Source organism: Allorhodopirellula heiligendammensis, from assembly GCF_007860105.1.
GTDB lineage: Bacteria > Planctomycetota > Planctomycetia > Pirellulales > Pirellulaceae > Rhodopirellula > Rhodopirellula heiligendammensis.
Map to the genome: position 1 here is coordinate 2,470,525 of NZ_SJPU01000001.1, position 230,686 is coordinate 2,701,210.

Here is a 230,686-nt window from a genome sequence, read left to right on the forward strand (position 1 = left end):
CGCTAATGATCTATGATCCTCGTCATTCATCGGCCGGCAAGCAGTTTCGCAGTAATGCGCTGACTGGAAACATTGATTTTGCGCCCACCATTCTGGAACTTGCTGGTGTGCCCGTTCCCGAGAACGTCGACGGCGTCAGCCTGCTACCGCTGTTGGACGATCCCACCAGCGATGTGCGTGAGCAGATGGCGTTCATCAACGTTTTTCCGCCGGCACCGACAACGAGCCTAACCTGTCTGACTAAGGATTGGAAATACACTTACTGGTGGTATGGTGATGCGGAGATGAAACCCACCGAGGAGCTATTTCATTTGGCTCAGGACCCGTTTGAAATGTCAAATCTCGCTGGGGATCCGGAAGCGGCAGCTTCGCTTGAGTTGATGCGGAAGAAGTACGATGACGAATTGGAGCGTTGGAAGCAGCAAGCGGTTCCTTACAACGACTATGTGCGGTACGGAACCCTGTTCGATCGCACGATTCCCGTGGCAGACAAACAGTTCAAGCGAGTTCGGGCAAACGGGAAAGAGAACGAGTGAGCATGGAATCCATTCGCATCCTGTCCGCGAAGGTTACTGACGTCCGCGTCCCTACGTCCGACGCACTGCTCGGTTCGGATCCTTTTCACAAAAAGCCGGACTACTCCTCGGCCGTATTGCAGCTCGAAACAGACTCGGGACTTTGTGGGATCTCTGTCGTCTTTACCGTAGGGGCAGGAACAGATTGGATTTGTCACGGGATTCGCGACTTATGCCAGCTCGTGATCGGATCCAGCCTCGACGATTTCTCTGCCTCACCCATAACGCTCTATCGCAGGCTGATCGACCATCATCAACTGCGTTGGCTGCACGATGGCGTCTTTCGGATGGCTGCAGGGGCTGTCCTGAATGCGATGTGGGATCTCTGGGCGAAAGCCCTCGGCAAACCATTGTGGAAACTTCTCGTCGATCTTGAGCCGGAGTTTGTCGCCGACTGTATTGACTGGAGAAATATCAGCGACGCTTTGACTCGCGAGCAAGCGATCGCTCTGCTGCAAAGCCGGCGAGCTGATGTTGAGCGACGTGAGCAAGAATTGACCCGTCAGGGCCCCGAGGCATATTGCACCGCAGGGTGGCTGGGCCTCAGCGATGACGAGATTCTTATGACCATACGCAAATTGCAGGGGTGTGGTTTTGGTTCGTTTAAGCTGAAGGTCGGGCTCGACTCAGACCTGGACGTGCAGCGGATTCGATTCATGCGAGATGCCATTGGCCCCGACTGCAATCTGATGGTGGACGCCAATCAGTTCTGGGGGATCGATGAAGCAAAACGCCATATTGAGCAGTACCGCCCATTCAGTTTGAAATGGATCGAAGAGCCAATCGCCCGCGACGATGTTCTGGGGTATGTCGAGCTTGCGCAAACATTCTCCAATGCAGATTTCGGCTTTGCATGCGGTGAACATGCAGCATCGCCGGTGATCTTCAAACAATTATTGAAAAGCCGAGCGATTCAGTACTGCCAGATTGATGCGGTGCGGGTGGGTGGTGTCAACGATGTCATGGCGATCGTGTTGATGGCGGCCAAGTTTGGCGTGCCGGTTTGCCCCCATGGAGGCGGGATCGCACTCTGTAACATGATCCAGCACTACGGCATGTGGGATCAAATTGCTGTGTCCGGACACTCCGATACCCAGCTCATCGAGTACATCGATTTCCTCCAAGAAGCCCTCACGCATCCAGTCGCGGTCCGAGACGGCTGCTACGTCGCACCGACGGCGATGGGATGGGGATTGGAATTTGACGCTCAATTCATTGATGACCACCGATTCCCAGATGGTGCCATGTGGAAGCCACGCAGTTCAGCATCCAAGGGCGTTATGTTCGAAGCGTAAGATGGAATCAAAGTGACGACTCACCAATCCCGGACTCGTGTATTCGGCCGTCTGGTTGGCGGAGGTCTGGATAACCAGCAAGATACGGAATATTCACTCGAACCCCAGACGATCTCAATCATGATAATTATTCGACCGTTGGCAGTACATTCCGCGATGATCGCCAGGCCGTTCCTTGCATACTGCCTTGTCTCCCTATTGATTTCCCCTTTCGCATCAGCTCAGGACCGCACAGGCAGTCGTCGTGTTGGAGGAACTGCGGCCAGCGTCCAATACGCCCCCGCAGTGCCTGTGCCGACACTGATGAACGTTCGTTACGGCGAGCACCCACGCAACGTTCTAGATTTTTGGAAAGCTGAGGCTCAGACGCCAACGCCTCTGGTCTTTGTAATTCACGGTGGCGGTTGGGTAGGGGGAAGCAAAGAACGTGTCGACCGCTTTGCAGATGTCGACGCCCTCCTGAAAGCGGGCATCTCAGTTGCGGCCATCAACTACCGTTACACCTCGCAGGCGGACGTCTCGGATAACGATCCACCTGTGAAGACGCCGCTCCATGACGCCGCCCGCGCATTGCAGTTTGTTCGCAGCAAATCGGGTGAATGGAACCTGGACAAGGAGCGTGTTGGCGCTGCGGGTGGATCCGCTGGCGCCTGCTCCAGTTTGTGGCTTGCCTTTCATGATGATTTGGCCGATGCGGATAGCGATGATCCTATCTCGCAGGAATCGACTCGGCTCTGGTGCGCGGCCGTTACCGGAGCGCAAACGACGCTTGATCCTCAACAGATGAAAACCTGGACGCCGAATAGCAAATACGGCGGCCATGCATTCGGTAAGAAGTCGTTCGCAGAATTTCTGGATCAGCGCGAGCACATTTTGCCCTGGCTTGCCGAGTACTCGCCTTATGCGCTCGTGTCGCAGGACGATCCGCCCGTTTACCTGATCTACTCCGCACCCCCAGCAATTGGCCAGAATCAGAAGGATCCGACACATACCTCCAATTTTGGTGTGAAGTTACAGGAGCATTGCCAGGACGTGGGAACCGACTGCGAACTCGTCTACCCAGGTGCTCCGAGCGCCCGTCACAAGACACCCACTGAGTTTTTGATCTCGACGCTATCCGCGCCATCAGAGTCCCGTCAATGAAGGGAGCCAGCCGAGTTTATCGTGCGTGACGACCACACGCATGGATCGTTGCAGTGAAACTCATGATCATCCCTCATGGCTCTCACAAAACGAGTTGTGATTGTGTTGTGCAATTCTGATCGCTGAGCGAGTGGCGAAGGAACTCTTTCATCATCATGCTGCTCTTCACCAGCGAGGTTGGAGCGAGCTTTTTCATGGAATTTAAATTACCTCATTTAACATATGAACATGAACCATTGTATTTCGAGTTTGTTTCTATCTCTTGTAATCCTGACAGCACTGCCTGTCGGCGGTCATGCTGCTGATCCAGCTGACTCATCAAAACAATTAAACTTCGTCGTATTTGTGGTGGACGACCTCGGCTACATGGACATTGGAGCCAATAATTCGGAGTGTTTCTACGAAACGCCCAATATCGACCGCTTGGCTGACTCGGCAATGAGGTTCACCGATGGCTACGCCGCCAATCCGGTGTGCTCGCCGACTCGTTATAGTTTGATGACCGGGAAGTACCCGACTCGTGTTCGGGCGACCAATTTTTTCTCAGGGAAGCGGAGTGGGCGGTTCAATCCTGCACCACTCAACGAGCACATGCCGCTTGAGGACGTCACGGTCGCCGAGATGCTCAAGAGCAAGGGATACGCAACTTTCTTTGCCGGAAAGTGGCACCTGGGGGAGAGCGAAGAATACTACCCTCAGAAACAAGGTTTCGACGTCAATATCGGCGGCCATCGCATTGGTGGACCGTACACAGGAAACAAGTACTTCGCCCCCTTTAAGAATCCAGAAATGGAGGTTGAAAGCCCCGCGGGCGATCATCTACCTGACCGCCTCGCTCGCGACACAGTTCGCTTTATTGAGGAGAATAAGGACAGACCGTTTCTCGCTTATCTCTCGTTCTATTCGGTACACACGCCCCTGATGGGGCGACCCGACCTAGTGAAAAAGTATAAGCAGAAGGCGGCCTCTATCGACGGTGCTGAGTTTGCCGAGGAAGAACAAGTGTTGGGAAATCAGGTGCGGAAAGTCCGCGTGTTGCAAAAACACGCTGTGTACGCCGCGATGGTGGAGGCCATGGACGAAGCCGTGGGCAAGGTGCTCCGAGAGCTCGACGACTCAGGCGTTGCCGACGACACAGTGGTGATATTCACATCGGATAACGGCGGTCTATCGACATCGGAGGGACTACCCACCAGCAACCTGCCGCTGCGAGGAGGTAAAGGTTGGGTGTACGAAGGGGGCATTCGTGAACCATGGATCATTCGATATCCGGGGGTCACGCCCGCTGGTTCAGAGTCGTCCGAGCCAATCTGCTCGATTGATTTGTTCCCGACGATCGCGGCCGCAGCAGGGGTAGAGGTGGGCCATGATGTTGACGGAGTGAATATTCGGGCAGCCCTGGAAGGAAAATCACTCGACCGGGAATCTCTGTATTGGCACTACCCGCATTACAGCAACCAGGGCGGCATTCCCGGCGGCGCGATTCGCGAGGGCGACTTTAAATTGGTCGAACGGTACGAGGACGGGCGCGTGCATCTATACAACCTCAAGGATGATATTGGCGAACAGCATGACCTGGCCGATACAATGCCTGAGCAAGTGGACCAAATGCGCCGTCGTCTGCATGCGTGGTATCAAACCGTGGATGCACAATTCTTGCAACCGAAAGATGGTCTGGTTCCCTGGAAACCTGAATAGTCGGATGAGCCAATTTTATTTATTCGCAAACTACTACCAGATGTGATGCCATGACTTTCCCGAGACTGTTGCTTTTTCTAGTGGTGATGCTTGGCAGCAAACATCTGCATGCAGATGTCTATGACGTGTACCTGCTCGCTGGACAATCCAATATGGATGGCCGGGGTGACGCCGACGAACTCTCCGAAACACAGCGACGTTGCCCTGCCGACGCGATGATTTTCTACCGAAATCCTCCGCACGCCAGCGACGGTTGGAGTCCGCTAGCGACGGGATTCAGCGTGCCGCCGAAATTCAAGGGCGCGTTGCCGTCGACCAAATTTGGCCCCGAGATTGGGTTTGCCGCAACGGTTGCTCGATCGACTACTGCGAATAAACTCGGCTTGATCAAGGGGGCCAAAGGGGGCACCAGTCTGCGTGTGGACTGGAATCCTGGGCGTGCGGGAGAACCGGATTCTCAAGGTCCCTGCTATCGCGATTTTATCGAAACGATTGAGCTGGCAACGTCAGAGCTGACCTACAAGGGGCATTCGTATGTGATTCGCGGATTACTATGGCATCAAGGCGAATCGGACAGTCGGTCGAGCGAGCAACGATACCGAATGCGGTTGACCGAATTGATCAACCGTATTCGACAAGACGTCGGGAGCCCTGACTTGCCCGTGGTTATCGGTGAAGTGTTTGACAATGGACGACGTGACACTGTCCGTGCTGCTCAGCGAGGCGTCGGCTCGTCGATGGCCAACGTAGAGGTTGCACCTGCACGCGGGTTGACGACCTGGGATGAGGGCACGCACCTCGATGCTCAGAGCCAGTGGCAGCTCGGCCAACGTTTCGCCACTGCGTTATCGAAACGCTCCAATTCGAAACGCCTGAAACCTGCAAACGGTCCGCACGAGAAACCCAACGTACTTTTCATTTCGGTCGACGATTTGAACGATTGGGAAGGCAGCCTAGGAGGCAACCATCAGGCTCAGACACCGCATATGGACAAGCTGTTCCATGAGAGTGTCCTGTTTACGAATGCTCATTGCTCGCAGGCTGTGTGCACGGCGTCGCGAAACTCACTGTTGAGTGGCATCCATCCCAGTCGCTCGGGCTGGTATGCATCGACGGCGGCCATGCGGAAATCGTATGACGAGGTGATGGGTGATCACAAGATGCTGCCGCAGTATTTCCGCGATCACGGATACGAAACATTGGCCTGCGGCAAAGTTTTCCACCAGGGTGTTTCTGATTATAAGGATCGTACAAAGGATTTTTGGGATGAAACAGCTCCCACGTACAAGATTCCCAAAGAATTGCTCGCCCGTGGTGATGGTTACGGAGGGAAAATGTTTTACCCGTTTCCAAAACGCGGCAGCCAAATCGTTGATCGATATGGTGAGGAGTACGCCGATGGACACTCGCTGTGTTACGGGGCATTGGATCGCGATGATATTCCCGGCGGCATGATGTTCGACGAGTTGACTGCCGACTGGGCGTCCGAACAACTTCGTCGTGACCACACGAAACCGTTCTTTCTGGCCGTGGGCTTTGTCAGGCCGCATGTTCCCTACACGGCACCACGAGAGTTTTTTGATCTCTACAATCTAGACGACATCCAGTTGCCTGACGTGCCCGATGACGAAATGGCAGATATTCCCATGATGGGAAAATCAATTGCATACGGTACGCTTCCCGCCGGTGACCATTATGCCGTCGTGAATCTGAGCGATAGTTACTGGCGTGAGATGATCTTTGGCTATCTGGCATGCGTTTCATTTGCCGATGCTCAGGTTGGCAAAGTTCTCGATGCGCTCGCCAACAGCCAACACGCCGAGAACACGATTGTTGTCTTGTGGTCTGACCATGGCCAGCACTTGGGCGAGAAGAAGCACTGGCGGAAACAGTCGCTGTGGGAGGAATCAACCCGTGTTCCTCTGTGCATTCGGTTACCGGGCCAGGCAACCGGTAGCAGTTGCTCCGAAGCGGTCAGTCTGTTGGATGTCTACCCGACGCTGATCGATCTATGTGGCCTCCCCGCCACCGCCGAGCTCGATGGTGCGAGTCTCCTTCCACAGATCCAGGATCCCAAGACGCCGCGTGACACTCCCGTACTTTCAACTTGGTACTATCGGAACCACTCGGTTCGTAGCAATGATTGGAGATACATACGATATCGTGATGGGACCGAAGAACTTTATGATCACCGGAGCGATCCTGGAGAGCATACAAATTTGGCGGGTCTGTCGGAGTTCGCCGATGTCGTGGCTGAGCATCGACGATGGTTGCCCAAGATCGATGCCCTCCCCGCGGGAGACGATCGCTGGGAGGGTGATAAGCTGGATCGACGCGTGCGGGAGTGGACGGAAAATGAGAGTGTGCCAGCTTGGCTGAAATAACCGCCCCCACGACATGAGTTCGCCTCGTCGGACAGACGCGGTCGTGGCGTCTCGAATGCAGGTTTGCTGCACAGTCGCACCCCTGCCCGCTGAGGCGTCACTGTCCGCCTCCGACGCATCTCAGTTTTCTGGTCGTTCGTCGCTTTTGCGTCGGTTCGGTGATGGAAGTGCCCGGTTCGATGTTCTCCTGTCGGATTGCTGTTAAGCTATTTGTTACGATTCGCAAACACTCGGATCGTTTTTTATTCGTTGCTTTTGAAATGACTCGCCCATGCGGTTCTCTGACGAAAACAGAAAAAACCTCGCGCGTTGTGAACCGACACGACGGCTCGCTGCAATCTTGTGGATTGCATTGGTCGTGATCACGGATTGTATCCCTGCCCATGCTGCCAGCCCCTTTACTGAAGTCATTTCGCCGGCTCTGAAACGACACTGTGCTAAGTGTCATGGTTCCGCAGATGAACGCGAAGCGGACATGGATCTTGCGTCGCTCGACGAAGAATCCTTGATCGCACAGCCAGAGCTGATCCGGACAGTGATCGATGCGCTGGATCTCAACGAAATGCCACCTCTCGACGAACCGCCTCTTGAGCCGGGACTCCGTGAACATTTGATTGAGCAGCTGACGTCGATTCTACGTACGTCGATCGCTCAGCAGCGTCCATACTCCCAAACGCCCATTCGGCGAATGAACCGGTTTCAATACAATAACGCAGTGACGGATTTGTTTCAGCTGAAGTGCGCCGTCTTCACTCTTCCTGAGCGGATGATGCGGGAGCACAACGGGTACTTCAATCCGAGCTCCGGACGCATGGCCGACGTCGTCGCCGTCGGCAGTCGGCCACTGGGAAAGTCTCAGATGATCGAATCGCGACTTGGAGGCGTCACCGCATTTCCGCAAGATCTGCGAGCGGAGCACGGATTCGATAATCAAGCAGATCATCTTTCGTTGTCACCGCTGCTAATGGAATCCTTCTTACAGCTGGGCCAGTCCATCACTCAGAGTCCTGATTTCGATCCACGCAACGTAGGCATTTGGAGTAAGTTTTTCGCTGCCCCGCGTAACGAACATGATCTCCAGGGCGAGGTGGCGGGACGCCTGCGTCCGTTTCTCACGGAGGCCTTTCGGCGTCCTGTGACTGCGGAAACGCTCGCGCGATATTCCGCATTTACCAATGCACAGATCCAATCGGGTGTCCCGTTCACCGATGCAATGAAGGCGGTCGCTGCAGCGGTCATCGCGTCTCCCAGGTTTCTGTATCTGTATGAAACGTCCCACGAAGATGAGGACGGGAAAGAAGTGGACGATTTTGAGCTCGCTTCGCGTCTCTCCTTTTTTCTGTGGGGGAGTCTGCCAGATCAATTGCTATTGAATCTGGCATCCAAGGGCGAACTAGGAGATCCCGTCGTTTTGGAAGAGCAAGCCGACCGGATGCTAAAGGATCCAAAACTGAAACGTTTCTGCGATAGTTTTCCAACCCAGTGGCTGCAGTTGGAACGGATCGTTTCGTCGGTTCCCAGTCCTGATAAATATCCGGAGTTTTACTACCTGAAGTTCCGCGACAGTATGCACATGATGATCGAGCCCTTGTTGATTTTCGAAACGGTTCTCATCGAAAATCAACCGATCACTCAGCTGGTGGATTCCGATTTCACATATCGGTCTGGTCTGTTGGAGGACGCGTACCAGCCGCCAGCCACCGGGCGGAAGGGCACCGGGCGGAAGGGGACAGGCGGAGAGGTCGCCGTCCTGCGGTTTCAGCGGTTGCCTGTGACCGACCGACGCCATGGGGGCGTGATCACCAACGCGGCCGTGATGACGATGACGTCCGGTCCCGAGCGAACGCAGCCGATCACACGTGGAGCGTGGATTTCGGCGGTCATCTTTAATAATCCACCGGATCCCCCACCGGCTGATGTCCCAGCTTTGGACGATACCCCATCCGCCGCGGAGGAGAACCTCACCCTGCGTGAACGGCTGGAGATGCATCGGAAACGTTCGGATTGCAAAGGCTGTCACGAACAGATCGATCCACTCGGATTTGCGTTGGAGAATTACAATCCCATCGGCGTTTGGCGTGATCACTATGAGAACGGCCGTGAAATCGACATGGAGGGGAAACTGTTCCAGAAACATGAGTTTTCGACCGTCATCGAGTTCAAGGATGCCATTCTTGCTGAGCAAGACAGATTCACACGTGGTTTAGGCGGTCACCTCCTTTCCTTTGCTCTTGCTCGCCAACTCGATGCAGCTGACCATCTCGCTCTCGACAAAATCACGGCCAACTGCGCAGCGGACAACTATAAAATGCAGACGCTCGTGAAACAGGTCATCCTGAGTGAGCCCTTCCGACGTAAACACAATCCCGTCAGCCCTCCCGCACAATTCAGTGGAACCGAACGATGAGAAAAACGTCGCGTAGAACGATCCTCCGCGGAATGGGCGGAGTTGCACTATCGCTTCCTTGGATGGAGAGTTTCGCCGCCGCACCCGAAGCGGTGAGACCTCTGCGAATGGCACACTACTATGTGCCGATCGGTGTTGTCCGACGCGGGTTCTTTCCGGGCGAGGCGCAAAGTGTGATCCCCAAGGGAAACCTGGGGAACTTGATGAAGTCGTTGAGCAAGCAGGATCCCCGTTTCTTTGCCAAGCCGCTCGAGGAATTGACGCCGACCATGCAGCCCCTGGAGGCATCGAAAAGTAAGATTAACTTGATCACAGGCATGGATCGCGTTTTTCAGCAAGGCACCGATGTGCATGCCCAGTGTGGATCTTGTTACCTCAGTAGCGCGGTTCCCTACACCATCGAAGGAACCGCTTGGCCTCTCGACCGCACGCTCGATCATCTGGTCGCCGATCATGTGTCTGCAACAACGGCTTTTCCAACACTGGAGTTCAGTTGCAATAGTCACCGTGACAACAAAGAGTCCATTTATTTCGACAATATCTCATGGTATGGAACCGGGCACGTAGCGCCCTCCATTCGCGATCCCCGCAAGATGTATCGCCGGCTTTTTTCCACGAAGGAAATTGCTCAATACCGCGACATCACCGACCTCGTTCTTGAGGACGCAGCCTCGCTACGCAGAGACCTTGGCTACGCTGATCGGCAAAAATTTGCTGAATACTTCGAGTCCATCCGCACGATTGAAACGCAGATGGACCGTCTCGAGGCGATGAAAGCTGAGCTGGCGACAGTTCATTTCGACGAGCCGAAGGCGGATTACCTCCCCCGCGGAGAGTACATTCGCTTGATGGGAGACCTGATGGTCGTGGCCCTTCAGACGGGGCTGACCAACGTGGCGACGTTCATGATTGGCCCTGAGCGATGGGACACACCGTATCGATTCGAAGGGCTATTTGACAAGCCACGAAGTCATCACCAGATGTCACACAATCAGACCGAAATGATCGACGATCTGCTGAAGGTTGATCATTTTCATATGCAGCAGTTTGCGTATTTGGTCGAGAGGATGGATGCAATTGAAGACGCCGATGGCACGTCTCTACTGGACAATACGTTGTTCACCTATGGGTCCGGATTGGGGGATGGTTCAACCCACCAATACAACGACCTCCCCATCATTGTCGCTGGGGGCGGCGAACACGTTCAGTCGGGACAGCACATCAATATGCCAGAGGGCACGCCATTGGCAAATCTTTGGCTGACCCAAGCGAGACTAATGGGCGTTCCATTGCAACAGTTTGCCGATAGCACGGGAATGATTGAACCACTGCTCCGAGGGTGATTGTTCCCAGGACACCCCGGCGCGGCAGGATCCTGTTGACGATTTGACGCAGCCACCTCAGGTTGACCGATCACCCACAGGATGCCACCATTCAGGATGCGAATACGGTACCGGATTTGTTGAATTCCCCCCCGTATCCTTCGAACTAACTTGGAAGACTCCGAGGCGGACATTTAATGGAACAGTTACAGGGGCTTTGGCGAGATACGAAATGGGTGTGGATGTCCTTCGTCTGCTTCGTCGTATTGCTTTCCGCATCCGTATCGTGGTTCTTCCTGTTGACACTGCCGGCGCTCCCGGTCAGCTATTGTTACTTTGCTTTTGTCCGATACGACGACAACGGCAACGAGAAAGCAGAGTTCTAGACATACCGCGTGAAACGTTATTTTCGACGTTTCGCCGCCGCGAGCAGCGCTTCGAGTTCGACGACGTGGCTTTCCGGCACACGTCGTCTGCGAGATTTCTTCGAGACAATGTCGTGCAGTGTTTCGAGATCGTCGAGCGGGATCTCGGGAAAGAGCGTCCACTCCACGTCCGATTTGAGTCGCGACCGGAGTTGCCATTTCCCCGCATGTCGCGAAGCGGTGACGAGCCGAGTTGCCCCGTCCTCGGTGGTCTCACGCCATTCGTGTTTCTTCATTGTTCGATTACCTGATGGAATGAGAGTTGGAGACGCTGTCGAGTGACGGCAGCGGAAAATCCTAGCAATCATCCGTCACCAGGGATACCAGCCTGTGGAGTGCGTTGCCTTCCCTGTCCGCATGCACAATCGCTAAACCGAAGCGCCAGCGAGGATAAGCAAACCGGCAAATACGCATTGACGTCCAGACCTCCCCGACGGCACCCCGTCTGATTACTTGCGGAACAGGAATGCATCGGAGGTGAGTAGCGATACCAGGAGGGCGTTCATGCTACCGCCACTCTCTTGGTACGCGCGGTGGGCTTCTTGGAGCACGGGCCCATCGTGGAGCGTCTCATTACGGCCCATCCAAAATCGGAACGCATGACGGACAAAAACCTGTTCGGCGCGCTCGCTGTCAGCGAGCTTTCGAATCATGTCGATAGCGTCAGTGACTTTGCCGTCCAAGCTGGGATCGCCCGAGTCGATGATTTCGCCGGATGTATCGACAGGTTTGTTGAGTTCAGTGAGTCGGTGCAGACCCGCGTGATTGTACATTTCAAACGGGAGGCCCAGCGGATCCATTTTCTTATGACACGTCCAGCAATAATCTTCTTGGGTCACCCGCATCCGCTCACGCAGCGTGTTGCCCGGCTCATCGGGCAGCATCGCATCGACGGTAATCGGCACGTCAGGGATACCACCCCCGAGCAGCCGTTCCTGTATCCAGCGGCCGCGCCGGATGGCGTGGTTGTCCATGGCGTCTGAGTGAGACACCAGCCAGCTGGGATGGGTCAGGATGCCAAGCCTTTCACCTTTCGGGACGGTTGCCAATACTCGTTCCGGCGTCATGGATCCACGACCGAAACTACGCCGACTCACGCGAGCGTAGATCTGCGGTCCGGTCAAGTCTGCTGCGGCGACGCTGTGATTCGTAACGCGTGGGTTCTTGAATTTCCGAGGTGTCGGTGGTTCCTTTCCTGGGTTGGCTTTCCGCCACGCCTCGATCTCAGCAGCCGCTTCCTTCGCCGCCAGCGCGTTTGCATTTTTCTCGGCCGCCATGGACGCCGCGACTGCCTCGCGTGAACGTTTGGTGCCGAAATAGATATTGTCCGCTTTGGTAGCGACCACCTTGTCAGTGGTCAGTAGCTGCTTCAGGACGTCCGTGTCCGCGCTCAGAATAAGTTCGATCAAGCGATCCGTGCTCGCCGTGGCATCGAACATGGCTCGGTAATGGGCCTGTCCCTTGTTGTTGGCGCCGGTATCGGCCAGTGCTGGTGTGTCTTTACAGATGTATCCGCCCAGGTCGTAGTCGAAATACTCGCGGAAGAAACGCAGGACGCGCGGCTTGCGAATGCTCTCATCAGCCAGCATTCGTTCAACTTCACGCTTAACGTCTGCCCGAGTACGCATTCGCCCTTCCACAATGGCGGCACGCAGGTCAGCGTCTGGCCGGATGTAGCGCAGTGCATGGTTGATCGCCATACCCAGTTCCCAGTCCTGAAGCATAACGCGTCCATGTTTGTCAGGCTCGCCGTTCTCAGCTAACTCCGGTCGAAAGAGCGCGTCGCGGTCCAGGAAAATGGCGGATAGACCAAGGACTGCTCCATCTTGTTTACCGAGCTTGTCGATCGCCTGGTTGACGATTGCCAGATAATCGTTCGACTCCGTTTCACTCGGCGGGCGAAACGTCAATGCTTCGAAGAGATAATCCACCGCGGCGCGTAGCGTTTTTTCGGTAACCACTTCTTCACGCATCAGATCGTGGACGGGTGTTAGCGGTCGGACAATTTTGGTGCTGTAGACCAAACTCGTCGGTAGGCCACGAAGGTCCCCCTTCATTTTATCCGCGATCGACTTGGGATCGTCCGTGATCTGGTAGGGCTCGGCGATGCTCAGCGGGCCGTCGGCCATGTAACGGAGGATATCGCCTGCGATGCCCAGAATCTGCGTCGCTTCGGCGCTGTTAACAGTATAAAAGTCCGGGTAGTTTTCCAGTCCATGGTGACGCGCCGACGACAGGATCGCAGGCACACTCTTAACCGAGGTGGCGTACGCGACTGTTCCGCCCTGCCACTGAATAATACGATCGGTGCCGAAGTAGAGTTTGAGTTCACCTCCATGATTGGTGGGGACCACGTCGCCGTGGGTGCGAAGTCCAGGTTTCTTGGGGTCGAACCTTGCTTCCGTATTGATTAATTCGTTCAGCCGCGTGATGTGTTCCTGGGGAGTAACCCGCCAGATGCGTGCTGGCGATGATGTTGGTTCCAGCTCAATGCCGGCGGGCAGCGGACCGAACAGCAAGTCGTGGTCAACAAAGTTTCCTTTGTCAGGGTCAAGGTGAGCATGAAAACCGCCCTTATCTCGCAAGACGCGCGTTAACTCGCCAACGATCGCATCGGAAAACTGTAGACGCTCAATCACGCCGGGCTCCTCGGCGTCCTGGGGCGGCATCTCTTTCAGGGCCACCTGCGCCCACACACTCGTCCACGTGCTGGCGTTGACTTCATCAATGGGCGCTAAACCCGCGAGTGAAAGATCTCCTTCCGGGTAAGACTCGCCGTGACAGTCGATGCAGTAAGTTGTGAGAAACGATTCAGCAAGGTTGGCAAAGTCGTCGCTGTTGACATGGCCGGGTGTGTACGTCTGGGCGTTTGCTGCAGAGACCAAACACCACGCGAAACTCAACGCCAGAGCGAGTCTAACTCTTCTCATGCCAGCACTTCTTTGAGCGGGCCGGTACCGGTGTCGAACTTCTTCGCCATTTTGTCGTCCATGTTGAAACGATCGCAATTTTGGCCTGCCGCTCGCAGCAACGATGTGTAGAGCGCGTTGATCGGTCGCTTGCCATCAAGTTGCGTGAAACAGCCCGATTTGAAAGCGCCGTCCAAGTTACCCAACAGCATGACCGGCCAGTTGGCGCCATTGGTGTGCTGTTTGTCCGCGTTATTGCTGGTGTACACGATCAGCGTATTGTCCATCATGGTTCCGCTGCCTTCTGGAACGCTCTCGAGCGCCTCCATGATTCGAACCAACATGCGACTGTTGTATTGCCGGATCTTGATCCAAATGGGATTGTCAGGTTGATCCATATGCCCCAGGTTGTGCCCTTGTTGCTCAACGCCGAGTCCCTTCCAAGCACCAAAGATTTCGCCCCGACCTGAGCCGATCGTCAGCGTATTGGTGATTCCGGACGTCAGGGCCGAAATGCCCAGGTCGAGTAAGCTATCGTGCCAGTCCGTTTCGAACTCGGGCGAAGTGTAGCGCTCGTCTACCGTGGGTGCGAATTTTCGCAGCTGTCCCGCAACCGAGTCGAGACGAGTTCTGAGGCCGTTGACGTCTTGAAAACCACTGACAAATTGTCCGTATCGTTGTTGATCGGAGGCGGGAAGCGATCGCCCCTTCGCGACAGCCAGTCTTTCGACTTGATTCATCACGCTCGATCGCGCTTCGTGTTGGCGTCGAATGTCGCCTGACGAGATCCCACCGTACAACATCTGATAGAGATGGTTCGGATTGGAGTGCATGAAAATTGGCTGACCGGCACCGCTGGCAGATAGCGTTGCAATGGTGGGTTTGGTCTTCATGTTCTCAATTGAGTCCATGCCAATGCAGAGATGAGGCAACAGCGTCTGAGGCAGAGTCTTGCTGAGCTCATAATCGATCGTCGAGGCGCTGGGTGGCACCCCATCACTACCGCGATACCCGCCCAACGCACCAAAAAATGCACTGTGCGAAGGACTCGTGTGAATGCCATGCAGACCGTTGATGATATGCAGTCGTTCCTTGTAAGGCTCGAGGGCACTGATGGGCTCGGGAAGTTTCGCTTTGGCCAGCGAGCCGCTGCTGGTCATTCCGGAAGGGACACATGTTTTTGGATCGAAGCCCTGGTTCTGCATGAAGAACACGATTCGCTTTGGCGTAGCAGGACTAGCGGGCGAGGCCATCAAACTTTCTCGACCAAGCGAAACGCCCAATGCGGCACCGGTGCTAGCTGCGATTCCCTGCAGCATTCTTCTGCGACTGAACATGATTGTTCTCTTTTTAGGAAAGGACGGTCGTCTGTCAGAATTCGGTGTGGACTTGTCGAAACAATTCGATCCGAACAGGCCCAACTTCAAGAACTCCTACACCCGCAGCAGCGGTATCGGCGACGGTTGGCGATCGTGAGACGACTGGAGGCGGGAGGCGGGAGGCGGGAGGCGGTGAAGGCGGGATTGGTCGACAAATGTGTGAGTCAACTCGACCATTCTAGCGTTTCAGTACCTCACCGCAACATAATTTTGGCCTTACCCGACCTCGCCATCCGACAGCGTGCAGTGGACAGTGCTCTTCCACTGACTGCCGTACCCGATCCGGTTTTTAAAACGTCTCCCCGACGAACGAATGTTCGGCAGGGATTCGCCACGCCAGGAGCGGACCAGCGACTGCGGTCGTCCCCACGGAGTACATCGGTATCGTTTGATTGAGTTCTTCACAGCGGTTTCCATCGAGCTTGGACGTTCGCGAGGCCGGAGCACATCGTGGGCCCGGAACGCATTACCGCCGCAAGCGATCTGACCCAACTGCTATGTTCTTGCCCAGCACCCGGACCTGCATGGATCAAAGATCAATTAAGATGGATTCAGATCACACTGTGTTGTCTACCTGTATCCAGGGCGATTCAGCTAGCTCTGGAAGACGAATTTATCGCTCCCTCTACGCAGAATAATATCGATGCATCGTTGGCCCGGCCTCGCTCAATTTCAACTCACCAATCAGGTGGCAATCGTTACCGGCGGATCGAAAGGACTTGGCGAGGCGATGGCGGCCGGCCTGGCATCGGCGGGAGCCCACCTGCTGATTGTCAGTCGCAATGAGGATGAAGCGAAAGCAGCGGCAACTAGAATCGCCAATGAGTATCCCATCCGAGCGATTGGCATGGCAGCGGATGTTTCGAGCGAGGATCAAGTCGTCGCGATGGTTGCTCGCTGTATGAACGAATTCGGTCGAATCGACATCCTGCTCAATAACGCGGGCATCAATATTCGTGGTCCGATCGAGAAGCTATCGCTGGAAGAATTCCGCCAGGTGCAGAGCATTAATGTCGAAGCAATGTGGCTTTGTTGCAAGTATGTTTCAGTATCGATGAAACAGCAGCAGTACGGTCGGATCATCAATATGGCCAGCACGCTCGGTCTGGTTGGCTTGGCGAATCGAACTCCGTACGCCAGCAGCAAAGGAGCGGTTGTGCAAATGACCCGCGCACTCAGTTTAGAGTTCGCGCTCGACAAAATCATGGTCAATGCAATCTGCCCGGGGCCTTTCTTAACCCCGATGAACGTGCCGATCGCGGAGAGTGAAGAGGCGAGACAGTTTATCGTCGGCGCAACGGCGCTGGAACGCTGGGGGGAATTGAAGGAGATCCAGGGAGCCGCAATCTACTTGGCCAGTCCTGCGGCAAGCTACACGACCGGAACGATTCTGACCGTCGACGGCGGTTGGACGGCGAGGTAACCCCGAGCCAACACGCCGAGATTGCGTGTGCACCTAGCCGGTCAGGGCAGCTAGCCGGTCAGTGCAGCTAGCCTGTCAGTGGAGCTGGTCACGGCAATAGCAGACCAATCCAGATGCCACGTCGACAGGCGAGTAACTCGTTCGTTAACGCCCCGGTTGGCAGCGACCTGGTTGGTGTCTTTGATCACACGCAGCTCCGATTGAACCGGGTGGCTGATTTGACCAAATCGAACTCTTTACCCGAGGGCCTCGACGTATCGCTCAACCATCGGCGTCGCAAACGCGACCGAAGTACGCGTCCTGCCGGAGAGTCAACTATTGCGGTCCGGGCGTCAGGTTTTCTATCAGATAGCGAAGAATAAGCATCCGCACGTGCACCACAGTTCCTGATCCCTCACGCAACCCATGGTCGCGATTCGGGTAAACCATGTAGTCGAACGGTTTGCCAAGTTCGACGAGGCGATCGACGAGGCCCTCGATGATCTGAATGTGTGTGTTGGTCTCGCCGGAACCCGTGATGATAAGTAGTTTACCTTCGAGGCCTTCGGCGAAATGGATGGGTGCCGAGCGTTCATAACCGTCCGCGTTGACCTCACGCGTTCGCATGTAAATTTCTTGGAACCATGCGTTGTAGAGATGCGGCTGAGGCTTAGGGACGACCGCAATTCCCACGTCGTACAATTCGGGCTGGCGGAACATGGCATTGAGCGTGTTGGATCCACCGCCACTCCAGCCCCAAATTCCGACGCGCGATAGATCCACGTACGATCGTTGACGACCGAGTTCCTTTAACGCAGCGGCTTGTTCCTCGGTTGAAAGCGGACCGAGGCTGCCGAAGATGCTCCGCCGCCATGCCGCACCCTTCGGCGCGGGCGTTCCCCGGTTGTCGATCGAAACAACGAGATATCCCATGTCAGCGACAACGCGGTGAAAGTCAATCTGACCTGCTCCCCATTTGTCCAAGACGGTCTGCAAATAAGGTTCACCGTAAACATACACGAACACCGGATATTTCTTGGTGTCGTCAAAGTTTTTCGGCTTGATCATCAACGCGTCCACCGAGATACCATCCCCGATATCGAGTTGCAGGAACTCCGTTGGATGCGAGATTACCCGCTCCATCTTCGCCCGCAGTTCAGCTTGATCCTCCAGCACACGTAGGACCCGGTGACTTGGCAGTTCGACGAGTTCAATGATCGGTGGTGAATCCAGCGTCGAGAATGTATGAAACGCTAGGTCGGCATTCGGTGAGAAATCGTAGTCATGGCTACCAGGCTGGTCTTTCGAAGTGATTCTTTCCAGCGTCCCCGTGCCATCGAGCGGTACGCGATACAGGTATTTTTGAGTTGCGTTTTCGGGTGATGCGTAGAAGTAGAACCACCCATCGTTCTCATCGACGACGGCGCGATCGATGATGTCGTAATCGCCCGGTGTGAGCACGGCAATCTCGTCACCATCGCGGGAGTAGAGAAACGCATGACGCCAGCCATCTTTTTCGCTGACGACGATGAACGCATCGCCTTCACGAACCCAGTTCAACCCGGAGTTCGTCCCCTGGCTACCGACGGCCCAGGCCGGGTTGGTCTCACTGTAAATTCGAGTGGATTCGCCATCGAGCGAGTACAGTGTGAATTCACGCGTGTCACGGAACCGGCTCAGGGTTTCGACGAGCACCTGATCCGAGTTTTCTGCCCAGTCGACCTGGCCCAGATAGCAGCCTTCCTCCGGCACTTCTAACGGCAGCCACCGCACGTCACCCCCGGTCGAGGCCACCACACCGACCCGCAGCGCCGGGATCTGCTCACCGACTCTGGCAAAGCGAACGTCTCGAACGCCGGGATACGATGGGTCGCTGGGGACCAGTACCGATCGTTGTCTGACTTGGGTTGAATCCGACTCGATGAATGCAATGTGCTTCCCGTCGGGGCTCCACACGGGATCACGGTACGAGACGTCTCGGTCACGTGGCCGCTGAGTCAGGCGGATTTGTTCTCCACTTTTCAGATCCCGAACAACTAGATTTCGTTTCTGAAACTCCACCACATGATTTTCATCGGGAGAGAGACGCTTCCCATGCTCGAGCTTATGTTCATCCTGCTGATCCGCTGGGCTCCGCTCCCCGCTCTGAGCGTCATAACTCCACAGGGACCGTTTCTGCGTCTCCGGATCACGTTCGCGAATTGTATATCCCGAGCTGTCAGGAAGCCATTTACCGTCAAACCCAGCTGGCTGGAACTCTCCGTGCTCGTAGACTGCTTGCAGTCGGGGCAACGCCTCCTCGACCCAGTTGGAGCGAGGCGCGTCTTGCGCCGGCAGGCTTTGAGGGTCCAACCCCATTGCGAGTATCAGGAACCCAGTCGTACAAGTGATCGCTAGGTGATTTCTCATGATGCGTTTGTTTCAATCGGGATGAGATGGAAAGTGGATGGATTACGACTACTTCACTTCGAATACAGGCTTGCCCAGGACATCCATTTTCGGTGTGATGCCCAGTCCTGGCTCGATATTGGCAGCCATGAAGCCCTGTTCGCGTCGAGGTGCGCCATCAGCAGTACTGACGGTGACGTAGCTGTTGAAATCAGTGGCGGTGAACCGAAACTCTTCGGGTGTGCTGTGAGCCAAGTGAGCGATCGCAGCGGTCGTGATATCGCCACCCCAGCTATCTTCCAGTGTCATCGCGATGCCCATCGAAACGCATAGATCGCGAGCCTGTTTGGTTTTGGTCAGACCGCCGAGTTTGCTAATTTTCAGGTTCACGACATCCATCGCGAGGTCGTTCTTTGCCAGCATCAACATCTCCAGGCTGTCGAGATTCTCGTCGAGTACAAAGGGGTGGTCGGTGTGCCGTCGGATGGCGAGACATTCCTGGTAGCTCAAACACGGTTGTTCGATGTAAACGTCCACCTCGCGAACAGCGCGAACCACTCGCATTGCCTCATGCTGTGTCCATCCCGTGTTGGCGTCGGCCACCAATCGATCGGTGGGGCGCAGCACTGAGCTCACCGCGAGAATCCGCTCGATATCGGTATCAGGATCGCCACCGACTTTCAGCTGGAACCGCGTATATCCTTCATCGCGATATCCCGCCACGTTACCGGCCATCTCATCCGGCTCCACCTGTGAGATCGCGCGATACAAACGCACGCTCTCGCCAAACCGGCCACCCATCAGTTCACACACGGGTAAGCCGCAGGCTTTGCCTAGAATATCCCAACAAGCGATGTCGATCCCCGTCTTGACGTATGCATGACCTTTCAACGCCTGATCCATGCGCTGGTTCAGCACGCCGAGCTGCCGCGGATCAATGCCGAGCAGGTGGGGCGCCAGTTCGCGAACGCCGGCTCGCACCCCCTCAGCGTATGCTGGCAAATAGAACGGCCCCAGCGGACAAACTTCGCCGTAGCCGACCATTCCACAGTCCGTTTCCACCCCGATAACGGTGCTGTCGAACACAGAAACTGATTTGCCTCCGGACCATTTGTACGAGCCCTCAACGAGCGGGAGTTCAACACGATGTGCAAAAATACGAGCGATCTTCATAGAACAACTATCTTTCAGGATGTCACGACAGTGGGGAATTGCATTGCGACAGCGAATGCAGCAACTCAGAGCGGCATTCATGAGAACGTCGGTACCGTCTTCGCGGGGGTGGCTGCATCGCATGGACACATCAGTAGGATGTTGGATGGTCTCGCTGTCGTCCAATACGAGCGGCATTGTATAGCACGCTCCGTCGGGGCGCTTGATCCAAAATGTCCCCCATCAGTGAAAACGCGCACAGTGTGTCACCCAGCTCTCGTATCTGCTCGGGCGCCCTCGACATCATCACTCGTCACCTGCTTGCCCGTCGGCAACATCACGAATCGCTTCGCGTGTGCGGACCACCATCGGATGGTCCTTCCATGGAGGAGCAATTGAGTCGATGTCGCTGACGGCACTTGCCAGCGCAACATCGGCCGCCTCCTGGTTACCCGATTCGCGATACAATGTCGCCAGGTTGCGGTACAGCATCGCACGCCAGCATCGATGTTGAACGTTGTCTGGCCTGGTTTGTATGAGCGATGTTTGAAGTAAGATCGCGCCGGATAGCAACTGTTCGGCTTCATCAAACCATAATCGCGATCGGGCGACTGCTGACAATTTGTGGCGTAGATGAACCTCCGTCACCAGATATACCGAATTGTCGGCGTCCGTGGATCGCAGCGTCTCGACCTCGTGGAGTGCTTCACGCAGCCGTTGGGCAACTTCTGCAAACTGCCTTGGTGATCGCCGTCCACGCAAATTGACATCCGCCAACGCCTCCACCAGTTCGAATCGCACGTCGTCGTCGTCCGGTGTCGCCGCCAATTGGTCTCGAAGAATCGCAACAGCCTCTTGAAAGTCGCGCTGCTTGGAGGGGGGCTTGGCACCTTCTGCTGCAGGAGGAGTGAGTCGTGATCGGGCTAACAGGCTACTCGCGTATAAAATACTCGTCGTTTTCGATTGCGGCTGGAGATCTCGTAGCCCTTCCAGAATCTCGATTGCGTGATTGATATGCCGGAGATCGTCGCTGCGCTGAGCGGGCATGAGAGCTTCGCCACGACGCAAGTGGGGAGGGCGACTGCCAAGATTCAGATAGGCACGGGCAAGTTCCAAACGCGCCGCCGTGTTCGCAGCATCAAGCTCAGAGGCGGCCTGCACGGCGGATTCGTAACATTGTTTGGACGCACCCCGATCGAATTCCGCTTCGAACATCGCTCCAAGCTCGTTGTTCAACCGTGCCAAGCGTAAGTACAGATCATCATTTGGAATTGATGCGACCTCACCACGCTCATCGAGCAGCGTAATACTGGCACGGAGTGTGTCGATGCTATGGGAGGTGCGTCCCAAGCTGTGTTGAATCCGCGCGAGCTGAATGCTGGAGTCAACACTCCTTAGAATGATGTCACTGCGAGTTGGCGATTGCTGGGCGAGCCGCTCGTAGATCGGTTGAAGACGCTCCAGGATTCTCGCCGACGTGGGGGACGGTTCGAGACCAACATTGGGCAATAAATCATCCTCTTCGAACGTCTCCCCCAGCGCGAGGCTGGCGGATGTCGGTGTGTGCAAGACGACATCGATCACGCCATCGAGCGACTGGAGTGCCAGATCGACGGTATGCTCGGACGACTGCAATGCTGCAACGGATCGCTGATTTGCGGCGGATGTTTCCAAATACGCAATCGTGGAAATGATCGTCGCGGCGACTAATGCGACAACCGCGATTCCCACAGCGGCGGCGAGCTTCGGGTTGCGGCGCACCCAGCGAATGAAGCGACCCCAGAGTGGTGTTCGCCGCGCCCGGATTGGCTCATCGGCGAGAAAACGTCGCAGATCGTCGCGGAGGTCTGCTGCCGATGCGTACCGTTGAGATGGGGCTGCATGCATTGCCTTGCCAACAATGGTCGACAAATCCGTTGGAACATCAAGACGGACCCCATCAATCGGCTTTACTTGAGCGTTCGTGATCGAACCGATGAGGTGTTCAGCGTCGGTGGCGTCAAAGGCGGGACGCCCGCTGAGCAGTTCGTAGAGCGTGATGCCAATGCCATAAATGTCGCCCGCTTCGCCGGAGACTCCCGAGAATCGTTCGGGAGCCATGTAGCGTAGGCTACCGCTGACGCTCCGTGTATTGGTGAGATCGTTACCGACATGTTTCGCCAAACCAAAATCGGTGACTTGGACTGTCCCGTCATCTTCCATCAGGATGTTGGCAGGTTTTATATCGCGATGCAAAATACCGTTTGCATGCGAATATGCGATCGCATCCGCAACCTGCATTCCGATGCGGGCCGCGTCGAGGCACGAGAACGTTTTGCCGGCTGCAATGACGGCATCCATCGACTTTCCATGGATGAGCTGCATCACCAGGTAATGGGAACCGTCCGATTCACCGGTGCCATAGATCGGTACAATATTGGTGTGATGCATCGCCGCGGCCGTCATCGCTTCGGTGCGAAAGCGTTTCAACGCCTCATCGTCGAGCAGACTTTGCTTGGGAAGAATTTTGATGGCAACCACTCGATCGAGCGATTCCTGATGAGCTTCAAAGACGATGCCCATTCCGCCCCGGCCGATTTCGCGTACGATTCGAAAGTCACCGAGTTGCGACAACGCGTGACCCGCTAACGTCGCGGTGCCGTCGGCGTTGACCTGTTCGTCGATCTTGATCCGTTCGATGGATGCCACCAGCGGGAACATTCGTCGAATGGAATCACTGTAATCTGGATGTCGCCTCGCATACTCTTCCACGGTGGGCCGTTCCCCATCGCGGTATCTCGCGAGGAAGTCGCTCGCGAGGGTATCGACCGTGGCAAGGGTGTCGTCAGTTGTCTCGGAAGCTCGCATGACATGCAGATAGAAATGACAAGAAAGGAATGAAAGTAAATCCACACCGATGGTGAAGCCGTCGCGGAAATTGTTAGGACTTTCGTCACGCCGCCACCCCCACCCAACATACCCGTGAGCAATACACTGCCGCGTCGACGAGACGTTTGTCGCGTTCGAAAGTCGGAACGCTGTACGAGATTGAAGCTCGTGAGGAGATGTGGATTCAAACAACTCCGGTGATGCAGGGTACGGGCCGAGTGCCATCTGGCCAATCCCGCCAGTCGCCCGGTTGTCTCCCCGCCTACCAACGCAACCATGAGCCGAACGCCGTAACTGCCTGTTAGCTCACGAACCCGACGCGCCAGCGAGGCATTCCACGTCGTTCCTCGCTCGCGCGTCGGGCGAGTGTTTGTGTTTATGGGTTCGGACAGCGAGCGCAACGAACTTTCAAGCCACCGGGGATCACTGCCTGTCCGGCCGCTGACCCGTCTCGGCTCACCCAATCATGAGCCCGTCGACGAGTACCGCTACGGCATCTGTTCCAAGACGCTGCGGAGACGTTCCAGTGCCCGCATGTACCGGATGCTAGCTGCCTTGGGATTGATCGCCAATTCGATCGCGACCTCTTGATTGGTCAATTCTTCGAAGTGCCGGAGAGCGAGTACCTCTTGATCCATTTCGCTCATGCTGTCGAGCGCTTGCCGCACCTCGTCGATCAGTTCGGCTTTGACGGCAACTTGGCTGGGCGATGTCAGGTGGGCGATGAAACGCTGGGACATGCACATTGAGGTATTGGCCCATAGCACTTGTCGCACGGGATTGGCTTCGCGCAGCACGCTACGCGATTCAGTCCCCACATGGGTACGGTGAATCTTGCTGAGCGTCTGCCCGACGACCAGACGTAGCCACAGGAAAAATGAGGGGAAGTCGCCGTGAATGTAGTGCTCGAGCCTCTTTTCCGCTTCCAAAAACACCTCTTGGATCACGTCATCGGGGTCCACGCGACCGCGAATTCGATCGCTGAGTCGGAAGTGGATAATCTGCCAGACACGGGGGCGATGAAATGTGAAGAGTTCTCCGAACACGGTCGTATCGCCCTTGGCGAGTCGTCGTTCGAGCTCGTCGGACATGAAATCGTTCTTCGTAGCGGAAGGCGTCAAGACTCGTTGGATTCCAATGCAGCAGCGACAGAGGTCAGGACTTTCTGGATTTTTAAAAAATGCCCGTAGATTGCATCGTCCACGCGGGTTTAGGTGAGTAGCCCCACTCCCGACGCGAACGTTGCCGAGACGCTCGCAATACCAGATCGCCGAAACTCTCCACGAGTTCCGCTCCCAGCTTACCAGTGAATAATCCTCATGAGAACGATGCAATTCCCTATTCGGGTTCAACAGCGGCCCAACCTGGCAGCAAGCAAAATGTCAACATGTGGCGCAGGTTCCCTATCGAGTGTGCTCGTAGCCTGTGCTGTGCTGACATCGTTGATGACCGCCAGCGACGTATCGGCACAGCAACAAACCAGTTCGCTGGGAAGCACACCTAAAAACGTCGTTGTCTTGCTCGCTGACGATCTTGGCTGGGGTGACATCGGTATTCATGGCGGCGTTGCCGCAACGCCGAACATCGACAAACTGGCCACGGAGGGTTTGGAGCTCGAGCGGTTCTACGCCTATCCCGCCTGCAGCCCCGCTCGGGCAGCGATGTTGACCGGCCGTTTTCCGGGACGCTACGGGATCAGCGGACCCGTCCGACCACGTGACGAAGGGCTGCCGTTGACCGAGCGATTGTTGGTGGCGGACTTTCGAGACGCTGGCTACGAAACGGCGTTGATTGGGAAATGGCACTTGAACCACTCCACGGACATGAAGTTCAACCCCACTCGTCGCGGGTTCGATCATTTCTACGGATTTCTGGAAGCCTCCGTCGACTACTACCAGCATACGAGCAACCGGGGGCATGTTGACTGGCAGAGAAACGGCACAACTGTCAACGAGCAGGGCTACGCGACGGATTTGCTGACGCGGGAAGCGATCAATCGCATCAACCAACACGCCCGTAGCGAAAGTCGGCAACACTCTCGTGACCGACGATCCAGCGACGCAGTTCTTACCGAACTGGGAGAGGGGCAGAAGCCATTGTTCATGGTGGTGGCCTACAATGCTCCACACTCCCCGTTCCAAGCTCCTGCAAATCGAGTGGCCAAATACAGAGGTCAACTTGACGAGCAGAATGCTACCTACGCCGCGATGGTGGAATCGTTGGATCACGGCATCGGTCAGATTCTCGCGGCCATTCAATCGCAGGGCATGCGAGATGACACGATCGTTGTGTTCGCTTCGGACAATGGCGCCGCCCGGATGGGTTCCAATGCGCCGTTTCGGGGGCAGAAGCGTCAGGTGTATGAGGGCGGCATCCGAGTTCCCTGTATCGTCCGGGCTCCCGGCATGACCGAGCCGGGCACGAAGTCGCAACAATTGATGGCGATCCACGATCTCCTTCCCACCCTGGCGGGCGCCACCGACGTTTCATTGCAGGAAGCCAAGCCCCTCGATGGCATCGATCTGTGGTCGAGTATCATCGGCAAGGCCACCACGCCGCGAACCTTGGTGATCGCAGAGGAGGACTTCGCAATCTTTCGCGGAGACTGGAAACTGATCCAATCCGCTGACGGCGAATTGGAACTCTACGACGTTGTCCGCGACCCGAGCGAACGCACGGACTTGGCGGCGAGACCGAGTACCATCATCGATCAACTGGTCGCTGAGTTAACTACTTTCCAACAACGAGTTGCCGCCGACCAACCCGTCGCGGAAGTCGTCAAGACATTCGCAGCCACCCCCAAACCCACGCCAAAATCGCCGCAGACCCTGACGAGTTCCGCGGCCGATTCAAACTCCGCCATCAATGAAGGCTCTTCGCTGGCCAACGCCGAGCTTCTCGGCGACGTGGAATACAGCATCCTCGGTAACCGTGCGGTGGAGTCCAATGGTGTCGGTATCCGGCTATTCTCCGGTGCTGACAAGAACGGTGATGGCGAGCTCGCTGGTGCAGCGTCGATCGTCAACCACGATGTGTCCTCCGCTCACCGCTGGTACCGCTTTGACATCACCGGCATGGCTCAAGATGGATTCGCTGTCGACCAAGACAACTTGTACTTGCAAGTCGAGTTCCTCCAACAGAACGGCACCGATTCACTGGATCTGATTAAGACGCGAATCTATCCGCAGGTCGAGCGTGAGCGAAAAGACTTCCATGACGAATCGACCAACGCTAATCTCGGCCATGCGATCTGGAGATCCTATGCGATGGATTTTCGAACCCCCTTCGCAGAAGTCGATTCCGTTCGATTGAGCGTCGGTTTTTCGGATGGAAAAGGCGAAGGCACGAAGTCGGAGTTTTGGGTGCAATCGATGACGCTGCAACCGATCGCGACCCCCGCCGATTACCAGCCACCGGTTAACGCTAATCGTCATTTTCCGCAGCCGGACGTCGACTCGCTCGTGGCCCTCGGCGGCCGTTGGTACTTCGATCCGCAAGGCGGCAGCAAGCAGGTTCCGAAACAGTTTGACTACACAAATGCGGATCAGCTGCTGTATCGATCGGGACGTTTTGAGGCTCCCTTCGCCGGCAACATGTCATCCTGGTTGCGAGCCGGTTACAAGGATTTCTCGGGCGATCTCGTGGAACAGGACGTGGAGAAACCGTACGCGGTAGTGATCACCGTAACCGACGACCACATTGTGATGCGAAGTCGCAATTTGCCGAATCACCCGACCGCCACGTTCCCCGATAAGTGGCGGATGCTCGATGGCAATCCCTCGTACATCCAAGAAAAAGCGAACACTTGGTATCTCCCCAAGTACCCCAAGCTGGCGACGGATCCGATCGCGATGGACGCTCATAATTCCAACGGCGGTCTACCGATGGGGCCGATTGGCGTGGCCACCAACGGCGTGATTTTCTTCAACCCGTTCGATCACATTTTCGAAACCGATGCGGTGTGGCGTCTGGATCGCTGTTGTGGACACCCCAGTCCCCAGAGTGCCTACCACTATCACAAGTATCCCGTGTGCGTGAAAACGCCGTGGAGTGACGAGGGCCACATGCATTCTTCGGTGATTGGATTCGCCTTCGATGGATTCCCTGTTTACGGGCCATATGAAGCCGACGGTTTGCTGGCGAAAGACAACAAGGATCATCCCCTCAACGAGTTCAATCTGCACACCGACGAGGAACGCGGCCCGCATTACCATGTCACGCCCGGCAAGTTCCCCCACATCATCGGTGGCTATTGGGGGGAAGTGGATCCGATGAACGGCCGCGGCCGCCGTGCCAGGTAGAACGGTCCGAGACGGCCTTCATACCAACAACGGTGTGGGAAACCATGGCACGTCCAACTACCAGCCAACGCCCTGTTTATTAAACGTTGGATGGGACCACAGTTCCGTCAACATGTCGAGCGACGTGCCATGGTCTCCGTAATAGTCGCGACCGCTGCACGCATCGTCGGTCGCTGTTTACCGTTGCGCATCGGGCGTCGCCGCCGCAGTGGGCTGGGTGCCTTGCTGGATCAGTTCAATGGACTTCTCTGCAAAGCGTTTGCCTAACGTTTTGTAGCCACTGACGGAGTAGTGCAAGTCATCTTTCACCTCCTTGCCTCGCTTGTTCGTGCCGTCGTTCAGGTCGTCGGTATCGACCCAAGCACCGCGGGAATCGCCCGTGGCCACTTCGACTTGCGCCTCGCGGACCTTGGTCCAGTGCGGATGCTTTGCATTCCGAAGGTCAAAATCGCTCAGGCGGCCGATGACAAAGTTAATATCGTCACGTCCCAGATCACTGGCCAGTTGCTCGATCAGCCCCTTCATGCTGGCGGCATAGACGTCTCCGTGACTCTCCCTGGCATCCCGCTCTCCCTGCATCCAGACAAACGTCACGGTCGTGAATTCTTTCCCAGCGGTCTCGGCGTTTACCTTTTTCATCAACCGATCATACAGATCACCGGTTGCTTTGGGCTGATCACCTTGCGATGGCTTCCAGTTCTTAAACCAATGCCGAATCGGCTGGCCGCCCATGGCGTCTTTGACAACGGTGACGTTTTCCTTACCGAATGCCGCCTCTACCGTGGGCGTGAACGAGGTGCTGGGGTCGAGTCCCGCCATGTTGGACTGCCCCGACAAAATGAATAGATGCGTCGAGTTCTGGCGTGGCTCACTGGCACCCGTCGTGGCCGCCGCGAAGAGTGCGATAAGAAACAGAAGTGTGCGGGGAGTTCGTATTAACATGATGGCAAGCAGTTCCTGGACGTGATGGAGGGGACAACACTATATCACGTATCATTGCGTTCAGCCTGATACTGACCTGTTAGCGGGCAACCGCGTCATCACGCCGATTTCGACCTGCTGAACTGTCCGTAACGCGACGTCAATTGGCGAGGTAACGCGGACGACGTCGATCAAGTGGCCGAGCGGAACACGAAGAACACGGCACCCATGATACATAGGGCAGCCCACAAGTAATCGAGTTTGAGCGGTTGGTGCATGTAGAACACCGCAAACGGCACGAAGACGCTCAGCGTGATGACCTCTTGCAAGATCTTCAGCTGCCCCAGATTCATCTGAGTGAATCCGATGCGGTTTGCCGGCACTTGGATCAGATACTCAAAAAACGCGATACCCCAGCTCACCAGAACCGCAATCATCCACGGCCGACCGTCTAAGTTTTTTAAGTGCGCGTACCACGCAAATGTCATGAATACGTTCGACAGCACCAATAGCGCAGCCGTCTTCCAAAACACTGGTCCCATCAATGTCCTTTCTCAATCGTCACCAACATTCAGGTCGCAATACCCGTCAACGCCAGTCGATCTGACGGAACCTGTTAATGCAAGGGATGAGCCAGCACGCGTCAGGCCGAACCCGGGTCGACCAGGGACGAGTCGCGGCGATCAAGGAACCGCAAGTGGTGAGCGGCATGCGCTGCGTGGATTTGCTCCACCCGTGCTCGCGATAGTCTCCCGAACGCTGGATGCGGCGCGTAGTCACCGAGGTGGGCCTGGAATCGAGCCACACTCGTAGCAAACACCTCGACTTCTCGAGCGTCATCCAAATCCGCTGGTGGAACGAACATGGACGCGGTGCGAATGCCACGCGGCGAATCCCCGCTCAATATTTTCGGCAACAGAACTCGCCGCATCACTGGGCGTAGAAAGGCGAACAGGCTCATCCATCTCGGATAGCCAGCGACGCTTGGATCTTGGACGAGTGTCAAGTGGCGGCAAATCTGTCCCAGCGACCAGTTGCCATGTCGCTGGTAGCCACTCGCTAGCAGCGATCTGGCTTCTTCCATCGCCGCGTTCAGATCATCGAAGTGGAGTTCACGCAGTTGTTCCATGCGGCTAGTTTATCGTACTAGGTCATTGTTGAAACCGTCGTTGCACGCTTTTTCGATGCAGCTCCCTCGTTCGGAATAGATGTCGATATGAACTCCATCGAAGATTTTCTCGCGGCGAAGACATACGCAGTCGCCGGCGCATCCAACCGCCCACACAAGTACGGCAACAAAGTCTTCCGCGCACTCCTCGCTGCCGGCCGCGAAACCTATCCGCTGAATCCTGCCCAGGACGAGATCGAGGGCCACCGAGCCTACCCGACGATCACCGATCTACCGATCCTTCCCGAAGCTCTGTCGATCATCACGCCTCCGGAAGTCACACGCAGCGTCGTCGCCGATGCGATCGCCGCCGGAGTCAAACACATTTGGATGCAACCCGGAGCCGAAGACGAACACGCCAGCGAAGCGGCACGTGAAGCGGGGTTGAACGTGATCGATGACGGCAGTTGTATTCTCGTTCTGTTAGCACGCCAATCGTGACGTGAGACGCCAGCGGATGGTAGAATTGTCTCCCTCGCCGGTACGGCGGATTCGCCGCTCGACAGACCGTTGGCGAGACAACAAATCATCAGCCGATACGAATAGGGGTCAGGGATGCCGTTTGGAGTGAACATCGCAGCAGTACGTTTTTTCCGTGGCATCATTTCCATGGCAGTGCTCGCTGTCTGGTGCGTTCACTCGCACCCCTGCTCCGCTGAATCGGCGAATCCCAACGATCTGGCGGAACGCAAAGCGGACGCGGAGAAATTTTTTCGAAAACGAGTGACGCCGTTTATCAAAACTTATTGCCTGGAGTGCCACCAAAACAGCCGGCCGACGGAGGCAGGGCTGAGTTTCACTCCGGCGCTGGACACACCGGGACACGCTGCCTTCAGCGAGAAGTGGAAGAAGGCGGCCGCCAGAGTGAAGGCTCACGACATGCCACCGGACGGGATGGACGAGCCCACTGATGAGGAGCGTCAGATGTTCGCCGCATGGCTCGACAAAGTCAAATACCTCAGTCCCAAGGATCCGGGGACGTTCGTGATTCGCCGGTTGACCAAAGCGGAATACGGCAACACGTTGCGAGATCTGTTTGGAGTGGATCCCGCGATCGCCGATGCATTGCCGGACGAGGTCAGCGGCGAAGGCTACCTCAATTCACTTTCCCCAATCCAACTCGAGCAGTATCTCGCGATCGCTGAAGAGGTGCTCAATCGAGTTCTGGCACCCGCCGGCTCACCGCCGACTGCGTGGCAGGAACGCGCGTTTGGCGAAGTCCCCGAGACGCAAGAAGATTATCGGGCAGCGGCCCGCCAAGTGGCCGCATCGTTGGCCAAGCAAGCCTATCGGCGACCGCCCTCCGATGCCGAGCTCAATGTACTGATCAACGTATTTGACTTGGGGCGGCAAAACGAACTCTCCTACCAAGCCGCTGTGCGGTTGATGCTCAAGGCGATCCTGGTTTCGCCGCAATTTCTGTTCATTACCCCGGCGGATGATCTGGATCCCGAGGCCGGAATTGTTCCGCTCGACGATTATCAACTCGCTTCGCGTTTGTCGTACCTGTTGTGGGCGACGTTGCCCGACGACGAGCTGATGGAGCTCGCTGATTCTGCAACGCTTCACCAACCATCGATTTTAAAAACGCAAGTCAAACGCATGCTCGAGGATCCGCGATCCCGGGCACTCTTTGACGGTTTCGGTGCCCAGTGGCTGGGACTGGGAGATTTGGATCGCAAGGTGTTTGATCCGGCGAAGTTCCCCGAGATGACCGGTCCCATGCGGACGGCGATGTACGACGAAGCTCGCCTGTATTTTGAAAGCATCGTCCGCGAGAACCAGAGTATCGCGAGTTTCATCGATAGCGATTACACCTACCTCAATGAAGATCTCGCGTCCATCTATGGAATGGATGAAACCGTCACGGGGGCTGAGATGCGGCGGGTGGCGTTAACCGATGATCACCGCGGCGGGATCTTGGGAATGCCCGGAGTGCTCGCGGCGACATCCTTTCCGAACCGTACCAGCCCCGTGATCCGTGGCGTGTGGGTGCTCGAGCAAGTACTTGGAGAGGAAGTCCCGTCTGCGCCGCCTGACGTTCCGGCACTCGAGAAACAGGACCAGCAGTCGATCGCCAACCTATCCCTGCGCGAACGCACCGAGCTGCACCGCAGTGATCCTGTCTGCGCCAATTGCCATCGTTTGCTCGACCCGATCGGGTTCGGACTCGAGAATTTCGATGCCATCGGCCGCTGGCGCGAACAGGACGAGAATGGCGAGCCGATCGACGCCTCGGGTGAGCTTCCTGATGGGAGCCGTTTTTCAACTCCTCAGGAGTTGAAAGGTATGATCACCGGTCGGCTCGACGATTTTTCTCGAACATTGGTCGAGAAAATGTTAGCCTATGCGTTGTGCCGTTCGCTGGAGGGCTACGACGAAATTGTGGTCGATGAACTGATGCAGGAGATCGCCCAGGACGGCTACCACATGCAGACGATCGTTACGGCGGTCGTCACCAGTTACCCCTTCACCCACCGTCGCACCGAGTAGTCCCCCCCCATTCCCCCACCATATCCCCCATCCCACATCCCCCATCCCATATCAGCCGCACAGCGCTAGCTGCGGTTAACACCCGTTCCTCCCCACCCCACCCATTCCACCCACCCCCGTCTTATATCAGCCGCACAGCGCTAGCTGCGGTTAACACCCGTGTCCCTCCCCACCCCACCCGTTCCTCCCCACCCCACCTGTTCTTCCCCCACCCATCCTCCGCCGCGCACCACCCTCCGGTTCCCACCCACCCGGACATCACCGCATCGTCGGGCCGATCCTCGCGACCATGCCACCCGGCACGTTATCGGTCGGCGGTCATCGAATGCATCCGCCGCACACGACGTGACGCCAGCGTTCCACCGGATGTCCTCCGCAACCCATTTTCCAAATCAATCCAATGATCAGAAACAGCACCATTGATCGCCGTGCCTGCCTCAAAGGCGTGGGTGTTTCGCTCGCCCTGCCCCTGTTGGACACCATGGCGTGGGCGGACACCGGCACGATTGCCACTCCTCAGCCTCCCGTACGGCTGGGCTTCATGTACATGCCGCACGGGGTGATCATGGACCAGTTCTGGCCCGCCGACGCGGCCAGCTTCTTGACGTCGCCACCGCCCGCCCTCGATGCCCTGCGACCGGTGCTCGACCAATGCCTGATGATGAAGGGAATTGCGGGCGTTCCCAACGGCCCGTTCAAAGGCGCGCCGCACGCACTCGAGCTATCGACATGGCTGACCGCCGCCCTGCCGTCCGCCGAGAAGCGGGACGAGATCAGTATCTCGATCTCTGCCGACCAGATCGCCGCCGGTGCCCTGGGCGCTTTCACCGCATTGCCCTCGCTGGAACTTGCCACGATGCCGCAGACGTGGAAGGAGAATCAGGCAGGTCTGAACGAGGCCTACTACTCGCACTGCAGTTTTCGCTCTCCCACCCAAGCCGTACCGGCGGAGACGAACCCCCGCAATGTGCTCAATCGCATGTTCCACAAGCAGGCACCCGGCGGCGGCCGCACGCCGACCGCCATGAGTCCGCTCGACCGCAACATGCTCGACTTGGTACTCGGGGGTGCCAATGATCTGCGGCGCACCCTGCCCGTCGCCGACCAGCGCAAACTCGACGAGTACTTGGACAGCGTTCGTTCGGTGGAACGGCGGATTGCCGCCATCGAACTGCGCCAGCAAGAGGCGGCATTGGAAAAGGCGGGAGTCCGGCCGAGCCGCCGGCGTGATTCCGATTCATCGCCGATCGAGATCAAGATTCCTGAGGGAGACCGGCGCAGCAAGTACATGCAAGTGATGTGCGACCTGAACGTGCTCGCATTCCAGACCGACACCACCCGCGTGTGCACTTATATTGGCTCGACGCCCAACGGTGTCTCCTATCCCGAACTCGGATTCAACGATCAGCATCACTCCACAACCCACCACAACAACGACGCCGAGAAAGTTCGCAAGGTGGCCGCGATCACGGCCTTCAACATCGAGCAGTTTGCCTACATGGTGAAGAAGATGCACAGCCTGCGAGAGGGCGACGGCACGCTGCTGGACAACTGCATCATGATGTGGGGATCGGGACTCGAAAACGGCGACAAGCACACGCGAGAAAACCTCCCCTTCATCATCGCCGGCAAGGGCGGCGGTACCATCAAGACCGGACGCTTCTTGCCCGACGTGAAGGGCAATCAAGGCGATCTGCTGACCACGCTCGTGACCTGCGCCGGCGTCCCGCTCGGCCGCCCCATCGGAATCGCCACCAAACAAATCCCCGAGATCTCCGCCAACTCCTGAGCACAGCGCCAACAAAATCAAACCCAGCCACTACACCAGCTCAATTGAGGATCATCCGCCGGAAGCAGTATTTGGTCAAAGTCCTTCAGGAGCGTGACGGTCTGGCCGTGCAGGTCGTTCAGTGGAAGCTGCTGGGGCTGTTTCAAATCGCCCACTATGCCGCACGAATAACGCTGAACGAGCGACGACCCGGCGCACGTCGCTTCCATGACGACGGCAGCGTTCGGATCCCAGGTTTGCTCCCCGAAATCAATTGCTGCGGTGAAGCTGCGAGGATCGCCATCGTCGACGGCGATCGCAACACAGTCGCGTGCGACGCGTTTCCTATCCTCCGGCCGGAGGTTTCGTTCGACGACTCCGGCCGGCGAAAACCGTGGTGCGAACGGACGATCGTTCACAAGGAAACACGGGCCAGCGGGATCAGCACGAATGCGAATCTCTCAGCTGGAGTCACGGCGACTCATGGCGTGAGTCTTTGGCACATCGCGTGAGTCGTTCGGAAATTTGCTGTTTTTTGAAAAGGCGCAGTGGCCGAGCCGAAACAGGCTCTCGAAGAAGTATGGAAGTTTCCAAACTGGCATCACGAGTTCCGATTTTCCCGCTGTTCATTGCGGTGAGCTTGCTCGTCGGCTGGTTTATCCCTGGGTTCTATGCCTGGACCGACTCCGACCAGAGCCGCCCATCGCCGCTGCTGTGGAAGGTGCCGCTTTGGTCGGCGATTGCTTCCGCGGCGTTTTGTGTTGCTCTGCCGTGGTTGTCGTAGCCGGCCGGTCGTTGGACTTGATAGCGACTCTTCTCGCCTTCGATGAATTCGCCGCGTTTCAGGTTTTCGCCACGGCGGACAACGAATGCCAGGACGTCGCCTACGTCGTGCATCCACAACGCTGTCCCGCCACCACGGTGCCGATCGCGGTTGAACGTCGACAAGCGTTTCTCCATCGCATTGATGACGACCGTGGTAGGCAACTGAAACGGCATCGGTTTCTCGTGCCGATTCATGTAGTGGCGAAACGAACGCTGGCTGGTCGCGATCCGCTCGTAGTTCGATCGTCGCAGCAATTCGGGATGCCTCATCCACGTTCGCATCGCCAGGTCCGCCGGCGTTAATTCGTCGTCGGTTGGCAGCGGAATGCCGGCTTTGGAATAGGCCAAGATCAAGGACTCCATTCCTCGATCGTTGGCGACTTCGTCGATGTGGAATTGAGCTTCGATCAGTTCGCTGGGAGCGGACCGCGTCGGTGTCCTCAGCAGACGTGCGAGCTTTTTGAATTGGTCTTCGTCGAAACTGGTGTCGGCTGAGATCGTGAAATTCCGCGCGACGAAGTAGTCGGAGAACGGCAGCAGAAAGTCGCGAAGTAGATCGAGGTCGACAGATCCGAAGTCATTGTTGAGGAAACTCGGTGATCGGAAAGCAGGCATTTGGGACTCATGAAAAATCAGCTTTAGCGATGAACATCCTTGGGGAATGGCGAGGCGGCTAGCGTTTGCTAGCAAACTCCGTGCTCCTGTTTATCAGACACATGTCCCGTGACACGTTTGGTCCATCGCCACCAGAAAATTCTTCGCAGCCCTTACGACCGGTCCGGTTTTGACGGTGGGTCAGACCGCAATTCAGCCCACAAAACACGTTGCTTTTTCCAGTCCATTTCCATCGTCAGCGGTCGCAGAAGTTTTTCCGAGATTTGCGGCTTGCCCTTCTTCATCCGAGGCAGGAACAGCAGCTCTTCCTGAATATCGGGAGCAAGCAATGTCAGGCTGAGGATCTGCGAAACCCGAGGCTGCGACACATGACCGATCTCCGCAATGTGCTGCAGTCCCGTCGCCCGCCCGGATCGCAACAACTCGTCAAACCGAATCGCCAACGCCATCAGCCGCGTGATTCGCGGCAGCGTGCCCGGAACAGCTTCCTTCTCGTCGACGATTTTGTGACGACGCGATGTCGTCACCGCGATCGTCTTGCGAACCGTAATCATGCTACCGACTCCTCGCACTCTTCAACGAGCGCGTTGATCGCCGTCGGGTGGTACGAGATCGCCATTGAACCGGCATCGGGATCGTGGACAACTCTCGCGACGAGCAGCTCGACAAGGTGAACCCGTTCTTTCGCCGTCAGCGAAGCCCAAACCACTTTGAAGTCCGACATCGCAATGTCGATGTCGAGCCGCGAAAGTTGGCGGGCGGCAACTTGTTTCAATTTTTCCGTCGCGACAACAACATCGGCTTCCGCCTTTGCAATCCGGGATTTCAAGTCCTCGACTCGGATATCGTTCAGGTTCTCGAACACTTCGTGCTTCAGTATTCGTTGAACCTCCTCGGTGTCCCGGTTGACTTGAGCTTTTAACTGAGCCAGGAGCGTTTCAACTTCGGCTTGCTCTTTATCAAGCAATGCCTTCGATCCTTGGAACACCGCGTCACGCAAGCCTTGGTCATCAACAACCACTCGGAGTTCATCGACGACCGCGGCTTCGATCATTGCGGCTGAGACCGACCCCATCTCACAAGCATCGGCCCCACTCTTCACCGTCGTTTGGCAAGCGTAATAGCATTGTAAGCAGACCTTCACCATCGGCACCAAGAAATGCGATGTTGCTGATGTGTGGCAATCTGCTCTCTCGATTACCATTTACCGAGACGCCTTTCAATGATTCAAGGAGCATAGTCTCAAATCGATCTCGAAGACCCGAGATGTGCTCACTCCATGCTCGACGGTTCTGTGACGCCAAGCGACATGCCTCACCAAGTCCAACGATGCAGGGTACATTCAGCGTGCCAGGCCGGATTCCCTTTTCCTGGCCACCGCCGTACAGTCGCGGATCAATTGATTTTGCCTTTCCCAAGTCGCGAATATACAACGCCCCCGCTCCCTTGGGGCCATAAAACTTGTGCGCGGAAAGGGTCAGCAATGAGACGTGAACCGCTTCAACATCAATCGCCACTTTTCCTGCTGCCTGAGCTGCATCACAGTGGACCGGAATGCCTAGTTCACCGCAGATGGATGCAATCTCTGCGACCGGGTGTATCGTGCCGATTTCGTTGTTGCCCCACATTATTGAAACGAGCGCGGTATCGTCACGAATCGAATTTCTCAACTCGTCGAGGTCAATGTTTCCAAACTCATCAACATTCAAATAGGTGACCTGCCATCCTTCGCTTTCAAGATGGCGACATGGCTCGAGAACCGCGGAGTGCTCGGTAGCCTGAGTAATGATGTGGCGTTTGCCTGGCGGCTGCTTAGATGCCAAGCCAAGGATTGCCAAATTATTTGCCTCAGTTGCCCCGCTGGTCCAAACAATTTCGTTGGGAATACAGTTAATCAAAGTGGCAACTGCTTCACGGGCTTGCCTAATCGCTCGCTGCACAACGCCACCTACGGCCTCGTGCGGCGTCCCTGGATTTCCAAAGTTCTCGGTGAAAAAGGGAAGCATGGCTGCAAGCACGCTTGAGTCCAGCCGAGTCGTGGAACAGTTGTCTAGGTATATTGGTTGCACGATGGGTCCTTGACGGTTTCTTTGCAGCGTGTTGAAGAATGACGAATCATCGCCGAGACATCAAGGATGCGTGTGCGAGACCGGACGCAAAGACATCCAACGCGCTGTGGCTACACAAAGAGGCGGTGCCATCGCTTGTGCCTCTCCTTCGTGTCTACGAGGGCTGTGCGCGAGCGTACATTGGGGCAATGGATGACATGAATATCGTCAAGTTGCATAGATACTCAGGCAAGTTGTCGTACATGTCATGTGACTCGTTTGATGACGATGCGCTGCAGAACCTCACACTCCTCATCGTTCGCCGCGAACCATTGGCCACGATGTTTCTCGCTACGGTTCTGCAGCGAGCGAATCGAGGCTTCGATGTCTCGTTCGACGGAGATGATTCGCAGTGAATCGCCCAGCCCCGCGTGAAGGTGATTCACGAAGCGACATAGGTGCGGATACTTTGCGCCGGAGACCGTCTTGTCTCGATTGGCTTCCGATTTGCGACTGACGATCCACGACTTGAGCATTTGAGTCAGTTGGTCGTCGCTGACGTTCGGGTCCGTCGCCGGGAAACGCATCACCTTTTCGCAAAGCTGTGCCAATCCGACTTCTTCGAGTAACCAATCGACGATGGTGTCAATGTTTCGGCGGCAACCTTCGGCACCCCAGTCGTTCATCGTGTCGACGCGGGTTTCGCAGTTGCACGTTTCGCTTGGCTTGGCAAACCAAGCGATCATCTTTTTAAGTTCGTTGCCTGGGCCGGGCCGGTAGCTGCTCATCTTCAGCGTCGCCGGCATCGGGTCTTCGTCCGGCATGTAGTTGCGAAGCAGTGCTTCCAACTCGGTGATGTCTTGTTTGCGTCGCTTCTTGTTGACCAATGCCATGCCAATCGTGACGACGTTGATCGCGCACGGGTTGTCGTTGGTCTGGCACGCGTTACAGGCGGTTGGCGTGGTTTGCACCCGACAGCCAGCGAGTTGGCATGCCACTTCGCATTGGTTGTCGGGCGTTAGATGTGGGCAATGCATCATGCTGTCATCCCCGCTACTGCTCCATCGAATGAACCGGACGAACTGGGTGGATCGCCGGGGTCTTCACAATCACTGCTCACCAGTTCCCACCCTTTTGCATCTCGACGCGATTGGCTTCGATCTGCTCCTTACGTTTCGATCGGCGACGTTGACGCTCAACAATTGCTTGCTGGCGTTGTTGTTCCTCGGCGGCATCTGCCGCACGAGTGTCAGCGTCGATCTTCGCCATTTCGACATCGACGTTGATGTCATCGTCGAACAGACCTTTGAGTTTGATCCATGCTTTTTTCAGGAACCCGACGGTCGAATTCCACATCGACTTCACTTGACCAACGAACACGGTCCATGTGTCGGCAAGGTAGCCGCGGCGACCTCACCGAGAATGTCGACCAGTGAGCGAGCGTTGCCTTTGGCATCTTTCGTCGTGACGCCAAATATGGTTTTGAACTTTTCGGATTCCGCGGCACTGATCGTCAGAAGCCGGCGCATCGCATTACCGGCAGACGAGCCTTGAATGCCCATATTGCCAAGCGTTCCGAGAATCGCGAGCGTCTCTTCAAGGCTCATGTTCGCATCAGCGGCGACGGGGCCGGCATAGGACAACGCTTCGCCGAGAGACTCCACCGTGTTGAATGACTTGTTCGCCGCTGCGGTCAATCCATCGGCAACCCGTGTCGCCTCGCCGGCCTCCATTCCGAACTGACGAATGGTCGCTGCCATGATGCCAGACGCCTGAGTCGCGTCGGTGCCAGTCGCGCGAGCCATGTTCATCACAGCGGCTGTCATCTTCTCGATCTGGTCCGGCTTGAAACCGGCACGCCCAAGCTCGGTCATCAACGATGCGACTTCGCTGGCGGAGTAACTGGTGGTTGCTCCGAGCTTCTTTGCCGTATTGCGCAGCGACTCAAGCTGCGATCCGGTCGCTTGCGTGATCGCGGCGACGCCCCGCATTGCGTCATCGAAGTTGGAGAAGATAGCGACGCTGCCTGCTAGTGGTGCCGCAGCGGCCGCGCCGAGTCCCATCAGTTTGGTGCCGAGCAACCGCGTTGACGCACCGAACGATTCCAATCGCTTTTGAGCTGACCGCAGACCCTTCACGAATGCTGCATCCTTGGTCAGCAGTTCGACGTAGGCGGATCCGGCGCGGACTTGGGACATGGAGAATCGTTCTCACGGGGTTGGAATCTTGCGTTGAGAAGATGTGCGACTTGTTCAACAGTGGCTTTCACCGGAACGGACCGCGTGACCGTGTAGGGATTGAAGTCATCCGGCTTGAACGGCTTTCGCCGACGCTTGCGATCGCGATTGATTTCGGCCGTTAGTGCCATCACGCTGCTGGCGATATGCCAGTCGTGTTGGCGTTTCGCTTCGGCCATTTGCACGAGGTGGCGGAGCGTCAGTGGTCCGGGGTCGACTCCGATGATGCCGGCGAGTCGGATGATGAGTCGTTCAACGTCGGCACCGCGAGTTTGCGTTCCAGATCCTCCACAATCCGGTCCACCAAGTTCGGATCGTCCAGCCGTTTCTCGATCGCTGCCAATCCCCGCGCCTCGATCATCTTCTGTTTGTCGGCCGCCTTCCGCAGAAGACGGCGTCGGGACTCCGGGAAGTACGCGACCAACGCATCCACCAATGCCTTGCACGCTTCGTCGATCGAGTCACCGGCCAGGCCCTCGGCGAACGCGTCGTCGTCGACGTCCTGTTGATCGGCTTGCGGTTTGCAGATCGCGAACAACACGTCGCCGAGCAATAACGGATCGTTGGAAAGTCGTGTAACCAAGTCGCCGTCGATCGCATCGAGCAATCGTACGTCGGTGAGAGCCTTCACGCGGCGAAGTGTGGTGTTGTCGATGTCGACGATCCAGACTCGTCCGCGACGATCAATGAATTTCTGCATGTAAATCCCACCTTTGGTTCGTAGAGCGATACAATTGTTCTATTGCAAAAATCACTGAAGGCATTAGTCGTAGGGTTTCCCAACTCACTTTGTCGCTACACTCACGCGGATTCAATTAACCGAATGGAAGGCCCAATCGAAATTACGGAATCAGTGTTTTGTATGTTTCTCGCACGAGTACGCAGCGGACGGTTTGACGCCGATGATTGGCAACTTCACGCCATGCAAAGCTACACTGATTACCCGCGTATCGAAGCTGCGCGGAAACGCCTTGTGCAAACTGCGGTATGGCAGGGCCAATCACCAGATTTCCTGATACCGCCTGGTCTAGCTCAGGCGGCCCAAGACATTTTGGTTTCGCTCGACCCGAACTACGCATGACTTGGTTACTGGGTGACTTCGATACTATCTGAAAAGGTGCTAAATCTTGGTTCGCAAGTAGATCCACTTGACCTTATACGGATACAGTAGTTGGTTCCTCGCTTCGGCTAAGATCGCCGTCGATAAGATCACCCCAAATGCATAGGCTTCGCTCTGTGTTTAATAACCCAGCCTTTGAGATGTTTAATAGTCGAGCCATTGAGGACGACGCTCCGGTCCGCCGCGCAGTTCGGGAATTGATAAATCGACTCCAACGTGATCGTGATGCAGTTATTACGCTGCGACGAAATGCGAATGGGTTATCGCTCGTTAGCAGTAATGGTGAAAGTCTTCCTGTCTTTGTAGGGCCAGAGCTCGCCGAACGAGTGCTGATTCGATTGCGTTTGATGGCTGACATCGACATGCGGCATCCCGGACTTGTCCATGGGATCTATGAACTTCAGCAGGAGAGCGGAGAAGCAATTCTGTCGATTCGAAGTAACCGAACATCAACCCTTGATGAGGTTTCAGTGACATTTGATAAATTCGGCTCCGAGCGGATGTTGTCCTAGGTTCTCTTGTTATGCCCCACTTCCGACGTTCATTCCGCCGCCTGACGCCGATTGGGTTGGTTTCAAGGTGACGTCGGCCGACACTACTTCTTCGAGGTTTTGATTGACATTGAAGTTCATCACCTCACACGTCAGCGTCAGCGAACCACCAGCATCTGAAATGCCAACGTCCGTCGGCGTTCCGCTGCTCCACAGTCCCTGCAGCATCCCGAAAGCCGTGTCGCCGTTCTTATTAAGCACAGTGAATTCGATGGAAGCGTCTTTCAGTGTCCCGACTGTCGCTCGCCAGCCGTTGTTGTCACGAGTCGATGCGTCGGCTTCGGCTTTTTCGAGATTGACCGTCAAGTCCTTGACGTTTTTGATCTCGGCCCCGTCGATGGTCAGGACGGCATCGAGACCGAGTTTCACTTCTGCTGACATGTTTCGATTCCATCATGGGTCGAGAGACTATTTCACCGAGTCACGCCAGAACTTTGGCAGGCGACCTTGGTTGGCGATGAGGGCTGGTTTCATGAACGGGCGAGCGGGATATCGGCGTGGCTTGGTCGCACCGCGGCGTTCGTTCTCTTCTTCAATCAGTCGTGTGGCTCGGTTGGCTTGAGCGACCGTCACCAACTTGATGCGGGCGAACTTGCCGGGCTGTTTCGCACGGATCGGCCCGTGTTCGCCAACGCGGAACCGATGACGCTTCAGTTTGCGTCGCTTGGTAACAACGCCACCGAATTCGTGCAGGTTCCACAACCGGCCAGCGATTTCGTTGACCGGACCGATGACGGCTTGTTCGCGTTCGCGGTCCACTTCGTAGCGGAGCACGCGACGCAGCATTCCGGTCGGCGAACTTGGTGGCGATCCTGGGTTGGATGGTTTTTTGCGTTTGCGGATGGATCGTTTGGCGGTCATCCGGATGGTGCCGGCCGCATGATTCATGCTTTTGAAGGTCGCTTGGTTAACCTTCTTTTTCAGTTGGCCCGGTGTGAATCGCACACGAGCCCTGATGTGCATCATTTCGCCAGCTCAAACGTCAACGTCAGCAGGCTTGTGAATTGATTGAACTGCGTCCAATGTTCGGAAGAGTAGAGAACTGAATTCTCGACCTTGACGCAGCGGGCTGCCACGAATGAATTGAGCCTTTTGAGCCGGAAGTAGTCGGCCAGCTCTTCAACAAAGAACACCAGCGGGTCGATCTCTTTGGCATCGCCCTTGCTGAACTTCTTTTGGACTGCGACGTCGATCGTGGCGTGATACTTGTTCGACGCTCGATCGAGAGGCAGGTATTCAACCTCGCGAGGCACCACGGTGACTCGCAATTCCTTCATGTCTTCGAGATCGAAGTTGGGAACGTAGAGGCGCTGGGCCGAAAGGTTTGTCTTGCTAAAGTCGCCAGCGTTGATTTCCGCGACGACGCTTTCGGCAATCTGAATGACGGTTGCGGGCGTTGCTGTCATGTGATCGTGTCAACCAGTTTAGTGTGGATGCGGAGCTTGACGCGGAAGGGGTCGCTGTATCGCCACGGGGGTTCGTTGCCAATGGACATCAGCTCGTAAACGAAGGTTGTGTCGCCATCGGTTTCGAGAATGCGATCGCCGCGGCGAGGCCAGGTGCCGATGGCGGATTGCAGCAAGTCCTTCGTGTTAATCAGAAAGTCGCGGACTTGGGCTCGGGTGATGACACCGTCACCGTCATCCTGCTCGTATTCTGATTTTCCAATCGTGGCGGACAGCTCGACGGAGACATCGTCACGCTGATACACGACGTCTCGCGAGGCTTGCTTGGTCAGCTTCTCCGCTAACCAAGACTGCCCGCGTTGCAGCATGTCGCTCACGATTTGCGTGCCGCGGGTTTCGCTGGGGCTTTCAACAGCGTCGAAGCCTTGTCGCTCAACTCGTCCAGCCACGCTTCGTTGGATCGGCGTTGATACTCGCTGGCGATTGCTTCGGATTCCTCCTGCAATTGCTGCTCGCGCAGATTGACTGGCTGCGCCGGCGAATGGAACGGATTGATAACGCTGGTTGATTGTGCGTTGTCCTTGTCGCGTTTCTTCGATGGCAACAAGGCGACGGCAATCAACAGCAACACCACCACAGTTGCGATTCCGGTTAGTAACGTCATTAGTTCACATGCCTCGCTTGATGAGAATGAATCCGAGTAGAAAGACAGCCAGCACGATCATCGCGATCGTTGCCAGTTCGCCTGCCGATGCCCAAAGCAAGGCATTACGAGTTTCGTTTGCCCTATCGAACAACAGATCGCGAGGACTGTCACGATCTCGGTCGCGATCGAACGGACGCCAGTTGTCGGATGGCTCAACCGGACAGTAACCGTCGGGACAATCCTCGGAGTTGAGTTGTAAATTGGGTGAGATCGCGTCGTCCCACGAATAGCCCCTTGTTTTCAACGCACCGGTCTTCTGGGCCTGCCGAGTCTGTTGATAGAGTTGGTAGCCCTGGCGAAGATCGGCGTAGAGTTCGGCCGCAGTGGCGGGTAGCATGGCTCGGCCCGCGGCGTGAACGTGTCCGCCAGTGTTGTCTTGAAACAGCACGACGGGAAACTGTTCGACAGGGACGATGCTCGCGAACCTGGTTTGATAGAGTGCGTTGCCAGACGTGTAGACTTGGAAATCACAGTCGTTTCGCAGCTTGTATAACTTCGGATCGCGATTAAACCAATCAAGCAGTTGCTTGCTCTTGGAATCACTGCCGATGAACAAAGCAATTTGATACTTCTTCGTCGTTGGCTGAGGCTGGGGTGCAGCAATCGGCAATGAAGGTTGAGGTGCGATTGCCGGCGAATAGATCGTCGTCGGTTCGCACGTCGGACAAATCGACACCGACTGTTGTTTGATTTCGCCTTGAGCACTCAGGTTTACTGACTGTGGCTCGTCAAACTTCTCGATCCTACCAACGCGTGGAGCGGGCGAGACCGCATTGGGTACATTCCATTTGTCGTCCTCGGGCTGGACGGTCGGACATGGTCGCAATGCCGTGAACACTCCGCCTAGTAAGAGTGCGTGAATGATCGCCAGGGCGACAAGACCGACGCTCAATCGAATCCGAATTCCATCGTTCATTGAATCACCTCATAACTTCGATAGGGCAAGGAGCTGGCCGGGTCGTCGAGAACCGTGAGTGCGAATCCGCCATAGCCAGCCCAAAGGCGAACGAACTGCTCGCGTGGTGTGAGTTCAAAGCGGCCGGGATAGTTGTTGTCGAGAATCGCGGCGTATTGCCGGCCATCCCGATTGACCCAGCCGACGAAAGTGCAGCAGTGGGCCGGCTTCCACCACAGAATCGCTCCGCGCCGAGTGGCCGTTGCCCAATCAAGGAATCGTGGGTCGGCTTTGACGGTGTAGCTGTAGTCGATGTCGGCAGCGTCGAGTCGGCTTCGCAATCGCGAGTCCCATTCGCCATCGCTGTAGGTGGCACGCCAGCGTTCGCCAAGTTCGTACTCATTGAGCCAACGCAGATGGTTCACCAGCGAGGCGTGGACGCAGCTGCCCTGGTTGAGCTTGCCGGTCCAATTGCGTTGATGCAGCTTGTTGGGCAAGTTCGCGGCGGGTTGCTCCGGCGCGGGGGCCGGGAGCGGTCGCACCTGAACAGGTTGTTCGGGCAAACAGCCGCTTGCCAGACACAGGACACACGCGGCGATGATGGCTCGCAGTGTTGCGTTCATGCAGTGAGTGCTCCTTAACTCTTGAAAATGACCCAAAGGATCGGGTTGATTTGTTCGACCGTTGCAACGAAGCGAATGGGCAGTCCGCACATCACTTCCGACTTCAAGTACAACGGCTTCGATGGATTGAATAGTTTGCTGCCCGTCTTGGACGAGCGAACGTAGTAACCGAGCTGGACGACTTCCTTGTCGGGAAGTAAAGCTTGAACTCGCCACGTCGCTTCAGTTGAAGCGACGGCGATGCAGAGGCAAGTTGCGAACGGGGATGCCCGAAGCCACTGGCTGGTCTTTCGGTCTTCGGCAAGCACCAGACGTTCGATCGCCTTGGCCCGGTCGGCCGTTACCTGGCTGATCGACGCCATGACCATCCTTATTGACTAAGTCGAACACGAACGATGGGTGTGTTGGTGCCAGCGGAAAGCACGGCTTTGCCGAGCAACTTGTTGCCGGTCGCAGTCGTGACCGATTGGCCAGCGGTCGCGTCCCAGTAAACCTTGGCACCGGCCGACACCGAGATCGCGGGATCTTTCGCGACATCAAAGACGCCCTCGACGCTGATCGCACCGAGTACGTTGGCTTTGATGTCGTGTTTGGTGATGCCAACCAATTCGCCTTGCACGACGACACTACCGGCCGGGAGATCGGCGTCGGGCGTGTAGTCGACGGCCGCTCCCTCTTGAACAAAATCTGCTGTATTCATGACATTCCTTTTGAAAATTGATACGTGACAGTCGAGACTGAATCCTTACCGGCTCACCAGTCGATGCAGGTGTCGCAGATTGGTGATTGCGTATCGTCGAAAAGCTTTAGTTGCGACGCGTCTGCCGCAACGAGGCTCCTCCACGACCATGACCGACCAAGTCCCTTTACTGTTGTGATTTTTCCACTTTCAAGTGCGGCATCTTCCATTTCCACCGCCCTTGCGAATAGCGATGGATTGTCTTTGCTCAACTGAATGACTTCCCTCTTCTTCATCGCTGGACAGAAGAAGCATGCAGATTTGACGGGAACGGGAATACCTCCACATCGAATGGCTTCAACGCAGTCTTCTTGATCCCATCGCCAATCAATGAGAGGAAAAGAAACATCGTTTCGCTGATTCAGCGTCCTCTCGGCTCGTTTACGTTCGCCGAAGTGAATGCCGACAAGCCAAACAACATTCTCATGCCCTAGTTGTTTTGCCCATCGTCTTTGAGGTCGAATCTTAAACCGCTCGCTGCATGACCCGAATCCGAAAGCTTTTCCTGGAAGAGTGTCACGAGCGATGCAATCATCTTCTAATCCATTCCCCTCTCTAACAGTTGTTATCTTTGGAAAACCCTTCGATCTCAGCCAAGACTGCATTCGCTCAAGGTGGTCGTAGGTCTCCGGCTTCTCACCACCAGTATCTGCAAAAAGGATATGGTCTGGCGGCTCACCGCGTTCCTCAAGGCCGACGAGCATCGCCGTTGAGTTTACTCCTCCGCCAAAGCTGACGACGGAGCAAGTGTGTTCCATACTCATTGTGTTGTTTTGATTTCACTAAGTGCTTTGTTTTGCATCAGCGAGTTACCTACGCTTCGCCAGTAACCTTCACGGCAGCGCGGTAATCTTGCGAGTTCACACCAAAGTCGATGTACGAGCGGAAACCCATGCCCAGCATGTTCGGTGGCATTTCGACTCGTTCGATCACCGGCGTACGACGACCATTGAGGAACACAATCTCGAACGCCGGCAGGATGTTGGGATTGGCGAACAGATACCAAGCCTTGCCACTCGCGCCGGTGTAGTACGAATCCGATAAATGCGGTGTGCTGATGACGCGGTACTTGTTGCGGTGGGGGTTGTCGACCGGGATTTTGGTCGGCGAACCTTGAGCGTCGATCATCAACTGTGCCGAACCCATCAGCAGTTCCGCTTCGGTTTCCAGCTCGACCGGAACAACCAAGTACTCGGGCCGAATGTTGATCGGCTTTTGATCCTTCGGCTTGTTGCCAGGACCAGCCTTCTGCTTGCGGAAAGTCGTCTTGGCAACCGTCAAACTGTCGGGACCGAACTTCGTGTCGGTTCCGGACAACAAGTTGCCATTGCCGCCGGTGAAGAACCCAGCGTTCTTGAGCAACAGCGTGAAGAACAGATCGTCGATCGACTCGGCACCCGATCGTCCCATTTGACGTGGGATGTCCATGAATGCCGACAAGTCATCGTTGATGATGTCCTGTCGAGTCAGCATCAAGATCTGACCGTAAGTGTCAGCCTTGTTGCTGTACTTCTGCTCGGACAACTTTCCGTGCTTCAACTCGCCGTCGGGTGCAACTTGCTCGAACCCGCCAGTACCCAGCAAACGGTAACGCGAGACTTCCTTGAAGTCCGACACGGTTCCCACGCTACAGAGATCAAAGGCGGCGATCGGCGTGTTGGTGTAGGCCGCCAACAGCGTCTTGTTCATCACGTTTTCGAGGATGCTCGGCAGGCTCATGGTCGAGAAGCCGGCACGGATCGTCGCAGTACCGTCACCGAAAACACGTGGAACGTCGATGCCTTCCATGCGAGCGCATTCTGCGACCAGTTCTTTCAAACCGATGTGTCGCATCGGATCAGCCTGGTTCAAAGTGCGTTCACCGTAGCTGGCCAGCAGCGTCTTTTCGTCGATACCGACGGACAAACAAGCCGCGGCTTCCAAGATTTCGCGGGTGAATCCAGGTTTCGACGTGCCGGATTCAGGAGCCTTCGGTCGTTCGCTTCGTAGCACAGTCAACTCCGTCTTCGTGACGCTCCATCCTTGTTCGATTGCATCGGCTTCGATCGACGCATGTTTGTTGTCACACACCATGCGAATGCCGGCGATGCGACGAGATTCACGAGCAGCTTCAGCTCGCATTTCAGCGACAGGAGAATTCGCAGGTTTGGATTGCGTCTTTGGCTTCGTGCTCATATTCAAACTTGCGTTGACGGGTTCAAGGTCGTCTGTGTCTTCATCCGTGTCGCTGGGATCATCGCCCTCGGCGTAGTTGCCGGCAGCGACGCGAGCCTCGGTATCGTCGTCGGCACCCAAAGCGACGAACGAAACCTCGCCCAGCGTTGACTTGCGAGCGACATAGACTGGCCCTTTGAATTCGCGACTGTTTACGTTCGCCGTTTTGCCTTCAGGAATGAAAACAACCTTGTCGGCACTCGCACCCAGCGAGGCTTGCCACGGGAAACCGTTCTCGCTGGTCGCGATCACTTCTTGAGCTGTAGCACCCACGCCCGAGATCACGCCGGCGACTTCGAGCGATTTGTCGGTGATCGCAATGTCGTCGGTGTGTCCAACAATGCTGCCGCGATCGTGGTCTTTCAAAATTGGACGCGACTTGCGTGTCACTCGCATGCCGGCCAAGTCGACAACGACTGGATAAGGCCAACCGCCGAGCCGCATCACACCGCCGGTGTATGCGGTCATCGAGAACTTACGCAGCGAAGGCTTGCCTTCTTCTGGCGTTTCGGCCGCGGCGAGCGTGATCGTCGCCGCATCGTCACAAACGATTCGTAGCGAACTTGGGACGGATTCGGCGTCGGCTTCAAGCGGCGCGTGCTGTGTCTTCGGCATTGTCTTCCGTGACCTTGGTTGAGGGTTGAGGTTGAGTTTCATCGCTGGCCGACAGACCAAGCTCACGCATCAGCGACACTTCTTTGGCACGCTGTTTGAGTTCCGTCTCCCAATCACGCCCCTGCCGCGCAAATTCGATGGCCAGAGTAGTCGTATGATTCGAGAGCCGGATCTTTTGGGCATTGGCTTCTTTGGCGGGATCGACATGCTCGTGACCATCCCAGAACCATTGGTGCTCGAACGTTGAGTCGAGTGTGCGAAGCGAATTGGGCAGATAGCCCTCGATGAGAATGGCCTCGCGAAGCCAAGCATTCAAAACGCGATCCAGAACGACGCGAGCAAGTTGGGTTTGCTCAACACGGATCGACTTGAAGTAGGTTTGGTGATCGAGTCGCCCACTGGCGTAGTTGTAACCCGACGAATTCCCCGCGGCGACGTTGAAAGGCATGTTCAAACAACGAGCGATCTCGTTGAGAATCTCCTTCTTAAACTCGGCGTAAGTGGTCGAAGGTTGCTCCGACTTCATTTGAGCCATCTTCCAGCCGCCGGGCATCGTGAGCAGCATTCGCTTTTCAAGCTCGATCGGCTCGAACGGTTCAGCGGAATCTGCTTCACCATTTGCCGGAGCGTCGGTGTACAGGATGCCGGCGAACTCGGCGGCAGTTTCAGCAGCGGCAAGTACGGCAAGCGTGAACCGGCGTAGTTGTGCGAAGAGAGGCAACGCCGGCGTGATGTCGGGGATACCGCGAATCTGACCCGGTCGATCGCAACGGAAGTAGTGCAACACAGCGGCGGCCGGCACCGTATCGAATTCTTCGTCAATCGTGAACGTAACATCGCCAGGATGTTCCCGAAGCACGTCGTAGCTGAGAGGGTTTCCGTCGGCATCAAACTTAATGCCGTCGATGTATCGTGCGCGGTCAGCGACCAAGGTCGGCGAGGCAACTTGGTCGGCTTCGATCAACCGCACGTCGAGCTTCACGGTTGATGCAACTCGTTCGTTGCTGGTCAGTAAACCAAACGATTCACCGTCTGAAACGCGAGCCAGCCGCATAGTCCGCAGCTTTTCCGCCAGGCCGACCGCTTCCGCCCAAGCAAAGAATTCCGCTTCAACGAAACGATTCGCGGCATCATCCGGCGTCAGCATTTGCAAACGTGGCCCAGTGCCCACGACATCATTCGCCAGCGTTAACGTGATCCCGCGAGCGTAGCTGTTATTGGCGACCTCGTAACGCGACCGATTGCGAAGTGTTCGACGCACATCGGGGCTATTCGCTGTAGCGGACGACAAACCATCGGCTCGAGACCAATGTTTCATGTTGTCGAGCGTCGTATTCGCAGCGTCGTACTTCGCACGAAGCCGCGAAAAGAAGGGCTGCCGGGGTGAGCGTCCCAGCGCGGATGAAGAGCGGGAAGCTCCGCTGCGCCATGCTTGCTCGATAATCCCTGACAAACGCTGCAACATCCGTGTTTTGATCCTATTGCCGTCCCCGGCAGCCCTGTGCTCATCGCAAACCGAAAGAAAGATCAGCCAGCCGACGGCGGCACGATCTTGTTAAAACGCAATCCACGATTCGGCTTACGAACCGCGTCCTTGCCAGCGAGGTGTTTGTCCGCAGCAATCTGCTCAGTCAGCTTGTGCTGCTCAACGGACCCCGCATCGCCCGAAGCCTTCGCAGGCCCCGTAGCGTTCTCGCGGATTTCGTCATCGAGATCATCAGCCATCGCCGGAACTCACTCGCACGCAAACAAACGTCCCTCTCAGGGTTACTTAGGCGAAGCGAGCGATAGGTGAACCAGAAAATTAAAGCCACAGGATGATCGTGGCCTATCTGGGATCGAAATGGTAGCACGTCGCTAAACCTTGTACTTGTTCCAGTACAGCGAGTTAAAGCATGTGCGAACCTTCTTGTGCAGATCCAATTCCGTGATACCCACGTTGATTTCGTGTCGAGTAGCGTCCTTGACTCGGTAGCGGTTGGTTAGGAACTTAAGTATCGCGGATTCGTAGGAAGTGTGGCTTGAAAGACGTGATGGATGATCATCAGCACAAAGTGAGTGATGAATCGCCATGAATATCATACCTTCTGGGCCAAAAGAACTGACGATAAACGTGTCAATGCACTTCGCGATCTTGTAGTACACGGCAGCTGCCAGAATCGCATGTTTGGGCTGCAGGGCGATGATTTCGTCGGCCCTAAAGACGGGCCAATCTGGAAGCAACGTGTTGGACTGGGAGAATGGCCAATTGTTATTGCATTTCGCCATTTCCTCGCTGTCCGCAAGTTCAACCAGTCGTTTGTTGGCGTAGCTTTCGCGGTGCACGATGCAATTTCGACATTCTTGGAAGAACTCAAAAAGCGATTCGTATTCTGCAAATAGATCGAAACTGCAACCAATTGTCTTGCAGAATTGTGAAAGTGAAAGGTTCCTGTTTTCATCGTTTGTTTTCCCTTCCAATGATCCGATTCCGCGGTGATGCCGCCAGCGATCCACTTCACCTCGAGTCAGAGTTAAGTAGTTTTCAAAGGAGCCATATGCTTGGACAATCGACATTCGAGCAAGAGAAAACTCTGCTTCAGAAAACGTCGCAGGTATATCGTCTGACCATACAAATCCCCATGGCTCCACAGGGCGTTTCAGCATTCCCTTCGTCGGGTGCTCTTTTTCGTTGGAAACGACCGGTTCGGCTATTTTGAATGATAGAGCCGAGAGTTTCACTACGTCGTTGAGTGCCTCGTGGGTTCTATAGAATCGAGAAAACGGTTCCGTGCACGCTTTCAACATATCCATCTTATCATCACTTAGATTCGCACTTTTTCAGGTTTAGTATTGAATTCTACCGGAGAGGCCGATCGCAACAAGCTAGCTGAATACAGCGGCCGAAACCGAACCGAAGCACTCTCGTATGACTTCGCCAAATCAAGCCGAGGCGTTACGGGACCGCTCTCCAAACAATTTCGCGTGGACGAACTATTGGCCTATCTTCTCTTTCGTTGTTGGAGCTCTTTGAAACTGACGCGTTCTCGCAGGATTGCGGCTTGGTTATCGGTGCCGAACAACAGCGATCCTTGCATCGACGCGGCGACGGCAGTGCCTACTAGGCAGTCGAGCCAGTGGTTGTCGGGTTGCTCGGGGCGGGCTTTCCATTCGTCGACGGTTCGGCCGCGGCCTTCGGTTTTGATGAAGTACTCGGCGGTGATTTGCTCGGCGAACATTCGGTGTTGCTCGGCGCGATCGCCGAAGACGGACAGGCAGCCTCGGTCGCCCATGGCGACGGCGAGTCGGGCGTGTGTGAAGGACTTCCACCAGTTTGTGTCGTAGATGACGTGGCGGATCGCTCGCTTTCCGTGGACCGAGGGGACTCGCCAGTTGAGGCCGATGCGATCGCCGGGTCGGCGTTTGTATTCGCTGAAGGGACTGGACGACGCGCCGACAAAGCGACCGTGGGACGGAAGTAGGATCGAGGCGTGAGGGCTTTGTCGGCAGAATTGGTAGACGACGTTGGTGGAGTGGCCCCAGTTGGCGTCGATGAGGCAGCGTTCTATCTTCATTGCCGCGCCGTCGTCACGCTGCCATTCTCGGCCGAGTAGATCGGCGGTCAGAGCTTCCATCCCGGCGTAAAGCGAGCCTTCGAGGCCGGTGCCTTCGGTCGCGAGGGTGTGACGCGCGTCGCGGAGCGTGAAGTACGGGCGCTTTTGGTCGGGGAATGAACCGTAGTCGACGATGTAGCCGGTGAAGTCGTCGTCCCACGCGGCGACGACATAGAAAAGCAGTTTTCCTTGGACGTCGATGAACGCGGTGAGGTGATTGGCGGCGATGGGGACGCAGCACCGCTCCATTCCGTTGGACTTTTCCGCGACTTGCTCGGCGGTGAGTTGGTCGGCGTCGACGGTTTCGGCTGGCAACGGTTCGTTTTGGTACTCGGCGAAGAACGCGGCTTCGTCTTGAAGCTTCAAATTCATCGCGTGTTGGATCGCGGATAGCTCGTCGTGGTTGAAACGCTCTTTCCACGCGACGTCGGCACCTTCGTCCATCGCTGCCTTGTTCTTGCGATAGAACTCGGTGCCGGCCGCTCCGCCATCGCCGGCACGCAAACCTTCGCTGCGAATCTCGGCATAGCGTTCCCACAAGGTTTCGTTGGTGGGGAACGAGTTGACCATTCGCGTTCGCGAGCCATTCCACTCAGGGTGCTTGTCGCGGTCGAGAATGTTGTCGGCCATGTCGCCGGGGCGAATGACCGTGCAGGGCATAATGCCGGAGATCTTATTTCCTGGGCCGGCGAGCCCGAGCACCGCGCCGGCGAGGATTGCTTCGCGGTTGGCACACTGCGATAGCGAGCGAGCGGACTCGTCGGTTTGCGGATCGTCGAGAACAACTAGGGACGGCCGAACGGTCTTGCCGTCGGGGCGTTTGAACTTCATGCCGCGGATTCGGCCAGTGAGGCCAGCGACTTTGATGATCGCGCCGCTGGCTTTGCTGCCTTCGATACTGGGCAGGACTACTTCTTTCGCGGTCCAACCAATTTGCGTGCGTTTTCCTTGGTGCAGTTGTCCGTTGGCTCGGTTGGCGATTCCGTCGAGGGCTTGGATGGGAAAGCAGACCTCGGGGTAGTCGGCCAAGAGTAGATCGTTGCCGTCTAGTTCGGTCTTAATGGATTCGAGCATGTCGCAGGCGTGACCTTCGTCGCTGCCGATCAAGCATACGAAGTCGCGATAGCCGTTGAGGACCGCCCAAATGCATGCGACTTCGGCCAGCGAACTCTTGCCGCTGCCTCGGGCCATTGCGAGCGAGAACAAACCGCCTCGAACGACGGCTTCTTCGATCTTGTTGATGACCGCGATGTGATCCGGCGACCACGAGAGATGGAACGTCAGCGAGAAGTAGGCTTCGCAGAAGTATCGGAAACTGTCGGCGGCTTTTGCTTTCCGATCGGGGTCGGAGATCGGTGGAAGCTCGCCGATGTCGCGGCCGGCGAGTGACTTCGCTGCGTTTCGTTCGCGCGAGTAGTCCTTGTGCTTTTCGTAGGCATCGGTGTCGTCGGCTTTCGGTCGGTGGCGGTCTTCGATCAGCAGGCCGGCGAACTTCAAAAGGTGAACGCTTTTGCCGTCACCGATGCGATGACCTGCTCGCGTTCGATAGCGGTGGAGTTGTCGTTCGTTGATGACTTCGCCGAGCGGCGTGCTGTTGAGTAGCCGGCAACACTCGCTCGGTCGTAGTTTCGCTGGGTCAAGTTGCACGTCGGGTCTCCTGGAGTAGCCACGCGACGTAGGCGACCACGTTGAGCGTTCCGTCGGCGTTGGTCGGTGCGCCAGCGGCAACGTCGGCCTCGATTTGCTCGGGCGTGATTCGCGTTTGGTAGGCGTTACTGATCGCGGTCGCGGCGTCTTTGATCGGCAGCGAGTTAATCGTCACTGCTTTGCGTTTGTCTTCCATGACTGCTCTTGATTGGAGGGCTTCGCGACACGCCGCACACGTTGGCGACTGTCGCGAATGTTTGCATGTTTGGCGTGGTTAGCCGCATGTTTTTGGACGCCACGTTGGCCCAAAACTGGCCGCGTGTTGGCGTCCAAGAAAACATGCGAAATCATTCAAAACGTTGGGCAGACTTCGCTTGATGTGTTCCGAAACCCATGGCTCATGTGTCACACGCGGCCGGCAAAACGCCACGCGAAACACAACTACCTAGCCACCCTTCGGAGACCCAACCATGCACGCCAACGACATCGCCTTCGGTATCGAAATCGAAACCCACCTGCCCGGAAACGACACCACGCCGATCGGCGGATACCACAACGGCTTGCCAGTAGCTTGGCTGCCCGAAGGCTGGAAAGCAGAACGCGATAGCAGCATCCGCACACCGATCGGACGCAAGAATGCCGAGTTCGTATCGCCTATCCTTCGCGGCTACGACGGACTTCAAACCGTAGAGCGAGCGGTCGACGCGATCAAAGCACGCGGGGCTCGCGTTAACGAAAGCCGCGGCCTTCACATTACGATTACCTGGAACGGCGACGCGGCCGCCTTGGCTCGGCTGATAAGCCTGATCGGAAACCACGAGCGAGCCATCTACGCTTCGACGGGAACCAAGCGACGCGAACGCAACACTTGGGCGAAGCAAATCAAGAGCTACGGCAACAAAGACGCAGCCAAGCGAAACTGCGAAGCCGACCGCTACCACCTTTTGAACTTGACACACCTTGCTCGCGGCCGAAACCGGATCGAGATTCGAGCCTTCGCCGGCACGCTCAACAAAACCAAACTGCTCGGCTACATCCAAATGGTACTGGGCTTGGCCGAGCTGGCCTTGACCACGCGACGCTGCAGCGGATGGGACTACACCAAGCGGCCTGGCACCAAGAGCTGCTGGGACCGCAACGGCGCGGGCGAAGGCGAAACGGAACTGAACCGCTTGTACTATCGCCTTGGCTGGACCATCGGCTGGCGTAAAGGAGCCCTTCGCACCAAACGATACGGCGAGCTTTCGGCCGGCGAACAAACCTGCGATTGGAAACCGGTCAAGAAGAAGCTTTTGCAAATGGCTCGCAAGTACGACCAAGCGGTTTAAACGGCCGGCCAACATCTTTCCTTCAACGCCGCGACCCTCACCGCGGCTTTTCTTTTGCGCGTTGGTTTCCTTCCGAACCGTTTGCTTCAAAACGTTGGCGTTTTCTGGCGCACGTGTCGCGTCGTTCGCATAAGTAACCCTAAGGGGCCGAGTGTTTCGCGGACGCCGACACGAGGCCTTTGTGGGGCACGTCGGCGAGATCGAGAAACATGCAAAAAGACTGCAAATTGCAGGGCGAATGCGCTTGCTGTGTCTCGAATACCATGGCTCATGTGTGTCATCGCAAGACGAATTTCCCTTCCTACCTACGGAGACCCAACGATGACGATCGACGCCCTGATCGAACTGCTGAGCGAGTACCGCGAACAACACGGGCCGGACGCCGAAGTGCGTTTGATGACGCAAGAGAACTGGCCCTTTGAAAACCGAATCGCCGGCATCACCAGCGGCTCGGAGATGAACGAGGCCAGCGAGGAAGACCCCAGCGAATACTTCGACAACCAAGACGTAGCGGAAGACGCGATCGTCTACATCGTCGAAGGCGGGCAGATTTGCTACGGCAGCAAGCGAGCCTGGGAAACCTGCCGCGATTGCTAGCCGCGGGCCTTTGTCAGCAGGGCCTTTCCAACGCGGGCTTCGCTCGAAGCCCGCTTCCTTTCCTTTTTCAAACCGAGAGACACAACCATGGCCAACGCCAAACTCGAACACGCCTATACCGCCGCGCACATTCAAGCTCTCACGCTGCTGGAAGACCTGCACGAATCGGTCGAAGACTTGCCGGCACCAGGTAGCGAAACCGCGCCGTTGAATTGGGAGCACGTCGGTTCCTTGCAGCATCTTTGCGAACAGCTCCGCGAATTGAAGGAACATTTCGGTAAAAACTTTCGAGCCTGAATTCGCCACACGTTCGGGAGTTATGCGAGTTCTGGAAAAACGTTTGAAAACATTTCCAGAACTCGCCGAGATTCGCTTGATGTGTTTTGAAAACCATGGCTCATGTGTCTTAACGCCCAACGGCAAAACGTAACCAACCTTTCCACCGGAGAACAAACCATGGCCATGAACGAAACCCAAAAGGCCCGCGCCGAAGCCCTTGCCCCGCTCTTCCGAAACATGGACGCGCATACCGCCCAGGAGATTCGCGAGAGCTACTACCGCATCGCCGAAAACCTTCGGCCCTTGGTAAACGCCCTTGAGATTGCCGACCTCGACCACGGCGGACCGGCCGGCCCGCTGCTCGAAGAACACTACATCTTTTGCGAGCTGCTGGAAAAGCTCGACAAGAGCGTTTTGGGGGCGGTCCTGTAAACCGAAGCCGAAACGCCAGCACGGAGGCTTGGCGTAGCGGCGGGTGGTACCCGTCGCCTGACGATGGCAGCCAACCACGAACCTTTCCCTTTCGGAGAACGAACGATGAAGAAGGCAGACGTAAAAGTAGGCGGCGAGTATTACGCCAACGTGACCAACAAGAAGGTCGTCGTACGAATCGACTCGACCAACACGGCTGGCGGCTGGAACGCCACGAACCTTACCACCAACAAGAAGGTGCGGATCAAGACGGCTCAGCGGTTGCAAGGCAAAGCACGAGCGACGACGTCGGCCAGTGCGGCCGGCGAAACGCGAGCCCGCAAACGAGTCGCGAAGAAGACGAACGACGGCGACGCGGCGAGTGCGGCGGCGACGGCAGGCGACAAGAAGCTCTCGTGTATTGAGGCGGCTTTGAAAGTCCTTGGCGAAACCGAGGAAACGATGAACGCCCAGGAAATGATCGCCGCGATGACGGACGCCGGCTATTGGACGAGCCCCGGAGGCAAGACGCCTCACGCGACTTTGTACTCGGCGATTCTTCGCGAGCTTGCTAAGGGCGACGACAGCCGTTTTATCAAAGTCGAACGCGGTCGCTTCGCCGCGCGAGCGCAAGGGAATTGAGCCATGAAGCACTTTTACGACCTGCGGACCGTCGAGGACTTGGAAGACGGTGAAACTGCGACGCCGGAGCCCGACGTGAGATACGAACTGCGGTCGATCCGCAACGAGATGATTGACGCCGGGCCGGTGCGTGACGTCATACGACGCGGCGACGCCCTGTACGCCAGAACGAACGATGGCGAATCCTTTCCGGTGACGGGTCCGGACTCGCACGTTCTGGTACCGATCGGCTTGTAGCCGGCCGGATGATCCCTCTCGGCGAAGCTTCGCCGACAACGCCCGACGTTTGCAACGTGCGGGCGTTTTGTCGTGACGGGAAACACAACGCCGACCTTCCCAACGACGCGACACGAGGCCACGTCGCGGCATATTAGGCGTGCCAAAAAAGTATGCGAATTCTGACGCGTGTTTCGCAGACTTCGCTTGATGTGTTTGGAAAGTCATGGCTCATGTGTGGTTGTACGAACGGTTTTCAAACACGAACGGAGAAACGAAATGGCAAAGATTGAAACGCTCGCCGCGCGGCCGGTCGAACCGGCAGCGGCTTACGACAACGCTCACCAAATTTCACGCGACCTGCTGCAACACATCGAGTTGCAACTCGACCGAATGATTCGGCCGGACAACAAGGCCTTGCGATGGACGCACGTGCGAGCGTTGAACTTGGTCAACGCTCAGCTTTCGGAAGTCGCCGCGCTGGTCGACGAAACCAACAACGCTCGCAACTAGGAATCAAAACGATGAGAACAAACCTCAAGGCGGGCGACCGCGTGCGGCTGCTTTCGATGACCGACGACCCCGATCCGATTCCCGCCGGCACCACCGGAACGGTGGCCGGCGTCTATCCGCTAAGCGATTGGACGCAAGTCGATGTCGACTGGGACAACGGCCGGTCGCTGATGCTTTCCATTCCCCCGGACGTCGTCGAGCGACTGCCGGCCGACAAAACGAACTAAGGAGCAACCACCATGTCCACACGAGCGACGATCGCCGTCCGCCGCGCCGACCGAACGTATGCAGCGGTCTACCTTCACTACGACGGTTACCCAGAACACACCGGAGCACTTTTGATGGCCAACTACCAAACGACTGAAGAAGCGGAAACCTTGATCGACGGCGGCGACATCCGCTGCTTGGACGCCGAGTTGGGCGAGGCCGAGCGTTTTGCCGACGGTGACCCACCAGCGGTTCTGCCAACACACGATTCGCTGCTGGACTTTGCAAGGAACTGCGGTGCTCGTTTCGTCTATGTCTTTGACGACGGAGCTTGGTCCTACAAGGAACTCTAGACACAAAGATTCTCCTTTCCTCATTTCTGTGAATATTTGTCGCACGTCACCCGTTGACTATGAGGATGCCGAGAACGCGTGGTCGGCGTGAGCCTCCAGTCGCACGACCGTTTCGCAGTTCTGTCCGTGCCGGCCGATCACCTCGACGGTGCAATGAGCCGGCAGGGTCGTTCGCAACTCCTTTGCGATATCCTCTTGGCACATCGCTTTCCCGCGAACGAGATCAGCCATCTCCTCGATATCCTCTACCCGGACGAAGCGATCGGTGGTGACTCGTAGCGTGTAGTAATCCCAGACGCTGTTGATGGGACAGCGTCCGTGGATCGTCGTTTCGTGTGTATTCATTCAGCTTCCAGTTCAAAAAAAGTTTGAGTTTCAGTAACGGGGGTCCAGACGCTCGGCGAGCGAGTGGCTTCAATTCTCGATGCGATAACCTCGCGCCGTTGCGCCTGCGTTGGCGGCTTGTACATGCCGAAGCGAACAAGCAGTTGGCTGTTTTGAGCAACGTTGGTGCTGTCGGCAGAATGAAATGGATAGCGAGCTACGATTGCTGAATCCAACATGCGTAGTCCGTGCAGCCTTGCTTTTGGCCTTCCATGCTCATCGCACAGAACACCCATCGCGTCAGACATGCGGCGGTTCCAACGTTCGGTTTTCGGCTTGGCGTATTCTCCGCTGCTTCCTAGAGCGATGACGGTCCAATCGTCGACAAGCCTTGCAAGTCGCCGGAGCGATTCATTCAGGTGCCAAACGGGAACTCCAAAACGCCCCACTGCTGAACAACCGAATTCTTCAATGAGCCGATCGTTCTCCTCTTCAGTACCGTCGATGACATCCGGTATGAACGCGAAGTCGAAACGCGGATTGCGACACCACGCTTCTACCCATGCGTAGTAGGGCGACCAGTCAGCGATTGGTTTTCCGGTTTTCCACGCTGAAAAAGCACCATTGTCAAGACAAAAACCAGTGCTGGCCTCAGCGACGATTGGCAAGTCCTCCTCGCGGCCAAAAGGCACCAAGAAATGCCGGTTGCCCGTAGCGATAAAGCGTGCAACCGAGTCGCGAGTTCCGCCCAAGGGGGTACCGTGATAGTGTCGCATTGGCTGGTTACCGCATCTTCTCCTCTCGCGGTTTCATCGCGATCGGTGATTCGCCGGTACGTTCCAACACTGCCGGTTTGCCGGTGAAGCGTTGGTAGCGGTCGACGATCACGTCGCAGTACGGCGGATCGAGCTCCATCAAGAACGCCTTGCGTCCGGTTTGCTCGGCCGCGATCAATGTCGATCCGCTGCCGCCGAACAGGTCCAGCACGTTCTCGCCCTTGCGGCTTGAGTACTGCATCGCTGTCACGGCGAGTTCCGCCGGCTTGCCGGTGAGATGCTCCAACTGTTGTGGCGGAATCTTCTTGACATGCCAAAGGTCGGTGGCGTTGTTCGGCCCAAAGAACTTGTGGCCGGCTCCTTCACGCCAACCATAGAACGCCCACTCATGTCCCGACATAAAATCTTTTCGATTGATGACCGGGTGCATCTTGTCCCAGATGATGGTCTGCGAAAGATACAGCCCGCTGGCCGCCAGTGCCGGCGGATAGCAGCCGATGTTGGAGAACCCGCCCCAGATGTAGAAGCAGCGACCCGGTTGCAACACGCGGCCGATGTGGCCGAACCAGGCGGCGAGCAATCTCTTGAACTCATCGTCACTGACTTTGTCGTTGGCGAGCACGCGATCCTTGGCACGCATCTTCTTGCTGCCCGCTTTCGTCTTGCCTTCACCAGCCGGGAACGAACTATTGCCGGCCGCGATTGCGTTCTTGCTTCGAGGTTCCACATTGACGTTGTACGGCGGGTCGGTATCCGCTGGCGCACTCCGCGCGTGGTGAACTTCTGCTGAGGGTCGGTCGCACACCAGACGCGATCGAATCCCTTGAAAAGGCACTTGCGTTGACCGAACAGGTGTCCGAGAAACGTTTTCTCGTAAAGAAACTCAAAGAATTGCGGGCGTGATGAGTTCGCATTTATCTTCGGGCAAGAATATTCGGAAAATGTTCACGAGGCTGTCGATTCGGTACGCCGCCATTCGACTAGATGACATTAAACCCAAAAAACAATCCCCGGAGATCAACATGAAGTTTATATGCCTTGGCTATTCCGATCATTCCAAGTTCGCAGCGATGTCAGAGGCCGAAATGGGCGCACTGATGGAGGAATGCTTTGCCTATGACGACATCCTACGCCAGGGTGGTCACTTCGCCGGCGGAGAAGCTTTGCAAGCCGCCGATCAAGCGGTCACGTTGCGACACCGAAACGGGAAAGCAGAAGCGACAGATGGGCCGTACGCTGAAACCAAAGAGCAACTTGGCGGCATCTTGATTCTCGAAGCCAAAAACATGGCCCACGCTGTGGAACTGATGTCCAAGCATCCGGGAGTGAAAGTGGGGCCGTTTGAGATTCGTCCTGCCGACGAAACAATCAACGCGATGATCGAAGCACGAAACCAATCAACCAACTAACCTTCAGTCAAGAACAAGAGTCGCAAACAATGAGAGTCATGGTCATCGTGAAAGCATCGCCAAGTTCCGAAGCAGGCGAGATGCCCAGCACGGAACTGCTCGAAGCAATGGGCAAATACAATGAGGAACTCGTCAAAGCAGGCATCATGAAATCCGGCGACGGGCTAAAGCCGAGTTCGACAGGTTTGCGAGTACGATTCCGCGGCAACGAGCGAATCGTTACCGACGGACCGTTCGCGGAAACGTCTGAATTGATCGCTGGCTACTGGTTGTGGGAAGTCGCTTCGATGGACGAAGCTGTCGAGTGGGTAAGGCGATGCCCCAATCCGATGAATGAAGAGTCTGACATCGAGATTCGCCAGTTCTATGAAATGGACGATTTTTCAGAGAACGATCCTGAAGGGAAAGTCGCTGCGCACGAAGACGAACTGCGGACCTCCGTCGTCATGCAGGACAGCACGCTCGCCCCATATCTTTTTTTTGCAGGTCGCTGTGACGAAGCACTTGCGTTTTACAAACAAGCACTCGGAGCAAACGTCGCGTTTCTGATGCGTTTCAATGAAAGTCCCGATGGCGTTCCCGAGGGAATGCTTCAAAATGGTTTTGAAGACAAAGTCATGCACGCGACCGTCCATATCGGCAAACTGACTGTCATGTGTTCAGACGGGTGCGATGACAAGTCCAGTTTTGACGGATTTCGGCTGGCGTTATCGCTTCCGTCAGAGGATGGCTGTACTCGCGTTTTTGATTCGCTTGCTCAAGGTGGGAGTGTCGACATGCCGCTCACCAAAACGTTCTGGTCGCCGCTCTACGGCATGGTCACCGACAAGTTTGGCGTTGGCTGGATGGTGATGGTGCCTGGGGAACCTCACTAGCGAATAACTCTCAGCAATGAAGGCACAGTTCAATTGAAAATTGGGAACAGAATATGAGCGACTTATCCATAACCGATCCGCAGCAAGACGAAGCCGAAATTCGACGTCTGATGAAAGAATGGTCAGCGGCACTCGAAGCCAAAGACGTTGATGCGTTGACCAAAGACTATGACCCTAACGCGGTTTTGTTCGACGCGTGCCCGCCGTACAAGACCATCGGCGTTGCAGGAATCAAGCAGGTTTGGCAGAACTGTCTGCCGTATTTTCCTGAAACGTTCAAGTCGGAGCATCGTGACGTGCAGGTTCACGTCGACGGAAATACAGCTTTCGTCTATGGCGTGCATCACTTCGTGCCGACGCCCGCCGATCACCCCTGCGGAATGACGTGGATGCGCATCTCTGTTGGATACCGCCGAATCGCAGGGGAATGGAAAGTTGTCCATGAACATGTGTCGATCCCATTCAATCCGATGAACGGGCAAGCCTGGTACATCACTGACCCGGATGATCTCGAGATGCCGGACTACTCGGCAGAGGCCGGCACCGAAGGAACCGAGAAATGAAGTACATGCTGCTAATCTACGGATCGGAAGACTGCTGGACGGAAGACGAACGCAAGGAGTGCATGATCGAGTCGATGTCAATCTGCGATGAACTGGAGGCCCAAGGCAAATGGATCGCCTCTTCGCCGCTTCACTCAGTCCAAACAGCGACGAGCGTCCGAGTCCGAGACGGTCGAAGGCAAATCACAGACGGTCCGTTTGCGGAAACGACCGAGCAACTGGGTGGCTATTACATCATCGACGTCGAGAATCTCGACGAAGCTATCGCCATCGCCGCCAGACTTCCGCCAGCAAAAAAAGGCACGGTGGAGATTCGGCCAGTCTTCCCGCTGCCCGAGTTGCCACGATAAACAAGGACACGACATCGTCGTAGATCGGGGTTAGTACAGACAAAGCTGATTCAGAAGTGCACTGAAGTTCTGAACCAGTTTCGGATGTCGCGAAAACGAGTGGAGTTTTGGGGAAGCCAAGAAAATGGTTCTTGTCGCAGTTCTCCGTCTAGGAGTACGCAGGAATCGTTGACCACTTTCTTCCGATAGCACTCTGGGACTTCATAACCTTGAGGTCAAATAGTACAGAGACAAGAGAGACCTTTGGCCGAGATCGGCCCAGAGACCGTTTCGCCGGCGGTCGGATAGTACTTTTCCAGAGACACTCTGAGAGATCTCTGCGGATTGGTCGATGACGTAAGTCCTTACCAGACAAGCGGTAAAACACGAAAAAAGCCGGCGCCGGTCCATGGGACCAACGTCGGCTTGTTCGATAACCCGACGGTCGGAGTAAACCGAAGGGTCTAATTGAAGTTGCGGGAGCCGGATTCGAACCGACGACCTCGAGGTTATGAGCCTCGCGAGCTACCGGGCTGCTCCATCCCGCGGTATGATGTAGACACACCGGTGGTTCCTGGGTTCACTTGAGTCTCACCTTTTTAACGAAGAGTCTCGCTGTGTTCCGCAGGCGGTTTGTCTGGGCCAGAAGATGGCGGATGGAGCGATTGTTGTCAACGGCGGATGGAGGCTTGCGGCAAAAGTTTTTTGATTCGTCGCCGCGCCGCTCATTTTACTGGGGTAAACTTGACGGAGTGGTCTCGTCTGAGTTCTCCTGTTACGTTCGAACCGCTGTGAGACAGCGACTCACCTTTTTCTGATCCCTTGAACTCCTAAAGGCGTGCCCCCCGCTCATGGCGGGGTTGCTGGTTTTTTATGTCCATGCCCCATTCGGATCCTCCTTCGGCATCAAGTTCAGGCGATTTAACGCCGGTGCCATCGAATTCGGGCATGGTGGATCCTCCCCAGCCGCCACCGGTGCCACTACCGCCGCCGCAACAGGGACATCCGGCATCAGCCACACCGGCGCCGCGAACTGCTGGACCGCGTCAGCCACCTCCACCTCCACCTCCACATCCTCCACCTCCACGGGCGACGTTGCCGCCGGTTGCAGCTCCCACGGCGATGCCGGGAGGGACACAGAAGAAGCGTCCGGCCACGCCAGAGAGCTCTCGCCGGGCGGCGCAGTCGATCGACAATAGTCAGCGTTCGCGGTGGCGGGGAGAAGTGCCGAAGGAGCCGCCTGCCCGCACGGGGGAGAAGCATCTTGCGGGGCGGCCAGCGGAGCGTACCGACGAGGACAGCGAGGACGACGAATTGCTCACGCCGGTCCGCAAGTCGATTCCGGCTTGGTTGGTGAGCATGATCATTCACATCGCGTTGTTATTAGCCCTCGCCCTGTGGACGTTGCCGGTCAGTGACGGCATTCGCACGTTAGTGCTGGAGTTTGGAGAGGCTGCCGAGACCGAATCCGTGGATCTGAAGGAGTACTCGCTCGAGAGTTCCAATTCAGATGTGATTCAGGAAAACACGGAGCAGGAGACCGAGGAGCCTGTTGATCTCGACGTTGAATCGCTCATCGAAGCGATCGAGATCGCCGAGCCCACCGAGATGATACCGGTCGAACCCGGCGAGACATCGATGGAAATTGAGATCAAACCGATGTTTGGTGGGCGTCGGGGAGCCATGAAGGCGGCATTGTTGGCGATGGACGGAAGCCCGGCGACCGCCAATGCTGTCGAACTGGGCCTGAAATGGCTGGCCCGCCAACAGCGGAAAGATGGTTCATGGAGCCTCCGCGGACCGTATGACGATGGTTCGTACCAAGAAAACACGACCGCTGCGACCGCCATGGCGATGCTCGCGTTTCAGGGTGATGGCAACACGCATCGGGAAGGCCCGTACGCGCAAACTGTGGAGAGGGGCCTGAAGTATTTGTTGAACAAACAGTCGAAACGCGATGGTTTTTTTGCTGCCGGTGAGCCCGATCGCCAGCAATCCTACGCTCACGCGCAAGCCACGATCGCCCTGTGTGAGCTATACGGCATGACGCAGGATTCGTTGCTGCGTCAGGCCGCCGAAGCGGCGGTGCAGTTTTCCGTGCGCGCTCAGTCGCAGTCCGGTGGGTGGCGATACCAACCGCGCAGCGACTCGGATCTGTCAGTGACGGGATGGTACGTGATGGCTCTCGTCAGTGCTCAATCGGCAGGGATTCATGTCGAGCATTCGACCTTGGCGGCGATCCAGGCCTATCTCGACCGGGTCTCTGTCGAGGATGGCGCGGGCTATTGTTACCAAGAGGGACGGCCGGCGAGTCAGACGATGACGGCTGAAGGCTTGCTGTGCCGCCAATATTTAGGATGGTCACGCGAACGTGAGCCGATGGCGATCGGCCTTAACACGCTGGTTCAAGATTGGCCAATCAACCGCGATGCGATGAATGTCTATTACTGGTACTACGGCACGCAGGCGATGCATCACTTCGGCGGTTCCGGCTGGACGATTTGGAATAACAATATGAAACAGGTGTTGCCGGCGATGCAGGTCAAGCGTGGCAATGAGGCGGGAAGTTGGTCGCCGCAAGCGGATGAATATGGCAACGCGTCGGGACGACTCTACACGACTTGTTTCTGTATCTATTGCCTGGAAGTTTATTATCGCCACCTGCCGCTGTACAAAATGGGGGCGGAGTGAGAGCAGGGGAGTGAGAACAGCGGATAGGGGGAGCAGGAGGACGCTGGCCGGTTGGTGTCAGGAGGCGGTTGTTGCGAGAAGCCAGTCGACAGCCGCTTGGACTTCACCTCGATGTTGTTCTTCGATCGCCCCACTATGACCGAGCTCGGCGAGCATGACGACGCGGTGCGCTCCGCGGTAGGCTTCGTGGATGCCGCGTTGCAAGTGTGGAGGCACAAGCTCATCGTGTTCCGACATTAAAAACACCGCGGGCAAATTGCATTTCGCAGCGTTCGCGCGGGCATTGAGTGTCTCGGGCAAGTGGGCCACGAGGCGTTGCATCCACGATCGGGAGGCATAGCGGTCGGCCACCCCGAGGATCGTGTTGGCTAGGTCAGGCGGATTTCTTAGCCACAGCAGGCAGTTGTCCACGTCCAGGTTCGGTGGCTGCCACTGCGGCAACCGCGCCGCGAGCGAGAGTGCGGGCAGGCAACCGAGACTGTTTCCGCACAACCAGATCTGAGTTCGCGAACCACCACGCGCACCGACGACTTGGGAGGCGAATTCTTCTGCGGCAGGAACCAGCTTTGCGAGGCTGGCCCGCCCGCCGCTACGGCCGTATCCCGGTGGATTCCATGTCCAGACCTCGTAGTGCTGACCCGGTTCAACTGAATTTGCCGACCGTGGTGAGCAGCCACTCGTCGTGTCGTCCTTCTCCGACCGACCACTCGACGGGTCAGGCTGGCCGGGGAGGTCGTTAGTCAGTCGAGCCGCGATTAGGTTGGCGGGAAACGGTGACGATCGCTCAGCACGCCCTGCAGTACCGGGGAACTTGATGAGGAGTGTTGCGGGGTGCGGGACGCTCGACCAGTCCGTGAGCTCGGTGGCGTCCTTGGGAATCTTAGACGAGAGCGCCGCATCACCGGTCAAGTTAGTGGCCACAAACGTTTCCAGATTCGTCGTTTGCTTGGAGCCTGGCAGGTGAAGTGGCAGGTTACACCGTGTTTGTTCGCCGGGATCGATGATGTGCATGGATGGGCGCAGCACACAGCGGTCGAGAAAACGATTTCTCAGGGAGGAGAGTGGACGGATGATCGGTTTAACGTCAGGTTGGAGTGAAGGATGTGATTGAAGGGGCAGATGCTTCTGCATCGTATCTCATTTTAGGCTCGTCCGACGGAAGCGTGCAGCGGAGGTCCTCTCGACATAGGTCAAGTGTCCAATGATGGCTGGTATGTGAGCTCCACTGACAGTAGAGTCGCAGGACCGCGCCCTCTGCGACAATTAGCTAGATCCGTTTGAGCTCAGTTGGGCCGAGCCAGCGTTCATTGAATATGAATGCTGTAGAGTGTGTGACCCGCGGTGACAAAGAGTGTTTTTCCGTCGTCGCCCCCAAAAGTGCAATTTGTGACCACGTCTTGCGGAATCGGAATGAAGTTCAACAAGCCCTTGCCGCTCGGATCGATCACGTACACGCCAGCTTCGTAAATTCTCGGAACTTCGGTGGGCTGCGCGTCGAAGTTCAGGCCAGCGGTAACGTAAAGATTTCCCTGGGGACCGACGCACATGCCATCCGGCCCCCGATCGACGCCCAGTTCTGTTCTCCAGTCGAACAGTTCCTTTTGGCTCACAGGATCCACACTCCCATCGGCCTTCAAATCGAACCGCCACAATTTGCGGTTGCCACGCTTGCGATTGTCGTTGTCGGCAACAAACAGAAACTTCTCGTCGGCGGAGATCGCGATGCCGTTTGGACGATGCACCTCGGAGGCAAGAATTTGCGTCACCGCTCCATCGGGATCGATTCGATAGACGCCTTCGATCGGACTGCCATCGGCGGCAAAGATTTCCATCCCATCCTGTTGACCGTATCGAGGATCGGTAAAGTAAATCCGTCCTTGAGAATCCACGGTGACGTCATTGGGCGAGTTATATTTTTTGCCGTTGAAGTCGCTGGTGAGAATTGTGATGGTTCCATCAAGTTCAGTCCGCGTCACGCGCCGCGAGTCACGCCCGCCTTCGCAGGCGATAAGCCGTAACTGCTGGTCAAAAGCGAGACCATTGGCATCGCCCGAAGGCGTGCGATAGACGCTCAAACTGCCGCTCGCATCACGGCGCATGATTCGATGGTTGGTCGTATCGGTGAAGTACACGCTATTGGTGGGCTGGTGCCAGGCCGGCCCCTCGGTGAAGGCGACATTCGCTTCGATCTTGAGACCGCTGCGGTCACCATCGGCAATAATTTGCAATTCTCGCTCTGATTGAGCATGCGCGGAACTCGAGATTGCCAGGGCGACAGCAAGGGCGACGGTAACTTTCATTCAAGGGGCCTTCAGAGTACGAGCGATCACGGCCCGGAATAGGCGTCGTGCAGAGTTTGAGGACGAGGACCGAACGATGGCGGTCGCGTTGGTAAGAGTGACCAGGGTAAGCGGTGTGAATCCAGCGATCAATATTTCTGGTGCTCTTCGTGTCGTAATTCATCAATCCCATGTCGCAAATGCAGGTTGAACGAGGCGACCGTTCCGATGACAATCATCCCCCAAGGCGTGAGACGCCGCGATGGCTGATGCATTCGGGGTAGGTTCACCATTTCGCAGTCACAGGCTGCGACGCATTCTCTTGGCACTCGAAACATTGGTTGGACGCCCACCTCGATGAATCATAACTGTTTACGCGTTCTCGTTGGTTTGGCCGCTGCACTCCACTTCGGTGCGATCCCCAGCACCCGGGGAGCGGAGCGTCCCAACATTGTCGTCTTCGTCGCCGACGATATGGGCTGGGGTGACTCAGCGACCTACGGCAATGAACTGATTCAAACGCCAAACATGGACAAACTCGCGGCGGAGGGTGTGAAGTTCACGCAATGCTACTCGGCGTGCGGTGTGTGTTCCCCGTCACGTTCAGCAATTCTCACAGGCAGGACCCCTTATCGTAATGGAGTCTGGCGGCATTTATCGGGAAACCATGAAGCTCACCTGCGCGTGAGCGAGGTTACTTTCCCCGAGTTATTAAAAGAGGTTGGATACGAAACCTGCCACGTCGGCAAGTGGCACCTGCTGTCGAGACAGCAGTTTAACAATCCAGAGTTTCCAAACCCCAGTGACCATGGCTACGACTACTGGATGTACACCCAGAACAACGCGATCCCAAGCCACAAGAATCCGAATAACTTTGTTCGCAACGGAGTGCCTATCGGCGAGCTCGAAGGCTACTCTGCTCAGCTGGTCGCCGGTGAAGCGAAGCATTGGTTAAAAGACATTCACGATCCGCAAAAGCCTTTCGCGATGACGGTTTGGGTGCATGAACCTCACTCGCCCATTGCTACGGACCCGCGTTTTGAGTCGCTGTACGAGGGGCATCCCAATCGCAAGTACATGGGCAATATCACACAACTGGACGATGCATTGGGGATGGTGATGGATGCGTTGGACGCACAGGGCGTTAGTGAAAACACGCTGCTTTTTTTCACATCAGACAATGGGCCTGTGCCAGCGTATGGAGGCGTGACAGGCGGCTTGCGGGGAAACAAGCGTAGCGATCATGAGGGCGGTATTCGCGTGCCTGGCTTGGCACGCTGGCCGGGACATATCGAGCCTGGCACGACCAGCGACGTGCCCGTGGTTGGCACCGACATCTTCGCCACTGTTTTGGACATCGTCGGCATCCCGCTGCCCACTGATCGCACGATCGACGGCGTCAGTATGCTGCCTGCGTTTGCAAACGAACCCGTGGAACGGAAGGTCCCGCTATTTTGGCGAACCCATGTATCCTCGCCGGAAGATCGCGTTGCCATGCGGATCGGTGACTGGAAAATTGTCGGTGATGAAACGCTGACGAAGTTTGAACTGTTTGACATCGAGAAGGACTGGCAAGAAAAGAACGATCTCGCTGCCAAGATGCCTGAGAAAATGGATGAGATGAAGAGCGTTCTTTTCAAGGTGTGGGCAGACATCGAAGAGGAAGGCCCCAACGAGTGGTGGGAGAACGAGCGTCAGAAACCTGCCCGAGGCGGGAAGCTGAACTATTAGGGAGTCGCCTCAACGCGATTCGTTCTCTCCATTCGACATCATGCCGTGACAGGTGATGACGAGTTGAATCGTGGGCGGATGGATATCCGGCCTGACCGCAGTCCCGCCCCATATTGCTGATCGGGTAACTGCCACTCCATACCGGCCATAAGACCCAACTCAAAACTCTGGAGATATAAACGGAATGATGAGAAGTTCTGATAGGCAGTACCAAATGCACCGAACACTTTTTACCCTCTTGATGTTTGGCTTGATTGCTACGGGGTCATCTTTTGCGGCCGGGCATGAGGCGGACGAAAGCAATAACTCGGAGGCAGATCAAGCGTTCACCGATGAGGCGGCTGCTCCGGCGCAACCGCTGAAACTCTGGTACGAGCAACCGGCAACTCGATGGACGGAGGCATTGCCGATCGGCAACGGACGTCTTGGTGCCATGGTGTTTGGTGGCATTGAGTTGGAGCGTCTTCAACTCAATGAAGATACGCTCTGGACGGGAGGTCCTCACAACTACGACAATCCCGAGGCTTTCGGGCACCTCGCCACGGTTCGCACCCTGCTCGAGCAGGAGGAGTATGGAAAAGCCGAAGCAGCCGCGCAGGAGATGTTGGGACGTCCGAAATATCAAGCGGCCTACCAGCCACTGGGCAACCTCTTTGTAAAGTTCCCCCACGGTGATTCATCACGCGATTATCGGCGAGAATTGGATCTTGCCAACGCAGTCAGCACCGTCAGCTATCGAGTCGGTGAGGCCCGTTTCACACGAACGGTTTTCGCGTCGCATCCTGACGAAGCCATCGTCATGCATCTCGAATGTGACAAGCCGGGGCAAATCACGTTCGATCTGTCCATCGAGAGCCCCCATTGCTTTGAAACTCGAACACGGGCGGGCGACACCCTGGTGATGACTGGCCAAGTCGCGCCGCGTGGGGAAAGCAAGCTAAGCGGGGCAAGAAGCCTGATTGGCCCGTGGGATGGCCCTGGATTGAAATTCGCCGCCCAAGTCAACGTGAAAGCCGAGGGCGGAACCGTGATACCACGTGACGGAATGATGTCGGTCCACAATGCGGATGCGGTCACGATCTGTTACTCAGCGGCAACCAGCTTCGTCAATCACCAGGACACCAGCGGCGATCCGCTGGCAGCGGTGGGAAAATATCTTTCGGATGTGGAGGGGAAGTCCTACGACCAACTGTATCAGCGACACGTTGACGATTACTCACCGTTGTTCAGTCGCGTTGCGATTGATCTCGATGCGGGGGCGGCCGCGTCACTGCGGACGGATGAACTGAAACGTGAGACGGCCGACGAAGCTGCCCAACGTCATTTAACCGAACTGGTATTCCAGTATGGCCGCTATCTGATGATTGCTGGTTCGCGTCCAGGCACCCAGCCACTGAATTTGCAAGGAATCTGGAACAACGAATTCGACCCGCCGTGGGGGAGCAAGTACACGATCAACATCAATACCGAAATGAACTATTGGGTCGCCGAAGTCGGCAACTTGAGCGAATGCCACGAGCCGCTGCTGCGTATGATTGGTGAACTGCAAACGCCAGGCAAGGCGACTGCGGAAACTCATTACCGTGCTAGTGGTTGGATGGTGCATCACAATACGGATTTGTGGCGTGGCACGGCTCCAGTAGATGGTGCGCAGTGGGGGATGTGGCCGATGGGCGGTGCTTGGCTCTGCCAACATCTTTGGGAGCACTACCTTTATACCGGCGACAACCAACATCTGCAGAACTCTTACCCGATTCTCAAAGGTGCTGCCGAATTTTTCCTGGATGCCCTGGTTGAGAACGAGGAAGGATACCTGATTACGTCGCCATCGCTTTCGCCCGAACATAGCCATGGAGGCGGTACGAGAGACGGGCTGAGTGTTGGCCGGGCTGGAGTCTCGCTGTGCGCAGGGCCCACCGTCGATCTTCAAATTCTTCGCGACCTATTCGCCAACTGCATCGCCGCCGCAGAGATTCTGGATATCGATTCTGAGTTGCGATCGCGGCTGATCGAAACACGATCGAGACTGGCGCCCATGAAAATTGGTCGCCATGGTCAGCTTCAAGAATGGTCGGTCGATTGGGACAACCCCCAGGATCAACACAGTCACGTGTCGCACATGTATGGACTGTTTCCCAGCAGTCAAATCAACCCGCGCGACACACCGGCGTTATTCGAGGCGGCGCGGACCTCTATGATTCATCGCGGATTCTCGGGTGGTTGGTCTGGTGCTTGGCGTATCGCGTTGTGGGCGCGGTTGGGTGATGGAGAGCGGGCACTGACGGCATTGACTGAGCATGTGATGCCGCGGTTAGGAGCAAACTTATTTAACGGCGGGGAAAAGTTTCAAATCGACGCCAACTTTGGCGCGACCGCTGGCATCGCTGAGATGCTTTTGCAGAGCCACAATGATGAACTCCACCTGTTGCCAGCCTTGCCCGAGGCGTGGCCTCGCGGTTCGGTGAGCGGACTGCGGGCCCGCGGTGGATTTGAAGTCGATATCACGTGGCGGGAGGGCAAGCTAACCAACGCCACGATTCTCTCGCTCAACGGAAATCCGATCGTCGTTCGGTTTGGCGACGAAATCCGAAAGATGGATACTCAGAGAGGCCAAGTGATAAGAATTGAGCCATTCGAAGACTGATGAACACACCAAGAGCCAACCCCAATCCGAACGCAAATTCAATGAATCATATCAATCGAATTTTAGCCAGTTTGTTCGCCATCGGTATCCTCAGTGGAGCGTCGGTGGCTGAGGAGATCGCGCCAACGTGGCAGTCGATGGCGGAACATTACAATGTTCCCCAATGGTTCCAGGACGGCAAAATCGGCGTCTGGTTTCATTGGGGGATTTCGTCGGCTGCGGATGAGAATCGGCCCAATGATGGATCGCATTACGGGCGTCGCATGTACTCCGTTGTCCCAGATGATTACACGGGCACGATGGGCATGTCCGAGACATTGACCAAGTGGCACACCGAACGCTACGGGCATCCATCGGAGTTTGGCTATGAGGATTTGATCCCGATGTTCAAGGCTGAAAATTGGGATCCAGATGCCCTCGTTCAATTTGTAAAAGAGAACGGGGCGCGTTTTATCATGCCGGTGGCCTGCCACCACGACAATTTCGACATGTATGATTCCTTCCATCCCTGGAATTCAGTCAAGATGGGCCCGAAGCGGGATACACTGCAGCAATGGAAGGAAGCGGCGCGCAAACATGGGCTGAAGTTCGGTGTTTCGACGCACCTCTACTGGTCCCCACGCTTCTTTGCAAATGCACGCAAATACCAGAAACCGGGGACTCCCGAGTGGACATTGTTTAATATGGATTTCGACCCTCAGGGTTACGCCAGTCAGGATAGCTGGAACGAGCATTGGTATGCGCGCTGTTGGGAGATCATTGAGAAGTATGATCCGGACATGTTCAACAACGATGCTCCGTTCCCGAACGAGCAGGAGTCGGGCGGCAAGAGTCTTGGCGTGAAGTTGTTCTCATCGTTCATTAATCGCGATCTCGAGGAGGACGATGGCTCGCAAACGGTTGTTTTCTCGTGCAAGGATGCGAGTGTCGACCGGGCAGCGTTCACCTACAATCTCGAGCGGGGGGCCGCGGGGGATATCAAACCGGAGCCATGGATTTGGGCCACCGATCTTTCGGGTGGGTGGTTCTATCGCAAGACTGCCGTGAATCGAATGAGCATTCCGGTCATGGTCGGCAACGCAGTCGACGCCATCAGCAAAAACGGCGTGGTCATGCTCAATGTCGCGCTCAAGGGAGACGGCACAATTCCCGAAAACCAAGCAGCCTACCTCACGGCGTTCGGTGATTTTCTCAAGACGTGTGGCGAGGGCATCTACGGATCGCGTCCGTGGAAGACCTTCGGCGAAGGACCCCTGGTGGTGAGAGATGGCCGGCAGGGCGAAAACCGCAAGGAATTCTCACAAAAAGATATCCGCTTCACTACCAAGGACGGTGTCTTGTACGCATTTGTCTTGGCACCACCGACCGAGGACATTGTGATCAAGACACTCGCCAGCGGTGGAGTGCTCGAAAACGAGATCGCTGGGATCGGCATGATGGGCAGCGATGAGGAAATTCACTGGACGCAATCCACAACTGGTCTCACGATCACTCTGCCGACTGATCTGCCTGACACGTTGGTGGTTGGCTTTGAGATTCAGTTAAAGTGATCTGCGTAGGATCTTTCGTTAACACTGCCACGTCCAAAACTTAAAGCCTATCCGAAAAGGGGTCTGACCCTTTGGAGGCGAGTCATTTTATACCGCTCTTACCGGCCTCTACGGAGAGGGTCAGCCCCCTTTTCGGATAGGCTCTTACCCATTGAACATTACGATGCAAGCCACTCTCGCCGCTGTGAATTTAGTAAAAAGCTTTCGTGTCCGTCGAAACCTGCTGAAAACCACAGCGCTCCTATGTGCGTTCATCCCGATCTCGGCGATGGTCCACGCACAGGATCGCGGGTCGGTGAATGTGACCCACGCGTCGCTGCAGGGCATTGGTGCTGAGAAAGGCGTCATGCGGCGAGACCCAAGCGACATCATCAAGGTGGGTGAATTGTTTTACGTGTGGTATTCCAAAGGAGAGATTTCTCCTGGGTACGATGCAACGGTGTGGTACGCGACGTCAGCCGACGGTCGAATGTGGACCGAGAAGGGACAGGCACTGGCGAAAGGATCAAAGGGTGATTGGGACGGCGCGAGCGTCTTCACCCCCAACATCCTAGTTGCCGAAGGACGCTACTGGCTGTTCTACACGGGGACTTCCAAGCCATTCAAACAGCCGTTTAGCCCGGACTCCAAAATCGGCATCGCAGTGTCGGATTCACCCGATGGCCCTTGGCAACGATTGCCAACCAATCCAGTTTTAAAGAACAGTGACAATTTGAGTGACTTTGACAGTCATCTGGTTGACGATGCATGTCTGATCACTCGCGATGGAGCCTATTGGTTGTACTACAAGGGGCGGCAAATGGGGAAAGGTCCCGGTCAGACACAGATGGGGTTGGCCGTCGCAGAGCAGCCGCAGGGACCGTATGTGCGGCATGCGTCGAACCCCGTGATTCCGGGCAATCACGAAGTATTGGTCTGGCCCCAGGGTACAGGAGTGGCCGCCATGATTGGAACAACGGGTCCGAAGACGATCACGAACACCATCCAGTATGCAGAAGATGGAACCCATTTCGCAAAGACTCATGATGTGACCAATGGTCCCTGGGCGGGCGGCGCGTATCGTCCTGAAGCGTTCACGCAGAGCGGCGAGGGCAAGCTTCCTCAGTGGGGTGTCGAAATTGGGAAGGCTAAAGGACATCTGCCATTCATCAGTCGGTTCGATGTCAAAGAAGTCGAATGACGGGATCGCAAGAGGTGGGCAGTGAAGTGTCCGCAATATGAATTATTTAACTGAACAGCTTGCCCCAGGCAGCACATCACGAACGCGACAATGAAAGTATCATATTTATGAAAACCATCATCTTGCTGTCCTCTGTTTGCCTCTTCGCGTTCAGCGCTGTGGCACAGATCGGGGTTGCCGCCGAGCGGCCAAATATTGTGATCTTCCTGGCGGATGATCTGGGATACTGCGATCTGTCCGGTTTTGGCAGCCCGGCTGTGCAAACGCCCAACCTGGATCGACTTTCCGACGAGGGATTGCGATTCTCAAACTTTTACGCGGGGTCAGCCGTCTGCTCACCCACGCGGGCGTCGGTACTAACGGGCCGCTACCCTTTAAGGTTTGGAATCACGAAGCATTTCAATGACAGGGACGGTTGGCTGCCCGAATCGGCCACGACAATTGCTGAGCTATTGAAAGGAGCCGGGTACAACACAGCCCACGTGGGCAAGTGGCATTTAGGTGGATTGCACGTTGACGACGACGGCGTCCGGCGCACGGATCAACCTGGGCCGCGTCAGCACGGATTCGATACCTACCAAACGCAAATCGAGCAGCAGCCCCTGCGTGGTCGCATGGGTCGCGAGCGAACGCTGTTTCGCCAAGGCGGTACGGTGCTGATGCGAGATGATCAGAAGATCAGCCCAGACGCCCCCTATTACTCGAAACACCTAACCGACGCTAACGGTGACTTTGCGCTGGAGTTGATCGACAAGCTGTCCGCCGATGGGCAGCCATTTTTCTTGAACTTGTGGTGGCTGGTGCCTCACAAACCCTACGAACCGGCACCGGAACCTCATTGGAGCGCAACCCAGGCAGACGGCATCACCGATGATCAACACCGTTTTCGTTCGATGATCGCGCACATGGACAGCAAAGTAGGTGAGATTCTCACCAAGCTCGATGAACTCGGTATCGCTGACAATACCTTGGTGTTGTTCACCAGCGATAATGGAGCCGCCTTTGAGGGAAACATTGGCGAGTTAAAGGGTGGAAAAACGGATCTTCACGACGGTGGCATTCGAGTACCCATGTTCGTTCGCTGGCCGGCGGCGATTTCGCCAGGCAAGTCCGACGCGTTCGGGCATTCGAACGATTTGCTGCCGACAATCTGCGACGCGGCGGGCATCAAATTGCCAGCTGATTTACCGATCGATGGGCTCAGTCTGTTGCCACACATGAAGGGCGGCCCTCCCCCAAGCGATGAGATACGCGGTGACGTATTTTGGCAACTCGATCTCTACAAAGGCCTGCAACGTCACTACCCGAAGCCGAAACCGTACGCGACCGAGGTCGTCAAACGAGGGAAGTGGAAGCTGTTAGCCAAGAGCGGTCAGGCGGTCGAACTATTCGACATCGAATCCGATCCAAACGAGTTGAACAATGTCATGAAGGAGCACCCCGAGTTAGTTGCGTCGATGTCCGCTCAGCTAAGAAAATGGCTTCGGGAAGATCGCGTCACGCAGTAATCCGAACGTCTCCGGAAGCAGAGTTCATCGTTCACCCCACGCAAGCAAACCTTGTGGTGATGTGAGTTTTTGGTCCATCCGGGTTCTATCGGGCATCACTCAAGTATCCGCTAAGTTTCATTCATAAGCGTCTTTGGTGAAGCAAGATCCGCCGGGGACCGTGGGCACCGATGGCGTACTGGTTATGCAGAGGCTCGCGGGCGACACCACCAGCTCGACCGCTTGCGCGTCTCGGCTCATCAAGTCCATGCGATACGAGCTTGACGCCGTTTTCCCCGGCCCTGCGAGTCGTTCCCCGGCCTGCGAGTCGACTGTCACCGCAACTCCCACACAAATTATCGTTAGGCACCTGAGTTTAGGCCTAGAAAACCACCGTCGAACGCGTCCGTCAAACGAGCCACAGGCAGCCTGAGCAAAGCAACTTTCAGCAGATGGCGCGCGCCATCCGGTATCAGATGCACCGGGAGGCTTGCGCCGCGCTGCGAATACACAGATGCAGGGAGCTGGTCCCGAGCCCGTTACAGCAACTCGTTCAGCCAATCGAGTTCGTGAGCGATGTCAACGGCGAGGTCACCCGAACGCATGTCTTCGGGTAAGACCGACCAAGCGTACGTTTCGACTTCGAGGTGCCCCGTGAATTCGAGGGGACGTTTGTTCCGAGACGATCCCTTTACCGGCGATGCGGAAAGCTGCTCGACGGCGTCGAGGGTCTCGGCGATTTGATCTTGGGTCGTTCGCAGGTGACCAAACTTTTGCATAAAAATCGGCACATGAAAATGGATGACCCAGCGTTGATCGGTGACTGGGGTGTGCGTCATCTGATCGAGCAGCTCGGGTAGGTCTTCAGCCAATTCGAAGCTACCGTCGGCGAGCAGCCGGCCGGTCTGGTGCAGATAGCGATCTTCGGCAAAGGATCGCAACTGTTGAAGCGTCGCCTCGTGGTCGGCAGCATCGATCGACTGCCAGTCGGCGACCACAGCGCTACTGATTTGAATCTTACCGAGCACGATACCCGCATCGGCGTAACGCTGCAGCGTCTTGCGTTGGTCTTCCATCATCACGGCGGAGTGACAGACGTCATGACAGACACCGATGTATCGCCGATGGGTGGGATCAGGGAGTTGGGTTTCGAACCACTCGACGAGTTGGTCGGCGCGTTCGAGGAGGCATCCAGGTTCCGGTTCGATAGCGACGATGATTCGCTTGCCCGTTCGATTTTCCAGCATGCGAAGATCTTCGGCCAAGCGTCGGAAGTTAGTGCCGGCATGATGCACCTCTTCTTCGCTAGCATCGCGTAGACGCAATTCGCGGTCATTCGATTCGTGTTCGTCAACCTGCTTGGGCCAGCCGATCGGCAGGGTACTGATCGTGCCCGTGGTCGTCTTCTCAGGTAGCAACTCGGCGAGCACCTTGGCGAGATCGCGGGTGTAGGCGACACGCTCATCGGTCCACCACGTTGGTTGATACACGTCGTGTTTGACGCGTTCTTTATGGAAGTCTTCGAAGGGGAAGCCATTGATCGTATAAGCGAGCAGCTTATTTTGCGCGATCGCCTTGACCAGTGGTGGCATGCCATGTCGACGCAGAGTGGTGCAGGCGGCGCGGGGAAGCCACAGTCCGACGCCGAGTCGGCCATCAGCCTGGCGAATGCGTCCAACTTCAGCGGAGATGTTTTTGAGGGTGTCGCAGATCTGCGGCACCTCGGTGCCGGCGTGAATATTGGTGCAATAACCCAGAGTCCAGTGGGAGCGTGGATCGGATGGCATGGAGAATATACTACCTTCGTCGGAATGGTTGCCGTAGCGAATGGTGCAGAGTGTTCCGCTATGAGGATGTAGAGCGTAAACTGCCGAGCCCAGCTTGTCGCCCCGGCAACTGTTTTTCCAGTATCGCTGCTGGCTCAGCGACAGCAGCGGTGCCCGATGCTGGGCGGCACTCGGCTCCGTATTTACCTCCAGCTACGACACGTTTCCAACATGGCACACCTCACTGCGGAAATCATTTCAATTGGCGATGAAATGATCAGCGGCGCTCGGCTCGATACCAATACCGCATGGCTCAGTCGGCGGTTGGCGGAGCTGGGAGTGGAGGTGCATTTCCACAGCACAGTAGGCGACACGCTTGCGCACAATGTCGACGTGTTCCGGATTGCCGTGCAGCGTGCGGACCTTGTGATTGCGACCGGCGGACTCGGTCCAACTCAGGACGACCTCACGCGAGAGGCGATCGCCGAATCGATCGGGGTCCCCCTGCAGTTTGATCCTGATTCGCTGGCGCATATCGAAGCCCTGTTTAGCAGACGCGGTCGTGAAATGCCCGAGCGGAATCGCAGTCAAGCGATGTTTCCAGTGGGTGCCACGCCGATTTTCAACCCCCAGGGCACCGCACCCGGCGTCGATATCGTGGCCTCACGTGCAGATGGCACCACGTCACGAATTTTTGCACTACCGGGTGTGCCAGCGGAAATGAAAACGATGTTTGATGAGACCGTGGGACCTGCCATCTTGTCAGGTGGTCAGGGTGGACAGTTCATCCGCCACAGCGTGATGAAGTTCTTTGGTGTCGGCGAGAGTGAAATGGAGGCTCGCTTAGGCGACATGATTTCGCGGACGCGGCAACCGCGTGTCGGCATCACTGTCAGTGCGGCGACGATCTCGCTGCGTATCAGCGCGACGGCCGATCATGTGGCGAAGTGCGAATCCATGATTGCGGCAACGCGCGAGGACATCATGGAGCGGGTGGGGGAACTGTATTTCGGTGACGGCGAGACTTTCGAACAGCAGCATGCCGTGGATGCGATCTTGCGCCGCCGAAAGGAGCGACTCTGCGTGGTCGAACTCGGTCATGCAGCACCGTTGGGGAACTGGTTTGCGGCGATCGGTGATTCTCCGGTGCTGGCAGGCGGATTGTCGTTGGTAGGACTGGATGAGCTGCGCCGGTTTGCAGGGAGCGAACATGCCGATGCGACGTTACAGGAGTGCATTGAGACGGTTCGGCAGCGTTTCTCGGCGGAATGGTTATTGTTAGTCGACGCGTACCCGGACCTCCACCAACTCGAGCAAAACGCGATACCCGAATCGTCTATTACCTTTTCGGTCAGCCATCCCGATGGCCGCTGGACGTCGAAGACGGAATCGATCGGCGGGCACCCCAGCATCGTGCACCCGCGAATCGCCAAGGCGGGGCTGCGGTACCTGCGTCAGTGTTTCGCGAACCCGACCGGCGAGCAATAGCAGCGAGTGGGCATCCAATAGCAGCGAGAGGGCACCGCCTTCCTGACGCGGCGAGCTTCATTGTTGACGAACATTGCCAGAGAGAGGCGGGTGCGGATCGCGTGACGAGCCCGCAAGTCCGAGCACGGCTACGAATCTCAAGGGCTCTGCAAGCACGCGATTCTCAAACGCTTGGTACTCACCAGGAGAGATTGTCCCACTGCCTCTCGAGTTCGCGTGAACGCACGCGGTTCCACGCGACCGGAGGGGGACAGACGAAGGTCATCGGCTCGCGGCGGGTGGGATGTTCAATCGTCAGTTGCATGCTGTGCAGAGCAATCCCGGTCGGCCACTCGGTTTGGCTACCGTACTTGCGGTCGCCGAGGATGGGCCACCCGCGAGCGGCCAGCTGCACCCGGATTTGATGTTTGCGTCCTGTCAGCGGAGCGACCGCCAGAACGCTGCTGTGGTCACTGGTGGTAAGCGTTTGAAACAACAGAGACGCGGGCTTGGCATCGTCCCTCGACGCCTGAGCCGCTCGCATGCGATGGGCGGCATCGTCCTTGTAGAGATGATCGTCGAGCCGACCGTTCGCTGCCAGAGGCGCTGCACGGTGCGGTTCGGCTCGCACCACGGCCAGGTACGTTTTACGGATCGACGGTGGCGTCAAGCGGTCGCGTGAGGCTGGTTTGGACGTTGCCGCATTGAGGCGTTGGGCATGGTCAGCGAACTGGGTATTCAGACGCGCCGCCGCTTTGCTGGTGCGGGCGAGCACGATCACCCCTGACACAAGCGAATCCAAGCGGCTGACGATGCCGACGTACACGCCGTGCGGCTTGTCGTACTTCTGCTTGAGGTATGCCGCCGCGAGACTATGGAGTGTTGTGCGGTCGCCATCGCCCATCGTGGCCAGTCCGGCGGGTTTGTTGACGACGAGCAGATGATTGTCTTCGTAGAGTACGTTGAGTTTCATTTTTTCCCTACGTGACCTGTGATTTGAACTAGAATAGTTTGCTGTCCCCGACTTCTGCCTCGCCCCACTCTTCAGTTTCGCCCCCCATGATCCTTTTCATCTGCTGGGTTGTCTTTGTACTCGTCCTGATCATCGCGTTCACGGTGGCAGCTGTCTTAGAGAGCCGCGGACGGGAATCGTCTGCGGTCGCCGAGGAACCTACCGACAGTAGTTACGAGGACAGCGAAGCAACGGAAGAGGGCGAAGTGGTCGAAGAATTCGAGGCAGTTGAGGAATTCTCCGAGTTTCCTGCCGAAGGTGGCGAGCCCGCAGACGACTTCGCAGCGTTTGACGAAGAGTTCAAATAAGGAGACCGGTCACTCAGGACTCGGATTCATCCCCGCGCCAGGTGGGACGTTTGCGGCGTGCACGGGGATGGTGGAATACAATCTCATAGGGCGAGTCGCTCGCCTTGAGTTTCCGACCGGCGGGCCGATGGGTAGGCCGCACGACCTTGGCACGCAGTTTCTTCGTCTCTTCGTAGTGATCGTCGTCGAGTTCGAACTCAACGTACATTTCATTTTGAGCGACGATGCGCGGGTCAGACTCCCACGCCATCTTGTGGAAAAAGACATCTTCGCGGAAGTCTTCGGCGCGAATGAAACCGAATTCACCATCATCGCGAATGTACTTAATCTCACCCAGCCGTTTTTTCTGAATCCGAAACGGCTTTTTTTTGACTTCATCGTCGCCGTCACGGGAGCGACCTTGCGAGGAAAAGCCAGAGAGCGGGCGATCAGACACAGGTGAATTTACTGAAATGATGGGAACGGAGGATGGCGGTGCCGAGCGAGTCGACACCGCACTGTCACCCTAAATCTTAGTTGAGGAGATGGGAGTCGGCAACGTGCGATGCCCCCACCCACCTTGATAGGCTGCCCGCGGTGGCAGAGCGAATCAATTGAGGCCACAACCACTCGTCAGCGGTCGACAAGATCTCGTTGGTCGCACGCACGCGGTGCCACACCCCTCCTTCGATCTCGTGGGTCAGCTGTTGCTGAGTCCATCCGAGGTGGCCGACGATCAATCGGTAGGGAACGGGTTGTTCCGCCTGCATCAAAGCCTCGAGATGATCCCGTTGAGCGGCAACGAACACGCCTTCACCCGCTTCGGCTTCGGCGAGATGGGGCGCCCCGTGCACCGCGACCACAGGACCGGAGAGCGGGCCACCAAAATACAGCGACTTCCCTAGTAAGAATTTACCTGCATCGGGATCGTCCGCTGGCCCTACAAATGCAACCGTGTGCTGCATCGCACCGGGAGGATCAGTCAGTTCGTCGCCCGAACTGACGTGTTCGTTGACATTCGTAACCTCACTCGTGTCTGCGTTTTCATCGCTGAATAGGGATTCCAACCGAGATGAGCTCGGTTTCGGAGCCATCGTCGGATCCGCACCGGCAATATTTGGGGGGGATGCCTGGAATAGTTGCATGGGTCGATTGAGCATAACCCCAACCGCCGTCTCCTCGTCTTCGTAAACGAGCAAACACACGCCGCGATTGAGAATGGTGCCATCGACTTCCGTCGTCGCCACCAGTAAATCACCCACTTGAGAATTACGCACGTTAAAACCTCGCTCTGTTAAGAAAAATGCCTCTTAAGTCACCTTGGCAGCCGCTTAAGAAGCGATTCCCATAAGAGGCAAGTGGCGCGCCAAAGTGCTCATTTTTCACGAAATCCTCTGCAGGTATTCCATCCTGGGGGGCGTCCCTCACACTGTCTCCGCCGGCGAAACACATGACTTCCCCCTCCCACGACGAATCTTCTGCCGCTCGAATTGATCAGATGCGGCGCGATTACACACTCGGTGGCCTCCGCAAACAGGACGTCAGCACGGACCCCATGGTTCAATTTGAGCTGTGGTTTCGCCAAGCGACGGGACGAAATACCGTCGACTCAGGTGCCACGGGCGAGTCGCGGTCGCCGACGGCAGGCCTGCCGGAATGGGTGGAGCCCAATGCGATGACCCTGTCCACGGCGAGCCCCGCTGGCGAGGTAACCAATCGCACGGTCCTGCTCAAAGGCATCACGGACCGTCATTTCGTTTTCTACACCAGTTACGAATCCACCAAGGGCCGCCAGATCGCAGCAAACCCGCTCGTGAGCTTGTGTTTTTTCTGGCCGCACCTGCAACGCCAAGTGCTGGTCAGTGGGCGAGCGGAGCAAACCGACCGGGAATCATCGGCCGCCTATTTTCATTCGCGTCCGCGCGATAGCCAACTCGGAGCGCACGCCAGCTCGCAGTCATCGACGATCGAGTCTCGCGAAGTGCTCGAGCAGCGGATGGAGGAACTTGCGGCGCGGTACCCCGTGGGCACCACCGTGCCGCTGCCTGAGCGATGGGGGGGATATGCTGTCGAGCCGAGCAAAATCGAGTTTTGGCAGGGTCGCACCAATCGGCTCCATGACCGGATCGTATACACACGCCCGTTCGATTCGCCGTCCGAAACACCATGGGAAATCTCACGGCTGTCGCCTTAGGATCGAGCGATGACGTTCGCGAGCCGGTCGGCGATTGACTACCCGACCGGCTCCTCCCAACGAAACTGGCGCCCCATCCGAACAGGCGTCCCATCCAAACTAGCCAGTTGCGTGCTGCTGGACCCACACGGGATGCTGGCGGATGGCAGCCACCATCTCCCCTACCAGTTCCTCACTCGGCCGCTCGGTGTCGTCCCCGCCCTGGTGGGTGGTGATGAACCGCAGTTCGCCCATGGAACGGAACCAGGTTTCTTGGCGCCGGGCCAGTCGGCGGGTGTGAAAGAGCACCTGCTGAGCAACCGGCAACCAATCCGGTGCAACGGTTGGATCGGCAATCCAGGTTTGGAACTCTTCGCTCGTGAGCACCTCGCGGTAACCGACGGCGGTGCCTGCGGTTTTTGAAAGGACCGGATAGTCCTCCGTCAGCGCACGAATTTCATCGAGCAATCCACCGGCAAACATTCGCTCCACGCGACTCTCAATTCTCCGGTGCAACACGCTGCGCGGCGTTTGGAGTGCGAAAACGAGTCCCGCCTCAGGTGATTGTTCGATGTCGAACTGTTGCTGCCGATGACTAATCGGGGTTCCGGTTTGGCGAGCAAACTCGAGCGCCCGTATCATTCGTCGCACGTCGTGAGGTTCAATTCGAGCGGCCGAGATGGGATCGACTTGCTGCACTCGCTGATGCAGTGCGGCGGTGCCGTACTGTTGCACATCCCGCATCACGGCGTCGCGAAACGCTTCATCGGCAGGCGGCCCTGGGTCGAATCCACGCAGAATTGCTTTGAGATACATTGGGGTGCCGCCCACAAACATCGGCCGATTTCCGCGCTGGTGGATTTGGTCGACCAGGTTATGGGCGGCAGTCAAGTATTCAGCAACGCTTGTTTCCTGATCTGGTTCGACGACGTCAATCAAATGATGGACGACGCTGCGCTGCTCATCTGCCGAAGGTTTGGCCGTCCCGATATCCATCCGCCGGTAGACGGCGATGGAGTCGAGCGAAATGATTTCGATCTCGGGCGCCCTCGCCGATGGATGTCCGGTCGTTGCAATCGGTACATCCCGCATAGCAATCGCAACCTGCACCGCGAGTGTTGTTTTTCCTGACGCGGTTGGCCCCGTCAGCACGAGTGCGCGATTAAAAAGTGGCGGAAAGCACGCTATTTCAGCGGGCGAAGTCGATGGCTTGGGCGTCATGGAAGCCAAGTGAATTGTCCAGTTCAGGTATCGCGCATGTGCTAGAATGAAGCGCTCGTTCAAGAAGAGGACGCTCAGTGTTGTACAGCGGCCCGGTTTGGGAAAGGGGATTTGCATGGGCATGACTTATTTTCGTCGCTACCGCATGGAACTGAACCTACGAGGATTCCGTGCCCAGTGGGACCGGGAGGCTCTCGAGGCGGCGGGGTATCAATTCGTAGGTTATGACGAAGGGTTAATCCGCGATCATGCCCAAGCCAAGTATCAGAGTTTCCGCAGCGAGATCGACGCGGATGTGTTTCCCTGCCTGGGCCGCCGCGATGGATGTTTACGTCTGATGCGTGAGATCACGTCCCGCGCGACCTTCGTTCCGGGATCGACGTGGCTGCTGCGGTACCACGATCGACCGGGGGGGCGTGGAATGCCAGTGGGAACCATTCAGGGGTTGGAGGCGGAGGGCTGGGGCGTCATTCAAAACATTGGCGTGATCACTGAGCATCGCGGCCGTGGCTTGGGGCGTTTGCTGATCAATCGAGCAGCCACCGGGTTCCAGGCCGCTGGGATCGAGAAGATGCATTTAGAGGTGACGACCGCGAACACCGCCGCAATTCGGCTCTACGAGCAGATCGGCTTCCAGCGTGCCCAGGTCGTTTACAAGGCGTGCGAAGTGGTGGGATAGCTACTCTAGAAAGCGTCCAATTCGATGCGACTGACCTCGGTCGACGGTGGATTCCGCGATCTGGCGGACGCGGCCTCTGGACACGGCTTCTGGCGGCGGCACTGCGCGGCGTTGGAATCTCACACGTTGCGTTTTCGGCAATAGTTTCTAAGTTAGGGGGCTGACCGACACGTCAACCGCCCCTCTGCACTCGCGAGACCCCCACCGCCATGAAACGGCACGCCCTCACCACCCTACTGCTTCTGGTCGCCCCCACACTCATCCCCACGGTGGGCTGTCGCCACGAGACTGCGTCGACGGCGCCGCAACAGGATAAAGCGAGCGAAAAGTCAGTTTCATCCAGTCAGCCTGCTGCTGTAGCGCCAACACCGGATTCGCCTGAGGCCGTCAGCGCGATCGAGGAGGCGGGGTTCTCCGTTAGCAAGAACAAGGCAGGGTTCGTCGTCGAGATCAGCGGTGGAAACGATAACGTTGACGACGTGCTGGCGCAACTCGGTGGCGTGCCCAACGTCGAGAGCCTCGCTCTGATCGGCCCGACCGTGGACGATGACGGCATGGAGAATCTGGCCAAGCTCACCAAGCTCCAGCGGCTCGACCTGACCGGTGCTGCGATCAGCGACAAATCGCTCGAAACGGTTGGCAAGTTGAAGAATCTGGTAGCTCTGCAGCTCCGTCGCACGGCGGTGACCGACGATGGACTCGCTAATTTGACGGAGCTGAAAAAACTCCGAGCCCTCGATCTGCGAAATACCAACATCGGTGATGGCGGCATGGCACCGCTGACCAAACTCGATGCCCTCGAAGACCTGCAATTGGAAAAATCCCAGGTCACTGACAAAGGACTGGTTCAACTCGCTCCACTGAAGTTGAAGGCGATCAATTTTAATTACTGCACTACGATCAGTAATGACACAATGGCCGTGCTCGGCAAAATGCCCACGCTGGCATCGCTGCAAGGTGACTACTCCAAGGTGGATGACAAAGGCTTGGAAATGATCAAGGGGCTGAAAAACCTCAAGCGACTGCGGCTGCGAGGTTGTGACGTTACTGGCGCCGGACTGGAGCACATCAAATCCAACAAGAATCTGTCGCGAGTGGAGCTGCGAGATTCATCCTTAGATCGCCAGGGTCTGGAGATTCTCTCTGCGATGCCGTCGATCACATTTCTGGACATGAGCGAGTGCCGTCTGGCGCAGCCGGAGGACATTGCGTTGCTCGGTAAGCTCAAGGGGCTGACCTACCTCGGTTTGTGGGAAACGGCGACGAATGATGAGACGCTCGCCGCCTTTGGTGATCTGACCAAGCTCACCGAACTCAATCTCAAATCGGCGTCGGTGGGCGACGAATCGCTGCCCGCATTGAAGAAGATGACCAGTCTCGAACGGCTCAATGTTGCCGGCACCCTGTTCACCGACGAAGCATTTTTGGAGCTGGGTAATCTGCCGAGCTTGAAATATCTGAACGTTGCCAACACCAGCATCGGCTTCGACACGATTGACGAATTGGCTGAGTCGCACGAGGGACTCGAAGTCGTCGAGTTTGAAAACTGAGTATCGCAAGCTCGGTCCGCCGCGGCCGCAGTCATGCGTCGTGGCGTTTTCTGCAGGAAATGTCGAAAGTATGAATACAAAATCTCGCCGGCCAAACGATGAGGATCTGTCACTGCCCGCGCACCGGGCGCTGGTAGATCGAGTGGACGGCGAATGCGTTTTGAAAGTACTCGCCGATCAACTCGATTGGATGTGCAATCTCGAGGGTTCGTTATCCGCGGAGCTGGTCGACTGTGTCCATGCACCCTACACGTGGACGGTGCGTCAGGTCGTCGAGCACTGTGTTGACGCCGAGCGGATTTTTGGTGAACGGATGCTGCGGATTGCTGCAGGAGACCCGACAGATCTACCCGCCTGGGATGAGAATGCATACGCCGACGCCCAATTTGGATTGGGTGACCTCGGTGACTTGATCAGCGAACTGGGGAACCTCCGACAGGCCAATCTGTTGCTGCTCGGCCGCATCGTCCCGGCCGCATGGGACCGGGTTGGCTGCGTCGATTCGCACCCCATCACGCCTCGCGGGATCGCGTGGTTGACCGCCGGACACCTGCAACACCACTTCGAAATCATCGAGCGACGGTGTGAAATTTCTCCGCAGCGTTCACCCGTTTGAACTCTGTGATCCCCAGCCCGATGAACGGCGTTTTCCATGATCGACGCTCGACCGACCAAGTCGTTCAACATGACCGCCGCAACGCTCCGTCGCCGTGTCGTTCAACGCCCTGAAGTGGCGGGGGTGCGGCAACAGATGTACGACATCATCTTTGAAGCCGACACGCCCGCGGGCAGAGCCTTCGACATCGGGCTCCTGATCGCGATCATAGCGAGTGTGGTGTTGGTTTCCATCGAAACTCTGCCGCAATACTCAGGAATTCAGACCGCCGTCTCGCATGGCGAACTGATCAACACCGGCGAAGCCGCGCCAGAGGCGATGCCGCTGTGGCTGCCGGTCGGTGAATGGCTGCTAACGATCTTGTTCACCGTGGAATACGCTGCGCGGTTGTCGTGCGTACGTCACCCCATGCGATATGCCAAGAGTTTTTGGGGGATTGTCGATCTACTCAGTATCCTGCCCAGCTACATGGTGTTCTTCGTTGGGAATTCCGCGAAGTCGTTTGCGATTCTCCGGAGTATCCGGCTGCTGCGCGTGTTTCGAGTGTTAAAACTATGGCGGATGATGAGCCAGGCCGACGAGCTGGCCGACGCCGTGTGGCGAAGTCGCGACAAAATTATCGTATTTTTGTCTGTGGTATTGGTGGCTGTGACGATTAGCGGTGCGTTGATGTATCACATCGAGACCGTGATGGTGGACGATCCACAGGACAGTGATTTCACATCCATCCCGCAGTCCATGTATTGGGCAATCGTGACGATGACGACGGTCGGGTACGGGGATGTGGTAGCGCACACCACGATTGGTAAGATTATTTCCGCTGCCTTGATTCTTCTGGGCTACAGTTTGATTATCGTGCCCACAGGTTTCGTCAGCGCCGAGTTGTCGCAGCAGATGTCCGGCAATAAAATCGTTTTGCTTCCGTGCCCCCAGTGTGGTGGCTTGCGTCATCGCAGCGATGCCGACTATTGCTATCGCTGCGGGGCTCATTTGGAGCATCCCCCTGACCCTGTCCAGGATTAAGCCAGCCTGCTGCTCTTAGCGTGCGGTCTTCCTCCGGATTACGCCGATCTCTTCTCATTTCTGTATTCATCCTCACCCTGAACCCTCCCTCTTATGCCAATTGCAGTGAAGTGCGGCTGTGGTAAACAGCTCAACGTTCGTGATGAACTCGCCGGCAAGGCGATCAAGTGTCCCGGGTGCGGGAATGCCGTGAAAGTCGTCGCTGGAGGCGCACCAGCGAAACCGCGAGCCGCAGCGGCCGCGCGTCCTGCTGCCCCGAGCCCCCGACCGGCACCCACTCCGGCCCGTTCAGAGTTGGATGATCTATTCGCCGAAGAGGGCATGGATCGCGACATGGGTGCGATTTGCCCGGCCTGCCGCAAAGAGTTACCCCCCGGTGCGGTGCTCTGCACGAAATGCGGTTACAACCTGCAGACGGGCGAGCGTTTTGACGGGCACAAGGTGGCTGGCGTCGACATCGACAAGGGGACGATGGCCCTCGACAAAGCCGAGCGGGACATGGATGAGGCCAAACGTCTGCAGCAAGAAATGATCGGAAAATCAGGCATGCCCGCCTGGATGCTGGCATTGATCCTGTTCATTCTGGCCAGCGCGATGGGGATTGCTGTGTTGGCGGTCAACGCGTCACGGCGTGAGGAGGCGGTGGCGTTCAAGCCCATGCAGATGTTTATGAACCTGGGGGGATCAGCATTTCTACTGGTGGCCCTCGGTGCCGCGTTGAGCTTGATTACTGTCGCGTTTCGCTCGGATACCAAACAGGGCTTGCTGTCGTTGACGATCTTGTATCTGTTCGTGTTCCCGTTCAAGCATGGGAAAGGCACTTGGAAAATTCTGGCCGTGGCGGTGCTATCCGGTGGGATCGCAGGTGCGTTCTTCTACGGCGCGTCTCGCATGTAGACAACGTTAAAGTGTTGTCTCTGGGGCCGCGCGTCGCCGGAGGATTGCCGTGGTCCGAACGCCCCGTGATCGATCACGCGGCCTTGCGGAGGACTCATTCCCGGCAGTTCGACAACGCAGTGGTCATCACTCCAGGCAGCACCTAGCTCCCCGGAGTCGTCGACGACGCCATCGCCATTATCGTCCCAGTCCGCCCAACCGGGCGCGCGATCGCGGCCAGGCGTGATCCAGATGGGCAGATCCGGATCCCAGACGTCGGTCCCTGTCGCGACGATTTGCGGGGCACCACGGGAGGTCGACCGTTGATCGGCAACACTCGCAAACGAAATCCTCCAGCGCTCCTGGGAGGGCGAGACCGGACTGCGCGGGAGCGGATCGCACTGGCTCTGCGCCTCACGGCGGACACGATCGGCGAGGTCAGTCGTGTTGGGAACGCCTGCGGCGAGCCACAACGCCCGCCAAACCGCCAGCGCACCGATGATCGCGAGCGTGATTCCATTCCAGTTCATCACAATGCCGTTCACTCGCCCTTACGGAAGCTGTCAAAGTACTGTTGCGTTTGATCACGCTCATCTCGAGGCAACAGCTGATCGTCCAGCGGATCCCCCTCCTCGCTCATCGACGCCTCGATCACGTTCTTAATCGTTTCCCGGGTAATGCCCTTGCGGTTGGGGCCATCGGCGAAGCCTGCAATCACCGCGCGACCGCGTTTGACATCCCCCTGAACCCGGGTGTCATAGGAGTTCGTGTCCTGATCCTCATCAGCGTTGTCGCCGGGACCAGGCCCCTCTCCGTGTCCCGCCTTCAAACCGCCGCCTGCCCCCGGGTTCATGCACTGCTCACAGCCTTGGCCGTTACAATTTTGGCAATTCATCTGGCCTTTGGACTGCGCAAGATCATTGAGGGTAGATTGCAGGTCCTCGAGTTCACTCATGTCGCTCTGCATGCCTTCGAGTTCCTCACTCATCGCTTGCATGGCCTCGGCGGCAGCGTCCGAGTCGCCTTGCTGCATAGCCTCAGCGGCATTTTGCAGGGCCTCCGCCATATTCTGCATTTGTTGCATCTGTGTATCGGCGGCCTGCGCGCTGTTGAGTTTCTCCTGTAACTTGGCCGCGTCTTCGCTGCGTCCTTCGCGTTTGGCCTGATCGATCTGCTGCTGCAGTTGTTGCTTCTTCTGCTCATGCTGTTGCGCGGCCGCATTCATTTGCTTGGCGAGCTGGTTCGCTTGGCTGGCGAGTTTCTCTTTTTCTTGTTCACTCAGTTTACCGTCTTTGAGTTTCTCAGCGAGTTTCTGTAGTTCCTCGGCTGCTTTTCCGAAATCGCCCCGCTGAATCTGACTAGCGATCTTCTGGGCGGGACCGCCATCGATCCCCTTCATTTGCGACAACGCGTCGCGAATTTTGTCGGGTGAACCAATCCGGTCCTGGCGGGCTTCGATTTGCTCTTTGATGTCATTGAGCTGGATTAATGCATCTTTACGGCTGAGCGATTTGCTGTCGGTGATTTTGTCGAGTTTCTGCTCCATGTTTTCAAATAGCTCCATCGCCTCCTTGAGTCCTTTGGCCTCGGATGTGCGGCGCTGCGCGGACACTCGCTTCTTCAATTCAGTGGCCACGGCTTTGACCTGTTGGACTTCCGCGCTATCAACCGACTCGGCAACTTGCTCAGCCGAATGGATCGCAGGCTGAACCACGCCGATCATGACGGCCAATATCGGCAACACCGATAACGGCAACCAAACCGCACGGCCGGCCCGCAAGGGAAAACGGTCCGCAATCCGCAACGCCCCGGCGCGGTGAGCCGCATCTTCGCGAAGGGCCGCAGCGAGGGGCGGCTGTCTGGGATCATTCCCAGCGACGGCAAGCGAACTGCTCAGACGCTCGCCCAGCCCGAAACGATGATCGACTTCCGCAGCAACGTCTGCGATCGAGGGAGCTCGCCACCACGCATATAGCCCGGCCGCCGCCACGGCCACGGCGAGCGAGCCCAGCACCCAGGCACTCATCCACTGTGTTGGACTGACCGCCGCAGCAGCGTCCTCGGACGGTGACATTCCCAATGCCGCCGTGATCTCGGAGAGCGGGACAATGGCCATCGCGCCAATCGCCACGGTGCTGATCAACAACGCTACAAACAGGGTCACATTCAGTGCGCGGCCCATCTGAGCTAAGATCAGACGACGCCGAGCGCTGTGTACTTTCGATAAGACAACTGCGTTGAGTTCGGCAGACATTCGGATGGTTTCCACGCAGGGGGCGAGCGGTGTAGGCAGGGCGGCATGTCCGCCATCGTCACATTGTACCGAATATTGGCAATCGACGGCACGGGAATCGCTGGATTCACCCTGTTAGCGGTTACTCGTGAATCGCAGGGGAGACCTTGCGGTTACGATTGGGAACGCCTCCGCAACGCTGCATCATCCTTACTGACAAGAATTTATGACTACCCCGCCTGTCACCGAACATGTTCCGCCGAAGGCCGATGCGACGTCGCTGCCGGACCCCAGCTCGCATCCGGATCGGGACGTGGTGATTTTCGACGGCAAGTGCAACGCGTGTCAATTAGCTGCCCGAAGGATGCACCAACTGGACATCGGTGAGGGGCGTCTCGCCTTCCTATCGCTGCATGATGAGCGAGTTGCCCAACTCTATCCTGACCTGAACTACGACGATTTAATGGCACAGATGTACGTCGTCGATACCGATGGGAATCGCCACGGGGGCGCCGACGCAGTGCGATATCTGTCTCGTCGGTTGCCGCTATTGTGGCCCACCGCACCGCTGTTGCATGTCCCCGGTACTGCGAGCCTGTGGCGGTGGATGTACCGCGTGGTGGCAAAAAATCGGTATTGGATCTCGACCAAGTTCTTCGGCACCAAAGACGCCTGTGAGTCCGGAACCTGCTCGATTCACTACGACAAATAAACCGGCAACTCCCCGGTCCCCCCGGGTTGATGGTAGGTTTTGCGGGGGTGATCCAGATGTGACGATTTCGTGTGTGGATTTCGCACGCGAGATTTCGTGTGCGAGATTTTTCTGAAATCGCGGTGGAGTTACCCACAATAAGCCCGAACGAACCCGTGTTCGCTTCGCCAGCATCCTTGGCAACAAACGAAACGACTTCATGCAAGTAGAGCACCTAGACACCAGTATCACGGAACGGGTTGAAGCGATCGTTCGCGAACGGATGGACGGACAGGCGGCCGGTCACGGGATGGATCATGTGCTGCGCGTGCTCGCGTCGGCACGAACGATCCAGGCCGATGCCGGCGGTGATTTGATGATCGTCGAACTGGCCGCGTTGCTACACGACGTGGGCGATGCCAAGTTCCATGAGGGCCGCGAACGGAGTGCTGAGTTTGCTCGTGAGATTTTGGGTGGGCTCGGTGCCGATGGGGATGTCATCGAGCATGTGGCTCACATCGTCGACAACATTTCGTTTCGCAAAGGTGTCGACGCGAGCGAACTATCTCTGGAGGGCAAGATCGTACAGGACGCTGACCGGCTCGACGCGCTCGGAGCAGTTGGGATCGTGCGGACGATTGAATATGGTGCGGCATTTGGCCAGCCCTTCTATCTGCCTGATCCTGGCGATGCCAAGACAGGAGTGGGGCACTTTCACGACAAGCTGTTCAAGCTGAAGGATTTGCTCAATACGGCGGCCGCTCGGCGACTCGCCGAACAACGGGAGTCATTCATGCAAACGTTCTTGGATCAGTTCCTGCGTGAGTGCGGTGCGCGTGGCTGACGGCTTGGCATCGTCGCGGCTTCCGAGGTCGTGCAGTTCCATGACGAAATTGGTCATCTCGACGCCCTGACACGCGACCGTTTGTGCCGTGACAACCTGGAAACCTCGTGAGCGAAAAAATGGCTTCGCCGTGATACTGGCGTGGGTCTGGATGAGCGTGATACCGTGCTGTTGGGCGGCTGATTCGATCGCATCCATCAACATGGTCGCGATGCCCTGGCGCTGGTGATCCGCAGACACAAATAGCCGATCCAAATATCCGCTGCGCGTCATGTCAGCAAATCCGACAATCACTCCGTGATGCTCGGCCACGTAAGCAAAGTTGTTCGCGAAGCGATGAAGCCACGATTCGCGATCCCGGCTCGCTGCGGCCCATGCATCCACTTGGCTAGGAGAGTAGTCACAGGAATTGACTCGCCGCACCGTCTCATGGAAGAGTTGGCGACAGGGCTCACCATCGGCCGACACGAAATCACGAAGGTGCAGGGCTGGGTTCATGGGGCGTCCTCGCGTTTACCGTGCGTTGTTCCAGTAGTCGCTTGCTTGGAAAAGTGGACTGATCCGACCGAAGCGTGCGCCGGAGGTTTTGGATGCAAGCCTCGAGGGTCGAATGATTCATCTGTGGGATAGAAGTGACAGTCTGACCGCAGCCAATCCGCTGTCAATTGTGGGCAGGCAAGTCGTTTCGAATCCTCGCCCCGTGGCGCGATGGCCTGCGGCGGGCAAAGCCATGAATCGTTACCGGGGCGCGGTCGACGCGGTCATAATTCATTATGATAGAGACGCTCCAACGGGAAGTGTCACCGGCTCAAACTCAGTCGGTCATGAACGGGCTGAACCGGGCCGATGAGCCCCAGGCGCGGCCAAATTGGCCTTCCCGATGAGAGCGGACCACTGATCAATCCATCACCACGTGAAAACAGAGTAACCACGATGACGAAGACCCAGACGATCGAGAACCTCCAACGCGCGTTGTCGATGGAACTCACCGCCATGCACCAGTACCAGCTTCACGCCTGCGTGCTGGACGATTGGGGGATGGGTTTATTGGCGAGCAAGATGCGTGAAGAGTTGCAAGAGGAACTCGGGCATTCGGAGGAATTCCTGGTCCGCATCCTGTTCCTGAAAGGGGATCCGAAACTGGACATGGAGAAGACTCCAGTGCGGGCAACGACACTGAAGCAAATGTTTGAAACGGACCTTGCCGACGAGCAGGAAGCCATCGAGTTTTATACAACAGCGTCCATCCAAGCGAGTGAAGACCGAGACATCGGCACCCGCCAACTCTTCGAGCGGATCGCCGTGGACGAAGAAGGCCACGCCAGTTGGCTGGAGCTGCAACTCGACCTACTCGAGCGCATGGGCGAACCCGCCTACATCGCCAAGCACATGTCGACCGACGCGTCCGAATAAGCACAACATACCAGCGATCCACGCCCCCACCCGCCCAGGCGTTCGCCCCCCCCGAACGCCGCACTACAACGTCAGAATTTTCGGCATGTACGATACATGCCGGCAAGCATTTCAGCGTCTGCGCCAACTACCCGAAGCGTCGTGAGATCATTGGAACTGGCTGATCCTCATGTGGCCCAGTTGGCCCGCTGAGAATGATCCAATCTTTCCACATCTGTTCCACCTAGCTTTGGTTCACTTGGAACGGTGCTCCGGGACCGGCGTCCTTTGCCAAAGAGGGTTCGGCAGAAGGTCGCTGAGATCAAATCGGGCTCTTTCCCACGGCATGAGGACGAGGATCGAATTATCTCGAGAGTTGTCAGTCAGCTCCAGGTTCCCTGGTGTTGGATAAGGTCTTTGAGCGAGAAGTACCCACCGTTGCCTTCAGCAGGACGCCAGAGGAAACCGTTCATGCCGTCGAAGCGAACTTTGTCACCCGATTCAAAGTGGAACCAAGCTCGACCTTTCGGATTCTCGGCGTCTTGGATTCTCGCTGAGTCAAGGCGAATCGAAAATGGTTTCTTCGTCGCTAGCAACCATTCCAGCAATCGCCACTCAGGCTCGGTTTCTAACGCAACTTCCGAAACGGATCTGGCCCGTTCCAGTCCCAGCCGCGTCGTCCAACGTCCTTGAGGCGGCATGTAGTCTTGAGCGGTGAACTCGATGTCACGGTCCATTGGACGGATGGGGCTCAACCGATACAACACCATCATCTCGTTACGCCTCGCCGGCCAGGGAGTCGTGATCTCCGAACGCTCCACAAAATCGAACGATCGAACGTCAGCCACAAGTCGGATGCCCGGATTGCCCAAGCTGGCCGGGGTGTAGATCGCTACTTGCTTGACGTGATGTTGACGCGGCTGTGTTTTGGCGTAGGGGTGGTAGTACAATCGCTCTGACACTACCCAATCGAGATGCTCCTGTGTTCCAGGTGAGCGCAGCGTTCCGATCAATACCGCTTCGCTGCCCGCGACCCGCCAATCTCTGGAACGCACGTCTGCCGAGTTCGCAATTGCTCGATCGGCCATCGACCATCCGCCTTGGCGAACCGCCGAGAGCAACCATCCTTTCAGAAACGCAGTGTTGCTAGGCAGCACGGGGATCGCGCCGACACCGAGTCGTTCCAGCGATTGCCACAAGCGGCTATCACGAAAGTCCGCGTCGGGCGTGAGGTTCATCGGAAACAATGCTGCTGCTTGAACGACGGATCGCTGCAAACCAGGGACATCTGATGCGGTTTGATCGAGCTCCAAAATTGCGTCGCGGTATCGGTGCAAGACATTGATCGCGTCCGCCGGCGGCCCAAATGATTTGAACTGTTGCCTGTACTTGTCGGTCGCGTCGATCCGATACTTGGCGTCCGCAACCAATTGAATGATGGGCCAGCCATCCTGCTCGAATCGAATCAGTATGTCCGGCTTCTGTGGAATCAGTGTCTTGTCTTGGTCGGAAAACTGAGGATTGTATTTCACTCGAATTGTTCGATGCTTGCCCGTCGAGAACGCGACTTGTTGCGTCTCACCTTGTTTCAGCTGAACCGACAATCCGGACGAGCGAACGCGGAACAGGGCGTCGAGGTTCTGCGGCGGACCGTGTTCGTCTTGGATGATGCGGACAACGGTCAGGTATGTCCAGTATTCGTATAGCACCTCCAGGTCTTTGACCGCCAACTGGATCAAATCGCCCTCTAGCCGTAAACCCATTTTCAAAAACATCAGCAGCCGGTAGGCCTCTCGGTAACCCGGAGCCGACACCAACTGCAGTGAAGCGAACCCCATCGGCGGATTGCCGTCCGCCTCCCTAATCGGTTCTAAATTCAGCAGCCGCGACACACGAATTTTTAAACGGGTGATGCCATCGGACGTTTGCCTTCGACGCGATGACAACTCGGCTTCGCTGTCATAGATGCTCGCAATTTGACCGAGTGTTCGCTGGACGTCAACGAGTTGATTCCGCAGCCAGCGGTGTTCCATCGTATCTAGTGTCAACTCAGCCGGCCGCTCGACAATCTGCTCGCGGACGGAGATGCCGCCAAGGCGAACAAGTGATCCTTTGCCTTGACCGCGGCGCACCTGCGACCTCACCCGCGAGTCCACTCGACGGATCCGCTCCAGCCGGGTTGTTCGCTCGCGACGGACCAGCCCGCGTGAAGGTCGCTGGGCAATGTGATTCATCGCGACGTCGAGTTCGTCGATGATCTGCTCGATCAAGACGAGCCACTCGAGCTTGGACGGCGGCCGGTCACTGGACAGCTTGCCCATCTGGTGAGTTGACCGCAGATATTCGTACGCGAGATTGGTTAAGATCGACTGCACATCAGCGACGATGTCCTGATAGTCCGATTCGTAGTCGATCTTCGTTGGAAAGACTTCGACCTCAAAGTCAAGCGTTCGATTTCCATTGACATAAATTGAAAAGAGGCTTCGTCCGATCTGCCCACGGAAGTTCACGCTGCCGTGAACCACGCGTCCGTTCTCTTGCGAGTTCAATGCCCGAGTGATGACTGGATCGCGATGCCGTAACTCGACCCTGTCGCCGTCATTTGCCCCGCGGAGGTAGATCTGGTACTCGGTCTGTTCATAAAGTGGCGGTCCGTTCGGGTCACTTGCGTCCGCTGCGAGTGCATCCGGCACACCGCTTCGCATCATCAGGTCACGCCATAGCAGACCGTCGTCGTGTGGCACCAACCGTAAGCGTCCCATGACGGGCATCGACTGTGCCAACACGGCGTGGTCGCTCTCGCGCACGCGATGCCAATCGAGCGTGAAACGATTCGTTGCGATACGAAACAATTGCTTCATGGCTACAACCAGAACGACGTATAGCCTTCGGACGATAAGCGTTCCCACATCAGGCAAAGCCGTGATGCCGTTCTTGGAAACGTCGCACCCTCGATCGCATCCGGTCGGTCTGCGTCGGCCCAGCTTTTAACCGCTGTTTCAGCATCCTCCGATTCGTTCATGGACTGTCCATGTGCCAGCCCCAGCAACCCGATCATCGTACGACGAATCGCATTGCTTCCCCCGACCAACCGCGGCAACACTTTCATCATGAGGGCAAGGTCGAGCGGATCGACCTGCTTACCGTCGCGTGTGCGAAATGAATCCTTCATCTTCTCTGAATTAAGTAGAAACAGGATGACTTCATCTCGAGTTCGGTATCCGACCTGCAACTTGCTGTCGTAGCGCCGCGCCCGATCCCCGCTGCCGATTGGCGTTCGCTCCGACGTGCCACTAACGACATCCAGGAATCCGGCTTGGGTCAATTCTTGCCGGTTCTCATCGCCAAGCTCTTCCCAAACGGAGGCTGCCTTTTCGTCCTCGCGACCTCGATAGGCCTTCGCAGCGATACCCAACCCGATACGAATCCCAATGGGAGCTTCTGGTGAAATATGGATGACCGGGTAGACACCTCTCTGTGCACTCGTCGTTTCGCGGCTGTCGAAGAACGCCACCCACGGAATCGCCGCCCAGTTGCCTTTGCCAACCGAAGCCTCCACGACCCAATGATCATTCTCACAAAGCATCGGAAGCAACTCGCCCCCTCGTTCTTTGAGCTGTCGCTCCAGTTCTTTCGCCTCCGTATCCCCGCTCATCCCTGCAGGGCGTTCGGGATAGATCGTCAGCAGCCGTAAACAGACCTCCCAAAACTCCGCCCACTGGCCGACTTCATCATCGTTCACGTTGTTACTCATGTGGTTCAGGCTCAACTATTTCTCTGCCGTTGAATCCGACTGGCTCGATGCGCGAGATCGTTCAGTTCTTCATCGCGTAACTCGGCAAGCAAACGAAACACCTCGGGTCGCTCGATCACGCGCCGCCGGATGGGTTCTGGTACCTTTTCAGCTAGCAGCAAGAGCTCATCCTCGTCACCACCGAGTTCGACGGCCAACTTACGGATCAATTGTTCGGAAGCGTGATGCCCATCTTCCAGCTTGTCATTTTCGATCTTTGACAGGTATGTAAATCCAACGCCAACCCGCTTCGACAAGTCTCGCAAGGTCCACTGCTTGCCTTTCCGCAACTCTCGAATTCGCTTGCCGAACTCCATCATTTCAGCCTGCTTGTGAGAGGACTGACTGCAACGTAAATTATTTGCACTATCAAGGAAACATATCACAAGGCGTTTAGCGGCGGTAGTCAGGCAGCATGAGCGACACCAGCAATCCAGTCGAGCCGCTTTTCGACTCCGGCATTCGCGACAATCACCGTCGTGGAACAGTAGGTGATTTTCTGCAGCAACAAGCTTCTGCTGGATCAGAACTTTCGATCGTTTCCGCGTATTTCACGATCTATGCCTACAAGGCACTTCAGTCGACGCTCGATTCCATCGGGCATCTCAACTTTCTGTTTGGCGAGCCAACGTTTGTCAGCCGGCTCGACCCGGACAAAAATCAAACCAAAGCGTTCACGCTACTGGACTCCCAACTTCATCTCAGCAACCGACTTCAGCAAAAGCTTGCCGCAAGGCAATGTGCAGATTGGATTCGCGACAAAGTTGAAATCCGAACCATTCGGCAGACCAATCTGTTGCATGGCAAGATGTATCACATCGATCGTGACGGCGTCGACAACGCGATTTTGGGCAGCTCAAATTTCACGGTGCGTGGTTTGGGACTGGGCGCCGATGGCAACAACATTGAATTGAATCTGGTCGTTGATGGAAACCGAGACCGCCGCGAGCTGAAACAATGGTTCCTCGAATTATGGAACGATCCGCAGCTCGTCAAAGACGTCAAAGAAGACGTTATTCTTTTTCTTGAACGACTATACGCAAATCAGAGCCCGCAGTTCGTTTACTACCTGACGCTATTCAAGCTGTTTCGTGACTACCTGGACGGCAATCTCGATGTCGACGAATCGCTCAACCGACTCGCGCTGCCTGACACAGATATCTGGAAGTCGCTCTTCTCATTCCAAAAGGATGGCGCCAAAGCCGCGATCAACAAGATCCTGCAATATAATGGCTGCATCTTGGCCGACAGCGTCGGGCTGGGGAAAACGTATACAGCTCTCGCGGTGATTAAGTATTTCGAGCTTCGTAACGAACGCGTTCTCGTGCTCTGTCCTAAGAAGCTTCGTCGCAACTGGACTGTTTACCAAGCCAACAGCCGTTTGAATCCGTTTACCGATGACCGATTTCGATTCGATGTACTGCATCACACCGATATGTCACGCGATCGAGGTGAGTCCAATGGCATCGACCTTGCCGATATCAACTGGGGTGCGTACGACCTTGTCGTCATCGACGAATCCCACAATTCTCGCAACAACGCTCAGGCTGTCCAACGGCCAGGGCGATTGCGACACAATAGGCAATATGGGACACTGAGTGAAGGTTCGAATTTGAGCTGTTGAATCGCAGCAGCTAGACGAATCCACTCGCCATGGAATTTTTTGATGGAACGCTCCGCTTCGCTGGTGGATCAACTTGGATATGTTACCGATCCGCGTCGAGGAGAACCAATTTATCCTTTGGTCAATGTGTTGTTTATGATGATTTGCGGAGTCATTGCTGGGGCAGATGACTTTGTAGCGATCGCTAGGTTTGCCAACACCAAAAAGGAGTGGCTCGCAAAGTTCTTGGACATGTCCATGGGCGTTCCTTCACATGATCGATTCAACGCAATTCTAAATTCGATCAAACCCGAAGAGTTCGAGCCGATCCTCCTCGCGTGGATGACACAACTGCACAAGATCACTAACGGGCAAGTCATTGCAATCGACGGCAAGACACTGCGCCGAAGTTATGATCATGCCACTGGCAAAGCGGCCATCCATATGGTCAGTGCCTGGGCGACCGCGAATCACATCACTCTTGGTCAGACAGTCGTTGATGAGAAAAGTAACGAGATCACTGCGATTCCCAAATTGCTGCAAATTATCGAGGTTTCGGGAGGTTTGGTCACCATCGACGCGATGGGATGCCAGACGGAAATCGCGGCAAAGATCATCGCTGAAGGCGCGGACTACTGCTTGGCCGTTAAAGGAAACCAGCCAAAGCTTCATGAAGGAATCAAAGCATACTTTTTGGATCATCTTGAAGATGACTTCGCCAGAATCGATGTGACGGAGCATCATACCCACGAAACCGCTCATGGGCGAATTGATGATCGCAGCTACTACACTTGTACTGTTCCCGATGATTTTCCCGATCGATCACGTTGGCAAGATCTCAAAGCGATCGGGATGTCGATCAACAACACTTCGCGCCGCAAAGGTGACGATATCGCAGTGAGATACTACATCATCAGCAAATTGCTTCCTGGAGAGGAATTTGCCGGAGCGGTGCGTGACCACTGGGGGATTGAAAATAGTTGCCACTGGCAGTTGGACGTGGCGTTTAGCGAAGATCAGTGTCGAGTTCGAAAGGGCCACGGCGATCAAAACTTAAGCACGCTCAGGCGGACAGCACTTAGCCTTTTGAAGCAAGAAAAGACCGCCAGGTGCGGAATCAAAAACAAGCGTCTGACCGCCGGATGGGACGACGACTACATGGAGAAAGTCGTTTTCAGTCGGTAAATCCCCGTGCAATCTCCCTGTGCAGACTCCCTTCATAATATTTCTATTCACCATCCTACTCGGGATGCTTACCGTCAATGCATCCGCCCAGGGCTCCAAGCCCAACATCCTGATGATCATGGGTGATGATATTGGTTACTGGAATATCAGCTCTTTCCATAATGGCGTAATGGGATACGACACGCCAAACATCGATCGATTGGCTAAAGAAGGTGGCCGGCTGGTGACGTACTACGGCCAGCAAAGCTGTACCGCCGGACGCGCCGCTTTCATCACCGGTCAAACTCCATTTCGGACTGGACTCACCAAGGTCGGCATGCCCGGAGCCAAGCTAGGTATTCAACCGCAAGACGCAACCATCGCTGAAATGCTCAAGCCGCTTGGCTACATGACCGGACAGTTTGGAAAAAATCACCTCGGTGATCGCGATGAATTCCTCCCCACCGCGCACGGATTCGACGAATTCTTTGGCAACCTCTATCACCTGAATTCCGAGGAAGAGCCTGAGAACCCCGATTATCCCAAGAGCCCTGAGTTTCGGAAGAAATTTGGCCCTCGCGGTGTCCTCAGCGCCACTGCGGACGGAAAGATCGAGGATACTGGGCCGTTGACGAAAAAGCGAATGGAAACGATCGACGAAGAAGTGCTTGCTAAGGCTAAAGATTTTCTCGATCGTGCGACAGAGGCCGACAAGCCATTTTTCTGCTGGTTCAACACAACACGCATGCACAATTTCACGCATGTGAAGGAGGAAAATCTCGGCAAGACTGGCCTCGGCTTCTACGCCGACGGCATGGTCGAGCATGACGCCCTTGTCGGCCAACTTCTTGACTACGTCGATAAGCTGAAACTAACCGAAAACACCATCGTCATCTACACAACTGACAATGGACCCATGGTTTGTCTTTATCCCGATTCCGCCACGACACCTTTTCGTGGGGAGAAGAATACGAATTGGGAAGGCGGCTGGCGCGTGCCCGCGCTGGTACGCTGGCCCGGTACCGTGAAGCCAGGCACCGTTTACCGCGATATCGTCTCCGGTGAAGATTGGTTCCCAACCCTACTTCGGGCAGCCGGAATTGCGGATGTCAAGGAGCAGTTGCTGAAGGGCATGACCGCCGGCGAAAAGACATTCAAAGTACATCTGGATGGTTACGACCAAACCGACTATTTGTCCGGAAAATCTGACAAGAGTGCTCGAGAGGAATTCTTTTACTTTAGTGCCGAAGGCGACCTAATGGCAGTTCGTCACGGCCGGGTAAAAGCCCACTTCCTCATTCAGGAACATACTGGCCTTGACGTGTGGCGGATGCCGCTGACCACGCTGACCGCACCACTTTTCTTTGACCTCGAAGTCGATCCCGGCGAACGTGGCATGGAAGGCGATAATTACAACGACTGGTGGTATCGACGCGCCTATCTGGCGGTGCCTCTACAAAACATAGTTGGGAAAATGATGGAGACGTTCAAAGAATTTCCTCCTCGACAAAAGTCAGCTAGCTTTACCATTGAACAAGCCAGCGATGCGCTCAGTCAACCGGGTTCAACTGGTAAGTAAACATCGATTTATGTCAAGGCCCTAATCGGCGGGAAATGTTGTGGGGAAATGTTTCAAGTCACAGATATCTCAGTCACATACAAATTCGAATCTCAACTGCGTAGGTCAACGGTTATGTTTCGCTCATTTCTCGTCGCAATATCGCTGGCACTATATTCTACGGCAAGTTTGGTGGCTGACGAACCAGACCGCATTGAGCTGCCGATTCCGCTATCGCCTTTTGAGGGCAAGATTGGGAAAACGTATCAGGATTCCGTTCCCGATTGGCAGGATCCCGTCTCTGCTCCCGAAGGCGCGCCCAACGTGATCGTGATCCTTTTAGACGACGTCGGTTTCGGCCAAACCTCAACGTTCGGAGGCCTGATCCCGACTCCGAATCTCGACCAGCTCGCATCGGAAGGCCTCCGTTACAACCGCTTCCACACCACCGCCATCTGTGGTCCCTCTCGCGCCGCTTTGTTGACCGGCCGCAACCACCACGACGCTGGCAGCGGTTTCTTGATGGAGTGGGCCACCGGTTATCCGAACTACTCGACCATGATCCAGCCGACGACTGCAACGATCGGCCGAGTACTCAAAGGCAACGGCTACGCGACGTAGTGGTACGGAAAGAATCACAACACGCCTGACTGGGAGACGACCGTTTCGGGGCCGTTTGACCGTTGGCCGACCGGGATGGGATTTGACTATTTCTACGGATTCAATTCCGGTGAGACACACCAGTTTTACCCAGTGCTGTTTGAGAACACGGTTCCGGTCGAGCCGCAGACCACGCCCGAGGAAGGTTATCATTTCACGACGGACATGGTCGATCGCGCGATTGCTCGGATGAAACTCTCCAAGTCGGTCGCGCCTGACAAACCATTCTTCATGTACTTTGCCCCGGGTGCAATGCATGCCCCGCACCACGTGACTGCCGAGTGGCGTGACAAGTTCAAGGGCAAGTTCGACATGGGGTGGGAAAAGTATCGCGAGATCGTCTACAAAAACCAGCTCGAGATGGGAATCATCCCACCCGGGACCAAGCTCACTCCGCGGCCCGATTGGGTTCCGGCTTGGGACAGCCTGAGCGCGGAGCAGAAAACACTCTACAACGCTCTGTTTGAAAACTTTGCGGGCTTTTTCGCGCACACCGATCATGAAGTGGGGCGGCTGCTCGATGCAGTGAAGGAACTTCCTGACGCAGACAACACGCTCGTGATGTACATCGTCGGTGACAATGGAGCCTCGTCCGAAGGCGGACCCGATGGCACGCTGAATGAGATCAAGGGACTCAACGGAATCAACACGCCGATCGGGGACATCATCAAGAACCTGGATAAGCTCGGCGGCCCTGAATCGGAACCGCACTATCCGGTTGGCTGGGCCTGGGCCGGCAACACGCCATTTCAATGGGTCAAGCAAGTCGCGTCGCACCTCGGCGGCAGCCGCAATCCGATGGTTGTCTCTTGGCCGGCAATGATTGAGCACGACGACAAACCGCGCGATGCGTTTTTGCACCTGGTTGACGTCGTCCCAACGATTTTAGAGGCAGCCAGCATCCCGATGCCTGACACGGTCGATGGTGTCGACCAAAAACCACTCGCCGGAAAGTCGTTCTTAAGTAGTTTCTCCGATGCGAGTTTCCAGGGCCGTGACGAGCAGTACTTCGAGGTACTCAGCAATCGTTCCATCTACGAAGACGGATGGAAAGCGAATGCACAGCACACTTTGCCATGGCGTCAGGATCTCGCACCGGGAAACTGGGACAAGGACCATTGGGAACTCTACAACTTGGACAAGGATTTCTTGGAAGCCAATGATCTCGCTGCCGAGATGCCCGACAAACTTGCCGCTATGAAAACGAAGTTTGACGAAGCCGCGGAGAAGTACAGCGTCTATCCGCTCGACGACCGTGGTGCCGCTCGACTTGCTATTCCGAAGCCGCCTGTACCGGGAGCGAAAGAAGGATCTAAGACGTTTACCTACTTCACCGGTGCGATTCGAATCGCCGAGCCCGCCGCGCCGCCGATGAAAAACAATTCCTGGACCGTTAACGCGGCAATTAGCACCGAGGGAACGAAGACCAATGGCGTTATTATGGGCTTCGGTGGCGTGGCTGCCGGGATCGTTCTGTACGTCAAAGAAGGCGTTCCTGTTTTTGACTACAACTACTTTGAAGAGCACACCGTCGTGAAAAGCAGCAAGGCACTTGACTCGGGTGAAGCGACCGTCGAAGTAGACTTCGACTATGCCGGAGGCGGTGCTGGCAAGGGCGCGACGATCACGCTAAAGGTCAATGGCGAAACTGTAGGCAAAGGGGAAATGGATGCGACTGTCGGCGGCCGTTTCGGCATCGATACGTTTGGCATCGGTGAAGACAGTGGGCAACCGGTTACCAATGCCTACAAAGCCCCATTCAAGTTCACTGGCGAGATCGACAAAGTCACCATCGAAATCAAGTAAGAATTTCGTGATGTGATGATCTTACTGGAATAAAAAACCAATGTATCTCAATGTGGAAAGCTTTATGAATACTCAGGATTTCATTTTTTTCCTGATCGTCGCAGTAGGATGTTCGTCGACCGCATTCGCTGACGATGCGCCAACTAATGTGTTCGCTCCGACAGTTCAGACCAAAGAGTATTTTGAGCCATTCATTCCTCGACCTGATCAGGAAACGGAGGCTGCCGACAAACTGGCTGCGTTAGAAAAGAAGTTCGGTCGCAAACCGAACGTCCTGATCTTACTGGTCGACGACATGGGTTGGGGAGATCCCGGTTGCTACGGTGGCGGCCTGTTGATCGGTGCGCCGACGCCGAATATCGATCGACTGGCTTCGCAGGGCCTCAAGCTGCTCAACACCTACCCTATCGCCGCGACTTGAATTCAAAACAGCTCGTTGCGTTGATGTGCGGCGAGCTGTTTTCTTCGACATGGCAAGGATTTACGCCGACACTTTTGGCGTCGACTGGCATTGCAATCGACTTACTCATCAAATCCGAATCAAGTCACTACTTGGCGTAAGTGAACTGATTGCATGACGTTGCTGAGTTCAAATCCCGCCGCCATTCAACGCATTGGACACGTCCCGCTGAGTGCATATCGATGTGCATGACAGCGGCCTTCAAGTACCTGCTATGTTCATGTTCGGTTCCTTCTTGCCGATTTTTGCACTCCAGGCCGCCTCACAAACTCTTGCTGGATTTCCGTTTTTCGCTCGTGAACGAGTTGCAGAAATGCATCTCGGGTTGGGTTTGTATGATCTTTGTGGCTGCACATGACCAACGGGATTGGCTCCATCGCTGGCCCGATCGAGACGAAAGAAATCTGCTGATTGCGAAGATTCTGAACGCCTTCGGGCACAATGCTGATGCCCTGTTCGGCGGCCACCATCGTTAACACAGTGGCCATCAGGTCGGCACCACCAGCGACCACGGGCGAAAACCCTGCCGACGAACACGCTGCGATAATGTGGTCGTAAAGGCTGATCGCAACGCCGCGGTCCAAAAGAACAAATCGCTCTTCGGCAAGATCGCTCAGTCGGACTCGCCGACGCGACGAAAGTGGGTGGGTCTCGGCCATGACGGCGAGCAGACGTTCACGAAACAGAATCTGCGTGGCGAGGTCCGGATGGCCTGGGGGCAATGGTCGTGTAAAAGCTATGTTGATCTCGCCGCGTTCAAGTGCAGCCAACTGTTTGTCCGGCGTCATTTCGAACATCTGGATGGTGACATCCGGATACTGCAGTCGAAACCGCCTGATCAAATCAGGGAGAAACAACATGGTGGGTGCCGCAAAAAATCCAATCGACAATTCACCGAATTCGCCGCGTGAAGCACGAAGCGCGTTCAGCTTGGCTGCTTCGGAAGCGTCCAGGATGGCTTGAGCTTCCTTAAGGAACACGGCCCCGGCCACTGTCAAACGTACGACTCGCTTGTTGCGGAAAAACAGTGGGGTCCCGATTTCCCGCTCCAAATCAGCAATCTGAGTGCTCAACGCAGGCTGGGCAACTAACGACTTCTCAGCCGCTCTGGAAAAACTCAGTTCGGAGGCCACGGCGACGAAGTAACGAAGATGTCGTAGTTCCATTTCTGGAGTTATACACAAAAACGATTACAGACGCAACATTTATGTATTTTACAAATACAAAGGTCGTCCCGATAATCCTTGTGCAACGGCCGCCTGCGGTGAGGTCATCGCAAGGGAACACCATTCGGACACTTACATTCAGAGGAATCGAAATGACGGCAAAACATGACAATGAGACGCTTTTTCAACCACTCCGCATCGGTGCGATCGAACTTCCGCACAGGATCGTGATGGCTCCTTTGACGAGAGTACGTGCTACGGATCGCGTTCCGAATGCATTGATGGAAGAATACTACTGCCAGCGAAGTAGTGCTGCCCTAATCATCTCGGAAGCGACCGCCATCAGCGAGCAGGGTTATGGCTGGCACGGTGCTCCCGGCATCTACACTGCTGAACACGTCGAAGGTTGGAAGCGGATTGCCGACTCCGTTCACGCATCAGGTGGGCGAATGTTTCTGCAGTTGTGGCATATGGGCCGAGTGTCGCACCCGGACTACCAGGGCGGTCGGTTGCCAGTTGGTCCCAGCCCAATCGCGGCGACTGGGGAGGCTCACACCCCCACTGGCAAGAAGCCGTATGTGGTTCCCCAGGCCCTGAGTGCGAAGGAAATTGCACGAGTCATCGACGACTACGCCGAGGCAACCGGGCGAGCGCGGGACGCGGGATTTGATGGAGTCGAGATCCACGGCGCGAATGGATATTTGATCGACCAATTCTTGCGAGATTCCGCGAACCAACGCACGGACCAATACGGCGGCTCAATAGAGAATCGTCTGCGGTTTCTCCGCGAAGTTGTTACGGCAGTCACCGACGTATGGTCGGCGGATCGCACGGGTGTTCGCTTGAGTCCCACCATGAGTGGCAATGGGATGGCAGATAGCGATCCCATCGAATTGTATTCGCGGGCAGCGCGGATGCTTAACAGGTTCCAGCTCGCCTATCTGCATATTGCAGAAGCGATTCGACCGGGGCGACTCTTCAACGCGGATGCACCCCGCGTGACACCTTCCATTCGAGCCGAATTTGAGGGCGTGCTATTCGCCAACGGTGGCTACGAAAAATCGACGGCAGCCAATGCGGTACGAACAGGGGAAGCCGATGCAGTTGTGTTCGGCCAGAAGTTCATCGCCAACCCAGATTTGCCGGCAAGGCTCAGGGATGACGCACCGCTCAACGAGCCCGAAGTCGCGACGTACTATGCGCCCGGAGCACACGGCTACACCGACTACCCGTCGCTGGTCAGGAGCTGATGATCGCCATCACCAACCCGCCTGCTCACTCACATGTCAAACTCCTGATACCACCCCGGTTTTAACTCGAAAGTAAATCATGGCAAAACTGATCTGGATTCTAATGGCTCTCGCAGCAGGCTCAGCATTGCCGCTGCAAGGCGGTGTCAATGCGAAGCTTGGAAAAGCAGGAGCCAGTCCCGCTCATGCGGCGTTCATATCGTTTGCAGTCGGGACGGTGGCATTACTGGCTTATATCCTGCTGACCAAACAAACAGTCTCGTGGGCAGGCATCAAGCAGTTACCACCGCAATACTGGATCGGCGGAATACTGGGAGCCACGTACGTGACAATTGTCATCCTGGTGTTCCCAAAGCTCGGGCCTGGCCTAGCATTCAGCCTGATCGTTGCCGGGCAGATGGCGATGGCGCTGTTTCTGGAGCACTACAATATCCTTGTCGCTCAGCAACAATCGGTCAGCTTAGGACGGTTCATGGGGGTCGTGCTGATTGTCGTCGGCGTCGTGTTCCTGAAACGGTTTTAGGACGGCACAGTCCGGTAAGCTGAATTGAACCAATGTTTCGGGTGGGGATTCGCCGGGCACGTCCGCGTCTGTCTATCGGTTACGCTTAGTATTGTGAACGGGAATCGAAGTCAGAAAACGCTTCGCCTTCGCCGGCGGATTGCCATCCAATTCACTTTGAACAAGGGACCTGTCCATGAGCTCTGTTACGAGCGCTGATGGTGCAATCATCTTCTACAAAGACTGGGGAAAGCCCAGCGATCAGCCTGTCGTCTTTCATCATGGCTGGCCTCTCAGCTCCGATGACTGGGATTCCCAGATGCTGTTCTTCCAGTCCAAAGGCTATCGCGTAATCGCGCATGATCGACGAGGCCATGGGCGATCCAGTCAGGTTGGCGATGGACACGACATGGATCATTATGCTGCCGACGTTTCCGCCGTGGTGAAGCATCTCGCCTTACGAGACGCTATACATATTGGCCACTCCACAGGCGGGGGTGAAGCGGCTCGTTATGTTGCGCAGCACGGAGCGGGACGCGTTGCAAAACTGGTACTCATCGGCGCCGTTGCGCCACTGATGGTGAAAACGCAGCATAACCCGGATGGGCTGCCACTCGAAGTGTTTGATGGTTTTCGTGAGCAGTTGCTGGCCAACCGGATGCAGTTTTACTGGGACGTCGCCAGCGGACCTTTCTATGGCTTCAACCGGCAAGGTGCGACTGCATCGCAACCCGTGATAAATAACTGGTGGCGCCAAGCCATGACGGGTGGAGCAAAGGCACATTACGACGGCATTCAAGCCTTCTCGGAAACGGATTTCACTGACGACCTGAAGGCGATCGACGTGCCAACACTTGTCATGCATGGTGATGATGATCAGATCGTGCCCATCGGAGCTTCGGCGATGCTCTCGGCAAAACTACTGAAGCAAAGCACTCTCAAGATCTACGAAAAGTTCTCGCACGGAATGTGTACCACCAACAGCGATGTCATCAATGCGGACCTGTTGGCATTCATTCAAGGAGAGTCCGTCGGCACCTGACTAGCTCGATTATCAGGCGATACACTCCCACGCGATGTCAACGCGACAGCTTCGCGGTGCAACAGCTTGCACATCCAAGCCTCTCGGTTGACACTTTGAACTTCATCCATCGCGAGCTCCGCCGTTTCAAGCTCGCGACGAGATGCATTGGATTCCCCAATCGCGTGCAGCGCCATGGCCCGCACCAGATTTGGAGCGGGCGGTAACACACCTCCAGCTTCGTTCTGAAGTATTGTGATCGCTTCACGCGGCCGTTCGTGACGATATTCGGATAATGCTTTTGCAAACAACAAATACGGACGCGCCCAATCCTGGTCCGGCGACAATTTGAGACTCAGCGCGCGGTCAATGAGACGTTCTGCCGCGAGGCGAACCTCCATCGAGCGAGGCTTCAAGAGGCAAGCACGACCAACCCTCTCGCAGATGAGCGGGTTGGTTGTGTCGCCAAATCGCTCAAGTAGCAATTCACATGCATCGATGTAGCGGTCTTCCTGTCCAAGAAACAGACACAGCTCCGCATATCCATCGACATCTTCATGCACTGAATGAATTTCATTGAATACTCTCTCCCATACCACCCTTGCTTCCTCCAGCCGGCCAAGACTTAATAGGGCGGTGCGCAGCCCCTGATTCGTTGAGCTTTCAGAATGCTGAAGTTCGATTGCACATCGGAAATGAGCAATCGAATCGTCAGCATGACCACTCTTGAGCAGTGTCCAAGCAAGTTGATGCTCCGCCCGACCGTGCCAAGGCTCAGATTCGAGCACGCGTTGGTAATAATATATTGCCTCGTCGAGTTGATTGAGCGATTCGAAATTGACCGCGAGATTGTAGTGGACCGCAGATGCGTTTGGCCGGAGTGCAAGTGCCGCGAGATTGTGACCAATCGCCAATTGAGATTTGTGCTGACTTAGTAAGTGGCCGAGTTCGAAGTTGAGCCAGAAATCCTGGGGGTAGTGATGATGTACTCGCTCCAGAAATTCGGTGGGGTCACCACCAAGCCGTCGCCAACGAGTGCCCATTGCAACTAGCAAAGTCACTGGTTGCTCATCGATTTCCGCAACATCCGCCAACTCCTGCAATCGATCGACGTTCGCCCACATCTCCTGGTGTCGCACTTCGTCACGCCAGGAGTTTGGATCGGCTTGGCGAGCTACTTCGAGAATCCACGCGCGCGATTCTGCAGGTGCGCAGGCGGCCCAATCGTCCAGGGCGGCTATCAAAGCGACGTGAACCGTCGACAGCTTGATACGCGAAGCGACGACGTCAGGCTCGTCTAAACCGACTGCTCCAATTCGAGCTTCCTGAAAGGCAGCTCGGTATGCGTCGCTCGATTCTTGATAGTCGATACCACCGGGAACGTACTTTCCCCGACTTAATCGAATCGCATCCAGTTTCTCGGCTAGATCAAGTTCGGTTTGGGCTTTCACGATTTGTTCTCGAAGTACGCCCGAGCCACCATCTGGCATGCGACCGAGTATCGCGCGGGCTTCAGTAAATCTTCCTTCTTCCTCGAGTGAGAGTACGAACGCCAACCGCTGTGTCCACTTCTCCCTTTCGATCCGACGTTGCGATTCGGCTTTGTAATGTTGCAGGGTAAACTCGCTTGCGAATCCAATCAATGCGACAGACGTGAACAAGAAACCTGCCAATGCAGGATTGCGTCGTATCCAACTCGCCAGTCGCTCCACTCGGCCGACAGGACGTGCATGAATGGGTTCACGATTCAGAAATCGCTTCAAGTCGTCAGCAAGTTCTGATGCCGAAGCGTAGCGTTGCTCTGGTAGTTTCCTTAAACACTTAAGGCAGATCGTTTCAAGGTCACGAGGAACGCTGGCGTTAATGTGCGATGGCGCTAAAACCTCAAGTTCAATGACTTGTCTTTGTGTCTCAGCGACGGTCTCTGCCCGAAAGGGGGCTCGTCCCGTGAGCATTTCGTAGAGAATGGCCCCTAAGGCGTACACGTCCACGGAAGTCCCAACGACTTTGCAATCCCCTCTGGCCTGCTCAGGCGCCATGTAGCTGGGGGTTCCCAGCCGCATTCCACTGACAGTAATTGCCGGATCTCGGTCCATGTGGCGAGCCAGTCCAAAGTCAACAACCTTTAAAATTCCGTCCGCTGACAACAAGACGTTGGCAGGTTTCAGATCTCGATGCACGACGCCATTCGAATGCGCAAACTCGACCGCACCTGCCAGGACAAATATCTTTTCTGCTGCTTGCCGATCTGGCTGAGGTGTGCCAGCAAGTCGTTCGGCTAAACTTCCTCCTTCCAGAAGTTCCATTGAGAAGAAAGATCGCCCCTCCGTTTCACCCACGTCATAAATCTGCACAATGTGGGGGTGTTGCAATGCGGCGATTGCATGAAATTCACGCGCGAAACGAAGCTTTTCTGCGTGACTCGCAAACGGCCCAGATCGCAACATTTTAATTGCCACGGTTCGATTGAGTTTGCGATGTCTCGCGCTGAAGACGACTCCCATTCCGCCGCTGCCGAGAATCTCAAGGACGTCGTAATCCGCAAAGTGTGGGAGCTGCCCTTTGGCTACTTCCGATTCCTGGCGGGACTGATCTGTTGCATTGTCAGAATCAGGAAACATCTCGTTGAGCTGCTGTTCGATGCTTTGAACATCGTCCAATCGCTGGCGAACGGCAGGCAAGAGTTCCGGGCAGGCTTTACAGGCGTCGGCGGGATCGCAGCCCGTAGCCAGAATGCGTTCCAACAGTTGCGTGATGCGTTGATCGTCGTACATCGATAGAAATCCAACAACACGTCAAGCCTGGGGGACGGTACTTGAGAAGCTACGTTTCTTACAGACTATGGCTCATCCGACGGAAGCGTGCGCCGGGTTTGAAGTCGCGGAAGTTACGACGGATGGATAAAAAAGTGTGGACATGCCATCCTTCAAAGAGAATTCTCACATCTTCTTTGCAGGAACGTACATGTCCACCTCCTTGTTGTATCACTCTTTCGGCATTCGTGGCTACCGGCAGACTCGAATCGAGCCCACCGGAGGCGTTACACGGTTCCATGTCCATCCAAATGAGAAGTCGATCTGCTGTTCCTCGTGCCAAAGCAGCAACGTGATCAAACGAGGCGTCACGCAACGCGAATTCAGGTGTTCGCCGATCGGATTGAAGCAGACCGTCATTGTCGGCACTTTGCCACGTCTGCAGTGCCGCGATTGCGGGGTCGTTCGTCAGATCAAGGTCGGCTTTGCCGATGCTCGTCGTAGCTACACCAAGAACTGGGCCAACTACGCATTGCAGCTCACTCGCAGCATGACAATCAAAGACGTTGCCGATCTTCTCGGTGTCACATGGGACGTGATCAAGGAAATCAAAAAAAACGATCTCAGGCGACGATTCGCCAATCCTTCCCTGAAAGACGTTCGGTGGATTGCGATCGACGAGATCTGCATCGGCAAAGGGCATCGCTACGTGACACTGGTAATGAACTTGGATAGTGGAGCGATTATCTTCGTTGGAGACGGGAAATCGGCTGAATCGCTGGTTCCATTTTGGAAACGCTTGGGGCGTCGGCGGCATCGAATCGAAGCGGTGGCAATGGACATGTCCTCGGCCTACATCTCGGCGGTGCGCGGGAACCTCCCCAAGGCCGACATCGTCTTTGACCGCTTTCATGTGGCGAAGTTGATGAACGAGAAGCTGACCACGCTGCGTCGACAACTGTACCAAGAGGCGACGGCCGACGAGAAATCGGTGCTCAAGGGGAGCCGCTGGTTGCTGCTGAAGAACCCCGAGAATCTGAGCGAGGATCGGGACGAAGAGGCTCACTTGGCAGCGGCGCTGCAGCTCAATGAACCGCTGGCCACGGGATACTATCTCAAAGAGGAGTTGCGATTGTTTTGGGGGCACACCTTTCGATGGCCTGCGCAGTTGTTCTTGCGGTCATGGTGCAGGCGAGCCACCGCGACGGGACTTTCACCATTGAAGACGATGGCCAAAACCCTGACGCGGCTTGAGGAAGGGCTGTTGAGTTATTTCAAACACCGGATTTCTTCTGGACCGATGGAGGGCACCAATAACAAAATCAAGACGCTCCAACGACAATCCTACGGCATTCGTGATCGCGAATACTTCGAACTACTGCTTTATTCGCTCCATCAGAAAAAGTACGCTTTAGTCGGATGAGCCCAGATTATTCGTTTTCATTCGAATTGGTACCTAACGATATCTCTTTTAGAGATTGTGACAGAAGTAACAGACTTCGGTTCAATCGCCGCTGAATTGTTTTGGTTGAGACGTTAACGATCTGCGCTGCTTCGACCTGCGACATGCCCTGAATTCGTATAAGACTGAAGACTTCCAATTCCTCCTCGGGCAATTGCTCGATCGCATCCAGCATTCGTTTGGCACTTTCACTCAGTTCGGACCCACTACTTTCTGGCGCAACGATCAAGGACTCTGGAAAGTCAACGAACGCCTCCCCATCGTCCAGGCGTCGGGCCAGGTCATTTAGTTCCCAACGCATATGCTGATTGGCGAGTGAAAAGAACTGCCGAACACTCGCAGGCCGCGCTTTCTGCATTGCTTTTATCAAACGCCCGACAACGGAACTCAACAGCTCTTCAGCCTGCAAGTTCAGAGGCGCTCCGACCAGTCGCGGATAATTTCTATAGAGGACCGTGGCACACAATTTGTGCAGTCGACTTACTGCACGACTGAGCAGTTCATGAATCACGGTGTCAGCCGGAGCATCCTTCGGCAGATCAGCCAAGAGGGCGACGTACTTTTCGACGGCGGCAGTTGTGTTTCCTATGTCGTTTTGCATTGTTTTTCGCCTGCTGAACGTGAGGCCTCGAGATGGTTTGTTGCAGCAGGACGGACCGCATTGGGTACAAGGAGGCACCACCGAATCGCCTTGCTATCGGTCCTGTCCAGTCTGTCCGCTTAGTGTAGCAGAGGGAGTCACGAACAAAGAGCCTCGCATCGCCAACGACGGCCCCTTAGCTACGTTGGCGACGTCCCCCAGTTATGACCAAGGCTCTACCGAGGAACCCTTGTTTCCACTGTACGGTGCCAAATAGTTCAAATTGACACACGAAGCTCTTCAACCACAGGGTTTTAGCGATGATCAACATTCGCAGATCTGCAGATCGCGGGCATGCCGATTACGGCTGGCTGATGTCGCATCATACGTTCTCGTTTTCAGCGTACCACGACGTAAACCACATGGGATTTCGAGCGCTCCGTGTGATGAACGAGGACCGTGTCGGTGCTGGGCAAGGGTTTGGATCTCATCCACACAAGGATATGGAGATCGTTTCCTACGTGTTGGAAGGAGCTCTGGAACACAAGGACTCGATGGGAAACGGTGCCGTTTTACACCCCGGAGAGTTTCAACGCATCTCAGCAGGTACGGGCATCACTCACAGTGAGTTCAATCCGTCGAGTGATGAGCCAACCCACTTCTACCAAATATGGATTGGTCCAGATCGGTTGGGCCATGCGCCAAGTTATGAACAGAAGCGTTTCGACGTCAGCAGTTCAGCTCAGCAGCTTCGTTTAGTCGCTTCGGCTGATGGTCGTGAGGGTTCAATCACCATCCATCAGGATGTGCAAATATATGTCGCGCAACTAGCCGCCGAGAAATCAATTGAGTTCCAACTGGAAGAGAGCCGCCATGCCTGGCTGCAGGTACTGCGTGGTCGCGTCAAATTGAATGGATACGCGATGGAAACAGGCGATGGAGCAGCCGTCAGTAGTGAAACAGCCCTCGACATTTGCGCCACCCTGGATGCGGAAATCATGTTGTTCGATCTCTGCTAAGTCGGAATGTCCAGACGCGATAGCAGGCAACTTCACGTTTTCCGCAAAACTCTAGCTACCTCTACTGATATTATTCAATCAAACCAAAAGGAAACCATGCCCATGACCAACGCTCTTGCTGATACCGACGGTGGACTGCTTACCAAAGACAACTGCGCACTGGCATTCATCGACTTGCAACCTCAGATGTCCTTTGGCGCCGCCAGCGGGATTGACCGCCAACTGCTCGTGAACAACGTGCTCATGCTCGCCAAAGGAGCGAAAGAGTTTGGGGTTCCAACCATCATCACTACGGTAGAAACAGAGTCGTTTAGTGGGCCGACTTGGCCACAGTTACTGGATGTCTTTCCAGATCAAACGCCAATCGAACGAACCGGCATGAACTCCTGGGATACGCAAGCATTCCGCGATGCGATCAAAGCGACTGGGAGGAAGAACATCATCCTCTCGGGGCTCTGGACGGAAGTCTGTATCACGTGGCCAACGCTGAACATGTTGGCCGAAGGCTACAACATTTTTGTTGTCGAGGACGCTTGCGCGGGTACGTCGCCCGCTTCCCATGATGCGGCATTGTCGCGCATGGTCCAAGCCGGCGCCGTGCGGATGACAACGATCGCAACCGTGCTCGAGTTTCAGCGCGATTGGGCCTATCGAGATCACTACAACGCACTGATGAATCTATTCCGAGAACATGGTGGTGGATACGGCATGGGCATCGAGTACGCCTACACGATGGTGCATAAGGCGCCGCCCGCGCGCAAGCACGTGAAGTCTTAAAGACTTTCTTTCCGAACCGATTTGGCTATCCGTGCAATGCGATGAACAGAGATTGGGATGAGTCCGTGAGAGCTGTCCACGTCGCCGTGACGAGAGAAGTCAAACACGGGTGTGAAGCCGATTTTGAGGCTGCACTGAAGGAGTTTGCTCGCGAGTCACTTCACTTCCCCGGAACTACGGGCGTTCATCTTATCAAAGGCGTGCATCACGATGGCACCTCAACTCATACTCTACAACGGCAAAGTTACAACACTCGCTCTGCGACAACCCGAAGTGTCTGCCATCGCAGTTTCCGATGGAGTTGTTTCGGCGATCGGTACTGATAACGAAGTTCTCTCACTGGCCGATGAGCAGACGCAGCGAGTTGACTTGAATGGTCGTCGTGTCATTCCTGGACTGAACGACTCGCATTTGCATGTTATCCGAGCAGGGCTTTTCTATAACCTGGAACTGCGCTGGGATGGCGTTCCGAGTCTGTCGCAAGCGTTGGCCCAACTGAAGCAGCAGGCCGACATGACTCCGCCACCGCAGTGGGTGCGGGTCATCGGCGGCTGGAACGAATTTCAGTTCAAAGAAGGTCGCATGCCATCACTGGACGAGATTAACAAAGCGGCGCCTGACACACCAGTCTTCCTATTGCACTTGTACGATTCAGCCCTACTGAACAAAGCCGCCTTGCGCGTCCTGGGGTTCGATCGCAACACACCGAATCCCCCAGGAGGACTGATCGCGCGCGACGCGAAAGGCAATCCAACTGGGCTACTGATTGCCGAGCCCAGCGCGTTGGTTCTCTATTCGACGATTGCCAATGCTCCCAAGTTGTCACACGAAGATCAACTGAACTCGACGCGGCACTACCTGCGAGAACTAAATCGCTTTGGCGTGACTAGTGCCTCAGATGCGGGCGGTGGTGGGCAGAACTATCCCGAGGATTACTCCGTTGTCAAGCAACTGGACGAAGCCGGGCAACTGACCGTACGAATCGCCTACAGTCTATTCGCGCAGAAACCTGGAGAGGAGCTTGCCGATTACACGCGATGGCTGGACATGACGAAGCCCGGAGATGGAAGTGATTTGCTCCGCGTCAATGGTGCGGGTGAGAATCTAGTTTGGAGCGCTGCGGACTTTGAAAACTTCCTGCAACCGAGACCCGACTTGCGGCCACTGATGGAACAGGAGCTCGAAGCCGTCATTCACAACCTTGCAGAAGCCAGCTGGCCATGGCGCATTCATGCTACTTATGATGAGTCGATTGGTCGCTTTCTCGATATCTTTGAACGTGTTCATCGCGATGTTCCGATCGACCGACTGCGATGGTTCATTGACCATGCCGAAACAGTGTCTGAGCGGAATCTTGCTCGCATTCAGTCGCTCGGAGGCGGCATCGCCACGCAACATCGTATGGCCTATCAAGGTGAGTACTTCATCCGACGTTATGGCGTGGAAGCCGCCAAGCGTCGTCCACCGCTGCGGAGGATGTTGCAGATGGGCCTCCCAGTTGGAGCAGGCACAGACGGCACGCGAGTAGCCAGCTACCATCCATGGACTTGCCTGTGGTGGATGGTGACGTCGAAGACCGTTGGCGGAACCGTACTGCATAGCGAATCAGATCGACTAACGCGCCAAGAGGCACTCCAACTCTACACGCAGGGCAGTGCTTGGTTTAGCCGCGAGGAGCACCGGAAGGGAACTCTGGAAGTTGGTCGATTCGCGGATCTGGCTGTATTGAGCGATGACTACTTCGCAGTCGAACCCGACGACATTCGTGCAATCGAAAGCGTCCTGACCATTGTTGGCGGTCGCGTTGTCTACGGCAAAGGAGACTACGCGTCTCTCGCACCAGTGCTTCCGCCCGTCAGTCCACGTTGGTCTCCCGTCGCCACCCTTGGCGGTTACCACAACACGAATTCCACTACGCCTCTCCGACATGAACACACCCAATTCATGGCTGCCGATGGAAGAGTCTGGCAAGCCGGCTGTGGGTGCGGCGTTTAGTTCCAACCAATACAGCCGCTCTTTTAGGTCTTCGATTGGAGTGGGCTATCGCTCACTATACGTGTTCTCTTGCAGAGGAAATGAAAGCGTGTCTCATGAAGCGTCCGCAGTGAAATCTGGGAAGCATGTTTGTTGGCTAATGATAATCAAACCGGCAAACGGTACAGCGGACGAATCTCTGCCGTCCCTCGATGCGATCCCGGAATCCTGGCGGCGATCGAAATCGCCTCGTTCAGATTCGCGACCCGAATCAGAAAATAGCCGCCGAGTTGTTCTTTCGTTTCGGTGAACGGACCATCGGTCACTGCTCGAGCTCCGTGGCGAACACGTACACAGTATGCAGTTTTTGGTGGCTGTAGCGGTGCTGCCGAAATGAACTGGCCGTTCACGTGAAGTTGTTGGCAAACGTCGACGGACTCAGCTAATGCGGGCGCGTGTTCATCGGGAGGCCAAGCCCCTTCTTGGGCATACATCAGTAGGATATAGTCTCGGCGTTGCTCAGCATCGCTGGGAGGTTGGTCGGCGGTGCCTCGTTCAGGCAGTAACAACGAGTTTGGTAGCGGGAGCAGCGGTCGAATTTCAATCGTTCCCTTGGTCGCTGGTGGTAGTCGACTCGCAATATCGATCGCTTCGTCAACGTCTCTGACGTCAACGATGCAGTATCCTCCGAGCTGCTCGGTCGTTTCCGCAAACGGGCCGTCTGTGACTTGGTGTTTTCCATCGCGAACACGCACGCATGTCGCAGTCGCAATCGAATCCAACGCGGAAGCTATCAGCCACATGCCTTGCGTTTCCAGTTCTTTGCAGATGGCTGTCGACTCCAGAATGTAATCTCGACGTTCGTCTTCGGTCCACCAACTTTCCGATGCGTAAATCAGCAACATGTATTTCATATTCAGCCCTCCATTGTTTCACTACTGTCCGGCTGGCTGGAGTTTGTTCCATACGCCAATCTGAAGATTTCTGGTGTTCGCAGTCCAAGTCCTACCCACGCGACAATACCAATGATGATTGGAAAGTACCACGGATCATCGACACGCAAGTGCGTAAGGACCGCCCCGCCGAGGTATCCTGTTAGCAAAATTGCTCCCAGAAACGACGTTCGCGGGATCAGATAAATCAACGTCACAGCAATTTCCAGTACCCCGATGGTGGGAAGCAGATCGAGTGGCAATTCCAGTTGCGCCATCATCTCGTTCTTGCCGGGGAATTCGAAGAATTTTGGAACGCCGCTAGCACCGATCATGAAGAGACCGACAAGTGCGGTCAGTCCCCAGCCGATGATTCTTTTTATTCTCGATACTCGCATGTGGTTGCTCCTGTGATTAATTGACTATGTTTGCGGTTCATCGTGGGGAACGATCACAATCCCGCTCACGCCGATTGTGTCGGTAACGATGCCGCATCGAGGTGACGGTAATGTTATTTCAAGCGGTGTGTGAACAATACCTTCGGCTGCCTGAGCATTGAGTACACGCTTGCAAGCAGATTCTGTTGGAATGCATCGCACTAGCCGGAACCTTCTTAGGTTTCACTTCACACTACGCGGATGGCGGTTTCGGCGGTGAACGGCGTGTTGTTCGCAAAGCCAAACACCCCTAGTACGCCAATGATGCTTTGAGGTCAGCAATAGTTACATTGACCAAAATCCTTCTTGGTATTTGTTATTCCTGGCGTCTTGCTTGTTGAACACTTCAGTTTTCATTCGCTGGGTCTCGGAAATCGAGTCCTTGCGATGGTAATCCGGCGCGGAGAGTTTCGAGTTTCCTCGGCCGCAGTCGATGAAGTGAGGATCGTTCGTCCTCCAAGATCGTGCTCAACTGTTGCAAAGCTGTCAGGTGGGCTGCCACCAGTGCTCGAAGCGCGAGGCGAATAACGTCCACTGAGAAGTTCCCTTCCATGGCGTCGGTTTGTGCATCGCTTGCCAGACGGCTGTCTGGGCCGTTGAGATGGGGGGCTAAGGCTATCGTCGAATGCATTTCTGCGTTTGGGCATTGTTTCGGTGAATTCCGGGAGGGACAACGGTAGGTCAGGCAGCATTGGGAGTACCCGCTTCGACCAGGTCAGCAAGCTGAACGAGTGATTCCTGCCAGCCGAGATAACACATCTCTACCGGGATAGCCGCCGGAAGTCCTTCGTGAAGAATTTCGATCTCCGTTCCGCAACTCATCGATCGCAAGGTGATTGTTTTGGTCATGTCGGCAGCCAGACCAGGATCATCGAACTTGTCAGCCAGTCGGATTCGCTCACTGGGCATCAGTTCTAGGAATCTACTCTCGAACGAATGGCTGTGACCGGTTCCAAAGTTGGTGAAAGTCATATGGAAGCTGCCGCCTACGTACGGGTCGATCCGGTCGATTGTGCCCACATAGCCATACGGCGGAAGCCACCGACACAAGGCGTCAGGATCGAGAAATGCTCGGTAAACACGTTCCGCTGGAGCACGCAGCATACGGTGAAGGCGGACAGTGTTGCTTAAATCGGACATGAGACGTTCCTCCTGTTGGTTGGTGGTTGTTTGATGCTTTGTCGAATGGGATTCTCATCATTCGACATCAAAATCACGGCTCACCCGAAGAAAGCGTGTGCCGAAGTACCGTGCAAGGTATTTCAAGGCATAGCTCCAGAATCCAATATGATGTCACAGAGCGTCGCCGACGAGCGGGGGTTTGCCGGGGATCGGCACCACTATTGGCGTATTATTGACTGGAATAACCTTTGCGAAGTTGCATCTCGGCAGCGCATGGTTCGAATGGGGTGGACTGAAGACGGGAGCCGAGTGCCGTCAAGCACAGAGCGATCGTGGGGGACACCGCCAGCCCGGTCGCTCACGCGACTCGGCTCACTAGGTCCACGCCCACCGAGTCAAGCTCTGTTTGTCCCAGCGATTCCAGTCAAGCGTTGTCACTCCAATCTCACAATGGAAACATGGATACTTGAGGCATGCGTCCAAAACCTCCCACGCACGCCTCCGTGGGATCAGCCAAAACCAACTGAGGGTTCCAGCCAAGCAAACGGCTTTGAAAAAAGGCCACCGCCAATCGCAGGACTCAAGTGCCCGATAAATCGACAATAACTTCTTTGAGTTCCCCTTAGAAGTTAAGTGGAGTCTGGTAGTCATAAGTAACCGGTGTGCCGGTATCGCTGCCGATGTCTTGATATTCGGACACTGAATACTTGAATGGGGTAGTCTTATCAATCGCCCCAGAACCCACTGGCCTGCCATCGACGGTCAATTTTACGGTGCCGCTACCTCCCAACTTGTCGCCGCCGAGGTACTCGAACGACATGCCCAATTCATGCTCACCCGCTTGGATCGTGCCATCATTGGCAACCGAGTAGTGTGCGATGTCGATAAAGTTGTGCGCTGCGTGGAGTTTGCCGTCCTGGAGCTAGAACGCCCAGCCACCGGTGTTGCCGGCTTGGGTGAAGATCATGCCGCTTGCCCCGTCAGCGATTTTCACTTTTGCGGTGATACTGAAGGACTTGTTCTTTAGGTCAGGAGCCGAGGACTCCGGTATTTCAGGAAGCGTGCCACGATACTCAAAACGGGACCTGCCTCAGGCTAGATTCGGTTTGCCAGTCAACTCGGTGCTGAATCGATCGGCACCGCGCCAGTCGAGTGGCAACGCCTTGTTTGCCGAGGCTTGCGCCCACCACAACGTCTTGAGTTCTTCTCAGCTTTTCGGGATTCTCCTGTGCCAGGTTGTGAGCCTGGGAAAAGTCCTCATCGAGATTATAAAGTTCCCACTTGGCAGCGAGCGGATCACAGTCACTGCGATTGGGATTCCAGGGCTCGAACGCCATTGAACCGGCCCACCAGCCATCCTTGTACATGCCCCGGTTGGCAAATAGTTCGAAGTACTGGCTGGTCCGGTGTTCCTCGGTGTCCGGGTCTACGAGCGAGGCGAGGAAGCTCTTACCCTGAATCGGAGTCTGGGCCGTGCCGTTGACGCTACGGGGCTCCTCGATACCCACACCTTCCAGAATCGTCGGTGCGATGTCGATCACCCGTCGAGCTGTAGTATTCAGATGGCTGGAGACCCCACAATTTGCCCGCGTCCAACTAGCCCTTTCGCCCAGAAAGGTAAGCATTCACCAAGGCATTCGTTGACGCGTCGAAAATCGCGTCGGTCTCACCCTGCTCAATAATTTCTCCCACACCATCTTGCATCCAGAACACGGCGACGTGATCAGCGATCCGGCGAGCTTGTGCCAAATTGTGTGTGACGATAATAACGGAATACTTTCCACGCATCGACTCGATCAGCTGCTCAACTCGCTCCGCCGAAATTGGATCTAAAGCGCTGCATGGCTCGTCCATCAGGAGTACCTGAGGCTGTAGCGCGAGGGCTCTCGCGATGCACAGTCGCTGCTGCTGGCCTCCCGATAGATCCAGTGCTGGTCGGTCTAGGCGGCTGTGGACCTCTTCCCATAGGCCGACGTCTCGAAGAACCGTCTCGGTGATCTCATTGATAGCTGGCTTGCTATGTTTGCCGTGCTGGTGCAATGCTAGCTCGATGTTTCGGCGAATCGACATCGGAAATGGGTTCGGCTTCTGAAAGATCATGCCGACATGTCGGCGGAGGTGAACCGATGTTTCAAACACATCTCGAATGTCTTGCCCATTGAACTTGATAGTGCCGCAGACGCTTGCCCCTGGGATAATCTCGGTCATTTGATTGAGTGCAGCCAACAAGCTGCTCTTGCCACAACCCGAAGGGCCGACCAGTGCCAGCACCCGCCCCGGCTCGGCGGCAATAGTCGCACGCCTCAGGATGGTACGGCCGTTGTACTCGATTGAGAGATCGTCGGTAGAGATCACCACTGTCCTCCTGCACCTGGACGCGAAGCCAGACCCGCCATTCGAAGAAGGATCGCGGTCGATCCATTGATCGCGAGCAGCATGGCTACAAGCACGCAGGCGGTGGCGTAGGCCTGAGTTCCCCCGCCGGGAACGTTCATTGCCATGTCGTAAATATGAACGCTCATCGACCGGCCTGAGTCGAGCAGCGACTCTGGAGTGCGTGCGACGTAGCCTGCGGTGAATATCAAGGCGGCTGTTTCTGCTAGAGCGCGGCCCACACTGAGTACGACACCGGCCATCAATCCGGGAGCTGCCGCTGGCAAAACGACTCGGAAAAGTGTCGCTGTGCGATCAAGCCCAAGGGCGGCCGCAGCAAAGCGATACTCACGCGGAACTGCGGTGATCGCTTGCTCAAAAGTACGGACCAGGAGTGGCAGAACCATGCAGGCGAGTGTCAAGCCACCGGAGAGAATCGAGTATCCCAGCTCAAGCGTGATCACGAACAGTGCATTTCCGAAGAGCCCAAACACAATCGACGGCACGCCGGCCAAGACGTCCAGGAATCGCCGTAGGTTTCGTGAGAACCAGCTGTTTTGTTCGATCATTTCGGTCAGCTCGATGGCAGTTGCCAACGAGAGCGGAATCGCGATGAACAAGGTGACGCCCAGCAACAACATGGTGGAGATGAGGATTGGGCCAATGCCTCCGGCGCGTCCAGCGTCTTCTACGGCCTCTGTCAGAAAGGCATAGCTCACATGAGTCAATCCGCGAACACCAATGTCGATCAGGATCCAACCGAGAATCGTGACCACCGATCCAGCTGCCAACCAGATAACGCTCGTGACCAACAAATCGCGGCGTCGATGTAGATAGAGCGTCGTGGGCAGCGATGTCATCGATACATCCTTATCCAACGGGTGACCTCGTACGCCGGGAGAATCCAACGACTAGGACGCTCACCACCAGCATCAACATTAGCCCGCTAACGAACAATACCGATCGATGCGACGCCGATGCATAGCCCAGTTCCAATGCGATGTTCCCATTCAGTGTTCGGCCAGGAGACAAGACGGATCGTGGCATTTCGACGATGTTACCTGCCACCATCAGGACTGCCATGGTCTCTCCGAGCGCGCGCGTCAGGGCGAGCATCACCGCTGAACCAATCCCGCGGCGTGCTGCAGGCAGAACGAGCCGACTAACCGTATCCCAGCGATCCAGTCCGAGCGCGGCGGCACCCAAGATCCACTCTCGCGGCAACGAAGCGATGGTGGAATCAGACAGGAGGGCAATCGTGGGTAGAACCATCAAGGAAAGCACGATCGTAGCCGTAAGCAGATTCTGCCCACTTCCTCCAAACGCAGCGACGAGCGGCGCGAGGACAACCAGTCCCCATAGTCCGAACACGACGGAGGGGATTCCAGCCAAGAGTTCGACTAAGCGTCGATGCCAACTCGCCAACCAAGTTGGTGCATAGAAGTTGCTGAAAACTGCTGACGCAATGCCCAGGGGGGCAGCGATGCAAACCGAACCAACGCTCGTCAGAAGCGTGGCGACAATCATCGGCGTGAAATTGAATTCTCCCGACAGAGGATGCCAACTGGCATCCGTAAAAAAGCGGAAGAGGCCAATACTCCGAAGTGCGGGAGCGGACTCCCGTACCAGAAAGCCAAAAACAAGCAGCACGATAGCCGCCGCTGCTATTGCTAGTACGCGACACGCTACCTTGAGCAACAGATCACTGCGCAACATTTGATTCGCTTGCGATGGGCACAAAGTATTGCGACTTGACTAGGTCATGCACGTCCGATGACTGGCAGAAGTGGATGAACTCCGCAGCCAATGGCGACGGAGACGCAGTGGTAATCAAATTCAAGAGACGGCCCATCGGAAAGGTGCCATTGGCTACATTCGCAGTGCTCGCTTCAATGCTACCGAGCGGCAACAAACGAATCGGCACTCCGGCTTCGATGTCGGCCTCAGCCGTCCCAATGGAGACGTACCCAATGGAGCCCTTCGCACCGGCCACCGTCTTCACGGCGTGTTCGTTGTCGCCGACAATGACATCCGCCTTGACGGTCGGGTTCTCGATGTCGAGATAGTGGAGAAACAGCTCAAGCGTCGCTCGTCCCTCGGCTTTATGGACCACTGTGATTTCCTGATCTTCCCCACCGACGTCCTTCCAGTTATTCAATCGGTCCTGATAGATGGCAACGATCTGGTCTGTGCTCAGTTCGCTACACGGATTGGATTTGTGGACGATTAGCCCTACACCGTCTGCGGCAATCTGATGCGAAACGAGATCATTCTCATCGGGCTTGAGTTCCCGACTGGCCATACCGATGTCGGCCACTCCCATCCTAGCATCGGTGATTCCTTTCCCAGAGCCGCCGGTTTGTACATCAACGCGGACACTCGGATGCCGTTCTTCGAAACGTTTCGCGATCTCCGTCGCCAGTGGAGCAACGGTGCTCGAACCCGTGAGCGTTAAACGCCCTTCGAGGTGATGTTGGCCGTTCTGGATTTGCCCCACAGATGTGTTTCGCCCGCAGCCTGTGATTGTAATACCGAGACAAATCGCAGTCAGTATTGGGAGATAAGTTCTCGTCATGGGAATCCCTCTATTGAATATGAAGTCGCTGCGAAAGAGTACTTTGCCGCAATACTATGGCGTACAAATTGCCGCCGAGTTTGCTGTCGTCTCGGCCGGGTACTGTTTCAGGGATGCGTACTCTTTCCAGGATCCTTCGTAGAGCCGAACGTTGGGGAACTTGGCGACATGAGCTAAGTAGAACCGCAGCAGACTGCCTTCCCGTGAGGTTCCACAGTACACGATGATCTGCTTATCACCCGTCAAGCCTGCCGCTTTGAGCTGGTCTTGAACGCTGGCAAACGAACGGAACTTGTGCGTGTTGTCGTCTTCCATCAACCGCGCCCAGTGGAAACTGATCGCGCCAGGGATGTGTCCTTTGCGAACCCAGATGTCATCTTCGCCGATGTATTCATTGTGGGGACGTGCATCGACCAGCACCACATCGGGACGATCCTTCGTCCGCAACAACTCATCGAGATCGATGCTGATTGCCGTGTTCATATCAGCCGGCAAGCTTCCCAATGGATTGCCAAAGTACTCCTGCGTGGTCGGCAGATTGCGCGTCTGCCATTCGGCCAAGCCGCCGTCGAGAATTCGGATACTCTTGACGCCGAACTTCTCCAGGACGTAGGCCACCATCGAAGCGCTGAGAATTTCGTCATTCGGCAAGACTTCTCCGGTCGCATAGATCAGGTGTGTCCGATCTTTGTCGACGCCAGCTCGCACGAGCAGCAGTTTGGTGAGGTCGTCAGGGAGGTACTGAACGGGAATTCCACGATCAGTACCGCGTAGCGTGTCGAAGTTAATATGGTGCGCTGTCGGCAAATGCACTCGAAAATAATCCTTGTATCCACCTCGCGAATCCAGCACGACTGGTCGCTGCGCTGGATCGACGCTCTGCATCAGGGCCTTCGCCTCGGGCGGCGAAATGACCGCGATCTGGCCCAGGGCAATGGAACAGCTGGTCAAGCCAATAGCTAATGGTAGTAGCAGTGTCAGGATCTTCATGGGGGTTATCGAGTAGGTGGTTGTATTGAGTAAATGGCGTCATGTGAACGAAAGAGTACAGCAACCAAGGTCGATTGCTTTTCCTTTGCGGCGACTGAGTAACTCTGGCGTGAGCGAGTAACGCACGTATCGTCCCTCGCGAGTTCCCGTGACCATCCTTGCCCCGCGTAGAGCCTTCAAATGATGTGAAAGTAAAGTCGGCTCTACGCCAAGACACTCGTTGATCTCTGAGACGGACTTCGGTCCCTCAAGCAACTGCTCAATGACTGCCAATCGGGTTTCATCAGCTAACACCTTGAGAATGCTTGCACACGAGATGTTCTCTCCTGAGTCCTGTCCGAGAACGCTAAATGCTGGTTTCATCGTGCTTCGAGTGAATGAACGCGTAGTCAATTGAACAGACATTCAATCATAGCGATCTCTGAATGTCAATCAAGGAGGCATCGGCTGTTTAGTTCGCTGAGCAAAGCCAACCTGGATCGGTGGCGACAAACAAGGCTCATCCGACGGACGCGTACGCCGGAGGCTTTCGAGGTAGAACTCAAGTTTCCCAAGTCGATTTATGCGTGAGTACCGCTGACAATTGATTCGCAGGCCTGGGAGAAGCGGCATCAAGCTTCAATGTCTCGGACTTAGTGAGCTGAGCCGCGTAAGCGGTCGGGCTGGCGGTTTCGCATCGCTACCAGGACTGCTCCTGCGATGGCAGCCACACTGATTGCCTTGAACCAAATCGGGTATGGAAGCATGGCCACGTTAAACAACACTCCAGCAAGCAACGAAGCCGCGATGACACACGCCGCGACTCGACCGCCAATGTGATACGCAGTCCAAGTGCTGATATAAGCGATGGCTGCCCACATTGGCACGACAACAGCCAGCACCCAAGCCGGATAGAGGGCGACATGCGCGCACATTGCTTCCATCGTCCCATCGAAGTCCGAGGGCAGGGGGTGAACGATCGAACTGAAAAACTCAACTGCGACGAGCAATACCATCGCGAGGGCGATTGCCGTAATGACACCGCCGATAACTTGTAGCACCTTGACCATGGCGAACTAGCTTCTCCATTTGGACTTACGGATAGGATGAGACATGATCCAAAGACAATGCGAGCATCCACTCGCATTCGCTACGCCATTGTATTTGGAAACAGTTGTGGTAACTGACTCGGTGAGCTCTGAAGTGAACGCTGACCCCGCAGCTGCAGAACGTACTCGAAGCTCAGTATCCATGGAAAACGTAGTCGCACGCTGCCTGAATTCTCGACCTCCATAATTCAAATTGCTGGCGTCTCGAATTTCCCACGCTGCCGGCGCGATCGCATAGCGGGGCAACGGCCTGTCTTTTTAATGCGCCAAGTCGACCGCCGCCATACCCACTGCGATCGGCGATAACACGGGACTCGACGCCGAGGTCAGCATTTTCAGTTCGACTATCCGGCCCACTTTCGCTCTTCAACCAGCCTCTCAAGCTCGCTCGATACGCGTGCTCACAAGCGTTAATGGGTCGGCGAGCATGCGTCGGTGAAACGCAGAGCAAAGTAAGTTCGCTGAGACATGGCGGCATCAACATATCTTCAACTTTGGCCCCCGGCTCCTGCTCGGTCGACCAGCCTCCATGCACGCTCTATCCAAAGGTGGACTGAACTTGCCAAGGAGGGCGGTCGCTATTTGCTGTAGGCCGATTTCATGCTGGTGCCAAGTCAAATCGAATCGCCAGTCGACGATTCGGCAACGTCTCGCTTGCGATTTATCGATCCGCATGAAAGGGTGCGTGGATCGAGCTGCGTTGTTCTGCTTTTCAACGTACCCCTTCGGCAGAGTTGGCGGTTAAACTGTGGCGTATCGGCCGTTGGGCAGTTTTTCAATCAGAGCTAGACTGGGCGGGCATGTCCGCTAATCACGAACTAATAAAAGAACAGCGATGAAAAATATTGACCTCGAAGTCCTCTCGAAGATCCTAGCCGGTGCATTTTTTGTTTTGACCTGGACGGCATCTCTGGCTCGGGCGGAAACCCCGACGCCTCCGTACGACGGCAGTTGGGAGTCATTGCAAGAAATGCCAGTGCCGGATTGGTTCGACGACGGTAAGATCGGCATCTTCATCCATTGGGGTCCCTATAGTGCGATTGGCTACCGCAAGGGAGGTCGCGGGTACGCGGAACATGTGCCGAAGATGATCTACGACGATCCAACGCACTATTACCCCTATATGAAACAGCGCTGGGGCGCCCATCCTCCGGAGTTTGGCTACAAGGACATTATTCCTGAGTTCAAGGCGGAGAACTGGGATCCCGATCAGTGGGCTGCATTATTTGCTGAAGTTGGTGCAAAGTATGTGGTGTTGACGGCGGAACATCATGACGGTTGGGCTAACTGGGATTCGGATCTAACGCCGTGGAATTGCGTGGATATGGGACCGAAACGCGACTTGGTCGGCGATCTTGGAAAAGCGGTGCGAGCCAAAGGATTGAAGTATGCACCCTCCTACCACCGAGAACGCCATACTGGATTCTTTGCGAAAGAGAAGTATGTCGTCCATAGCGAGCCTCGGCCCGATATCGCCGAGGAGATTCGCCGCGTTCCTGAGGCGTCGATGCTTTACGGACCGGAGTTCAGCTACACCAAAAACTATGTGGATGACTATGTCGCCCGTTGGCAGGAGATTCAAGAAAAGTACCATCCGGATATGCTGTGGATGGACGACTTTCCCATCTACACCCGCGACGGCAATGAGGTTCGTAAGGGAGTCATGCAGCCAGAGATCAAATACTTTGATGATCAGGTTCGAGGAATGATCACTGATTTCATGAACGATGGTGCCGCTCGCCGAGCAGATGTCTATGTCAATAACAAGGGAGCGAATCGAAACTGGCCAGATGGCGTGGGGTGTCTTGAAAAGGATAATTTAAAACTCAGCGTGATCGGCCCCAAATGGCAGAGTTGCACGACTTTTGGCACCTCCTTTGGGTATTTAGAAAACGATCATTACAAGGACATCGAAAGTGTCATTCACGAAATGATCGAGGTGATTAGCCGCAATGGAAACTTTCTTGTTAACATCGGGCCGATGGCCGACGGAACGATTCCCCCGCCACAGCTGGAGCGACTGCGCGCGATGGGTGAGTGGTTGCGGATCAACGGGGCAGCGATCTATGGAACCCGCTATTGGAAAGAGTCTGACCAGAACAACGAACGTCTGGCCTTTACCACCAAAGGAAAAAACCTGTACGCCATCAAGCTGGCCGAGCCGTCTGCACCCTTTGTCATCACGGGCACTGCAGGCTGGAACGAGGGACAAATAACATCGGTATCGCTTCTCGGCTCCGACTCGACCGTGAGCTGGCAGATGACTCCGGCTGGATTGGAGGTGAATCCGCCTGCTGACTTGGGTGCAAGTCGGATGGCCTGGGCGTTTGAAATCGTCACCGATCGTGATCAGCATGTTCCAAATGTGATTGAGAGCAACGCGACTGAAGCCTTGAAGGGCACCGGAGCGGTTGATCTCGAAGGGGGCGTAGAAAATTCACCCGCGGTGATTCCGCCACCTAGCGGCACCACGATTGAAGTGGAAACGGCTTCCTCCGTAAGTGGCTTAACAAACTTACCCGTTCCACCTGCGTCTGGAAGATCGGTTACGGCCAATCAAGAAACCGGGCATGAAGAACTTGGGTCACTGGTGGATGGAGTGCTCGGTAGGAACTTTGGCCCGATTTTTGGAAACACAGTTCACAAAGGCGCCTACAAGATGGACTTGGGAAGTATGCAATCGATCGCTGCCATCACGAGTTGGTCGTTCAACATGAAAGGATTTCGTGGGCCGCAGAAACTCACGCTCTACGGCAGCGACTCGTCTACGGATCCCGGTTGGGATTTATCTAAATTCACTGCGCTTGGTACGATTGATACCACCGGCACCAAGAAAGCGAGTTTCACCGCGGCATCTTTGCGTGGTATCGATGGGCAGGCGGTTGGGCGATTCCGCTGGATCGTGTGGGACGTTTCCCCCATCACGGGCCGAGGCGAAAAAACGGCTTTTCAAGAACTAGCTGTGGAATTGATTCATCCGCCGAGGCGGCCCAACATCCTGTACATTGTTGCGGACGATCAAGCGCCTTTTGACCTTAAAATATATAATCCGGATTCGGAGCTTGACACGCCGGTAATTGCCCAACTGGCTGCCGAAGGCATGGTGATCGATGGAGCCCATCAGATGGGCGCGTGGTGTTGCGGCGTATGTACTCCGTCGCGCCATATGATCATGTCCGGTCGCACTCTTTGGCATGTCCCGGACAAACCGAAACTTGGTCGAAATCCGATCGCTTTGAATCCCCTGCATGTGCCACCGGACCTGGCCGATCACACCATGGCAGCGGTTTTTAATGCCGCGGGGTACGACACGATGCGAACCTGCAAGAAAGGTAATAGCTACGCTGCTGCAAACGCGAAGTTCACGGTGGTTCATGATGCCGTCAAGCGAGGTGCCACTGATGAGTCAGGTAGCGCATGGCATGCGAAGCAGGTGCTCAACTATCTCGACCAACGTAAGAACTCCGATGACCAAGACCCATTTTTGATTTATTTCGGTTTTTCCCATCCTCACGATACCCGCGACGGGAAGCCTGAGCTGCTCGCTAAATATGGTGCCGTCGATCATCGAGAGAAGAGTAGCCTCCCTCCGGCGAATCCCAACCAGCCGAAGCTTCCGCGCAACTATCTCCCCAAGCACCCATTCAATAACACGGACATGAAGGTGCGCGATGAGGTGAACGTCAGCGGAGTTTGGACCAACCGTGATGAGCGCACCATTCGTAACGAGTTGGGCCGCGAGTTCGCATGTAGCGAAAATATCGACATACAGATCGGCGCAGTTTTAGAAAAGCTGAGGCAGATGGGTGAACTGGAGAATACCTATATCTTTTACACCTCCGACCATGGGATGGCGATCGGCAGGCACGGATTGCAGGGCAAGCAGAACCTCTACGAGCACACCTTTCGCGTTCCTTACGTGGTGAAGGGGCCCGGCATCAAACCAGGATCTCGTGCTGTCGGTAACATCTACCACCTCGATGCGCTCGCGACGCTATGCGAACTCGCTGGTATCGAATCGCCAGCGACGAGTGAAGGAATTAGCTTTAAGAAAGTGCTCGAAGGCAAACAGAATACGGTCCGCGACATTCTGTATGGCGCGTATTGCGGTGGTGCAAAACCTGGAATTCGTTGCGTCAAGAAGGGCGATTGGAAACTGATTCGCTATGAATCGGCCGAAGAAGGCGTGAGGGAAACCCAGCTGTTCAACCTGGCCGAAAACCCCGATGAGCTGCTGGCCGCACACCACCATCCCAACGTAATCGCGTTAACCGGCTACACACCAACTTCCCACCAAGTCAATCTCTCCAGTGATCCGAATTACGCTGACAAGCTTCATGAAATGGAGCAGATTCTGCTCGATGAAATGCGAAATCACTTTGATCCGTATCGCTTTTCCGGCCAACCGGATGATGCGTTGGATACAACCGACACTTCAAATCCCCCGGTAGGTGATAGCGTGCCGGCGAACAAGCATAATCGCGACCGGCTCGCCAAGTAGGGCCGGCTTGGTAGGGATGCCTGAACCGAACTTTCACTGTATACGGCGGATGAGCCATTACTTTCCGTTTGAGAGTTTTCGTGTCTCGGTGAAGGGCCCGATCATCTCACCATTGGAGCGGAGCTACTGGGCTTCTTTGTTGAGTGGTTCCTCCACGACGAGGGCTGCTGGAAAATCGGCGGCATGCAATCCCTCCTTTTCTGCCCAGCGTTTGTTCTGTGATCCCCCAGCGGGTTGGTTCATAGGGATGTCCATGCCGCCTGCGTCGCCCAGCATCTCGTAGAGTCGCCGCTCCATTTTCTTAGCTACCGGTTGGAACTGCGGATCAGCGATCAAGTTGCGTGTCTCACCTGGATCTGCTTGGATGTCATACAGTTCGTCCACATCCCATAAGCCGTAGTAACTGATGTATTTGTACTGGTCACCGCGGAGTGCGAACTGCGTTGGGGTCTGCGGGAAATTCTTTTCCCAATAGTAGACATACAGAAAATAGTCACGCCATTTGCTATCCTTCGAATTGGGAAGATCAAGAAAGCTCATTCCATCCATGTAGTCGGGTGTCTGCAATCCTGCAGCGTGCATGACCGTGGGGCCAATGTCGATATTGCCGATCATATCTTCCACCACGGTACCGCCTTGGTATAGCTCGGGACACTGCATCATCATTGGAACTCGCATAGATGCGTCGTAAGAAACCCGCTTGTCGATCAATCCATGTTCGCCCCACATGAAACCGTTATCTCCCATGTAGATAACTAGCGTTGAATCGTAGAGTCCCATCTCTTTCAATTGATTGAGCACGCGGCCAACGCTATCGTCGACGCCCAAGAGTGTTTCGCAGTACCGGCGGTAGAGGTAGTCGATCCCTTTGTCGCTGTGGTAGGGGAAGTCGATCCCATGCCAGCTGTTGCGTTGGTCGCGAACCCAGCGTGGTGCGTTGCTTGCAGCGGTGACGCCCTCGCCACGCGGCAGAAAGCTGAGGTCCTCGTCTGCGTAGGCACCTTTGTCTTGGTCGGCGGGGGTGAAGTTGGCATGCACCGCTTTGTGCGACAGATACAGAAAGAAGGGTTTGTCCGAGGTCTGCTGTTCCTTCATCCAGTCGATCGCGTAGTCAGTCAATTCTTCGGTGATGTATCCCTTTTGTTTCACGCGTTTACCGTCGACATTGAGCGTGTAGTCGGGGTGGGGTGGCCAGTATTGGCCCTGGCCGCGAAAGCTCACCCAGTGATCGAACCCAGGCCGCGGGTTATCATGGCTGCCTCCCATGTGCCATTTGCCAATGAAGGCGGTCGAATATCCGGCTTGCTGAAGGTATTCCGGAAAGAACCGAGTTCCGTCTGGCACAAGACGGTTGTTGTCGATCACCCGGTGTTTATGAGTGTACAGACCAGTCAAGATGGAAGCGCGACTTGGTGAACAAAGCGACGTGGTGACGAACGAGTTTTTTAGGTGGACACCATTAGCGGCGATCGAATCCAGATTGGGGGTTTGGAGAAAGGGGTGATTCATGAACCCCATGGTGTCGTAGCTATGATCGTCGGTGAGAATGAAGACCACGTTGCGCGGCTTGACCCCGGCGCGCTTGCCCACGGCGGGAAGGTCTGCTGCCGAGCCGCTCAGTGGAATCGACAGTAAGAGAACAATCGTCAAAATCTGGGTCAGTCGCGTGCGCATGTGTGGGATCTCTGAAGTAGTTTGATGGGGATTGGCCTACTAGTATAACAAAACTGCCACCGGCAGAACGTGGGAGCGGTTCTCTGCACCGGCGGGATTGGTCGAGCGCCGCCGTCGGTGGTGTGCACGGCGACGCGGTCGCGCGAACCATCCTTTATGGCAGACTGCAGCTCTTTTCTGAAGGTTTGCGACGGTCAATTCCGTCGGTTGAAGATCGGGAGATTGAGTTTCGGCCGAAATTGACCTCCACCCAGTCCAGCTTTAGACTCTGCGGAGTATTCATCTTTCTCAAAGGACCTCTGATGCCTACGAACCAACAAGTCGCAGACTTCCATCGCGACGGGTATGTTTTGATTCCTGCGGTTTTCGATCGTGACGAAATGGCCGGCTTGTTGCGGTATTCCAAGGGTGATCGCGCACTGGGTGCGGAAGCGAAAACGCGCCAGGATGCTAGCGGTGGTGAGAGTCGATTGGCGGTGAGGAACGAGCTCGACGAAGATTCGATGTATACGGCAATTGCGTGCTCACGCCGGGTCGCTGATCCAATGGAGGCATTTCTCGGTTCGGAAATCTACCACTATCATCACAAAATGATGCTGAAGGAGCCGCGAGTTGGCGGTGCATGGGAATGGCACCAGGATTATGGCTATTGGTACAACTTTGGATGCCTATATCCCGACATGGGCAGCGCACTGCTCGCAGTCGACCGAGCCAACCGAGATAATGGATGCCTGCAGGTGTTAAGGGGATCCCATAAGATGGGCCGGATCGACCACGGCAAGGCCGGCCAGCAGGTCGGCGCGGACATGCAGCGAGTCGAGCAGGCGATGAAGCATCATGAACTGGCGTATTGCGAGATGCAGCCCGGGGACGTGCTGTTCTTTCACGCCAATTTGCTGCACCGGAGCGACAAGAACGAGAGCGAACACGCTCGTTGGTCGCTGATTTGTTGTTACAACACTCGACACAACGATCCATTCATCACAGGCAAACATGCCAGTTACAGCCCATTGCAACGCTGGGATGACGCCCGCGTGCGAGCTCGGTTGACATCTCAACAGGATGCAGGTTTATGACGCGAATCGCGCTGCTCGGGGCCGGGTTGATTGGCTCGTTCTACACACAGGCCCTGCATGGAGCGCGTAGCCGCGATCGGGTCGAGCTGGTGTGCTCTCGATCTGCAACCAACGCCGCTGCATTTGCTGCGAAATGGGGCGTCGAGCGTTGGACCACGAGCATTGACGAAGCCGTTGCCGATGAGAGAATCGATGTCGTGATCGTGGCCCTGCCCAATGATCTCCATAAGCAGGCCGTGATCGCAGCCGCCCAGGCGGGCAAAGCCGTCTTGTGCACCAAACCGCTTGGTCGCACGGCCGAGGAGGCATTGCAAATGCTGCGGGCGGTGGAGGAAGCGGGGGTGTTTCATGGTTACCTCGAGGATCTCGTCTACCCGCCTAAAACACTCAAGGGTCTGCAGTCGGTTCAGGCGGGCGACTTAGGAAGAATCCTATGGGTGCGATCGCGTGAGACGCATCCGGGACCTCACAGCGATTGGTTCTGGGACAAAGAGCGCGCCGGCGGCGGTGCGATTATCGACATGGGGTGTCACTGCATCGAGATTGCTCGCTCGTTTATCGGAAAGAATGTCCGACCGGTCGAAGTCGTGTGCTGGGGTGACACGCAAGTTCATCCCATCGAGTCGGAAGATCACGCGGTCGGTATGGTGCGATACGAAGATGGAGCGATCGGCCAATTCGAAGTCAGTTGGGCGTTTCGCGGCGGCATGGACTTGCGAGATGAAGTCGCGGGAACCGAAGGCACATTGTGGATGAACCATTGGCTGCGGACCGGAATGGAAATGTATACAGCGAAAGGGACGTCTAGATATGTTGCCGAAAAGTCCGAGAGCAACGGCGGTTGGCTGTTCCCGGTGGGCGATGAAGTGGCTGCGTTGGGGTACTCCAATATGTTCACCGACATGCTGGACGCGATCGACCAAGCACGCGAACCCACTGAGACATTCTATGACGGCTATATCGTCAACGCGATCATGGATGCAAGTTACCGGTCCATCCAAACGAAACGCTGGGAGCCGATCGAGCTACCGATTTGGCGTGGAAAGAAACCGCATGACGATGTGGGGATCGTCCCTGACTTCGACAGGGAGCACGTGTTGTTGAAACAAGAACGTATGCCTGATGGCAGAGTCAAATTGATCCTTCGCAACAAAGTAACCGGTGAACTCACTCATCGCTTCAAGTGAGGTCGACCCTCTGCGTGTCTAAACCGTGGCGGTTTCCTGCTACCCAATCCGCACCCGCGCTATTGATTCTGCGCCCCGATGCACTACCCTATACCCTAGCACAAACTCTATAGACCATCAGCCAGTGAGCGCAGCATGACCAGCGTGAATGCCATCAAGCAGTATGACCATCGTCGGAACGCCGCGGTGATTCTCGTCATCGCGATTACCTTCGGCTGGATGATCGGTGACTGGGGTGGCAGTCGCCGAGTTTCGGCGGAGGAACGCACGCAAGTGTCGGATGTGGCAGAGGCCTTCCCGCAGGTTGAAGTTCCTGGCGTCGTGATTGATCATTCGCCAGCATCGAGCGGACTTTACATCGGATCGCCGAGCATTGCGATTCTGCCGAACGGCGCTTACGTTGCTTCACACGATTTTTTTGGACCAAAGTCGGGCGAGCATTCGTCGGCAACGACAGCGATATTTCGCAGTGAGGATCGCGGGCGCACTTGGACTCTCGCGACGCACTTCAAGGACGCATTTTGGTGCAATCTATTCGTTCACAACGGTTCGTTGTACCTGTTCGGAACGACACGGCACCATGGCTTACTAGTGATCCGTCGCAGCGACGATGGTGGAATCACATGGACCGAACCACGAGATGCCGAGACCGGAGTGCTGACTGAGGCAGGCGAATATCACACTTCGGCCGTGCCTGTCGTCGCTCATTCAGGTCGTTTGTGGCGTGCGGTGGAAGACGCTAGCAATGGAAAGAAGTGGGGTGCTCGGTACGGCGCGATGATGATGTCGGCTCCCGTTGATGCAGACTTGTTGCGGCGGGAGAGTTGGACATTTTCGAATGTCATCAACCGTGACCCGAAGTGGATGGAGGGGCGGTTTGAGGCATTCCTTGAAGGCAACGCGGTCGTTTCGCCTGCGGGGCACGTTGTTGACATCATGCGGATGCACGATGGCGGTCAGGGTGGCAAGGCGGCAATCGTACGGATCAGCCGGGACGGAGAGCAGGCCACCTTCGATCCGATGCGTGACACGATTGAGTTTCCAGGCGGTGCCAAAAAGTTTACGATTCGCTTCGATCCGCAATCCCAAGCGTACTGGTCGCTGACTAATCTGGTAGTGCCAATCGCTCGCCAGGCTGGCGGCGCTGCGGCGTCGATTCGCAACACACTGGCGCTCGTCAAATCGACAGATCTGAAATCCTGGGAAACCAAATGCATTCTGCTCTACCATCCTGATACTGAGAAACATGCGTTTCAGTATCCGGACTGGCAGTTCGACGGAGACGATCTGATCGCCGCCATCCGCACCGCCTTTGATGATGGACAGGGAGGCGCTCATCGCGCTCACGATGCGAACTACCTGACCTTCCACCGGTTCATTGACTTTCGAACTCTGGAGATGTCGGATTCCATTGTCGATATCACATCACTGGGCCTTCCTTCGCCACCAAAGTTGGATTGAGAGGCCGGCCGGCCCGCATCAGCTATGATCCTATCGACCTCCTGTTTTCACGCCCGTTTGTTAAGTTTCTCGTTCATGGTGATAAGTGGTTTGGCAACGACACCAGTCTCCGGTGGAGATTGGCTGCACGGGCGCGAACGCCAGGTGACGTCGGGGCCGACGAACCATGTCCTCACCAATGCGAATGTTTGGTCCCACGACGGCCGCTGGATCTACTTTGACGTGCGATCCGATGCCGCCGGTGCAGCGTTCGACGGGCAGCGAATCGAGCGCGTCGAGGTGAGCTCAGGACACACGCAAACAATGTTTCACGCCAGTCGCGGTGCGTATGTCGGCGTTGTCACCGCAGCTCCCCACACGGACATGATCGTCTTCATCCATGGTCCAGAGGATCCCTCCGAAGACTGGAAGTACAGTGCATGGCACCGCCGCGGGGTGCTCGTCGACGCAGAGCTTCCGTTGACGGCGGTCAGCCTTGATGCGCGTGATCTGACACCTCCGTATACGCCCGGGGCACTGCGAGGTGGTAGTCACGTACACACATTTTCACCCGACGGGAGCTGGATTGCGTTCACGTATGAAGACCACGTGCTTGCCGAAGCAGACCGCGATCAGCCGCACGAGCTGAATCAACGCGAGGTTGGCGTGAGCGTCCCAGCTGACTTCTTGCCGAGCGAGTCGGTCGTCGTCAATTCGACGCACCCTCGAAATCATGACGGCACGTATTTTTCTGTCCTTGTTTCTCGAACGCATGACGAACCTCGGGCCGGATCGGACGAGATCTGCCGTGCCTGTGAAGACGCTTGGATTGGGCGCGACGGGTATCTTCGTAGCGATGGTAGGCGACAGCGCCGCGCGATTGCTTTTCAGGGCGAAGTCATTGCCGCAGATGGTAGGCATTTCAATGAAGTATATGTGGTTGACATGCCCAATGATCTCACTCGCCCCGGCGACCAGCCCTTGGAGGGCACACCGACGACTCGCCCCTACCCGCCGCGGGGTGTCGTTCAGCGTCGTTTGACCAATACGGGGGGGCGAAAATTTCCTGGCATCCAAGGACCTCGGCACTGGTTGAGAAGTTCTCCCGACGGTGATCGGATTGCCTGCCTGATGAAAGACGATGCTGGGGTCGTCCAGATTTGGACCGTTTCGCCACGCAGTGGTGAGCTGCAGCAGTTATCACACAATAGTCATGATATTGCGTCCGCCTTTACGTGGAGCCCAGACGGACAGTGGATCACGCACGTGATGGATACAAGTGTTTGTGTTACCAGTACGTCTACCGGAGAAACCTATCGCTTGACGCCGGTGTGTCCGGAAGCGGTCGCGCCACGCCCGGAGGCATGTGTATTCTCCCCTGCCGGCGATCAGATCGCGTATGTTCGGCGGGTAGCCAACACGGACGCCTCCGGCAAATCCCAAGCATACAATCAGGTTTTCATCCTGACATTGTCGACCGATATTGAATGATGCCGGAGTGCGATTGGCTGGGCGGCAAGATTGTAGAGTGTGCCACCTCGCAGCAAGATTTCAGTTGTGCCCCAGGGAAACGTCAATCCGCCAAGGCCGCCGGTTTCAGCACGGGGTGCCGTGCTGGATTTAGGTTGCCTCGACAGCGGCCGGCGTCGGCTCCGATTCGCCGGTTGTCGCATCAGGGGTTTCTTGGAGAGAGCGGATAAAGTTGATCAAGTGCCATACGTCATCCTCCTCAAATTCACCCGGGACGAACGTGACCGCTGGCATCGGAGTGCCCTCGATTCCTTGCGTGATTCTCATGTACAGCTCTTTCGCTGTTGAGCCGCCGTGGAAGGCGCCGAGCGAAAAGTTCCGCGGTGTGGCGTTGATCGGGGGCAGTGCACCGCGAGCTAATAGTTTAATGAGCGACTCGCGGTCCTCTGGTTTGATGCCAATACTGACGGTCCATTCCTTCGTCCAGTCGTCGTAATCGGTGTTCTGGCCATCGCCTCGCCCCTGTTCGCCGTGGCATTTGCTGCACGAAGCGATCTTGCCCTTAAACAGCAAACCTCCCCGCTCCACTGAAGCTTGAAGGGTTTCGGCGCGATCATCTTGCATGGCGGCGACGAACTCTTCGTGCGTATCGGGAACGACGAAGTCTGCGGGGGGATCAGGCACTTCGACAACTTCATCGGGTGCTTCCAGCCAAGCTTCGCCGATATCGGTTGCAAAATCTTCCGCCAGTTCCCAAGATTCGTCAAAGGTTTCCTTGGGCTCTCCGGTAGCATTCTGAGCCGCTGGATCGATTATTCGGTCTCCAGATTCCAGGTCCAATTCATACACAGCGTCGTCAACGAGTTGCCGTTCAAGTTCGCCCCGCCAGGAGAGATAAATTACATAGTCGACGAGTGCTTGGACGTCTTCGTCGGACAGATTCGGGATGGCTACCATGCGGGTACCATTGATGCCGTTCTTGATCAAGCCAGCGAGATCCTCGCGGGTTGGTTTTGCACCGCGTTCAGTCGACTTGTATTTAAAAATCCCTTTGCGATAGTCACGCGGGTAGGGAGACATCGTCGCAGACAATTCGCCGCGTCCATTGCCCGTGGTGCCATGACAGGTCACGCAATGGGTCTGAAACAGTCCCCGGCCATCCTGTCCGATACGGCCGGATGCTCGCTGCAGGTTTTCTATCGAGACAACCGATGCGAGGTCTTCGTCTTCCGTCACGATCGCTGGTAGCTTTGGGTTCTCAGGCGTTCCGAACATCTCCGTGACGACCCAGAACGCGTCCTCGCCAGCCTGCTCCATCGGAATGCCCTCCTTGATCTGGTACTTCATCGCGTGGACTAAGTTCGGTTCGAACTCGAGTGGTGCCGGTTCACTATGGCAGCCAGTGACGCAGCACAACGCAGCTAAGAGACACATGGTTGCAAATGCACCCGCCGACAGTATCCGATGCGCCACCACCGTGCCGTCGTGCTCGCGGTGTGACAATTGACCGCGGTGAAAACCTCCTGTGGGACCATTCAAATCTTTTTGGGGGAGGGTCGCGGCGTGGTCAATATCGGCAGTGCAAAAAATCATGGTTCAATCTGCAACGGGCAGCGGGGATTCAAGATAGATGAAACTCAGGGCTTTTCGAAATCTCGAGCTTCCTTGGACAGGGCTATCATCATTGTACGCAATCTTTCGTCGAGTTGGCAGAGCAGCGGGTCGGGCTGTCCCCGCGGACCACGCTGGGGTGAGACCTCAATGGCGTGGTCCACCTCAATGACAACCTTCATCGGCATCGTTTCTTTTGCTTTGCCGTAGATTGCCTCCTGAATTCGTTGGATCGTTTCGACGACTCGGGTGTCGGTGATCTGTCCAGGCATCATGTATTCGTCTGGAAACGATAGAAGAAACTGAGCCAAGTCCGCCGCTGCGGCATCGACGAGGTACGGTTCGGGGTCGCGTTCTGGATCAGAAGCTGGCGTGGGACTTTCGGCAAAGTAAGCTGTCGCGACGGCGCTGCGGATTCTGCGCACTCGCTCACGGACGCTGTCGTCGCTAGCTATTTGCAGATCGTAGCGACGTTCGCAGCGAGATAGCAGGAACTCGATCAACGCGTCTCGGCGTGGGCGCAGGTCTCCCGCGGACGCTTGACCCACGTGTTCAATCTCTTTGAGGGCCAGGTACGCCTCAGATACTCGCAGAAGTCGAGGTAGCAGGCGTGCTGGATCGCGGGAGGGAGGCGCCGCTTGCCAGCTCAACGCTGTCTCGAGTTGCCGGAGCTGTTCATCCGCCCATTGCCAGGTGTCTCCCAAGCAGAGGTACTTCAGGGCAACCGGATGCATGACAACCTTTCCCTGACCCGCGTTCTCACGCTTCTTCGCCGCGGTGCGGGCAATGAAGCTGACTCCGTCGAGTAGTGGCTTGAGCAGGTCATTGGTGCGATTGGTGGTCCCCTCGGGAAAGAGCACCAGCGGTCGTTCGGCAGTCACCAAAATATCGATCGCAGTCTCGATCGCTTGTCGATCGTTGCCTTCGCGGTAGATGCTAAACGCACCCATCCGACGCAACGCGAACGCTTCGAATCCGTTGGTGTTGAAGAGGTGCCAGGAAGCCATCGCAAATAGGTGCGTATGCACTTCCCGGGCCAGCCATCCCAGCACAATGGGGTCGGCGTAGCGGCAGTGGTTGGGGGCTAATAGCACTCCATGGCCAGCGGCAATTGAGTCGGTGAGGCGATCGGCATGCCTGAGTTCGTAGTCGATAACGCATTCGCGCTTGCGCAGATGTCGATCAATCAATCGCAGCTTCTGGATGGCTGCTGGCCAGACGTTGCCACGATAGGGCGGCACAAAAGAGTAGGGGCGCGATAGGATAACTGTCATGTGATTACCGTCCTCGTCGATTGGAGCGTTGGCCCGCTCGTCGCGCATGTTCACTCATCGCACCCGCCGCAGCGTGGGCCATCGCATTGACGAGGACCTGGGTCATGGGATGGGTCGCCACAGCGGTCACGCGGTCCATCGCCGTTGGTCCCCAACCCTGAGCGCGGCGGATGGCATTCCAGATCGCGTCGACGTCGGCGGAAGTTTGCGCGTGATCGAGTGAGCCCAGTAAATCGAATGTGTCTGAAAACTGGCAACGCTGACGGTCGTAACCCGATGCTCGAAACCGCTGGATCAGCCTCCCAATATCCTGATAGGTTTCTTGGGCCTGATGCAGCGTGTCTTGGTGACGCCGCGTCGATTGTTCAGAATGCTCCATCTGGTTTTCAATCCCCCGAAGGGACGCAACGATTTGGTCATCGGTTACCTCGGGCGTGCGACGTGCTTCTTGACGCAGCTCCGTAGATTGTTTCTCCGCAAGCATTTTGCGAAACAGGTCGATCGCATCGCGATAGAATTCACAGCGTGGACTCTCGATCTCATTGAGCTCCGCTTGAATCGCCTCGCAGGCAGACGTTTGTGTACCGAGACCTTCGATGGCTGATTTTCTCTCGGCGGTGAGTGACTCGACTGTACTGACCTGCGCGGGCAGGCCAAACTTTTCAGCAGCGCGATCACGGTGGTCCTGGATCTCGGACATCACCGTATCGAGAGCGGCACTATCCTCGGCAATGATTTTTCGCATCGCAGTGGGTGTGTTTTGCAGGTAGTCGTAATTGCGTTTGGCTTTGGAGTAGTCGACTAGTTTCGCAACGAAGCGATCCATCCTGCGGGTCATGCCGCGATGATGGTACTGCGATGTACCGAATTGGCGATCCTTGAGGTATGTGAACAGGCGGTCCTCTTCGTAGGCTGGCAGCTTTCGAGCAGCGTCCTGGCTAACCTCGTCGAGATTGTCCTGGGCTCGCTGCAATGCCACTTCCGCCATCGCTGCACGGTTAGACAGATCAACGAATGCGGGTCGCTCGGTCAGATGCTTTTCAACTTGCGTGGCAATCTCGTCTTGCCGGTATTCGGCAGCATCAAGTCGTTCGTTGAGCTCTTGAAGTCCTGTTTCGAGATTCGCCCGGAGTTCATTCTCGTCATCGAGTTGGGCCCTCAACTCTCGCACTCGCCCCTCTTTGCGAAGCAAAATTTCTCGCATGGTGGGGCGGATCTCAGCCCATGTTTTTTGGACGGATTCCGCCGTGAGGTCGGGAAGATAGTATTCCGCAAGCTTCCTGAGTGTGTCGTCGCGGTCGTTTTCGAGTTGGTCGCGTTGTTGTTCAATTTGCCCCATCTGTCCACGCAACTGCTCCAGCTTTACGGCGGCGCGGTTGTAGGCGGTAATCAGCTGCTGGTGAGCTTGAGGTCCGGAAATCGGCATGGGAACGAGCGCGTGAGATGAATAGGATGAGAGAGAATGACGTGCCGTTGGCTACAGAAAAAACCAGGCTCCCGTGGCTGCCACCGCTGTCGCAACTGCCGCCAAGCGGTAACGCCAGATCCAACAGTATGCGATGAATTTTTTCATCCCAGGTTGGGGCGCCTCGTAGGTATGGAGGTTTGCCAGGTATTGATCGATGGCGGCATCGATCTCGGCTTCGGTGACGCGGTCTCCTGACATGGCTGCGGTCCGCATCAGTTTTTCACGCAGTCGCACGCGGACCTCGTCATGCCGAAACATCTCCTCGGCGCTTTCACGCTGCTGTCGCATTTCACGTGCGACATCCATCACCCGCAGGGTTTCCGCAATGGTCATGTCTTCGCCCGGCAGCTTAGTTTGGGCACGCCGCCGATTGAGTTCATCGGGCGAGAGGGCACCGGGAGCCGGTGCTTGTGCCTGGGCGTTTGCACTGGAAGTCATCGATCAATCCCAAACGTCGTGGTTTCCTGGCAAGGATTCGCTCCCAGGATCTATCGGGCGTTCAACGACCATCACGGCCAGTCGCTGAAGTTTGGACGCCATTCTACGCTGACACGGCATCTTAGCGGGAGTGGAGGGAACTTTGTCGCGGCGATGTCCTGGTCGCGCACCACGGGCTCCCCAGGACGCGCGAATTTGTAAGGGATGATTGCCGCTCGGTTCGCAGAACGATAGCCTAATGGTCAGACTCTCTGTTCACCTTCACCTTTTCACGAGTTCTGAGTCATGAGCCAACAAGCCCGAGCAAACGCACCTGCTGCGCCCACGTCCGAATCCAAGTCTCAGACAACTGAAGCGACTCACGATCTTGACGCTCGTTCGACTTCGATGCGGGACTATCTCGACCGGGCGCTGGATACACTCAAAAAGTTTGGCACCGCTGAGAACCAGGCGCCTCAGGAATTGCTCACTCTGCTCGAGGAAGTCAAGCACATCGACGAACCGAAGGTGTTAGCGATTGCTGAGGTTATCAAGCACATGAGCTCATTCAATGCACTCGTTCGCGAGAACGTTGAAAGTGTGGAAGTGGGGAATCGTTACATGGAGATCGCGCAGATGTTCGATTCCGTCCGCGACGATAGCAAGCGACTGATCGCACAACTCGATGACGGCAAGATCTCCGGGACCGAAAAGGTCTCGAACTGGTGGATGAAGATGCGTCGCGGAACGCCGAGTGATCGGTTTGAAAAGATCGTCGAAGTCTACGGTGATGTCGCGAAGGATACGAAGGTGGCGTTGAAGTCCGAAGAGCAGATCATGGACGCCTACATCGACTTTCGGTTTGCACTCAAGGAAGCCGAGGTGCTCGCTCGCGAACTACTCGACAAGGAGTTGCCCGTCCTCGAGGCTGCCAAAAAGGAGTTAGCTGACGCCCAGCAAGCTGTCGACGATTACGCCGGCACCGATGAAGGTGGCAAGAGCCATCTGGAACTGCGTCGGGATGAAGCCAGACACAGCCTCGAGGAAGAGGACAAGACGTACCAGCTCCTCAAGGACATCGCGGAAAACCTTGAGATCGGTTACGATGTCGGGGAGACGCTGATCACCAAACTCAAGCAGACACATGACGTCAAAGAACGTGTGTTCCGCCGAGCGGTGACGTTTTTCACGACAAACGAGCACGTGTTTACGATCCTCGGCACGGTCTATACCAGCCAACACGGGTTGCACGAGGTGACGCAGGCCACCGAAGCGATGAAGGACGGTGTGAATAAGGGCCTCGAAGATGTCGCTAATCTGGGCCGCAAGCTCGAGCGGGCTGCGCTCAAAGCGGGATACGGTAGCACGATCAATCCGGAATCCGTGCAGAAGCTTGTCGATTCCATCAGTGGATTCCAGATCGAGTCATTGCAGATGATCGCCGAGCTGCGTAAAGAGAGCGACGAGAGCACCAAGGCGATTCGCAAGAGTGTCGAGGAAGGGAAACGTAAATACCAGGAGACTCTTGCTAAATATGCTCGCGGGGAATCGATTGGTTAGCGGACCTGCACGTAGGTCCGCTGACGCGGAACGTGCAACGTGATGGTCGAGGCGTAGCTCGTGAATTCGTATTCGTCGCTCTTCTCATCCTCTGCGGTGTGGTGCGCGACGACTAAGTACTGATTCGCGGTTTGAGGGACAAATGTGGCCAGCCCTTCATCATTGGTGCGAAACTCGTACTCGGAGTCGAACTCTCCCTTGAGTTCAGTCCCTTCGGGAATGAAGCTTACGACGACGTCCGAGATCGGCGTGCCCCGGTGAAGGGCCTGCACCGTGATGGGTTGGCCGACGACAACCTCACTCAACGGGCACGTTTGCAGCACCAACTCGAAGGGAAGGCCGAGCGGGCTTTCGTGAATGTGGTTGTCGAGGTCCGGTTGATCCAGTGAGTCGGCGACCAGGAAGTACGTCTTGGCGGTCCGGATACCGCGGACCGATGTGCCATGCTGCATAACTCGGTCGAGTTTTTCTACCACGCAGTTCATGCCTGGCTGCGTAGCCACGAGTGGTGTTGTCCAATACCCCTCCTTTTCTGCTGAAGCGGTCGTGAACATCGTGTCTTTGATGTCGGTGCGAGCCCCGTCGGGGGTGACATGTTCGACGGTGACCCAATCGAGATCGATGCGTCCCGCCAATTTAAAATCGCGGTGGTGGTTGCCGTGATTGCCCAGGCGGAGATCCACATGGGCGATCTCCCCGGTGCGGACGACCGGCGAATTTGTCTGCAACCATACATCGTGAGCGATCGCAAATTGAGAACTTTGAAGGGCAACAGTGAGGGACATCAGTAGTGCGTAGCGAATCATGAGTCTTCGTTCTTTGAGGGGTAACATGGAGAAAGGCTTCCTGCCGTCATTTCAACACGCGTCAAGCTTCCCAGCTCGACGCCAAATCGGTATATCGAGTGCCGCACTGAGGAGGCACTCAAATTTTTCAGACCAGCTTTTGATTAATAAAATTCTCATCGCAATGCCGTCTGAGCTTTGCTTGTGATCCTCCGGCAATTCATCAGGACTGACAGCGAGAACGCGAAATGAAGAGCCGTCATGACTAGAGTTCCTCCATCACTTCGTGGCCGTTGCGTGTCGAGAGAGCGCGCCAAATCTTGAGATCCACACTTTCGTTAACAAAGCCGATACTGCCGTCGCAGCGGGCGACATGAACCCCGCCGGGGTGATTGCTGCGGGCCCCGAAAACGCCCCAGCCGCAGCTTTGCATATCGGGGATACCGCTTTGGGGTGGATGGTAGTGGGTGTATCCAGTCCAGTATTCTCGTCCGCTTATCCAGCCGGCTCCGCGTTGCCCCGTCCAACCGCGGTGTAAGCTGCTCGCTCGCGTGTAGGCTTCCATTTGGTTCGGGTCCTCAGGCAGGACGTACCCCGCCATCCCGGGTGTGGAGGGGGGCATCGTTCGACTGATAAAGGCACACGTGACGTCAAACATGGTACGTCGACGCATCGCGTCAATCGTTGGCTCACTTGGCGATTGCTCGTGAACACCGAGCAAGTGTTCTGAGAAGGCGGCGGTGTTGCTCAGCCCGTCCGTAACGGCTTCAAAGCCAACGTGAGCATTGATCCAATTAATTCCGTTTGTCGCCACTCGCGTATCGTACTGAGTACCAACTCCGCTGCCATTGTTCATTGCGTAGTTTGTCGCGGAGTAGGCCTGGGTTGGCCCCGCTCCTCCTAGCGACGTCACATAGAACGTGCGGTCGCTGTCTTCGCTGGGGCAGGTCAGCATTGGTATCGGTGTTGCGGCGGCCACGTCATGGGGCGCCACGAGTTGTCCTGGGCAACAACCGACTGTGAGCGGCTGATCAAAATGGATCATGCTAAGCATATTGCCCTGCTCAAAAAATGGAGCCATCTGAGAGAACACGGAGAAGTTTCCAGACGTGCCCGCGCCAGTGGTGTAGTTGCTAGGCAGCTTGCGATGGCTGCTCTCGTAGTTGTGCATCGCTAGGGTGACCTGTTTCAAATTGTTGCTGCACTGCATTCGTCGCGCTGCTTCACGGGCGGACTGGACGGCGGGTAAGAGCAAGCCGACCAAGATGCCAATGATGGCGATGACGACCAGCAGTTCAACGAGCGTGAATGCCCGTCGAGGGGAACGTTTCGGATGGAGTGATTTCATGGGTAGGTAGTTCTGATTTTGGGTGGATGTGTGCGGTGATTGGGCTGTCGCGGAAATGTCTGCACAGAGAGCCATGCGGTTGCGTGGGTCTGGCGAGACCCAGAGGTAAGTAGCGCAGGTTTCCCCCTCGGTGCAGGGAGTTTGGTCGAGAGACCACACCCGCTATTGACGACATTGACATTCATCAAAGCGCGCAGCGATCCTGAGCAACGCACGGTCTGTTTTTTTGTGCGGTGACGTGAGGATCATCTGGCAGGCGGATTCGAAGGACGCTGCCGCGCTGGCTGCGAAGACCACGCTGGTGTGAGGAGCAAGACCTCGTTCACCTGCGCGGCAGCGGTGTGTCCGCTGCGCGACTGTTGGCGCAGCGACGAATCCACGTGCGATTCATGATGTAGCGAAGTCAGTCAGCACATCGCAGCGTCCATCGGCACAGGTACTCCCGAGGAGCTGTGGCAATGCGACGCTATTAACAATGCGTGGCCGGACTTCTACCGCTCAGCGCTACGGTATCGGTGGATCGGGGCGGCAGCCACCGGAACTGGCGTGTTCATTGGCGATCACGAGACAAAACAGCAAGCGAGGTTCCGGATCAGAGATCGGGCGATCCGCTGGAGCCACAATGACTTCGGAGAAGATCGACCATAGCCAGCTGATGCCACGGCACTTGGCAGCATCCTCCAAGCTTACCAAACGCACACTCGGCCCTGTCTGAGTCGGGGATGACGACTCCGCCGACGTGTGATCGGTGACGACCGCAATTGTGCAGCTATCGGCATTCGGCCCCCGGCAGCAGCAGCACGACGCATCAGTTGTCTTGGCGTTCAGCTTGGCGAGCGACTCTCGCCCATGGGTACTCGAGACCCGGGCGACGAGGAAGGCGGGAGGGGTGACATTGTGATCGGCGGCCCACTGCAGCTTTTCGATGTCGGAATGGCAGCAGCATTTATCCCAGCAAAAATCTGCCGTGGCACACCCACAGGAGCAGTTCTCGCACGGAAAACGACCCATCTTCTCAGGGCTCGGTGCCAAGAAAGGCAATCCGATCATGCTACACGACACCACCGCCAACAGCAGAGCACTGATGAACTGGCGCAGCGGTCGCAACCGCGGTCGATAGAACGACGAAACCGAAAACAAATTGGGGACAAAGCCTCAACACGGGCCAAAAAAAGGCTCGCTCCTCACAGTTGATGACTTTAGTCGACGCGACGGCCATTGTAAATTCGCACGCCGTCAAAATTCACTGCGGTCGTCCGTCGCATCCTAAGGCTACGTGGAATCCCGATTGTCCGCAGATGGACCTCGATCGTCTCGCTTTTTGAGGTTGCAGCTGACCGGCCGCCCCACTCCACGTCATCGATCGAAGCCAAGCTCCACGACGTTCTCGCCCTACTCAGGCTGCCCGGCGGACCGTCGGACGCTTCGATTTACTTGTGGCTGGTTTATCGATAATGATTTGGCGAATGCGTTCGAGCGCATTGTGCATTGCGACACCGTCGCGAAAACGTTTCGCTGGCGTCGGGTCGAGTGCCTTGCGCGTCCAGTCGACAAAGTCTTGGTGCAGTCCCTTTTTGAAGCGAGCGTACGACGGCAACGGAATTTCAAAGGGATATTCCGGCAGGACGCCCGAGAGCATTCGGTACACGATCAGTCCTAGTGAAAACACGTCACTGCGGTAAGTCGGTTTACCCATGGCCTGTTCGGGAGCGATATAGCCGAGCGTACCGGAAGCAGAGATTTGATGTCGCCGCGATTGATTTCGGGCCAAGCCAAAGTCCGTCAGGCAAATCCGATTATCCGGAAACAAAATGAAATTCTCTGGTTTAATATCCCGGTGAAGTACCCGGTTTTCGTGGGCATGGGCTACCGCCGCAGTCATCTGTCGAATGTAGTGCACGGCGGTACTGCGAGCTAACCGCCTGCTCAAGCGGTCGTTGAGACTCTCGTCCCCGAGTGGGAAGACCATCACAAACTGACCGTCAATGTAGCGAGCGTCCTTGAGCGGCAAAACGTTGGGATGAGTCAGTCCCGCCATGATCCGGACCTCCCGCTGAACATCGTCGAACGACTGGGCGACCGCCTCGCTCGACAAGTCCGGCAGCTTGAGGGCCACCGAACGATCCTCAATGGAATCGTGAGCTTGGAAGACGACGGCGAATCCGCCTTCGCCCAACCGGCGCACCAATCGGTACTTATCCAGTCGCGCGCCCACCCGCAGTCGCCGAGTCGCGTCCGAGTCGGCCATTACCAATCGTAGCTTTGCAGTCACTCGCAGTTTCTCATATTACACAGGTCAAAACACCAATCGGCAAACCGACCTGGTGCTTAGCGATGGGTATGGCTCAATTCTTCAGGGAGTACGCGGGTCGGCGTCATGTCATTGCTTTTTCCGCAGCGACTTTGGACGTCGATCCGGACAGACCAGCGACCGTTTGCGTCGGCCTGGACGATCCAGTGCGGCATGACGCAAACACTCTGATGGACCAGTTCAAAACCAGCTTCACTTTGACTGACGGTGGCGACCGGAAACGCCCAAATGCCGCTGGGGCGATCACACGTCAGTTCGACGTCGACATCGAGCCAGCGGTCCGAAAGCGAAAGCGATGACGCGTCGTTCAGTTCAATTCTTTCGCCGAGTTGCCCCAGTCGGTTGCCTTCAGCGTCGCTGAAGTAACGATCGTCGGCGCCCGCCGGCAAACCCGCGAAGTTCCACTCGACTGCGAAATGGAGGGGGCGGCCGGGAGGCAGATTTTCCAGCAGGTAGGCCGCTGACATGGTGTCACTGTCTTGGTCAATGGTGACAGCCTTGGTCAGGGTGATGGGAATACCCCACGCATTGCCGTCGCGTCGCATCTGTACCTGCACGCGGTCACCGCCACGCCGTAGCTTGGCCTCGAATGGCAGGTCGACGAAGTCACCTCGTTCGGGTGAATCACCGGTCATGACGGAGTCCAAGGTCGCATGGTTGTCGAAGAAGTGGTCCATCAAGCTCTTGCGGGCAAACCGATCATACTGGACGCACTCATCCAGGCCTTCCTGTTTGAAAACGACCCGGTCGTGAATGCTCGCCACGTCATCGCCACTACCGCCAGGACCTGCTAGTACTTTGCGGTGATAGGCCTCGGGGCGGCGCTGCAACGTCGCCAATAAATTGTGATTGATTCCTCGGATATCCCATTCGTATAGCCTGCCACCGCGGGCGGGGTCGAGCCACAGAACCATGTGTTCGTTAGAGAGTCGCACCTCCTGTTGGCCGTCAAAATCATAGTCATCCGCAGTGGCCTGGGGCGTTCCTAAAGTCCCATCGAGTTGGGCCAGTAGCGTGTCAGCGGCAATGAGATGTTCGTAGATCGCATTTCGCAGATGGGGCAGATAGATTCCACCAAAAGCTCCGTGCCAGTAGGGGCAATTGCATTGACCGCGGTAGAGATGATCGCGAACCTCGGCGAGTACGCCGCCGTCATATCCCGCCGCCTCGGCGTTGGCTAGCCGTTTGCTAACGTGCATCATCCGTGCGTACATCTCATTCGTTTCGTCGTACTTCGTTTTGAAGTTACGCCAAAAACCGCCGCGAATGAACGTCTGCAGCCGTGGCCATTCGGAACTCCGCTCCAGCGCGTGACTGACGTCCTCAAGCGTCTCTTGAGCTTCGACGGGTAAGGACCACTCGGTCATCTCCCGGTAGCTGCCGTCGGGGAGATAAGTCTTGCCTGCTGCGGGGACGCGGCGGATCGCCTCCGCCAGCGTAATTGTGTGCAGCCATTCCTGATTTTCGGTCAACGCATCAAAGAACGAGCGTAGCCAACCCTCGTCGTACACGTGCGCTTTTGTGTCCGGCCAAGTACCAAACTTTTCGCCATCGTCGCCAAACGTCATGACCGCGCCGGGGTGTTGCTGGGCGACCTCGCGCAGGTATGAAATCGTCTCGCCGGCCGGGCGGAATGGAATCGTGTAACGCAAGTGCTCACTGCCTGGGAAAATACGCAGTAAGCGGCCTTGATCTTCAACGAGATAGTAGCTCGTCAGATCGTCGTCGTTTAGACCGGCGGCTTTGAAGTGATAGTCGTCCAGGACGGTATAATGGATGCCTGCATCAACGACGTCGGTCGTCAAATTCGATTCCCATACGCGTTCGGGCGTCCACATCGCGCCCGGCGTCACGCCCACGTTACGCTTGAGCCAGCGACTGTAGGATTGGATCTGGCCGATACGATCGCGACTCGGCAACATCGTCAGAATGGGTTCGTATTGCGGCCCACCCACGATCTCGACACGACCGGCGTCGACGAGCAATCGCAGACGATCGAGGTACTCGGGATGCCGTTCGGCCAGCCACATCATCAGCGGGCCCGACGTGTGCAGCGAAATCTGCAATGCGTCATAGGGCTCGAACACCTCGAGGAACGGTAGGTAGCTGTCCTGATAGGCTTGCTCAAAGACGCCGTCGAAGTTGCCAATGGGCTGGTGATTATGAAGAACCAAGCAGAGATGAACGTGCGGCGTCATAGTGGCTGGCATTTAGGAGTGAAAGTGAGGCGAAGTGAGTCCAAGTCGTGACATATTGTACGGCTCGTGTCGATCATTCCGAATACCATCGATGAATGGATTGATTCGAAGTTTCGGGGTTTTTCGGCCCATTAAGCGGCGTGTTTGGTACATCCCTGAGAGTCTCGGTAAGACCGGGGAACTGCATAACCGTTAATCTCAACAGCCCATGGACTGATTATCGACGATCGTCGGAAATAAATTGAACAATTGCTTCAAATGCGTTTTCGATTCGACGAGGTTCCATCAAATTTTCGTGTTTTGCTCTTTTCAGCGCGCCGTCGGCTACGCTCGCCTCCCTATTCCTATGAGCCGCCATGAATAAAAACCTCCACATCCCGCCGCCATGCCCCTCGTCGACACCGACCGAATCCGCGATTCCAGCACAAATTGCTCGCTTGAGTGACCGGGACTTACTCGACGGATGGCGGCGGGATGGTAGCCGTGCGGCATTTGACGAGCTGGTGCGGCGCTATCGCGTGATGGTGCTGAGCATCTGCAGGCGGCATTGCTACCAAGATCAAGATGCTGATGACGCGTTCCAGACAACCTGGGTGTGTCTGGCGCAAACAGCATCGCAGATTCGCCACCCCGAGCGACTCGCCGGCTGGTTGCACCGTGTCGCGACCCGCGCCTGTCAGCTGACTCTGAAACAGCGACGTCGCCTGGCGAATTCATCCGACCCACGCGACTCCAGCGATCTCATCGATATGAATGACGTCCCCAGCGAGGATGAACAGGCCCTCGAAGCTCTATCGCGCCGCCACGAAGCCATCGTGCTCGACGAGGAACTCTCCGAGCTACCTGAACACTATCGCACAGCCATCGTCATGCATTTGATCGAAGGCGACAGCTATCAGAATATTGCCGAGCGGCTCGAATCAACCGTCGGGGCTGTCCGCGGGCATGTGCAGCGGGGCAAACAGGCTCTGGCTGCGCGACTTCGCCATCGCGGCGTCGTCCCCGTGCTCGCCTATGCAGCAGTGCAGTTGCTCGAAGTCAGCGAAAGTGTGGCAGCGGAGGTGACTAGCCGAACGATTCCGGCGGATTGGGACCTTTCGACGGCTCCGCCGGCCTCATCCACCGACCCGACCGGACCGCCGGTTAATCTCTATTCTCTCTCTAAGTCTGGAAGTTCGATGTTACGTATCTCTTCATGGGTTGTTGCAGGTTGTCTTGCCACCGCGGCAGTTGGCGGAATGTGTCTATCTCAAGTATCGGCGCTAGGGGATAACGGCGAGAAGCCGATGACTCTGCGCATGGCTGACGCGGGCGGAGCGGCAAACGAAGGACCTCCTGTGGTCGTAGGTCAAACGACGAGTACGTCTCCGCCTACTGAGCAACTGCCCCGACCAGCGACGGTGGCGCCAAAACCCATCGCCGAAACGCCGCTCAATTCATCCGGCTATCGCACGAAGGTCGCTAAGCAGGTTGCCGAAAAAATGGACTCGCAGGTAACACTCGAACTCGACTTGGGATTGGAGTCGCTCGCCGACGCCCTATCCCAACAGCTCGGTGTTCCGGTGCTGGTCGACGTTGGCGCCTTCGATCAAGCCAACTTGAATCCTTCGCAGACGACCGTGGCAATCTCCAGTGGTGATCAACCCCTGCGAAGTTCGCTGCGCAGAGTTCTACAGCCGTTGGGACTGCGGGCCGAGGTGCAAGACGAAGGGCTTGTCATCACTACGGACTTCACCGAGTTAGCACGGCGGGGCATCTTGACGGACAAATGGGTGGGGCTCTCGGACGAGTTCATCGCACGCGTCGATGATGTGTTAGCGACATCGGTGGCGTTGCCGCAGCCAGGAACGGCGCTGGAAAGTGTGATTGCGGAACTCTCGCTAGCAGTGGATTTTCCGATTGTCGTCAATGCGCTCGCGCTCGAAGAGGCTGGATTGACAGTTGATGTTCCGATTTCAGGACACCAGCGCAGCTCCCATTCAGAAGATCTGCCGGCGGAGAGCGGTGTGGAAACGGCGACAACATCTCAGACGAAGTCTTTAATGCAAAAGCTGCCACTGGGCGCGGCACTCAATTTCCTGCTCCAAGACCTCGGGCTAACCTATACGCTCCGGGACGGTATGATCTCAATAACGACGAGGGAACAGGCAGAGACTCGCCTGCTGACGAGGTTGTATTTCCTCGAAGGTACGGGACTGCCACGGGGCGAATTTACGTCAGCAATCTCGATGATTCAAACGACTATTGAGCCCGCTAGTTGGGAGTCTCTCGGAGGCGTGGGGACGCTGGTACCAGTCGGCGATGGCGAATACGCTCGCCCCGCACTGTTAGTCGGAGCGACTCTCAGTGTCCACGAGCAAATCGCCGACCTGCTGCAGTCACTGCGTGAGTCCCACATCGGACCTGATCCGATTTGGAGCGGCCGGCCGCCAACCCCAGTTGCTCCGCCTGCTAATGGCGGAATGGGTGGGGGAGGAATGTTCTAGCGGAGATCTCGTTGTGAGCAACGGTGATTATGTATTCGCATTGCTAACCACGACCTCCGCTCGTCCGCTACCGCTGGGTGAAGAGGTCTCGTAAGCGGACCAACTTCACATTCCTATGCTGTTAGAGATTCAAGCGTGCCGAGCACACTCAGCTCTATTCATCGAGGCTGGCGGTCTCGTTGGAGGCCCGAGTGCCCATCGCACCCCAGACTCCAAAGGGACTTTTCGATCCAGGGGCCTTGTGTCCGCCGCCGATGGAGACCGTCCACGCATTGGCATCGCTGCCGCTGTCTACGGATTCGGTCACGAATCGCACGGCACCATCGCACAGCAGAACGTGGGCACCGCCGGCGTGATAGCTACCTGCGGAATAGACCCCGGACATTCCGCCCAACGCGGTGCTCGATGGAAGTCGACACGTTGGTGAGTTTGGCGGCAGCACGGTCGTGATGCCAGTGTAGCCGACGTGTCCCTCCGCCCACCGCCGGCCGCGCGGATACAACGTACCAGCAACGTACTGACGGGGACTCTCCGGATCGGTAATCTGACCGCCTTGCTGATTCTTACAACCAAGAATCGGCTGGCGTGCAAACAACGGATTGTCTAACTGGTACTGGTAGGCGATGACTTCACGCCCTTCGGGGGTGCTATCGCCGACACCGATTTCAGCCATGGCAACGGTATTCGACAACCCATCACGGATATCTCGAAAACCGAATTGATATTCACGCGTGAACGCACCACGCTTGGACGCCTTGTCGCCTTGGTTGCCCGTCCACGCACTGTTAAATTTGGTATGGGTGTCACGATAGGCTGCACCGACAAATCGTCCGCCGTCGCCATAATTGAATGCGTAGTTCGTCTGTGCCATGCCGCCGTGTCGCGCTGAGTCGCTCGGGCAACGCAGGGTTGGGGATTGCTGACGGAATGGCTCGTAGGCGGCACCGGCAAATACCGGATCATTCGACCCTGGCGTGGGTCCCATCGCGGGAAATAGGTAGCCGGCCTGGGATTGAAATGGATTAGAAATCATCTGCCATAACGCCTGTTGCTCCATGTAGGGCAGCATTGCAACGAGACCGCTGAGCCGCAGGTTGTTCGCGTCGGGAGAATTTGTATTGCTATCCACGCCGGTCCCACCACTGCCCATCGGAAGCTTGTCATAGGCAGCATGATAGTTGTGGAGGGACAGGCCCAGCTGCTTAAAGTTATTGCTGCAGCTCATCCGCCTGGCCGCCTCACGAGCCGCCTGCACAGCTGGAAGCAGCAAGCCCACGAGCACGCCGATGATCGCAATGACAACCAGTAGCTCGACAAGTGTAAAACCTTGTCTATTTGACTTCAAAAATCTCATTTCAATCTCCAAATAAGAGCATCTAAAACAACACGGTAAACAAGCAACAAAAGTAGTTGCTAAGGATCTACTAAACTTCTGATGCGGGGACGTTGACGGGTTTGATTTCCTCTTCTTCCGTTCCCATCTGCTCATTCGGATCGATCGCACCTAAGTCCGTCGTCGCGGTGCTGCTCCCACAACCAGAGATTGAATTGCAGGCGATCAATAGCCCAAAAACTAATAGGTAGAAATGACGCATTGTTGTGATTCCTTGGAGAATAATCATGAAGCTCTTAAGCCCGATCGCCGACTGAAAAACTCATTCGCCCTTCCTTGCCAACTGTGTTGGCAGGTCGCCAAATGATGAAAATACGGCGCAGATCGGGCACCTGGCAGATTTGTCGCAACGAAAGATTCGGCCCCGTAGCGACGGGGTGTAGGGGTGTTACGCCCTCTAACGGTCTAAACGTATGACAGACGAGGCATCTTACTTACCAAAAACCAGAAAACGAGAAATTTCTGAACTTTTTAGTATTCTCACACTAAACGGTTGTTTAATTTGTGATTTCTGGAACTCTCCGGAAAACACTAGGTAAGTTCGGTGGCGAGGCTACGTATTCCTTTTACCAGCCCCATCCCCAGTCCCTCCAAGAATCACGCGCATCAAGCCGCGTTCCCGCCCTCGATCAGCCGCCTCTGTTATTAGGCCTCACCATGATCCGACCAAGTCATGACACTTGCGACGACGCTCAACGCTATGAGCGTTTCCTTGATTTATTCACCGCTGATCGCGACGGTATCTACGGTTATATTTTTTCTTTGTTGCCCAATCATGCCGATGCCGAAGACGTCTTCCAGAAGTGCTGTATCGTGCTCTGGCGTAAACTCGATCTCTACGTCGAGGGAAGTTCATTCTTGGGATGGGCGTGTACGGTGGCGCATTACGAAGTTCTCAATTTCCGTCGAACCGTCAAACACGATCGGCTTTGTTTCAGCCAAGAGTTGATTGAGCAACTGTCACATCAGCAGCAGGTATTGCAGGGCGGCAAGAGCCCGCGAAGTGAGGCCCTGCGGTCCTGTCTGCAGAAGCTCACGACGATGGATCGAGAATTATTAGACACACTCTACGGCCCCGATCAGAGCCTCGCTGAGCATGCCAAGGCAACGGGCAAGGCGTTGCAATCACTGTACAATCGCGCAGGGATGCTACGCCGCAAACTCGGTCAGTGTGTCCAGCAGTCGTTGCAGTTGTCAGGAGTTGACTCGTGATTAATCGATTGGAGGAGGGGCGATTTGACCAGTTGCTCAACGCCTTGATTGACCGGCGAATCACTGCTGTGCAGTTTGAGGAGCTGGGGTTTTTGCTGCTGGATGACCCCATCCGGCAGCGACGTTACCTCGATGAGATCGCGATTCATCTTGAGCTCGCTCAACTTCTACGATGTGATCGATACACTCCAGGAATTCCCGTCGAGATCGAGTCGGCGGCCAAGCGTTCTCGGTTGAGCCACTATCGAATGGGGCTGCTCGCATTGGCGATGACGATTCTGATCGTTGCGACATCAGCGGGCTTGCTAATCAAAGCAGGTCTCGGTGGGAGAGTTTCCGAATCGATGCCGCGAGGTGCAGACTTGATTCGTTCGCATGCTGCTGGCGAGGAGCTGTCAGCTCAGGTTGCGGTTGTATTGGCGCAGAATTCGAGTGCTGAGTTTTTTGGGACGATGCCGCCAGCCGTGGGTGCCACAATGGAGATGAATCGCCAGTACATCATGACGTATGGCTCGATCGAGTTGGCGTTCCCGAAAGGAGCGACAGCATTGTTGGAGGCGCCGGCAATTTTTTTGGTCGCCTCCACCGAACGATTGTATCTCGAGTCCGGCCAGTGTTCGGTGCACGCACCCGACGGAGCCGAAGGTTTTCAATTGGAGACACCCTTAGCAAATGTGATTGACCTGGGCACGCGATTCGGTGTCAGTGTTGATATCTCCGGGGAGACCAACGTGCAGGTGATCGAAGGAGCAGCGGAAGTTATTGAGAAGGATTTGCACGGTGCTCACCGAGCAGTGCCTGCTCTATTGAAGGCAAATGATGTTGGCGTCTATCCGGCGGATGTCGATCGCATTGAGAGCTCCCTTGAGTTCGACCCGTCGGCCTACCGATACGGTTTGCGAGATCGGATCCTCCAGTACAAGGCATCCATGTCTGAAAGTCCCGATGCACGCGGTGTCGAGGATCTGCTGTCGATCTCAGTGCAGCGAGGAGGTCGTCCGTATGACTATCGCATCGAACAGATGATTCCCTCTGAGATCACATCCTTCCGCTCTACACAGCCGCAAGAAGTCCAACCGGTCGCGTACCGGTTTGGCGACGAACGTCCGATCAGCGAGCTGCTGCGGTCTGATAATTCGCTCGATACGGGGATATTGAACCCAGGAGCGTCGAAGGTCCCGTTGACGACCAGCCCTGATGAGAACACCGTCGGAATGGCCCTCCGGTTCGCCCAACCTGTCGTCAATTCGGCGGGTCCGGACATTGTCTTATTTGAACTCCAAGGCTATGGCAACCCGAAGCAGGGGGATGCATTCCATGTCAGTCCACTTCAATTCCGCGAGGGCTTGCATTCGCACACCATTGGTGAGTTTGACATTCCAATGACGTCGCCGGAGGCACTGGAAGTAGCGGGATTTGGGCTGCTGCGATTCGAACATTCCATTGATTCGCTATCGGATTTGGATTCGGGACGATATTCCCGGCGCTATCGGCATTTCAACTTCCGCGCTTTGGCCGTAGGCATCGACCTGTCGGATTTGGGATATGCTGAAGGCGATGTGGTGACGGGAATGTTTCTGCAAGACGCCGACGATGATGATGATACGCACAATGGTGGATCGATGGTGGATCCGGTTTACGTGGGTGGGTTCCCCCCGATCTTGAGCGATCGGCAAGATGTACCGTCCGAACTGCCCGCTCGCAATGGAAAGATTTTTACTGAATGAATATTATGTCAGTCTATCGGTTTGCCGTACTCATCGTTGTGGTGACACTGGTCAACGTCGATCAAGTTCGTTCTCGCTGTAACGCCCACACGGTCGCGCATTGGGAATTCGGTAGTGAAGCGGCCATGCCGTTGGAATTGCACGGTGACGTCTACCGGGATCAAGAGGGGCCGCGGCCGCCTGAGTTCCCAGACTTCTCGAGCGACAACACAGCCCTGAGATTTGACGGGCGGGGATTTCTGACGCTCGACGATCCCGGGCCTAACAGCGACTTTGACTTCACCTCAGGCGATGAGATCACCTTGGAAGCGTGGGTCCGCATGGATGATCAGGGCAGTGGAGCGCCGATGTACATCATCGGTAAGGGCCGCAGTGGTGGCAAATCCGTGACGCGGGACAATCAAAATTGGGCGCTGCGTGTCGTCTCCGGCAATGAATTGATCAAAGGCAGCTTCCTATTTGCAACGCCCCGTTCACCGGAGGCCACAGGAGCCAGCGATCACTGGCATCGTTGGACAACCAATGCGGGTTTCGCGGTTGGATCCGGTTGGCATCATGTCGCTGTTTCCTACCGTTTCGGTGAGCCCGATTCGATCCGCGGCTGGATCGATGGGCAGCCGACCGACGGAACGTGGGATATGGGCGGCGCGACCTTCAAGAGTCCAGTGGTCGACAACGACGCGGTTTGGATTGGCTCGGCCAGTGGCGGCAATTTCGGCAACAGCTTTCGTGGCTGGTTGGATGGGGTTGCCGTGCACCGCGTTGCTCTGGATGACAAGGCGATGGCTTCGCGTTTCAATCGGCTCGGAGGCGCGCGAGTGATCGGGCCACAACCTGAAACGCAGCCGGGCCTCGGGGAAATTCCGCCTGGACAGGTTTTGATTAGCGTTGCCGAAGGGTTCGCTAGCAACACGCGGTGGCTCAATGAGAATGAGACTTGGCCTGCCGAGAGTGTGCGATACTACACGGATTCGTTTTTGCTGTCGCGCCTTCCGCTGCGATTTGATGAATGGGGCATTCGTAGCCGATGGGCGGACCCGCTCTTGGTCCGCATCGCCGGCGACGTCGAGTTGCCCGTGGGCAAGCATCCGTTTCTGGTGCGAACTCGCTCGCTGAGTCGTTTGTGGATTGATGGTGAGCTGGCCAACCGCACGCCCACGGTGAAGCGTCGGGGTGGCAACCTACAACCAATCGTTCCGATCCCCGATCCCTTAGTCCCCGGAGCCCGGCTTCTCCCCTTTCCGCAACAGGAGGTGTTCTTCGAGCATCAGATTGCGCCAGCAGACAGCGCCGCTGATCCTACCGATAGACAGCTCGGCCGACGCCGCGTTCGCGTCGTGCTGGAGTTCATCGTTGGTGGCGGTGGTCAGCGGATCGAGTCCGGTGAAGTGTGTGTCGCCATCCAGCCGAGAGGCGTCGGTCCTCTGCTCGTACTAACACCGGATTCAGCCTCACCACTCCAGCTCACCGACGAGGCAATTGAGCCGAAGCTAAGCCGTCTCGAAACGCAGTTGCGAGCGATCGATGATTTCAATCGAAAGCAGGCTGCAGATTCCCAGGCTGAATTCTGGCAGATGCGACATGATTTTGCCCGCGCCTGGGCACAGCAGGAGCTCGGTGATCCTGTTGAGAGATTCCTGCACGCCGAAAACAACCAAAATGTCGAGATCAATGTCGATGGTCGGAAGCATGTCATCGATCAGTTTGTAGAGCAGAAGATTTTGGCCGCGGGCGGTCGGGCGACCGAGTCCGATGGCACAGTTTCGACGCATTTTCACGAACAGGTGTTGCCCATTTTGCGTGACCAGTGCTTCCGCTGTCACAGCACGAAGATGCAGGGAGAGCTGCGATTGGACTCGCTCAGTCACGCCCTGACTGGCGGTGAATCCGGAGAGCCTGCGATCGTTCCTGGTGACCCAGATGCCAGCGAGTTGATTCTTCGGGTGCGCGACGGTGACATGCCGCCAACCGATGAGGGACTCAGCGCGGAACAAATCGCTGTGCTGGAAAAATGGGTTGCAGATGGCGCTCAATGGCCTGCAGTCGCCTCAACTGTCGCGAGCGGCAACGAGGTACCCCTGGTTGAGGACGCAGCTTTTCTGCGGCGCGCTTATTTGGACACAGTAGGCGTAGGGCCGACGCCAGATGAAGTTCGCGCTTTCCTCGCTGAGGACACACCACGCAAGCGAGAGGCAATCGTCGAGAAGTTGCTCAGCGATGATCGGTACGCTGATCATTGGGTCAGTTTTTGGATGGATCTGCTCGCCGAGAATCCTGGTCTGTTGAATGCTTCCCTCAACAGCACGGGCCCGTTTCGCTGGTTCCTGTATGATTCGCTACGGGACCGCAAGCCGCTCGACCGGATGGTAACGGAGCTGATTATGATGCGTGGAAGTGCATCGGATGGAGGCAGTGCCGGATTTGCACTCGCCGGTGAGAACGATTCACCCATGGCCGCGAAAGCGCACATCCTCTCGTCTGCGTTTCTTGGAATCGAGTTGCAATGTGCTCGCTGCCATGATTCTCCGTTTCATAGCACCACTCAAGAAGATCTGTTTTCCATTGCCGCGATGTTAAATCGCAAATCGTTATCGCCACCGAAGACGAGCCGCGTGCCTGCCGCATTCTTTGATGGCATCGGTCGCGAGTCGCTGATAAAGGTAACGTTAAAACCGGGGGCTCAGGTACAGCCTCAGTGGCCGTTCACCGCAGTAACAGGGACCGAAGACTCCGACGCGCTAAGTGCTTTGATGCACCAGCCCACGGACAGCCGCGAACGCTTAGCGGCGCTGATCACCGGTCCCCAGAACCAACGATTTGCGAAGGTTGTCGTCAACCATCTATGGAACCGTCTGATCGGTGCTGGTATCGTCCAGCCGCTCAATGATTGGGAAGGGCACACCGCGAGCCATCCAGAACTGCTCGATTGGCTGGCCTATGAATTGTTGACTCATGACTACGATCTCTGTCACGTTCAGCAGTTAATCATGACATCGGAGCTCTATGGGCGGCAGGCTCTCGGGACGAATCGCGATGCGAGCGCGGAGCAACGTTTCTTCCACGCCCCCGATCCACGGCGGTTGACGGCGGAATCGATTGTGGATTCACTGTTCGAGTCAAGTGGCCAACGCATGGATAGCGAAGAACTGACGTTTGTCCATGACGGTTCCGCCACGACGAGAACGCGGATGACGCTTGGCAAACCGCATCGTGGCTGGATGCTAGCGGGATTGAATAATGAACGCGACCGACCGAGTCTGTCGATGCCCCGTGCGCAAGCCGTGGTGGATGTCTTGCAGGCATTCGGATGGATTGCCGAACGCCAGCAACCGATCGCCCAACGCAACCAAGACGCCAATGTGCTGCAGCCCGGCATTCTGGCAAACGGCAATCTCACCATGTCTCTCACGCGTGCTAGCGCTCGCAGCCAGCTGGCCGATCTGGCGGTGCAAAGTGAAACGCCAGAGCAGCTTCTCGAAGAGCTGTTCCTGCGATTTTTGGCCCGCTACCCTAATCCCTCTGAGCGTGACACGTTCGTCAGTGCACTTGCAGTTGGGTTCGACGAACGCTTGCTGCCAAGCGATGAGATTGTGCCAGTCAGCCTCGCTGCACCGCTGCCACAATCGACGTGGACCAATCATTTGGTACCCGAAGCAAATCAGATCCAGCTGGAGTGGCAAGAGCGGGTAAGAAGAGGTCCCGACGCCGATCCGCGTTTGGAGGCCGTGTGGCGGCAACGCTACGAAGATGTGATTTGGAGTCTCGTCAACGCCCCCGAATTCGTTTGGATACCATGAAGCCCATTCGCAATCCCCCAAGGTCATCAATGTCTCAGTCAACACGCCGTCAGTTCCTGCAGACGAGCGCCGCAACGGCGGGTGCAATGTCGCTTCCTGCGTCTGCGATCTGCGGAGCCGCCGCACCGCTTGTTAAAGGCGACGCGGAGCATGTCATCTCCATCTGGCTCGGAGGTGGCATGGGGCAGATGGATACTTTCGATCCGAAACGGAAAGGCGATCCGAAGGCGAAGGTAGCGGGTTCGTACTACGATGCCATTGATACGTCAGTCCCCGGTGTTCAAGTCTGCGAGCATCTGTCGGGTGTCGCAAAAGTAATGGAACATGTCACTGCGGTGCGATCGGTTCATCACGAGGTGATTGACGAGCACGCGGCGGCAACGAATCGGCTTCACACTGGCCGCTCGATCAGCGGGACGGTGACCTATCCCTCGCTCGGATCGATGATTTCGCACGAACGAGGCAGCGCTGGTGACGGAGCGCCACCCTACGTCTTGATCGGTTACCCTAACGTCACCCGTGGTCCTGGATTCCTCGGTGCAAAGCATGGATATCTTTATTTAACTGACACGAGCCAGGGACCGGCCGGCCTGTCACCTCCGGCCGGGATCAGCCAGTCCCGCCAAGACCGTCGCCAAGCCTATCTGGCGGAACTGCGACGTACAACAGGAATGAGTGAAATGAGGGCGTTGGCTGAGTATGACGCTGTGATCCAGGAAAGTTTAAAGCTCAGTGGGCCGCAGTTTGGCTCGGTATTTAATCTCGACGAAGAGCCCGGTCACCTACGGAATCAATATGGCGGCGAGTTTGGCCAGCGATGTCTACTCAGTAGGCGTCTGGTTGAACGCGGCGTGCGTTTCGTAGAGGTCAGCCACAACTTGAACTTTCTCAATGGATCCGGTTGGGATGTGCACAACAACGGGATCGTCAACCAATACAAATTAATCGCGGAGCTGGACCAATCCCTGGCAACTCTGATCGCGGATTTGCGTAGCAAACAACTCCTCGACAAAACTCTGATTATGGTTACGACGGAGTTTGGACGCCCTGCGGATTTCGACAGCGGCGGTGGTCGTGGGCACCAGGGGACCGCGTTCAGCTGCGTGCTTGCCGGTGGGGGCCTCACTCACCGTGGCGCCTATGGCGAAACCGATGAGATTGCTAAACGTATCGTTGCGAATCCGGTGTCCATACCTGATCTCTTCGCGACCGTTTGCGCCGCCGTGGGCGTTGACCATCAAAAGAACTTGTACGATGGCGATCGCCCGATCCCAATCACCGACCAGGGCACACCGATTAGTGCGTTGTTTACTTAGCTGCCTCTTGATTTACCAGCCCGACGCGCCAGCGATGCAGTTCAGCTTTTGCCCTGCCTACGCTGGGGGGAGTGTTGTGCATTTGCACCGTGAAAGCAACTGTCGAAACAGTCGATCTAGGCGACCACGGTCGACCGTCCTGATCAGCGGTCGCCGACGCGTCGCCTGTCGGTGATGAACACGAGCGATTCGAAAGCAGTCGGGCTGCGCTCTGGTCTGGACGCAATGCAGAAATCACAATCACCATCGTCGTCGGGCATCGCCGGGACGTCTCCAGCTTCATCTGGTATGAAATCGGGCCCCTCGGCGTTGCTGTTTTGACTATGAGCTCGATCGAGAGAGAGCTACGCGGAAGACATGGATCGCCGATCTTCCCGCAGCGACATCGCGCACGGTCGCTCTTCGTGCTATGCTAGCGGGCTGATCGCTGCCCCACAGTGCCACAGCGTTGGTAGATAGTTTCCCGTTACGCTGTAGGAGTGTCCAAGACGGGATGCGTGCAAAAGTACTGAGGCAGGGGTAACGCTGCCAAGTCGCCAGAGTCCCCGGTTCCATTTTTTGATTTGTGCGAGAGTCTGATGCTATTTCTGTTGTTCGTTTTTGTCGCTGTGGCGGCATCCGTGTCGGCTGCCGATGAGTTCGCCCTCCACTCTTTCAAACGCCACCAGCTCTCGGACACGTACTTCTCCGAAGGTGCTGCGGTGGGTGACCTGAATGCGGATGGTATCCCGGATCTGGTTTACGGCCCGTATTGGTTCGAGGGACCGGACTTCCGCGAACAGCACGAGATCTACAAACCGGTTCCCCAAGACATGAACCGCTATGCCGATAACTTCTTTACATGGGTCGAGGATTTTAACGCGGACGGGTTTGCCGATGTTTTGGTAGTGGGATTGCCGGGCACGCCCGCATTCATCTTCGAGAACCCCCAAGACGGTTCCGCCAACGCTCATTGGCAGCGACACCGCGTGATGGAGGGCATTGGGAACGAGTCTCCGGAGTTCATTGACGTTGATGGTGACGGCCGTCGCGACTTAGTTTGCGCCCACGATGGGTTCTTTGGTGTCGCAACCTATGACCCCCAGAACGCATTCGAGCCGTGGGACTTCCATGCGATTTCTGAACCGAACGCTGCCAAAAGAACGCCCCATGGACTCGGAATCGGCGACATCAATAGCGACGGGCGCATGGACCTGATTCACGCTCACGGGTGGTATGAGCAACCAGAGTCGAATGCACTGACGACTCGATGGCGATCGTACAATGCGCCCCTAACCAGCGCCTACGGTGGGGCAGAGATGTATGCCTATGACGTGGACGGAGATGGCGACAACGACATCATCACCAGCAACGCTGCGCACGACTTTGGCTTGGGATGGTACGAGCAAGTACGCACGGGAGACGACATCACGTTCAAATATCACCGCATCATGGGGGCCAAACGCTCCGAGAATCAATACGGTGCTTTGTTCAGCGAACTGCATTCCGTTCATCTGGCTGATATCGATGGCGACGGACTGCAGGATATTGTGACTGGGAAAACCTATTGGTCACATCATCGGCAAAGCCCGATGTGGGACGCGGGCGCGGTTGTCTATTGGTTCAAGCTGGTGCGAGATGAGAACAGCATTCGCTGGGTCCCTCACTTGATCGACGCTGAATCGGGGATCGGTAGACAAATCGTCGTCGAGGACGTCAATGCAGATGGACTGCTCGACGTCGTGGTGGGCGGTATGAAGGGAGGCCATGTCCTGCTGCATCAGAAGGAAACTGTTGCGGAAGCAGACTGGAACGCGGCCCAGCCGAAGGTGTTTGCTGACTTCCAGCCCGAATCCACACCACAGCTTCGTAAAGCAAATGTTTCTAGCGTGAAGATGAGTCCGCGGACCGGCCGTGTGGCTGGTGCCATCGAAGCCGAAACGCTGACCTACTATGTCAGCGGCGGGAACGCGCGACCTCAGGATATGCGAGGATTCTCTTTAGATCGTTGGAGCGGACAGTCGCAACTGTGGTGGACGGGGGCGCAGCCGGGCGACTCTTTGACCATGGAGTTGCCAGAGTTCTCTGGGACGGTAGATATCGAGATCGTGCTGACGGGTGCGAAAGACTATGGCATCGTGCAGTTGTATCTCGATGATCAGCCGCTCGGTACTCCCATCGATCTCTACCAACGCGATGTCAAAACAACGGGGGTACTCAAGTTCTCTCAAAGGAAGGTTGACGGCAATCAGCACACATTGGGTGTGAAGATTACCGGATCCAATCCTTCAGCCGTAAAGTCGTTCATGTTCGCGATCGACTATGTGCGCGTCAAACAGGCTGATGGCAACTTCGTTCAGGGGATCAATCCGGAGGATGGTGTACTCCCGAAAACGGCTGACGGTCGCACGCTAGGTCTCGATTTCGAGAGCGGAACGTTAGCGGATTGGACGGCCACCGGGGACGCATTCCGAGACCAGCCTGTCCAAGGCGATACCGTATCGGCGCGACGGAATGATATGCAGAGTGATCACGAGGGTGAGTATTGGATCGGTGGTTACGAGCGGCATGGTGACGAGGCGACTGGCACGCTCACATCAAGTCCGTTCGTCGTGTCGGAGCCTTTCGCGACGTTCTTGGCCGCCGGTGGCAAGCACGACGAAACGCGGGTCGAGCTTGTGGAACATCAATCCGGTGATGTCTTCTTCGCGTATTCCGGTTCCAACAGCGAGACGCTGCAACAGGTGGTCGTGGATGTCAAAGCATTGCTTGGTAAGGAAGCCGTGATCCGTTTGATCGACGAGCATCAAGGAGGATGGGGACACATTAATTTTGATCATTTTCGCTTGCACAAAACGCGTCCCGCCAAACTGACCCCACCCAAGATTGTCCTCGAAGCGGACGAGTATCCGCATGCGGGTCTGCCCGCCGCTGAGGCTGCTGAAGCGATGAAGGTCCCCGCTGGATTTCAGGTCACTGTGGGGGCGGCGGAGCCCGACGTGCAGCAACCCGTCGCGATGGCGATCGACGACCGAGGGCGGGTCTGGATCGCGGAAGCGTTCGAGTATCCCGTGCGCGCGAAAGGTGATCAGGGCCGAGACCGCATCTTAATTTTTGAGGATACCGATGGTAACGGCTCCCTCGATAAGCGCACCGTGTTCGCGGAAGGCCTGAATCTCATCAGTGGGCTGGAGGTTGGCTTTGGGGGCGTCTGGGTCGGGGCGGCACCGTACCTGATGTTCATCCCTGATCGAAATGGTGACGACATCCCCGACAGTGCACCTCAGATTTTGCTCGATGGCTGGGGCTATCAGGACACCCACGAAACGCTCAATGCATTCATCTGGGGCCCCGATGGTTGGCTGTATGGTTGCCATGGTGTGTTCACTCACTCTCGCGTAGGCAAGCCGGGAACGCCCGACGAGGAACGCGTACCTGTGAATGCTGCGGTCTGGCGATATCACCCCACACGCCATCAGTTCGATATCTTTGCCCATGGCACCAGTAATCCGTGGGGCGTTGATTTCAACGACCGCGGTCAAGCTTTCATCACCGCATGTGTGATCCCGCACCTCTATCACGTCATTGAAGGTGCGCGGTACCAGCGTCAAGGCGGCCAGCATTTCAATCCGTACACCTACCGCGATATCACGACCATTGCTGACCATTTGCACTATCTCGGTGCGAATCCACACGGCGGGAATAATCGCTCGGATTCAGCGGGAGGAGGCCATGCTCACGCGGGGGCCATGATCTACTTAGGCGATGCCTGGCCTGAGGCCTACCGAGGCGAGCTATTCATGAACAACATTCATGGACAGCGGCTGAATGTTGATAGGCTGCAACCGCGTGGGTCCGGATATGTCGGCACGCACGGTCCGGATTTTTTACTGACCGGTGACCAAGCGTCTCAAATTCTAAACCTGCGATACGGACCTGACGGCAATGCGTGGATGATCGACTGGTATGACATGCAGGCTTGCCACCGCCGCGAAGTGAATATGCACGATCGTAGTAATGGCCGCATTTATAAAATCAGTTACAGCGAAACAGCAGGAGATTTGCCCGCAGCCCAGCCTGCCGCGGATCCGTTTGCATCGCGTGGCATCTCCCACTCGCTTGCGGAAATGTCCGACCGGGAGCTCGCCGAACTCGTGCTTCAGAGGAACGATTGGTTTGTGCGTCACGCTCGCCGGTTGCTTCAAGAGCGAGCCCTGCGCAGCGAAATCGATTTGGGTGCCCGGTCAAGGTTGCGTGAAATTGCCGTGACTCATGCAGATGATACCCGGCGTCTCCGCGCTGTCTGGGCACTACACGCCGTCTCCGGCTTGGACGAGGCATTCTTGCAAGCACTACTGAATGACCCAAGTCCGTACGTCCGTGGCTGGACCGTTCAACTCGCCATGGAGGTCTCGCAGAATGCCCCTTCGAACGCCATGTTGGAAAGGTTCATCGAACTTGCGCAGCAGGATCCATCTCCGGTGGTGCGTCTATACCTCGCATCGGCGGCGCAGAATCTCGACTTGAATCAACGCTGGGGATTGATTGAGTCACTGTGCACTCATGCGAGCGACGCCAACGACCATAATCTACCGTTGATGTACTGGTATGCAGCCGAACCGTTGGCGGACGTTGACGCCTCCCGAGCGCTGGCTCTGGCAATGCAGGCTGGCGTGGCCATTCCACTGGTGCAAGAGTTCATGCTGCGGCGGATCGGTAGCGCTGACGATGCGGGACGGTCGCTTGAGGTCCTGGTACAGGGTCTGGGTGAGGCCAAATCCAGGACGATCCAAATCGCCTTTTTGAAAGCAATTCGGTTGGCATTACGCGGTCAGCGGCGAGTGTCGCCGCCGAGGCAGTGGGGGGAAGTGTCGGCGCGGCTGATCCAAAGTGATGATGAGGAGGTGAGCACACAAGCCATCGCTCTGGGCGTAACCTTTGGTGATCCCGCTGCAACGGCCAAGATGCGTGAGCAGATCACAGATGGGAGTTTAAGTACTGAGCATCGGCTCATTGCGATCGAATCGTTGCTTGGTGCCAATGACCCTGAGTTGGTTCCATCCTTGATCACGCTGCTGGATGAGGACGAGGCCCTGCGTGAGGCTGCTATTCGTGGCATGGCTCAGTATGATTCTGGCGATGCGACGAACTCACTGTTGGCTCGCTACGACGACTTCACACCCGAACAACGGCGACTCGTTCTCGGTACGCTCTGTTCCCGGGCGTCTAGCGGACTAGCCCTGCTGCGTACCATTGAAGCCAAACAGATACCCAGCAGTGATTTAACCGCTGATTTGGTGCGTCAGCTTCAGCTCCTGCAGAATCAGGAGATTGGAGATCTGCTGACGAGTGTCTGGGGATCCGTTCGCGAATCCGATTCAGACAAGCTGGCGATGATTGCCCGTTACAAGGAACTGGTTGAGTCCGATACGGAACCGCCCGTTAACCTCGCCCTGGGACGGGCCGTTTTCGCCAAGACGTGTATGAAATGCCACGTGCTCTACGGGGTGGGATTCAAGATCGGCCCAGACTTAACGGGATCGAACCGCTCGAACCTCGACTACCTGCTCAGCAACATTGTCGACCCGAGCGGGGTGATGGCCAAAGAGTACCTCCCCACCATTCTATTGACCGACGATGGACGCGTTGTCAGCGGCCTGGTGAAAGCCGAAGACAATCGCTCGATCACGATTCAGTCCACCGACGCGGTGGTGATTGTGCCCAAGAATGAGATCGAAGAGCGTATTCTGAGTGAGAAGTCGATGATGCCAGAGGATCAACTGAAGCAGTTTAGTGATCACGAAGTCCGATCGCTCATCACTTACTTGCGGGGTAAGGAGCAGACGCCGATGTTGGCTTCGGACGAGGACCTCGCCCGGTTCTTCAATGGAACCGATCTGACAGGCTGGAGTGGTCGCGATGATCTATGGTCGGTTGAGAACGGTGAACTCGTGGGCCGCACGGACGGACTTGCGCAGAACGAGTGGATTGTTAGTGACTTGGCCGTGGGCGACTTCACACTGACGTTAGATGTCAAGTTGGTTGGCAATCGAGGAAACAGTGGCATTCAGTTTCGCAGTCATGCCCATGACGGCGAAGTTGCGGGCTATCAAGCAGACATCGGGGTTGATTGGTGGGGCAAGCTCTATGAAGAACACGGCCGTGGCTTGCTATGGGACCAACCGGCCGATGCGAAGGTGAATGTAGGCGATTGGAATCGCTATAAGATTGTCGTGAGCGGCCACCACATTCGCACCTATCTCAACGACGAACTCTGCGTCGATCTAGAAGACCCTGACGGCGCGGAATCGGGGATTATTGCATTCCAGCTCCACAGTGGCGGGAAGACCGAAGTGCGTTTTCGGAATATTCAACTAACACGTTAACGGTTCGAAACAAGAGCCTATCTCACTGAATAGTGGGCGCAACGTAAACGCAGGACGATCCAGAGACCGGTTGTCGGGCATCGTTGTCGCGGTAAACGCGACCTCGACTCCTTGGATGGGGGGTTAGTACCGGATTGTAAAGCCAGTGCGATCTGGTTGTGGATCACGGCAGTCGATCAGGGTCTCGTTGATTTTGTATTTCATCGAGTCAGCGACTCGCTTGGCAAGTTCTTTGATCGAGTCGGTCGGGCCCTGGACGTCCATGGTTACGTCACCGTCGGGTTCATTTCGGACAAATCCCGTGATCTCGAGTCCGCGAGCTTGTTGAATCGCATTGACGCGAAACCCGACGCCTTGAACGTCACCGCGATATCGAAATATTTTTCGTTCTATGTTCATGTTGGATTCTTTCCCGGAGTGGTTTCAACCGCAGTGAGCGAAGTGGCGTTTTCCGAATTGCTGCCCGTTGACATCCTACGGCTATTTCGGGCATGTTATCATGCATGTCCACACGCCGACGCGCCCGCGAAATAGTCCTGCAACTTCTTTACGAAGCCGATCTCAACGATTGGCGCGACGCGGATGCTTCACGCCGCTTCATCCGCTCTCGATTGCAGGGACGCACACTGTTGACCAATTTCGCCAGTGAGTTGCTCGACGGCACCATTGCTCATCGCGACGCGATCGATCGTGAACTCAAGCGATTGTCGACCAATTGGGCGCTCAGTCGAATGCCCGTGACGGATCGCAACGTACTGCGACTGGGAGCTTACGAAATCTTGTTCTCCAAAACACCGGGCCAAGTCGCGATTTCTGAGGCGCTAACCTTGGCACGCCGTTACGGGGGCGAGAATAGCCCCCGGTTTATTAATGGTGTGCTCGATCGGCTGTTCAAAAAGTCCATTGCGGAAAAAACGACAGTCGCCTCGGAATAGCCCGCAATGCGTTCTGCGTATACCGAAGTGCTGCGGGTCGCGGTACCACTGATGATTAGCACGGGCATGTTTTCGCTCGTGTTGTTTGCTGACCGTACACTGCTTTTCCAGCATGAGCCCGCCGAGATGGGCGCTGCCATGGCGGCGGGAAACCTGTTCTGGGTTTCGATCTGCGTGTTCGTTGGTATTGCGTCCATGACCGGCGCCATCGCCAGTCAATACGTGGGTGCGGAGCAGCGTGATCGGATCGGCGGGATGCTATGGCAATCCGTTTGGTTTTCGCTGGCGACGATGCCGCTGTTTTTACTGGCGGGTTATTATGCCGAGCCACTGTTTCGCTGGACCGATCAAGCACCTTCATTGATTCCCGCAGAGACAATTTACTTTCAGATTCTGATGTGGGGAGGTGCCGGTGAAGTCCTGCAGACCGCTCTATCGGGATTTTTCAGTGGCACGCACCGCACTCGCACGATCGCGGTCGTCAGCATCATTTCGGGACTCGTCAATCTGGTCCTGGATTGCGTTCTGATCTTTGGGCTCGATCCGGCGTGGTGGGGCGGAGAGGGGCCTCGGGTATGGGAACTTGGGATCGCGGGGGCAGGGATCGCGAGCGTGATATCGTTTTGGTTCAAAGCGGTTTGCTATGGAGTGATCTTGCTAAGACCCCAATTTCGGTCGACTTACGGTATCGCGCGAGGATTGGGGCTGGATCGCCGCATGATGGCGAGGTTGATCTACTTTGGGTTTCCGGCGGGGCTGATGTACGCGACCGAGGCGGGGGCGTTCACAGTGATCGTGTTAATGATCGGTCGCCTTGGTGATGTGCCGCTGCAGGCGACGACCATGGCAATTAATTTTAATATGATCGCCTTCATTCCGTTGGTAGGTTTGTCGATCGCCGTTTCGGTATTGGTGGGTAATCACTTGGTTGGCAGTGGTCCGGCGCGGGCCGTCCGTTGTGTGTGGGCGGCGTTGACAATTGCCTGGGCCTATTCGGCTGCCTGGGCATTGATCTACTGGTTTGGCGCTGAGACCATGATTTCGTTGTATTCGATCAATCCGGCTGCGACGACGATCCCTCACGACGCGAAGCTGGCTTTACAAACGGCCCAGGGGCTGCTGGGTTTTGTTGCCATTTACGTACTCCTCGATGCGACTCAGCTGATTCTCGCCGGCGCACTTCGGGGGGCCGGAGATACGTGGTTCGTGCTGCTCGCTGGACTGTGCGTTTCGGTGATCACCTTGACGATTGGGTTTGCATGGGAGCCGGCATGGCAACCCGCTTTGTGGGGCGAGAACGCCTCGACGGGGGCGGCCGAGTTTGGCTCGATGTCCGCGTCGGTATCGGCAGTGCTGTACTGGTGGTGGAAGGTCATCACCGCATTTGTCGTCCTGTTAGCCGCTGCCATGACGGCGAGATATCTGCAGGGCTCTTGGAAAAAGATGCGAATGGTTTGAGCGAGCTTGCTCAAACCTTGTCATGCCCTAACGCAGCGTTGAGGCTTCGGCCGTGGTGGAGCGAATCATGCTTGGGAACCAAGACTCCAGCGTTTGGCTGACTCCACTGAGGGTGCGGCGTTGAATCGTGGGTGCGGAGATCGGTCCGTCCACTTCGACCGTGAAAAATGTATAGCGGTTATCGCGGAGCGGACTGATGACTTTGCTGAACAAGTTAGTCGGACTGACCTTCGTATTGAATGTTAGGTCGAGATGTTCCAGTCGTGAAAGAGTTCCACTTCCATCCAAAGCGATCAGGTCTCCCCATACCGACAAGCGGTTGAAATTCACGTCCTCGCCAAAGATGGCGAATTCCGATTGGGCGTCGGTGAAGGCGACGTCTTCGGTGGGAGTGATGCGCAGGAGGTTGAAAAACTGCACCAGCATCGGTAGCTCGTAGATATTGGCACCGCTGACCCGTGCGGTGCCGGCACCTTTGAGCAAGTCCGAATCACCGAGCCGCCCATCCAGACGCGAGTTGGAATCGAACCGACCAGTAATTCCCGAGCGTGTCTGACCCATCTCGGAGAGAATCGTTGCGATCTGAGCATTTTCCATGGAAACCCCCACGTCGAAGTCGCCACTGGACAGTGCGACCGTGCCACTGACGTCGAGCTTTCCGTCAAACATACTTCCAGAAATGGGGGGGCGAGTGGACTGTGCAATCGCATCGGTGGCACCGCCACGTTGCAGTTGGCCGCTCGCGGTCAGCGGCAGCCCTGAGACAGGGTCAATGTCGCTGGCCAGCGTTCCCAGCCGCAGTTCATCACCCAGGATTGAAAATGGCCCTGTCAAGGAGGTGACCTGTAACCCATACGCATGTAGCGAATCCACGGCGAGCTCGCCGCCGGCCCGCAGCAGCTCACCGTCTTTAATTCCACGAATCATGATCTCACCGCGTAGGGAGTGAACCGGCCCTACGTCGGCAATCCGATTTCCTTCGAGCTGCAGTGCGAGATCCCAATTGATGACAGGATCGTCGGACTCAGTTTGAGCCAGCAGAATGTTAGTGACCCCTCGCAATCCCAGTGGCCCACGGAGATCGAGCCCGCGCATGGCCCAACTCATCTGCTCCGGCAGCGCAGCGATCAGCTCATCATCGGGAATCAGTCGGCAGCCACTCTGCAAGTCCATCGTCAGTAACCATTGTCCCGATGGTTCAGCCTGGCATACACCGTCGGCGATTAAACGCGAGGCGTCGTGGCGACCTCGCAAATCCACGATACGGACCACCCCATCGTGATAACCCACCCTCCCGCCGACGATATCAATTCGGTAGGGGATCGCTTTGGGGCGGATACTCAGCGGGTTCGGGTTTGCGCGAGCTTCCGTCTGATGGGAGGCATCGAGTGACAATTCAAGCGGGTTGCCGCCGGACTGATGTATCTGGACGTCGAGTTTGTCGAGCGTGCCTGCAGGAGACAGCGCATCCCAAACCGAACGAGACGATTCTGGTAGTGAGACGCGGAGGGAATGTTCCATCGCTAAATCGGCGACGCGGAACCGCAAACTCAATTCCGATGGCGATTGCCGTGCCGGCATCTGATAGAGACCGTCACATGCAATTTTGGCTGCCCCCGCGTTATTAGCGGTAAACCCAATTAATCGCACGAGATCGTCTTCGACTTGAATGCGACCAGCAACGTTATAAAGCGGATACGCGAAGTTCGTGTATCGGAGGGTGCCACCAATGACGCGCAGGTCAATTTGCCGGTGGGTGACCCCTGCGGCGTCCGTTCTGATAGAGGCGGACGCGAGTTCGATGGCCCCTCGCGGTTGGAGCGATCGAACAAACTGTTCAAGCTTGGATGACCCCGATCCAGGAGACGTTGTTTTCCCGCCTGAGAATTCCCGTTCAGTCAGGGCCGAGATCAATGCGTTGTCGATTGCGATTGCTCCGTCGGACTGAATCACGATGGACTTTTCTGGTGAACTGGCGAGGACAGTGCCCTCCTTCATTGGGACATTGAAGACGCAGTGGATAGGCCGTCCACCTGCCACGCCGGTCAGCCGCCGGGTGTCGACCCTGCCATTGGCAATTCGGATCTCCCCACGTAGCTGCTGCACCGGGTAGGGAAACTTATCGAATCGAACATCCACACCCTTGCACTGCACGTGGGCCTGGAGCTCCCAAGGCTCGTCGTTCAAAGGGTTGCTGTGGAACTGTTCGGCCGTGAGGTCGATTCGACCAGCAGGCCGAAAACGATCAAATAGCTCGCAGCTTTTCGCGGGCAGCGAACGTCTGAGTCCTTCATTGAGCTGCAATTCTTTCGCGGAGATTCTAAATTTACAGTTCGTCAGCTTCGCGATCAGGCGCGAGTCGCCTAGCGGAAGTGACACGAAGTCAGACCGTTCCTGTAGTCGCTCTAAATAGCTTGAGGTCACCGAATCTGAATTTGCAATAGCGATATCGAGGTCACTCGACGCCTCAACATGACAGGTCGCATCTCCAAACCGTGCCTCGGTGGGGAGCAGTTCGAGCTTTTGCTCCGTCAGGTGCACGCGACCGCGAAGTTGTTCAAAGCGGTCTGGTAAACGCTTGTCCGCGTAACCGCCGTCCCGCACCACATAGTCGACATCGTACTGGAGCGAGTTCGGATTCGAGGGATGGTCACCATCAGGCATCGTGCCCAGCTGAAACTGCACATTCAAATCGCCTGCGACGCTGAACTGAGCGTCTACGGGCAGGCGTTGCGGCAGCCATGTTTCAACGTGTGCTAACAGTCCATCGGTCAGACGCAGGTCTGAGATGCGTGACTTGAGGCGCGTCTGAATGAGCTCGCCGTGCTGCAACGTCTGCAAGATTTCTAAGTCGCAACGGCGATACAAGTCGCTATCGCCACGAATGGCAATTTTTCGGCTCCCATCGCAAATTCCAAGGATCTCATCGGTCGTGTCGATCGCCACTTCAGACCAATGGAACGTGAGAGTCTGATCTTGGTCGTTCGAACGCGCATCAGCCGGGAGAGGCAAATTGATCGCACCTGGCATCGGGGCGTCCGCTTTGGGGGCCACAGATAGGTTCACCCGAACTTCCCTAAGCTCGATGCGCGGGCAAACTGGACCGAGTCGAGGTGGCGGCCACAAACCGGCCAGTGATAGCTTGCCATCGGACTGCAGTCGCACGTCGGCGGCGACACCCTCAATGACAATTCGACGCGTCTCCACTGGATTGCGCTGATCGAGCAGTTTCTGGACGTCTATTTCGGCGAACGCGGTAATCCGCTTGATCTCCACCGCGGGCCGGCTACTCCATTTTTTAATCAGGGACTCGCCGATTGCCGCAGCACGGCTCTTGCCGCTACGCGCTGCTTGGTCTGGTGAAACTCGTGGCGAAAGTCGGATGTCATCAAATTGCAATCCCACGCCGGGGCGATAGACACCACGGCCTACCGAGACGTCCCATTCCTGGTAATGGTCGGCGAGCTGCTTTTCAAAAATACGTCGTGCTTGCTCCCCAATGGTTTGCGGCCCAAGAGTGCGGACGACAATCACGATCGTCAGGCATACCAATACCAATACCAACAACGTTTGCAGACGTTTGCGGCCGGTGACTGGGCGTGCATGGGAGTCCTGTGTCGTCAACGCAGGCGTCTCATCCGTGAGAGCAACTGTTTCAGATATCGACCGGATGAATGTCCTGCCGGGATGTAAGGAATACTAGCTGCCGGACTGCTAGCTTATCCAGTGCAAAAACGACGCAAACCGATACAGCCAGGGATTCTGCCAGGGCGAATCCAGGCTCGTTGCGACAGAAAAAATACTGGCTGCCATGAGTCCGACGATCAGCAGGCGGCCTCGTCCCGTTTCACCGCACCGGTCGATTTTCGTGACGATTGCGTAGACCCATAGGGGGGTGAACCACAGCATCCAGCGAAAACAAACGCTAACTCCCCCGTAGTTACGGTCAATCTCGGGGCGGGCAACATAAAATGCAAAGCAAACCAGGCTGGACAGCAAGATCGCAGCTGCTAGATACCGTCGATCGCGTGGCCCGCTGGTGATTCGTTGCCAGAGTCCGGCCGGTACCAGCAGCCAAATTGGCGTCAACGAGAAGAGTCCGTAGTACCCCAGGCTTGCCTGGAACGCGTAAGCGACGCGGCTTGGCTCACCACGATCCACGCCCGCACGCTGACCCGTTCGCCAGTAGCTCCCGGGGTAGTCGTACCAATCGTCCCATTCAACGAGCTCCCAGTTCCCCTTCGGCTCATTGGTCTCCCTGCGAACCTTCCACTGTCGCTGAACGGATTGCTTTTCACCATCAAACTCAGCGATCACTTCGAAACCGCCCTCGCCGTTGCTCTGACCTGCACCCAGACGACGCATTGATATTGACTCGGCGTCGGCGATTGAGTTCAGCTGGCGAAGTTCACGCTCCAAAGATGTGTTCGTTTCGTGTTGGCCGTCCCCAGGACTGGGGCCTGACCACGAAAACTGGTCGATCACCGCACCGTCGTTGCGGTGAGCGTACGGGGTCTTCCACGTATCGTGTGCCCAGTAATTCGTGCCAAAAATACCGATGGCCACCACTGCGGCGCCTAGCGAGAATCCGACGATGCTGCGTCGTGCGAGGAGTCCGAAGAGCACCGCCCACAGGACGAACATCGAGAGTGCGGGTAGCTCACATGCGACCGCGAAGGCAGCCGATGCACCCGCGACGGCCCAGGGCAGGAATGTTGGTCGGTAGGTCAAACCCGCGAAAGAATCAAAAATTTTCTCAGTGGCACGAAGATATAGATAGAGCGTTAATGAGGTAGCCGCAGCAGCGAACAAGTGATTGTTCAGTGAGATCGCGAACGGCGTCAGCATGGTCGCGAAGCAACTGCAAATGACGGCGATGCGTTTTGCGAAATCAGCAGCGCTCGACAATTCAATGCTAAGCGTCATCGTGACAAGGAACAGGGCTAGCAGCGGCAAATTGATCAATAGCAGCAGTAGCCGTGTCATGTAAATCGGATGCTCGGTCAGCTTGAGCCCGGTGACCTTGTGCACCCCCCAATACACGCCGGCGACCATCGTTGTGAGCAGCGTTGGCTTGCTACTGTAGTAGTGCAATCGGCCATCGGATCCGATATGACGCACCTTGTCGATCGTGTTCCACAAGTAATGACCTCGCGCGGTTCGAATCGAGATCAACTCATCAATTTCAAAAGTGTGCTTCTCCACTAACGCCGCAACGCTCACCCAGCGACTGCGGTCATTGGCACTCAAAAATGCAGCATCACCCTCCGGGTTGATCACAGTGGCAATCCGGCCAGCTACCAAAGTGAGCGCTATCACGATCAGAATTCCATGCATTTCCAATCGCTGGCTTCGCGGTTTCTCGTGTTTCTGCATTAACGTGTGCCTGCGGTTGCATGGTCATCGCCAGAGGGCCCGTCGGCCGCGTCAAAGCCCGCCAGCTCTGACACGCTGTACAGAACAGATGGTCGCGAAAAACTCGCCGTCGGCGTATCGACGCCCGCAGGCAACCGCCCGCCTTGCATTGATTGCAATGAACGATCACGGGCCGCCGAAACGGACACGATCAGCTCTGCGATCAATCCCGCCAAGACACACTGTGCCCCCAGCAGTACCGCCAGAATGCAGTAGTAAAATACTGCCGTGGCATGCAGATGCAACGCCTCACCGTCACCGAGACGAGTCAGCACCCACATAATGCTCAAGTAGATCATGCCAATGGACCCGGCGGCAAAACACAGCAGTCCCGCCGATCCAATCAAGTGCAGGGGACGCCGTGCATAGCCGGTCAGTAGATAGATGCTCATCAGATCGAGAAAGCCTTTCCCCAGCCGGGACAAACCATACTTGGATTGACCGTGCACGCGGGGATGGTGCAGCACTTCGATCTCACCCACCCTCCACCCCCGCGCCGCGGCGAGGACGGGAATGAACCGGTGCCGCTCTCCATACAAATCGACTTCGCCAAGCACGTCATGCCGGTACGCTTTGAAGCCGCAGTTATGGTCGTGCAATCGAACTCCGGTCAGCCCGCTAACCATGGCGTTGAATACCCGACTGGGAAACACCTTGTGCCAGGGATCATGGCGAACGCGTTTCCAACCGCTTACGACGTCCAGGGAATTTTCATCGAGCGACTGTAGAAAGCGAGGGATTTCCTCCGGATCATCTTGCAAGTCCGCGTCCATCGTGACCACGACATTGCCGCGCGCGATCGAGAATCCTGCGCTCAGGGCAGCCGCCTTGCCAAAATTTCTTCGCAACCGAATCGCTTTCGTTCCCGCGTGTTGGGCCGCGAGAGACTGCATCCGCAGCCATGTGGAATCGGTTGAGCCGTCGTCAATAAAAATGATCTCGACACGCTGCTTGGCCCGTTTGCAGACGTCGAGCAATCGCTCGTGCAACGTGCCTAGCGATTCCTCTTCATTCATGGCGGGAATGACGATCGACAGGTCCGGAACCCACGCAGGTAGCTGGCTCGGATAGCTCTGCGATTTTGGCTCGGCCGGATGGCTTTTCATCACAACGGCATCCTGTGCCACCCATGGCTGATCGGTTTGTGTGTTCATCGACATTCTCTGGATAGATGGCAGGAGAGGACTCACTCTTTCCGGCCTGCGGACGCGTGGCACTCGGAAAGGTCCGAACGTTCAGCCCTCGTTTCGTTAACGCTCAGTCAGTACACGTACTCAACGCCGCTCGAGTGCCCTCTACTTTAGCTCCAGTGCAACTGCTCTGCATCAAAGATTGGGCCATCGACGCATGTTCGTTTATAGTCCCACTGGCCGTCCGCTTGGATTACCTTAGCCACGCAGGAAAAACAGATGCCGATTCCGCATGCCATGGGGGTCTCCATCGATACCTGAACGTCCACATCGCGAGCAGCGCCGACCTCCGCCACTTTTTGCATCATGATCTCGGGGCCACAGGTTAGCACGCGGATCTTGATACCAGGCGATTGTTGCTGCAAGTCGTCGAGCCGCTGGGCCAAAACATCCGGGACCAGGGCTCGTTGCCCCTCGGATCCGTCGTCAGTGCAGGTCGTCACGTCAAAACCGGCGCTGCGGAAATCATCGACTCCCGCCAGAAGGGAGGCTCGCCGAGCACCATAGATGATCTCCGCGTGACGTGCCCAGCCGGTGGTCAACGCATCGCGGCCTACCATCAGCATCGGTGTTTGGCCGATCCCACCCACCGCCATGATCAACCGCTCGCAAGGGTCGTTGCGGAATGCATTGCCGAGGGGCCCCCACAGGGAAACCTTGGTACCCACAGGGGCGTCGGACAACGGTCTCGTCAACGCACCTTTGCGAAGATAGATCAGATCGATGGATCCCGCATCGTTACTGCCCGGAGCCGGATGCACGTCGTAGATAGCAAACGCGCGCCCAATCAGCGGCGCATCCAAACCCGCCAGACGGATCATCACGAATTGACCGGGCTTCGCCGTTGCCGCGATTGCCGGTGCATGCACACGCAGTAAAAAAGTGTTCTCAGCAACTTGTTGATTGACCAGCAGCGAGCACTCTACGTGCTCGATCGCATCGGCGTAGTGTTTTGCATGCAGAGTAGCCATCGTGGATTATCGCTTTCCTTTGCGTTTGCCAGTTGATTTGCTCGTTTTCTCGGCTTTGCCAAAGCCACGTCCCGTGCGTTGCCTGGAGCCTTTCACGTTCGCCGAACGCTGCTTCGTCTTGCTCTTTGGTTTTTCTTGCGGCACTTCGGCAATCACCTCGTCACCGACAATGATCGTGCCAATTCGATTCTTATCGCGTTGGGGTAGCTTGGTGGGGCGTCGGGTCGATTTCACCGGCCGTCGATTCTCGGTTCGAGTGTCCGCTGCACCTCCGGTCTTCTTCGCCGAGCGTGTACTTGCCTTGCCAGCCTTCTTGCCTGCCGGTTTCAGGTCTCGAGGTTTACCGACACCCGGGCCGCGTCCGTCCGTGCCGCCACGCCCAGCGGCCTGTTCGGCGGTTGGTTTTTCTGGTGGAGCAGCAGCGGCCTGGGCCGCAATCGCGTGCAGCTTGTCAATTTCGGCGCGAGTCAAATTGCGGTATGCCCCGGCAGGCATATCGCCCAACCGTAGCGGACCGATCGCGATTCGTCGCAACGTTTGCACCTTGTGACCGAATTTTGCCAATATTCGGCGAATCTCGCGGTTCTTGCCCTCTCGCAATCGGATCTCCATATCCGTCGCCTTCTTCTTCGCTTTGATAATCTTCGCGCCATCGACGCGAACCAGCCCTTCGGCGATGTAAATCCCCTCACGCATCTTCCGCATCGTTTCAGGACGGACTTCGCCAGCCACGGTCACTCGATATATTTTCTGAACACCGAACTTCGGATGAGCCAACGACTGAGCAAGGTCGCCGTCATTCGTCAGCAGGATCAGCCCGTCGCTAGTGCGGTCGAGCCGACCCACTGGATAAACCCGTTGGGTGGGCGGTACCAGATCAACTACTCGCGGTCGGCCTTGCGGGTCCGAATTGGTGGATACGACTCCGTTGGGCTTGTGCACCGCATAATAAACGAGCTTTTGCGGCTTCAGCGGCACGCCATCGACGCGCACCTTCTGCAATGTTGGGTCTACTGTGACGCCGAGCTGAGTCACGATCTGACCATCGATGTCGACGCGTCCCTCGCGAATCAAATCTTCGCAGTGACGACGACTGCCCAACCCTGCCGAGGCGAGCAGCTGATTCAGTCGCTTGGCCGCATCGGTCGCCTGGGGACGCGGGGACGCCGACTTCGCGCGTCGGGTTGACTGCTTGCGAGGAGCGGGTTGACGAGGCATAGCAGCAAACTTCAGGGGCGAGCGAGTGACGAGCGGTGGAAGGAAGCAGCGGGGAGGACATGGCGTGCGGTTTTCTCCGCTAATCGCCAACGACGAGGTGAATGAACCGTCTACCCAGCTGGTTTTTCACATTAGTTTAGCAGCCCATACCCATTTGTCGCAGTGGGCGCGTCTTACCGATCGCAATGCTCCCGCGCCGGATGCCACCCCCGAGGCGCCCGCAATCAATCTTGCCCAAACACATGTCTTGACGACAGTTGTTGAAACGTGTATCAAGATGGGATGAGCAAGCTATCCCCAGTGGCCAAGCCCAGCCAACCTGTGGCCAAGTCCAGCCGACCAGCGGCCCCGCCTAGCCGACCAACGGCCCCGCCCAGCCGAAGCGGGGTCGCGCCCGGACGACGTGGGGGCACGTCCAGCCAACGCTTTGACTCCCTGGAGCAGGAGACGTACCTGAACCTATGGCAGACCTACGACCGCCTGAAGTTGCTCGAGGACGAGGTGTTCGGGACCGTGGGGCTATCCGCCCAGCAGTACAATACATTGCGACTTCTGCGATCTGTTCATCCCGATGCCATGCCGACGCTGACTTTGGGTGGTCGCCTCATCTCGCGAGCGCCGGACATGACTCGCTTACTTGATCGCCTCGAGAAGCGAGGTTTGCTTAGTCGGGAGCGGCGACCTGAGAATCGCCGCGTGGTTGCAGTACGCATCACATCGGCGGGGACAAATCTTCTCGAAGAGATTCACCGATCCGTACAAGAGTGCCATCAACGGCAGTTGGGGCACATGAGCAAGACACAGTTGCGGGAGTTAACCGAGCTACTCAAGCAGGCCCGTCAGCCGCATGAAAGTGCGTCCAGCCCATCTTTCGTCGATGAGTAACCGCGATCGCGTTTCGCACCATCCCAGTACCCACAGGAAACTGAACATGAACGTTGATGAATCTCCAGATGTGGTCGTCATTGGCGGCGGGCCGTCCGGCGCGACCGTTTCGACGCTGATCGCCCAGCAAGGCTATCGGGTCACGCTATTGGAGCGAGAGCATTTTCCGCGGTACCACATTGGCGAGTCGCTGATCCCAGAGACCTATTGGGTTTTAAAGCGATTGGGCATGCTCGATCGGATGAAGTCGAGTAGCTTTATCAAAAAGTACAGCGTGCAGTTCGTCAGTCCGTCGGGCAAGCATTCGGCGCCCTTTTATTTTCATGACAACAAGCCGCACGAATGTTCCCAGACCTGGCAAATTCAGCGAAGCGAATTTGACGTGATGATGCTCGACAATGCCCGAGAGCAAGGCGTCGTCGTCCACGAGGGCGCGCGTGTTCTCGACGTGATGTTTGAAGGTGATCGTGCAGTTGGCGTGCAGGTGAAAGACGAGTCCGGGAATTCACAAGAACTGCGTGCGAAAGTCGTCGTTGATGCCAGCGGACAAAGCGCTCTGCTCGGTAACAAGTTTAAATTAAAAATCTCTGACCCCGCGTTGAATAAAGGCGCCCTCTGGACCTATTTCAAAGGCGCCTATCGAGATGAAGGCAAGGATGAAGGCGCCACAATTGTCTTGAGCTTGCGAGATAAGAAGGGCTGGTTCTGGTACATACCCATGCAAGATGACATCGTCAGCGTGGGAGTCGTTGCCGATTTTGACTATCTCTTTAAGGGCCGGTCCACTCACGATGCAACTTATGCGGAAGAGATGGATAATTGCCCAGCGGTGAAAGAACGGATTGCCTCTGCCGAACAGATGTCTCCGGTGAAGGCAACGAAGGACTACACCTATCGTGCCAGTCAAGCGGCGGGCGACGGATGGGTGTTGGTGGGCGACGCCTTCGGATTCCTCGACCCGCTCTACTCCTCCGGCGTGCTACTGGCGTTGAAGTCAGGCGAACTCGCCGCCGATGCAATCATCGAAGGCCTGCAATCCGGCGACACGTCACGCGCACAGTTGGGCAAATGGGAGGCGGGTTATGTCGAAGGCATGAATCGCATGCGGAGGCTGGTCTGTGAATACTACGACGGTTTCAATTTCGGCGAGTTCATCCGCCGATTTCCACATCACCGGGGCAGCGTCACGGACCTCCTCATCGGTGATCTTTTCAAAACAGAACTCGATTCGGTCTTCGATGATATCGACACCATGAAGCCCAAATCGTCTGCGGCAAGCTAGTCGCGTCAGCCGCCGAGACGTTTGAGGTTTTTCCGCACGGCACAAACCTCGCCGTGCCCTGCGGATCTAATCGACTTCGGAATATTAACCATTGAGCCGAGTGCCGTCAGGCACCGGGCGACACCGCCAGCCCCGGCCGCTCACGCGTTTCGGCTCCCCAGATACCAGTCCTTATCGAACCCCGCCCCCGCTCGCTTCATCAGCCATCTTCTGCTGTTGCTTGCCGAGACGCCAGGCAATCACTGTCCAAAGTATCGTCACGGGGATCGCGATCAGGTTCAGCGATGTCAGGCTGACACCAAACGCTCGCAGGCCGCCAAATGCTTGCCCGGATACTGCGTCACCGCCGCGCAGGACTACGGTGTCGATAAAGTTTTTCGACTTGTACTTGTCTTCACGGCTGACGACGGTGAACAGCACTTCTCGCGTCGGCACGGTCACCCCATAGCCGATGGCGCGGGTCGCAATCATCACAATAACCAGCACACCAAGTGATTGGCTGATCGCCAGTGACGCGAAGCCACCTAGATAGACAATGGGTAAGATCGCCAAGGCGATACTGACTCCCCACCTGCGCAAAATCGCACTGGCACAAAATACCTGGATCGATAGCGTCAGAATTTGTGTCGACAGATCAATGTAGGCGAATAGCTGAGTTCGCTCCTGTTTGGATTCAAACGCAGCAGAAACAATTTCAGCTTGCTGGAAATACAGCTGAGTACCGCACGTTTGCACCAGCACCAAGAACGCGCAGATAAGTAATAAGTATGGTGACCGGCCAACATGAGTGATGCCGGCCAGTAGACCACCTGCGGTGTCGGGGCGATCGGGCGGCGCGATGCGCGCATCGTCGACGGACCGTTGGTGGTCACGCAGGCGTGTCGACTGTCTTTCTAACCGCCAGGCGCAGTACAAACCGCATTCGATCATGAGGATGGGTAGCAGCAACAACGAGCTCGTCGACAACTGCGTTGCCAATTGACTGGTAATCAACGAACCGGTGATTGCGCCGGCTGTACCACCGGCAGCGATGATCCCAAAAAGCCGCTTGCCCTGGCTGCTGGTAAATAAGTCCGCCAACACGCTCCAGAACACACTGGTAGCAAACAGGGCGAAGACGTTGACCCAGAGGAAAAACGCTCGCGCTGTCCAGACCTGCAGTGCCGCAGAGGGCGATCGCATCAGAATGAAAAAAATAAGCAACGCAGCGGCAAAAACATGATAGACCACGCGGACGAGCCACCGCCTCGGCAACCGGGATACTAAGTAGGAGTAAGCAGGCACCGCCGCCAGCATGATGGCAAATGTCGCCAACATCAGCCACTGCAGAGTCGTCGTTGACCCCACACTGCCCATCGTCTCGCGCACCGGGCGGACGATCAGATATCCGAGTAAAATGAAGAAAAACCAGGCCGTGGCCCACGCCACCGCCCATTGCTCCTCGTCCCTGATTCGCGACCACCAGCGTTCAGATGCATTGCCGTCATGTGGTGGCAATGACTCGGAGCGAACAGCTGGCATGGTTTTATTACTCGTCCCAAAGGTAGCGGATGTCAACAACACCTTCGATCATCCGGTGCCACGATACCGAAAGTCAGCCAGACATTCGACTACCTGCCCACGCTGACGAAGCCCGTGACACGCCGCTGACCGAATCGACCTGGGTGACGCAAGAGTAAGCTGAATACCATGAGGCACCGGTCAACGTCGCGGGCCAGTTCGCTCACGCGTCACGGCGCACTCAACCAACAGCCCCTTGGTCAGTTCCACTACATGCATATCGGTTGCCGCCGCAGACACGAAAGCAACAGGGCTACAAAAGCAATAATTTTGTACAACTTTGATTTTTTCTTGTGGGTGGTAGTGGCGCAGTTCCGATTGGGGGTTGACCGTTGGGAAGTGACAGTAGTCGAACTCAACTCCTGCAGGACAACTAAGTCAGTAAATTGGCGCATAAGCGTACAGTAAAGGGACACTATTTCACGCTGGCTATCGACAACTCAGTTGCTAGCGAGTATTTTGGCTGCGACCGATGTGACGAATACGCCTAACTGGTTCTTATCTTGCCGTTTTCTACGCTCCGTTCGTCTTGGCCGCTTCCCTCTAAGTGAGCGGCATGATGGGTGAGAGTTGGCCGGCGCTGTCCCGCAATACGGTATCTTGTATGTCGCACGACGGTCCACTTTTCATTCACACTCGGGAATTTGGTTATGCAGAACCTGGAAGACAGGACTCTTGTTCGCGGCGTCGCCACTAAACTTAGGGCATTCATCAGGAGTGCGGACGGAAAAAAGGGCAGGACGCCGGCTGATTTAGGCGTCCGGCGTCTTCCCTCAACTGAATCAAATGCGTCGCGACGCATTGACGATCCTGAGATCGAGTATCGCCTCGCATGCTCACGCTCCGACTTTCTCGGCGCGTTCGAGCTTCTCCAAACACGGTATCTGGAAGCGGGTCTCGCTGACTGCACCGCGGGAGCATGTCGCATTCGGATGATGCCCTATCACCGCTGGGAGCAATCCCAGGTCTTTGTCGCCGAGGCTCAAGAACGCATTGTCGGAACTGTTACCCTCGTCCGCGACGGCAGGTATGACCTGCCAATTTGCGATAATTATGAACGAGAAATATTAGCTGCCCGCGAAATTGGACGGGTTGGCGAAATCACTTCGCTGGCGGTTGACCCAGTGCATCCCAAGCCCGCAGAGGTCTTTGGGCAGTTGACCCGGATACTCACCTTCTATGCCCGATATCATGGGATGGATTTTCTTGCGGCCACGGTCCATCCTCGCCATGCAAAATTTTATCAGCATGCCATGGGCTTCCAGGTGATTGGCGACGAAGTGCAATGTCGCCAGGTATGTGGCAATCCCGGGGTGGCAGTCCTTGGCGCCGTGAACGATCGATCCAAGTATCGCCGGCGTTGGCAAGACTACTATTTCGACGGAGTATTTCCTCGCAGCGAAATGCACCCCCGCCCGATCACCGCAGACGAGCATAGCTATTGCCATTCGCTCGTCGACCAAGCGAATTTGTATGCGAAATCAACAGCTGGCATGGGTGTATAGCAACCATTGCGACGAAAGGCATTCGCTGACGCCGAGTTGCCATGACAAGCAGAAGATATTTGAATTCTCACACAGCATTTTAAGGTGGCACAATTGGCGACCGCACCAAACCGTCCTGAGGTCCCGAACGCAACGTTTCCGGTGAGGTTCTGGAACGCGTACGCCAAGGTCTATGGATCTGTCGAAAACCTTGTCCCACATCAAAGTATGCTTCGGGACGTTCTTTCGCTTATACCCGACGATGCACGTAGCATTCTTGATGTAGGGTGCGGCAGCGGGGCGCTCCTTCAGTTGATTCACCAACATAATTCGGCGTGTGAATTACACGGCATCGACTTCAGTACAGAGATGCTCTCAAAAGCCCAGCACCGCGTGCCTGGATTGAAAACCCAGGTTGCGGATTTTAATCAGAGGCTGCCATTCGCAGACAGGCAATTCGACTGCATCGTCAGTAGCAACGCCATGTACGCAGTTTCGTCGCCTCGACACTTTGTAGCGGAGTTGCGGAGACTGACGCGTAGCGAAGGTACCATTGTGGTGGCATCTCCCAAACATACAGCTAGGGGCACTCGGATATTAGCCAGCCACCTCAGCCAAGTCTCAATAGGACGTGGAGTTCTCGATATGGTCCGATTCTCTGCCTGCATCGCACCTAACATCCTGATAGAACGGATGGCCAGAAAACAGAGTTATCATTTCTTTAATGCCGACGAAATACGAGAATTCATCGGGACTGGTAAAATATTCCCCGACACCTTTGCTGGCCAAAACTGGCTTTTCACTATTTCGCCGTAGTTGGAATGGATGCAAATGAGCGTCTACTCAAAGAACCAGCCATGTCGGCAAACTACCGACATGGCTGCGATGTGACTCCTGCAGTGGGAATCTCAATGCGAGGTTAAGCGGTTAGCTTAGCTGCGTTTCCGTCGACGGAACCCGATCCCACCAGCCACTACGATACCCGCGAATGCTAGCATTGTTCCCGGTTCTGGGACAGCCGCAACACTGGCCCGTGAAATTTGGCTGATTGTTATTTGATGATTTACATTCGCTTCCAAGAATACTGTGCCCGTGATCAGGTCATCGAGGTCCTGGCTAACACTGTCATTTCCCGAAAGTGCCACGTTCAACAGGTTAGAGTCATTCAAAGAGATGCCACCACTATTAACTTGAATGGTTAAAGAAGTGCCTGCCGTAGCGATGCGGTTCGCCGGGAGCCCTAATGAGCTGACAGTTGCCTCAACGTTCGCATCAAAAATGATTCGGTAGTAACCACTTTGTGCCACAGTGAAATCAAACAGGGCGAAACCCGTAGACGAACCGATTGAGTTGCCAAGGCTAGAGTCAACAGCCTCAACTTCTGAAACAGAAGACAGGTTCAACCCTCCAGGACTAACTAGCGAACCAGTCGCATTGGTGTCGGACCTAGAGAACGCTGTTGCAAGTCCCGCGACGGGAGTCGTTGTAGCGAACGTATTCTCGCCTGGAGGTATTACGCCACCCGTTTGCAGGAATGCTTGTGCTGCATCTGGAGGCGACAATGGATCGTTAGAGGAGTCGGCAAGTTGAAGTTGGGAAAAACCTGTCAGATTGACGGTGTTGCGCAAACCCAGCGTAGTGGTCGTGATATTCACGCCTGGGAGGCCGATATCAGTGAATGTACCGCCAGCGGTATCCGAACGCTGGACCCGCATATTCGACGTGGTAATCAGAGCACTTCCATAGACACCTGCTTGTGCAGGAACCGCAAACATCGCTAGCGCAGCGACAAATAAAAACTTACGTAACATGTGAAATTTCCTAAATTGAAAAACTGTGAGTGAAAAACTTGGTCAATTGATCAAGTCCCTCAGCTACGCAGGTTTCAATTTGGATTCCAGAAAGGGGCACGTCGGTAGCGTCGAACTCCATACTCGTATCACTTCCGATAGTGGAGCCTCGGCAGGCAGCATTGACGTCCAGTCGCTCATCGCAACACTGGATGCGCCGGAGTAGCTCGACGTGAGCGTCATCTCGCAAGCAAGATCGCCCTTCTCCAAAGCGGGTAGGGCAATCGGTGAGTCATCCTCCACCGGCATGCTCATGGAATTCACCGCCTGAGGCGTCTGCTCGGCACTGACCAAAACCCCTGCGGAGGCGCAGTGCGCTCCGAGAGCAGAGAGAATCACAGCGAGGAGGAGGCGAGTGAACATGCTAGTATTTATAGACGACCATGTGAGGGGTGTCAATTGCCCCCCGTCGAAAATTTTCGAGGGAACAGTTAGTTGCGAGTGGATTTGGCGTTCGTGTGAACCTGTCTATCTTGGCGACGGTGAATGGTAGGATCGGTCGCCTAAAGAAGTCAATGGAAGAGGGCGATTTTACAGCAATTTGGCTGTTTCCCAGAGGATGTTATCGGTGCGACTAGGGACTTGGGATAAGCTTTGCCGTTGTAAACGCTGGACTTCGCCCGAAATAGCTAGTTCCGCCAGGGGCCATTGCTTGGATCGATTGTCCCGATCAACTCAGCTAAATATCTGGAAAAGAGATGTTGAGACACAGAGCGGTCGATGTCTTTGAAGGCTTCACTGTGGCGATTGGATCTACGGGATGTGCATACCAGTACTGTCCGCTCGGTGTCCCGGTCACCGCGTCCGACCCACTCCCGTGCTCAGCAGCCAAATAAGGGCTCGACATCACTACCCGTCAAGAGCCCAGAGTTTCTGCCCGCAATGCGAGTTTCTGGTGTCCGCGGTGGACACTTAGGAGCGACTGGGATGGCGGTGCTGCTGGTACCCCGAAAGGCTACCGCCGAAAACCTCACTAGATTATCAGTAATGCTGACCGCGTCGACTTGATCTATACTCCAGCGACAAATTCTCACCTTAGGGGCTACCGAATCTTCACGGTCGATCGATATCCGAATCGCCCTGCGTGATCAGCCATTGATGTGGTTCGAGCAACGTCTGGCGATCGATCGAGTTGTCGGTCGCGATGAGCAAATGCCGCGTCGATGGTCGTTTTAGAAATCCATACGATTCAAGCGCCTGTTCAATTCGATTGTTGATCACGTGCATCGTTACGGCGTCGACACCGACACCCTGACAATGCTCCACCGTTTTGTGGATGGCAGACTGCAGATCTCGAGGGTCCGTCGAAACCACCAGGTCGACAATGAAGGCGCGGCGATAGTGGTAGGGCGGCGCGGACTCAGCGATCGAGATGACTGCACAAGCAATAAGTTCATCGTCGATTAAAATTTCTAGTCGGGTGAACGACTGCCCCGGTTGATCGACATATTTCCAGTTCAAGAACGATGCGTCCCGGACGGTTGCACACCCATAGGATCCGGAAACCTTCTCCCACAACCTGTCATGACGGGCATCATAACGCGTGACTTGGCGAACCGTCGCGTGTACAGATGACGCAGGACTGAGCATTCGACGTGCCTTGCCGCGCAGGCGCATCCAAGCGGAGGCGGCAGGAATCGCGGCCGGGTGTAGTTTCCCTTTTAGAACCCGCCCTGGATTGATCGCCAGCAAATAGGTCTGCAGCGGCGCGACGCGTTTCCAGCCCAGATTTTCGAGGATCGCACGCATGTTTTCGGTTTGCCCCAACGAAAGGTTGAATGGCATATCCTCCAACGACTGAATCACCAGCCGGGTTCCGACCCCGCGGTCGCGGTGTGACTCCAGCACCATCGTTTCAATTAACCAAGCCGTGGTGGACTGTTTACCGCGGATCTCGAATCGAACGAGTTGGGCGCCGTGATGTCCGACGATTTTGTCGCCGTCTTGGAACAACCATACTTGCGGATCCACACCTAATCGTTGGGCGGATTCGAGAAACATCCATTTCCAACGCGGCATGACGAGGTCCCGAGGACGATCGGGGAATGCCTGGGTGAGGAAGTTGGATAACGCCGGTTCGACGGCCTCGCTGTAACCAATAATCTCGGCTACAACCGCTGCGGGAATGCCCTGGACGAGATGCGCGGCTAGGGCACGCAGATGGAGGAAATCGAGCACGCGAGGCGATTGGTTGAGTTGCAGCCGATCTCGAATTCGATTGGCGAACTCTACGGCCCCTAGCGAATCGAGCCCCAGATCAACAAGCGGCTGGGTTGCCGATGGGTCATGAGTCGATTTCCGTCCCAGTGTGCGTGATAGATCTTTCGTAAGAAGCGCGACCAGCCTTTCAGTCCGATCTTCGTCGGTGCCCGCCAGTTGTGAGATCCAAGTGTCGGGGCCCTCTGCGCGGTTCGATGTCCCGGCTTGTACGTTTGAATCGGTATTTGAGGTATCACCAAACCGGATCGCAGCCATCAAGGTCGTGGCAATGGCTCGGATCGTTGGATTTGCCAGTAGATGCGTCGAGCTGCCGACTCCCGTTTGCTTGCGTAGCCCGATTACGAGCTCTGCCGACGTCAACGAATCCATGCCGAGATCGAATAGCTGGCCATCGAGCGCGATCGACTGCGGATCCTTGATACGCAGCAAGCGTGCGACTTCTGTTTTCAGCAGGTCTGCTAGCCGCATGTGCCGCTCGTTTTCCGATAAACCCTGCAGCTGTTCAATCCAGGGATAACCGGAATCGGTCGATTCCTTTTTTATCTCGCCACGGGAGCTCGTTGCCTGGCACGAATCAGCCACTTGCCCTAATTCAGCAAACAACGGTTGGGGACGACGTGACTCTAGAACAGGACGAAAACGAGCCCAGTCAATATCAGCGACGACGGCTTGAGTTTCATGTTGCGCGAGTAGGTCGGCGACTTGCTGCAAGGCCACGTTTGCATCTAAACCATCGTTTCCGATTCGGGATAGTTCAGCAAGCGAGGCTCTGTCGGCCATGCCCGCACCGTGCCATGGTCCGAAGTTAATGGACAGCGCGGGCTTGCCAATGCCGCGACGGTAGTGGGCGAATGCATCGAGAAACGAGTTGGCCGCGGCGTACAAACTACGTTCCGCTGAACCCCAGACCGCAGCGATCGAGGAAATGCAAACAAAGAATTGCAGCGGTTGCTGGTCAAAAGCATTGTGCAATCGCCATGTTCCGTTGACCTTTGCCGCCAGCAGGCTTTCGACATCGGCATAGCTGGTATCCGCGATTGGCTTCCGCAAGTCGACACCAGCGGCATGCACAATTCCAATTAATGGCTGGCCGGAAGTCGCGATCCGGCAAGCATCGATCCCCGTGGATGTTGATATGTCGGCCGCAACAATCGATACCTGCACACCGCTTTGACGAAGTCGCGCGATGGCCGTTTGGGCTGCCGCTGAGGGGGTCTTCGATCGGCTGGACAGCAGTAAATGCCGGGCACCCTGCTCGGCCAGCCAATTGGCAACCTCAAGTCCGATACCGCCCAGGCCTCCCGTGATGAGCACACATCCTTGATCGAGCTGTAAGGCCGACGCGACGTCGCCATTGGGCAAGGTTGGTACGGCGTTGCGGGGACGGAGCCGAGGCACGAACCGGTGCTCGGCGCGCAAAACAATCTGGTCGTCGGCGCACGGGAATCGGATCTCATCGACCAATCGATTGATTTGCTCCTTCCACTCCAACGCATCCAGATCGACACTCCCGCCCCACCACGAGCTGTGCTCGAGGACGGCAACGCGCGCAAATCCCCATAGCGGCGAGGAACTGAGTCGGAGAGCCGATGCATCTGCGGCGTTGACGCAGATCGCATTTCGACTGGCCATCCAAACACAGCGTGGCGGGAGTTGGGTATTGCCGATGGCCGCGACGACTTGCGAGAGTTGGAATACGGAGTTGGTGCTAAGTGAATATGGACTCGGCGTCTCGTCAGAGATGTCGGTCGGTGGCGAATCTGCATAAACGATTCTTTCCAAGGTGCCGCGATGTTCTTGGATCAACGCGGACAACGCTTGCTGCGACAAGCATACGACAAGTTCTGTGCTGGCGTTGACCTCAAGGCTGTCGAGGGGGCCAGCACCGAGGGGGCCAGGAACGGAGGAAACATCTTGGTGCGGGACTGCTACGACTGCCGGTATGCAGCGTAAATCACACGTCGTGAGCGCGGCGGCAACCTCTAGGGCCGCTGCAGCATGATCCGCCAAGACCAACCACGTGCCTGTCTCTTTGTCGCTCGGTGTCAGCTTCCGCGGTAGTGCTTGCCAATCGAGCTGGTAGGTCAGACTCGTCGCATTTCGAGATGTACTCGTTTCACCTTGCGAAATTGGATCAGCGAAACACGCCGTTTGGTCACCATCGTGACGTGGTCCAGCTAGATTCCCGTTTTCGAGCTCTTCGAGCCACATTCGTTGTGGATCAAATTGGTAGCCCGGTGTTGCAACGCGGCGTCGCGAATAGGGCATATCCAAACCCGCCCAATCGACATCCAGGCCGTCGACGTACAATCGACCGAGGCTATCCAGTAAGGTCGACCAGTCGTCGGCGCCGCGCCGTGCACTCGGCATCCATCTCGCTTCAACGTCAGGCAAACACTCACGTCCCATGCCCAACATCACCGGGTGAGGTCCGAGTTCGACGTAATGGGTGACATTCTCGGCGTGGAGAGTATTCATCGCCTCGACAAATCGGACGGGGTTGCGTGCTTGGTGTAACCAATATTCCGGCTTCGACATTTCATCGGTTATGAGCTGGCCTGTCGCCGAGCTGACGATTGGCGTTCGCGGTGTCCCCAACGAGAGTCCACGCAGCACGTCTGCAAATTCATCTAGCATCGGTTCCATCAGGGCGGAATGAAATGCATGTGAAACCGACAAAGGCGTGGTTCTGACTCCGTTTGCGTTGAGTTCCTCGAGGGTTTGGTTGACCGCATCGACCGTGCCCGAGATTACGGTTTGCATAGGCCCATTCATCGCGGCAATCGAGATTCGTTCACCTTTCCCGGTGATCGCTTGCTGCGTGTGTTCGAAATCGAGACCGATCGACGCCATCGTGCCGCCAGCGGGCAAGGCCTGCATGAGCCTGCCCCGAGCGACCACCAAGTGCAACGCGTCCTGCAGCGAGCAGCCACCGGCAACACAGTACGCTGCCACCTCACCGATGCTATGTCCCAGCATGACATCGGCTTCGATGCCCCAGGACTTCCAGAGCCTCCACAGGGAATACTGGATTGCAAACAATGCAGGCTGAGTATTTCCGGTTTGATGAATGCAGTGCTCGCGATCTGCGGCATTACCCGAAAAGATGACCTCATGCAGCGGTTTGTTCAGATGCGAATCAAGACCGTTGGCGCATTCATCAAAGGCGGCACGAAACACAGGACTCTGTTGATAGAGGTTGTGCATCATGGTCGGATATTGAGCGCCTTGCCCCGTAAATAGAAACGCGATTCGAGGATTGACAATCGTATCGGCGTCCGTGAGCTGCATGCCGTCGTGAACTTGCAACCCCTCGGTGATGCGTTGGAGTTGTTCTGCCGCATCATGCTCATTTGAAATAACGATCGCCGCTCGAACGGGATGATGTTTGCGACCGACGTTCGCGCTATAGCAGACGTCAGCAATCCTCTCTCTATCGAGCGTTGTCAGAGAATCAGTCCAGGCAGGTGCTTGCCGGCGCAACGCGGCAGTGGATGTTGCGGAGAGCGTCAGAAGGTGCGCAGACCGGTCGGCGTTAGCGTCCTCGCGTGCCGGTACCGAATCAGGCTCCTCCAAAATCACATGAACGTTAGACCCACCGACGCCGAACGAGTTCACACCCGCCCGCCGCGGCAGGTCAATTTTCACTCCCGCGCGTGATGCTGAGATGGATTCCCACTGGCGAGACTGCCGCTGGATGTCGAAGGGCAGATCACCAAAGGGTATCTGCGGATTAGGGGCATCGGACGTCAAACTCGGCACCAACGTCCGGTGATGCAACTGCAGAGCGGTTTTTATCAATCCCATCAAGCCAGCCCCGGCCTCAAGATGGCCGACGTTGGGCTTGATCGATCCGATCGTACACTGGTGACGGACCTGCAGTTCGGACTGCCAAAGCTGGGGGGCGCAATAGGCCATTTCCAGACCACGGACCTCGATCGGATCGCCCAACTCCGTGCCGGTCCCATGCGTTTCGATGTAACCGATGGTGCGCGGATCGACACCTGCAGCGACAATGGCTCGCCGCGTTGCGATCGCTTGGGCAGTCGGGTTGGGCGCGGTGAATCCGACTGAACCAGCTCCTGAGCTGATGCCGGTGCCCTTGATCACCGCATAAACTCGATCGCCGCGGCGCTGGGCCTCAGCGAGTGGCCGCAACACCACGGAAACGGCACCTTCCCCCATCACGGTTCCATCGGCATCGTCACCGAAGGGCACGCATCGACCCGAAGGCGACAAAATGCCGAGCCGGCCGAGCTGGACCAGCCGGTTCGGGTCGACGATCAAATTCACGCCGCTGACCACGGCGGTCGAGCAATCGCCATCGGCGAGCGACCGGCACGCGTAGTGCAGCGCCGTCGCGGAGGAGGAACACGCCGTATCGATTGATAGACTCGGCCCGTTGCATCCCAGAACCTGCGAAAGGCGGTTGGCCAAACTGAATCCTTCCCAACAGCGATAGAGGCTCCCCGTCTGGGTCGCGACGGCATTGGCAAACCGACCGTAGCTGGAATACATCACGCCGACGAAGACACCCGTTGCCACATCAAATTGATCGCCCAGGCCGCCTGCATCTTCCAACGCATGCCAAGCGTTCTCCAGCACGATTCGCAACTGCGGATCCATATATTCAGCTTCACGTGGCGACACGCCGAAGAATTCCGCGTCAAAATTAGCGGCACCTGCCACCAATCCCGCAAAATGATCTCTTTCATCCTGTAGCATGCCCACGGACGAATCACGCTGGACCGGTACGCGTACGACCGCACTGCGTCCCTCGGTCAGCATCGACCAGAGCTCCGTGGCGGTATCCGCACCAGCACACCGAACTCCGATCCCAACAATGGCGATGTCGCCGATCTCCGCAGCACTTGGGCGAGGTTCATTGATCGCGGGCCTGCCCGCGAGCTGGCGTGTGGCCTGACCGGACGCGACCTCGGTAATCGCGGCGATGATTTCGGAAACGCTGCGGTGCTCAAATAACAGCGTTTTGGGTAGCCAAGGGTACTGTTTACTCAACGCGACCGTGATCTCCACAATCCGCAGCGAATCACAGCCGAGGGCCTCCAGTCGGTCGATGTGAGCGATCTCGCCAGTGGACCGCCGGAGAGCCTTGGCGAACGTGGTGGTGACCTGCTCGACAATCTCGTCGAGATTTGCGGGGGTGGCCTCAGCGGTGGTGAGCTCGCCACCGCAGGCGATCTCCAACTGTGCGTAGGTCGAAAGCGATTGGGCGATGCGTTCAATTTGACGCTCTCGATCCCGGGTCGAAAGTGTCGGCGATTGATTGGCGGTGGGTGACGCGTCCGGTTTGGGATCGGCCGTGGGGGTGTCTGCCTGTGCGGCTTGAAAGTGGAAACTGGAAAGCTCCTCCGCATCCGTGCCGCATTCCCAAACACCCCCGGCGTCCTCGGGCGGTTGCGCGTCGGCGACGAGCCCCAGAAAGGATCGAGCGGGTGTGTTTCGATCGGTTGGAACATGCCGCCAGTTCACCAACGAGAGACCCCGGTCGCAGGCAATTTTGCCGAGGTTGGCTGCCATGTGGTGCTCGACGCCCCGCCCCAGCACACGGCAACTCAACAGGAACGTGTCAACGAGCAGAGCATCATCCTGCGCGGCCCCGATCAAGAACCCGACCAACCCATAGTCGCCAAACCGATCGCGCACCCGCACCGTTTGACAGACAACGTTCGGGTCGGCCATCAACGCCTTCAATTCGGCTTCACTGCGCCGCAGGGTGGTGAAGTTGAATTGATTGGTGCGCAGGGTGAGTTGCGAGGCGCGCGCCAGGTCCGCATCCGATAGCGTTTGAATATCGATGTTCAGATCGAGCGAATCGATGAACTCTTGGAAATTCCCCGCACTCTGCAACGAGTCCTGGCGAGAGAACTCCTCGCGGTATAACTGCGTCCGCCGTTTGTCTTCCGCGGTCGCGTCTCGGGCCTCCAGCTCCCAAAAATGATCCAGTAGCTTGGTGGCCGATGCGGCGTCCGTCGGCCACTGGATCGTCAGCACACTCGGACACCCGCTGCGCACCTCGGCGCACTCCACCGGGTTATCGTCGAGGAAGATAAAACTATCCAAACCGAGATTCAAACGCTCAGCTAAGGCTTGAATGTTCTGACTCTTCGGCAACCAATTCACGGCGGCAGCCACAATTTGATCGCGTGGGATTCCAAAATCGGAACGTTGGTCAAACACCGACCACACATCATGCTCTTCGTTCTTGCTGCATAAACACAACAGCATGCCACTCTCTGCCAATTGCAGGAGTCGCCGATGCAATTGGTGATGCACTTCGTCAAATCGAACTCCCTCCGCGCCGACTTCGCCCACGACGCCGCCCCACAACGTATTATCGCAATCCAGCACGATGACTTTCTTGGTCGGTGCGTTCTGGCGATGGACGAAGCGAGCGATCAGTGCCGAGAGGAAGAAGTAGTAAGCATCCTGATAGGGAATGTGCGCGATCTCGTCGCGCAACTCGTCGAAAATATTTTGCGTGCCATCGATCTCAAAGAGGGCGTGACAATCACGCGTCTCGATCAAGGTCAGCCCCGGTATCTCACTCAGCGAATCTCGCAGCTGATGTTCGATTTCGTGCAGCAGCGACTCGAGCAGGTAGCCGCTAACGGTCCCTGGGCAGATCAGCAGCAACGTTGGACCGGCGGCGAAGGAGCGGTGTGTCTTGATGGCGTCGATGTACTCCTGGGCAGCCGCACGTAACCGGCGTTCCACGTCCCCAGCGTCCGCGTCATCCAAATTCCACTCGCGCAACCAATCGCTGACGCGGATCAGGATCACGGCCCCGTCGGAGCTGCGCGACATGAGACTAGCTGGATCGAGGCACTGTTGGAGCACCTGCGCATAGGGCGCGAACTCGATACCGAGGTGCAGATCCAATTCGGCCGACCAACGCTGCAAGCCATTGCCAATGGGATCGAGCGTGAACGTCGAGCAGAGCACGACGCGTCGGTCCGGTTCCGCTGTGACCTGCCGGATCGCCGGTTCGGTGAAGGGAAACGAATCGAGCACCTCCACAGGCGTGCGATCATCGGGACTCGCCACGGTGTTGATAATGCGGGCCGCGGCGACCGCTGTGGGGATCGCCCCCATCGCACTGGTCGGCGTATCGTTCCAACTGGTGCGCAGTTTCGGGGGCCGAGCGATCAGGAAATGTACCTTCGGATGCTCCCGAGCGGCCGTCTTGACGAGCCCTTCCACGGCCATCTTCACGCCGATGTAGTCAGCGAATCCCGCCGGACACTCATCCACAAACGAGGAAGAAATCGCCACAACCGCTCCTGAGACTTCGGCAATGCAGGACAAGAAACTCGCCAGCGGAATCTTCGACAGGGCGAGATTTTCGGCGATGTAAGAAAACGAGTCTGCTTCGGTACTACCTGCGACACCACCGAAGCGAGGTGCTGCGCAGGCGTTCAAAAACAGCAGATCAAGGCGACCGTCTGCGGCGAGAATCTCAGACTTGGTGCGCTCGCACCACTGGGCGTCGCCGACGTCGCCGGCGACGATCACGGCCGCGCCACCGGCAGCATCGATCTGCTCGACGAGTGCCCTCGTCGATTCATTGGGATGCCTGCAGGCGAGATAGACCTTGCACTTTGCCGCCCCCAGAGCCGCGGCCAATTCGGCCCCTAAACCACGGCTGGCGCCACACACCAACGCCACTTTGCTCGCCAGTTCACGCGCCGGCAGTGTCAACTCACCGACATATCCGGCGGGGTCCGGCTCCGCCTGCGGAAACCGGACGTAACTCTGGACCCGAGCCGTGGCAATCAACTCGCCGCTGGCCGAAGCGATCTCCAACTCCGTTTCGAGCAAACGGAAATGCGGTTCGTAGTCCCGGAACGTCAATCGATACGCCACTTCATCGCCACAATCCGCAGCCGCCGCCGCAAAATCAATGCTCAGACGCGTGAACAGCGAGGACAGCCCAGGGGCTTTCATGCCGACGATGAAACTGCATAGCCCGAGTACTTTTTCCTGGGTTGTTGTCAGCGACGATTCGGCCGCGGCGTGGTGGCCAAATCGATGTCGACCGTAATGACACGCACCCGCCTCGAAATCGTAGGGCTGCCAGGCCACGGGAGCGTCGTCCCCAGAACTTGGATCGCCCGCTTGCATCGCCTCCTCCATCCAGGCAACCACTGCAGCAGTCGACGGTACCGTGAGTCCATTCCTATACGTGGCCGTCACCGTCATTCGCGTCGCTTGCCCGTCGCTGACCGTCACGACCGTCGACGTCTCGTTTTCCGACGAGCTCTCGACCGGGTAGTTCCGATCTGGTCGGACCTCGCCGCGAAACTCGATATCAAGCCCCTCGATTTCGCGACCGCGAGCGAGTTCCGAAGGAAGGGAGCGGAGCGCCTCGATCGTCGTCAGCGCGCCGTGAGCGATCGTGCCCCCGAACGATGACTTCTTGGCCGCATCAGGATTAACGTGTATCGGATTGCGATCGCCTGACCACTGGGCAAATCGGTTGACATCATCTTGGGTGATGTGCATCGTATTCATGGCTTGTCGATATCGGCTCGAAACGAAATGGATTGGTCTGACAGCGTGATAATCATACGCCCCGCAGCAAAAGTAGCTACCGTCGCTAGACGGTGGAATCCATCCGCTCGCAAATCGAGGGACTCAGCCACCTTGTCCGTCTTGAAGGATTAGCTGCGTTTTTCTTCGCGAATTCGGAGAACGGCGAACCCCGAACTCACGGCGTGGGAATTTTTTCTCGGTGCTGCTGAACGTATGCCGCTGCATTGCGGGTATCGATCACGAGCGGTGCGCGCTTAGCAGTCGCGTCATAATCAAAATCAGTGTGGTCGGTGGCGATCAAGACCGCATCCTGCGGCGAGAAAAACATCGCCCTCAGCTCTTGGCAGGCCATCGAAGTGCCGCATCGCCAATTGTTTCTGCATGTGAGGGGCGCTGTCGTTCAGCAGGTTCCCCTATTTAAGCAGTGATTCCATCAGTTCGAACGACAGACTCTCGTGCCGATGATCGACGTCCTTCTTGTACGGCACACCTGGTATGCAGGCTTTCATGTCGCGGATCGGCTCGCTGGCGTCCTCGAGAAATCACTCTCGCCCTCAACCCTGACTTCTTTAGGTTCGGTTTCATCGCATCCCGCGTCGCCGTCGGAAAGGACCTACTCTTGAGCACGATTAACTGTCCGGCGCGCAGGTGCCGCGAAATCTGCCTGCATGCACTGATCACATAGGTAAGTTCGGGATCGCGGGCATCGTCGAGTGGCGTCGACACGTAGATCGACAGCGCATCCGACTTCGCCAAACGAGAAATGTCCGCCCTCGCATCACACCGCCTCTGGTCGATCCAATCCGCCAGTTTACGGTCGCCGATGTGCTAGTCGTAGCTCTACTTAGCCTGCAACGAGTCAACCTAGCTGTGGTCGACGTCAAACCCAATGCAGGAAAACCCTTGGTCACGAAGGCATCTGTCAGCGGCAAGCCCACATTCCCCAAACCAAGCATCCGACCCGCGAAGCTGCTTCGCCGATAGATTGGCAGATCCCTTCGGTGGTGATCATCGACATGCAAATTCCAAGTTTCAGGGTGAAGAGTTTATCGGCGATGAGGTGCGAGGAAGCACTTTAACACGCAACTCCGTGGGACGCCGAATCGCTTTAGGAATCTCAATTACCCAATACAAACGGCGGATCACATCATCCCGCCGAACTAACTTAAAGTTTATGGACGGGAATCGGTGGTATTGCAAGTTCTGGCTGTAAAGGGTAGTATTGCCCCACTATGTGTGCGTCTAGGGGTCCTGAGTGCGTTTTATGGTTGATCAATGAACGGATGGGAGTTTCCATCTTAGATTGGCCTGCCGTGCGCGTGGCCGAATGCCTCTGGCTGCTCGGCGCTTTGCTATGATTTTCGCGAGGCCTAGTCCCGCTCCACATTCAATATTCCGGCCTGCACTACGCCCGCTCATCTCCTCCTGGCATCAATTCTCCTCGCCTTCACAGACCCGACATCGCATGAATTTACGAATACCACGATCCAACCGCCGACTGAGGCTCGAATCTCTTGAGTCCCGTCGTTTGCTCGCCAATGATCTCGCCGTGCCGGATTTTGGCACCCTGGCAATGCCGAGTTTCAGTCCAGCCATCGTCTCGGCGACGTCGACCAGCGAAATGGTGGAGGGCGAAATGACGATGCAGAGCATGGACATGGGACATAGCATGTTCGAGATCACGCCCGATGCGGTGGTCACGATGCATGACAACATTCCTCGCTTTGGTGCCAACCCCACATTCATTTCGATTCGCGACGGAAATTGGTCGGACCCGTCGATATGGCAGGGTGGTCAAGTCCCTGGTGCCAATGCGATCGTCTCGATCCCCGCCGGCCGGTTGGTAACCTATGACATCGATTCAACGATGCGGCTCGACGCCATCGAAGTGAGCGGCGAGCTGAAGTTTGCGACCGACTCCCACACGTCGGTGTGGCTGAACGAACTCATGGTAATGCCTGCTGGCACGCTGACGATCGGTACTGCCGTGGCCCCCGTCAACGCAAGCGTGACAGCCGAGGTCGTATTTACTGATACACCGCAAGCCGATGGACATCACTTCAAGACGGGAACGGTCGAGCATCCCGGGATCGATCCGTCGCAGTGGGGCAATGGCTTGATCGTATTGGGCAAGGCCGAAATGCACGGTCATACTCTGCAGAACACGTTTGTTCGTGCCGCGGGCGACGTGCTGGCCGGCTCTACCACCATCGAAGCGCAAGGCTATGTGGGAGATTGGCAGGTGGGCGACAGGATTGTCATCCCTGATACGCGTCAAACTAATCCGGTTGACACACCCAACTACTACACATACGAGTCCCAGGAAGAGACCGCGACCATCGTGGCCGTAACGGCCAACTCCATTGTCGTGGATCACCCGCTCCAGTTTGATCATGTTGGGCCCCGCGATGCCGACGGCACGCCGACGCAAACAACCGCTGGCGTCACGCTTGCCCCGCATATCGCGAATTTCGGCCGTAATGTTGTCCTGCGAAGCGAGAATCCCGATGGCGTTCGCGGGCACGTTGCCTTCGTGGGTGACGCCAGCAAAGACATTCGTTATGTGGCCTATCAGGATCTCGGCCGTACCGATGTCGGCCCAATCGACAACACGACGTACGATGTCAATGGCCAGGTCACGCACATCGGGACCAACCAGATCGCTCGGTACAGTGACCATAACCATCATCTCAGCGGACCGATGGGAGGTATTCCCCTCGACGCTGCCCACGCGGATACGAGTATTCGCTACCAATCCATCGGCATCGGCAACTCAATCGACGGAGCCCTGAAGTGGGGCACCACGATCCACGCCTCCCACTTTGGACTCACGGCTGACTCCGTGTATCACGACGTTAAAGGCGCAGCGGTCGCGACCGAAGACGGCAGCGAGTACGGCAACACCATCAGTGGCAATTTTGTCGTCGGCGTCCACGATGGCGAAACCGGTTTCAACGGCTTGGGTGAAAACCTCAGTGATCGCGGTGACCAAGGCGATGGCTTCTGGTTTGCCGGGCCGATGAATTCGGTCACCGACAACGTTGTCGCCAACGCAGTGCGAAACGGATTCGTTGTGTTCCCGGATAACATCCCGAACACACGTAACAGCAGCAAGTACCGTGAGGTCCGCGTACCACTATTTGCCGGTGCAAACATGCACGATGAGTCGCAAACCCGCCTCATCAACGTGCTGGCCGAACCGTTCGACGATTTCAGCGGCAATGAAATCTACGGAGCGACGACCGCAGCCGTCCAGCTCTGGTCAGTGGGTAACCGCAGTCTCTACCCTGACGCGGCCGGACGAAACACTCTCATCGACACGACCGTCTGGCACGTCACGGGTGTCGGTATCCGATTCTATTACGCCGATGATTACGTTGTCGATGGCTGGCTGCAACGGGGCGACCCCGCGATGATCAGCGCTCGTGCCAGCCTCGGTGGTCCATCCAACCCTGCTGTCGGCGCAGCAATTATTCATGCGGGTAGTCGCGCGGCGACATCAATCGTTCGTCATGCCGAAGTCCAGAACATGACGATTGGGTATTTCAATCGCGGACGCGGCTCGGCAGATGACATTCTCCTGGAAGACAGCCATTTTGACAATGATCAAAATATTCTTGTCATCCCCTGGGGCCAGAACCCTGCCGATGGAGTGCGTGATTTCTTAATGAGCAATGTGACGTTTGGCAATAGCCTACGTCCGGGCTCCCAAAACGATATTACGCTGCGCTGGACTCCCGCGTACCTTGACAACGCTGTCCTACCCGAGTCAACGGTCTTCCGCGACTTCGACGGCGTCGACGGGCTTGACCTCTCAATCTACTACCCCGAGCAGGCACCCGATACGATTCCGGAGTTTCAAGGCGAGCCGATTAGCCCTGGCGGCAATCTGACGAATGCAGAGAGTTTTGCGCAGTACGGTGTGGCGGCGAACGGTTTTGTCGCACCCAGTCGTGAGATTGATGGTGACAACGGGGAAACGGCTCTCACTCGCGGTCGAGCGATGGGAATCGATGGCTTGGTGTTTGAGCAAAACCCGCTGGAGCAGCCACTGCTCTTCATGAATGTCCGCGTGGAGTTTTCCAAGCCGGTACTCTACTACACCGTCGTCGGTAACCCTGCTGGCGTTACGGGAGTTGAAGTCAACGTGGACGGGCAAACCCTGAACCTGAACAAGCTAACTGGCAAAGCCGAACTCAGCTTTCTACCGAATCTGGGCGACTTCGAAATCCAAGGACAAATTATCACTACGACCGGATCAGGTGCCTCCAGTGAACTGCAACTCCAACTCCCGTTCCCGATCTTTGGCGTTGTGCCACCGAACAATCGCCCCGTGCTCCAACCCGTTGCCGCACAAGCTCTCGTGGCGAACTCGGTTTTCCGACTCGACCTCGCAGCGACTGACGCGGACGGCGACATCGTTGAATATTCGTCTGACAATCTACCCACCGGTGCGACGCTCAATAAAGACACCGGCGAGTTTGTCTGGCAACCGTCGAACGATCAATCTGGCTCGCGGACGATTAACTTCTTTGCCACCGACAGCCGCAACGGCCAAGCGTCGATGCGTGTTCGCTTCGACGTCGTCTTTGACGCGAGTCCGTCGCCACTGGTGGGCAACTGGGAATTCAACACTGGCTCGACAAACGTTTCGGATGGATCAACCTACGCGTTCGAAGCCACGATGATTGGCACCCCGAAGGCATCGCCGAATTATCTAGAGTTTCAAGGACGTTGGAGTGGCCAACGCTTGGAAATCGAGCCCACTGCAGCCCACCGACCGACCACCGCGATCACACTGCGAGCGGTTGTCCAGCCAACCACCAGAAATAACAGCTTTGAACCGCTCATTCGATACGAATCGGGGAGTGTCGAAGCCTATTCATTGACCGTTAAGGACGGTGGGTCGATGAGTGACGAACGAGGGTCGCTGCAGGGCTACTGGTTTACAGTTCGCACTGAGGCGGGAACGCAGCGGGTGTCGGCCAGAATTACCGATTGGGACATCCGGGGATTCGACGAAGTCGTCGGCGTGTTCGATGGCTCTCGTGACGGCGGCCGGCTCGACCTCTACGTCAACGGCGCTCTTGCTGATTCAAAGACCAACGTGGGCGTGACCATCGTCTATCCAACATTCGGTGGGCAACGTGTCACCCTCGGTGGCAGCGGCGATATTGGACGGACGTTTGGAGGACGCATGGCGGAGGTTCAAATATCGACGGTTCCACAATCTCCGTCCGACCTCGCTTTGACTCCGTGGAAACGAAAAGACGATGCGTTGTTGGCATACCTGGCCACACAGGATTTGGCTGGGTTGGACACCTCGCTCAACTGAGTGTCCCTAGAGCCTGCGTTCGTGAGAATAGGCGGTCAGATAACGTTTTCCAGCATGCAATGGAAGCGTCAGCCGCCGCATCGCGATATTGAGGATGGATCGGCGGAGCGATCCACGACTAAGTGTTCGCATGCCCGCATGTGCCGCGAACCGTGCGACCGCCAAACCGACGAAATTCTAACATGCTAGATCACTTCAAGCACGCAGTGACATTTCGCGTCAGTCCTTCGTTATGGCCTGGATCGTCACCCGCACTTTGAACTCGTCGCGATGCTCGGTTGGTGTGTACCCGATGTTTTCCGTAACCCGTTTGTGACCACCGACCATGTTGTGCCAATCCAGCGGTAGCGTGTATCCGTCCTGCTGCCATTCTTGGCGAACGGTTGGCTCTAGCTTCGTGCCATCCAAGCCTTCGATACGGACTTGGATTTGGTCGGACTCATCCCCGAAGTCAAAGCCATTCTCGACAAGTTGTAGTTCGTGCGTCGTTGAGAAATGCCATCCGACGTAGACTTCAGGACCCGCTTGAATCGTATCGATGATCTGCATTTTCTTCTCACCCGGCGTGATCCGGTACTCGGCTACCGCGCGACCGACATCCCCTACAATTTCAGATTTGTTCTCACGGGTCATTAGATCGGTGTAGTCCCGCGACCAATTCCAAGTCCCATCGTGCTCAACAGGTCCATCGGCACCGACCAAGAAAAAGGGATCTTTTAAAACCTGCTCAGCCGTTTTCGCTTGTGACGCAGACCAATAGGGATGATGGCTCGACAGAATCGGCCAGAAACTGGGGTCGCCAACATGCGGATCCCCACTGGCCTCTCGTTTTGAGAGCTGTACACCGTTGGAGAGTGCATCGATCGAATACGTGCGATTGGCGTGTCCGTTGACCAAGCCGACCTGTCCACTGGCAAAAAACAAGCAGCGTTCGTCGGGAGAAATCCGGAAATTTTCGATGTCGCGATTCGTGATCCACATCCGGAACGTGGACTCCGGATCCGCGGGATTCTCAAGATAGTGCCAGCGCGAACCGACACGCTCGGCCCGCGACTCGGAGGTCGGAGCAACCGACTGAGGCGCCGGGCCGGCCAAGGCCTGGAATTCGAGGAAGTTAGCTCGCTCCGCCTGATCTTCGACAAAATATTGATACGCTCCACCAATCTCCGGCTCGTCCCGATACCACTTGGCGAAGATGCGCAGTGCTGCATTGGGGTTGGGATCCATTTCGGGGTCATGGACAAGCCCGTCTTGCTCAAAGAGCAAGCCGATGTGGCGGGTTCTCGTATACAAGTTTCTCTTGATGAGATTGAACTTGTAATCGGTAGCACTATCGACCGCTCCGAGCTGAAACACGGCACCCGATAGAAAGCTATCTTCATACCCTCCCAAACCCGTATGCCGTTCGCTCTGTCCATACTCTCGCCCACCACCACGGCGTGAAAGTAGTGAAAGCACGTTGGCAAATTCGAACGTCGAGTAAGCGGTCGGATTGACAGTATTTTCGGGACGACACATCTCCGCAATGAATTGCTCTGCCCATTGATGACTTGCGCCTTCTGGGTGAATCCCATATGCGGCCAAGGCGAGTAGCTGTTGTAAAAAATAGGCGGAATAGATGGGGTGCGTTGCATTCCAGTACCCGTCATCAGAAAACTTGCGGCCGCCTTGCTCAGTGAGCTCGAGTTCTTTCCCTAGCATCTGCGTGACTCGTAGAAATGCTCTCTCAAATTCCTCTGCATTTTGCCATTCAATCCAGTCCAATGCGAGGACCGCGGCCATCGATTTGGCGACTCGCGAATAACAGTAGATAGACGCCTGCCACGGATCGATCCAAAACTCAGCTCTCGCCTCCGCCATTAACTCTTCCGCCTGGGTCTCCTCTCCCAGCGCGGCCAAATAATGCGATGCCAGTGCGAGCTGCTGGGGCCCCTTTGGATTTTTAACGATTCGCTGCATGAGCGCGTCGTCGACGTTCTCGCCCGGTAGGATCTGAACGGGGAACCACAACCGTCGCACACAGATGCGCTCGTCCTGACGGTAGGGAGCACGCAAGGATTGAGTGAGTGTTTCGGCGTCGGGATGCTCAATCCACCATTGATCCACCGGTGGAACGGGATGCCCAGCGGCACGCAACGCCGCCACATTGTTTTCAGCATCGCCCCGGTTTTTCTTGCCGTACTCTGCCGCTGTTGCCCGAGAAGAATCCTGACAGCCGACGTGCGCACTGACCGCGAACATGACAACGAGTACCGCAAAGAGACGATTTTTCATAATGGCACGCGGTGGGGAGAGTGGGAGAAGCGGAGCAAAAGGGAAGTGGGGGGCGACGAGATCACGCTGGCTCCCCTCGCCCCGCTGCGGGGAGAGGGGTCGGGGGGTGAGGGGCTTTTCACTCGCAATCTCTGCACCAGGGCTTCAATCTCTTCACGCACCCCATGCAAATCCTGCGTCACTCGAAATCCATGAATCCGCAATACCTCAAACCCGAGCGCTCCTAAATACGCATCGCGCTGTGCATCGCGAGCTCGCCCCCTCTGGCGTGAAATGATCTTTCCCATCAATTTCTAAATCGATTTTCAAATCAACACATACAAAGTCGAGCGTGTACGGTCCAACGGGATACTCGCGGCGGAATTTTTCACCGAGTAATCGCCAGAGCGCGAACGAGTTCCCACACGTCGCGTGAGAACTCGGTGGCGCTCTGACGCTGCTCGCGAGCGAACTGAATTCGTTCGGATTCGCGTACTCGGCTGCGTGGGATGGTCATGGATGAAATTGCGATTTGATGTTCAGTGTGTAGGCCCCTTACCGCCGCCCCCTCTCCCCCACGAAGCGCGGGGGAGAGGGGAGACTGAATGTGGTTCGTGGAGATCTCAGTCTAGCATCTGATCGATCTCGACCGCGGCTTGGGTAAGCGTCACGCCCTCGGCCTGAAATTCGGTTCGTGCGAATCCGAGGCAGCTGTCCAATCGGCTGAGGAACCGCTCAAAATCCGCCTCGCTGGCACAGTACGGTGAACAGCCCGCGACCAACGAACTGCTGTGCAACATCAACACCAACGTTTGCAAACCGTCACGAACTCCCGCCGAGATCAACTGCTTCAAATCATCCGTCTGCGTCCCCTCCGGACTCAGTTTGACGCGTCTGGCGATCCCTAACCTGTCGGCGATCCCGGCCAATCGCAACTTGCGCGGGATCGGTTGCCTTGTCTGTTGATAAATCCTGCGCCTTAACTCATAGCCAGGCCGTGTGAATCCCGTTGTCACGGGGATTTCAATCAGCGATCCGGGCTTCGACGAATCGACCAAGCGATGCGGAAGACGTGCATGCATACGGAAATCAGGACCACCATCCTCTGGGTACGCGAACAACGGCAGGTGACTCGAATCGACTGTGTAGCCGAGCTGAATGAGGCACCGCGCCGTCACAAAACTGAAACCGTAGCGGCCGGCGCGAAACGAGGTGGGCCGGACCCCCATTCGATCCGCGATCGCATCGGTCAACCATGCCAGTTTCTCGTACTGCAGCTCACGCGGCAAATTGCTTAGATACGACTCCCTCGAAGAAACCTGCTCGGCGACAATCGGCGGGTTGCACCACGGGTGACAGTGGGCACCGACCTCGCACCGCGACTCCTGTTGCCACTTCGACATTTCGGCCACGGCCTGTTCGTCATCCAACACCGGCGCAGTGACGAGATAGGTCGGCGGCATCCCGTGCCGCTCGCACAATGCTTGAAATCGAGCGAGGCCGCGTAGGTTGGTTGTCGTGTTGTTGCGAACCGGAAATCCCACGTTCCACAACCCCTCCTCTTCGGTATCGACACTCACGACCAAGCGGATGGTTGATCGCGCGTTCATTGGCTGCGCTCCATCACTCGATCGGCCTTTTCCCATTGCGGCGGCTGCATGTGAAATATTCCTTTGATGAGTCCCACGCCGATCGCAACCTGGCTGAGGACGAGGTAGTGGACCACGCTGCCCAAGGCGCTGCGTTGGAGAACAGGTAGGAGTGAAACGGCGAGGGCCAGAACGGAAACCGCCGCGCCGAACACGGCTGCCCAGCGATACCCGGAGTGCTCCGTCGAACCTGAAAACACACCAAGACCGAACAACGCCAGCGCCGCGGAAATCAATAACACCGGCGACATCCACCGAATCAGCTTATGGGAAACAAACTCGAACCATAGCCAAGGTTGACTGACCTTCGGTAGCCACCCACGACCGACGAGCTGTACGGCCCCCGCCGCAATCCGAACGCGCCGCCGAAACTCCTGTCTCGCCGAAACGGTGCCGCATTCGGTAGCGTATGCTTGCTTACAGTAAACGATCCGCTGGCCCTGCCGCATCACCGCCATCGAAACGGTAAAATCGTCTAAAATCGTGTCGTGCGGGAGTGGTGGCACCGATTCACGACGAACGAGATACATGCCCCCGTCAACCCCCATGACGGACCCCATCAACGACTCCGCAACCTGGATGGATCGTTCGATTTGGTAGTATAGAATCTCGCCCTGTTGGAACGATTCGCCGCTATCGACCAGCACCACCGGCCCCGTTACCGCACCAACCTTCGGATCCTCTAACTGCCCGGCGAGATGTTTCAGCGCCTGGCGATCCATGATTACATTCGCGTCCGTCAGCAGCCATAGATCATACCGCGCCTCACCGGCGAGTGAATTGACCGCACTCGCCTTACCTCGACGCTGCATCCCGCGAATCAATCGTATCGCGGGCTCGACTGTGACGCCGTCGTGAACTCCCGAGATCGCTTGCTCCGCGACCGCGACGGTGCGATCAGAACTACCATCATCGAAGATCAAAATCTCGATTCGATCGGCGGGATAGTCCAACCCCATCAAATTCTCAATTTTGCCCGCGATCACATCCGCTTCATTGAATGCGGGAACCAAGACACTGATCGCCGGCCAGACACGGCCGTCTCCCGCATCCAGGGACGCCCCCGGCTGAGCAGTTATTCGCCGCCGCTGCCCGCGGCAAATCAAACGAGCCAGCATGGGATAGACCACATAGGAATGCAGCAAGACCAACATGCACGCCCAGAATCCAATGGCAAGAATTGTGACGACGATGGGCGGAACTGCGAACACGCTAACGCTCCGGTTTCCATTTGCCGATCACCTGCCCCCGCGCCAGCATCCAAATTCCTTGGGCAGAGGCTACATTAATCATCAAAAAATAATAGCAAACGTAGACGAGCCGTATCGCTTGGAAATACTTTACGCGGTGGAGTCCCGCCAGAGCGTAGGCCAGCAGTTGGCAGAGCAGTGCCGAACTGTAAATCCCCAGTGTTCCTTGCTGCCACTCCCACACTGATAAGACCGCCGATGTGGCCAGCAGAATGACCATGAACAGAGGGCAGAGCCACCGCAGCAGCTTGTGGCAAACAACTTGCCAGGCGAACCATCCCACGCGAAACGGGTTGAGCACCGCCGGCACCTTCAACAGCGCGTATAAGCTGCGATTGACGATCCGTTTCTTGCGTCGAAACTCGCCCGCGAAATCTGGAGCGGCCTTTTCGAAGCAAACCGCGCGGTAATCGAACACACCGCGAAACCCCTTGGCAATGACCTGCAATGGCAATAGGAAATCGTTGATATCCTCTGCCGCGAGCGGAGCAAAGTGCTCCTTTCGCAAGGCATAGATCGCTCCGTCAGCGCCGACCACGCTACTGAGTCGACTCTCCCATTGCTTCATCAGCAACTCAAACGACCAATAGATGTTCTCCGAATCACAGGAAGCCGCATGCTCTGTATCAATGTACAGTTGGCGACCGACCGAGTAACCTACCTCGGGGGCATCAAAGTGACAGAGCAGGTGCGATAGCGCATCGGAATGGAACATCGAATTAGCATCCGTAAATACCAAGATGTCACCGGCTGCACTGGGACAAAACCGACTCAGACCTGCTGACTTGCCCGCCCTCTGCTCCATCCGACACCCCTGAACACGGTCAGAGTCAAACTCACGAATGATGTCGTCGGTGCCATCATCCGAGGCGTCTGAAATCACCATGATATCGAACCGATCGGCGGGATAATCCAACAGCAACGCATTGCGGATTTTCTCGCCAATGACCTCGCGTTCATTGTACGCGCTGATCACCAACGTCGCCGTCGGCAACGCCTTCCCAGGCCTACGCACCGGCTTCAACTGCGACAACAACCACAGTGAGAGTGGGTACAATGCCAGCGGAGTTAAAAACGCGATCGCAGCAATCCAAAACGCGAACTGGATCACAACCAGCACGTGCACAACCAACATCGGATTTCCCACGCGAATCTAGCTGCCACCTTAACATCGTCGATCACGCCTGCGCTCTTTTCCAAAGAAGTTTGTTGACGCACAAATTGCTGTCTAGCACTCTGGAGTGTGTTCGAGCATCTGAAACGCTTACTTGAGTATGCCCTATGCACGAGACACGCTGACTCGCTGGTTATGAGCCATTTCCCACAGCGTGTAGAGAAACACGCAGGAAAGTCGCGGGCTAGTAGGTCTTAATCCCTTGAGAAATGTTTTCAAACTGCCTCCAATCGTACGAGAGCTATCGATCGATCGTTCGACTAAAAGTCTATTGCAAGTCAAAATCTCCGCCAGCGGAGCCTTGAAACCCACTTTTGGCTGTTGGTAGTCAATCCGCTTTGCTATCGCATTGCGCAACATCAACTTGTTGACAGTAGGCCATTGAAACCGGTCTTGATCGTTGGTCGAAAGGAAGCGTTTTGCAATTCCAGGATCAGCCCACGGAAAGTAGACTCGCCCATCCGCCATTTCAGCAAGGGCGATCGACTTCCCCGAATAGGAGTAGTTGTCCAAAAAACGCCCGCGACTGAGTGCGCGGGATCGCTCAAAGCCATGTGATTTCCATCCGCGGTCCAAATCAGTAAGTTTTTGAACCTTTCCATGAGTGCTCGCTGATATTAAGGATTCACTCAATCCGTTGTACAGTCCTTGGCACTCTGTAAAGCTGCGAAATGGGACACCACTGGACGGGTGATCTGAACTTCGCATGTCCCGCAATCGATTTCTCACACCCTCAGGAAAAATCTTTTCTACGCGGCTACACAGACGCATTGCGTGGTACTGGTTTGCCGAAGGCAGGTGCCCCATGTAGAGATCATTGCCCATTCCATCGAGTAGCGTTTGTCCTTGAAATCGCTCCATCGGCAGTAGCAAAAAGGAGAGAAATGCTTGATCCGTCGTCGGCTCGAATACTGAGCCAAGTCGGTCGAGAGCATCCTCGGTAATCGCCATTTGTTGATACCTAAATACCGTCAATGGAAATCCAAGTTTCCTGGCAAGGAACTCAACATACTCTACATTGCTGTCGGCGTTAGCGAATGTGAAGCAGGGTACACGTCGACCTAACTGCGCAAGGGCGAGAGCGATTCCGGTGGAGTCCTTGCCTTCGCTCAACAGTAGCGTCGCATTGTCGACGTCTAGGTCACTCCGCTCAATCGATTCCGCGAGCAAATCAATGCAGTCAAAGACATCGTCTGATGCTCCCCCACCGTCAGCAAAAAGATTGGCGTCACTCTCATAATGGATTGAGTCTTGATCAATACGTAGGCGACCGCCCATGCCTATTGCAGTGTGATCCTGAAAGATTGTTTGCGGCGGGTAGATGGTGCCCGAATACAATAGGGTGGCCAACGCGTCTCGGTTGACGCAAACATCTGAGAGCATATTTGGCTTGGATAACAAACGCCCGTCGCGCACCTGAGGTTTGCCGGTTGCGATCTCGGCCACATATCGTTGCTGATCAAACGGTTCTAACTCCATTTCAATCATCTCATTCACCTTGGCTGGGCGACATTACTGTCGCTTGGTAAGTCCTCAACAGACAGTTCGAAAGTGCTGGAACAGGTCCAGCACATCGCTGGCATTTCGATTCCAAGTGCGTTCGTTCAGTACATCGCGTCTGGCGTTCTCGCCAATTTGCTTTCGCCTCTTTACATTGTCACAAAGGTTGATCAAAACCGAGACAAAGTCCGCTTGATCACGACGCTTGAAAATGCAGCCGGTTTCACCATCGCGAATAATTTCATGAATTGGGCCAAGATCAGGTCCGACGGCAACACATTCCATCGCCATGTACTCGAGAATCTTCATCGGCGAGCCAAACTCATTGGAATCGGGCATCACTCCAACATCCATGGCGGCAATATAGGAATAGACTTGATCGTGTGCCACGGGGCCCACCAGATTGACATGCTCTTCGAGTTTGGCGTCCTTGATCTTCGCCTTCAATGTGTCTTCATACTCTCCGGAACCCACGATGAGGAAGTACACATTCTTTGTTTGCGAGACAATTGCTGTCATGGCGTCGGCAAAGAAGTCGATGCCGTGCCATTTCCGCAATGATCCGACGAAACCAATCACGATTTTGTCTTCAACGTCAAGTTCAGCACGCATCGTGGTGCGAAGTCCATGGTGATCGAGTTTTTTGATCTGCGTTAAGTTGATAGCATTGGGTGTGACGATGGTCGTCGCGTCATCTTTGCGAACATCCAGCACACACTCCTTGAGCGCCTCGGAAACCACCACGATGCCATCGGCATGCTGTAACACATAGGACTCAGCACGTTTGAGGAGCCCGCGATAGATAACGGGAAACCGTGCTCCAAAACGTCCAGCGTAGGTGACATTCACTTCCACGATGATCGGGATCTTCAAATGCTTCGCCGCCATCACGCCAGCGAAATCATAGGACGAATATCGTTCGTAGATGAAGTCCGGCTGGGCTTTCTTCACGGCCGCACGCACGCGGAAGTAATCGACGACGTTGTAGAAAATTTCCGCAGTCTGTTTCAGAAATACCTTGAACCCGCTGGGCGGCCGACTGGGTTGCGACGCCGCCAGTCCCGACGCCTTCGTGGCACCGCGGGGTGCGGCAATCGACACCTCGTGGCGCAGTTCTCGAAACGCGCCGATCATTTCATTGATATGCACTCCCTCGGCACCGTCTCCGCGGGTTCGATGGTGATAAAGAATTTTCATACGAACAGGGGCTCAAGAGGTGGAATACGAAGAGAATTTGGATCCCGGGGTCAATGAGCTCGACCGCAGGGAACTCGACCGCAGGGAACTCGACCGCAGGCGATGTCGAGATCGTGCAGCTAGCGAATTCGCGAATCCATGAATTGCAGAACACGATCAGCTACGCCGGCCCAGGTGCGTCCGGTGAGACGACTGGAGATCTGCTCTGAATTCCAATCTCTCTCCAATGCGGTTTGGAGAGCTTCACCAAAGGCATCGGAATCTCCAACTGGAACTACGAACCCATCAATAGCATGGCGAATTTCCTGTGGATTGCTGCCCACCGCCGTCGCAACGACGGGCGTGCCCGTCGCCAGAGCTTCGAGGACTGCATTGCAACAACCTTCCCGATGGCTTGCCAATGCAAAGACGTCTGCCGCTTGCAACCACTTGGCCACTTCATCAGGTGATCTGGAACCAATCTTATTGACATAACCGCTTATTCCCAACGATTCTACAAGATGATCAATGTGTTGCACAACATTCGCATCGCTCGGAGCACCAATCAGAACGAGCCGGGACTCGAGTTTCCTCGGCAACTTGGCAAATGCTCTCATCAGAATCTCATGACCTTTCACGGCCTTGAAATTTGCCACGCAGACGACGAGAGGTCGATCCGTGGACTGCTGCAACTCCATTCTCGCAGTGTTGCGGTCGCCGACGCAGAATAAATCGCCATCAATTCCATTCGGGATCACGGTAATGTTCTCGTCAGGTACCCCGGCATCGATGGCCGCATCGCGCAACGAGTCACTTACCGCAATGGTGCCAGTGCAGTGCGTAAGGGACTCCACCAACTGGGACTTGATATTTGGCACCTGAAAACGATCTACCTCGAGTCCACGAATGGTGATAAAGCATGGCATCCCAAGTCGTTTGGCGAGCCGCGCACAGCCCACGCCCTCTGGGTACCCAAAATGCGCATCCAGTATCGCGCCGCGCGTTGCCTCCTCGCCGATTTCGCGAAACCAACGCAACACGCACCGATCCATCCAGAAACTATCAAGCCCCTTAGCATACTTGGGGAAATAGAACATTTTGCGGACGTCAACCGGGAGTGGATTGTCCGGTTTGGCATGCGCCGACTCCCACGGACGCACAACTGGAAACCATGGTTCAGGATTTAACGCACGCAGATCCACTCGCTTAGCCATCTCGCTTAGGCGACGGGCGACGAACAAGCCTCGATGCGGGGCTTCGGCTGTTGGGAAATTCGTACAGACGCTGAGGATTTTCATGGATTCTACAATAGCGCAGGGCGTTCAGCTATTGAGCACTCGTCGAACGCACTCCAGCTTTCCGACAACTGTGGCTGGTAGGCTTTGAACATAATCGAATTTCGTCAGGCAATCGTGAGCCGAACGTCGACGCGCATCGGGGGAACGTCCCGGACGCTTAAGCGTCCCACGAATCGGATGTCGGCGAATCGGTATCGAGTTGATAGCATGCGGCATACAGTAGTAGTAGCGTGGTGCACCAATAGAACCACTCGTTGTCGAGCGAACTGATGAACATCGCCACAATTAGTTGGCTGATCAAAATACCCAGCACGGTGGCTCCGACCAGGGTGCTGTCTAAGGCCTCTGGGCTGCCGTTAGGGTCGCGTCGGCTCTCGGCCAAGACCTTGTAGGCGTTCCATGCCGCACTGCCAATCGCCATCGCAAAAAGTAAAAAACCCTGCGCACCCCAACCGGTGGCGATGTCGAGATAGCCGTTGTGGACGGCGCGGTATTCATTACGAATGTCCGCGATGTATTTCACGCCAAGATCGGAAGCGAAGGCTGCTTCACCACCCGAGCCCAGTGGATGGTCAGCCAACATTCTCAACGCTGCCTTCCAAAACTGCAGGCGCTCGTCCGCCGAGGCATCGCGTTCCTCCTCACCCGCAAAAGTAGTCGAAAAGCGTTCGAAAATTTTGGAATCCTGCGCCATCATAAGAATTCCGAATACCCCTAGCGCGCACACCGTCAGAATCCGCTTCCTGGCTGCACCACGTGTCCCCCAAATGAGCCAACCTGTCGATGCAATCGCGGCCAAAAATGCGCCGCGTGAGTTGCAACGTAGCAGGACTTCGACGATCCACACGCTGCCGAGTACGGTGATCGTTTTTATAGGCCAAGTCGATTTACCGGATACAAACAAATACGCACCAATCATCAACCCCATCGTCAGCAACCCGCTGACGCCGTTGGAATCACTGGCTCCCGGCAGATGGATGCCTTCCAACCGGCCTCGCTCAATCGACCCCGCGTCGCGGACAACGACTTCAAATCCCACATAAACGCAACCGCAGAACAACGCAATCAAAAAGATCCGCAGGTCTTCTTTGCTTTGGACCGCGAAATAGGTCAACACGGCCAGCAGGGATTGCTTCCACGCTAAATCAAACTGCGTGTAGCTGAGCAACGGATTGCTGGCAAACAAAAAGTGCACGAGCCCGGCATTGATGGAGAACAAGACGAGCAGGAAATAGGTTCGTCGCGCTGTGGAAGTTAACTTTTGACGCGTCGGCCAATGCATGGCCACGGTCAAGGCTAACGCACACGCGGCGTACAGGTTCCAGCTCGTCGTCATACTGAGCATTCCCGATCGCCCCCACCACCAGAATTGCGGCGCGGCAAAATAGGTCATCAAATATGCGCACACTGACCAAATGGGGCGTGAAAACCCCTTCGCTGTCAGCGTCAGAAACAAGCCCAGCCAAATGATCGCGGTTAAGCTCACGCGGAGTGACCCCCAGGTGCAATCTGACGTTCCGGTACGGACAGCAATCGCATGTACAACTTGCGGTAGCCTTGGATCATGTGATCGAGCGTGTAGTGGTTTTCATAAACGCACTCGGACGATGCACCATGACGGTTTCGCAAGGGCGGGTCGCCTGCATACTGCGCCAGCGAACGAGCGAGGCACACCGGGTCCCCTGCAGGAACGACCATGCCACACTTAGCACGGGACTGGACCAGGATGCTGCTGTCGCCTACGTCGCTGGCGACGATTGGCAATCGGCAGCTCATCGCCTCGAGAATGGACATGCTCATCGCTTCGGTATGACTGCAATTGACATACACGTCCATCGCCGACATCCAGTCGCCCACATTGGCATGATAGCCAACCAAGTGAACCCGCTCGCCGAGCTCGCACTGCACGATCAATTGCTGCAGCGATTGCTGCTGGGGTCCGTCGCCCACGATCACGGTGTGAACATCAATGCCACTGTCCACTAATTCCTTCGTGGCTCGAATCAGAGTATCAAACCCCTTGAGTGCTTCCAGTCGCCCCACACTGCCGACCAAGATTGCTGAGTCCGCAATGCCGAGCGATTGACGAACCTGAGAATCAACTCCAGACGCAGGCCGTTGAACGCCGTTGGGAATCGTGACGACGGAGGCTGCAGGGAACGCCCATTGTTCCTCAATCCCCTGGCGCACCGTTTCCGCACAGGCCACCACAGCACCGCATTTCCGAAAGGCAAATCGCCGCAGCTTTGCTTGAGCTTCGCGACGAAGGCCTGCCGTTGCCGTGCCGAGCCGGTCCTGCTGACTGTGCTCAGCGTGCACATGCACCACACCGGCGAGTCGACACGCCAAGCTGGTTTCAACCAGTGTTCCCCAGTTGTGCGAATGCGCGATCTGAATCTGATTGGCTTTCAACCACCTCGCCAAGCGGAAGACGAGACGCAGGTCGTTACCCGCTCGCTTGTTCATGGAAACAGGCATGATCTGCTCTCGCGTTACCCAATCGGGAGCACTGCCGAGATCACCAAACGAGACGATCTCCGGTGCAAACTGATCGGCCGGGAGGCGATTAACAAGATGCGCGACACAGCGTTCTAAACCTCCAGCGGCATAACGCGTCACCACAAACGCGATACGGATCGGCCGATGACGGACTGCTGCAGAAGACGCATCGTCGCTGGAAGGCCTAGCCACCGGGCGCGTCCTGGGCAGCTGAATCGCCGATGTTGAAACCACGTCCCCTACTCATGTTTCGATCCCCAGTTACGAGAGCACCCTCCGGTCTCCCCTCACGTACGCGTCGGGGGAGAGTGAGCGGCGACACGGGGACGCAGTTTTGTCTGGATATAATGGAATTTACCAATGGAAACGGATTGCAAAGACCGGTTTCGGCAACGGGGTCTCTACAACATGGACGGCCGCGAACGCATAAACCGTGTTGTTACGTGGGCCAAAACGTGGACCCTACTGCTTGGCGGCGGTGGCTACGTGGTCTCCACCGCCTGGCGACGGAGCGCGGGTTTGGGTTGTCTATTCCGCAAAACCCTACTAGCCGTTTCGGCGTTAGCCTGGGGCTACCGGGAAATCAGACTGGGCCTGCCGGGAAAAACGGGGCGAAACTCTGCAGGGGTGCGGGATTGGCAAGGCATGTCCCGTTCGATGATATCCTAATGCTATTTCCAGGCCCTGCGGAACATTCGTTTGGCGGAGAGGACTCGTGCGAAAACATTTTGGATACTCGATGGGGCTGAAGCATTATTGGCGTTGGAAAGATGGTGCACAACGAGCGTCCTCTTGAATGCTGGACAGCCTGCGTCTACCCACCTGCCTTAATTGATTCGTCGAGGACGGACGCCAGTAACTTTGTCAGTTCACGACCATTGTAACGCAACCGCGCTGCCTGCCGCTGCGTCGTCAGCTCTGCGGAGCCACGCATCGCGACCGCCGACTGGAGTGCTTGAGCAATGCCGTCGATATCATTGCTCGCGGCGGTTGTCCCACCTGCCTGCCGTATAACTTCCTCAGTTGGCGCACTATCGCAGACGGCCACGATGGGCTGATCGAAGAGCAACATTTCGAACACCTTTCCAGGGATCTGGAAGGGGGCGTTGGGCTGGATCACAACCAGCAGATCAGCACGGGACAAACGACTCAGCGTCTCACCGTGCGAAAGTTCACCGAGCCACCGGACCGACGCCTCACAACCCACCTCGCCCGCGATCTTGACCGGATCGAATGCCGCGTCGTAGGAGCCGATATGGTGGAACTCGATATTCGTACCCGACTTCGCTAATTGAGCGATGGCTTCGATCAGCGGTCGGGGATCACGCTGAACATAGAGCGAGCCGGCGTGAACCGCGGTGATCGGAGTAGCATCGCGACGGGCAACAACGTGACCGGCGACCTCGATCTCTGGGTCAAACCCGTTCGTGATCGTCACAAACCTGCCAGACTTCGCCAAAGCCGGGTACGCCGCCACAAAACTAGCGAGCGATCCGGCGTTATTGGCGATCACCTTCGTAGCCGAACGGACCACCATCCGCTCCAGCCACGGCGTCAGCCGGCGGCCGATGGGATTGCGTTTACGAATCCAGCTATTCCTGGCCCACGGGTCGCGAAAATCAGCGACAAATGGGAGCCCCATTTTCTGGGCGACGTGCCGCACGGCCAAGTGGACTGAATGCGGGGGGCCCGTGGAGTAAACCACGTCCACGCCACCTTGGCGACAACGCTCAATCGCTGCACCGGCAGCCTTTCGACTCCATCCCCGCTCCAAATCAGGGGTCTGCTCGATAAACTGCCAGATCGGCCGAAGCAGCGATTTCCCCATAGCGACAACTTTGCTTTCACGGGGTACCGATCGCGGTTGCGAATCGCTTGGGAGCTGCGACTCGGCTGCCAAACGGGGCGCTGCGCCTGGCGTATGGCCCTGCCTATCATCGTCAATCCGGATAATTTCGAGGTGCTCAAGCCCCGGAATCCGCATCTCGCCTGGTACGGAGAACTGCGTCTCGGCAGCGAGAGGCACCGTTTTGGTGATCACAATCACTTCCCAGCCAAAGTCACGCAGGTACCGAACAAACCGATCAGTGCGATGAGCTCCCGCCGCAGCGTTCGGTGGGAACAGTGGAGCGATCATTAAGACGGTTTTTTTCGACATAGTCTCTTTAGTTTCGCTGATCTCGAAACAATGCTAATGAATCTGTGCACCGGTCTCAATGTGTTCAATACGGACAAACCGCGTTAACACCTGATACCTCGAAAGGTGCTCCTAGCACTGTGTCAAAGACCTAATACTAAGCATCAAAGTTCCCCCGAGGTTTCAACAAAAAATGGGGGTTTGCAAGCAACTTGGGCAAAAGCCAATCATGAAATGCTTTCGCATCAATCATCGTCGACCTCGACTTTCCAATCGGCCGCGAGCGGACGCAGGCTACGGCTTCTAAATCCTGCTCCAACTCGGAAAAACGACTTGGAATCGCAGTGGCGTGACAGCGTATATCCACAAATCGACTCTCGCCACTACTATCTATAATTTCAAACCGATCAGACTCTGCTTTTGAAAGATATGAACAGTTTGCCAACGATTCAACGCAGTGAAAGCAGGTATTTCGCTCTAGCCCTACACCGAACAGTAGGATCTTTCCGCTTCCCATAATGAGTTTATGGTAAGGTGATTTGGCACCGCATGGGGAATCGCATGCCAAGTGATTCGCAGTAAAACGAGCGGCATCCTTCCCCCAAGCGGCGACAGAATGACTCGGATGCTCGCTACGAATGACATCGTCACGAAGCCGAAAGCACTCAGATATCGCACCAACAAGGGAAGGCGAATTCCGCACATCAAACTTCCGAAGTCCACGATTAACCTCTCGCCAATTATGAGTTGGAAAGAGCAGCGTTCCTGTCGGCCCGACCACTTTCATCAAGGACTCAATCACTCCTTCTGCACCGTGCTCAATGCGCCCCGCAGACGACAAAGATGAATGAACGAGAACGGAATCACCCGAAGCCAAGCCGAGCTCAAGAAAATGTTCGACAAGCTGTCCCTCGGTTATCTTCGGCTGTGCAATGAAACGCAGTGCCGTTTTCGCTATCTTTTTAATCCTTCGCTTCATTTGTCGCGTACTCATGATGTATTCCGCTGCAACATGTGCATGAACAATTCTATCGCCCCGTGTATCAAACACCAACTTATCATTTCGTCAGAGCGGTATACTCAGGACTGAAACAATGAGCCGGCTAGTCGATTGAACGACAGCGAGGGCGGGGAACACGGTCGAACATGCGACGGGGAATTGATTTGAGGATTTCACGTTGGGCAGGCTCCAACAGCACCCACGCGAGCAACGCAAGTGCCATGCTGCCCTGCAGCAGGAATGCGAGTATCAATCCCGTCCAGCCCACGGGAGTGAACAAGCGATAGCACGCGTAAGACACCCCCGCTAAGACGCAGGCGAAGACTGCCGGACGAGCCAGCACTCGCCATAGCACAGCGGGTACCGATAACTGCAGCACATGTGCGTGACGAGGCAGGTGTCCCAGGACGGCGAACAATGCTGCCGGCACCAGCGTTCCGATCGCAACTCCCACTACCCCATACAGTTTTCCGAGCGCGAGACTGAGGCCAAGGTTGCAGACGGCTTCGCCTGCGTACAGGATCGCGACGCTACGAACGGCCCCCTCGGCTAACAACAATTGTGTGCCACAACGTTGCACACTGACGAATACACTCGCACCGCCCAGCAACAGAAACAACAGCGGGGCCTGGCTCTGGATCTCCGCTAAGACATCAGTGTCGCGCAACCATAGCCCGATAAATGGCGCCAGCAATGCTGATCCGCAAATCGTGGCTGCGACCGACACCCCGATTACCAACCGAGACATGGTGAAGTAGAGCTGCCGTCGCTTTCCCATATCCTTACTCGACCTCAAGTGCGCCATCGCGGGAAATAGCACGCGAACGGAAATCGTCACCAGTCGATTGCATTGATCGATAATCGACCCGGCAATCCCAAACGGGACCACCGCAGCGGCTCCGATCAAATACGTGATCACAATCGCATCGGTAAAGAAGATCAGTTGGCGACTGACATACGTGGCCGCATTCCAGATCCCAAATTTCCACAACTCTTTTAACTCCGCCACGCTCCAGCACCATCGCAGGCCGCGCAGGGCTGGATACATATGCCTCGCTCGCCACCAGCGCAGCGTCCCATCAATCAACGCCATACACGCGGTCACCATCGCCAGTCCAACCAGCCCGCCACCGAGCGACAGTACGAGCACGATGACGAGCGCCGATACGATGCGTGAGACGACGACAAATAGGTTTTCGATGTCAAATCGCTGCAGCCCCGTCAGCACCGATTGGTAGGGGGCGAAAAGCATTTGCGTACAAAATGCCACTGCGTTGAGCAAGACAACGGGAACGATTTGACGACGCAGTTCTGGCGAAACGTCAATCGAACTGGCGACCACGATCGCGAGCACCGTTGCAACGACCAGAAGAATGCCACCGAGCGCCGTGAGCACTGGCATCGCTGCAGCGATGTGCCGCCGCACCGCCTCGGAATCATCATCGGCGATGCGACGGGTGATCGTCTGGACAATTCCGGCACGCAGCCCCAGATCCACGAGACCGTAGTATCCGACAAGACTTTGCAGAAGCAGCCACAATCCGTACGCTTCGCCACCGAGATTCTCGATGATGATGGGCGTGAGGAAAAAAATCACCGCGAGGTTGACGGCGAACCCTACCCAGTTCGCCGCAATGTTCCGGGTGACGATACGGGTGACGCTATTGCTACGCAACGATCTTCATTTTTAGAAAGTGGGAAGGGCCAAGTGAATGGACTGCAGCGAACTGTCTTGCCATCCGAGTGGACTTCGTCCGCTTGGGTGACAGCGTGATGCTGAAACCCATGGCGAGATCGCGAGGGAAACCCACGCAGTTAACTTTAGGAATTGGTCTTGATCGTAGGACGGGACCATTGTCCCGTGCTTGAAGTGATTTCGGTGACACATCGCCCAGCTGCACACTCGGGACAATGGTCCCAAGCTACGAAGTGGCGCCCCCGAAGGGCGGCGATGATTTTTTGAACAGGTGGGAGGCTAGCTTAACGGTGCCGAGGGAGGGTGGAAGGCATGGAGGAAGTAAATGCGTGATAGGATTACGCTTGAACGACTGGGGCGATCGGACAATTTTCCAAAGACTGTTGCATCGTGCCGAAAGGGTGGCTTTGGATGAGGCGGCGAAGCTTCGGTTCGGTACGGGCGAGGTTGACGTAATGCCGAAAGCGACTCTTCGCTCCGGCACCGCGAATTCGTGGTTGACCGGGGTCAATTTCCCAGGGGTGGATGTAGAACATCGCAGGGCGGCCGATGCGCTCGAGTTGAGTGATGGCCGCGGAAGTGACCCGGCGCGGGAGCAGGCGGAAGTAGCCGCCACCGACGGGGACGGTGACGCCGCTGATCTTCGATGCGGTGGGTGGGAACTCTAGTAGGTCGCCGCGCTTGGTGCTGATTGTGTGAATCTCGGGCGTGGCGCTGGGCATGCCATACCGGTCGTGGCCGGAAATGGGGAAGATGCTGCTGTCGTGCGTGAAACCGTGCTCGGCCAGAATGTCTAACGCCCACAACGAGCGCTCGACAATCGAGAAACTTGGAGCACGGTACGCGGTCGCTCGAACGCCGCAGGCGTTGTGGATCGCATCGACCGACGCGGTGATGTCCTCAGCGAATTGCTCGGGGGTGAGATCGTATACGAGCCGGTGCCAATACCCGTGTGAGGCGATCTGGTGACCTGATGCGGTGATCCGGCGGACGAGCGCGGGGTACCGTTCGGCGACCCAGCCCAGGACAAAAAAAGTCGCTCGAACTTCACAGTCGTCAAACAGAGCGAGCAGACGATCCGTGTTGGCTTCCACCCGGCTCTCGTGCTGGTCCCAGTCGCTTCTCGAAACTCGATGTTCAAATGCGGATACTTGATAGTAGTCTTCCACATCGACGGTTAAGGCGTGACAAATCCGATGTTCCGATGCCAGCTTCTGGGGTGGCAGTTCGTGGGCGTTCGGACTCGACAAAATCTTACTGAGGAGTTGTGAGGGTGTGGTAAGTATTGGGAGCGTTGTCGGGCGGTTGGATTGGTGAGCCGAGGCGCGTTAGCGGCCGGGGTCGCGATAACGCCCGGTGCTAGTCGGTACTCGGCTCAGCCTAATGCCCGGTGAATTACGGCACTCGGTTCAGGGAATGCGTGGGGCTTCGATGAAAGCTGACAGGTCGTTAGCGCGTCCCAGCAGAGGGAGCGTGGCGAGCGTTAGCGGGGGCGATTTGGAAACGATGTGTAAGATGAATCGTCGCTGCCCGCAGCGAGCGAGAACGCAACGGCAGGGCTTACGGAACTCCGTGAGTCCACCATCGCCTCGGCACGTACCGCAGGGCGAACTTGGCGGATCGATGACGCGTGTTGCGAATCCTGCGTAGAACAAACGTCTTTGACGAGGTGGGTTCGATCCAATCGCATCAGCTTCGTGACGATATGCCCTTTCACGCCGACCATTCGCAACGCAGTCGCCGCGATCATGCGAACATCGAGCCACAGATTGGCGTTATCAATATAGTTCAAGTCAAGGATTTGCTTGCGTCGGACGTCCTCAATGCTCTCATCTGGCGGCAGATTGATCTGAGCCAGCCCCGTCACACCTGGCTTGACCGCGGTTCGCAGGTAGTAGCCACTGATCTGCTGGGCGAGGTCCTCGCAAATCTGCGGCCGCTCGGGACGCGGACCCACCAAAGACATTTCGCCTCGGCAGACATTGTACAACTGCGGAAGTTCGTCGAGATGCAACTTCCGTAACACCCGGCCAACGAAATTGACGCGTGAATCACCCTTGACCGCCCACTGCGGCTGACCAGGCTTCTCAGCGTTTTGGACCATGGAGCGAAGCTTAAAAATTTCGAATGGCTTGCCATTCAAGCCCACTCTTTCTTGCTTGTAGAACCCGGGGCCACGAGAGGTCGCTCGCACGACCAGATACAAGGCAAGTATGACTGGTGAAAAGAGCACGAGCAGCACAAAGCCAATGCATCGATCCAGCAAATACTTTCTCTCAAAAAATGCGCCGCTTTCCGCTGCACTGAAGCGCTGGGCATGCGGCGAATCCACTCGCGTCGGGAATACCCTGGCGGCGGGACCGTCGTCCGCGCAACCCGTGCACTGGGGGGCGATGGCACGTTGCAGGCTGTGGTTTCTGTGAGTTGCAGGTTGCTCGCCATGAGCTGCCTGCTGCTCTGAATCCGTCGCTGCGTCTGATGAATTACCGTACATATTGAATATCCTATGATCTCCTACCGGGGGGACGCCAGCATCCTAGCAAGGGTGGTGTCAGTGACAAGGGGATGTCCCTGCCGAATAATAAAAAAATCGTCGAGGTCTGAACGTGACAGAGACTATGTTGAACCCATCAGCGGGTGGGTCACAGGCAGAAAGGCGTCAATGAAGTCTTCGACAGGCCGATTGCCTTCCTCGCCAGCTGGGCCGGCAACTTGGATCTTGTAGAGGTTTTCAGTCAACCAAAACCGGGGTTGCTCTCGTGCTTCCCACGGTCCACCGTCGCTCCAGCCGTACCAAACGTTCAAGCTCGGGTCCGATGAAGGGGCTGTGGCGAACTGAACCGACCAGAGTGCGTCTTCTTTGCCGGCCAATCCCATCCGCTCGACTTTACGACCACCGACCTGCTTCGTCCCGACGGAGCTGTAGCAGATTTCAGGGGTATGTACGGCGATGGGACCACGGGGGCCAAACAAGACCGCCACATTTACCATCGCGCCAGTTTTCATGTTTTCATAGATGCGAACTGATGAACCGTAGCAACGCAACAGATCGGCTGCCCCGGGGTCCAGTTCGGTCGTCTCTGTCAATCGCCAGTCACCGACCTGCTCAGGCAGATCGGCAAGTTTGCTGCCAACGACGTGCAAGTCTGCGTTTGCGGTCCAACGACCATCGAGGTATCCGTGGACAACGCCCGCGAACAAAGTAAGCACTACCAGGATTGCTGTCGCGGCGATTCGCAATGAACCACGGGGTGCAGTCGGGGGCTGGCGGTCATCCGGTGACTCGGGCAAGGAACTCATCTCAGCGGTGGGGAGTGGGAGGTAGGGCCGACGGTTAACGTGGGGGGGGGAACCGTGGTCTGTGTAGTTGAACGATGATGGTATGCAGTTGTCACTATATTAATTCGACACATTTCGCTTACGCGAAACAAACACCCCTTACTAGCCATGCGGGGGGGCGATGGGCGGTCATTGCACGTGAAATAAGTTGTCGAACAGGACAGTTTGGGAGGGGGGCGGGAGGCGTGTTGATGCACCGGGTAGTGGAACATTCTTGGACGGCAATCTGGGCCTGCGAGTTCCCACGCGACTGAGCGATCAGTGACAAAGGGATGTCATCGCTCAGGATTGAAACATTTGTTTTAAACAGGTGTTTAACTTTTCAGATAATTTAGTCATGATAGGCGTGCTGCGACCTCTGAGCCGAGATCGCGAGCCGCCGGCTGCGACCGATTTCACTGTGCTGACCCGACCTGTGAAATCGCCTATGGGTAACCTGCGGCCACGTTCTGGTTACGGCGGCTACCTCACTCTTTGTTTGAAATAAAATGTCTAGTTCCTCTGATCCCGAGCTACCACTTCGCGTGACGCGATCGCCCGCGTGCGCGGAACAGGCTCGAGAACCCTGGCCGTCGGATGACGGGGATGATGAGGCTAGCGAGCCGGCTGGTCGGCTGATCGCCGCAGCGGTACCGGTATTCGCTCAGCGGGGGTACGACCGGGCGACCGTGCGGGAGATCGCTCGAGAAGCGGGCGTCAACGTGGCTGCCGTCAGCTATTACTTTGGCGACAAAATGGGGCTCTACCGAGCGGTCATTGAAGACATTCGCGATCAACGGCAGCGTGAATTTCCAGCGCCTGCCGTGGGCGATGCCCCGCCTCATGAGATGCTTCGCAGAATCGTGCGTACGCTGCTGGCGCGGATGCTCGCGGGCGATCAACGAGGTTTCGAAGCGATGTTGATGATGCGAGAAATGATGTCACCCACGGCGGTGCTCGGCGTGTTGGTGCGTGAGTATTTCAAGCCGACGTTCGATGTGCTCCGCGCGACGATCGAGCAATTGATCGAACCGTTGTTGGCGGGTGAATTGAATACGCAAGCTGCCCACGAGGGAAGTACCAAGTGCGCTGAATCGCTCGTCACACAGGTCGCGCTGGGCGTCGTTGGACAGTGCTTGTATTATCGCATCGGGCGGCCCGTCCTCGAACAAATGATTGCCACCGAGACCCTCGCGAAGCACTATGACCTGGAGTCATTGTGCCAGCACATCACTGCCTCCACGCTCGCCGCGTGTGGGCGCTTCGACATCATCCAGGAACGTGATCGCCTGGAACATCCATCTTCCTTCACAAATGATCGACGAATCCACCTCGAAAGCAACGGTCGTCATGAGCATTGAATCGACGCAGGTCAAACCGAGTGTCAAGCCGGTTGAGAATCCGTATAGCGAGAACACGCAAACGCGGTCCCCGGCGGCCGATCGATCGGGTCACGCGCCCGGATCGGAAGACGCGACGCAGGTCGGCAACGGCAGCCTGTCGGGAACATCTGCCGGCGACGCCCACGCGGATGCAGCGAATGAGCTGCCGGTTCATCCGACGCGCGATCTGCCGAATTGGTTGCTTCTGAACATTGTCGTGCCCTTGCTGCTGTTGGCGGCCGCCGGTGGTCTGGTGTGGTTTCTCGGCAGCGTGGAGTCGGCGGCGCGCCCACCGATCGATGACACGCCCATGGGGCGTCTATTTGCCTTGCCGGCCGTCGATGTTGTTCCTGTCCGGTCGCTCGCCAGCACAGGTGAGAAACTACACTTGAGTGCGGACGGGACGGTCGTTCCCTATCGCGAAGCGAGTCTGGCGACGGAGGTCGCTGGCCGTATCGTCGAAAAATCGCCGCTGTGCGAGGCGGGGAAATACGTGACCAAAGGACACGTCCTGATGAAAATCGATCCCACCGACTACGAGCTCGAGGTCAAACGGTTGCAGCGGCAGCAGCAGCAAGCGTACGAGTCGCTCGGCGAAGTTGATCAGGAGATCATCAACACCAATCGATCGATCGAATTGGCGAGGGCGGAAATCGCCTTGCAACAGCGTGAGGTCAAACGACGTGAGGCGCTGCCCAAACAGTATGCCAGTCAAGGTGAACTTGATGAGGCGCGGCGGGCGGTACTCACCGCCGAGCAACAGCTGGTGCTCTATCAAAACCAAATTGACTTAGCCAAAAAGAAGCGCACCCGCCTGGAATCATCCGAACGGCTGGCCGCCCTGCAGCTCGATGCGGCCACGATCAACTTGCAGCGAACCGAGATTATCGCGCCCATGGACGGCGTCATCGTCAGTGAGCAGGCGGAGATCAATACGTTTGTGTCACGAGGCAGCCCCGTGGTCACCATGGAGGACACTTCCAAAGTCGAGGTCGCATCGAAGTTGCGGGTCGATCAATTGTACTGGGTGCTCAATCAAAAAAGCGCCCGGCGCGGCTCGCAAAGCAATGCGGGCGAGCCTGCTGAGCAAGATCGCGGCTACCAATTGCCGCCCACATCGGTGATCGTCCGCTACATCGTCTCGGGGCGTGAGGGCCTTGTCTACCAATGGAAAGGCAAGCTGAGCGGTTACGACGGAATTGGCCTCGACGAGCAGACCCGCACGGTTCCGGTGCGAATTGTGGTCGATCACCCGCAAGCTTTCCAAGTCATCCGGGACGGCAAGGTGCTCGAATCGAGCGATGGGCTCGGCGATGTGGCGGGACCGACAACGCTCGTCCGCGGCATGTTCGTGTCACTCCGGCTGGAGCTGGATCCAGCGGTGGAATTGGTCGTCTTGCCAAGCGAGGCGCTCAAGCCGGGCAATCGTGTGTGGCAATTCGTGGCCGACCCGCGCGTGCTGGAGACCTCGCTTCTGCCAGCAAATGAACCGACGGATGAGGCGGCTGCCGAATCGCCCTCCCCAGCCGACGTTGCCGCCGACGTGACTTCTGAAACCGACGGCGAGACTGGCGTGGTTGCTGAAAAGACGCCAGCTCTCCCCGATGCGATGAACCCGATGGCCGGATTCAAACCGGACCTCTGGGTGGCGGGCGAATTGAGGGTGTTGCATGGGATTCGGCCGGTCGATCAATTCATTCCCACGGCCAAATTCACCACCGGAGAGGATATCGCCCCCACCGATGAGATTGACCCAGATGCGGGGAAGGCGTGGATTTGTGAGATCGCGGGCACAGCACTCAAAGATGGGGCCTTTGTCGTCGTCTCGCCGATGGGCAGTATCCGTACGGATGCCTTCCCCGTGCGTGCTCCGCGTGCTGAAGTCGGCGGGGGGCAGGTTGATCTAGCGATCGCGTCGAAGCGGGGAGTGCCTGAGCACGATCCTTCGGCGAGTTTCTCGGCGCGGGAGGCGAACGACCGATGAGGCGAGTACTCAGCTGGGCGATTCACAACGCGCCCGGAATGAACGTTGTGATGTTGGCGTTGGTGGCGATCGGTGCCGCTTCGTTCTGGTCGATGCGACGGGAGGTGTTTCCGGAATTCGAACTCGAAGTGGTGATGATCAAAGTCCCTTACCCGGGGGCGACGCCGCAGGATACCGAGGAAGCGATCTGCCAAAAGATCGAAGAGTCCATTCGGTCGATCAATGGCATCAAGAAGGTGACGTCGATCGCGATGGAGGGCAGCGGCTATGTGCTCGCGGAACTCCGCAGCGATGTCGGTGACGTCCAGAAAGTGATGGCGGAAATCGATCGCGAAGTCGATCGGATCCCCAGTTTTCCGGATCTGGCTGAGGACGCGAGCGTGGAGCAGATCACGTTTCGTGAGACGGCGATTCGCGTCGGTATCATCGGACCGGAGGACCGCACCCATCACGGGGAACTCGCCCTGCGTGATGTTGCCGAACGCATTCGGGCAGAAATGCTGCTGTTGCCGAGCGTGACGGTGGCGGAACTGATGGGAACCCGCCCATATCAAATCGACGTGGAGATTCCCGAGGAGACGCTGCGTTCGTACGGGCTGACCCTGGATCAGGTCGCCGCCATCATTCGTTCCCGCAACATCGAGTTGCCTGGGGGCCAGCTGAAGTCGAGCGGTCAGGAGATCCTGTTGCGAGCCAAAAATAAAGGCCGAATCGGATCGGAGATCGAAAAACTACCGTTGGTCACTCAACCCGGTGGTGTGGTATTGACGGTCGCCGACCTCGGTGTCGTTCGCGACGAGTTTGAAGACGTCACCGCCACGGGCGAAATCAATGGTGAACCGGCGATGGTCATCAATGTACAGCGTACCAAGAGTGAAGACTTGTTGGCGTTGGTTGACGACGTCCGCGGCTATGCTGCGACGGCGGAATTGCCACCGGGTTATCGGATGGTGTTATGGGGCGACACGAGCGTGGATGTGCGTGACCGGATTTCCTTGCTGATGCGAAACGGTGCCCAAGGGTTGACGCTCGTCTTCCTCGTGTTGGCATTTTTCCTCGAAGTCCGGTTAGCATTTTGGGTAGCGCTCGGAATTCCGATTTCGATCATGGGTGCTGGCGCCGCACTCGTCTACGGCGGCCAGACCCTCAACATGCTATCGCTGTTTTCGTTTTTGATCGCCCTGGGGATCGTGGTCGACGATGCCATCGTGATCGGCGAGAATATCTATGCCCACCGGCAGATGGGCAAAACGCTCATGGATGCCTCCGTCGATGGCGCGACGGAGGTATTGCCGAGTGTGGCGGCATCGATCGCGACCACCGTGCTCGCTTTCGCACCGATGTTCTTTGTGTCGGGGGTGATGGGCAAGTTCATGGCAGTGATCCCGTTCGCGGTGATTGCGATGTTGGTGATCTCGTTGTGGGAGAGCACCTTCGTGCTGCCCTGTCACTTGGCCCATTCCCATAACGGGTTCTTTCGGGCGATGGGCATCCTCGCCTATCCCTTGCGTCCATTCACGCTGCTGTTGTTTTGGTGCAATCGGCACGCGAGCGACGCGATGGAATGGTTTGCGAGAAACATTTACGTGCCCATCCTGCACTTCTGTTTGCGTAACCCTGTGTTGCCGATTGCCGTGGCCATCGGCATGCTAGTCGGGACGATGGGAATGGTTCGCGGTGGGATCGTGAAGAGTGTGTTGTTCCCGAAAACCGACAACAATTATCTGCAGGCGACGGTCGTCTTCCCCAATGGAACCCCGGCGTCTGCCACCGACCGGGCAACGCGGCGGATGGAGGAGGCGTTGGCGCGGGTGAACAATCAGATTGCCGCCGAGCGGGCAGCGACGGAGAAACGCCCACTTGAGGAGATCTATCCTGTCGACGAAGGCACTTATCTTGGTCCGGTGCGGCTGGCCTACCGCGAGGTGGGGACGATTACGAATACGCAAGGTCCGATGGGCGGCCAGGGTGGCACGGGCAGTAACTCAGGGCAAATTTTTGCAGAACTGCACGGTCCTGAAATTCGCAATATTCGTAGCGAAGACCTGATCAATCGATGGCGACATGAAGTCGGCGAGATTCCCGGCATTGAGAAGATTACGTTCGGCAGTGTGGGTACCGGTCCGGGTGGAAAGCCGATCGAGTTTAAGTTGCTCGCGTCGAGTGATCATGTCGACGAACTGCTCGCCGCTACCGAAACGATGAAGGAACGCGTTGCCAAATTCGCAGGCGTGTATGACATCTCTGACGACAATACACCAGGCAAGTGGGAGTTTCAATTCCG

Annotated in this window: 187 protein-coding genes, 1 tRNA gene, 1 other RNA gene and 2 pseudogenes (2 of these 191 running past the window's edge); 83 read left to right on the top strand and 108 right to left on the bottom strand. The window is 56.3% G+C overall.

All coding sequences use genetic code 11. The features are described 5' to 3' along the window. The 8 genes from Poly21_RS09260 to Poly21_RS09295 all read left to right on the top strand — a co-directional run. Positions 1 to 536: the 3' portion of a sulfatase family protein gene (locus Poly21_RS09260; RefSeq protein ID WP_302118503.1), read on the top strand. 925 nt of this gene lie to the left of the window's left edge; the window shows 536 of its 1,461 coding nt (coding positions 926-1,461); the start codon falls outside the window, past its left edge; the stop codon is at positions 534 to 536. A gap of 2 nt (positions 537 to 538) precedes the next feature. Continuing rightward, positions 539 to 1,870, top strand: a complete 1,332-nt coding sequence (locus tag Poly21_RS09265; RefSeq protein WP_302118505.1) for an enolase C-terminal domain-like protein — start codon at positions 539 to 541, stop codon at positions 1,868 to 1,870. 120 nt (positions 1,871 to 1,990) lie between these two features. Then, complete coding sequence (locus tag Poly21_RS09270) at positions 1,991 to 3,013, top strand: alpha/beta hydrolase (RefSeq protein WP_302118234.1); 1,023 nt, start codon at positions 1,991 to 1,993, stop codon at positions 3,011 to 3,013. A gap of 228 nt (positions 3,014 to 3,241) precedes the next feature. After that, positions 3,242 to 4,711 carry a sulfatase gene (locus Poly21_RS09275; protein WP_146406544.1) on the top strand — a complete coding sequence of 490 codons (1,470 nt, stop codon included), beginning with the start codon at positions 3,242 to 3,244 and terminating at the stop codon, positions 4,709 to 4,711. Positions 4,712 to 4,761: 50 nt separating this feature from the next. After that, positions 4,762 to 7,095, top strand: a complete 2,334-nt coding sequence (locus tag Poly21_RS09280; RefSeq protein WP_146406545.1) for a sulfatase-like hydrolase/transferase — start codon at positions 4,762 to 4,764, stop codon at positions 7,093 to 7,095. A gap of 271 nt (positions 7,096 to 7,366) precedes the next feature. Beyond that, positions 7,367 to 9,502: a DUF1592 domain-containing protein gene (locus Poly21_RS09285; RefSeq protein WP_146406546.1), complete on the top strand. Its 2,136-nt coding sequence runs from the start codon at positions 7,367 to 7,369 to the stop codon at positions 9,500 to 9,502. After that, on the top strand, positions 9,499 to 10,845 hold the full coding sequence (locus Poly21_RS09290; RefSeq protein ID WP_146406547.1) for a DUF1552 domain-containing protein: 1,347 nt from the start codon (positions 9,499 to 9,501) through the stop codon (positions 10,843 to 10,845). Before Poly21_RS09285 ends, Poly21_RS09290 begins: the two co-directional genes overlap by 4 nt. 176 nt (positions 10,846 to 11,021) lie before the next feature. Then, positions 11,022 to 11,210 carry a hypothetical protein gene (locus Poly21_RS09295; protein WP_146406548.1) on the top strand — a complete coding sequence of 63 codons (189 nt, stop codon included), beginning with the start codon at positions 11,022 to 11,024 and terminating at the stop codon, positions 11,208 to 11,210. Positions 11,211 to 11,227: 17 nt separating this feature from the next. Here Poly21_RS09295 and Poly21_RS09300 read toward each other — a convergent pair whose 3' ends face one another. The 3 genes from Poly21_RS09300 to Poly21_RS09310 form a co-directional block, all read right to left on the bottom strand. Continuing rightward, positions 11,228 to 11,485: a hypothetical protein gene (locus Poly21_RS09300; protein ID WP_146406549.1), complete on the bottom strand. Its 258-nt coding sequence runs from the start codon at positions 11,483 to 11,485 to the stop codon at positions 11,228 to 11,230. A gap of 213 nt (positions 11,486 to 11,698) precedes the next feature. Then, positions 11,699 to 14,179, bottom strand: a complete 2,481-nt coding sequence (locus Poly21_RS09305; protein ID WP_146406550.1) for a DUF1588 domain-containing protein — start codon at positions 14,177 to 14,179, stop codon at positions 11,699 to 11,701. After that, entirely contained in the window at positions 14,176 to 15,495 is a 1,320-nt protein-coding gene (locus Poly21_RS09310; protein WP_146406551.1) for a DUF1552 domain-containing protein, read from the bottom strand. The genes Poly21_RS09305 and Poly21_RS09310 overlap by 4 nt, the downstream gene beginning before the upstream one ends. A gap of 685 nt (positions 15,496 to 16,180) precedes the next feature. Here Poly21_RS09310 and Poly21_RS09315 point away from each other — a divergent pair. Beyond that, positions 16,181 to 16,960, top strand: coding sequence for an SDR family NAD(P)-dependent oxidoreductase (locus Poly21_RS09315; RefSeq protein WP_146406552.1), 780 nt, complete (start codon positions 16,181 to 16,183; stop codon positions 16,958 to 16,960). Between the two features lie 315 nt (positions 16,961 to 17,275). Here the strand turns inward: Poly21_RS09315 and Poly21_RS09320 are convergent, their stop codons facing one another. The 4 genes from Poly21_RS09320 to Poly21_RS09335 form a co-directional block, all read right to left on the bottom strand. Next, positions 17,276 to 19,348: a S9 family peptidase gene (locus Poly21_RS09320; protein WP_146406553.1), complete on the bottom strand. Its 2,073-nt coding sequence runs from the start codon at positions 19,346 to 19,348 to the stop codon at positions 17,276 to 17,278. A gap of 48 nt (positions 19,349 to 19,396) precedes the next feature. After that, a complete protein-coding gene (locus tag Poly21_RS09325; RefSeq protein WP_146406554.1) occupies positions 19,397 to 20,500 on the bottom strand; it encodes a cis-3-hydroxy-L-proline dehydratase in 1,104 nt (367 codons plus the stop codon). A 285-nt stretch (positions 20,501 to 20,785) separates the two neighbouring features. Then, positions 20,786 to 23,326: a serine/threonine-protein kinase gene (locus Poly21_RS09330; RefSeq protein ID WP_302118239.1), complete on the bottom strand. Its 2,541-nt coding sequence runs from the start codon at positions 23,324 to 23,326 to the stop codon at positions 20,786 to 20,788. 509 nt (positions 23,327 to 23,835) lie between these two features. Then, the gene (locus tag Poly21_RS09335; protein ID WP_146406556.1) at positions 23,836 to 24,438 is read right to left on the bottom strand and encodes a sigma-70 family RNA polymerase sigma factor; all 603 of its coding nucleotides are present in this window, start codon (positions 24,436 to 24,438) and stop codon (positions 23,836 to 23,838) included. A 237-nt stretch (positions 24,439 to 24,675) separates the two neighbouring features. Between Poly21_RS09335 and Poly21_RS09340 the strand changes: the two genes are divergently transcribed. Continuing rightward, positions 24,676 to 27,648 carry a sulfatase-like hydrolase/transferase gene (locus Poly21_RS09340; RefSeq protein ID WP_302118240.1) on the top strand — a complete coding sequence of 991 codons (2,973 nt, stop codon included), beginning with the start codon at positions 24,676 to 24,678 and terminating at the stop codon, positions 27,646 to 27,648. 177 nt (positions 27,649 to 27,825) lie between these two features. Here the strand turns inward: Poly21_RS09340 and Poly21_RS09345 are convergent, their stop codons facing one another. The 3 genes from Poly21_RS09345 to Poly21_RS09355 all read right to left on the bottom strand — a co-directional run bounded on the left by Poly21_RS09345 (position 27,826) and on the right by Poly21_RS09355 (position 29,698). Beyond that, complete coding sequence (locus Poly21_RS09345) at positions 27,826 to 28,590, bottom strand: sialate O-acetylesterase (RefSeq protein ID WP_146406557.1); 765 nt, start codon at positions 28,588 to 28,590, stop codon at positions 27,826 to 27,828. 170 nt (positions 28,591 to 28,760) lie between these two features. Then, positions 28,761 to 29,111 carry a DMT family protein gene (locus Poly21_RS09350; protein WP_146406558.1) on the bottom strand — a complete coding sequence of 117 codons (351 nt, stop codon included), beginning with the start codon at positions 29,109 to 29,111 and terminating at the stop codon, positions 28,761 to 28,763. Positions 29,112 to 29,212: 101 nt separating this feature from the next. Beyond that, on the bottom strand, positions 29,213 to 29,698 hold the full coding sequence (locus Poly21_RS09355) for a DUF1569 domain-containing protein (protein ID WP_146406559.1): 486 nt from the start codon (positions 29,696 to 29,698) through the stop codon (positions 29,213 to 29,215). Positions 29,699 to 29,785: 87 nt separating this feature from the next. On the opposite strand from Poly21_RS09355, the gene Poly21_RS09360 reads away from it, so the two are divergent. From Poly21_RS09360 to Poly21_RS09375, 4 genes are all read left to right on the top strand, one after another. Then, positions 29,786 to 30,178 (top strand): CoA-binding protein, encoded by a 393-nt coding sequence (locus Poly21_RS09360; RefSeq protein WP_146406560.1) that lies wholly within the window; start codon positions 29,786 to 29,788, stop codon positions 30,176 to 30,178. A 168-nt stretch (positions 30,179 to 30,346) separates the two neighbouring features. Further along, positions 30,347 to 32,230 (top strand): DUF1592 domain-containing protein, encoded by a 1,884-nt coding sequence (locus tag Poly21_RS09365; protein WP_302118244.1) that lies wholly within the window; start codon positions 30,347 to 30,349, stop codon positions 32,228 to 32,230. A gap of 400 nt (positions 32,231 to 32,630) precedes the next feature. Next, positions 32,631 to 34,019, top strand: coding sequence for a DUF1552 domain-containing protein (locus Poly21_RS09370; RefSeq protein WP_146406562.1), 1,389 nt, complete (start codon positions 32,631 to 32,633; stop codon positions 34,017 to 34,019). Between the two features lie 44 nt (positions 34,020 to 34,063). Continuing rightward, positions 34,064 to 34,510 (top strand): hypothetical protein, encoded by a 447-nt coding sequence (locus Poly21_RS09375; RefSeq protein WP_302118246.1) that lies wholly within the window; start codon positions 34,064 to 34,066, stop codon positions 34,508 to 34,510. Positions 34,511 to 34,667: 157 nt separating this feature from the next. Here Poly21_RS09375 and Poly21_RS27310 read toward each other — a convergent pair whose 3' ends face one another. The 8 genes from Poly21_RS27310 to Poly21_RS09420 all read right to left on the bottom strand — a co-directional run bounded on the left by Poly21_RS27310 (position 34,668) and on the right by Poly21_RS09420 (position 40,423). Beyond that, positions 34,668 to 35,438: a hypothetical protein gene (locus tag Poly21_RS27310; protein ID WP_302118248.1), complete on the bottom strand. Its 771-nt coding sequence runs from the start codon at positions 35,436 to 35,438 to the stop codon at positions 34,668 to 34,670. A 152-nt stretch (positions 35,439 to 35,590) separates the two neighbouring features. After that, positions 35,591 to 35,992 (bottom strand): hypothetical protein, encoded by a 402-nt coding sequence (locus Poly21_RS09385; protein ID WP_146406564.1) that lies wholly within the window; start codon positions 35,990 to 35,992, stop codon positions 35,591 to 35,593. Next, complete coding sequence (locus tag Poly21_RS09390; protein WP_302118251.1) at positions 35,989 to 36,492, bottom strand: hypothetical protein; 504 nt, start codon at positions 36,490 to 36,492, stop codon at positions 35,989 to 35,991. The genes Poly21_RS09385 and Poly21_RS09390 overlap by 4 nt, the downstream gene beginning before the upstream one ends. A 22-nt stretch (positions 36,493 to 36,514) precedes the next feature. Continuing rightward, positions 36,515 to 37,507, bottom strand: coding sequence for a cysteine desulfurase family protein (locus Poly21_RS09395; protein WP_302118252.1), 993 nt, complete (start codon positions 37,505 to 37,507; stop codon positions 36,515 to 36,517). A 245-nt stretch (positions 37,508 to 37,752) separates the two neighbouring features. Continuing rightward, positions 37,753 to 38,526 (bottom strand): hypothetical protein, encoded by a 774-nt coding sequence (locus Poly21_RS27315; RefSeq protein ID WP_302118254.1) that lies wholly within the window; start codon positions 38,524 to 38,526, stop codon positions 37,753 to 37,755. A gap of 76 nt (positions 38,527 to 38,602) precedes the next feature. Then, positions 38,603 to 38,842, bottom strand: a complete 240-nt coding sequence (locus Poly21_RS09410) for a hypothetical protein (RefSeq protein ID WP_146406567.1) — start codon at positions 38,840 to 38,842, stop codon at positions 38,603 to 38,605. A gap of 5 nt (positions 38,843 to 38,847) precedes the next feature. Then, positions 38,848 to 39,684, bottom strand: coding sequence for a phage tail tape measure protein (locus Poly21_RS09415; RefSeq protein WP_146406568.1), 837 nt, complete (start codon positions 39,682 to 39,684; stop codon positions 38,848 to 38,850). Between the two features lie 238 nt (positions 39,685 to 39,922). After that, positions 39,923 to 40,423, bottom strand: coding sequence for a hypothetical protein (locus Poly21_RS09420; protein ID WP_146406569.1), 501 nt, complete (start codon positions 40,421 to 40,423; stop codon positions 39,923 to 39,925). Positions 40,424 to 40,585: 162 nt separating this feature from the next. On the opposite strand from Poly21_RS09420, the gene Poly21_RS09425 reads away from it, so the two are divergent. Continuing rightward, positions 40,586 to 40,804 carry a hypothetical protein gene (locus Poly21_RS09425; protein WP_146406570.1) on the top strand — a complete coding sequence of 73 codons (219 nt, stop codon included), beginning with the start codon at positions 40,586 to 40,588 and terminating at the stop codon, positions 40,802 to 40,804. 179 nt (positions 40,805 to 40,983) lie between these two features. Continuing rightward, positions 40,984 to 41,355, top strand: coding sequence for a hypothetical protein (locus Poly21_RS09430; protein WP_146406571.1), 372 nt, complete (start codon positions 40,984 to 40,986; stop codon positions 41,353 to 41,355). A gap of 9 nt (positions 41,356 to 41,364) precedes the next feature. On the opposite strand, the gene Poly21_RS09435 is transcribed toward Poly21_RS09430, so the two are convergent. The 16 genes from Poly21_RS09435 to Poly21_RS09510 form a co-directional block, all read right to left on the bottom strand. After that, on the bottom strand, positions 41,365 to 41,775 hold the full coding sequence (locus Poly21_RS09435; RefSeq protein WP_146406572.1) for a hypothetical protein: 411 nt from the start codon (positions 41,773 to 41,775) through the stop codon (positions 41,365 to 41,367). Positions 41,776 to 41,802: 27 nt separating this feature from the next. Then, the gene (locus Poly21_RS09440; protein WP_146406573.1) at positions 41,803 to 42,360 is read right to left on the bottom strand and encodes a hypothetical protein; all 558 of its coding nucleotides are present in this window, start codon (positions 42,358 to 42,360) and stop codon (positions 41,803 to 41,805) included. After that, positions 42,357 to 42,800 (bottom strand): hypothetical protein, encoded by a 444-nt coding sequence (locus tag Poly21_RS09445; protein WP_146406574.1) that lies wholly within the window; start codon positions 42,798 to 42,800, stop codon positions 42,357 to 42,359. Before Poly21_RS09445 ends, Poly21_RS09440 begins: the two co-directional genes overlap by 4 nt. Next, positions 42,797 to 43,168, bottom strand: a complete 372-nt coding sequence (locus Poly21_RS09450; protein ID WP_436967492.1) for a hypothetical protein — start codon at positions 43,166 to 43,168, stop codon at positions 42,797 to 42,799. The genes Poly21_RS09445 and Poly21_RS09450 overlap by 4 nt, the downstream gene beginning before the upstream one ends. 5 nt (positions 43,169 to 43,173) lie before the next feature. Then, a complete protein-coding gene (locus tag Poly21_RS09455) occupies positions 43,174 to 43,464 on the bottom strand; it encodes a hypothetical protein (RefSeq protein ID WP_145171157.1) in 291 nt (96 codons plus the stop codon). A gap of 4 nt (positions 43,465 to 43,468) precedes the next feature. Beyond that, the gene (locus tag Poly21_RS09460; protein ID WP_146406576.1) at positions 43,469 to 44,422 is read right to left on the bottom strand and encodes a hypothetical protein; all 954 of its coding nucleotides are present in this window, start codon (positions 44,420 to 44,422) and stop codon (positions 43,469 to 43,471) included. Further along, positions 44,419 to 45,024, bottom strand: coding sequence for a hypothetical protein (locus Poly21_RS09465; RefSeq protein ID WP_146406577.1), 606 nt, complete (start codon positions 45,022 to 45,024; stop codon positions 44,419 to 44,421). The genes Poly21_RS09460 and Poly21_RS09465 overlap by 4 nt, the downstream gene beginning before the upstream one ends. 14 nt (positions 45,025 to 45,038) lie before the next feature. Next, positions 45,039 to 45,386, bottom strand: coding sequence for a hypothetical protein (locus tag Poly21_RS09470; protein WP_146406578.1), 348 nt, complete (start codon positions 45,384 to 45,386; stop codon positions 45,039 to 45,041). 8 nt (positions 45,387 to 45,394) lie between these two features. Further along, entirely contained in the window at positions 45,395 to 45,724 is a 330-nt protein-coding gene (locus Poly21_RS09475) for a DUF2190 family protein (RefSeq protein WP_146406579.1), read from the bottom strand. Positions 45,725 to 45,777: 53 nt separating this feature from the next. Next, positions 45,778 to 46,527 (bottom strand): phosphoadenosine phosphosulfate reductase domain-containing protein, encoded by a 750-nt coding sequence (locus Poly21_RS09480; RefSeq protein WP_146406580.1) that lies wholly within the window; start codon positions 46,525 to 46,527, stop codon positions 45,778 to 45,780. Positions 46,528 to 46,576: 49 nt separating this feature from the next. Next, positions 46,577 to 48,592, bottom strand: a complete 2,016-nt coding sequence (locus Poly21_RS09485; RefSeq protein ID WP_146406581.1) for a phage major capsid protein — start codon at positions 48,590 to 48,592, stop codon at positions 46,577 to 46,579. Continuing rightward, positions 48,564 to 49,910 (bottom strand): phage portal protein, encoded by a 1,347-nt coding sequence (locus Poly21_RS09490; RefSeq protein ID WP_302118261.1) that lies wholly within the window; start codon positions 49,908 to 49,910, stop codon positions 48,564 to 48,566. Before Poly21_RS09490 ends, Poly21_RS09485 begins: the two co-directional genes overlap by 29 nt. A gap of 209 nt (positions 49,911 to 50,119) precedes the next feature. Continuing rightward, on the bottom strand, positions 50,120 to 50,317 hold the full coding sequence (locus tag Poly21_RS09495; RefSeq protein ID WP_146406583.1) for a hypothetical protein: 198 nt from the start codon (positions 50,315 to 50,317) through the stop codon (positions 50,120 to 50,122). A gap of 132 nt (positions 50,318 to 50,449) precedes the next feature. Next, positions 50,450 to 51,238: a hypothetical protein gene (locus tag Poly21_RS27320; RefSeq protein ID WP_302118264.1), complete on the bottom strand. Its 789-nt coding sequence runs from the start codon at positions 51,236 to 51,238 to the stop codon at positions 50,450 to 50,452. 335 nt (positions 51,239 to 51,573) lie between these two features. Further along, the gene (locus tag Poly21_RS09505; RefSeq protein WP_146406585.1) at positions 51,574 to 53,832 is read right to left on the bottom strand and encodes a terminase gpA endonuclease subunit; all 2,259 of its coding nucleotides are present in this window, start codon (positions 53,830 to 53,832) and stop codon (positions 51,574 to 51,576) included. Continuing rightward, positions 53,822 to 54,028, bottom strand: a complete 207-nt coding sequence (locus tag Poly21_RS09510; RefSeq protein WP_146406586.1) for a hypothetical protein — start codon at positions 54,026 to 54,028, stop codon at positions 53,822 to 53,824. The genes Poly21_RS09505 and Poly21_RS09510 overlap by 11 nt, the downstream gene beginning before the upstream one ends. A gap of 274 nt (positions 54,029 to 54,302) precedes the next feature. Here Poly21_RS09510 and Poly21_RS09515 point away from each other — a divergent pair, with 274 nt between their 5' ends. The 10 genes from Poly21_RS09515 (at position 54,303) to Poly21_RS09560 (ending at position 58,378) form a co-directional block, all read left to right on the top strand. Further along, a complete protein-coding gene (locus tag Poly21_RS09515) occupies positions 54,303 to 55,160 on the top strand; it encodes an amidoligase family protein (RefSeq protein WP_146406587.1) in 858 nt (285 codons plus the stop codon). Positions 55,161 to 55,481: 321 nt separating this feature from the next. Next, complete coding sequence (locus tag Poly21_RS09520; RefSeq protein ID WP_146406588.1) at positions 55,482 to 55,757, top strand: hypothetical protein; 276 nt, start codon at positions 55,482 to 55,484, stop codon at positions 55,755 to 55,757. An 87-nt stretch (positions 55,758 to 55,844) separates the two neighbouring features. Further along, entirely contained in the window at positions 55,845 to 56,054 is a 210-nt protein-coding gene (locus Poly21_RS09525; RefSeq protein ID WP_145418450.1) for a hypothetical protein, read from the top strand. Positions 56,055 to 56,213: 159 nt separating this feature from the next. Next, on the top strand, positions 56,214 to 56,468 hold the full coding sequence (locus tag Poly21_RS09530; protein WP_146406589.1) for a hypothetical protein: 255 nt from the start codon (positions 56,214 to 56,216) through the stop codon (positions 56,466 to 56,468). A 5-nt stretch (positions 56,469 to 56,473) separates the two neighbouring features. Further along, positions 56,474 to 56,544: hammerhead ribozyme type II (locus Poly21_RS09535), an RNA gene on the top strand. 29 nt (positions 56,545 to 56,573) lie between these two features. Continuing rightward, a complete protein-coding gene (locus Poly21_RS09540) occupies positions 56,574 to 57,089 on the top strand; it encodes a winged helix-turn-helix domain-containing protein (RefSeq protein WP_302118269.1) in 516 nt (171 codons plus the stop codon). 3 nt (positions 57,090 to 57,092) lie between these two features. Further along, positions 57,093 to 57,326: a hypothetical protein gene (locus tag Poly21_RS09545; RefSeq protein ID WP_146406591.1), complete on the top strand. Its 234-nt coding sequence runs from the start codon at positions 57,093 to 57,095 to the stop codon at positions 57,324 to 57,326. A 258-nt stretch (positions 57,327 to 57,584) separates the two neighbouring features. Then, complete coding sequence (locus Poly21_RS09550; protein ID WP_146406592.1) at positions 57,585 to 57,818, top strand: hypothetical protein; 234 nt, start codon at positions 57,585 to 57,587, stop codon at positions 57,816 to 57,818. Positions 57,819 to 57,829: 11 nt separating this feature from the next. Further along, positions 57,830 to 58,045, top strand: a complete 216-nt coding sequence (locus tag Poly21_RS09555; RefSeq protein WP_146406593.1) for a DUF4314 domain-containing protein — start codon at positions 57,830 to 57,832, stop codon at positions 58,043 to 58,045. A 12-nt stretch (positions 58,046 to 58,057) separates the two neighbouring features. Then, positions 58,058 to 58,378 carry a hypothetical protein gene (locus Poly21_RS09560; protein ID WP_146406594.1) on the top strand — a complete coding sequence of 107 codons (321 nt, stop codon included), beginning with the start codon at positions 58,058 to 58,060 and terminating at the stop codon, positions 58,376 to 58,378. Between the two features lie 57 nt (positions 58,379 to 58,435). Here Poly21_RS09560 and Poly21_RS09565 read toward each other — a convergent pair whose 3' ends face one another. The 3 genes from Poly21_RS09565 to Poly21_RS09575 are packed head-to-tail and all read right to left on the bottom strand — an operon-like array spanning position 58,436 to position 60,283. Continuing rightward, complete coding sequence (locus Poly21_RS09565) at positions 58,436 to 58,723, bottom strand: hypothetical protein (protein ID WP_146406595.1); 288 nt, start codon at positions 58,721 to 58,723, stop codon at positions 58,436 to 58,438. Continuing rightward, a complete protein-coding gene (locus Poly21_RS09570) occupies positions 58,720 to 59,478 on the bottom strand; it encodes a hypothetical protein (RefSeq protein WP_146406596.1) in 759 nt (252 codons plus the stop codon). Before Poly21_RS09570 ends, Poly21_RS09565 begins: the two co-directional genes overlap by 4 nt. A gap of 7 nt (positions 59,479 to 59,485) precedes the next feature. Then, a complete protein-coding gene (locus Poly21_RS09575; protein ID WP_302118277.1) occupies positions 59,486 to 60,283 on the bottom strand; it encodes a DNA-methyltransferase in 798 nt (265 codons plus the stop codon). Between the two features lie 217 nt (positions 60,284 to 60,500). On the opposite strand from Poly21_RS09575, the gene Poly21_RS09580 reads away from it, so the two are divergent. The 4 genes from Poly21_RS09580 to Poly21_RS09595 are packed head-to-tail and all read left to right on the top strand — an operon-like array spanning position 60,501 to position 62,675. Then, the gene (locus tag Poly21_RS09580) at positions 60,501 to 60,887 is read left to right on the top strand and encodes a YciI family protein (RefSeq protein ID WP_146406993.1); all 387 of its coding nucleotides are present in this window, start codon (positions 60,501 to 60,503) and stop codon (positions 60,885 to 60,887) included. A 29-nt stretch (positions 60,888 to 60,916) separates the two neighbouring features. Then, the gene (locus tag Poly21_RS09585) at positions 60,917 to 61,762 is read left to right on the top strand and encodes a YciI family protein (RefSeq protein WP_146406598.1); all 846 of its coding nucleotides are present in this window, start codon (positions 60,917 to 60,919) and stop codon (positions 61,760 to 61,762) included. Positions 61,763 to 61,815: 53 nt separating this feature from the next. Next, positions 61,816 to 62,325 (top strand): YybH family protein, encoded by a 510-nt coding sequence (locus tag Poly21_RS09590; RefSeq protein WP_146406599.1) that lies wholly within the window; start codon positions 61,816 to 61,818, stop codon positions 62,323 to 62,325. Continuing rightward, entirely contained in the window at positions 62,322 to 62,675 is a 354-nt protein-coding gene (locus Poly21_RS09595; protein ID WP_146406600.1) for a YciI family protein, read from the top strand. Before Poly21_RS09590 ends, Poly21_RS09595 begins: the two co-directional genes overlap by 4 nt. Before the next feature lie 453 nt (positions 62,676 to 63,128). On the opposite strand, the gene Poly21_RS09600 is transcribed toward Poly21_RS09595, so the two are convergent. Then, positions 63,129 to 63,202 (bottom strand) — tRNA-Met (locus Poly21_RS09600). Positions 63,203 to 63,602: 400 nt separating this feature from the next. Here Poly21_RS09600 and Poly21_RS09605 point away from each other — a divergent pair. Then, positions 63,603 to 65,345: a prenyltransferase/squalene oxidase repeat-containing protein gene (locus tag Poly21_RS09605; protein WP_302118281.1), complete on the top strand. Its 1,743-nt coding sequence runs from the start codon at positions 63,603 to 63,605 to the stop codon at positions 65,343 to 65,345. A gap of 57 nt (positions 65,346 to 65,402) precedes the next feature. Here Poly21_RS09605 and Poly21_RS09610 read toward each other — a convergent pair whose 3' ends face one another. Next, positions 65,403 to 66,476 carry an alpha/beta hydrolase gene (locus Poly21_RS09610; RefSeq protein ID WP_302118283.1) on the bottom strand — a complete coding sequence of 358 codons (1,074 nt, stop codon included), beginning with the start codon at positions 66,474 to 66,476 and terminating at the stop codon, positions 65,403 to 65,405. 173 nt (positions 66,477 to 66,649) lie between these two features. Beyond that, positions 66,650 to 67,645: an SMP-30/gluconolactonase/LRE family protein gene (locus tag Poly21_RS09615; RefSeq protein ID WP_146406601.1), complete on the bottom strand. Its 996-nt coding sequence runs from the start codon at positions 67,643 to 67,645 to the stop codon at positions 66,650 to 66,652. A gap of 336 nt (positions 67,646 to 67,981) precedes the next feature. Here Poly21_RS09615 and Poly21_RS09620 point away from each other — a divergent pair, with 336 nt between their 5' ends. The 5 genes from Poly21_RS09620 (at position 67,982) to Poly21_RS09640 (ending at position 76,237) form a co-directional block, all read left to right on the top strand. Continuing rightward, positions 67,982 to 69,355, top strand: a complete 1,374-nt coding sequence (locus Poly21_RS09620) for a sulfatase family protein (RefSeq protein ID WP_146406602.1) — start codon at positions 67,982 to 67,984, stop codon at positions 69,353 to 69,355. A gap of 214 nt (positions 69,356 to 69,569) precedes the next feature. Beyond that, positions 69,570 to 71,999: a glycoside hydrolase family 95 protein gene (locus tag Poly21_RS09625; protein WP_302118286.1), complete on the top strand. Its 2,430-nt coding sequence runs from the start codon at positions 69,570 to 69,572 to the stop codon at positions 71,997 to 71,999. Positions 72,000 to 72,040: 41 nt separating this feature from the next. Next, positions 72,041 to 73,549: an alpha-L-fucosidase gene (locus Poly21_RS09630; protein ID WP_302118289.1), complete on the top strand. Its 1,509-nt coding sequence runs from the start codon at positions 72,041 to 72,043 to the stop codon at positions 73,547 to 73,549. Between the two features lie 268 nt (positions 73,550 to 73,817). Next, positions 73,818 to 74,729, top strand: a complete 912-nt coding sequence (locus Poly21_RS09635; protein ID WP_302118509.1) for a family 43 glycosylhydrolase — start codon at positions 73,818 to 73,820, stop codon at positions 74,727 to 74,729. Positions 74,730 to 74,836: 107 nt separating this feature from the next. Further along, complete coding sequence (locus tag Poly21_RS09640) at positions 74,837 to 76,237, top strand: sulfatase family protein (protein ID WP_146406605.1); 1,401 nt, start codon at positions 74,837 to 74,839, stop codon at positions 76,235 to 76,237. 518 nt (positions 76,238 to 76,755) lie between these two features. On the opposite strand, the gene eboE is transcribed toward Poly21_RS09640, so the two are convergent. Further along, the gene (eboE, locus tag Poly21_RS09645; RefSeq protein WP_146406606.1) at positions 76,756 to 78,003 is read right to left on the bottom strand and encodes a metabolite traffic protein EboE; all 1,248 of its coding nucleotides are present in this window, start codon (positions 78,001 to 78,003) and stop codon (positions 76,756 to 76,758) included. A gap of 210 nt (positions 78,004 to 78,213) precedes the next feature. Here eboE and Poly21_RS09650 point away from each other — a divergent pair, with 210 nt between their 5' ends. Then, positions 78,214 to 79,470, top strand: coding sequence for a competence/damage-inducible protein A (locus tag Poly21_RS09650; protein ID WP_146406607.1), 1,257 nt, complete (start codon positions 78,214 to 78,216; stop codon positions 79,468 to 79,470). A 178-nt stretch (positions 79,471 to 79,648) separates the two neighbouring features. Here the strand turns inward: Poly21_RS09650 and Poly21_RS09655 are convergent, their stop codons facing one another. Further along, positions 79,649 to 80,422, bottom strand: coding sequence for an RluA family pseudouridine synthase (locus Poly21_RS09655; RefSeq protein ID WP_146406608.1), 774 nt, complete (start codon positions 80,420 to 80,422; stop codon positions 79,649 to 79,651). 86 nt (positions 80,423 to 80,508) lie between these two features. Here Poly21_RS09655 and Poly21_RS09660 point away from each other — a divergent pair, with 86 nt between their 5' ends. Further along, positions 80,509 to 80,769: a hypothetical protein gene (locus Poly21_RS09660; RefSeq protein ID WP_146406609.1), complete on the top strand. Its 261-nt coding sequence runs from the start codon at positions 80,509 to 80,511 to the stop codon at positions 80,767 to 80,769. A gap of 13 nt (positions 80,770 to 80,782) precedes the next feature. On the opposite strand, the gene Poly21_RS09665 is transcribed toward Poly21_RS09660, so the two are convergent. Continuing rightward, positions 80,783 to 81,205 carry a cold shock domain-containing protein gene (locus tag Poly21_RS09665; protein ID WP_146406610.1) on the bottom strand — a complete coding sequence of 141 codons (423 nt, stop codon included), beginning with the start codon at positions 81,203 to 81,205 and terminating at the stop codon, positions 80,783 to 80,785. Between the two features lie 76 nt (positions 81,206 to 81,281). Beyond that, positions 81,282 to 82,025: a YqgE/AlgH family protein gene (locus Poly21_RS09670; RefSeq protein WP_146406611.1), complete on the bottom strand. Its 744-nt coding sequence runs from the start codon at positions 82,023 to 82,025 to the stop codon at positions 81,282 to 81,284. 173 nt (positions 82,026 to 82,198) lie between these two features. Here Poly21_RS09670 and pdxH point away from each other — a divergent pair, with 173 nt between their 5' ends. Continuing rightward, positions 82,199 to 82,942 (top strand): pyridoxamine 5'-phosphate oxidase, encoded by a 744-nt coding sequence (gene pdxH / locus Poly21_RS09675; protein WP_146406612.1) that lies wholly within the window; start codon positions 82,199 to 82,201, stop codon positions 82,940 to 82,942. 99 nt (positions 82,943 to 83,041) lie between these two features. Here pdxH and miaA read toward each other — a convergent pair whose 3' ends face one another. Further along, on the bottom strand, positions 83,042 to 84,142 hold the full coding sequence (miaA, locus tag Poly21_RS09680; RefSeq protein WP_146406997.1) for a tRNA (adenosine(37)-N6)-dimethylallyltransferase MiaA: 1,101 nt from the start codon (positions 84,140 to 84,142) through the stop codon (positions 83,042 to 83,044). A 115-nt stretch (positions 84,143 to 84,257) separates the two neighbouring features. On the opposite strand from miaA, the gene Poly21_RS09685 reads away from it, so the two are divergent. The 5 genes from Poly21_RS09685 to Poly21_RS09705 all read left to right on the top strand — a co-directional run bounded on the left by Poly21_RS09685 (position 84,258) and on the right by Poly21_RS09705 (position 88,907). Then, positions 84,258 to 84,821 carry a GNAT family N-acetyltransferase gene (locus Poly21_RS09685; RefSeq protein ID WP_146406613.1) on the top strand — a complete coding sequence of 188 codons (564 nt, stop codon included), beginning with the start codon at positions 84,258 to 84,260 and terminating at the stop codon, positions 84,819 to 84,821. 209 nt (positions 84,822 to 85,030) lie between these two features. Beyond that, positions 85,031 to 86,371, top strand: a complete 1,341-nt coding sequence (locus Poly21_RS09690) for a leucine-rich repeat domain-containing protein (RefSeq protein ID WP_146406614.1) — start codon at positions 85,031 to 85,033, stop codon at positions 86,369 to 86,371. Between the two features lie 70 nt (positions 86,372 to 86,441). Next, a complete protein-coding gene (locus tag Poly21_RS09695) occupies positions 86,442 to 86,987 on the top strand; it encodes a DinB family protein (protein WP_146406615.1) in 546 nt (181 codons plus the stop codon). Between the two features lie 69 nt (positions 86,988 to 87,056). Further along, positions 87,057 to 88,010, top strand: coding sequence for an ion transporter (locus tag Poly21_RS09700; RefSeq protein WP_146406998.1), 954 nt, complete (start codon positions 87,057 to 87,059; stop codon positions 88,008 to 88,010). Between the two features lie 93 nt (positions 88,011 to 88,103). Further along, positions 88,104 to 88,907, top strand: coding sequence for a zinc-ribbon domain-containing protein (locus Poly21_RS09705; protein ID WP_146406616.1), 804 nt, complete (start codon positions 88,104 to 88,106; stop codon positions 88,905 to 88,907). On the opposite strand, the gene Poly21_RS09710 is transcribed toward Poly21_RS09705, so the two are convergent. Both Poly21_RS09710 and Poly21_RS09715 read right to left on the bottom strand, forming a co-directional pair. Next, positions 88,886 to 89,416: a hypothetical protein gene (locus Poly21_RS09710; protein WP_146406617.1), complete on the bottom strand. Its 531-nt coding sequence runs from the start codon at positions 89,414 to 89,416 to the stop codon at positions 88,886 to 88,888. The two genes, Poly21_RS09705 and Poly21_RS09710, sit on opposite strands and share 22 nt — an antisense overlap. Before the next feature lie 11 nt (positions 89,417 to 89,427). Then, the gene (locus Poly21_RS09715; RefSeq protein WP_146406618.1) at positions 89,428 to 91,140 is read right to left on the bottom strand and encodes a hypothetical protein; all 1,713 of its coding nucleotides are present in this window, start codon (positions 91,138 to 91,140) and stop codon (positions 89,428 to 89,430) included. Between the two features lie 205 nt (positions 91,141 to 91,345). Here Poly21_RS09715 and Poly21_RS09720 point away from each other — a divergent pair, with 205 nt between their 5' ends. After that, a complete protein-coding gene (locus tag Poly21_RS09720) occupies positions 91,346 to 91,831 on the top strand; it encodes a thiol-disulfide oxidoreductase DCC family protein (protein WP_146406619.1) in 486 nt (161 codons plus the stop codon). Between the two features lie 199 nt (positions 91,832 to 92,030). Beyond that, positions 92,031 to 92,654 (top strand): HD domain-containing protein, encoded by a 624-nt coding sequence (locus tag Poly21_RS09725; protein ID WP_146406620.1) that lies wholly within the window; start codon positions 92,031 to 92,033, stop codon positions 92,652 to 92,654. Here Poly21_RS09725 and Poly21_RS09730 read toward each other — a convergent pair. Beyond that, positions 92,598 to 93,152: a GNAT family N-acetyltransferase gene (locus Poly21_RS09730; RefSeq protein ID WP_146406621.1), complete on the bottom strand. Its 555-nt coding sequence runs from the start codon at positions 93,150 to 93,152 to the stop codon at positions 92,598 to 92,600. The genes Poly21_RS09725 and Poly21_RS09730 overlap by 57 nt on opposite strands. A gap of 435 nt (positions 93,153 to 93,587) precedes the next feature. On the opposite strand from Poly21_RS09730, the gene Poly21_RS09735 reads away from it, so the two are divergent. After that, on the top strand, positions 93,588 to 94,067 hold the full coding sequence (locus Poly21_RS09735) for a bacterioferritin (RefSeq protein WP_146406622.1): 480 nt from the start codon (positions 93,588 to 93,590) through the stop codon (positions 94,065 to 94,067). Between the two features lie 362 nt (positions 94,068 to 94,429). Here the strand turns inward: Poly21_RS09735 and Poly21_RS09740 are convergent, their stop codons facing one another. From Poly21_RS09740 to Poly21_RS09750, 3 genes are read right to left on the bottom strand one after another with little or no spacing between them, the layout of a single operon-like run. After that, complete coding sequence (locus Poly21_RS09740; protein ID WP_146406623.1) at positions 94,430 to 96,907, bottom strand: DUF2357 domain-containing protein; 2,478 nt, start codon at positions 96,905 to 96,907, stop codon at positions 94,430 to 94,432. Between the two features lie 2 nt (positions 96,908 to 96,909). Then, the gene (locus Poly21_RS09745; RefSeq protein WP_146406624.1) at positions 96,910 to 97,800 is read right to left on the bottom strand and encodes an MrcB family domain-containing protein; all 891 of its coding nucleotides are present in this window, start codon (positions 97,798 to 97,800) and stop codon (positions 96,910 to 96,912) included. An 11-nt stretch (positions 97,801 to 97,811) separates the two neighbouring features. Beyond that, entirely contained in the window at positions 97,812 to 98,159 is a 348-nt protein-coding gene (locus Poly21_RS09750; protein WP_302118306.1) for a helix-turn-helix domain-containing protein, read from the bottom strand. 95 nt (positions 98,160 to 98,254) lie between these two features. Between Poly21_RS09750 and Poly21_RS09755 the strand changes: the two genes are divergently transcribed. The 5 genes and pseudogenes from Poly21_RS09755 (at position 98,255) to Poly21_RS09775 (ending at position 105,051) form a co-directional block, all read left to right on the top strand. Beyond that, positions 98,255 to 99,463: a phospholipase D-like domain-containing protein gene (locus Poly21_RS09755; RefSeq protein WP_146406625.1), complete on the top strand. Its 1,209-nt coding sequence runs from the start codon at positions 98,255 to 98,257 to the stop codon at positions 99,461 to 99,463. A gap of 42 nt (positions 99,464 to 99,505) precedes the next feature. Beyond that, a complete protein-coding gene (locus Poly21_RS09760) occupies positions 99,506 to 100,627 on the top strand; it encodes an ISAs1 family transposase (protein WP_302118310.1) in 1,122 nt (373 codons plus the stop codon). A gap of 64 nt (positions 100,628 to 100,691) precedes the next feature. Next, positions 100,692 to 102,185, top strand: a complete 1,494-nt coding sequence (locus Poly21_RS09765) for an arylsulfatase (protein WP_146406627.1) — start codon at positions 100,692 to 100,694, stop codon at positions 102,183 to 102,185. A gap of 114 nt (positions 102,186 to 102,299) precedes the next feature. Continuing rightward, positions 102,300 to 104,630, top strand: a pseudogene (locus Poly21_RS09770) (arylsulfatase). 64 nt (positions 104,631 to 104,694) lie between these two features. Further along, positions 104,695 to 105,051, top strand: a complete 357-nt coding sequence (locus Poly21_RS09775; protein WP_146406628.1) for a sulfatase-like hydrolase/transferase — start codon at positions 104,695 to 104,697, stop codon at positions 105,049 to 105,051. A 257-nt stretch (positions 105,052 to 105,308) separates the two neighbouring features. Here the strand turns inward: Poly21_RS09775 and Poly21_RS09780 are convergent, their stop codons facing one another. After that, positions 105,309 to 106,256 (bottom strand): LysR family transcriptional regulator, encoded by a 948-nt coding sequence (locus Poly21_RS09780; RefSeq protein ID WP_146406629.1) that lies wholly within the window; start codon positions 106,254 to 106,256, stop codon positions 105,309 to 105,311. Between the two features lie 152 nt (positions 106,257 to 106,408). On the opposite strand from Poly21_RS09780, the gene Poly21_RS09785 reads away from it, so the two are divergent. From Poly21_RS09785 to Poly21_RS09795, 3 genes are all read left to right on the top strand, one after another. Continuing rightward, entirely contained in the window at positions 106,409 to 107,506 is a 1,098-nt protein-coding gene (locus Poly21_RS09785) for an alkene reductase (RefSeq protein WP_146406630.1), read from the top strand. Between the two features lie 79 nt (positions 107,507 to 107,585). Beyond that, the gene (locus Poly21_RS09790; protein ID WP_146406631.1) at positions 107,586 to 108,029 is read left to right on the top strand and encodes a DMT family transporter; all 444 of its coding nucleotides are present in this window, start codon (positions 107,586 to 107,588) and stop codon (positions 108,027 to 108,029) included. A 175-nt stretch (positions 108,030 to 108,204) separates the two neighbouring features. After that, a complete protein-coding gene (locus Poly21_RS09795; RefSeq protein ID WP_146406632.1) occupies positions 108,205 to 109,050 on the top strand; it encodes an alpha/beta fold hydrolase in 846 nt (281 codons plus the stop codon). Here Poly21_RS09795 and Poly21_RS09800 read toward each other — a convergent pair. Then, positions 109,026 to 111,803 carry a protein kinase domain-containing protein gene (locus Poly21_RS09800; protein WP_146406633.1) on the bottom strand — a complete coding sequence of 926 codons (2,778 nt, stop codon included), beginning with the start codon at positions 111,801 to 111,803 and terminating at the stop codon, positions 109,026 to 109,028. The two genes, Poly21_RS09795 and Poly21_RS09800, sit on opposite strands and share 25 nt — an antisense overlap. Positions 111,804 to 111,993: 190 nt before the next feature. On the opposite strand from Poly21_RS09800, the gene Poly21_RS09805 reads away from it, so the two are divergent. Continuing rightward, complete coding sequence (locus Poly21_RS09805) at positions 111,994 to 113,205, top strand: ISL3 family transposase (RefSeq protein WP_146407000.1); 1,212 nt, start codon at positions 111,994 to 111,996, stop codon at positions 113,203 to 113,205. Positions 113,206 to 113,212: 7 nt separating this feature from the next. Here Poly21_RS09805 and Poly21_RS09810 read toward each other — a convergent pair whose 3' ends face one another. Continuing rightward, the gene (locus Poly21_RS09810; RefSeq protein WP_146406634.1) at positions 113,213 to 113,845 is read right to left on the bottom strand and encodes a sigma-70 family RNA polymerase sigma factor; all 633 of its coding nucleotides are present in this window, start codon (positions 113,843 to 113,845) and stop codon (positions 113,213 to 113,215) included. A 299-nt stretch (positions 113,846 to 114,144) separates the two neighbouring features. Here Poly21_RS09810 and Poly21_RS09815 point away from each other — a divergent pair, with 299 nt between their 5' ends. The 3 genes from Poly21_RS09815 to Poly21_RS09825 all read left to right on the top strand — a co-directional run bounded on the left by Poly21_RS09815 (position 114,145) and on the right by Poly21_RS09825 (position 117,615). Continuing rightward, positions 114,145 to 114,843, top strand: a complete 699-nt coding sequence (locus Poly21_RS09815; RefSeq protein ID WP_146406635.1) for a pirin family protein — start codon at positions 114,145 to 114,147, stop codon at positions 114,841 to 114,843. Positions 114,844 to 114,945: 102 nt separating this feature from the next. Further along, positions 114,946 to 115,620, top strand: a complete 675-nt coding sequence (locus Poly21_RS09820) for a hydrolase (protein WP_146406636.1) — start codon at positions 114,946 to 114,948, stop codon at positions 115,618 to 115,620. Between the two features lie 210 nt (positions 115,621 to 115,830). Continuing rightward, the gene (locus Poly21_RS09825; protein ID WP_146406637.1) at positions 115,831 to 117,615 is read left to right on the top strand and encodes an amidohydrolase; all 1,785 of its coding nucleotides are present in this window, start codon (positions 115,831 to 115,833) and stop codon (positions 117,613 to 117,615) included. A gap of 146 nt (positions 117,616 to 117,761) precedes the next feature. Here the strand turns inward: Poly21_RS09825 and Poly21_RS09830 are convergent, their stop codons facing one another. From Poly21_RS09830 to Poly21_RS09880, 13 genes are all read right to left on the bottom strand, one after another. Further along, the gene (locus tag Poly21_RS09830) at positions 117,762 to 118,508 is read right to left on the bottom strand and encodes a YciI family protein (RefSeq protein WP_146406638.1); all 747 of its coding nucleotides are present in this window, start codon (positions 118,506 to 118,508) and stop codon (positions 117,762 to 117,764) included. Between the two features lie 2 nt (positions 118,509 to 118,510). Beyond that, positions 118,511 to 118,924: a DoxX family protein gene (locus Poly21_RS09835; RefSeq protein ID WP_146406639.1), complete on the bottom strand. Its 414-nt coding sequence runs from the start codon at positions 118,922 to 118,924 to the stop codon at positions 118,511 to 118,513. 385 nt (positions 118,925 to 119,309) lie between these two features. Next, complete coding sequence (locus Poly21_RS27325) at positions 119,310 to 119,594, bottom strand: helix-hairpin-helix domain-containing protein (protein ID WP_302118323.1); 285 nt, start codon at positions 119,592 to 119,594, stop codon at positions 119,310 to 119,312. Positions 119,595 to 119,644: 50 nt separating this feature from the next. Further along, positions 119,645 to 120,103: an SRPBCC family protein gene (locus tag Poly21_RS09840; protein ID WP_146406640.1), complete on the bottom strand. Its 459-nt coding sequence runs from the start codon at positions 120,101 to 120,103 to the stop codon at positions 119,645 to 119,647. A gap of 604 nt (positions 120,104 to 120,707) precedes the next feature. After that, positions 120,708 to 120,905, bottom strand: coding sequence for a hypothetical protein (locus tag Poly21_RS27330; protein WP_302118325.1), 198 nt, complete (start codon positions 120,903 to 120,905; stop codon positions 120,708 to 120,710). A 253-nt stretch (positions 120,906 to 121,158) separates the two neighbouring features. Continuing rightward, positions 121,159 to 121,626: an alkaline phosphatase family protein gene (locus tag Poly21_RS27335; protein WP_302118327.1), complete on the bottom strand. Its 468-nt coding sequence runs from the start codon at positions 121,624 to 121,626 to the stop codon at positions 121,159 to 121,161. Between the two features lie 55 nt (positions 121,627 to 121,681). Beyond that, complete coding sequence (locus tag Poly21_RS09850; RefSeq protein WP_146406641.1) at positions 121,682 to 122,440, bottom strand: phosphate ABC transporter ATP-binding protein; 759 nt, start codon at positions 122,438 to 122,440, stop codon at positions 121,682 to 121,684. Continuing rightward, positions 122,437 to 123,318 (bottom strand): phosphate ABC transporter permease PstA, encoded by an 882-nt coding sequence (gene pstA / locus Poly21_RS09855; RefSeq protein ID WP_146406642.1) that lies wholly within the window; start codon positions 123,316 to 123,318, stop codon positions 122,437 to 122,439. The genes Poly21_RS09850 and pstA overlap by 4 nt, the downstream gene beginning before the upstream one ends. Before the next feature lie 10 nt (positions 123,319 to 123,328). Next, on the bottom strand, positions 123,329 to 124,174 hold the full coding sequence (pstC, locus tag Poly21_RS09860; protein WP_146406643.1) for a phosphate ABC transporter permease subunit PstC: 846 nt from the start codon (positions 124,172 to 124,174) through the stop codon (positions 123,329 to 123,331). Further along, positions 124,161 to 125,033 carry a phosphate ABC transporter substrate-binding protein gene (locus tag Poly21_RS09865; RefSeq protein ID WP_146406644.1) on the bottom strand — a complete coding sequence of 291 codons (873 nt, stop codon included), beginning with the start codon at positions 125,031 to 125,033 and terminating at the stop codon, positions 124,161 to 124,163. The genes pstC and Poly21_RS09865 overlap by 14 nt, the downstream gene beginning before the upstream one ends. Positions 125,034 to 125,087: 54 nt before the next feature. Beyond that, complete coding sequence (locus Poly21_RS09870) at positions 125,088 to 126,023, bottom strand: sulfurtransferase (RefSeq protein ID WP_146406645.1); 936 nt, start codon at positions 126,021 to 126,023, stop codon at positions 125,088 to 125,090. 39 nt (positions 126,024 to 126,062) lie between these two features. Next, positions 126,063 to 126,386 (bottom strand): ArsR/SmtB family transcription factor, encoded by a 324-nt coding sequence (locus tag Poly21_RS09875; protein WP_146406646.1) that lies wholly within the window; start codon positions 126,384 to 126,386, stop codon positions 126,063 to 126,065. A gap of 269 nt (positions 126,387 to 126,655) precedes the next feature. Beyond that, on the bottom strand, positions 126,656 to 127,072 hold the full coding sequence (locus tag Poly21_RS09880) for a hypothetical protein (protein ID WP_146406647.1): 417 nt from the start codon (positions 127,070 to 127,072) through the stop codon (positions 126,656 to 126,658). 1,009 nt (positions 127,073 to 128,081) lie between these two features. On the opposite strand from Poly21_RS09880, the pseudogene Poly21_RS28480 reads away from it, so the two are divergent. Together Poly21_RS28480 and Poly21_RS28485 are read left to right on the top strand one after the other, a co-directional pair. Next, positions 128,082 to 129,434: pseudogene (locus Poly21_RS28480) on the top strand (alpha-L-fucosidase); the annotation flags it as partial. A gap of 639 nt (positions 129,435 to 130,073) precedes the next feature. Further along, positions 130,074 to 131,612, top strand: a complete 1,539-nt coding sequence (locus Poly21_RS28485; protein ID WP_436967493.1) for a sulfatase-like hydrolase/transferase — start codon at positions 130,074 to 130,076, stop codon at positions 131,610 to 131,612. 123 nt (positions 131,613 to 131,735) lie between these two features. Here Poly21_RS28485 and Poly21_RS09895 read toward each other — a convergent pair whose 3' ends face one another. Then, complete coding sequence (locus Poly21_RS09895) at positions 131,736 to 133,286, bottom strand: sulfatase family protein (protein WP_146406648.1); 1,551 nt, start codon at positions 133,284 to 133,286, stop codon at positions 131,736 to 131,738. A 302-nt stretch (positions 133,287 to 133,588) separates the two neighbouring features. Here Poly21_RS09895 and Poly21_RS09900 point away from each other — a divergent pair, with 302 nt between their 5' ends. The 4 genes from Poly21_RS09900 (at position 133,589) to Poly21_RS09915 (ending at position 138,480) form a co-directional block, all read left to right on the top strand. Continuing rightward, positions 133,589 to 134,362: a phytanoyl-CoA dioxygenase family protein gene (locus tag Poly21_RS09900; protein WP_146406649.1), complete on the top strand. Its 774-nt coding sequence runs from the start codon at positions 133,589 to 133,591 to the stop codon at positions 134,360 to 134,362. After that, positions 134,359 to 135,549, top strand: a complete 1,191-nt coding sequence (locus tag Poly21_RS09905; RefSeq protein ID WP_146406650.1) for a Gfo/Idh/MocA family protein — start codon at positions 134,359 to 134,361, stop codon at positions 135,547 to 135,549. The genes Poly21_RS09900 and Poly21_RS09905 overlap by 4 nt, the downstream gene beginning before the upstream one ends. A 135-nt stretch (positions 135,550 to 135,684) precedes the next feature. Next, positions 135,685 to 137,010: a sialidase family protein gene (locus Poly21_RS09910; RefSeq protein ID WP_302118338.1), complete on the top strand. Its 1,326-nt coding sequence runs from the start codon at positions 135,685 to 135,687 to the stop codon at positions 137,008 to 137,010. 90 nt (positions 137,011 to 137,100) lie between these two features. After that, on the top strand, positions 137,101 to 138,480 hold the full coding sequence (locus tag Poly21_RS09915) for a DUF3748 domain-containing protein (protein ID WP_302118340.1): 1,380 nt from the start codon (positions 137,101 to 137,103) through the stop codon (positions 138,478 to 138,480). 129 nt (positions 138,481 to 138,609) lie between these two features. Here the strand turns inward: Poly21_RS09915 and Poly21_RS09920 are convergent, their stop codons facing one another. From Poly21_RS09920 to Poly21_RS09935, 4 genes are read right to left on the bottom strand one after another with little or no spacing between them, the layout of a single operon-like run. Then, entirely contained in the window at positions 138,610 to 140,052 is a 1,443-nt protein-coding gene (locus Poly21_RS09920; protein WP_302118343.1) for a cytochrome c, read from the bottom strand. A gap of 44 nt (positions 140,053 to 140,096) precedes the next feature. Next, on the bottom strand, positions 140,097 to 141,344 hold the full coding sequence (locus Poly21_RS09925) for a 1-acyl-sn-glycerol-3-phosphate acyltransferase (RefSeq protein WP_146406651.1): 1,248 nt from the start codon (positions 141,342 to 141,344) through the stop codon (positions 140,097 to 140,099). A gap of 4 nt (positions 141,345 to 141,348) precedes the next feature. After that, positions 141,349 to 142,770, bottom strand: a complete 1,422-nt coding sequence (locus Poly21_RS09930; protein ID WP_146406652.1) for a hypothetical protein — start codon at positions 142,768 to 142,770, stop codon at positions 141,349 to 141,351. 51 nt (positions 142,771 to 142,821) lie between these two features. Then, positions 142,822 to 143,250 carry a DUF6384 family protein gene (locus Poly21_RS09935; RefSeq protein ID WP_146406653.1) on the bottom strand — a complete coding sequence of 143 codons (429 nt, stop codon included), beginning with the start codon at positions 143,248 to 143,250 and terminating at the stop codon, positions 142,822 to 142,824. Between the two features lie 285 nt (positions 143,251 to 143,535). Here Poly21_RS09935 and Poly21_RS09940 point away from each other — a divergent pair, with 285 nt between their 5' ends. Further along, complete coding sequence (locus tag Poly21_RS09940; protein ID WP_146406654.1) at positions 143,536 to 144,789, top strand: cell surface protein; 1,254 nt, start codon at positions 143,536 to 143,538, stop codon at positions 144,787 to 144,789. Here the strand turns inward: Poly21_RS09940 and Poly21_RS09945 are convergent. The 5 genes from Poly21_RS09945 to Poly21_RS09965 form a co-directional block, all read right to left on the bottom strand. Further along, positions 144,786 to 145,595, bottom strand: a complete 810-nt coding sequence (locus Poly21_RS09945; protein ID WP_146406655.1) for a DUF4198 domain-containing protein — start codon at positions 145,593 to 145,595, stop codon at positions 144,786 to 144,788. The genes Poly21_RS09940 and Poly21_RS09945 overlap by 4 nt on opposite strands. 244 nt (positions 145,596 to 145,839) lie before the next feature. Further along, complete coding sequence (locus Poly21_RS09950; protein ID WP_146406656.1) at positions 145,840 to 146,922, bottom strand: DUF1559 domain-containing protein; 1,083 nt, start codon at positions 146,920 to 146,922, stop codon at positions 145,840 to 145,842. A 504-nt stretch (positions 146,923 to 147,426) separates the two neighbouring features. Next, positions 147,427 to 147,972, bottom strand: a complete 546-nt coding sequence (locus Poly21_RS09955) for a hypothetical protein (RefSeq protein WP_302118347.1) — start codon at positions 147,970 to 147,972, stop codon at positions 147,427 to 147,429. Positions 147,973 to 148,318: 346 nt separating this feature from the next. Further along, positions 148,319 to 149,194 (bottom strand): serine/threonine-protein kinase, encoded by an 876-nt coding sequence (locus Poly21_RS09960; protein WP_146406658.1) that lies wholly within the window; start codon positions 149,192 to 149,194, stop codon positions 148,319 to 148,321. A gap of 56 nt (positions 149,195 to 149,250) precedes the next feature. Continuing rightward, on the bottom strand, positions 149,251 to 151,431 hold the full coding sequence (locus tag Poly21_RS09965) for an alpha-amylase/4-alpha-glucanotransferase domain-containing protein (protein WP_146406659.1): 2,181 nt from the start codon (positions 151,429 to 151,431) through the stop codon (positions 149,251 to 149,253). Positions 151,432 to 151,787: 356 nt separating this feature from the next. Between Poly21_RS09965 and Poly21_RS09970 the strand changes: the two genes are divergently transcribed. Beyond that, on the top strand, positions 151,788 to 153,917 hold the full coding sequence (locus Poly21_RS09970; protein ID WP_146406660.1) for an RNA polymerase sigma factor: 2,130 nt from the start codon (positions 151,788 to 151,790) through the stop codon (positions 153,915 to 153,917). A 154-nt stretch (positions 153,918 to 154,071) separates the two neighbouring features. On the opposite strand, the gene Poly21_RS09975 is transcribed toward Poly21_RS09970, so the two are convergent. Together Poly21_RS09975 and Poly21_RS09980 are read right to left on the bottom strand one after the other, a co-directional pair. After that, a complete protein-coding gene (locus Poly21_RS09975; RefSeq protein ID WP_146406661.1) occupies positions 154,072 to 155,271 on the bottom strand; it encodes a DUF1559 domain-containing protein in 1,200 nt (399 codons plus the stop codon). Between the two features lie 70 nt (positions 155,272 to 155,341). Next, on the bottom strand, positions 155,342 to 155,512 hold the full coding sequence (locus Poly21_RS09980) for a hypothetical protein (RefSeq protein WP_302118352.1): 171 nt from the start codon (positions 155,510 to 155,512) through the stop codon (positions 155,342 to 155,344). 455 nt (positions 155,513 to 155,967) lie between these two features. On the opposite strand from Poly21_RS09980, the gene Poly21_RS09985 reads away from it, so the two are divergent. The 5 genes from Poly21_RS09985 to Poly21_RS10005 all read left to right on the top strand — a co-directional run bounded on the left by Poly21_RS09985 (position 155,968) and on the right by Poly21_RS10005 (position 169,727). Then, on the top strand, positions 155,968 to 156,522 hold the full coding sequence (locus Poly21_RS09985) for a sigma-70 family RNA polymerase sigma factor (protein ID WP_146406663.1): 555 nt from the start codon (positions 155,968 to 155,970) through the stop codon (positions 156,520 to 156,522). Continuing rightward, positions 156,519 to 158,249, top strand: coding sequence for a FecR domain-containing protein (locus tag Poly21_RS09990; protein WP_146406664.1), 1,731 nt, complete (start codon positions 156,519 to 156,521; stop codon positions 158,247 to 158,249). The genes Poly21_RS09985 and Poly21_RS09990 overlap by 4 nt, the downstream gene beginning before the upstream one ends. Beyond that, positions 158,246 to 162,046 carry a DUF1553 domain-containing protein gene (locus Poly21_RS09995; protein WP_146406665.1) on the top strand — a complete coding sequence of 1,267 codons (3,801 nt, stop codon included), beginning with the start codon at positions 158,246 to 158,248 and terminating at the stop codon, positions 162,044 to 162,046. The genes Poly21_RS09990 and Poly21_RS09995 overlap by 4 nt, the downstream gene beginning before the upstream one ends. Before the next feature lie 29 nt (positions 162,047 to 162,075). Continuing rightward, the gene (locus tag Poly21_RS10000; protein WP_146406666.1) at positions 162,076 to 163,362 is read left to right on the top strand and encodes a DUF1501 domain-containing protein; all 1,287 of its coding nucleotides are present in this window, start codon (positions 162,076 to 162,078) and stop codon (positions 163,360 to 163,362) included. Positions 163,363 to 163,940: 578 nt separating this feature from the next. After that, the gene (locus Poly21_RS10005; RefSeq protein ID WP_302118356.1) at positions 163,941 to 169,727 is read left to right on the top strand and encodes a PVC-type heme-binding CxxCH protein; all 5,787 of its coding nucleotides are present in this window, start codon (positions 163,941 to 163,943) and stop codon (positions 169,725 to 169,727) included. A 123-nt stretch (positions 169,728 to 169,850) separates the two neighbouring features. Here the strand turns inward: Poly21_RS10005 and Poly21_RS10010 are convergent, their stop codons facing one another. Beyond that, on the bottom strand, positions 169,851 to 170,126 hold the full coding sequence (locus Poly21_RS10010) for an acylphosphatase (RefSeq protein WP_146406667.1): 276 nt from the start codon (positions 170,124 to 170,126) through the stop codon (positions 169,851 to 169,853). A 92-nt stretch (positions 170,127 to 170,218) separates the two neighbouring features. Here Poly21_RS10010 and nusB point away from each other — a divergent pair, with 92 nt between their 5' ends. Together nusB and Poly21_RS10020 are read left to right on the top strand one after the other, a co-directional pair. Further along, positions 170,219 to 170,662 (top strand): transcription antitermination factor NusB, encoded by a 444-nt coding sequence (gene nusB / locus Poly21_RS10015; protein ID WP_302118358.1) that lies wholly within the window; start codon positions 170,219 to 170,221, stop codon positions 170,660 to 170,662. 6 nt (positions 170,663 to 170,668) lie between these two features. Further along, positions 170,669 to 172,120: an MATE family efflux transporter gene (locus Poly21_RS10020; protein WP_146406669.1), complete on the top strand. Its 1,452-nt coding sequence runs from the start codon at positions 170,669 to 170,671 to the stop codon at positions 172,118 to 172,120. A 27-nt stretch (positions 172,121 to 172,147) separates the two neighbouring features. Here Poly21_RS10020 and Poly21_RS10025 read toward each other — a convergent pair whose 3' ends face one another. The 5 genes from Poly21_RS10025 to Poly21_RS10045 all read right to left on the bottom strand — a co-directional run bounded on the left by Poly21_RS10025 (position 172,148) and on the right by Poly21_RS10045 (position 180,914). Next, on the bottom strand, positions 172,148 to 175,744 hold the full coding sequence (locus Poly21_RS10025; RefSeq protein ID WP_302118359.1) for a hypothetical protein: 3,597 nt from the start codon (positions 175,742 to 175,744) through the stop codon (positions 172,148 to 172,150). 90 nt (positions 175,745 to 175,834) lie between these two features. Further along, positions 175,835 to 177,496, bottom strand: coding sequence for a hypothetical protein (locus Poly21_RS10030; RefSeq protein WP_146406670.1), 1,662 nt, complete (start codon positions 177,494 to 177,496; stop codon positions 175,835 to 175,837). After that, positions 177,496 to 178,551 carry a glycosyltransferase family 2 protein gene (locus tag Poly21_RS10035; protein ID WP_436967494.1) on the bottom strand — a complete coding sequence of 352 codons (1,056 nt, stop codon included), beginning with the start codon at positions 178,549 to 178,551 and terminating at the stop codon, positions 177,496 to 177,498. Before Poly21_RS10035 ends, Poly21_RS10030 begins: the two co-directional genes overlap by 1 nt. Before the next feature lie 284 nt (positions 178,552 to 178,835). After that, the gene (locus Poly21_RS10040; RefSeq protein ID WP_146406672.1) at positions 178,836 to 179,696 is read right to left on the bottom strand and encodes a dihydroorotate dehydrogenase electron transfer subunit; all 861 of its coding nucleotides are present in this window, start codon (positions 179,694 to 179,696) and stop codon (positions 178,836 to 178,838) included. Positions 179,697 to 179,702: 6 nt separating this feature from the next. Next, on the bottom strand, positions 179,703 to 180,914 hold the full coding sequence (locus Poly21_RS10045; protein WP_146406673.1) for a pseudouridine synthase: 1,212 nt from the start codon (positions 180,912 to 180,914) through the stop codon (positions 179,703 to 179,705). Between the two features lie 282 nt (positions 180,915 to 181,196). On the opposite strand from Poly21_RS10045, the gene Poly21_RS10050 reads away from it, so the two are divergent. Continuing rightward, positions 181,197 to 181,799: a MarR family winged helix-turn-helix transcriptional regulator gene (locus Poly21_RS10050; RefSeq protein ID WP_146406674.1), complete on the top strand. Its 603-nt coding sequence runs from the start codon at positions 181,197 to 181,199 to the stop codon at positions 181,797 to 181,799. A gap of 46 nt (positions 181,800 to 181,845) precedes the next feature. Then, complete coding sequence (locus Poly21_RS10055; protein ID WP_146406675.1) at positions 181,846 to 183,081, top strand: NAD(P)/FAD-dependent oxidoreductase; 1,236 nt, start codon at positions 181,846 to 181,848, stop codon at positions 183,079 to 183,081. Positions 183,082 to 183,252: 171 nt separating this feature from the next. Here the strand turns inward: Poly21_RS10055 and Poly21_RS10060 are convergent, their stop codons facing one another. After that, positions 183,253 to 184,602: an NTP/NDP exchange transporter gene (locus tag Poly21_RS10060; RefSeq protein ID WP_146406676.1), complete on the bottom strand. Its 1,350-nt coding sequence runs from the start codon at positions 184,600 to 184,602 to the stop codon at positions 183,253 to 183,255. Between the two features lie 29 nt (positions 184,603 to 184,631). Between Poly21_RS10060 and Poly21_RS27345 the strand changes: the two genes are divergently transcribed. From Poly21_RS27345 to Poly21_RS28275, 3 genes are all read left to right on the top strand, one after another. Next, on the top strand, positions 184,632 to 184,760 hold the full coding sequence (locus Poly21_RS27345) for a hypothetical protein (RefSeq protein WP_302118366.1): 129 nt from the start codon (positions 184,632 to 184,634) through the stop codon (positions 184,758 to 184,760). A 531-nt stretch (positions 184,761 to 185,291) separates the two neighbouring features. After that, positions 185,292 to 186,146: an N-acyl amino acid synthase FeeM domain-containing protein gene (locus tag Poly21_RS10065; protein ID WP_302118367.1), complete on the top strand. Its 855-nt coding sequence runs from the start codon at positions 185,292 to 185,294 to the stop codon at positions 186,144 to 186,146. 207 nt (positions 186,147 to 186,353) lie between these two features. Beyond that, the gene (locus Poly21_RS28275; protein WP_146406678.1) at positions 186,354 to 186,941 is read left to right on the top strand and encodes a class I SAM-dependent methyltransferase; all 588 of its coding nucleotides are present in this window, start codon (positions 186,354 to 186,356) and stop codon (positions 186,939 to 186,941) included. A gap of 116 nt (positions 186,942 to 187,057) precedes the next feature. On the opposite strand, the gene Poly21_RS10075 is transcribed toward Poly21_RS28275, so the two are convergent. From Poly21_RS10075 to Poly21_RS28280, 5 genes are all read right to left on the bottom strand, one after another. Continuing rightward, complete coding sequence (locus tag Poly21_RS10075; protein WP_146406679.1) at positions 187,058 to 187,936, bottom strand: PEP-CTERM sorting domain-containing protein; 879 nt, start codon at positions 187,934 to 187,936, stop codon at positions 187,058 to 187,060. Between the two features lie 63 nt (positions 187,937 to 187,999). After that, complete coding sequence (locus tag Poly21_RS10080; protein ID WP_146406680.1) at positions 188,000 to 188,338, bottom strand: hypothetical protein; 339 nt, start codon at positions 188,336 to 188,338, stop codon at positions 188,000 to 188,002. A 690-nt stretch (positions 188,339 to 189,028) separates the two neighbouring features. After that, positions 189,029 to 198,730, bottom strand: coding sequence for a type I polyketide synthase (locus tag Poly21_RS10085; RefSeq protein ID WP_146406681.1), 9,702 nt, complete (start codon positions 198,728 to 198,730; stop codon positions 189,029 to 189,031). Between the two features lie 196 nt (positions 198,731 to 198,926). After that, positions 198,927 to 199,079 (bottom strand): hypothetical protein, encoded by a 153-nt coding sequence (locus tag Poly21_RS27350; RefSeq protein WP_302118371.1) that lies wholly within the window; start codon positions 199,077 to 199,079, stop codon positions 198,927 to 198,929. An 89-nt stretch (positions 199,080 to 199,168) separates the two neighbouring features. Next, the gene (locus tag Poly21_RS28280) at positions 199,169 to 199,507 is read right to left on the bottom strand and encodes a Rossmann-fold NAD(P)-binding domain-containing protein (protein ID WP_367302537.1); all 339 of its coding nucleotides are present in this window, start codon (positions 199,505 to 199,507) and stop codon (positions 199,169 to 199,171) included. A gap of 709 nt (positions 199,508 to 200,216) precedes the next feature. On the opposite strand from Poly21_RS28280, the gene Poly21_RS10095 reads away from it, so the two are divergent. Continuing rightward, positions 200,217 to 204,086, top strand: coding sequence for a G8 domain-containing protein (locus Poly21_RS10095; RefSeq protein WP_302118372.1), 3,870 nt, complete (start codon positions 200,217 to 200,219; stop codon positions 204,084 to 204,086). Positions 204,087 to 204,305: 219 nt separating this feature from the next. On the opposite strand, the gene Poly21_RS10100 is transcribed toward Poly21_RS10095, so the two are convergent. The 17 genes from Poly21_RS10100 to Poly21_RS10180 all read right to left on the bottom strand — a co-directional run bounded on the left by Poly21_RS10100 (position 204,306) and on the right by Poly21_RS10180 (position 225,018). Next, on the bottom strand, positions 204,306 to 206,360 hold the full coding sequence (locus tag Poly21_RS10100) for a hypothetical protein (RefSeq protein ID WP_146406683.1): 2,055 nt from the start codon (positions 206,358 to 206,360) through the stop codon (positions 204,306 to 204,308). Next, on the bottom strand, positions 206,357 to 206,647 hold the full coding sequence (locus Poly21_RS28285; protein ID WP_146406684.1) for a DUF559 domain-containing protein: 291 nt from the start codon (positions 206,645 to 206,647) through the stop codon (positions 206,357 to 206,359). Before Poly21_RS28285 ends, Poly21_RS10100 begins: the two co-directional genes overlap by 4 nt. Before the next feature lie 80 nt (positions 206,648 to 206,727). After that, positions 206,728 to 206,856: a hypothetical protein gene (locus Poly21_RS27355; protein ID WP_302118374.1), complete on the bottom strand. Its 129-nt coding sequence runs from the start codon at positions 206,854 to 206,856 to the stop codon at positions 206,728 to 206,730. A 106-nt stretch (positions 206,857 to 206,962) separates the two neighbouring features. Next, positions 206,963 to 207,949 carry a polysaccharide deacetylase family protein gene (locus Poly21_RS10115; protein WP_146406685.1) on the bottom strand — a complete coding sequence of 329 codons (987 nt, stop codon included), beginning with the start codon at positions 207,947 to 207,949 and terminating at the stop codon, positions 206,963 to 206,965. Beyond that, entirely contained in the window at positions 207,946 to 209,199 is a 1,254-nt protein-coding gene (locus Poly21_RS10120) for a glycosyltransferase family 2 protein (protein ID WP_146406686.1), read from the bottom strand. Before Poly21_RS10120 ends, Poly21_RS10115 begins: the two co-directional genes overlap by 4 nt. 1 nt (position 209,200) lies before the next feature. Further along, positions 209,201 to 210,373 (bottom strand): glycosyltransferase family 2 protein, encoded by a 1,173-nt coding sequence (locus Poly21_RS10125; protein ID WP_146406687.1) that lies wholly within the window; start codon positions 210,371 to 210,373, stop codon positions 209,201 to 209,203. A gap of 144 nt (positions 210,374 to 210,517) precedes the next feature. Next, the gene (locus tag Poly21_RS10130) at positions 210,518 to 211,891 is read right to left on the bottom strand and encodes an asparagine synthetase B family protein (RefSeq protein ID WP_302118377.1); all 1,374 of its coding nucleotides are present in this window, start codon (positions 211,889 to 211,891) and stop codon (positions 210,518 to 210,520) included. 54 nt (positions 211,892 to 211,945) lie between these two features. Beyond that, positions 211,946 to 213,109, bottom strand: a complete 1,164-nt coding sequence (locus tag Poly21_RS10135; RefSeq protein WP_146406689.1) for a glycosyltransferase family 4 protein — start codon at positions 213,107 to 213,109, stop codon at positions 211,946 to 211,948. 119 nt (positions 213,110 to 213,228) lie between these two features. Then, positions 213,229 to 214,386 carry a glycosyltransferase gene (locus Poly21_RS10140; protein ID WP_146406690.1) on the bottom strand — a complete coding sequence of 386 codons (1,158 nt, stop codon included), beginning with the start codon at positions 214,384 to 214,386 and terminating at the stop codon, positions 213,229 to 213,231. 157 nt (positions 214,387 to 214,543) lie between these two features. Then, a complete protein-coding gene (locus tag Poly21_RS10145; RefSeq protein WP_146406691.1) occupies positions 214,544 to 215,872 on the bottom strand; it encodes an O-antigen ligase family protein in 1,329 nt (442 codons plus the stop codon). Continuing rightward, on the bottom strand, positions 215,869 to 217,077 hold the full coding sequence (locus Poly21_RS10150; RefSeq protein ID WP_302118380.1) for a glycosyltransferase: 1,209 nt from the start codon (positions 217,075 to 217,077) through the stop codon (positions 215,869 to 215,871). Before Poly21_RS10150 ends, Poly21_RS10145 begins: the two co-directional genes overlap by 4 nt. Positions 217,078 to 217,699: 622 nt before the next feature. Then, positions 217,700 to 219,043: a glycosyltransferase gene (locus tag Poly21_RS10155; RefSeq protein WP_146406693.1), complete on the bottom strand. Its 1,344-nt coding sequence runs from the start codon at positions 219,041 to 219,043 to the stop codon at positions 217,700 to 217,702. A gap of 136 nt (positions 219,044 to 219,179) precedes the next feature. Next, the gene (locus tag Poly21_RS28290; protein ID WP_146406694.1) at positions 219,180 to 220,016 is read right to left on the bottom strand and encodes an AAC(3) family N-acetyltransferase; all 837 of its coding nucleotides are present in this window, start codon (positions 220,014 to 220,016) and stop codon (positions 219,180 to 219,182) included. A 109-nt stretch (positions 220,017 to 220,125) separates the two neighbouring features. Then, the gene (locus Poly21_RS10165) at positions 220,126 to 221,697 is read right to left on the bottom strand and encodes a lipopolysaccharide biosynthesis protein (RefSeq protein WP_146406695.1); all 1,572 of its coding nucleotides are present in this window, start codon (positions 221,695 to 221,697) and stop codon (positions 220,126 to 220,128) included. A gap of 359 nt (positions 221,698 to 222,056) precedes the next feature. Beyond that, entirely contained in the window at positions 222,057 to 222,968 is a 912-nt protein-coding gene (locus tag Poly21_RS10170; RefSeq protein ID WP_302118383.1) for an XrtA system polysaccharide deacetylase, read from the bottom strand. Between the two features lie 233 nt (positions 222,969 to 223,201). Continuing rightward, positions 223,202 to 224,212, bottom strand: a complete 1,011-nt coding sequence (locus tag Poly21_RS10175) for a sugar transferase (protein ID WP_146406696.1) — start codon at positions 224,210 to 224,212, stop codon at positions 223,202 to 223,204. A gap of 122 nt (positions 224,213 to 224,334) precedes the next feature. Then, positions 224,335 to 225,018 (bottom strand): exosortase-associated EpsI family protein, encoded by a 684-nt coding sequence (locus Poly21_RS10180; protein WP_146406697.1) that lies wholly within the window; start codon positions 225,016 to 225,018, stop codon positions 224,335 to 224,337. Positions 225,019 to 225,545: 527 nt separating this feature from the next. Between Poly21_RS10180 and Poly21_RS10185 the strand changes: the two genes are divergently transcribed. The 3 genes in view from Poly21_RS10185 to Poly21_RS10195 are tightly spaced (each overlapping or abutting the next) and all read left to right on the top strand, a layout consistent with a single transcriptional unit that may run on beyond the window. After that, positions 225,546 to 226,397, top strand: a complete 852-nt coding sequence (locus Poly21_RS10185) for a TetR/AcrR family transcriptional regulator (RefSeq protein WP_146406698.1) — start codon at positions 225,546 to 225,548, stop codon at positions 226,395 to 226,397. Next, positions 226,387 to 228,402 carry an efflux RND transporter periplasmic adaptor subunit gene (locus Poly21_RS10190; RefSeq protein WP_146406699.1) on the top strand — a complete coding sequence of 672 codons (2,016 nt, stop codon included), beginning with the start codon at positions 226,387 to 226,389 and terminating at the stop codon, positions 228,400 to 228,402. The genes Poly21_RS10185 and Poly21_RS10190 overlap by 11 nt, the downstream gene beginning before the upstream one ends. Further along, on the top strand, positions 228,399 to 230,686 hold the 5' portion of the coding sequence (locus Poly21_RS10195) for an efflux RND transporter permease subunit (protein ID WP_146406700.1). The gene runs 958 nt beyond the window's last position; 2,288 of the gene's 3,246 nt are visible here — the first part of the coding sequence; the start codon lies at positions 228,399 to 228,401; its stop codon lies off the right edge, out of view. The genes Poly21_RS10190 and Poly21_RS10195 overlap by 4 nt, the downstream gene beginning before the upstream one ends.

Excerpts from the sequence above, each read along its gene's own strand:
- Poly21_RS09265 (WP_302118505.1), top strand. The coding sequence starts at position 539 with ATGGAATCCATTCGCATCCTGTCCGCGAAGGTTACTGACGTCCGCGTC.
- Poly21_RS09270 (WP_302118234.1), top strand. The coding sequence starts at position 1,991 with ATGATAATTATTCGACCGTTGGCAGTACATTCCGCGATGATCGCCAGG.
- Poly21_RS09275 (WP_146406544.1), top strand. The coding sequence starts at position 3,242 with ATGAACCATTGTATTTCGAGTTTGTTTCTATCTCTTGTAATCCTGACA.
- Poly21_RS09280 (WP_146406545.1), top strand. The coding sequence starts at position 4,762 with ATGACTTTCCCGAGACTGTTGCTTTTTCTAGTGGTGATGCTTGGCAGC.
- Poly21_RS09285 (WP_146406546.1), top strand. The coding sequence starts at position 7,367 with ATGCGGTTCTCTGACGAAAACAGAAAAAACCTCGCGCGTTGTGAACCG.
- Poly21_RS09290 (WP_146406547.1), top strand. The coding sequence starts at position 9,499 with ATGAGAAAAACGTCGCGTAGAACGATCCTCCGCGGAATGGGCGGAGTT.
- Poly21_RS09295 (WP_146406548.1), top strand. The coding sequence starts at position 11,022 with ATGGAACAGTTACAGGGGCTTTGGCGAGATACGAAATGGGTGTGGATG.
- Poly21_RS09300 (WP_146406549.1), bottom strand. The coding sequence starts at position 11,485 with ATGAAGAAACACGAATGGCGTGAGACCACCGAGGACGGGGCAACTCGG.
- Poly21_RS09305 (WP_146406550.1), bottom strand. The coding sequence starts at position 14,179 with ATGAGAAGAGTTAGACTCGCTCTGGCGTTGAGTTTCGCGTGGTGTTTG.
- Poly21_RS09310 (WP_146406551.1), bottom strand. The coding sequence starts at position 15,495 with ATGTTCAGTCGCAGAAGAATGCTGCAGGGAATCGCAGCTAGCACCGGT.
- Poly21_RS09315 (WP_146406552.1), top strand. The coding sequence starts at position 16,181 with ATGCATCGTTGGCCCGGCCTCGCTCAATTTCAACTCACCAATCAGGTG.
- Poly21_RS09320 (WP_146406553.1), bottom strand. The coding sequence starts at position 19,348 with ATGAGAAATCACCTAGCGATCACTTGTACGACTGGGTTCCTGATACTC.
- Poly21_RS09325 (WP_146406554.1), bottom strand. The coding sequence starts at position 20,500 with ATGAAGATCGCTCGTATTTTTGCACATCGTGTTGAACTCCCGCTCGTT.
- Poly21_RS09330 (WP_302118239.1), bottom strand. The coding sequence starts at position 23,326 with ATGCGAGCTTCCGAGACAACTGACGACACCCTTGCCACGGTCGATACC.
- Poly21_RS09335 (WP_146406556.1), bottom strand. The coding sequence starts at position 24,438 with ATGTCCGACGAGCTCGAACGACGACTCGCCAAGGGCGATACGACCGTG.
- Poly21_RS09340 (WP_302118240.1), top strand. The coding sequence starts at position 24,676 with ATGCAATTCCCTATTCGGGTTCAACAGCGGCCCAACCTGGCAGCAAGC.
- Poly21_RS09345 (WP_146406557.1), bottom strand. The coding sequence starts at position 28,590 with ATGTTAATACGAACTCCCCGCACACTTCTGTTTCTTATCGCACTCTTC.
- Poly21_RS09350 (WP_146406558.1), bottom strand. The coding sequence starts at position 29,111 with ATGGGACCAGTGTTTTGGAAGACGGCTGCGCTATTGGTGCTGTCGAAC.
- Poly21_RS09355 (WP_146406559.1), bottom strand. The coding sequence starts at position 29,698 with ATGGAACAACTGCGTGAACTCCACTTCGATGATCTGAACGCGGCGATG.
- Poly21_RS09360 (WP_146406560.1), top strand. The coding sequence starts at position 29,786 with ATGAACTCCATCGAAGATTTTCTCGCGGCGAAGACATACGCAGTCGCC.
- Poly21_RS09365 (WP_302118244.1), top strand. The coding sequence starts at position 30,347 with ATGGCAGTGCTCGCTGTCTGGTGCGTTCACTCGCACCCCTGCTCCGCT.
- Poly21_RS09370 (WP_146406562.1), top strand. The coding sequence starts at position 32,631 with ATGATCAGAAACAGCACCATTGATCGCCGTGCCTGCCTCAAAGGCGTG.
- Poly21_RS27310 (WP_302118248.1), bottom strand. The coding sequence starts at position 35,438 with ATGCCTGCTTTCCGATCACCGAGTTTCCTCAACAATGACTTCGGATCT.
- Poly21_RS09385 (WP_146406564.1), bottom strand. The coding sequence starts at position 35,992 with ATGATTACGGTTCGCAAGACGATCGCGGTGACGACATCGCGTCGTCAC.
- Poly21_RS09390 (WP_302118251.1), bottom strand. The coding sequence starts at position 36,492 with ATGATCGAAGCCGCGGTCGTCGATGAACTCCGAGTGGTTGTTGATGAC.
- Poly21_RS27315 (WP_302118254.1), bottom strand. The coding sequence starts at position 38,526 with ATGATGCATTGCCCACATCTAACGCCCGACAACCAATGCGAAGTGGCA.
- Poly21_RS09410 (WP_146406567.1), bottom strand. The coding sequence starts at position 38,842 with ATGTGGAATTCGACCGTCGGGTTCCTGAAAAAAGCATGGATCAAACTC.
- Poly21_RS09415 (WP_146406568.1), bottom strand. The coding sequence starts at position 39,684 with ATGTCCCAAGTCCGCGCCGGATCCGCCTACGTCGAACTGCTGACCAAG.
- Poly21_RS09420 (WP_146406569.1), bottom strand. The coding sequence starts at position 40,423 with ATGCAGAAATTCATTGATCGTCGCGGACGAGTCTGGATCGTCGACATC.
- Poly21_RS09425 (WP_146406570.1), top strand. The coding sequence starts at position 40,586 with ATGTTTCTCGCACGAGTACGCAGCGGACGGTTTGACGCCGATGATTGG.
- Poly21_RS09430 (WP_146406571.1), top strand. The coding sequence starts at position 40,984 with ATGTTTAATAGTCGAGCCATTGAGGACGACGCTCCGGTCCGCCGCGCA.
- Poly21_RS09435 (WP_146406572.1), bottom strand. The coding sequence starts at position 41,775 with ATGTCAGCAGAAGTGAAACTCGGTCTCGATGCCGTCCTGACCATCGAC.
- Poly21_RS09440 (WP_146406573.1), bottom strand. The coding sequence starts at position 42,360 with ATGATGCACATCAGGGCTCGTGTGCGATTCACACCGGGCCAACTGAAA.
- Poly21_RS09445 (WP_146406574.1), bottom strand. The coding sequence starts at position 42,800 with ATGACAGCAACGCCCGCAACCGTCATTCAGATTGCCGAAAGCGTCGTC.
- Poly21_RS09450 (WP_436967492.1), bottom strand. The coding sequence starts at position 43,168 with ATGCTGCAACGCGGGCAGTCTTGGTTAGCGGAGAAGCTGACCAAGCAA.
- Poly21_RS09455 (WP_145171157.1), bottom strand. The coding sequence starts at position 43,464 with ATGACGTTACTAACCGGAATCGCAACTGTGGTGGTGTTGCTGTTGATT.
- Poly21_RS09460 (WP_146406576.1), bottom strand. The coding sequence starts at position 44,422 with ATGAACGATGGAATTCGGATTCGATTGAGCGTCGGTCTTGTCGCCCTG.
- Poly21_RS09465 (WP_146406577.1), bottom strand. The coding sequence starts at position 45,024 with ATGAACGCAACACTGCGAGCCATCATCGCCGCGTGTGTCCTGTGTCTG.
- Poly21_RS09470 (WP_146406578.1), bottom strand. The coding sequence starts at position 45,386 with ATGGCGTCGATCAGCCAGGTAACGGCCGACCGGGCCAAGGCGATCGAA.
- Poly21_RS09475 (WP_146406579.1), bottom strand. The coding sequence starts at position 45,724 with ATGAATACAGCAGATTTTGTTCAAGAGGGAGCGGCCGTCGACTACACG.
- Poly21_RS09480 (WP_146406580.1), bottom strand. The coding sequence starts at position 46,527 with ATGAGTATGGAACACACTTGCTCCGTCGTCAGCTTTGGCGGAGGAGTA.
- Poly21_RS09485 (WP_146406581.1), bottom strand. The coding sequence starts at position 48,592 with ATGCCGAAGACACAGCACGCGCCGCTTGAAGCCGACGCCGAATCCGTC.
- Poly21_RS09490 (WP_302118261.1), bottom strand. The coding sequence starts at position 49,910 with ATGAAACATTGGTCTCGAGCCGATGGTTTGTCGTCCGCTACAGCGAAT.
- Poly21_RS09495 (WP_146406583.1), bottom strand. The coding sequence starts at position 50,317 with ATGGCTGATGATCTCGATGACGAAATCCGCGAGAACGCTACGGGGCCT.
- Poly21_RS27320 (WP_302118264.1), bottom strand. The coding sequence starts at position 51,238 with ATGCTGAAACGCCCTGTGGAGCCATGGGGATTTGTATGGTCAGACGAT.
- Poly21_RS09510 (WP_146406586.1), bottom strand. The coding sequence starts at position 54,028 with ATGGAAGACAAACGCAAAGCAGTGACGATTAACTCGCTGCCGATCAAA.
- Poly21_RS09515 (WP_146406587.1), top strand. The coding sequence starts at position 54,303 with ATGCACGCCAACGACATCGCCTTCGGTATCGAAATCGAAACCCACCTG.
- Poly21_RS09520 (WP_146406588.1), top strand. The coding sequence starts at position 55,482 with ATGACGATCGACGCCCTGATCGAACTGCTGAGCGAGTACCGCGAACAA.
- Poly21_RS09525 (WP_145418450.1), top strand. The coding sequence starts at position 55,845 with ATGGCCAACGCCAAACTCGAACACGCCTATACCGCCGCGCACATTCAA.
- Poly21_RS09530 (WP_146406589.1), top strand. The coding sequence starts at position 56,214 with ATGGCCATGAACGAAACCCAAAAGGCCCGCGCCGAAGCCCTTGCCCCG.
- Poly21_RS09540 (WP_302118269.1), top strand. The coding sequence starts at position 56,574 with ATGAAGAAGGCAGACGTAAAAGTAGGCGGCGAGTATTACGCCAACGTG.
- Poly21_RS09545 (WP_146406591.1), top strand. The coding sequence starts at position 57,093 with ATGAAGCACTTTTACGACCTGCGGACCGTCGAGGACTTGGAAGACGGT.
- Poly21_RS09550 (WP_146406592.1), top strand. The coding sequence starts at position 57,585 with ATGGCAAAGATTGAAACGCTCGCCGCGCGGCCGGTCGAACCGGCAGCG.
- Poly21_RS09555 (WP_146406593.1), top strand. The coding sequence starts at position 57,830 with ATGAGAACAAACCTCAAGGCGGGCGACCGCGTGCGGCTGCTTTCGATG.
- Poly21_RS09560 (WP_146406594.1), top strand. The coding sequence starts at position 58,058 with ATGTCCACACGAGCGACGATCGCCGTCCGCCGCGCCGACCGAACGTAT.
- Poly21_RS09565 (WP_146406595.1), bottom strand. The coding sequence starts at position 58,723 with ATGAATACACACGAAACGACGATCCACGGACGCTGTCCCATCAACAGC.
- Poly21_RS09570 (WP_146406596.1), bottom strand. The coding sequence starts at position 59,478 with ATGCGACACTATCACGGTACCCCCTTGGGCGGAACTCGCGACTCGGTT.
- Poly21_RS09580 (WP_146406993.1), top strand. The coding sequence starts at position 60,501 with ATGAAGTTTATATGCCTTGGCTATTCCGATCATTCCAAGTTCGCAGCG.
- Poly21_RS09585 (WP_146406598.1), top strand. The coding sequence starts at position 60,917 with ATGAGAGTCATGGTCATCGTGAAAGCATCGCCAAGTTCCGAAGCAGGC.
- Poly21_RS09590 (WP_146406599.1), top strand. The coding sequence starts at position 61,816 with ATGAGCGACTTATCCATAACCGATCCGCAGCAAGACGAAGCCGAAATT.
- Poly21_RS09595 (WP_146406600.1), top strand. The coding sequence starts at position 62,322 with ATGAAGTACATGCTGCTAATCTACGGATCGGAAGACTGCTGGACGGAA.
- Poly21_RS09605 (WP_302118281.1), top strand. The coding sequence starts at position 63,603 with ATGGTGGATCCTCCCCAGCCGCCACCGGTGCCACTACCGCCGCCGCAA.
- Poly21_RS09610 (WP_302118283.1), bottom strand. The coding sequence starts at position 66,476 with ATGCAGAAGCATCTGCCCCTTCAATCACATCCTTCACTCCAACCTGAC.
- Poly21_RS09615 (WP_146406601.1), bottom strand. The coding sequence starts at position 67,645 with ATGAAAGTTACCGTCGCCCTTGCTGTCGCCCTGGCAATCTCGAGTTCC.
- Poly21_RS09620 (WP_146406602.1), top strand. The coding sequence starts at position 67,982 with ATGAATCATAACTGTTTACGCGTTCTCGTTGGTTTGGCCGCTGCACTC.
- Poly21_RS09625 (WP_302118286.1), top strand. The coding sequence starts at position 69,570 with ATGCACCGAACACTTTTTACCCTCTTGATGTTTGGCTTGATTGCTACG.
- Poly21_RS09630 (WP_302118289.1), top strand. The coding sequence starts at position 72,041 with ATGAATCATATCAATCGAATTTTAGCCAGTTTGTTCGCCATCGGTATC.
- Poly21_RS09635 (WP_302118509.1), top strand. The coding sequence starts at position 73,818 with ATGGTCCACGCACAGGATCGCGGGTCGGTGAATGTGACCCACGCGTCG.
- Poly21_RS09640 (WP_146406605.1), top strand. The coding sequence starts at position 74,837 with ATGAAAACCATCATCTTGCTGTCCTCTGTTTGCCTCTTCGCGTTCAGC.
- eboE (WP_146406606.1), bottom strand. The coding sequence starts at position 78,003 with ATGCCATCCGATCCACGCTCCCACTGGACTCTGGGTTATTGCACCAAT.
- Poly21_RS09650 (WP_146406607.1), top strand. The coding sequence starts at position 78,214 with ATGGCACACCTCACTGCGGAAATCATTTCAATTGGCGATGAAATGATC.
- Poly21_RS09655 (WP_146406608.1), bottom strand. The coding sequence starts at position 80,422 with ATGAAACTCAACGTACTCTACGAAGACAATCATCTGCTCGTCGTCAAC.
- Poly21_RS09660 (WP_146406609.1), top strand. The coding sequence starts at position 80,509 with ATGATCCTTTTCATCTGCTGGGTTGTCTTTGTACTCGTCCTGATCATC.
- pdxH (WP_146406612.1), top strand. The coding sequence starts at position 82,199 with ATGACTTCCCCCTCCCACGACGAATCTTCTGCCGCTCGAATTGATCAG.
- miaA (WP_146406997.1), bottom strand. The coding sequence starts at position 84,142 with ATGACGCCCAAGCCATCGACTTCGCCCGCTGAAATAGCGTGCTTTCCG.
- Poly21_RS09685 (WP_146406613.1), top strand. The coding sequence starts at position 84,258 with ATGGGCATGACTTATTTTCGTCGCTACCGCATGGAACTGAACCTACGA.
- Poly21_RS09690 (WP_146406614.1), top strand. The coding sequence starts at position 85,031 with ATGAAACGGCACGCCCTCACCACCCTACTGCTTCTGGTCGCCCCCACA.
- Poly21_RS09695 (WP_146406615.1), top strand. The coding sequence starts at position 86,442 with ATGAATACAAAATCTCGCCGGCCAAACGATGAGGATCTGTCACTGCCC.
- Poly21_RS09700 (WP_146406998.1), top strand. The coding sequence starts at position 87,057 with ATGACCGCCGCAACGCTCCGTCGCCGTGTCGTTCAACGCCCTGAAGTG.
- Poly21_RS09705 (WP_146406616.1), top strand. The coding sequence starts at position 88,104 with ATGCCAATTGCAGTGAAGTGCGGCTGTGGTAAACAGCTCAACGTTCGT.
- Poly21_RS09710 (WP_146406617.1), bottom strand. The coding sequence starts at position 89,416 with ATGAACTGGAATGGAATCACGCTCGCGATCATCGGTGCGCTGGCGGTT.
- Poly21_RS09715 (WP_146406618.1), bottom strand. The coding sequence starts at position 91,140 with ATGTCTGCCGAACTCAACGCAGTTGTCTTATCGAAAGTACACAGCGCT.
- Poly21_RS09720 (WP_146406619.1), top strand. The coding sequence starts at position 91,346 with ATGACTACCCCGCCTGTCACCGAACATGTTCCGCCGAAGGCCGATGCG.
- Poly21_RS09725 (WP_146406620.1), top strand. The coding sequence starts at position 92,031 with ATGCAAGTAGAGCACCTAGACACCAGTATCACGGAACGGGTTGAAGCG.
- Poly21_RS09730 (WP_146406621.1), bottom strand. The coding sequence starts at position 93,152 with ATGAACCCAGCCCTGCACCTTCGTGATTTCGTGTCGGCCGATGGTGAG.
- Poly21_RS09735 (WP_146406622.1), top strand. The coding sequence starts at position 93,588 with ATGACGAAGACCCAGACGATCGAGAACCTCCAACGCGCGTTGTCGATG.
- Poly21_RS09740 (WP_146406623.1), bottom strand. The coding sequence starts at position 96,907 with ATGAAGCAATTGTTTCGTATCGCAACGAATCGTTTCACGCTCGATTGG.
- Poly21_RS09745 (WP_146406624.1), bottom strand. The coding sequence starts at position 97,800 with ATGAGTAACAACGTGAACGATGATGAAGTCGGCCAGTGGGCGGAGTTT.
- Poly21_RS09750 (WP_302118306.1), bottom strand. The coding sequence starts at position 98,159 with ATGATGGAGTTCGGCAAGCGAATTCGAGAGTTGCGGAAAGGCAAGCAG.
- Poly21_RS09755 (WP_146406625.1), top strand. The coding sequence starts at position 98,255 with ATGAGCGACACCAGCAATCCAGTCGAGCCGCTTTTCGACTCCGGCATT.
- Poly21_RS09760 (WP_302118310.1), top strand. The coding sequence starts at position 99,506 with ATGGAACGCTCCGCTTCGCTGGTGGATCAACTTGGATATGTTACCGAT.
- Poly21_RS09765 (WP_146406627.1), top strand. The coding sequence starts at position 100,692 with ATGCTTACCGTCAATGCATCCGCCCAGGGCTCCAAGCCCAACATCCTG.
- Poly21_RS09775 (WP_146406628.1), top strand. The coding sequence starts at position 104,695 with ATGAATACTCAGGATTTCATTTTTTTCCTGATCGTCGCAGTAGGATGT.
- Poly21_RS09780 (WP_146406629.1), bottom strand. The coding sequence starts at position 106,256 with ATGGAACTACGACATCTTCGTTACTTCGTCGCCGTGGCCTCCGAACTG.
- Poly21_RS09785 (WP_146406630.1), top strand. The coding sequence starts at position 106,409 with ATGACGGCAAAACATGACAATGAGACGCTTTTTCAACCACTCCGCATC.
- Poly21_RS09790 (WP_146406631.1), top strand. The coding sequence starts at position 107,586 with ATGGCAAAACTGATCTGGATTCTAATGGCTCTCGCAGCAGGCTCAGCA.
- Poly21_RS09795 (WP_146406632.1), top strand. The coding sequence starts at position 108,205 with ATGAGCTCTGTTACGAGCGCTGATGGTGCAATCATCTTCTACAAAGAC.
- Poly21_RS09800 (WP_146406633.1), bottom strand. The coding sequence starts at position 111,803 with ATGTACGACGATCAACGCATCACGCAACTGTTGGAACGCATTCTGGCT.
- Poly21_RS09805 (WP_146407000.1), top strand. The coding sequence starts at position 111,994 with ATGTCCACCTCCTTGTTGTATCACTCTTTCGGCATTCGTGGCTACCGG.
- Poly21_RS09810 (WP_146406634.1), bottom strand. The coding sequence starts at position 113,845 with ATGCAAAACGACATAGGAAACACAACTGCCGCCGTCGAAAAGTACGTC.
- Poly21_RS09815 (WP_146406635.1), top strand. The coding sequence starts at position 114,145 with ATGATCAACATTCGCAGATCTGCAGATCGCGGGCATGCCGATTACGGC.
- Poly21_RS09820 (WP_146406636.1), top strand. The coding sequence starts at position 114,946 with ATGACCAACGCTCTTGCTGATACCGACGGTGGACTGCTTACCAAAGAC.
- Poly21_RS09825 (WP_146406637.1), top strand. The coding sequence starts at position 115,831 with ATGGCACCTCAACTCATACTCTACAACGGCAAAGTTACAACACTCGCT.
- Poly21_RS09830 (WP_146406638.1), bottom strand. The coding sequence starts at position 118,508 with ATGAAATACATGTTGCTGATTTACGCATCGGAAAGTTGGTGGACCGAA.
- Poly21_RS09835 (WP_146406639.1), bottom strand. The coding sequence starts at position 118,924 with ATGCGAGTATCGAGAATAAAAAGAATCATCGGCTGGGGACTGACCGCA.
- Poly21_RS27325 (WP_302118323.1), bottom strand. The coding sequence starts at position 119,594 with ATGCATTCGACGATAGCCTTAGCCCCCCATCTCAACGGCCCAGACAGC.
- Poly21_RS09840 (WP_146406640.1), bottom strand. The coding sequence starts at position 120,103 with ATGTCCGATTTAAGCAACACTGTCCGCCTTCACCGTATGCTGCGTGCT.
- Poly21_RS27330 (WP_302118325.1), bottom strand. The coding sequence starts at position 120,905 with ATGTCGTTCGAGTACCTCGGCGGCGACAAGTTGGGAGGTAGCGGCACC.
- pstA (WP_146406642.1), bottom strand. The coding sequence starts at position 123,318 with ATGACATCGCTGCCCACGACGCTCTATCTACATCGACGCCGCGATTTG.
- pstC (WP_146406643.1), bottom strand. The coding sequence starts at position 124,174 with ATGTTGCGCAGTGATCTGTTGCTCAAGGTAGCGTGTCGCGTACTAGCA.
- Poly21_RS09865 (WP_146406644.1), bottom strand. The coding sequence starts at position 125,033 with ATGACGAGAACTTATCTCCCAATACTGACTGCGATTTGTCTCGGTATT.
- Poly21_RS09870 (WP_146406645.1), bottom strand. The coding sequence starts at position 126,023 with ATGAAGATCCTGACACTGCTACTACCATTAGCTATTGGCTTGACCAGC.
- Poly21_RS09875 (WP_146406646.1), bottom strand. The coding sequence starts at position 126,386 with ATGAAACCAGCATTTAGCGTTCTCGGACAGGACTCAGGAGAGAACATC.
- Poly21_RS09880 (WP_146406647.1), bottom strand. The coding sequence starts at position 127,072 with ATGGTCAAGGTGCTACAAGTTATCGGCGGTGTCATTACGGCAATCGCC.
- Poly21_RS09895 (WP_146406648.1), bottom strand. The coding sequence starts at position 133,286 with ATGCGCACGCGACTGACCCAGATTTTGACGATTGTTCTCTTACTGTCG.
- Poly21_RS09900 (WP_146406649.1), top strand. The coding sequence starts at position 133,589 with ATGCCTACGAACCAACAAGTCGCAGACTTCCATCGCGACGGGTATGTT.
- Poly21_RS09905 (WP_146406650.1), top strand. The coding sequence starts at position 134,359 with ATGACGCGAATCGCGCTGCTCGGGGCCGGGTTGATTGGCTCGTTCTAC.
- Poly21_RS09910 (WP_302118338.1), top strand. The coding sequence starts at position 135,685 with ATGACCAGCGTGAATGCCATCAAGCAGTATGACCATCGTCGGAACGCC.
- Poly21_RS09920 (WP_302118343.1), bottom strand. The coding sequence starts at position 140,052 with ATGATTTTTTGCACTGCCGATATTGACCACGCCGCGACCCTCCCCCAA.
- Poly21_RS09925 (WP_146406651.1), bottom strand. The coding sequence starts at position 141,344 with ATGACAGTTATCCTATCGCGCCCCTACTCTTTTGTGCCGCCCTATCGT.
- Poly21_RS09930 (WP_146406652.1), bottom strand. The coding sequence starts at position 142,770 with ATGCCGATTTCCGGACCTCAAGCTCACCAGCAGCTGATTACCGCCTAC.
- Poly21_RS09935 (WP_146406653.1), bottom strand. The coding sequence starts at position 143,250 with ATGACTTCCAGTGCAAACGCCCAGGCACAAGCACCGGCTCCCGGTGCC.
- Poly21_RS09940 (WP_146406654.1), top strand. The coding sequence starts at position 143,536 with ATGAGCCAACAAGCCCGAGCAAACGCACCTGCTGCGCCCACGTCCGAA.
- Poly21_RS09945 (WP_146406655.1), bottom strand. The coding sequence starts at position 145,595 with ATGATTCGCTACGCACTACTGATGTCCCTCACTGTTGCCCTTCAAAGT.
- Poly21_RS09950 (WP_146406656.1), bottom strand. The coding sequence starts at position 146,922 with ATGAAATCACTCCATCCGAAACGTTCCCCTCGACGGGCATTCACGCTC.
- Poly21_RS09955 (WP_302118347.1), bottom strand. The coding sequence starts at position 147,972 with ATGATCGGATTGCCTTTCTTGGCACCGAGCCCTGAGAAGATGGGTCGT.
- Poly21_RS09965 (WP_146406659.1), bottom strand. The coding sequence starts at position 151,431 with ATGACGCCGCACGTTCATCTCTGCTTGGTTCTTCATAATCACCAGCCC.
- Poly21_RS09970 (WP_146406660.1), top strand. The coding sequence starts at position 151,788 with ATGAATAAAAACCTCCACATCCCGCCGCCATGCCCCTCGTCGACACCG.
- Poly21_RS09975 (WP_146406661.1), bottom strand. The coding sequence starts at position 155,271 with ATGAGATTTTTGAAGTCAAATAGACAAGGTTTTACACTTGTCGAGCTA.
- Poly21_RS09980 (WP_302118352.1), bottom strand. The coding sequence starts at position 155,512 with ATGCGTCATTTCTACCTATTAGTTTTTGGGCTATTGATCGCCTGCAAT.
- Poly21_RS09985 (WP_146406663.1), top strand. The coding sequence starts at position 155,968 with ATGATCCGACCAAGTCATGACACTTGCGACGACGCTCAACGCTATGAG.
- Poly21_RS09995 (WP_146406665.1), top strand. The coding sequence starts at position 158,246 with ATGAATATTATGTCAGTCTATCGGTTTGCCGTACTCATCGTTGTGGTG.
- Poly21_RS10000 (WP_146406666.1), top strand. The coding sequence starts at position 162,076 with ATGTCTCAGTCAACACGCCGTCAGTTCCTGCAGACGAGCGCCGCAACG.
- Poly21_RS10005 (WP_302118356.1), top strand. The coding sequence starts at position 163,941 with ATGCTATTTCTGTTGTTCGTTTTTGTCGCTGTGGCGGCATCCGTGTCG.
- Poly21_RS10010 (WP_146406667.1), bottom strand. The coding sequence starts at position 170,126 with ATGAACATAGAACGAAAAATATTTCGATATCGCGGTGACGTTCAAGGC.
- nusB (WP_302118358.1), top strand. The coding sequence starts at position 170,219 with ATGTTATCATGCATGTCCACACGCCGACGCGCCCGCGAAATAGTCCTG.
- Poly21_RS10020 (WP_146406669.1), top strand. The coding sequence starts at position 170,669 with ATGCGTTCTGCGTATACCGAAGTGCTGCGGGTCGCGGTACCACTGATG.
- Poly21_RS10030 (WP_146406670.1), bottom strand. The coding sequence starts at position 177,496 with ATGCAGAAACACGAGAAACCGCGAAGCCAGCGATTGGAAATGCATGGA.
- Poly21_RS10035 (WP_436967494.1), bottom strand. The coding sequence starts at position 178,551 with ATGAATGAAGAGGAATCGCTAGGCACGTTGCACGAGCGATTGCTCGAC.
- Poly21_RS10040 (WP_146406672.1), bottom strand. The coding sequence starts at position 179,696 with ATGGCTACTCTGCATGCAAAACACTACGCCGATGCGATCGAGCACGTA.
- Poly21_RS10045 (WP_146406673.1), bottom strand. The coding sequence starts at position 180,914 with ATGCCTCGTCAACCCGCTCCTCGCAAGCAGTCAACCCGACGCGCGAAG.
- Poly21_RS10050 (WP_146406674.1), top strand. The coding sequence starts at position 181,197 with ATGAGCAAGCTATCCCCAGTGGCCAAGCCCAGCCAACCTGTGGCCAAG.
- Poly21_RS10055 (WP_146406675.1), top strand. The coding sequence starts at position 181,846 with ATGAACGTTGATGAATCTCCAGATGTGGTCGTCATTGGCGGCGGGCCG.
- Poly21_RS10060 (WP_146406676.1), bottom strand. The coding sequence starts at position 184,602 with ATGCCAGCTGTTCGCTCCGAGTCATTGCCACCACATGACGGCAATGCA.
- Poly21_RS27345 (WP_302118366.1), top strand. The coding sequence starts at position 184,632 with ATGTCAACAACACCTTCGATCATCCGGTGCCACGATACCGAAAGTCAG.
- Poly21_RS10065 (WP_302118367.1), top strand. The coding sequence starts at position 185,292 with ATGCAGAACCTGGAAGACAGGACTCTTGTTCGCGGCGTCGCCACTAAA.
- Poly21_RS28275 (WP_146406678.1), top strand. The coding sequence starts at position 186,354 with ATGCTTCGGGACGTTCTTTCGCTTATACCCGACGATGCACGTAGCATT.
- Poly21_RS10075 (WP_146406679.1), bottom strand. The coding sequence starts at position 187,936 with ATGTTACGTAAGTTTTTATTTGTCGCTGCGCTAGCGATGTTTGCGGTT.
- Poly21_RS10080 (WP_146406680.1), bottom strand. The coding sequence starts at position 188,338 with ATGTTCACTCGCCTCCTCCTCGCTGTGATTCTCTCTGCTCTCGGAGCG.
- Poly21_RS10085 (WP_146406681.1), bottom strand. The coding sequence starts at position 198,730 with ATGAATACGATGCACATCACCCAAGATGATGTCAACCGATTTGCCCAG.
- Poly21_RS27350 (WP_302118371.1), bottom strand. The coding sequence starts at position 199,079 with ATGTTTTTCTCGCCGCAGGATGCGGTCTTGATCGCCACCGACCACACT.
- Poly21_RS10095 (WP_302118372.1), top strand. The coding sequence starts at position 200,217 with ATGAATTTACGAATACCACGATCCAACCGCCGACTGAGGCTCGAATCT.
- Poly21_RS10100 (WP_146406683.1), bottom strand. The coding sequence starts at position 206,360 with ATGAAAAATCGTCTCTTTGCGGTACTCGTTGTCATGTTCGCGGTCAGT.
- Poly21_RS28285 (WP_146406684.1), bottom strand. The coding sequence starts at position 206,647 with ATGGGAAAGATCATTTCACGCCAGAGGGGGCGAGCTCGCGATGCACAG.
- Poly21_RS27355 (WP_302118374.1), bottom strand. The coding sequence starts at position 206,856 with ATGACCATCCCACGCAGCCGAGTACGCGAATCCGAACGAATTCAGTTC.
- Poly21_RS10115 (WP_146406685.1), bottom strand. The coding sequence starts at position 207,949 with ATGAACGCGCGATCAACCATCCGCTTGGTCGTGAGTGTCGATACCGAA.
- Poly21_RS10125 (WP_146406687.1), bottom strand. The coding sequence starts at position 210,373 with ATGTTGGTTGTGCACGTGCTGGTTGTGATCCAGTTCGCGTTTTGGATT.
- Poly21_RS10130 (WP_302118377.1), bottom strand. The coding sequence starts at position 211,891 with ATGGAGTTAGAACCGTTTGATCAGCAACGATATGTGGCCGAGATCGCA.
- Poly21_RS10135 (WP_146406689.1), bottom strand. The coding sequence starts at position 213,109 with ATGAAAATTCTTTATCACCATCGAACCCGCGGAGACGGTGCCGAGGGA.
- Poly21_RS10140 (WP_146406690.1), bottom strand. The coding sequence starts at position 214,386 with ATGAAAATCCTCAGCGTCTGTACGAATTTCCCAACAGCCGAAGCCCCG.
- Poly21_RS10155 (WP_146406693.1), bottom strand. The coding sequence starts at position 219,043 with ATGTCGAAAAAAACCGTCTTAATGATCGCTCCACTGTTCCCACCGAAC.
- Poly21_RS28290 (WP_146406694.1), bottom strand. The coding sequence starts at position 220,016 with ATGAGTACGCGACAAATGAAGCGAAGGATTAAAAAGATAGCGAAAACG.
- Poly21_RS10175 (WP_146406696.1), bottom strand. The coding sequence starts at position 224,212 with ATGTACGGTAATTCATCAGACGCAGCGACGGATTCAGAGCAGCAGGCA.
- Poly21_RS10180 (WP_146406697.1), bottom strand. The coding sequence starts at position 225,018 with ATGAGTTCCTTGCCCGAGTCACCGGATGACCGCCAGCCCCCGACTGCA.
- Poly21_RS10185 (WP_146406698.1), top strand. The coding sequence starts at position 225,546 with ATGTCTAGTTCCTCTGATCCCGAGCTACCACTTCGCGTGACGCGATCG.
- Poly21_RS10190 (WP_146406699.1), top strand. The coding sequence starts at position 226,387 with ATGAGCATTGAATCGACGCAGGTCAAACCGAGTGTCAAGCCGGTTGAG.